The 162,765-nt window shown below is 36.2% G+C and carries 152 protein-coding genes, 1 tRNA gene, 2 riboswitches and 2 other annotated features (1 of these 157 running past the window's edge); of the genes, 123 read left to right on the forward strand and 30 right to left on the reverse strand.

Annotated features, from left to right (window positions below):
* From sat to NSQ92_RS23865, 12 genes are all read left to right on the forward strand, one after another.
* Positions 1-1,096, forward strand: partial view of a sulfate adenylyltransferase gene (gene sat / locus NSQ92_RS23810; protein WP_061801263.1) — the 3' portion only. Its footprint begins 53 nt before the window's first position; 1,096 of the gene's 1,149 nt are visible here — the last part of the coding sequence; its start codon lies off the left edge, out of view; the stop codon is at positions 1,094-1,096.
* Positions 1,097-1,110: 14 nt separating this feature from the next.
* A complete protein-coding gene (gene cysC / locus NSQ92_RS23815) occupies positions 1,111-1,716 on the forward strand; it encodes an adenylyl-sulfate kinase (RefSeq protein ID WP_047944977.1) in 606 nt (201 codons plus the stop codon).
* Between the two features lie 108 nt (positions 1,717-1,824).
* On the forward strand, positions 1,825-2,595 hold the full coding sequence (gene cobA, locus NSQ92_RS23820; protein ID WP_047944978.1) for a uroporphyrinogen-III C-methyltransferase: 771 nt from the start codon (positions 1,825-1,827) through the stop codon (positions 2,593-2,595).
* Between the two features lie 2 nt (positions 2,596-2,597).
* Positions 2,598-3,365 (forward strand): sirohydrochlorin chelatase, encoded by a 768-nt coding sequence (locus tag NSQ92_RS23825; RefSeq protein ID WP_047944979.1) that lies wholly within the window; start codon positions 2,598-2,600, stop codon positions 3,363-3,365.
* Positions 3,346-3,951, forward strand: coding sequence for a precorrin-2 dehydrogenase/sirohydrochlorin ferrochelatase family protein (locus NSQ92_RS23830; RefSeq protein ID WP_161798422.1), 606 nt, complete (start codon positions 3,346-3,348; stop codon positions 3,949-3,951). The genes NSQ92_RS23825 and NSQ92_RS23830 overlap by 20 nt, the downstream gene beginning before the upstream one ends.
* A 310-nt stretch (positions 3,952-4,261) precedes the next feature.
* Complete coding sequence (locus NSQ92_RS23835; protein ID WP_341153263.1) at positions 4,262-6,964, forward strand: response regulator; 2,703 nt, start codon at positions 4,262-4,264, stop codon at positions 6,962-6,964.
* 69 nt (positions 6,965-7,033) lie between these two features.
* Positions 7,034-9,091, forward strand: a complete 2,058-nt coding sequence (locus NSQ92_RS23840) for a response regulator (protein ID WP_095322831.1) — start codon at positions 7,034-7,036, stop codon at positions 9,089-9,091.
* 421 nt (positions 9,092-9,512) lie between these two features.
* On the forward strand, positions 9,513-9,644 hold the full coding sequence (locus NSQ92_RS23845; RefSeq protein ID WP_341153306.1) for a hypothetical protein: 132 nt from the start codon (positions 9,513-9,515) through the stop codon (positions 9,642-9,644).
* A gap of 691 nt (positions 9,645-10,335) precedes the next feature.
* Entirely contained in the window at positions 10,336-11,664 is a 1,329-nt protein-coding gene (gene ltrA / locus NSQ92_RS23850; RefSeq protein WP_341132227.1) for a group II intron reverse transcriptase/maturase, read from the forward strand.
* 259 nt (positions 11,665-11,923) lie between these two features.
* Entirely contained in the window at positions 11,924-12,220 is a 297-nt protein-coding gene (locus NSQ92_RS23855; RefSeq protein WP_047944984.1) for a hypothetical protein, read from the forward strand.
* A 288-nt stretch (positions 12,221-12,508) separates the two neighbouring features.
* Positions 12,509-13,180, forward strand: coding sequence for a 5'-methylthioadenosine/S-adenosylhomocysteine nucleosidase family protein (locus NSQ92_RS23860; protein ID WP_047944985.1), 672 nt, complete (start codon positions 12,509-12,511; stop codon positions 13,178-13,180).
* Positions 13,181-13,404: 224 nt separating this feature from the next.
* Positions 13,405-13,710, forward strand: coding sequence for a hypothetical protein (locus tag NSQ92_RS23865; RefSeq protein WP_047944674.1), 306 nt, complete (start codon positions 13,405-13,407; stop codon positions 13,708-13,710).
* 190 nt (positions 13,711-13,900) lie between these two features.
* On the opposite strand, the gene NSQ92_RS23870 is transcribed toward NSQ92_RS23865, so the two are convergent.
* Together NSQ92_RS23870 and NSQ92_RS23875 are read right to left on the reverse strand one after the other, a co-directional pair.
* Positions 13,901-14,869, reverse strand: coding sequence for a DUF4179 domain-containing protein (locus NSQ92_RS23870; protein WP_235844568.1), 969 nt, complete (start codon positions 14,867-14,869; stop codon positions 13,901-13,903).
* Positions 14,841-15,377, reverse strand: coding sequence for a sigma-70 family RNA polymerase sigma factor (locus NSQ92_RS23875; RefSeq protein WP_047944676.1), 537 nt, complete (start codon positions 15,375-15,377; stop codon positions 14,841-14,843). Before NSQ92_RS23875 ends, NSQ92_RS23870 begins: the two co-directional genes overlap by 29 nt.
* 338 nt (positions 15,378-15,715) lie before the next feature.
* Here NSQ92_RS23875 and NSQ92_RS23880 point away from each other — a divergent pair.
* A protein-coding gene (locus NSQ92_RS23880) for an IS3 family transposase (protein WP_341132941.1) occupies positions 15,716-16,878 on the forward strand; the annotation gives its coding sequence in 2 pieces (ribosomal slippage) (positions 15,716-15,992 and positions 15,992-16,878; 1,164 coding nt in all).
* Between the two features lie 436 nt (positions 16,879-17,314).
* Here the strand turns inward: NSQ92_RS23880 and NSQ92_RS23885 are convergent.
* Positions 17,315-18,493: a DHH family phosphoesterase gene (locus NSQ92_RS23885; RefSeq protein WP_061801186.1), complete on the reverse strand. Its 1,179-nt coding sequence runs from the start codon at positions 18,491-18,493 to the stop codon at positions 17,315-17,317.
* Between the two features lie 148 nt (positions 18,494-18,641).
* On the reverse strand, positions 18,642-21,734 hold the full coding sequence (gene ileS, locus NSQ92_RS23890; RefSeq protein ID WP_341153264.1) for an isoleucine--tRNA ligase: 3,093 nt from the start codon (positions 21,732-21,734) through the stop codon (positions 18,642-18,644).
* Between the two features lie 78 nt (positions 21,735-21,812).
* Positions 21,813-22,067, reverse strand: a binding site (T-box leader).
* Between the two features lie 191 nt (positions 22,068-22,258).
* On the opposite strand from ileS, the gene NSQ92_RS23895 reads away from it, so the two are divergent.
* Positions 22,259-22,687 (forward strand): DUF2871 domain-containing protein, encoded by a 429-nt coding sequence (locus NSQ92_RS23895; RefSeq protein ID WP_047944678.1) that lies wholly within the window; start codon positions 22,259-22,261, stop codon positions 22,685-22,687.
* 61 nt (positions 22,688-22,748) lie between these two features.
* Here the strand turns inward: NSQ92_RS23895 and shc are convergent, their stop codons facing one another.
* A complete protein-coding gene (gene shc / locus NSQ92_RS23900; protein WP_047944679.1) occupies positions 22,749-24,647 on the reverse strand; it encodes a squalene--hopene cyclase in 1,899 nt (632 codons plus the stop codon).
* Positions 24,648-24,788: 141 nt separating this feature from the next.
* Positions 24,789-25,009, forward strand: a binding site (T-box leader).
* Between the two features lie 199 nt (positions 25,010-25,208).
* On the opposite strand from shc, the gene aspS reads away from it, so the two are divergent.
* A complete protein-coding gene (gene aspS / locus NSQ92_RS23905) occupies positions 25,209-26,504 on the forward strand; it encodes an aspartate--tRNA(Asn) ligase (protein ID WP_047944680.1) in 1,296 nt (431 codons plus the stop codon).
* A gap of 263 nt (positions 26,505-26,767) precedes the next feature.
* Positions 26,768-27,649 (forward strand): SMP-30/gluconolactonase/LRE family protein, encoded by an 882-nt coding sequence (locus NSQ92_RS23910; RefSeq protein WP_047944681.1) that lies wholly within the window; start codon positions 26,768-26,770, stop codon positions 27,647-27,649.
* A 111-nt stretch (positions 27,650-27,760) separates the two neighbouring features.
* On the opposite strand, the gene NSQ92_RS23915 is transcribed toward NSQ92_RS23910, so the two are convergent.
* Both NSQ92_RS23915 and NSQ92_RS23920 read right to left on the reverse strand, forming a co-directional pair.
* Positions 27,761-27,844 (reverse strand): universal stress protein, encoded by an 84-nt coding sequence (locus NSQ92_RS23915; RefSeq protein ID WP_321198323.1) that lies wholly within the window; start codon positions 27,842-27,844, stop codon positions 27,761-27,763.
* Between the two features lie 18 nt (positions 27,845-27,862).
* Complete coding sequence (locus NSQ92_RS23920) at positions 27,863-29,326, reverse strand: SulP family inorganic anion transporter (RefSeq protein WP_047944682.1); 1,464 nt, start codon at positions 29,324-29,326, stop codon at positions 27,863-27,865.
* A gap of 146 nt (positions 29,327-29,472) precedes the next feature.
* Here NSQ92_RS23920 and NSQ92_RS23925 point away from each other — a divergent pair, with 146 nt between their 5' ends.
* The gene (locus NSQ92_RS23925) at positions 29,473-30,012 is read left to right on the forward strand and encodes a recombinase family protein (protein ID WP_047944683.1); all 540 of its coding nucleotides are present in this window, start codon (positions 29,473-29,475) and stop codon (positions 30,010-30,012) included.
* Positions 30,013-30,148: 136 nt separating this feature from the next.
* Here NSQ92_RS23925 and NSQ92_RS23930 read toward each other — a convergent pair whose 3' ends face one another.
* The 4 genes from NSQ92_RS23930 to NSQ92_RS23945 all read right to left on the reverse strand — a co-directional run bounded on the left by NSQ92_RS23930 (position 30,149) and on the right by NSQ92_RS23945 (position 35,421).
* Positions 30,149-31,237 (reverse strand): helix-turn-helix domain-containing protein, encoded by a 1,089-nt coding sequence (locus NSQ92_RS23930; RefSeq protein WP_061801192.1) that lies wholly within the window; start codon positions 31,235-31,237, stop codon positions 30,149-30,151.
* Positions 31,238-31,484: 247 nt separating this feature from the next.
* Positions 31,485-32,840 (reverse strand): 6-phospho-alpha-glucosidase, encoded by a 1,356-nt coding sequence (locus tag NSQ92_RS23935; RefSeq protein ID WP_341153265.1) that lies wholly within the window; start codon positions 32,838-32,840, stop codon positions 31,485-31,487.
* Between the two features lies 1 nt (position 32,841).
* Entirely contained in the window at positions 32,842-34,407 is a 1,566-nt protein-coding gene (locus tag NSQ92_RS23940; protein WP_341133265.1) for a PTS transporter subunit EIIC, read from the reverse strand.
* Between the two features lie 213 nt (positions 34,408-34,620).
* The gene (locus NSQ92_RS23945; RefSeq protein WP_341153266.1) at positions 34,621-35,421 is read right to left on the reverse strand and encodes a MurR/RpiR family transcriptional regulator; all 801 of its coding nucleotides are present in this window, start codon (positions 35,419-35,421) and stop codon (positions 34,621-34,623) included.
* A 154-nt stretch (positions 35,422-35,575) separates the two neighbouring features.
* Here NSQ92_RS23945 and NSQ92_RS23950 point away from each other — a divergent pair, with 154 nt between their 5' ends.
* Positions 35,576-36,586 (forward strand): DUF3231 family protein, encoded by a 1,011-nt coding sequence (locus tag NSQ92_RS23950; protein ID WP_047944688.1) that lies wholly within the window; start codon positions 35,576-35,578, stop codon positions 36,584-36,586.
* A gap of 271 nt (positions 36,587-36,857) precedes the next feature.
* On the opposite strand, the gene NSQ92_RS23955 is transcribed toward NSQ92_RS23950, so the two are convergent.
* Positions 36,858-37,604, reverse strand: coding sequence for a MurR/RpiR family transcriptional regulator (locus NSQ92_RS23955; RefSeq protein WP_341153267.1), 747 nt, complete (start codon positions 37,602-37,604; stop codon positions 36,858-36,860).
* A gap of 430 nt (positions 37,605-38,034) precedes the next feature.
* On the opposite strand from NSQ92_RS23955, the gene NSQ92_RS23960 reads away from it, so the two are divergent.
* From NSQ92_RS23960 to trhO, 4 genes are all read left to right on the forward strand, one after another.
* Positions 38,035-38,337 carry a PTS sugar transporter subunit IIB gene (locus NSQ92_RS23960; RefSeq protein ID WP_047944695.1) on the forward strand — a complete coding sequence of 101 codons (303 nt, stop codon included), beginning with the start codon at positions 38,035-38,037 and terminating at the stop codon, positions 38,335-38,337.
* An 84-nt stretch (positions 38,338-38,421) separates the two neighbouring features.
* Positions 38,422-39,750, forward strand: a complete 1,329-nt coding sequence (locus tag NSQ92_RS23965) for a PTS sugar transporter subunit IIC (RefSeq protein WP_047944690.1) — start codon at positions 38,422-38,424, stop codon at positions 39,748-39,750.
* A 31-nt stretch (positions 39,751-39,781) separates the two neighbouring features.
* Complete coding sequence (locus NSQ92_RS23970) at positions 39,782-40,021, forward strand: hypothetical protein (protein ID WP_047944691.1); 240 nt, start codon at positions 39,782-39,784, stop codon at positions 40,019-40,021.
* A gap of 326 nt (positions 40,022-40,347) precedes the next feature.
* A complete protein-coding gene (gene trhO / locus NSQ92_RS23975; RefSeq protein WP_047944692.1) occupies positions 40,348-41,316 on the forward strand; it encodes an oxygen-dependent tRNA uridine(34) hydroxylase TrhO in 969 nt (322 codons plus the stop codon).
* Between the two features lie 532 nt (positions 41,317-41,848).
* On the opposite strand, the gene NSQ92_RS23980 is transcribed toward trhO, so the two are convergent.
* The 4 genes from NSQ92_RS23980 to NSQ92_RS23995 form a co-directional block, all read right to left on the reverse strand.
* Complete coding sequence (locus tag NSQ92_RS23980) at positions 41,849-42,538, reverse strand: metal-dependent hydrolase (RefSeq protein ID WP_047944283.1); 690 nt, start codon at positions 42,536-42,538, stop codon at positions 41,849-41,851.
* Positions 42,539-42,689: 151 nt separating this feature from the next.
* Positions 42,690-43,370 (reverse strand): molybdate ABC transporter permease subunit, encoded by a 681-nt coding sequence (gene modB, locus NSQ92_RS23985; protein WP_061801195.1) that lies wholly within the window; start codon positions 43,368-43,370, stop codon positions 42,690-42,692.
* On the reverse strand, positions 43,351-44,142 hold the full coding sequence (gene modA, locus NSQ92_RS23990) for a molybdate ABC transporter substrate-binding protein (RefSeq protein ID WP_061801196.1): 792 nt from the start codon (positions 44,140-44,142) through the stop codon (positions 43,351-43,353). The genes modB and modA overlap by 20 nt, the downstream gene beginning before the upstream one ends.
* Positions 44,142-45,029, reverse strand: a complete 888-nt coding sequence (locus NSQ92_RS23995) for a dihydrodipicolinate synthase family protein (protein WP_341153268.1) — start codon at positions 45,027-45,029, stop codon at positions 44,142-44,144. The genes modA and NSQ92_RS23995 overlap by 1 nt, the downstream gene beginning before the upstream one ends.
* A gap of 140 nt (positions 45,030-45,169) precedes the next feature.
* Here NSQ92_RS23995 and NSQ92_RS24000 point away from each other — a divergent pair, with 140 nt between their 5' ends.
* The 4 genes from NSQ92_RS24000 to NSQ92_RS24015 all read left to right on the forward strand — a co-directional run bounded on the left by NSQ92_RS24000 (position 45,170) and on the right by NSQ92_RS24015 (position 46,765).
* The gene (locus tag NSQ92_RS24000) at positions 45,170-45,607 is read left to right on the forward strand and encodes a hypothetical protein (RefSeq protein ID WP_341153269.1); all 438 of its coding nucleotides are present in this window, start codon (positions 45,170-45,172) and stop codon (positions 45,605-45,607) included.
* A 158-nt stretch (positions 45,608-45,765) separates the two neighbouring features.
* Positions 45,766-46,380, forward strand: coding sequence for a sigma factor-like helix-turn-helix DNA-binding protein (locus NSQ92_RS24005; protein WP_095322657.1), 615 nt, complete (start codon positions 45,766-45,768; stop codon positions 46,378-46,380).
* The gene (locus NSQ92_RS24010; protein WP_095257964.1) at positions 46,371-46,535 is read left to right on the forward strand and encodes a YvrJ family protein; all 165 of its coding nucleotides are present in this window, start codon (positions 46,371-46,373) and stop codon (positions 46,533-46,535) included. The genes NSQ92_RS24005 and NSQ92_RS24010 overlap by 10 nt, the downstream gene beginning before the upstream one ends.
* Entirely contained in the window at positions 46,532-46,765 is a 234-nt protein-coding gene (locus NSQ92_RS24015; protein ID WP_341153270.1) for a hypothetical protein, read from the forward strand. Before NSQ92_RS24010 ends, NSQ92_RS24015 begins: the two co-directional genes overlap by 4 nt.
* 73 nt (positions 46,766-46,838) lie before the next feature.
* Here NSQ92_RS24015 and NSQ92_RS24020 read toward each other — a convergent pair whose 3' ends face one another.
* The 3 genes from NSQ92_RS24020 to NSQ92_RS24030 all read right to left on the reverse strand — a co-directional run bounded on the left by NSQ92_RS24020 (position 46,839) and on the right by NSQ92_RS24030 (position 50,566).
* Positions 46,839-47,819 (reverse strand): polyprenyl synthetase family protein, encoded by a 981-nt coding sequence (locus NSQ92_RS24020; protein WP_061801200.1) that lies wholly within the window; start codon positions 47,817-47,819, stop codon positions 46,839-46,841.
* 15 nt (positions 47,820-47,834) lie between these two features.
* Complete coding sequence (locus tag NSQ92_RS24025; RefSeq protein WP_047944275.1) at positions 47,835-48,374, reverse strand: Gx transporter family protein; 540 nt, start codon at positions 48,372-48,374, stop codon at positions 47,835-47,837.
* 320 nt (positions 48,375-48,694) lie between these two features.
* Positions 48,695-50,566 carry an FAD-dependent oxidoreductase gene (locus NSQ92_RS24030; protein ID WP_047944274.1) on the reverse strand — a complete coding sequence of 624 codons (1,872 nt, stop codon included), beginning with the start codon at positions 50,564-50,566 and terminating at the stop codon, positions 48,695-48,697.
* A 411-nt stretch (positions 50,567-50,977) separates the two neighbouring features.
* Between NSQ92_RS24030 and NSQ92_RS24035 the strand changes: the two genes are divergently transcribed.
* From NSQ92_RS24035 to tuaH, 13 genes are all read left to right on the forward strand, one after another.
* Positions 50,978-52,027: an FAD:protein FMN transferase gene (locus tag NSQ92_RS24035; RefSeq protein ID WP_061801201.1), complete on the forward strand. Its 1,050-nt coding sequence runs from the start codon at positions 50,978-50,980 to the stop codon at positions 52,025-52,027.
* Between the two features lie 23 nt (positions 52,028-52,050).
* On the forward strand, positions 52,051-52,992 hold the full coding sequence (gene menA, locus NSQ92_RS24040) for a 1,4-dihydroxy-2-naphthoate polyprenyltransferase (RefSeq protein WP_047944272.1): 942 nt from the start codon (positions 52,051-52,053) through the stop codon (positions 52,990-52,992).
* A gap of 49 nt (positions 52,993-53,041) precedes the next feature.
* On the forward strand, positions 53,042-53,845 hold the full coding sequence (locus tag NSQ92_RS24045) for an energy-coupling factor transporter ATPase (protein WP_341153271.1): 804 nt from the start codon (positions 53,042-53,044) through the stop codon (positions 53,843-53,845).
* Positions 53,830-54,687 carry an energy-coupling factor transporter ATPase gene (locus tag NSQ92_RS24050; RefSeq protein WP_144581011.1) on the forward strand — a complete coding sequence of 286 codons (858 nt, stop codon included), beginning with the start codon at positions 53,830-53,832 and terminating at the stop codon, positions 54,685-54,687. The genes NSQ92_RS24045 and NSQ92_RS24050 overlap by 16 nt, the downstream gene beginning before the upstream one ends.
* Positions 54,684-55,478 (forward strand): energy-coupling factor transporter transmembrane component T family protein, encoded by a 795-nt coding sequence (locus NSQ92_RS24055; protein ID WP_341153272.1) that lies wholly within the window; start codon positions 54,684-54,686, stop codon positions 55,476-55,478. The genes NSQ92_RS24050 and NSQ92_RS24055 overlap by 4 nt, the downstream gene beginning before the upstream one ends.
* A 792-nt stretch (positions 55,479-56,270) precedes the next feature.
* A complete protein-coding gene (locus NSQ92_RS24060; protein WP_047944269.1) occupies positions 56,271-56,930 on the forward strand; it encodes a sugar transferase in 660 nt (219 codons plus the stop codon).
* The gene (gene tuaB / locus NSQ92_RS24065; protein WP_341153273.1) at positions 56,931-58,373 is read left to right on the forward strand and encodes a teichuronic acid biosynthesis protein TuaB; all 1,443 of its coding nucleotides are present in this window, start codon (positions 56,931-56,933) and stop codon (positions 58,371-58,373) included.
* A gap of 30 nt (positions 58,374-58,403) precedes the next feature.
* Positions 58,404-59,633: a teichuronic acid biosynthesis protein TuaC gene (tuaC, locus tag NSQ92_RS24070; RefSeq protein ID WP_341153274.1), complete on the forward strand. Its 1,230-nt coding sequence runs from the start codon at positions 58,404-58,406 to the stop codon at positions 59,631-59,633.
* Positions 59,630-60,559, forward strand: a complete 930-nt coding sequence (locus NSQ92_RS24075; protein WP_095322667.1) for an NAD-dependent epimerase/dehydratase family protein — start codon at positions 59,630-59,632, stop codon at positions 60,557-60,559. Before tuaC ends, NSQ92_RS24075 begins: the two co-directional genes overlap by 4 nt.
* Before the next feature lie 19 nt (positions 60,560-60,578).
* Positions 60,579-62,018: an O-antigen ligase family protein gene (locus NSQ92_RS24080; protein WP_095257970.1), complete on the forward strand. Its 1,440-nt coding sequence runs from the start codon at positions 60,579-60,581 to the stop codon at positions 62,016-62,018.
* Between the two features lie 29 nt (positions 62,019-62,047).
* Complete coding sequence (locus NSQ92_RS24085) at positions 62,048-62,713, forward strand: hypothetical protein (RefSeq protein ID WP_341153275.1); 666 nt, start codon at positions 62,048-62,050, stop codon at positions 62,711-62,713.
* A 15-nt stretch (positions 62,714-62,728) separates the two neighbouring features.
* On the forward strand, positions 62,729-63,478 hold the full coding sequence (tuaG, locus tag NSQ92_RS24090; protein ID WP_336044870.1) for a teichuronic acid biosynthesis protein TuaG: 750 nt from the start codon (positions 62,729-62,731) through the stop codon (positions 63,476-63,478).
* Between the two features lie 20 nt (positions 63,479-63,498).
* Positions 63,499-64,665 (forward strand): teichuronic acid biosynthesis protein TuaH, encoded by a 1,167-nt coding sequence (tuaH, locus tag NSQ92_RS24095; RefSeq protein ID WP_336044869.1) that lies wholly within the window; start codon positions 63,499-63,501, stop codon positions 64,663-64,665.
* Positions 64,666-64,705: 40 nt separating this feature from the next.
* Here the strand turns inward: tuaH and NSQ92_RS24100 are convergent, their stop codons facing one another.
* A complete protein-coding gene (locus tag NSQ92_RS24100; protein ID WP_047944262.1) occupies positions 64,706-65,128 on the reverse strand; it encodes an Rrf2 family transcriptional regulator in 423 nt (140 codons plus the stop codon).
* Between the two features lie 296 nt (positions 65,129-65,424).
* On the opposite strand from NSQ92_RS24100, the gene NSQ92_RS24105 reads away from it, so the two are divergent.
* From NSQ92_RS24105 to murB, 15 genes are all read left to right on the forward strand, one after another.
* Positions 65,425-66,813 (forward strand): protoporphyrinogen oxidase, encoded by a 1,389-nt coding sequence (locus tag NSQ92_RS24105; protein ID WP_095257974.1) that lies wholly within the window; start codon positions 65,425-65,427, stop codon positions 66,811-66,813.
* Positions 66,814-67,033: 220 nt separating this feature from the next.
* Positions 67,034-68,614, forward strand: a complete 1,581-nt coding sequence (locus tag NSQ92_RS24110; protein WP_095257975.1) for a histidine kinase N-terminal 7TM domain-containing diguanylate cyclase — start codon at positions 67,034-67,036, stop codon at positions 68,612-68,614.
* Positions 68,615-68,938: 324 nt separating this feature from the next.
* Complete coding sequence (locus tag NSQ92_RS24115; protein ID WP_047944259.1) at positions 68,939-69,262, forward strand: DUF3870 domain-containing protein; 324 nt, start codon at positions 68,939-68,941, stop codon at positions 69,260-69,262.
* Between the two features lie 121 nt (positions 69,263-69,383).
* Positions 69,384-70,211 (forward strand): M55 family metallopeptidase, encoded by an 828-nt coding sequence (locus NSQ92_RS24120; protein ID WP_047944258.1) that lies wholly within the window; start codon positions 69,384-69,386, stop codon positions 70,209-70,211.
* A 12-nt stretch (positions 70,212-70,223) separates the two neighbouring features.
* Positions 70,224-71,153 (forward strand): ABC transporter permease, encoded by a 930-nt coding sequence (locus NSQ92_RS24125; RefSeq protein WP_047944257.1) that lies wholly within the window; start codon positions 70,224-70,226, stop codon positions 71,151-71,153.
* 2 nt (positions 71,154-71,155) lie between these two features.
* Positions 71,156-72,118, forward strand: coding sequence for an ABC transporter permease (locus NSQ92_RS24130; protein WP_161798413.1), 963 nt, complete (start codon positions 71,156-71,158; stop codon positions 72,116-72,118).
* The gene (locus NSQ92_RS24135) at positions 72,118-73,110 is read left to right on the forward strand and encodes an ABC transporter ATP-binding protein (protein ID WP_047944255.1); all 993 of its coding nucleotides are present in this window, start codon (positions 72,118-72,120) and stop codon (positions 73,108-73,110) included. The genes NSQ92_RS24130 and NSQ92_RS24135 overlap by 1 nt, the downstream gene beginning before the upstream one ends.
* Before the next feature lie 100 nt (positions 73,111-73,210).
* Positions 73,211-74,824: a peptide ABC transporter substrate-binding protein gene (locus NSQ92_RS24140; RefSeq protein ID WP_328283229.1), complete on the forward strand. Its 1,614-nt coding sequence runs from the start codon at positions 73,211-73,213 to the stop codon at positions 74,822-74,824.
* A gap of 83 nt (positions 74,825-74,907) precedes the next feature.
* On the forward strand, positions 74,908-75,828 hold the full coding sequence (locus NSQ92_RS24145) for a S66 peptidase family protein (RefSeq protein ID WP_328283228.1): 921 nt from the start codon (positions 74,908-74,910) through the stop codon (positions 75,826-75,828).
* A gap of 84 nt (positions 75,829-75,912) precedes the next feature.
* The gene (locus NSQ92_RS24150) at positions 75,913-77,013 is read left to right on the forward strand and encodes a dipeptide epimerase (protein WP_047944251.1); all 1,101 of its coding nucleotides are present in this window, start codon (positions 75,913-75,915) and stop codon (positions 77,011-77,013) included.
* Positions 77,010-77,927: a C40 family peptidase gene (locus tag NSQ92_RS24155; RefSeq protein WP_341153276.1), complete on the forward strand. Its 918-nt coding sequence runs from the start codon at positions 77,010-77,012 to the stop codon at positions 77,925-77,927. The genes NSQ92_RS24150 and NSQ92_RS24155 overlap by 4 nt, the downstream gene beginning before the upstream one ends.
* Before the next feature lie 12 nt (positions 77,928-77,939).
* Complete coding sequence (locus tag NSQ92_RS24160) at positions 77,940-78,899, forward strand: ABC transporter ATP-binding protein (RefSeq protein WP_047944249.1); 960 nt, start codon at positions 77,940-77,942, stop codon at positions 78,897-78,899.
* Positions 78,900-78,910: 11 nt separating this feature from the next.
* Positions 78,911-79,702 (forward strand): serine hydrolase, encoded by a 792-nt coding sequence (locus NSQ92_RS24165; RefSeq protein WP_061800071.1) that lies wholly within the window; start codon positions 78,911-78,913, stop codon positions 79,700-79,702.
* A 255-nt stretch (positions 79,703-79,957) separates the two neighbouring features.
* Positions 79,958-80,776 (forward strand): ABC transporter ATP-binding protein, encoded by an 819-nt coding sequence (locus NSQ92_RS24170; RefSeq protein WP_144580922.1) that lies wholly within the window; start codon positions 79,958-79,960, stop codon positions 80,774-80,776.
* A gap of 200 nt (positions 80,777-80,976) precedes the next feature.
* A complete protein-coding gene (gene murB, locus NSQ92_RS24175; RefSeq protein ID WP_047944247.1) occupies positions 80,977-81,888 on the forward strand; it encodes a UDP-N-acetylmuramate dehydrogenase in 912 nt (303 codons plus the stop codon).
* Positions 81,889-81,970: 82 nt separating this feature from the next.
* Here murB and NSQ92_RS24180 read toward each other — a convergent pair whose 3' ends face one another.
* Positions 81,971-82,600, reverse strand: coding sequence for a VanZ family protein (locus NSQ92_RS24180; protein WP_053215787.1), 630 nt, complete (start codon positions 82,598-82,600; stop codon positions 81,971-81,973).
* A 174-nt stretch (positions 82,601-82,774) separates the two neighbouring features.
* Between NSQ92_RS24180 and NSQ92_RS24185 the strand changes: the two genes are divergently transcribed.
* On the forward strand, positions 82,775-83,674 hold the full coding sequence (locus NSQ92_RS24185) for an aldo/keto reductase (protein ID WP_235850483.1): 900 nt from the start codon (positions 82,775-82,777) through the stop codon (positions 83,672-83,674).
* Positions 83,675-84,084: 410 nt separating this feature from the next.
* Positions 84,085-85,761 (forward strand): dihydroxy-acid dehydratase, encoded by a 1,677-nt coding sequence (gene ilvD, locus NSQ92_RS24190; RefSeq protein WP_047944245.1) that lies wholly within the window; start codon positions 84,085-84,087, stop codon positions 85,759-85,761.
* A 91-nt stretch (positions 85,762-85,852) separates the two neighbouring features.
* Here the strand turns inward: ilvD and NSQ92_RS24195 are convergent, their stop codons facing one another.
* The gene (locus NSQ92_RS24195) at positions 85,853-86,884 is read right to left on the reverse strand and encodes an AI-2E family transporter (protein WP_047944244.1); all 1,032 of its coding nucleotides are present in this window, start codon (positions 86,882-86,884) and stop codon (positions 85,853-85,855) included.
* A 229-nt stretch (positions 86,885-87,113) separates the two neighbouring features.
* Between NSQ92_RS24195 and NSQ92_RS24200 the strand changes: the two genes are divergently transcribed.
* The 20 genes from NSQ92_RS24200 to NSQ92_RS24295 all read left to right on the forward strand — a co-directional run bounded on the left by NSQ92_RS24200 (position 87,114) and on the right by NSQ92_RS24295 (position 112,116).
* Positions 87,114-87,251, forward strand: a complete 138-nt coding sequence (locus tag NSQ92_RS24200) for a MerR family DNA-binding transcriptional regulator (RefSeq protein WP_186440704.1) — start codon at positions 87,114-87,116, stop codon at positions 87,249-87,251.
* A 388-nt stretch (positions 87,252-87,639) separates the two neighbouring features.
* The gene (locus NSQ92_RS24205) at positions 87,640-88,944 is read left to right on the forward strand and encodes a hemolysin family protein (protein ID WP_095257979.1); all 1,305 of its coding nucleotides are present in this window, start codon (positions 87,640-87,642) and stop codon (positions 88,942-88,944) included.
* 241 nt (positions 88,945-89,185) lie between these two features.
* Positions 89,186-90,622: a PTS mannitol transporter subunit IICB gene (locus NSQ92_RS24210; protein ID WP_047944242.1), complete on the forward strand. Its 1,437-nt coding sequence runs from the start codon at positions 89,186-89,188 to the stop codon at positions 90,620-90,622.
* A gap of 246 nt (positions 90,623-90,868) precedes the next feature.
* Positions 90,869-92,947: a BglG family transcription antiterminator gene (locus NSQ92_RS24215; protein ID WP_047944241.1), complete on the forward strand. Its 2,079-nt coding sequence runs from the start codon at positions 90,869-90,871 to the stop codon at positions 92,945-92,947.
* A gap of 15 nt (positions 92,948-92,962) precedes the next feature.
* Positions 92,963-93,394: a PTS sugar transporter subunit IIA gene (locus tag NSQ92_RS24220; RefSeq protein WP_047944240.1), complete on the forward strand. Its 432-nt coding sequence runs from the start codon at positions 92,963-92,965 to the stop codon at positions 93,392-93,394.
* Positions 93,395-93,398: 4 nt separating this feature from the next.
* Positions 93,399-94,550, forward strand: a complete 1,152-nt coding sequence (locus tag NSQ92_RS24225) for a mannitol-1-phosphate 5-dehydrogenase (protein ID WP_047944239.1) — start codon at positions 93,399-93,401, stop codon at positions 94,548-94,550.
* 427 nt (positions 94,551-94,977) lie between these two features.
* Entirely contained in the window at positions 94,978-97,077 is a 2,100-nt protein-coding gene (locus NSQ92_RS24230) for a PBP1A family penicillin-binding protein (protein WP_047944238.1), read from the forward strand.
* A gap of 617 nt (positions 97,078-97,694) precedes the next feature.
* Positions 97,695-98,624: a cytochrome aa3 quinol oxidase subunit II gene (gene qoxA, locus NSQ92_RS24235; RefSeq protein ID WP_047944237.1), complete on the forward strand. Its 930-nt coding sequence runs from the start codon at positions 97,695-97,697 to the stop codon at positions 98,622-98,624.
* A complete protein-coding gene (qoxB, locus tag NSQ92_RS24240; protein ID WP_047944236.1) occupies positions 98,614-100,566 on the forward strand; it encodes a cytochrome aa3 quinol oxidase subunit I in 1,953 nt (650 codons plus the stop codon). Before qoxA ends, qoxB begins: the two co-directional genes overlap by 11 nt.
* On the forward strand, positions 100,566-101,168 hold the full coding sequence (qoxC, locus tag NSQ92_RS24245; protein WP_095322681.1) for a cytochrome aa3 quinol oxidase subunit III: 603 nt from the start codon (positions 100,566-100,568) through the stop codon (positions 101,166-101,168). The genes qoxB and qoxC overlap by 1 nt, the downstream gene beginning before the upstream one ends.
* A 6-nt stretch (positions 101,169-101,174) precedes the next feature.
* Entirely contained in the window at positions 101,175-101,480 is a 306-nt protein-coding gene (qoxD, locus tag NSQ92_RS24250) for a cytochrome aa3 quinol oxidase subunit IV (RefSeq protein ID WP_047944233.1), read from the forward strand.
* Positions 101,481-101,714: 234 nt separating this feature from the next.
* Positions 101,715-102,671 (forward strand): ABC transporter permease, encoded by a 957-nt coding sequence (locus NSQ92_RS24255; RefSeq protein WP_047944228.1) that lies wholly within the window; start codon positions 101,715-101,717, stop codon positions 102,669-102,671.
* Positions 102,661-103,614, forward strand: coding sequence for an iron chelate uptake ABC transporter family permease subunit (locus NSQ92_RS24260; protein ID WP_047944232.1), 954 nt, complete (start codon positions 102,661-102,663; stop codon positions 103,612-103,614). Before NSQ92_RS24255 ends, NSQ92_RS24260 begins: the two co-directional genes overlap by 11 nt.
* Positions 103,608-104,366: an iron ABC transporter ATP-binding protein gene (locus NSQ92_RS24265; protein WP_047944226.1), complete on the forward strand. Its 759-nt coding sequence runs from the start codon at positions 103,608-103,610 to the stop codon at positions 104,364-104,366. Before NSQ92_RS24260 ends, NSQ92_RS24265 begins: the two co-directional genes overlap by 7 nt.
* 284 nt (positions 104,367-104,650) lie before the next feature.
* Complete coding sequence (locus NSQ92_RS24270) at positions 104,651-105,601, forward strand: siderophore ABC transporter substrate-binding protein (protein ID WP_061800086.1); 951 nt, start codon at positions 104,651-104,653, stop codon at positions 105,599-105,601.
* 174 nt (positions 105,602-105,775) lie between these two features.
* Positions 105,776-106,768, forward strand: a complete 993-nt coding sequence (locus tag NSQ92_RS24275) for a Gfo/Idh/MocA family protein (RefSeq protein WP_095257985.1) — start codon at positions 105,776-105,778, stop codon at positions 106,766-106,768.
* Between the two features lie 32 nt (positions 106,769-106,800).
* Positions 106,801-107,682, forward strand: coding sequence for an ROK family protein (locus NSQ92_RS24280; protein WP_047944223.1), 882 nt, complete (start codon positions 106,801-106,803; stop codon positions 107,680-107,682).
* 288 nt (positions 107,683-107,970) lie between these two features.
* Positions 107,971-109,392, forward strand: a complete 1,422-nt coding sequence (locus NSQ92_RS24285; protein WP_047944222.1) for a sensor histidine kinase — start codon at positions 107,971-107,973, stop codon at positions 109,390-109,392.
* 195 nt (positions 109,393-109,587) lie between these two features.
* Positions 109,588-111,027: a S1C family serine protease gene (locus tag NSQ92_RS24290; RefSeq protein WP_341153277.1), complete on the forward strand. Its 1,440-nt coding sequence runs from the start codon at positions 109,588-109,590 to the stop codon at positions 111,025-111,027.
* Between the two features lie 186 nt (positions 111,028-111,213).
* Positions 111,214-112,116, forward strand: coding sequence for a peptidylprolyl isomerase (locus tag NSQ92_RS24295; protein WP_061800108.1), 903 nt, complete (start codon positions 111,214-111,216; stop codon positions 112,114-112,116).
* Positions 112,117-112,178: 62 nt separating this feature from the next.
* Here the strand turns inward: NSQ92_RS24295 and def are convergent, their stop codons facing one another.
* Positions 112,179-112,760 carry a peptide deformylase gene (gene def, locus NSQ92_RS24300; protein WP_047944219.1) on the reverse strand — a complete coding sequence of 194 codons (582 nt, stop codon included), beginning with the start codon at positions 112,758-112,760 and terminating at the stop codon, positions 112,179-112,181.
* Positions 112,761-112,971: 211 nt separating this feature from the next.
* Between def and NSQ92_RS24305 the strand changes: the two genes are divergently transcribed.
* The 8 genes from NSQ92_RS24305 (at position 112,972) to NSQ92_RS24340 (ending at position 119,863) form a co-directional block, all read left to right on the forward strand.
* Positions 112,972-113,685, forward strand: a complete 714-nt coding sequence (locus NSQ92_RS24305) for a hypothetical protein (RefSeq protein WP_095322687.1) — start codon at positions 112,972-112,974, stop codon at positions 113,683-113,685.
* Positions 113,686-114,101: 416 nt separating this feature from the next.
* Positions 114,102-114,353, forward strand: coding sequence for a hypothetical protein (locus NSQ92_RS24310; RefSeq protein WP_047944217.1), 252 nt, complete (start codon positions 114,102-114,104; stop codon positions 114,351-114,353).
* Positions 114,354-114,625: 272 nt separating this feature from the next.
* Positions 114,626-115,168, forward strand: a complete 543-nt coding sequence (locus NSQ92_RS24315) for a helix-turn-helix domain-containing protein (protein ID WP_047944216.1) — start codon at positions 114,626-114,628, stop codon at positions 115,166-115,168.
* 45 nt (positions 115,169-115,213) lie between these two features.
* Positions 115,214-116,320, forward strand: a complete 1,107-nt coding sequence (locus tag NSQ92_RS24320) for an ABC transporter ATP-binding protein (protein ID WP_047944214.1) — start codon at positions 115,214-115,216, stop codon at positions 116,318-116,320.
* On the forward strand, positions 116,310-117,107 hold the full coding sequence (locus NSQ92_RS24325) for an ABC transporter permease (protein ID WP_047944213.1): 798 nt from the start codon (positions 116,310-116,312) through the stop codon (positions 117,105-117,107). Before NSQ92_RS24320 ends, NSQ92_RS24325 begins: the two co-directional genes overlap by 11 nt.
* Before the next feature lies 1 nt (position 117,108).
* Positions 117,109-117,912, forward strand: a complete 804-nt coding sequence (locus tag NSQ92_RS24330) for an ABC transporter permease (RefSeq protein ID WP_047944212.1) — start codon at positions 117,109-117,111, stop codon at positions 117,910-117,912.
* On the forward strand, positions 117,909-118,982 hold the full coding sequence (locus tag NSQ92_RS24335) for an ABC transporter substrate-binding protein (RefSeq protein WP_095331066.1): 1,074 nt from the start codon (positions 117,909-117,911) through the stop codon (positions 118,980-118,982). The genes NSQ92_RS24330 and NSQ92_RS24335 overlap by 4 nt, the downstream gene beginning before the upstream one ends.
* A gap of 95 nt (positions 118,983-119,077) precedes the next feature.
* Positions 119,078-119,863, forward strand: a complete 786-nt coding sequence (locus tag NSQ92_RS24340; RefSeq protein ID WP_095331064.1) for a divergent polysaccharide deacetylase family protein — start codon at positions 119,078-119,080, stop codon at positions 119,861-119,863.
* Positions 119,864-120,062: 199 nt separating this feature from the next.
* Here the strand turns inward: NSQ92_RS24340 and NSQ92_RS24345 are convergent, their stop codons facing one another.
* The 5 genes from NSQ92_RS24345 to mgtE all read right to left on the reverse strand — a co-directional run bounded on the left by NSQ92_RS24345 (position 120,063) and on the right by mgtE (position 126,104).
* Entirely contained in the window at positions 120,063-121,568 is a 1,506-nt protein-coding gene (locus tag NSQ92_RS24345; RefSeq protein ID WP_341153278.1) for a mechanosensitive ion channel, read from the reverse strand.
* Between the two features lie 296 nt (positions 121,569-121,864).
* The gene (locus NSQ92_RS24350; protein ID WP_341153279.1) at positions 121,865-122,524 is read right to left on the reverse strand and encodes a potassium channel family protein; all 660 of its coding nucleotides are present in this window, start codon (positions 122,522-122,524) and stop codon (positions 121,865-121,867) included.
* Positions 122,525-122,701: 177 nt separating this feature from the next.
* Positions 122,702-123,154, reverse strand: a complete 453-nt coding sequence (locus NSQ92_RS24355; RefSeq protein ID WP_047944207.1) for a Dps family protein — start codon at positions 123,152-123,154, stop codon at positions 122,702-122,704.
* A 276-nt stretch (positions 123,155-123,430) separates the two neighbouring features.
* Positions 123,431-124,591 (reverse strand): FtsW/RodA/SpoVE family cell cycle protein, encoded by a 1,161-nt coding sequence (locus tag NSQ92_RS24360; RefSeq protein WP_047944206.1) that lies wholly within the window; start codon positions 124,589-124,591, stop codon positions 123,431-123,433.
* A 154-nt stretch (positions 124,592-124,745) separates the two neighbouring features.
* Complete coding sequence (mgtE, locus tag NSQ92_RS24365) at positions 124,746-126,104, reverse strand: magnesium transporter (RefSeq protein ID WP_047944205.1); 1,359 nt, start codon at positions 126,102-126,104, stop codon at positions 124,746-124,748.
* 227 nt (positions 126,105-126,331) lie between these two features.
* Positions 126,332-126,430: riboswitch (purine riboswitch) on the forward strand.
* A 63-nt stretch (positions 126,431-126,493) separates the two neighbouring features.
* On the opposite strand from mgtE, the gene NSQ92_RS24370 reads away from it, so the two are divergent.
* The 23 genes from NSQ92_RS24370 to NSQ92_RS24480 all read left to right on the forward strand — a co-directional run bounded on the left by NSQ92_RS24370 (position 126,494) and on the right by NSQ92_RS24480 (position 149,464).
* The gene (locus tag NSQ92_RS24370) at positions 126,494-127,828 is read left to right on the forward strand and encodes a 5'-deoxyadenosine deaminase (RefSeq protein WP_047944204.1); all 1,335 of its coding nucleotides are present in this window, start codon (positions 126,494-126,496) and stop codon (positions 127,826-127,828) included.
* Between the two features lie 100 nt (positions 127,829-127,928).
* Positions 127,929-128,087 (forward strand): hypothetical protein, encoded by a 159-nt coding sequence (locus NSQ92_RS24375; protein ID WP_341153280.1) that lies wholly within the window; start codon positions 127,929-127,931, stop codon positions 128,085-128,087.
* Between the two features lie 312 nt (positions 128,088-128,399).
* Positions 128,400-129,176, forward strand: a complete 777-nt coding sequence (locus NSQ92_RS24380) for a hypothetical protein (protein ID WP_047944203.1) — start codon at positions 128,400-128,402, stop codon at positions 129,174-129,176.
* Between the two features lie 27 nt (positions 129,177-129,203).
* Positions 129,204-129,920 carry a DNA/RNA nuclease SfsA gene (gene sfsA / locus NSQ92_RS24385; RefSeq protein WP_235844526.1) on the forward strand — a complete coding sequence of 239 codons (717 nt, stop codon included), beginning with the start codon at positions 129,204-129,206 and terminating at the stop codon, positions 129,918-129,920.
* Between the two features lie 80 nt (positions 129,921-130,000).
* Positions 130,001-130,199: riboswitch (cobalamin riboswitch) on the forward strand.
* Positions 130,200-130,325: 126 nt separating this feature from the next.
* Positions 130,326-131,291, forward strand: a complete 966-nt coding sequence (locus tag NSQ92_RS24390; protein ID WP_341153281.1) for an ABC transporter substrate-binding protein — start codon at positions 130,326-130,328, stop codon at positions 131,289-131,291.
* Positions 131,278-132,315: a FecCD family ABC transporter permease gene (locus NSQ92_RS24395; protein WP_341153282.1), complete on the forward strand. Its 1,038-nt coding sequence runs from the start codon at positions 131,278-131,280 to the stop codon at positions 132,313-132,315. Before NSQ92_RS24390 ends, NSQ92_RS24395 begins: the two co-directional genes overlap by 14 nt.
* Positions 132,315-133,781, forward strand: coding sequence for an adenosylcobinamide amidohydrolase (locus NSQ92_RS24400; RefSeq protein WP_061800152.1), 1,467 nt, complete (start codon positions 132,315-132,317; stop codon positions 133,779-133,781). Before NSQ92_RS24395 ends, NSQ92_RS24400 begins: the two co-directional genes overlap by 1 nt.
* Entirely contained in the window at positions 133,778-134,740 is a 963-nt protein-coding gene (gene cbiB, locus NSQ92_RS24405) for an adenosylcobinamide-phosphate synthase CbiB (protein ID WP_341153283.1), read from the forward strand. Before NSQ92_RS24400 ends, cbiB begins: the two co-directional genes overlap by 4 nt.
* Complete coding sequence (gene cobD, locus NSQ92_RS24410) at positions 134,715-135,806, forward strand: threonine-phosphate decarboxylase CobD (protein WP_341153284.1); 1,092 nt, start codon at positions 134,715-134,717, stop codon at positions 135,804-135,806. The genes cbiB and cobD overlap by 26 nt, the downstream gene beginning before the upstream one ends.
* On the forward strand, positions 135,776-136,327 hold the full coding sequence (locus NSQ92_RS24415; protein WP_047944196.1) for a bifunctional adenosylcobinamide kinase/adenosylcobinamide-phosphate guanylyltransferase: 552 nt from the start codon (positions 135,776-135,778) through the stop codon (positions 136,325-136,327). The genes cobD and NSQ92_RS24415 overlap by 31 nt, the downstream gene beginning before the upstream one ends.
* A 2-nt stretch (positions 136,328-136,329) precedes the next feature.
* Positions 136,330-137,835 carry a cobyric acid synthase gene (locus NSQ92_RS24420; RefSeq protein ID WP_163185669.1) on the forward strand — a complete coding sequence of 502 codons (1,506 nt, stop codon included), beginning with the start codon at positions 136,330-136,332 and terminating at the stop codon, positions 137,833-137,835.
* A complete protein-coding gene (gene cobS, locus NSQ92_RS24425; RefSeq protein ID WP_341153285.1) occupies positions 137,832-138,626 on the forward strand; it encodes an adenosylcobinamide-GDP ribazoletransferase in 795 nt (264 codons plus the stop codon). The genes NSQ92_RS24420 and cobS overlap by 4 nt, the downstream gene beginning before the upstream one ends.
* A complete protein-coding gene (locus NSQ92_RS24430; protein WP_095258000.1) occupies positions 138,584-139,210 on the forward strand; it encodes a histidine phosphatase family protein in 627 nt (208 codons plus the stop codon). Before cobS ends, NSQ92_RS24430 begins: the two co-directional genes overlap by 43 nt.
* Entirely contained in the window at positions 139,159-139,596 is a 438-nt protein-coding gene (locus NSQ92_RS24435; protein ID WP_047944192.1) for a bifunctional adenosylcobinamide kinase/adenosylcobinamide-phosphate guanylyltransferase, read from the forward strand. The genes NSQ92_RS24430 and NSQ92_RS24435 overlap by 52 nt, the downstream gene beginning before the upstream one ends.
* Positions 139,597-139,673: 77 nt before the next feature.
* The gene (locus NSQ92_RS24440; protein ID WP_047944231.1) at positions 139,674-140,273 is read left to right on the forward strand and encodes a cob(I)yrinic acid a,c-diamide adenosyltransferase; all 600 of its coding nucleotides are present in this window, start codon (positions 139,674-139,676) and stop codon (positions 140,271-140,273) included.
* Positions 140,254-140,739, forward strand: a complete 486-nt coding sequence (locus NSQ92_RS24445) for an ECF transporter S component (RefSeq protein WP_047944191.1) — start codon at positions 140,254-140,256, stop codon at positions 140,737-140,739. The genes NSQ92_RS24440 and NSQ92_RS24445 overlap by 20 nt, the downstream gene beginning before the upstream one ends.
* Entirely contained in the window at positions 140,736-141,449 is a 714-nt protein-coding gene (locus NSQ92_RS24450) for an ATP-binding protein (RefSeq protein WP_341153286.1), read from the forward strand. Before NSQ92_RS24445 ends, NSQ92_RS24450 begins: the two co-directional genes overlap by 4 nt.
* A 236-nt stretch (positions 141,450-141,685) precedes the next feature.
* Entirely contained in the window at positions 141,686-142,759 is a 1,074-nt protein-coding gene (locus NSQ92_RS24455) for a D-alanine--D-alanine ligase (protein ID WP_047944189.1), read from the forward strand.
* Between the two features lie 116 nt (positions 142,760-142,875).
* Positions 142,876-144,237, forward strand: a complete 1,362-nt coding sequence (locus tag NSQ92_RS24460; RefSeq protein ID WP_410796096.1) for a UDP-N-acetylmuramoyl-tripeptide--D-alanyl-D-alanine ligase — start codon at positions 142,876-142,878, stop codon at positions 144,235-144,237.
* A 141-nt stretch (positions 144,238-144,378) separates the two neighbouring features.
* The gene (locus NSQ92_RS24465; RefSeq protein ID WP_047944188.1) at positions 144,379-145,071 is read left to right on the forward strand and encodes an alpha/beta hydrolase; all 693 of its coding nucleotides are present in this window, start codon (positions 144,379-144,381) and stop codon (positions 145,069-145,071) included.
* Positions 145,072-145,948: 877 nt separating this feature from the next.
* Positions 145,949-147,415, forward strand: a complete 1,467-nt coding sequence (locus NSQ92_RS24470; protein ID WP_047944187.1) for a DEAD/DEAH box helicase — start codon at positions 145,949-145,951, stop codon at positions 147,413-147,415.
* A 149-nt stretch (positions 147,416-147,564) separates the two neighbouring features.
* The gene (locus tag NSQ92_RS24475) at positions 147,565-148,044 is read left to right on the forward strand and encodes a PH domain-containing protein (RefSeq protein WP_047944186.1); all 480 of its coding nucleotides are present in this window, start codon (positions 147,565-147,567) and stop codon (positions 148,042-148,044) included.
* Entirely contained in the window at positions 148,037-149,464 is a 1,428-nt protein-coding gene (locus tag NSQ92_RS24480; protein ID WP_341133240.1) for a PH domain-containing protein, read from the forward strand. Before NSQ92_RS24475 ends, NSQ92_RS24480 begins: the two co-directional genes overlap by 8 nt.
* Positions 149,465-149,840: 376 nt before the next feature.
* Here the strand turns inward: NSQ92_RS24480 and NSQ92_RS24485 are convergent, their stop codons facing one another.
* Positions 149,841-150,566, reverse strand: coding sequence for a rhomboid family intramembrane serine protease (locus tag NSQ92_RS24485; RefSeq protein ID WP_341153287.1), 726 nt, complete (start codon positions 150,564-150,566; stop codon positions 149,841-149,843).
* A gap of 109 nt (positions 150,567-150,675) precedes the next feature.
* Here NSQ92_RS24485 and acpS point away from each other — a divergent pair, with 109 nt between their 5' ends.
* The 14 genes from acpS (at position 150,676) to NSQ92_RS24555 (ending at position 161,631) form a co-directional block, all read left to right on the forward strand.
* Positions 150,676-151,026 carry a holo-ACP synthase gene (gene acpS, locus NSQ92_RS24490; protein ID WP_047944183.1) on the forward strand — a complete coding sequence of 117 codons (351 nt, stop codon included), beginning with the start codon at positions 150,676-150,678 and terminating at the stop codon, positions 151,024-151,026.
* 318 nt (positions 151,027-151,344) lie between these two features.
* Positions 151,345-152,355: a LolA family protein gene (locus tag NSQ92_RS24495; protein WP_047944182.1), complete on the forward strand. Its 1,011-nt coding sequence runs from the start codon at positions 151,345-151,347 to the stop codon at positions 152,353-152,355.
* Between the two features lie 153 nt (positions 152,356-152,508).
* Complete coding sequence (gene alr, locus NSQ92_RS24500; RefSeq protein WP_341153288.1) at positions 152,509-153,666, forward strand: alanine racemase; 1,158 nt, start codon at positions 152,509-152,511, stop codon at positions 153,664-153,666.
* Positions 153,667-154,002: 336 nt separating this feature from the next.
* Positions 154,003-154,284: a CopG family ribbon-helix-helix protein gene (locus NSQ92_RS24505; RefSeq protein WP_047944180.1), complete on the forward strand. Its 282-nt coding sequence runs from the start codon at positions 154,003-154,005 to the stop codon at positions 154,282-154,284.
* A gap of 4 nt (positions 154,285-154,288) precedes the next feature.
* Entirely contained in the window at positions 154,289-154,639 is a 351-nt protein-coding gene (gene ndoA, locus NSQ92_RS24510) for a type II toxin-antitoxin system endoribonuclease NdoA (protein WP_016201246.1), read from the forward strand.
* Positions 154,640-154,761: 122 nt separating this feature from the next.
* On the forward strand, positions 154,762-154,971 hold the full coding sequence (locus NSQ92_RS24515; RefSeq protein WP_095258005.1) for a hypothetical protein: 210 nt from the start codon (positions 154,762-154,764) through the stop codon (positions 154,969-154,971).
* Positions 154,972-155,167: 196 nt separating this feature from the next.
* Positions 155,168-155,533 carry an STAS domain-containing protein gene (locus tag NSQ92_RS24520; RefSeq protein WP_047944178.1) on the forward strand — a complete coding sequence of 122 codons (366 nt, stop codon included), beginning with the start codon at positions 155,168-155,170 and terminating at the stop codon, positions 155,531-155,533.
* Positions 155,534-155,536: 3 nt separating this feature from the next.
* Entirely contained in the window at positions 155,537-155,938 is a 402-nt protein-coding gene (locus NSQ92_RS24525; RefSeq protein WP_047944177.1) for an anti-sigma regulatory factor, read from the forward strand.
* 11 nt (positions 155,939-155,949) lie between these two features.
* The gene (locus NSQ92_RS24530) at positions 155,950-156,960 is read left to right on the forward strand and encodes a PP2C family protein-serine/threonine phosphatase (protein WP_341153289.1); all 1,011 of its coding nucleotides are present in this window, start codon (positions 155,950-155,952) and stop codon (positions 156,958-156,960) included.
* A gap of 55 nt (positions 156,961-157,015) precedes the next feature.
* Positions 157,016-157,348: an anti-sigma factor antagonist gene (locus tag NSQ92_RS24535; protein ID WP_047944175.1), complete on the forward strand. Its 333-nt coding sequence runs from the start codon at positions 157,016-157,018 to the stop codon at positions 157,346-157,348.
* A complete protein-coding gene (rsbW, locus tag NSQ92_RS24540) occupies positions 157,345-157,815 on the forward strand; it encodes an anti-sigma B factor RsbW (protein ID WP_047944173.1) in 471 nt (156 codons plus the stop codon). The genes NSQ92_RS24535 and rsbW overlap by 4 nt, the downstream gene beginning before the upstream one ends.
* A complete protein-coding gene (gene sigB / locus NSQ92_RS24545) occupies positions 157,793-158,590 on the forward strand; it encodes an RNA polymerase sigma factor SigB (protein ID WP_047944172.1) in 798 nt (265 codons plus the stop codon). Before rsbW ends, sigB begins: the two co-directional genes overlap by 23 nt.
* Positions 158,587-159,183: a PP2C family serine/threonine-protein phosphatase gene (locus tag NSQ92_RS24550; RefSeq protein WP_047944171.1), complete on the forward strand. Its 597-nt coding sequence runs from the start codon at positions 158,587-158,589 to the stop codon at positions 159,181-159,183. Before sigB ends, NSQ92_RS24550 begins: the two co-directional genes overlap by 4 nt.
* Positions 159,184-159,441: 258 nt before the next feature.
* Entirely contained in the window at positions 159,442-161,631 is a 2,190-nt protein-coding gene (locus tag NSQ92_RS24555; RefSeq protein WP_047944170.1) for a Tex family protein, read from the forward strand.
* 88 nt (positions 161,632-161,719) lie between these two features.
* Here the strand turns inward: NSQ92_RS24555 and cmpA are convergent, their stop codons facing one another.
* On the reverse strand, positions 161,720-161,836 hold the full coding sequence (gene cmpA / locus NSQ92_RS24560; protein WP_095258007.1) for a cortex morphogenetic protein CmpA: 117 nt from the start codon (positions 161,834-161,836) through the stop codon (positions 161,720-161,722).
* Positions 161,837-162,057: 221 nt separating this feature from the next.
* Here cmpA and NSQ92_RS24565 point away from each other — a divergent pair, with 221 nt between their 5' ends.
* Together NSQ92_RS24565 and NSQ92_RS24570 are read left to right on the forward strand one after the other, a co-directional pair.
* Positions 162,058-162,534, forward strand: a complete 477-nt coding sequence (locus tag NSQ92_RS24565; RefSeq protein ID WP_047944169.1) for a SprT family protein — start codon at positions 162,058-162,060, stop codon at positions 162,532-162,534.
* 156 nt (positions 162,535-162,690) lie between these two features.
* Positions 162,691-162,765, forward strand: a tRNA-Asn gene (locus tag NSQ92_RS24570).

Here is a 162,765-nt window from a genome sequence, read left to right on the forward strand (position 1 = left end):
TTATGATGTCTCTGAATTAAAGGTGGAGCTAGAAATTGATACTATTGCACTTAGTGATTTAGAGCTGATTGGAAATGGAGCCTACAGCCCGCTTACAGGATTTTTATCCCAAAAAGATTATGAAGCAGTGGTAGAGAGTATGCGCTTAGCAACAGGTGAGGTTTGGAGCATCCCTATTACATTGCCCATTTCAAAAGAACAATCAGATACCATTGAACTTCAGGATACGGTAAAACTAGTCCATGAAGGTGAAGTATATGGTGTGCTGACAGTAGAGGATATTTATATTCCAGATAAAAATAAAGAGGCTGTTTCTGTTTACCGTACAGATGATTTAGCACATCCAGGTGTGAAGAAAATGTTTGATCGTGGAAATATATATATTGGCGGTCCGATTAAACTCTTAAAGAAAGTAGAGAAAACGGATTTTAGCAGTTTTTACTTAGATCCGGCAGAAACGAGAGAAATATTTGCAGAAAAGGGATGGAAGACAGTAGTCGGGTTCCAAACAAGAAATCCTGTTCATCGTGCACATGAATATATTCAAAAATCAGCACTTGAAATTGTGGATGGTCTATTCTTAAATCCATTAGTAGGTGAAACGAAGGCGGATGATATTCCAGCAGATGTTCGCATGGAAAGCTACCAAGTGCTATTGAAAAGTTACTATCCAAAAGAACGTGTATTTCTAGCTGTATTTCCTGCTGCTATGCGTTATGCAGGACCAAGAGAAGCGATATTCCATGCGATGGTGAGAAAGAATTATGGCTGTACTCACTTTATCGTCGGCCGTGATCATGCTGGAGTAGGGAGCTACTACGGTACCTATGATGCCCAAAGAATTTTTGACCAATTTACACAAGAAGAGCTAGGTATTAATCTATTATTCTTTGAACATAGTTTCTATTGTAAGAAATGTGAGAACATGGCTTCTACAAAAACTTGTCCACATGGCAAAGAACATCATGAAATTTTATCTGGGACGAAGGTTCGTGAGCTTTTAAGAAATGGAGAGATTCCACCAAGTACATTTAGTCGGAAAGAAGTAGTGGAAGTGTTAATAAAAGGATTGCAAAAACAAGAAATCCATTCTTAAAGGAGAGAGAACTTTTGAGCCAAAGTACAAATATTACATGGCATGACCATGCAGTAACAAAGAAGGATAGAAGAGAAAAAAATAAGCATCATAGCTATGTTCTATGGTTTACAGGGTTATCTGGTTCCGGAAAATCAACGGTTGCAAATGCTGTTGCAAAAAGATTATTTGAAGACCAGACAAATAGCTATGTCCTAGATGGAGATAATATTCGTTTTGGAATTAATAAAGATTTAGGATTTTCGGATGAGGACCGCAAAGAAAACATTAGAAGAATTGGTGAGGTCAGTAAGCTATTTGTTGATAGTGGGCAAGTCGTTCTAACTGCCTTCATTTCTCCGTTTCGCGAAGACCGTGATCGAGTAAGAGCTTTATTAGAAGAAAACGAGTTTGTGGAAATATATATAAAGTGTTCTATAGAGGCATGTGAAGCAAGGGATCCGAAAGGCTTATATGAGAAGGCAAGAAAAGGAGTTATAAAAGACTTTACAGGGATTAGTTCCCCTTATGAGGAGCCGCTTCAGCCAGAATTAATCGTGGATACAGAAAAACATTCTATTGAAGAATGTGTAGAACAAATCGTACAATATTTAAAAGAAAAAGAATATTATATCTCTTAATATTGGGAAAGGGAAAAACGGAGCATGGTCCTTGCAAATACCATTCGTTCATCGTCAATTCCTTTCCCCGCTTTTTAATGGATCCGAACAACAAGAAGGGTGGATAAAATGGGGAGAGTATATCTAGTTGGTGCAGGGCCAGGAGATCCGGACTTAATAACGGTAAAAGGATTAAAATGCATCAAAAATGCCGATGTAATTTTATATGATCGTTTAGTGAATCGTGAGTTATTAGAATATGCGAAACCGAAGGCTGAACTGATTTATTGCGGCAAACTTCCGCATCATCATGCCATGAAACAGGAATTGATCAATCAAACCCTAGTAAAACATGCGAAAAAAGGGAAAATTGTCACAAGGCTAAAAGGTGGTGATCCCTTTGTATTTGGAAGGGGCGGGGAAGAAGCAGAGGAATTAGCTAAGAATCAAATCCCCTTTGAAATAGTACCAGGAATTACTGCAGGCATTGCTGCTCCCAGTTATGCCGGTATCCCAGTGACCCACCGCGATTATGGCTCTTCTTTTGCCTTTGTAACAGGCCATATAAAAAATGGAGAGGAAGACCATATTAAATGGGAAGCACTTTCTCAAATTGATACACTTGCCATCTATATGGGAGTGAAAAATCTACCCTATATTCAGTCGAAGCTTTTGTCCTTTGGAAAAAAAAGTACAATACCAGTTGCACTCATCAATTGGGGAACAACCTTTAAACAAAAGACAATTATTACTGATCTTAACCATGTAATAGAGGATGCTGAAAAAGGAGGAATTGAAAATCCTTGTATGATTGTGATTGGTGAAGTAGTAAAAATGAGAGAGAAAATTAAATGGTTTGAGGAAAACTTCGGTGAAACCATTCCGAAAGAGGTTGTTTGATAATGGAAGCAATATTATATATATGTCATGGAAGCAGGGTAAAGGAAGCAAGCGAGCAGGCTGTCTCCTTTATTGAAAAGTGTATGAAGATAAATGGTTTCAAAGGCATACAAGAATATTCTTTCTTAGAATTATCTGATCCCTCCATTGAAGAAGGTTTTCAAAAATGTGTAGAAAAGGGTGCTTCCACTATTTATATCATACCCGTTTTGCTTCTTACAGCAGCCCATGCCAAAAAAGATATTCCAGAAGTATTAGAAAAGCTCTCACTGAAATATCCGCATGTCCAGATGAAATATGGAAAACCGATTGGAGTTCATCCTCAAATGGTTAAAATTGCTGCAGACAAAATTCGTAGTGCTTCTCTTTATAAAGAAAGTGATGAAACAATGCTTGTTATACTTGTTGGAAGAGGAAGCAGTGATCCCGATGTAAAACGAGATTTAGGAAAAATGGCAGCTTTAATTGAACAACAAGTGGAGCAAATCGTTGTACAGGATTGTTATTTAACTGCTGCAGAACCAAGCTTTGAAGAAGCGCTGCAAATGGCAGAACATTCTTCCTATCGCCATGTGTTGGTAATTCCCTATCTTCTTTTTACGGGGATTTTGATGAAGTCAATGGAAAAAACTATTAATAAAATAAAAAGTGACCATAAAGAATACGAACTCGCCCCTTATTTGGGTTATAATCCATTGATAGCTGGAATATTAAAAGAAAGAATAGATGAAATGATGGTAGGGAATGAATATGCTTTCATTACTAGTTGATATAAAAGATAAACATTGTGTAGTAGTTGGTGGAGGCAAGATTGCCTATCGAAAGGTGTTGATGCTTCTAGAAGAAGAAGCAAGTGTAACAGTAATCAGTCCCGAAGTTTGTACTGAAATAGAAGATCTTTCAGAGGACAGGAAAATAAAGCTGCTGCGACGAAAAGGGAAAGAGGAAGATTTCACCCATGCCTTTCTAACTATTACAGCAACCAATGATTCACAAGAAAATCATCGTATCGCCAAACAAATTAAATCGTTTTGCTTAGTGAATGATGCTTCTTCTTTTGAAGAAGGAAACTGTCAGATTCCAGCTAGCTTTAAAAAAGGGCGACTTCACTTAAGTGTTTCCACTAATGGCGCAAGCCCGAAACTGGCAAAAAAGCTGAAAGAGGAATGGCAGCAAATGTATGATGATAATTATATTGCGTATATTGATTTTTTATATGAAGTTCGGACTCTTATCAAACAAAGATCGCTTTCTTCTGATGTGTCTAATGCTATATTAACGGAAATATTGGATGATGCATATAAAGACTCAGCTAGTTTACGCCATATTTATTATGAAAAGCTCCTAAACCTTTAAGCTTGTACCAGGTTTAGGAGTTTTCATTATGTCCTAATTAAGGGGAATCCACTTTATACCAATAATCTTTAAATAAAAGAGTTTTTTACGCTCCGGACATGTTAGTTCCCCTTCCCGGCTGCTCCTAGTTTCATCCAATTATCATATTGTATCATTTCCATATTTAACATATAATTTTTGTAGAATGGAATTATTTTCATAACGTAAAAAAGTCATCTTTGTTTATAAATATTCATGCTTGTTTATCAAAAATAATCTTCCGAGTTTCCTTATTTTATGCTTTTAAACTGGTAGATTGATAGGAGGATACATGAGATTTAGTACAAAGCTTTATGTTGGTTTAGGCATTATTTTTGTATTCATTACGATTTTAATTATTGTACTTATGAGTATGCTTCGACAGCAAAATGACAAAATGCATGTTCTTGCACATGATAAAACAGAAAGAATTAATGCAGCCTATACGTTAAAGAATGAAGTTACTAACTTAAGCAGACAAATATATGAATTATCCTCACAATCCTCTAAAACACTCAATGAAATAACAATGAGACAAATGGAAGAAACAAGAAAAGAAATAAACAAAGCGTATAATTTCTTAACAGAGAATGATAAAAGGGATGAAACGCAGGACTTATTAATAAAATTTTCGACATTATATAAACCCTTTGAAGAAAAGGGCCAACAAATAGTGGAAGCCGAAAATAAAAAAATGAACACCAATTTTTGGGCGAGAGAAAGTGATGAAAAAAATAGATTGTTACAAATCGCGAGCTCGCTTTATAGTGCCCAGATTAAAGAGATGCAAGAAGAACTAGAAGGTTCAAAAAAAACATATGATATTGTCGTATTAATGACCTATGTCTATATTATAGTCGGAGTAATATGCAGTATTGCATTGGCCATTTATTTAATAAGGGGATTAACAAAAAATCTACATAAAGTTACGAAAGTGATGTCCGGTGCTTCTTTTAGTAGAGGAATAAAGTTTCCAAGGCTGGAGATTAATTCGAAGGATGAAATAGGAGAAATTTCTCGTGCCTTTAATGAAATGGTAACAACTTTAGAAAAGTACTCTCGAGATGAAATTGAAAGCCGTGCAAAGGCAGAGGAGCAAAGTTGGCTTGACTCACGGTTGGCAGAAATAACAACTAGTTTTTCAATGGTAGAAACGATGGAATCTCTTGCAGATTACTTCATTAGTCAAATAACTCCTGCTGTAGGTGCGCAATATGGTGTTTTTTATCTGTTAAGCGAGAAGGGTAATGCCCGTTTCCTCAAGGAAATAGCAAATTATGCTTTTGATAACGAAGACAGACAATCTATCATTCAGCTTGGAGAAGGTTTAGTGGGACAAGCTGCAAAGGAGAATAAAAGCATCAGTCTTATTGATATTCCCAATGGATACATAAAGATTAAATCTGGATCAGGAGAGGCAGAACCAAAGCAGGTGCTTATTCAGCCCATTTCTTATGAAGGGGAAGTGTTAGCGATTGTAGAATTAGCCTCTTTGCAATATTTCCGACCGGTGCAGCAAAGCTTACTTAAAGAAGTGGGGGAATACTTAGGTATATCCATTCACGGTATTTATAATCGACTCGAAGTTAAGAGATTGCTAGAGGATGAGCAGCGTTTGACGGAGGAGCTGCAAAGCCAGTCGGAGGAACTACAAGCTCAGCAGCAGGAATTAATGGCTATTAATGAAGAATTACAGGCACAATACAGAGTGTCAGAAGAAAAGAATGCAGAGCTAGAAAAGATAGGAAAGAAGTTAGAGGAACAAGCCCAGCAGTTAATCTATAGCTCCCAGTATAAATCGGAGTTTTTGGCGAATATGTCCCATGAGCTTAGAACACCTTTAAATAGTATGCTAATCCTATCACAAATGCTCGTTGAAAAGGAAAATGAGAATTTAACTACAAAACAAATCCAGTATTTGCAGACCATTTATTATTCTGGTAATGAATTACTAAGGTTAATAAATGAGATATTAGATTTGGAGAAGATTGAGACTGGGATGATGGAAATAATAGAGGAACCAGTAAAAATAGAAGGGATACAAAACTGCTTGAAAAGCCAGTTTTCTCCTATCGCTAATCAGAAGAAACTTGATTTTTCTGTGAAAATTAATAAAGAGGTGCCTGCTTTTATAGAGACAGACACACATCGTTTAAATCAAGTATTAAAAAATTTATTGTCCAATGCTTTTAAATTTACAGAAAAGGGAAGTGTGGAGCTGATTATTCGGATGGAGGAGACAGCCAAGTTCAAGTTTGCCATGGCGGAAGAATCTATCGTATCCTTCACTGTGAAGGATACAGGGATTGGGATTCCTAAAGATAAAATGAATATTATTTTTGAACCATTTAAGCAAGCAGATGGAACCATCAGCAGGAAATATGGGGGAACGGGTCTTGGGTTATCTATCTGTAAAGAGATTTCCCGCTTACTTGGGGGAGAATTGGAAGCAACAAGTATCGAAGGAATGGGCAGTTCATTTTCTCTCTATTTACCTGTGAAACGCCAAAAGCAACAAGGAGCTGTCGAACAGTCACCTATTGAAGAAAGTTATCGACAAATTGCAGTAACAAATAATGAGTTAATCGACACTACGGAACTATATAAGAGTGCTAATTTAATAGGGAAGAAAGTGCTGATTATAGATGATGATATACGGAATATTTTTTCCATCCATGCAGCATTGGAAGAGTACAATATTGAAATTCTTTATGCAGAGAATGCGAAGGATGGGATCAGCCTTCTAGAGGAAAACGCGGATATTGATCTTGTGTTGATGGATATTATGATGCCAGAAATGAGTGGTTTAGAGGCTATTTCCATCATACGGAAAAAGGATAAATTTAAAACGCTGCCAATTATCGCCCTAACAGCAAAGGCGATGAAACATAATCGAGAACAGTGCATGGAAGCGGGAGCATCTGATTATATTAGTAAACCAGTAAATTTAGAGCAATTATATTCGCTTATCAGAGTTTGGCTTTATAAAGAATAATAGAGCGCAACTAGCATCTAGGTAACATTGGTAAATGGCTTGTTAATAGATAGGAGGCTTTATAAATTTATGCAGTATTCGGCTCAATCTATAGAACAAAAGAAAAAGCTATCTCCTTCCGTATCAGAACCAATCTATATTTTAATGGTAGATGATTTACAAGAAAATCTGATGGCCTTAGAAGCAGTATTAAATTCTCCTCGTTATCATTTGATTTTTGCTAAATCCGGTGAAGAAGCTTTAAAATGCATTTTGAAATATGACTTTGCCGTAATTCTACTCGATGTTCAAATGCCAGGCTTAAATGGGTTTGAAACAGCAAAATTAATAAAAGAACGAAAAAAATCACGACATATTCCCATTATTTTTATTACTGCCATCAGTCAAGATATTCATCATATTACACAAGGCTATCAAGCAGGGGCGATTGATTATATTGTTAAACCATTTAATCCAGATGCATTAAGAAGTAAGGTGGCTCAGTTTGTGCAAATTTTCGAAAGTCATACGACAAGCCTCCATGAAATGAATTGGCAAACAACGTCAGAATTGGAAAAAATGAATAAAGAATTAAGAATAACGAAAATGGATTTAACCAAAAATGCGGTATTCTCTTCGGTATTACAGAAGGCGTTACAAGACACCATTGTGACCTTTGATGAAGAAGGAATAATAATTAGTGTCAATCCAAGTGTGAAAAGAATGTTTGGCTATGTAGAAGAAGAACTTATAGGAGCTTCGATTGAAGTACTCTTACATTCTGTTGAATCAGAAACATCTGGAGAAACACCTATTACATTTGAGATGATGGTTCCTAAGTTAATCGGCAGAATGATAGAAGCGAAGGCGAAGCGGAAGAATCATATTATTTTTCCAGTAGATATATATATTGGAGATGCAATGGTAGAGGATTATCAATTATTCGTTTGTACGATTCGTGATATCTCTGAACGAAAAGAAGTGGAATTATTAAGAAAGCAGCAACTTGATCGCTTAGAGCATGCTGTAGAAGAAAGAACGCTGGAGTTATTATCCATGAATCATCAGCTGCATAGGGAAAGAGAAGAAAAATCTAAAGTAACAGATGATTTAATGCTATCGGAAGGACGTTTTCGACAAATATTTGAGGCGAGTCCATGTATGATGGCAATCCGCACCTTACAAAATCCTAGTTTTATTGCTGTAAATAATAACTGGGTAACAAGCACGGGTTATACAATCGAGGAATTGAAGGATGAGTGTTATCAGTGGGAAATATCGAAGGAAATTAATGGTATAGAAGAGAGCTTTCAGGAAGAAGAATGGCTGACTCCTTTTAAAAATCAAAGAGTCAACTTCATGCTGAAAAATGGAGAGCAGAAGCAAGGATTATTATCCACTGAAATTATAACGATTGAAAAGAAGAATTGTGTGTTAATTGTGTTAAATGACATAACAGAACGATTAGCATTTGAAAAAGAAATGGCAAGACTTGATCAATTAAATTTAGTTGGTGAAATGGCAGCTGGAATAGCCCATGAAATTCGTAATCCGATGACAACCGTTCATGGATTCCTGCAAATTGGAAAATCAAATCCTTCTAACCTTTCGCTAGAACATATGGAGCTCATGATTGATGAGTTAGATCGAGCAAATAAAATCATCAAGGAATTTCTAACATTAGCTAAAAATAAGACGAGCGATAAACGATTATATTCGTTAAATAGAATTATTGAAATTATTTTTCCTTTAATTAATGCAGAAGCTTTATTGACAGGAAAGAAGGTGAACCTTCAATTAGAGGAATGTCCAGAACTGTTTTTGGATGAGAAAGAGATAAGGCAGCTTTTATTAAACCTTGCTCTAAACGGTTTAGAGGCTATGGAGCCAGAAGGAATTCTTACGATAAAAACATTCTGTAAAGGAAAGTATCTTGTGTTGGAAATCATTGATAGCGGCAATGGAATCGATGAAGAAATATTAAAAAAGCTAGGAACCCCCTTCTTTACAACAAAGGATAATGGGACAGGACTAGGACTGGCGGTTTGTTATCGAATTGCTGAGCGTCATATGGCAAGAATAAAAGTGCATACAAGTGAGAGTGGTACAAAATTCTCCGTGTATTTTGAGATAGAGGAAGGAAAATAGAGATTTGCTCAGCTAGCAGTTCTTTATTTTTCTTTTTTATGACAAAAAATTGACTATAAGAGGGTTTTTCTAAAGGGAAACCGAATGTAGAGGAGAAAAATAATAAGAGAGGGTTTTTGCAAATGGTTCCACAAAGAGTTTCATTGCTTACCATAGGAGCATTACGGTTACCGGAATTGCGAAGGTTCTATCAGCGGCTTGGGTGGCTGGAAAAGGAATCAAGCTCTGATCAATATGCTATTTTTAAGACAGCAGGTGTTTTGCTAACATTGTTTCCATTAGAGGAATTAGCGAAGGATGCAGGAGTAGAACTGCAAAATCCTATGGAGGGTTATCGAGGGGCTACCTTTGCTATTAATGTAAATACCCTTGAGGATGTAGACGCAGTGATGGAAAAGTCAAAGAAGCAGGCGGGAAGATTATTAGAGAGGCAAGCGATGCCTTTTGGGGCGGAAGAACAGCTTATTTTGCCGATCCAGAAAATAATCTCTGGGAAGTTGCTTGGAATCCTGATTCTGTATTTGATGAAAGAGGAGCAATGATTGATTTTTAAAAGGAAATGGTGTTTTAAAATAAAGACTGATTATTTAAAGCAAAGTTTGATTAAAAGACATTTAATATTTAAATTAAATTAGGATAGAGTTTTTTTCAGTAAATGTAGGTAATTAAGAGAATCTATAATTATTTGATTATGTTAACTTGTTTATTCTATAGTTATGGAAGAAACGGGGCAGGTGTGCGGCCGAGCCTAGGTCGTATCATATAGCGGGTGGGATTCCCGCCGAGTAAGAATTAGCCATTCGCTCGTAGCGAGTCTTGGAGGATTAAAGGTAACTTTAATCTTTAAGCGTAGACAGTGAGGTAGCGGGCCGAAAGCCATATGGTTGAAGGGATTGAGCTCCATAAACGTTAGTAAACCGAGAGGGCTGATGCCTTACCTGCGTGCAGAAAGCAACATTTTATCCTTTGTTAAAGGCAAGAAGGATAAAACCTCTTTGGAGTCAGAGACCTTGGCACGTTATACATCGATATGATACGGCAACTCGGGAGACCCTATCGGTCTCTTCTTTATAGAAGAGTATGGTGTACAAGCGATAATAAGCAAGGAAACCAAATGCTGTTTAGGGAGTCGGATAGCAGCGTAGTACCAATGAAGTTGGGTAATACCGATGGAGGAAAGGCTAGCTACCAGTTATCACTCTTATTAGGGAAACATTTACTACACACAGAGGTAGGGATAAGAAATGGAAACAAAACTACTAAGGATAGCAGAATTAGCAAAATCTAATACCAAAATGAAATTTACATCTCTTGCGCATCTATTAAACGAACAATCACTCACTCATTGTCATTTTGAGCTGCCGAACAAGAAGGCAACCGGTGTGCATGGTACAACTAAAGAACAGTACACCGAGAATCTGGAAGAAAACATAATGGACTTGGCAAGTAGACTGAAAAGCAAAAGTTATCGCCCTGTCCCAGTTAGACGAATGTATATCCCAAAGCTTAATTCTGACAAGAAAAGACCATTGGGGATACCCGAACACGAGGACAAAATCGTACAAAAAGGTATTGCCAAAGTACTTAATGCGATTTATGAGAATGACTTTCTAAATTGTTCATTTGGGTTTCGGCCAAATAGAAACTGCCACGATGCGTTGAAAATACTAAACTTTTATATTGAAAAGAGAGCAGTAAGCTATGTAGTAGATGTAGATATTAAAGGTTTCTTTGATAATGTTGATCACAAATGGATGATGGAGTTCTTGAAACATAGAATAGCCGACCCAAACCTTCTGAGAATAATCAGTAGGTTTCTAAAAGGTGGATATATGGAAGAAGGTAGGAGATACAAAACGGAAACTGGTACACCTCAAGGTGGAGTAGTATCGCCTATCTTAGCAAATATTTATCTCCATTATGTTCTCGACTTATGGTTTGAGAAAGTGGTTAGGAAGCAATGTGAAGGACAGGCTTATATAGTAAGGTATGCAGATGACTTTGTATGTTGTTTTCAACACAAAAGAGAAGCTCAACAATTTTATGAGTCTTTAAAGTCGAGATTAAAGAAATTTAATTTGGAGATAGCAGAGGATAAAACGAAGGTCATTCCCTTCGGGAGGTTTGCGGAACATAACGCAAAAAGAATAGGAAATAGCAAACCAGCAACCTTTGATTTTCTTGGATTTACCCATTATTGCAGCAAAAGTAAACAAGGGAAATTTCGTGTAAAACGGAAGTCGAGCAGGAAGAAAGTCCAAGGTAAACTCAGAGAGACTAAAGAATGGTTGAAGACTAATAGGAATAAATCTATTCATTTAATCATGGATAGATTTAAAAGGTCACTTATAGGTTATTACAACTATTACTGCATTACAGACAATACGCAAACTGTAAATGGTTTTAAAGAGAAGATTGAAGAACTACTATATAAATGGCTAAATAGAAGAAGTCAGAGGAAATCCTTTACCTGGGATAAATTTAGACTCTTTCTACAGAAGTTTCCACTTCCAACTCCAAGAATTAAAGTAAACATATATGAATTAAGAAAAGAGATTAGCTATATTCTGTAAAAGATAATTAGGAGGAGCCGTGTGCGTTAATTGCGCAAGCACGGTTCTGTGAGGGGGGAGAGTACAATTTACCATAAGGTAGAAAGGCTCTCTTCTACTCGACTAGCGGAAGAAGGATTTACATATTTTTTGGTGAATATTTAAATGAACTTACTAAATTTATCAGAAGATGATGTAATCCATATGGCTAGTAAATCAGATTTATAATGAAAATTTCGCTTTTTAGAAATTATGTAGATATATGCGAAGGGGGATATACATGACTGAAATAAAAACACTTTCAATTCCAGACCCAATAACTGCCCTGCTAAATAACTATGAGATGACTATTGAAAGGTTATATATATTTAATAGGTTACTACCAGAAAGGGATACCAAAGAGAATGATTTATATCAACTAGCTGAAGAGTACTATAAAGTTTTAAAGCATGTTTCTAAAGAGCTATATAAGGATTTTTCAGTGGAGTTATTACCGGTTGGAGAGTTCTTAGAAGAAATGTCCGAGAGATTGGATGACGATGAAATTCAGAAATTAATTAAACCATTCTTAGAATAAATCTTGAGTAGCAAGCCCTAAATAGTGTTTCCCTAAGTTTATTATTTTTGCTCTAGTGGTGTTTTTAACATTTATCAATAAAACCTAATGAAAAATTCTTTAGAAAGATCGTGCTACATTCCTATAATAAATAAGATGCTTCTTTTGTCGCTATAGGGGCAGGTTAGCGGAAGAAGGATATTTACATATTAATAACGAATTAACGATGAACATAAACATAGTAAAGAAGATTCAGACCGTTTATATGAATTCAATAGTGACAATTTAAATTTGTAGGGTGATAAGTCAATGATAGGAATAAGCATTGCAACAAAGTGGGAATATGAAGCGACATTAGAATACTTTAGCATAGAAGATAACGAATGTTTCGGTTATCCTTATGGCGAGTATTTTACAACAACAATAAATGATACTGAACTTGTTTTTTATAGCACAGGTGTAAGAAAAGTAAATGGTGTCGGTGGAAATCAGTATATGATTTCTAAATTTAACTTAACTAAAGTAATCGTTGCTGGAACGTGTGCAGGAATAGATGATAAATTCAGTAATTTGGATATTTTTATACCTGATAAAGCCGTTCAATATGATTGTACAGTAAAAGAAATTGAACCTCTTATTAAACAATCCTTCATAGTCGATATTGATCTATCGAAATACGGAAATGATTTTTATACTGGAACAATTGCCACCGCTGATAAAGCAGTAGTTATGTGGAAGGACTATTTAGAACTAAAAGAAAACAAAATAACAATAGCAGATACAGAAGCGGGTGCTATTGCTTATATTTGTAAGAAGAATGATGTTGAATGCATTATCATTAAAGGAATATCTGATTTCCCAACAGATGAAAGAAACTGTAATAAATTCGAATCAAACATTGAACAAATTAATGTATATTTAGAAAACACACCAAAAGTTATGAACAAAATATTTGGGGAATATCTAAAGAGATTTATTTAAATTGATTTAAAGTCAATAGAAAGATGATGTTGATGGATTAATGCCCGCTTCTGTTGAAATCCTTATTGTAGAAACGGGGCAGGTTAGCGCAACAAGGAACATCGTAGATTTACAACGCTAAGTAAAAAACCTACCAAACGACGCTTTGGGAACCTAAAATACATAATTACATTTATGGTAATATTATTCTGTAAATCCATTACATAAAAAGGTGGGCATGGAACATGATTGTTAAAGTCGGACTTGATTATGATGATGATATAGAGTATATGATTTGTCCTGCAAAAGTCGGGAGAAATATTAAGCGATTACAAAGAGATTTTTGGATTTGGCTATTTGACCGAGAGAACCAGCATCCTTATTGGGAAATACATTATCAAGATGAAGAAGGAAATCCTGTTTATGGAGTTAGTTACCGTACAGATGCTTTTGTCTATTGGTTGAATAATGTCAGATTTACTAAAGGGAAAAAAGTCGCACGGTTAATAGAAGTTCCAAAGACATTACCTAAAAAAGCAATCCGATTTTAAGGATGTTGAAGTGTAGTAAAATTTATATAATATGCAGTTTCAATTATAATAACATTCCCAAATGACACTTTGGTAACTAACCTAGACATCCAATTAAGTGGTGGCATTATTAGCCACCTCTGAATGGAATGTTACTCAATAAGAATTTATAAAACCCGTTCAAAACATTCTGAACGGGTTTTACTATTCGTTAATTTAAATCAATTATAACAGGCTTCAATTGCTCTGTTTCAGCACTACTAATTTTTAATACAGGAACGACTTTTATAGAAGTTGTGTCTCTAGGTAGCTCTAATAAAAGAGTGCTATCACTAATATGATTAAAGCTTATTTTTTTTCCATCCATACTATATGCTTCAAAAGTATAAGTTTGCCCTTCAAAAGCTTGTGCAAAGTTAACTGAATAAGAAATTGTTGCATTCGTTTGGCCAATTCGAATATCCTCAAATGTAATGTTAAGTTCCTTATTTTGAGAAATAACCTGTTGATTAATGAGTTGTTGCTTGGACGGCAGCTTTTCGGCAGCTAAATCAAATGACCATTCTCCTCGAATGCCCGCCATATGCGTAAATGTAATAGGTAACGAGATGACATTTTCAGTAAAATCAGAAGGAACATCTAAAATAAGTGCACCTGTATAACCACCTTCAGTTTTTGTCAATGCCCCCAGTGAACCACCCCATGTAGACACGTCTTTGCCATCAAACATTTCGTAGGTAAAACCAGCTTCTGGTCCCTGATTGCCACCTATTGTATTCTTCACTGCACCAGTTGCTTTAAATGTGATGCCAACATATGCTGCATCATAAAAAACAGATGTGATTTCTACCTGAACATCTTGATCGTTTGCAATGAGTGACGTTTCAGTAAGTAGTTGCTCTTCGGCAAGTTGTTCACCAATCGACATTTGATATTTTTCATAAATGCCACCTATTAACGGGACTTGTGCCAATACATACGAAACAGGTATAAAAATAAAGCCTGAAGCAAGGAGCATAGCTGCTGCTGCAGACGTAAAATACGTCATGCGCTTTGTCATCTTTTTACGTTTCGTTTTCTTCTCCACCAGTTGCGCTTGCTCAATGCCTAAACGAATTGCTTGGAAAACTTCTTCTTTTGGCACTTCAATGTTATGTAAATCTTTGTGCATAGTAGTCATCTCCTAACTTTTGTTTTAATACTAGTTTTGCTCTTCGCAAATACGTTTTTATTGTCGATGGAGGCTTGCCCATCGAATTGGCAATGGTGTGAATCGGTAAATCATAATAATAAAACAATAAAATGGCATTCTTATATTCTGACTTTAATGTAGAAAGAGGTTCTGATAAATCAAGGGTAGGCTCTTCCTTTTGGTTCGATTCTAGAATGTAGGTGATTGTTTCTTCTGGTAAGGCAATCGATTTCTTTTTACGTTCTAATTCTCTGTAAGCTGTACGAATTAAAATTTTTACAAGCCACGTGCTAAAGTAGGCTGGTTCCTTCAGTTGAGTGATTGATAAATAAGCTTTGCAGGTAGCTTCTTGAATTACGTCTAATGCATCTTCTTTATTTTGCATATGGAGAAAGGAGATTTTATATAATTTCTCACTTTCAATTTTTAATAACTCCTCAAACGCGAGCTGATCTCCATGAATAGCTTTAAAAGCTAGATGAGCTTTATTAGTCATGAGCTGACCTCCTTTCACTTATTAGAGCAAATAACTGTATGATAAAGTTTCAAAATCTAAAAAGATTTTAGAAACCTGTAATTTGGAATTGTTTTAATACTTTAGTTTACACTACTTTAAAATGCAATTAGAGGCGTTATTTAGTACAACAAGGATTTCAACACTAGTATAAAGTATACAAGTTAAGCTTAATAAACGTTCCCAAATAAAAGTTTGGGAGTATATTAAAAAGCCACAAGTAATCGTTAAATCAACTAGACTAACCTAAATAAATGAGACACTATAAAACACCTTCGAATGGTACACTTAAACAAAGTACTAACTCGGAGGTGTTTTGCGTGGGCAAAAACATATATTCAAGTGAGGTTAAATGGGCAGTTGTTAAAGATAAGATGAGTGGTCAGTTTACGAATCAAGAAATCATGCAGAAATATGGAATTAAAAATGTTTCTCAAATCAAAACGTGGATGAAATGGTATCGGGAAAATCAAGTTCATCGATTCGATCAACCTATAGGAAAACAGTATTCATACGGGCATGGTCCAGATAATTCAAGTGATGAAGATAAAAAAGAACGTCAAATGAATCACTTAAAGCAGGAAAATGAAATCTTAAAAAAGTATTTGGAAATCGAAAAGGAGTTGAAAAGGAAATTGTCCTCCAATTAGTACAGACATTACGAAAAAAATATACTGTATCAGCTATTTTATCTGCTTTACATGTTCCAAGATCTACGTATTATCGCTGGGCATCTTCGCAACCAATGGAGTTATCTAAGGAGGAGGAAACAATTATTTCCCTCTGCAAAGAAACAAAGTACCGATATGGACACCGGAAGATCAAAGAGCTGTTAAAGCGTAATTATCAAATTAAATTAAACCGTAATACTGTTCAACGGATTATGCAAAAATATCATCTTCAGTGTAGAATAAAGCAAAAGAGAAGGTGGAAATCACAGGGGGAATCGGTCATTGTTGCGCCCAATTTATTACAGCGAGAATTTTATGCAAGCAATCCTAACGAAAAATGGGTAACGGATATTACCTATATTCAATATGGTCCAGATACTTTATATTTATCTACCATCATGGATTTGTATAACAATCAAATCGTTGCCTATAAGCTTTATCCCCATCAACAAACTTCTTTAGTAATGGATACCTTGGATGAAGCACTAGAAAAACGAGGGAATCCTGAAGGAATAATCATCCACTCCGATCAAGGCAGTGTCTATGCTTCTTATGCGTATCAAAGTCGGGTCAGAGAGCAAAATTTAGTCAGTAGTATGTCACGCAGAGGAAACTGTTGGGACAATGCCGTCATTGAGTCCTTTCATTCTAATCTAAAATCAGAGGAATTTCAGTATGTTAAATTCCATTCTTTATCTTTAAAAGAAGTAAAAGAGCGTGTAGATCAATTTATGAGATATTATAACGAAGAACGTATTCAAGAAAAATTAGGCTACTACACACCAATAGAGTTTGGTAATATGGCAGCCTAAGAAGGTGTTTTATTACTGTCCCATATTGCTAGGTCAGTCTACAACATTTTGTGGCTTTTTCTATGAACATTATTTATACACGGTTTTATGCAAGTTCTTTGAACGTCAGTTACAACAACGTTTTGGAAGTATATTGAACAATGCTGTACAATCTCAGTTATTGCATAAGACTTTGCATATTACTAGTTGTAAATCCACAAAAATTTGGCGAAAACCCCAAAAAAGGTGGCGTAATTTTTGCATTGATAACGCATTTAAGGAATTAAGTTCATAAAGTCATAGAAAAGATTGTGAAGTATTGTACTTAAACGAACGGGGGCGTTAGTTGAATAAAAAAGTATAGAAATAATCAAACTTTATTATAAAAAATCTAACAAAGTTATTAATAGAAAAACCATTTTGAACAATCTTTATTCAAAATGGTTTTTTGGCAATATTATTTATGTTTAACAAAGTCCATTACGTAGCGAATGTATTTATCATCTCTTGCAAGCCATACGCCATAATTTCGGCGCAGGAAGATTTCTCCTTGTAGGAAGGTAGAGAAGGTTTGTGGAAGCTTTGTTTTTTTATGGTTTATTGCCCACTGGTTTTTGCTCACTTGATAAAGGAAGAATACCTCATCTTGTTTATTTTCAAATAAAGTCCCAAGAGGAGAGTCTTTTTTATTGTATTCATTCTTTTTCGGGTCTTCCCTTAAAGGCTCTAAGGCAAAGGTTTCTAAGCAGTAATTTTGGTATGCTTTATCGGTTAAGTTGCAGCCAGATGCCTTTACATGACCTCCCCCGCCGTATACGCCCGCCACTTTTGATACATCTACATGATCATGAATCGTGCGGAATCCAAGTTTTTTTCCACCGATATTAACAATTGCTATGTAATCTAAATGAGGATATTCCTTGCCAAGTTCATTCCCCAATTCAGAATGGTATTGCTCTGCATATACAATGCCTGCATACAAACCGTCTATTTCCTTTTGGACAAGTTCACGACGTTTCCGACGGATGTAACGGTCAATTTTCTTTTCTTCCATATCTAGAATCTGTGTTTCTAGCTCATCGAAGTAGAAATGATCACTTTCCTTTAATCGTGTAACCATTTTTTCCACAAATTCATCAAATGAAATAAGATAGAAAAGTGCATTTAAACGTTGTGCTTCTAAATTATTGTTTCTTTCCCAATCCCATGTATCATATTGTCTTACCAACTCCACGAATTCTGATATTGCTGGAGAGGGAGTCATGTATTCATGTTTTACAAGGTATTCATATAATAAAGACGTGGCACTAGTCAAAGTTCCATCCTCATCTTGAACAGACACAAATCCCCATTCAAAATCATTTAAATGAAGAGCTGTTTTATGATGGTCGATTAGTTGTACCTTGCCACCCTTTTTATAATAGTCATCTAATCGAATCGTATTTTCTTCATTGACAGAAAGATCGGTAATAAAGAGAAAAGTGTCTTCCGTTTTTTGATCTAAGAACTTTTCTACTTCTTGGTTGAGAAAAGATACGGAATTATAACGCACCTCTACGTCTTCTCCGAATGCGAGTTTTGCAATAATGCCGCAGCCAACTCCATCTAGGTCATTATGCGATAATAGTTTGTACATTTTTTTCACCCCTGCCCAATAGTATAATCTAATATGAAAAAAATAGAACCGATTACGGCTAATTTCTTTTTGAAAAACACATTCTTACAAAGAAAAAAGGTGTCTCAGATAGGTTGTGCACCATATGTGAGACAGCCTTTTTGAATGGTTATTTCAATCCAATGGATACTTTTTCGCCGTCTATTTGAAGCTCTTTCATTTCTGTTATTCTTTCGAATAGAAGCTCATGGAGAATAACTCCTTTATGAATAAGAGAATGATATTCCATAATCGTTTGTTGGAAAGTGACTGGACAGTCGATATATAAATCAATTTTCTTATCGACTGGCAAGTTCTTTTCTTTCCGCAAATCTTGGACAGAACGAATCAGTACTCTGATGTTCCCTTCCTTTTTTAATGCCTCTGATATGGTAGTATCAAGCATTACGGTGAAATTTTTATTGGAAGCCTCATGATATCCAGGTAGATTTGTCTTTCTTTGGAGAAGTATTTCTTCCCCTGTTAAGGTAATACATTCTTTACTTTCTAGTTGGAAAGTTAAATATCCTTTATTTCTAAATAAATTTATCTCTTCTTCTGTTGCAGCTTGTAATTTATCCTTTATAAATTTAACACTTTTTCCTAGTTTTGGACCTGCCTTTTTAAAATTAAGTTTTAAAGAATATTGAACATAATCTTCTTGTGAATCTAGCCAGTTAATCCTTTTTACATTTAGTTCTTCTTTTATGATAGATTCAAACTGTAAAAAATCAGTATTCTGGTTACTGTTGTTCGAGAACATCAATAATGTAGCCAACGGTTGTTTTGTTTTTATTTGAAACCGATGACGAAGACTTCTTCCGAGCTCAACCACTTCTTTTACTTTTTCCATTTGTTCTTCTAATTGTTTATTTACCCTTTCAGAGTTTCTGGAAGGGAAATTAGTTAAATGAACGCTTTTCCCTGTTAAGGCAAGATGAATACTTTCAGATGTAAAGGGAATAAACGAAGCTAATAATTGTGATAAATGGATTAAAACACTATATAAGGTTTGAAAAGCAGAAAGTTTGTCTTCTGACATTCCCCTACTCCAAAATCGCTCGCGATTTCTGCGAATATACCAATTACTTATATCATCCATTAATGCAGCGATTTTTCTGGCGGCATTGGTCAATTGATATTGTTCCATCTCCGTTTGGACAACTATCGATGTCGTTTCTAAGCGAGAAAGAATCCAGCGATCCATAATTGGGAGGTTATTAGCTCTTGGTAAATTCGGATCAAAATGATCTATTTCAGCGTATAGGGAATAGAAATGAAATAAACTTAAGAATGTATCAATAATCTTTGATTTTGCCTCTTGGACATTTTTTTCTGAGAATCTCTTTTGATTCCATGGAGCACTGTCTGCCACAAGCGCCCACCGTAGTGCATCTGCGCCATATGTTTGGATAAGCTTTACAGGGTCTAATGCATTGCCTTTGCTTTTAGACATTTTTTGTCCTTGTTCATCTAGTACATGCCCTGTTGCTACCACATTTTTATATGGTGCTTTGCCAGAATAAAGGACGGAAACAGCTAACAGTGAATAAAACCATCCTCTTGTTTGATCGATTCCTTCCACAACTACATCTGCAGGGAACTGCTGTTGAAGTATGCCGCTATTCTCAAAAGGTGTATGATATTGGGCAAATGGCATGGAGCCACTATCAAACCATACGTCGATCACTTCTGGTGTTCGATGCATTTCCCCACTGCATGAGGGACAAGTTAAGATTAGTTCATCCACATACGGTTTGTGCAATTCTAAATGGTCAAAAGGATTCTTCGTATATTTTTTTAGCTGTGCTATGCTTTTAGGAGCTATTTCTGTTTGGCAGCAAGTACATTGCCATACGTTTAGTGGAGTTCCCCAATAACGGTTTCGGCTTATATTCCAATCGACTAATCCATTAAGGAAATTTCCAAAACGGCCATCTTTTATATGTTCAGGGTACCAGTTTACCTCTTGATTTTTCGCGATCAGCATTTCCTTTGCTGCGGTTGTTTTGATAAACCAGCTTTCGGTTGCATAATACAAAAGAGCTGTGTCACAGCGCCAGCAATGTGGGTAGGAATGTTCATATTTTTCTTTATGGAATAACAGTCCCTTTTGATGAAGCATTTTGATTATCTCGACATCCGCTTTTCCATCTTTTACAAAGGTGCCTGCTAAAGGGGTAATGGCTTCTTTATATCTTCCCCTTTCATCAACTACATGGACAAAAGAAAGGTCGTTCGCTTGCACAAGATGATAATCATCTTCGCCATAAGCTGGGGCAATATGGACAATTCCAGTTCCACTGTCACTTGTGACGAAATCACCATGATGAATAGTATGACCTTTCTCCACTTGCACGTAAGAAAATGGTGCTATATAGGAAAGTCCGAGTAAGTCTTCCCCTTTTAATTGTTCGATCACCTCTCCCTCTGTACCAAATACTGCCTGTAATCTATTTTTAGCGATGATAAATACATCGTCCTCCATTTTAATCTTTACATAGTCCAAGTCTTTATGAACTGCTAATGCAACATTTGCTGGTAATGTCCACGGGGTCGTTGTCCAGCCTAGTACATATTCATTCTCCTTTGAAGCAAGCTTGAATTTGACAGTAGCACTTAAATCTTTTACATCTTTATAACCTTGAGCCACCTCATGTGAGCTTAAGGAGGTCTGACAGCTAGGGCAATATGGAGAAACACGATGCCCTTTATACAGCCAGCCCTTCTCATGAATGCTACCAAGGATATTCCAAACAGATTCAATATAATCATTACTCATGGTCATATAAGGATCATCCATATTAACCCAATAGCCTAGTTCTTTTGTAAATGTGCGCCATTGTTGTTCATAGGAGAATACGCTAGCTTTACATTGTTCAATAAAAGGAATCACGCCATATTTTTCGATTTCTTGTTTTCCGGAAATACCGAGTGCCCTTTCTACGCCTAATTCCACCGGAAGCCCGTGCGTATCCCAGCCCGCTTTGCGAATGACTTGTTTGCCGTTCATTGTTTGAAACCTGGCAATGATATCCTTGATCGTTCTACCTAACGCATGCCCGACGTGCGGAAGCCCATTGGCTGTTGGCGGTCCTTCATAAAATACAAAGGGTTCTTTATTTTTGCGCTGTTCAATTGATTTTTGAAAAATTTGCTCTTCTTCCCAAAAAGCGAGAATTCTTTCTTCGCGGCCTCTGTCTGTTTCTTTTGGTGTTTCCATCCATATCCCTCCATAATAATCAATAAACATTCCAGTATAGAAAGATATTTTTCGGAAATAAAAAAACACCCGTCCCTATGTAGGGACGAGTGTATTATTTATAACCCGCGTTACCACCCAAATTCTGCTTGGCAAAAAGCAAACAGCGCTTAGTCAACGTACTATCATACGTGTTCCTTTTAACGGTGGAAATCCGTCAAGACTTACTAACTGCTCGGGTTCTGCCTTGCATCTCAGAGATGATTTTTCCGGTTTGCTTTCCTTACTGGCTTCCACCATACCCAGCTCGCTAAAAGGGACACAAAACGTACTTTTTCTCTTCATCGATTTCTATGAATTGGAATGTTTTGTATAGGATAGCACTTTTAAATGGTAAACTCAAGAGACATTAACCTAATTTAAGATAAAAAAATAAAACATGAGAAGTGGGAGGAAATACAGCCACAAAACTGTCATAGTATCGAGACTGGGATTTTGTTAGAATGATAGGTAGTGATTGAATAGGCTTGAAAGGGAGTAGAGACATGAAGAAAGTATTAAATATAGCCTTTTTTTATGCGATTTTAGGATTGGTTAGTGGTGTTTACTATAGAGAATTTACGAAAATGAGAGATTTTACAGGTGAGACCCAGCTCTCCGTGGTGCATACTCATTCGTTTGCTTTAGGAATGATGATTATGTTAATCGTCTATCTATTCTGTTATACAATGAAAATCCATACACTCAAAAACTTTGATGTATTCTTTTATTTTTACAATATTGGAGTGCTTTCTACTATTACGCTAATGATTATTAGAGGAACGCTGCAAGTGCTTGAGTTTGATTTATCAAGCGGGTTAGATTCTGCTATTTCGGGAATCGCGGGCCTAGGCCATATTGCCGTTACCATCGGATTAGTCCTGTTTTTTCTTTTATTGAAAAAAAATCACCATGAAAATATTCGGACGAAGTAGACAAGAGCTGTTTTTCCGAAGCTTATTGAGAGCAGCTGCTTCGGAAAAACGCTAGATTAATTTAAGAATTTGCCAGCTTGTTGAGGAGGTCAATTCTATAATGGGATAGCGCAAGTAATGGAAAAATATGATTATAGCTATGATAATAAATATAGAATTGAGTTGGTAAGCCGATGCCTGTTGGATAAGTAATGGTATGATTCTCCCTTTTTTCTTCTAATAAATATTGTATTCCCCTTTTTACTTCTCTGCTCGCTCCTTCTCCTGCTGCGATTAAAGCATCGACAGCCCAAGCTGTTTGTGATTCCGTGCTAAACGGCAGCGGCACATACGTTAGTTTTTCACAGCTTTGACAGGATTCTCCCCATCCGCCATTTGAATGTTGAATTCTCTTCAGCCAAGTTACTGCCTTTTTGATTGTTGGATGATTTAAAGACATACCAACAGCTGTTAAACCTGTAAGGGCAGCCCATGTACCGTAAATATAACAGACTCCCCATCTGCCATACCAAGAGCCATTTTTCTCTTGATTATCGCTTAGCCAATCTACAGCCAGTTTTATATGAGGATGTGTATAACGCAGATGTGCAAAATTACCTAAATATTCTAGAACTCTTCCTGTTAAGTCAGCGGTAGATGGATCTACTGCTGCATCTTTTGCATTTTCAATAGGAACGAGTTTAAGTATTTCCCAATCTGTATTTTTTTCAAAGGCGCCCCATCCGCCATCTCTGTTTTGCATGGAAAGCAAATAGTTTGTGCCCTTTTGCCAAGCTTGATGAACAGTTGGATTTTTTGCAGCTGCAGCGGTTAAGGCGCGTAGAACAGCTGAGGTATCATCATTGTCTGGATTATTAGTGTTAATGTCAGAAAATCCCCACCCGCCAGGTTCTGTACGGGGATTATGAACCTGCCAATCGCCTCTTTTTGTATGTTGCTTTGTTAGAAGATATTTTGTTGCTTTTTTTATCGTAATAGATTCTGAAGTCATGCCCGCTTGTTGTAATGTATAGCTAATTAATCCTGTATCCCACACGGTGCTGGTAGAATTTTCTAGGTGGCTGAGTTCCCCTCTTTTATCAATAAGAGAGGAGAGACCTGAAACTGCTTTTTTAATAACAGGTGAGTCTTTTTTATAGCCAAGAGCAAGCAAGGCATAAATCATAAAGAAAGTGGCACTGGCATAACTGTAGAGCGTTCCATCTTCTTCGAGTCGATCTAGCATATATTTTTCGCCATATTGAAATCCTAAATGATGAAGATAGGCTGGGAATTTTCCGATTCTTTTCATTTCGTTCCACAGGAAGGTAAGGGGTGACCGCTCATTTTCTAGGTATTCGTAAGATGGATAAAGAGCTATACCTCTTACAAATAAATCATCTAGCTTTGCTTTTGGCTGAAGGGTAAACTTTTTATTGGATGCTATTAACATAGGAATGAAGTGAATCCGGGCATAGGCGCTAAATTGGTAGAAGTTAATAGGCTGAAACGTTGGCAGCAATAAAAATGTCATCGGAATGTATATCATATGGGACCATGGGTATAAACCATTGACGGAAAGCATCCATTTTATCATAAAATGAGCTTTCGCTAAACCACCATTTTTTATAATAAATGATCTTGCCTTCTTCATCTGTTGATCGTCCTTCGTATAATGGCCAGAGTATAGAAGGGCAGTATACGCAATAATGGTTGCTGATAAATGACCATTTGGCTCATCACGATATGCCTTCCAATACCCTTCTTTCTCCTGGGTTGTACGCAGTGTTTTAGTCAAAAGACGGATGTTTTCTTCTTCGGTTTCGATATTTAAAGCTCTAATCGTAATGATATAAAAAGCATCTGTCATTAAGCTACCTTGAAAACGGAATTGAAAAGATCCATCTGTCTGCTGATGTTCAACAAGTTTCTTTATCCGTCTATGTTGCTCTTTTTCAACTGTTTCGAGAATTGTATTCAATAAAGTCACCTCAACTTTAAGATCGTATTAGTAAACTTTATGCATCAAAAGGAAAATCATATTCAGAAATATTTATATTTTCTTTTTTTAGTGGTTGAAATTGGAAAGGAAGAGGACTATAATAAAACATAATTTAATGGAGCGAACATGTTGATCAGAAGGAGTAGCCTAAGAAACTTTTTCAAAAGAGAGCAGTCGGCAGCTGAAAAGATTGTGTAAAAGTCTTTGGTGAAGACATCTGTGAGTGTTACTTTGAAGATTGTACAAACAATTAGTAGGAGTAACCGGCCATCACCGTTATGATACAAGTGGTTTTTTGAAAAGAACAATTTGGGTGGTACCGCGGATAATCCGTCCCTTTTATAGGGGCGGTTTTTTGTTGTTTTTTTCTAAATTACAAGATAGGTTCACGACAGTTTTCTACCATCGTATTTTTGTTTCAAATGTGTACAGAGCAAAAAGATAGGGCTTTTCTTATAAGGAGGTGAGTACCGTGGATGATGATGATGATAACGATATGAATCAAAAAAAATTACTGATTATTTTAGGAGGAACAACGATATGGAATCTTCAAAAAGGGTACTCATCTCTGAGTGCGAACAGTATGTTGGAAAGGAAGTAGTATTAAAGGGCTGGGTGAAGAAAATCCGACAGCTCGGAAAGGTTGGTTTCTTGTTATTAAGAGATCGCACGGGAACGATTCAATGTGTCCTTGAGCAAGAGCAGAATCAACTGAAGATAGAGACAGAAAGTGTCGTTCAGGTGACTGGAGTTCTTGTTGATACGGAAAAAACAGCAAATGGAGTAGAGCTTCAAGTAAGGGAATTAACGATTCTAGCAGAAGCTGGCCCTTTGCCATTCGAAATTAATAAGAACCATGTTAAGGTAGGATTAGATCATTTATTAAACCACCGAGTTCTATCATTAAGACATGAGCAAATTAATGCTATTTTTACGATTCAATCTATGTTTGTAAAAGGTTTTACAGAGTTCCTAACTACTGAAGGCTTTACGCGCATTTTTACACCGAAAATTGTTTCACAGGGAGCAGAAGGCGGTGCTAATGTTTTTACCTTTAACTATTTTGATAAGCATGCTTATTTAGCGCAGTCCCCTCAATTTTATAAACAAATGATGGTTGGCGCTGGGTTTGAACGAGTGTTTGAAATTGCACCTGTATATAGAGCAGAAGAGCATAATTCATCTAGACACTTAAATGAATATATTTCCCTAGATGTTGAAATCGGCTTTATTGACAATGTGGAAGAAGTAATGGAGATGGAAAGGCGGGTTCTTCAATATACTTTTCAGTATGTAAAGGAGCATTGTCCAAACCAGTTAGATTTATTAAAAGTCGAAATACCGGTATTGAATAATATACCAAAAATGACATTAGAAGAGGCACAGCAGCTATTAAAGGATAAGTATCAGAAGAGCTCTCCTGAAGGAGATTTAAATACGGAAGGGGAAAAATACATTGGAAGGTATATAAAAGATAAGTATGGAAGCGATTTTGTTTTTATAACAAATTATCCAAGAACTTCGAGACCAATGTATACAATGCCAAATAAAGAAAACCCAGCTTTAACTGATTCTTTTGACCTTTTATATAAAGGCAGCGAAATTACTTCAGGTGGACAGAGGATTCATTGTCAAACGGAACTGATAGAGTCTTTTAAGGAGAAAGGGTTAAATCCAAGTGAGTTTACAACCTATATCAATTCCTTTGCTTATGGAATGCCACCACATGGAGGATTTGGAATTGGATTAGAACGTATCATCATGAAGTTTCTAAATTTAGGAAACATCCGCGAAGCAAGTGCTTTTCCAAGAGACTGTGACAGACTTATTCCTTAGAAGGAGATTGTAGAACCAGTGCTGGACGTAAATAAAATTTGCTCTTTACTCGTACACTCGTAGATCCATTTGGAAGTATTTGATGTCCAAAAATAGAACCACATTACGAATAGAGGCAAATTTTATTTACAAGGGTAAACGATAAAAGAAGCAGCTTATTCATAAAAAATTTAGACAATTTGGTAGGGAGGGGTTTCTTTTCCTTTTAGAAAAGGTATATAAAAAGGAGCTAGATTATATATACATAATGGAGGGGGAAGCGCATGCATGAAGAAGTAGAATTAGTGCTTGATGCTAAAGCAGAGCTAGGGGAAGGGCCATGCTGGGATTTCAGGAATAATCTCTTATATTGGGTAGATATTGAAGGGAAAAAAGTACATATGTATAACCATATCTCTGGTAAGCACAAACAAATTCAACTAGAACGTGAAGTGTCAGCCATTATCCCTTGTAGTAAAAAAGATACGGAATTTATTGTTACATTAGATAGCGGTTTTCATCTTTTAAATATAGAAACAGGACAGCTAGAATTCATGACGGATCCAGAGAAGGAATTAACACGAAATCGATTTAATGATGGCAAGTGCGATGCTAAAGGGCGATTGTGGGCAGGAACGATGAGCAGGGATGATAAGAAAGAGGCAGCCCTTTATTGTCTTGGAAAAGATGGCAGATGCACAGCGAAGATGAGCGATTTAACTATTTCAAATGGAATGGCATGGACAAGCGATAATAAATACTTTTACCATATTGATACACCTACCCAAATTATCACTCAATATGAATATGAGTTAGAAACAGGAGAGCTAGGGAGGGCAAAACAGATTATTAATTTCTCTGAGGAAGAGGGATTTCCAGATGGCATGACGATTGATAGCGAAGGAATGCTATGGGTGGCTCATTATGGTGGAGGAAAAGTATCGAGATGGAATCCCGATAATGGTGAAAAACTAGAGGAAATTCTTTTGCCGGTCCCAAATGTGACTTCTTGTACATTCGGGGGAAAAAGGCTGGATGAATTATATATAACTACAGCACGATCTGGTTTAGATGATGAGAAGTTAAAAGAGCATCCACAATCAGGAGGACTATTCAAAGTGAAGTTAGGTATAAAAGGCGTCAAGACTTATTTATATCAGAACTGAAGCTTACTAGTTTATAAGCGCGATTACGTTTTAATAGAGAAAAGAGAGTGGGCAAAAGATAGCCACTCTCTTATTTGATTATTTAACAACTAATAGGGCATTTGGCTCTTTTTATGCTAGTTTGGCTGCTTCTTCCGTTGCTCTTAAGGAGTTTTTCGAACCATCAATTGCTAAAAGAATAGTAGAATACATCATTTACGCCCCTTTTCTGATTTAGTGATCAGATACTTTTGCATTTGGGTTTTGAAAAACAGTAAGCTTATCCACTATCTTTTGACTAGCGGAATTTAACCCTGTCATTATTACTGTATTCTGGTTTTCCTTTAACTTTAAGGCGATTTTATCAATCGCACCAACTGCAGAATCATCCCAAACATGAGAATGGGTAAAATCGATGAAAATCTTGTTGTTGGTAATGGAAGTATCAAATGCTTTAATAAAACTGTCAACAGATGCGAAGAATAATTGACCTTCCACAGTATAGTGCTCTTCATTCGTTCTTTCTTGCTTATGCACCTTAACATGGGAAATCTTCGCTGCGAAAAAGACCGCACTTAACAGGACTCCAGCAATAACGCCAAGGGATAAATTATCGGTTGCAACCACAATAATGACTGTCACAAGCATGACTACGGCATCTGCCTTTGGCGCATTCACGATATATTTGAAGGAAGACCAGTTAAAGGTGCCGATACAAACCATAATCATAATGCCGACTAATACTGGCATTGGAATCTGTACAACGAGACTGCCTAATACCATAATCAAAAACATAAGAAAGACTCCGGCAACAAAGGTAGATAATCGGCCTCTTCCTCCCGATTTTACATTGATGACAGATTGACCAATCATTGCACAGCCAGCCATGCCACCGAAGAATCCTGTCACAATATTAGCGATTCCCTGCCCTCTTGCTTCTCTATTTTTATTGCTTTCTGTATCGGTTGCATCATCAACGATAGAAGATGTTAATAAGGATTCCAGTAGGCCGACAATAGATAAAGCCAATGCATAAGGAAAAATAATCGCTAATGTTTCAAAGGAATATGGCACATTTGGAAGGAAGAAAGTTGGTAAGGACTGTGTAATTTTCCCCAAATCTCCAACAGTAGCAACATTAACATTTCCAAAAATAGCAACAGCCGTTAAAATAATAATAGCAATCAGCGGCGCAGGAATAATCTTTATAAATCTTGGCAAGATATACACAATTAATAATGTAATAATAACGAATAAATAAGTTATATTTGTTACGTTAATAAGATGTGGAACTTGAGCCATAAAAATAAGGATGGCTAAGGCATTAACAAAGCCAATCATCACGGCTCTTGGAATAAACTTCATCAGCTTGGCTATTTTTAATACGCCAAAAATAATTTGAATAATACCAGTTAGAATCGTAGCAGCAAATAAATATTCCAACCCGTAATCTCTGACTAATGGTCCCATTAATAGTGCCATTGCCCCTGTAGCTGCCGAAATCATCCCAGGTCTTCCACCTGTAAACGAAATAACTACAGCCATTGTAAAGGAAGCATATAATCCGATCATCGGATCTACTCCAGCGATAATAGAAAAGGCAATTGCCTCTGGTATTAGCGCTAAGGCAACAACCATTCCTGATAAAATATCCCCGCGGATATTCGAAAACCATTCCCTTTTTATCTTTTCAATCAAATGATTCACCTCAATATTTGTCTTCTGTTTACTAAAAGTAGTCTATCACGATTCTTCCCAAAAAGGAATATATTTTGGGAAAGTTTTTACAAGGTCTTTATTTCTGTCTATAATAGGAAAAAGAGATAACGTTGGAGGCAATGAAGATGATATATGGCTATATTCGCCCAACCATCGCAGATATTCACTGCGAGCAGCAGTTAAAAATACTAAAATCTATATGTGAGCAAGTGTATAAAGAAGAACACGATTCGGCCAAAAATAGAACAGAGCTATTGGAATTGTTGTCGTCCCTTTCCAAGGGAGACAAGATTGTGGTGGTGCAATTATTCGCGATTGCAGACTCGAGTAGACATCTGATGGAGATATTAGATATCCTTGAGAAGAAAGGTGCCTATTTACAGACAATTAAGGAAGATATTGATACAGAAAGAACAAAAAAATATTCATTGTCCGAAATGCTGTCCCATTTAATAGAATTCCAGAATGAAATTATTCGAGAAAGAACCAAAAAAGGGATGGAGTATGCGAAACAGCATGGGAAAACAAGCGGCAGACCTCGAAAAGCCGATGAGAATGTAAAAAAAGCAATCGAGATGTATCAATCAAAAAAATATACCTTGAAAGATATAAAAGAAGAAACAGGGATAAGTAAGTCTACTTTATATCGGTATTTGGAGAATTAGTCATGAAATTATTTTAGAAGGAAAGATGGAGAGCCACAGAGGATTTTATAATTATAATCTAAGAGAAAAAGCAGCAGATTCCAGATAAACAATAACCAGAACAACCATATGTTTGTTCTGGTTTATCATTTAAAACTTAATTTGTTTTTAGCAACTGTTTAACAATGGTACCTAAAGAGCTTTCTCCCATAAACGGAGCCAGTTTCGCCAGGAGTTCTGGAGACAGCCTGTCAGGATCAATGCGAGCTAGTAATCGTTCGATCGCTTCTTCCTCTAAAAAAGGTGACAGCTCAGTAAGCTCCTCTAATTCTATTTCATCATCTACTGCTTTATCCACCAGCATATTTAATGTTTCTTCTCCTATAAATGGGGCCATCTTTCGGATGAATGGCCAGCTGCCTCTTCCACCTGCAATCAAAGTCAATTGATCAATTGTTTCTTCTTCTAAAAAGGGGGCTAATGGCAGAATCTTTTCTTCATTTAAAGGATCCTTTATTTCTTGCAGAACAAGCTCATTTAGAGCTGTGTCACTTACGAATGGAGCTATTTCTGTAATGAACCTCCATGTTAACTTGCCTGTGCTTACTTTTAGGAGCATATCATTCATGTATTCTTCCTCTAAGAATGGCGCTAGATGCAATAACTCCATTGGTTCAGCGGATTCATTAATTAACTGATCAGCTATTTTGTTTAATGCATGTGCAGATACAAAAGGAGCAATACGCTGTATCATTTTCCAATTGATTGCTTTTTTCGCTGCTTCTATAACTATTTCATCTAATGCTTCTGTTTGTAAAAAAGGAGCTAGGTGGACGATGGAGTCTATATCCCAAACATTGGTATTCATCTTTTCTGATACTTTACTCAGCTGGCTAGATTTAATAATAGGAGCGATATCGACAAGCTCATTTACTTGTGCGGATCCTGAATTGATTAAATGAGCAACTTCTTCTGGTTTATCCTCCGATAAATGCTGCACGATTTTTCCTAATTGTTTAGAATGGTCCATCTTATCAACCCCCGCATTCATTAAGAGGTCAATAGATATATCAAATACATGTGCAATAACAGGAATGGTTGTAATATCTGGAAGGGACTCGCCTCTTTCCCATTTTGATATCGCTTGGTGACTAATATTTAATTTATCTGCTAACTCTACTTGGGTAAGATCTTTTTCCTTTCTTAATTTAGATATATAAGCACCAATTTTTCGTGAATCAATCATCCTATCATCTCCTCTATTTTTCCAGTGCGCACTGTCTACTTCGATACTAGCATACATACTGAAGTGTGCCTATCAACGGTTGGTTGAATCTGCGAAAAATAATGATTCTACTGGTAGTAGAATTAGCTGTTTGCAATTATAGATGATGGATCTTGTCTTTCCGAGGTACATAATAAAAACCAATGCCAATTTAGAAACTAAAAAAGTCCACAAAGAGTATCAAAACTCCTTGTGGGCTATTAAAAACTTATACTAGTACGCCTTCTTTATATTCCTTTGTTAAGGTTGGCCAGTATTCTTTATTTGCTTCAATTAAATCATCAAGGACTGCTTTTGCTACTTTAGCTGATGGTAAAGTTTTATTTAAAGTGAAAGCCTGTAATGCTTTTTCGTAGGAACCTTCCACAATTGCTTCAACTAAGATCTTTTCAGATGCTAATTGTTGGTCAATCATTGCTTTATAGAAGTAAGGAATATCTCCCACAAATTCAGGCTTAGGACCGTCACTAGTAATAAGTGCAGGTACTTCAATCATTGCATCAGCTGGCAGGTTTGGAATCGTGCCATTGTTTTCTACCATAACTAAATATCTTTTTCCTAGATTTTGCGCAAGAGATACCGTTACATCTACAATAAATGTTCCATGTACACCAACCGCGAAGGAATCTTCTAAAATCCCTGTCTCTTCATATTTCTTCACTGTTTCAAATAGAGTTTTTTCACGCCCGTCCATTACTTCATTCGCACGGGTATATTCTTTATTAGAAGTTTCGACAATATGATCTGGGAACAAATAGTATTGTAAATAAGGGTTTGGCAGATATTCTGGAAAATGATCCATGATTAGTTTAATGTTCTTAAATGTTTTAATCCAAGAAGAATCGGCATGACGATAGTCAATTTTGGAAATATCTTCTGTCAGTAAACCGTATTTATAAACATGTTCGCGAATCTCTGGCAATCTTTCCGCACCATCCACTTTAATGCTTGTAAACCAGCCAAAGTGGTTTAAACCGAAATAGTCTACTTCTAATTCTTCCCTTTCGACTCCAAGGATTGCTGCAATATTACGCATGGTTGCTACCGGCATATCACAAATATTTAGGACTCTTGAATTTGGTCGTAATTTGCGTACTCCTTCTGCCACAATGGATGCTGGGTTAGAGTAGTTGACAATCCATGCAGTTTCTTTTGCATATTTTTCTACATAATCGATTAATTCGATCATTGGTGCAATCGTTCTAAGTCCATAAGCTAATCCACCAGGACCACAGGTTTCTTGTCCGACTACATTATGGGAAAGAGGGATTTTCTCATCTAGCTCACGCATCGCATATTTTCCAACTCTCATTTGGGCAAATACAAAGTCTACATCCTCAAATGCGGTTTGTGGATCTGTTGTATCAATGACTTTAATTTTATCTGTATATTCCTCAATAACAGCTTTAGCGGCCACAACTACTTTGGCTTGTCTTTCTCCGTCAATATCATAGAAACGAATTTCAGATAGAGGCAGATCCTCTAGACGATCCATCAGACTACGAATAATTCCTGGTGTATAAGTGCTTCCTCCACCTGCAACTGCTAATTTAAATGTCTTCATCTTAAATACCTCCTAATTGTTGGTCTACTTGGTCTCGAACTGATTTCACATTTAAGCCATAAACAACTTGAACATTATTACCAGACTTGATAATGCCTTTTGAGCCTGTTTGTTTTAATGTTTGTTCATCTACTATATTTGGATCTTTCAAAATTAAGCGCAATCTTGTATAGCAATTATCGACATTTTCAATATTCGCTTTTCCACCTAATGCATTAACAATAGTTGCACCTAAAGCAGAGGGGGAGTCATTTCTTGCAGTAGCAGATGCTGCTGCTTCTGCATTTGCTGTCTCACTTGTTTCTGTATCCTTTTCGCGACCCGGTGTTTTTAAATTTAATTTAAGAATTAAGAAGCGGAAAAGTAGGAAATAGATAGCTGCCATTAATAGTCCTACTAAGATAAACATTGGCCAGTTTGATTTCGTCGTACCAAGCGGCAAGTTATATAGCAGGAAGTCAATAAATCCATTAGCGCCAATCGCATGAACATGAAAGATACTTAAGAGCATCATTCCTACACCTGAAAGTACAGCATGTAACACAAACAAGATTGGTGCTGTGAACAGGAAGGCAAATTCTAATGGCTCTGTTACTCCTAGTAAAAAAGAAGTAAAGGCTGCCGGAAGAAGAATGGCTTTTGCGATTGTTTTCTTCTTTTTATCTGCTGTCACATACATGGCTAAAGCTGCACCCATCAGGCCAAACATTTTACTTAGGCCACGAGCATCCCAGTTAACGGTACTGCTTAGTACTTTAATGCTTGAGTCTGCCATTTCAGCAAAGTAGATATTTCTCGCTCCGTAGATAATTTCGTTTCCGATATGGGCTACTCCACCTAGTTCTGTATACAGAAATGGAGTATAAACTAAGTGATGAAGACCGGTTGGGATTAAGATTCTTTCTAAGAATCCATAAATAAGTAAGCCAAATACTCCTAAATTCTTAATGCCGCTTGCAACAGCTGTAATGCCATCTTGTACAAATGGCCAAAATTCTGCAGCAATCGCTCCTAAAATCATGGCACTAGGGATGGCTAAAATAGCAACAAAGCGATGTCCTGAGTAAATGGCCATAACCCCTTTAAATTCTGTGTCACAGTACTTATTGTGTAAGATACCAACTAGAGCACCGAGAAGAATTCCGGAGAAAACACCCATTTCTAACACTTGAACATTTAATACCATTGCTTGACCAGCTAGCTGCATTTCCTCTGGTGCCACTAAGCTGCCAGACAGACTTAACACTTGATGCATGGCATTTATGAAAATAACGAAGGTAACTAGTCCAGTTAAGGCAGCATATCCTTTATCCTTTTTAGCTAAGCCAATTGGAATGCCGACAGCAAAGATTAAAGCAAGGTTTTGTAAAATTGATACAGCAGAAGAAGAAATAAATTTCCCTGTATTTTGGATAGATGGATGTTCTAGAAACGGGATATATTGTGCTAAGTTTCCGTTTCCGAAAACATTTCCAAATGCGATAAATAATCCGATAATCGGAAGAATGAGAATTGGTGCGAATAAGGATTTCCCGAATAGCTGAAGACCATTTACGACCTTTTTCATCTATAAAACCTCCCTTTTTGGTAAGCGTTATCATATCTTTTAATATCCAAAGTATATAATTGAACATATAATTTTGAAAGGGGTTGCAATCATTGTGTACTATGTCTTTCAATCCTGTAACATGTTACACGTTATGGAAGGAAAGGCAAATGGACGAAATAGAGAGGATGTTCTCCCGAGCATCCTCTATTTTGGCGTTATTAAGGAAAGTTGTTAATATTCTTTAATAATCCCCCTTTTAATCGCGATAATTAAGAGTAAATCAATAAGCATAAACATATTGGATTCATAGGAGGTTACCTCAAATTCTTGTTGAGATTCAATAGTAGGGTCAAGGACCGTAAAGACAATATCAGAAATTTTGGCTGTTGAGCTTTTATTATTTCCGGTGAAAAGTATCGTTTTTACGCCTTTATCCTTGGCGATTTTTACTTTCTCTAGTACTTTAGCTGTTTCGCCAGAACGGGAAAAAGCAATGAGTAATTTGTATTTTTGAATATTATTGAGAAAAATGGCACGACTGTCGCTGGTAGTTGTATTGGAAACGTAATAACCAAATAACTCTAATTTCTTAGCGAAATAGCTAGAAAAAAGAGTGGAAAAGCCAGCGCCATAAAAATATATCATTTTATTTTCATTGATTTGAGATAAGAACTGTTCAATGGTTGTCTCATCTAGTGAGTCGATTGTTTGTTTATAATTACGCTTAAAGGAGGATACCGCCTCTATTAATGGTTGATGAATACTATCTACATATTCCACTTCTTGATCAAGCATCTTTGTTACTTTTAAATTTAGGTTGTAAATGAATTCACTATACCCACTAAAACCAAGTTTTTTACAAAGGCGGATAATGGTTGCAGTAGATACGAAGAGATCATTAGCCGCTGCTCGGATACTTAACGTTTCTCCGGCTAACTTTTTCTCTATCAGAAACTGGATAATATCGTTCTCTGCTTCGGTTAAATTTTTGTCATTAGTATAATCAAAAAAAAGCATATCTGAATTTTTCAAATCTATCATCATTCCTTGTTCATATTTTCGTCTAGTATGGATTCTTTTATTATAAATGATGTTTTTTCTATATGGATTGATTGGATAGCATAGCATAATATCTATAGGGATGGCAATACTATTAAAACTATGTAAGTGTTGGAGGTTTTACTTTATGTCCCAATCAAATATAAAACTAACATCTTCAGAAATTGCTTCTCTGTGGACATCTTATTTAAATAACTGTATGTCTAAACAGGTTCTCACTCATATGGTACAACATGTGAAGGATCGGGAAATTGTCGATGCTATTCGCTTTGCTTACCGATTTGCTCAAAAACAGGAAAAGCGCTTTGCGAAAATTTTCCTGGAAGATAAATTTGCCATACCACATGGCTTCACAGAAGACGATGTAAATAAAAAGGCCCCAGCCTTGTTTACCGATCCCTTCTGTTTAGCCTATATTAATCAAATGGCAAAAGCAGGATTAGTGGCATACGGGGGATTCTTATCAATGTGCACACGGAAAGATATAATCCGTTTTTTTCAAGAGGGACTACTGGATACTTCAAAGCTATATCAGTTAAGTACCTCTATTCTTGATAAAAAAGGATTGTTAGTCCGAGCCCCCTTTACTTCCGTACCAAAGGAAGTCGATTATATTGAAAATAGAAAATACTTGAGTGGTTTCTCTTTATTTCACAAAAAGAGACCATTAAATGCAGTGGAAGTTTCCCATCTTTTTATGAATACACAGACGAATAATATGGGACTTAAGATTACCTTGGCTTTCGCCCAGACAACGACGAATAAAGAAGTACAGGCTTATATGTTAAGAGGAAAAGATATTTCACAAAAACACTTAAAAATATTTACAGATACTCTATTAAAAGAAGGGATACAAAGTCCGAACACTTCCGATATTGGTATTACAGATTCTACTGTACGCACTTTTTCTGATAAATTAATGATGTTTCATATAAGTTTATTGAGTGCCTCAGGAATTGGAAATTATGCATTAGCGGGAGGAGCTAGTCAAAGAAGTGACCTGCTACTTAATTATGATAGGCTTTCGATCGAAATTGGCCAGTATGCCAAAGATGGGGCAGATTTAATGATTGACTATAATTGGGTGGAGCAGCCGCCGTCAATTATAAAGATTAAAAATGATGTAACAGGGAAATAGAGAGAAATTATATTCACAGTGTATACAAACTCCTGTATTTTGGAAAGAAATTGGAGTTAAGTATATTTATTAACCTCTTTCAATCAGGGGGTTGCTTTCCGTGGCGCTCGCGCTGAGCCGCGGTCTGCTTACAGCCTGCAGGGTCTTAGGCTGTCTCGCTAACCACAGGAGTCTCACCCCCTCCACTCCAAGCAACGCATGAAAATGCAATTCTACTTCTCCAATATCTTTTTGTCGACAAACTCAAATTATTTTTCCCTGTTACTCTTTTCTAAGCTTCCCGCTCCTCATTAAGCTTGCTGTTCTTTTTAACCTTATGAGCGCTTTCCTCTAAGATGTACATGACCGGTAATTGAGAAGTGATATTTGATCGTCCTGTATATACTTCTGTAACATAATACGCAATATTTATATCAGATATTTTTGCAAGGTGACAGTCTTTACTATTAGTAATGCTAATAATATTGCAGCCTTCCATTTTTAATCGATTTGCAAGATGAATGGTATAATCTGTTTCACCAGAAACCGATAAGATGATAGCGATACATTTTTTCAGCTCCTTGCTGTTAATTGGGTAAAAGGGGTCTTTTATAAAAGTGGAAAACTTCCCTAAACTTGAAAAATATCTAGCACCATACTCCGCTAAAATGCCTGAACTTCCTGTTCCTACAAAAATTACTTTATCAGATTGACTAACCATATCCGCAGTTTCTTGTATATATGTTTCGAAATTACCTTTCATTGTGCGTTCTAAGAACTCAGAAAGATAGTATTTCGTTGACTTTAAGTTTTCTTGCTTACTTCTATCTAAATATAATTTTAATTTAACCTTAAACTCGGAAAAACCATCACAGTTTAACTTTCGGCAGAATCTAAGAATACTAGATGTGGATACATGCGTTTCATCGGATAATTCTCTAATACGCATATATATAACTTTATCGATATTTTTTGTAACATAGTTATAGAGTAGCATTTCTAAATCATTAAAGGATTGGATCATTTCATTTGTGAACAAATTATTCCCTCCTACTCTAAATAGAATTTTCCTTACATTCACCATTTTTCCAACTATTAATGGACTGAAAGTATATGTGAATCGCAAATAGATGAAAAATTCGCTGTCCATAAAAATATAAATGGTTCAACTAATCATCAGTGGGGATGACTTCCTTAATCATGGTAATCTTTCCTCTATTATAAAACAGGTTGTGACTAAAATGTAACAAATTCCTTCCGAAGAAAAAAGATAGTAAGTGGTTATTTTTACTTCTAATTAGTTTGCAAACGCATACATTTTAAGTGGAAGGGGGTATGTAATTGCCTGAGAAAATTAGAAATTCCTTGTGGGGTCAGCTTTTGCGCCGATTGAGTAAGGGGAGCATATGATGAAAAAGGATCATTCGAATGAGAATATTATACAAAAATCAATTATTGGAGGGAAGAAAATGAAGAAATTACTTTTAGTTTGTGCAGCGGGAATGTCTACTAGTTTATTAGTAAATAAAATGAAAGATGCAGCAAAAGAAAAAGGAATAGAGCTCGAAATCTTTGCATTGCCAGTATCAGAATGTCAAAAAGTCGCACATGAAGTGGATGTCGTTTTATTAGGTCCTCAGGTGCGTTACCAAAAACCACAGGTGGAGGAGATTATTGCGGGGAGAGTTCCGGTAGAAGTAATTGATATGAGAGCATATGGAATGATGAATGGCAAAGCAGTATTAGAAAGAGCATTAGAATTAATGGCATAAATCAATCAGCAACTTGCACCTAAAGAAGCCTGCAAAAATAGTTTTCCAATGTAAAAATAACATATTTATTTAGGGGGAATTATAATGGGTTTTATGGCGGCCTTTGAAAAGTTTGCGGAGAAAACGTTAGTGCCAGTTGCAGCAAAATTAAACTCGCAAAGGCATATCGTTGCTATCCGCGATGCATTTATTCTATCTTTTCCTATTACGCTTGCAGGTTCATTAATTGTATTACTAAATTTTGCTGTCTTAGCACCAGACGGATTCATTGCCAAAATCCTATTCTTGCATAAATTATTTCCAAATTTAGCTGATTTACAAGCGGTTTTTTCTCCTGTATTAAATGGCTCTGTTAATATATTATCTATGTTCATCGTCTTTCTCGTTGCCAGAAATATGGCAATTTCACTCAAAGCCGATGAATTATTAAGTGGGCTGACAGGTCTTTCTGTATTTTTTATTATTTATCCACCATATACCAATGTAGAAGGAACCAACTTTTTAACAACTCAATGGGTAGGAGCACAGGGACTATTTGTTGCTTTAATTGTGGGATTACTAGTTGGTGAGCTTTTCAGCAGATTATCTAGATCCAAAAAATTACAAATAAACATGCCTGATTCTGTACCTCCGGCTGTTTCTCGTTCTTTTAAAGTATTATTTCCTATTATAATTATTACTGTGGTGTTCGCTATTGCAAACGCTTTAATAAATGCAGTTTATCCAGAAGGCTTACATGGATTTATTTACGCAGTGATTCAAACTCCATTGAAGAGTTTAGGCACCAATATTGTTTCCTTAGTTATCTTAGCGATAGTTTCCAACCTATTATGGGTTTTTGGAATCCATGGTCCGAATACCATTGCTGCTATACGGGAAGCTATGTTTGCAGAAGCGGGCTTAGAAAACCTTAACTTCGTCGCAGAGCACGGTACAGCTTGGGGAGCACCATATCCCGTAACTTGGGCAATTAATGATGCTTTTGCAAACTATGGTGGTTCCGGAATGACGCTGGGATTGCTTATTGCTATCTTTATTGTGGCAAAAAGGCAGGATTACAGGGATATTGGAAAACTTTCACTTGCACCAGGGATATTTAATATAAATGAGCCAATTATTTTTGGTTTGCCAGTTGTATTAAATCCAATTTTAATTGTGCCATTTATTCTTGTTCCAGCCATAAATATTATTATTGGATATGTTGCGATTGTATCAGGATTGATTCCACCAATTGCGTATTCCGTTCCATGGACTACACCAGGACCGTTGATTGCTTTCCTTGGAACAGGTGGAAATTATATTGCGCTATTGCTTGGTTTTGTTTGCTTGGCTGTTTCTACACTGGTGTATATACCATTCGTTATGGCAGCAAATAAAGCAAACGCCGTAAGTTATGGAGGGGAGAAAAAGTGATTCGGCTGCTTCTGCTTAAAGTGATAGAAAAATGAATCAATATACTATTCAATTTTTCTGTGGACAAATAAATTATGTCCGAGATGTTTTTGAAAATTACCAGGATGATTACATCACAACTAGCATAAAGGTTATTAACAAGATTAAAGCGGAGCTAGTAGTTGTTACATCTTTATCAGCGGAGCTTGCCATACGCCATGTAGAGAAAATATTTCAGCAGTCTAAATATGGTTGTGCGCTCCACTTTCATACGACCATAACAGAAGGATAATCAATAGAAAATGTCAAACAAGGGGTACTTCTTTAAGGAGTATCCCTTGCTATAATTTCGAGTTAGTTAATAGTATTTTTTATGATAGTATGTAAAGGCTACGAAAGAATGGAATTTTAATACTAGGTAAAATCTGCATCTTTCTTTTTAGCTCGTATTACCTTATAATTATTTTAACTTTATTTTTAAGCAGGGGGAGATTTCGATGAGTGAAGTCTCTTTCTGTTTGTTTGCGATTTTACAAATAAGCAATGGATTTTTACTATTGACACAATTGGTGTATAGTTATTAATAGATAATTTTTAGAAGGAATAGGGTGTTGAACAATGAGTGAATATCGAGTATTACTTTATTATAAATATGTACCGATTGAAAATCCGGAGGAATTAACCAAAGAGCATTTAGCTTTTTGTAAAGAACTAGGATTATTAGGTCGAATTCTAATTTCCCACGAGGGGATTAATGGAACAGTTTCTGGTACGGTAGAGCAAACAGACAAGTATATCGAAGCAATGAGACAGGATCCGCGTTTCAGCGATACTATTTTCAAAATTGATGAAGCAGATGGACATGCTTTTAAGAAAATGCATGTTCGTCATAAAAAAGAATTAGTTAACTTAAGCTTAGAGGACGATGTAGATCCACTTAAATTAACTGGTAAGCACTTAAAGCCAGCAGAATTTTATGAGAAAATGCAAGATCCTGATACAATTGTGATCGATGCTCGTAATGATTATGAATATGATCTTGGTCATTTCCGAGGTGCGATTAAGCCAGAAATTGAAACATTTAGAGAACTGCCACAATGGATAAAAGAAAATAAAGATATACTAGAAGGTAAAAAGATTCTTACTTACTGTACGGGTGGAGTAAGATGTGAGAAATTCTCTGGCTGGCTAATGAAAGAGGGTTTTGAAGATGTAAGCCAATTAGATGGGGGAATTGTGACTTACGGAAAAGACCCAGAAGTACAAGGCGAGCTTTGGGATGGTCAATGCTACGTATTCGACCAAAGAATCAGTGTGCCAGTCAATCAAAAAGAACATGTGATTGTAGGACGTGACTTCTTTACTGGGGAGCCATGTGAAAGATATGTAAACTGTGCAAACCCAGAGTGTAACCGCAAAATGCTTTGCAGTGAAGAAAATGAAGAGAAGTATATGAGAAGCTGCAGCCATGAGTGCCGCACACATCCAAGAAACTTCTATGTAAAACAACATGGACTCACACAAGAGCAAGTGGAAGCAAGAGTAAAAGAAATTGCTCAATGGGAAGAAGAAAGCAAAGTAATGTAATAGGAAAGGCTGTCCGTTGCGGGCGGCCTTTTTTAGTTTGAGAGAGGTTTGGCTGATAGATGCATCACTTTGGCTGATAAGCGCTCCAGTTTGGCTGAAAAAATCAAAGTTTGGCTGATAAGTGCACCAGTTTGGCTGAAAAAATCAAAGTTTGGCTGATAAGTGCTCCAGTTTGGCTGAAAAAACCAAAGTTTGGCTGATATCTACTCCAATTTGGCTGATAAAATCAAAGTTTGGCTGATAAGCGCTCCAGTTTGGCTGAAAAAATCAAAGTTTGGCTGATAAGTGCACCAGTTTGGCTGAAAAAATCAAAGTTTGGCTGATATCTACTCCAATTTGGCTGATAAAAGCAAAACTTGATTGAAAAGGCAATAGCTTTCTGCAAATAAAAAACGAAAAAGAGGCTAATATCCCACGTATTTATGCGATATCAACCTCATTTCCCCACTTCATATTCATTGCAGACAAACCAAGTTTGTCTGCAACGTTTCAAAACTACTAGTTTGATGTGTACTCTAGCCCAGTGCTTTTCTTACAATTCGAATGTTTCCCCTAGTTCTAATACTTTCCCTTTCAAACCAAGTTCTTCAAGCTTATTTACAAACGCCTTAGCGTCTTGCTCAATTACAGGGAATGTATTGTAGTGGATGGGAATAATTAATTTTGCTTGATACCATTCGGCTGCTTGCAGCGCATCCTCGGGTCCCATTGTAAAATGGTCTCCAATGGGTAGAAAGACAACGTCTAAATGGTGTCGGTCTCCAATCATCTTCATATCACTGAAAAGTCCAGTGTCTCCGGCATGATGGATGGTTTTCCCTTCTGCTTCAATAATATATCCACCTGGCATTCCGCCATATAAGATATTTTTATTTTCTTCATCAATAATCCCGGAACTGTGGAATGCATGCGTCATTTTTGCTTTAGCAAAGCCTAAATCGACTGTTCCGCCGATATTCATACCAATTGTTTCTACACCTTGCCAAGACATATAAGCAGCTAATTCAGGGTTAGCAACAACTGGAGCATTATTTGCTTTGGCGATTGGTGCCGCATCGAGAATATGATCCATATGTGCATGTGTCAGTAAAACAGCATCCACTTTCACTTCTTCCACTTTTGTAACAGCAGAAGGGTTGCCACTAATAAACGGGTCAATAATTAAAGACTTTCCTTCTGTACTAATTTCAATAGTGGATTGACCATGATAAGTAATTTTCATGCAAAATCATCTCCTTAAAATTCCACATAGGTGGATTATTGTCCATTTTAGATTAAAGCAGAGAAAGGAAAAATACCAAATGATATGCTTGTCTATTTCTCAAATCAGTATTGACACTAACTTGTAAGGAAATACGCAGAGACAAGAAAGGCTATTGTTGTTTCGGCTGACATAAAGCTAGCATAATAAAAGAAATAATGGTGATGGTTATTACCCAAATCCAAGCCATTTTCATATTGCCAGTTTCAATGGCGACATAAATAGCAGTAGGCAGTGTCTGTGTTTTCCCTGGGATATTACCGGCAAACATTAAAGTTGCACCAAATTCTCCTAAACCTCTGGCAAAGCTAAGGATGCTTCCAGACATAAGCGAGTGGGAGGCTAGTGGAATAGAAATAGATGTTAAAACTTTCCACTCGTTTGCCCCATCAACACGTGCCGCCTCTTCAATCGAGCGGTCAATCTGGATAAACCCAGCCTTTGCCGATTGATACATTAAAGGAAAAGACACCATAAACGCAGCAATTACTGCAGCCCACCATGTAAAAATAATTGGTTGATGAAAAAGCCATTCGATTCCTTTTCCAATGATACTATTGCGCCCAAAGACAACGAGCAATAAAAAGCCAGTAACTGTTGGGGGAAGAACGATTGGCAGTAACAAACAGGTTTCCAGCAATACCTTGCCTTTAAATTTTCGTCTCGCTAATAAAGCGGCTAGAATTATTCCCGAAACAATGACGCAGACAGTGGCAATGAGTGACACTTGCAAGGAAAGAGAAATGGGAGACCAAAAGTTACTCCAATCCTCTTTAGTTAACAATAAATCCATTTTCTTTAAAAACCTCTAGGCTAATGGGTGTCTGCAAATAGTCATAAAATAGTTTGGCTGCCTGATAATGCTTACTGTCTTTGATGATACCTAGAGGATAAACAATGGGAGAATGACTCGCTTCATCCGCAATTGCTGCTACCTGAACAGTATCAGAAGTCTTTGCATCGGTTCCATAAACAATGCCTGCTGCTACATTATTTGTTTCTACATAAGAAAGAACTTGGCGCACATCCTTTGCAGGAACGATATTTTCTTGGATCTTTTCCCATATATGCAGGGATTGCAGTGTTTCTTTTGCATAATTTCCTGCTGGAACGGATTCGGGTATACCGATAGCGATTTTTTCTGTATCCAATGTTTCTAAATCTGCAAAGTTATCGATAGTAGTGTCAGCCTGTTTATTGGTGATTAATACTAAATTATTCTTAACTAAGTTCATATGATCGGAATCCCTAATGAAGCCATCCTTTATTAAAAGCGCCATCTTATCCTCTGCTGCAGAGAGAAATAAATCGACGGGAGCTCCCTGGGAAATTTGCTGCTGCAATGCTCCAGATGAACCAAAATTAAAAGTTAGGGTAATATCTGGATGCTCCTTTTCGAATTTCTCTTTGATTGACTCTAATGCATCTTGCATACTGGCAGCAGCAGAGATGGTTAAGGAAATAGGTTCTTGTTTAGATGCTGCTGATTGCCCTTGCTTATTGCTGCAAGAAGCTAAAATCAATATCGTAATTAAGAGTATAATAGGTTGGAATTGTTTTTTCATCATGCCTCTCCTTTTTGCCAAACCTCCATTAGGGTTTTCTGTTCTTGTTTATTCAAAGTGGATAATGGCTCTCTACAAATACCTGCTTCTATGTTGCTTTCAGATAATAGATATTTAATAGCCCGCAGTGCACCTATTTCTAGAATAGTATGTATCGTTGGCAGCAATTTGGAGAACTGTTTTTCCGCCAATTCCCATTTTTGTGATTTTATCAATTGAACAATTTGTTGTATTTCTTGGGGGAAAATATTTCCTATTATACTAGTAATTCCATTATATCCGTTACGCAAATGGTCTAAAAGGTATAAATCTGTACCGGTTAAGACAGAGAAGGATGAACCAAGCTCTTTTTGAAGGATAAGAGCATTGTCGGGATTTCCAGCTTCCTTTAACCCTTTTATTTGGGGACGTTTCTCTACTATACGATAGAGAGTATTTAATTCCAGGTTAAATCCAGTACGGGATGGATTATTGTAAAGCAAGATGGGTAAATCGGTAACTGTGCAAACTTGTTCGACATATGCTACAGCTTCTTTCTGACTTATTCGTAAATAAGGAGGAAACCCTAGCATTATTCCATCTAACCCTTCTTTTTGAGCAGCTTCTGCTAGTCGAATCGCCTCTGTCGTTCTTACAGCAGCAACTCCACCAATGAGAAGGAAATCATCTTTCCCTGCGGACTTTACCTCCCGATAGAGAATCTGTCTTTCTTCGATTGTCATGGAATGCTGTTCCTCTGTTGATCCACTAATAAGCAGTGCTGGGACATGATTCTGTTTATAGTAATCTATTAATGAATAGATGCCGGTTTGCGAAAGCTTTTCCCTTTGGTCAAAGGGGGTTACCATTGCAACACTATATGAAACAAATGGATTTTGTGTAATCATTTTCCTAACTCCTTTCAAAATAGATTATACTTAAACTATTCAGATAATGGTACAGAAAGCTGTCTAATGAAGTCTTTCTATCAATTTATCTTTTTCTTGGGATGAAATCAATATGAAGTGGAGAAGGGAGTAGAAGTTTTATGATGAGAGTGGCACTTAATTATGCAATTATGCTGGAGCAAGTGAAAGCAAAGGGATTTAAGGAAGAGGCGGTTAGCAAAGCTCTCGAAACAGAAGATTTTGCGTTCTTTCAGAACTGTGGAAATGGCTTGCCAGATTGGCAGACGCTTTTCTCCTATTATAAAGACAATAAAGCTAGCGTCAAAGCGATTATGCAAGATGATTATGAAATAACCTTTTTGACTAAGGGAACGTTAAAAAGGCTTATACTATTGAAATATCAATTAGTAGAGGGAAGAGACTATGAGGACCGCGGTGAATCAATTGGAACTATTACATTGCCGAAGGAATCCCTTCAGCAATTTACAAAGATATTAGCCAAAAACTGGACTATTGTCGTATTGGAAGAAAATCCAGACAATGTTATCTTTGATGTAAAGTTATTTGTAATCGATTAAATGAAAATGGGACAAGTGGTTGTTATTTTTACATGAAATCTTTCTTTATATATATAGAAGGAGGTAAAGATAACATATAGGCAAAAGAGGCTAATGAAGATTAGTCCCTTTTTTTACAACAAAAATAGAACATATGTTCCTTTTGGGAGGTCGAAAGGATGAAAGAATGCCGTTCTTCTCAATCAGAAGCTTTTACCGCATTTTTAGAGGAAAATAAATCATTATTAAGCAATCCAATTGTAAAGAGTTTTTTGCAGAAAAAGGTCAATGTTCATCTGTTAAAAAAAGCGCTAGAATGTCCGACAAAGGAAAATAAAGAAAAGGTGGATGAATCTTTTAAAAAGCATTTCTTTACCATTCGGTTTACTTCGTATATCACTTCTTCGATGGAGTACAGTACCATAAATTTTAATAAAAACTTATCCATGTATCAAAAACGATTTCCGTTAATACTGACTGAGAAGGAAGAGGGAGGAGAAAAGGATATTAATCTAAATGATAAAGAGGCTGAAATAGAAGCAATAGTCGAGAAGGAGGCACGATGGTCTGAGATGGAGGAATATATTTCAAATAAAACAATCTATTCAGCCGTTCTGAGCTTGACTCCTTCCCAACGAAAAATCCTTACCTATGCCTATCTTTATAAATTTACGGATACAGAAATTGCCCGGAGAATTCGAACGTCTCAACAATATGTTTCAAAAACAAGAAAAACGGCTTTAAAACGTATTCTTTCAATTATCAATAACAAGGAGGAAGGCAGATGGAATTAGTAGATATGACGCAATGGATGACAATGATTAGCAATTTTGGTTTTCCACTAACCTTATCTTTATTTGTTCTCCTAAGATTAGATAAAAAAATGGATCAACTACTGAAGGAATGGAAGGAAACCCAGGAAGACGAGCGAAAGGAAAAGGACAAATGACCGATATGTATACGATGGTAAAAAGGGCAAAGGTAGATCCGGAAATGCTCCATGAGCTAATAAAGTTGTTCGAACCAAAGGTAAATAAATTAACAAAAAGAACAAGTCCAAATGATATGGCAGATCTTTCACAAGAGCTGAAGTTAATGCTTATACAATCTACCTATCAATATGACCTAGACAGTATTCCGGGCTTTTGGGAATTTAAAGATCAGCTTAATAGAGAATGACAGCTATTAAAAAGTCCGAGTCCAACTAGTGACAAGCAGCATGCAGAGTTGGATCGGATTTTTACCATACTCATTACACATTCCTATTTAATAAGCTAAGCGTAATTTCAAAAAGATGGTTTTTGTAATCCCCATCAGGTAATTTACTTAGTTGTTTAATTGCTTTCTCTGTATATTTTTTAGCAAGGAGCTCTGCTTTTTCGACTCCTTTATATTTAGCAATAAGTTTAGAAAGCTGCGTCATATCTTCGTCAGTCAAGGATTCTTTTTTATCTAATATAGGAATCAGCTCATGCGGATTTGCTTGGATTGCATAGATAAGTGGTAAATTATAGTGACCTTGTTTAATATCTGCCATCACAGGCTTTCCTAATGTTTGGGAATCTCCTTTATAATCGAGAATATCGTCCATTATTTGAAAAGCCATGCCAATATAATGCCCCATATTCCAAGCATTCATGGCGAGTGGTCTGCTTGCTTCACTTTCAACCGCACCAGAATAGCAGCTTACGGCAAAAAGCTGGGCTGTTTTTCCAGAGACTCTTGCTAAATATTTTTTCACCGTAACAGTAGATTGGTATCGAGCGTTTAATTGATCTAATTCTCCGCTTAAGATTTTTTCCATGCTGCGGGCATTAAATTCTAAATGGGAAAGAGATGTTGCGTACTTAGATAAAATGGTAAAACAAACACAGAATAAATAATCACCCGCATAGATGGCAAACTTATTTCCATTATGAGTATGAATGGTTGGAATGTTATGTCGTGTTGGCGATTCATCAATAACATCGTCATGAATCAGCGTCGCCATATGCAAGGTTTCCAACGCTGCTGCCACTGCTATTGCACGATTTTTATCTTTAGACGGACCTATTTGTGAACAAAGGAGGGAATAGGCAGGTCTGAGTAGCTTGCCACCGGAATAAATTAAATCCTTAATCGTTTTTTCAACTACTTTGTCACGAACACGAATATTGCTTTCAATTAATTGAAGTACTTTTGACAAGTCATTTTTTAATTCTGGATACGTATCCCACATTTGATGTACACGCATAGTTTAACCTCTTTCCTATCTAGATTCGTTTATTTCCGATAAATCTCTATAATACTGTAGTTTTTCTACATGTGTGATTAAATAGTTGGCTAGTATTCCTATTGCTATTCCTGATAGGATACCGATAAAAGATAGAATAGGTAAATATAAGAATACTGTCCAGGTTTGTGCAACAAAACTTGCAACTGCTAATTGACCAATATTATGAAGAATGGCTCCAGTTGTACTAACGCCAATTAAGCTAATTCGTTTTGTTCCAAGCTGCTTTACACCCCACATGCCGATAAAGCTTAAGAGGGCTCCGCTGGCACTATACATAAAAGTAGAAAGTGTTCCTCCTAATAAGGTGGCTAGACAGAGCCGGATTGCGACCACTTGAAAGGCATCTTTAGTAGGAAGTGTATATAAGGCTAAGCAGGTAATAATATTTGCTAATCCAAGCTTTGCTCCGGGAGCAAATGCAAAGGGAAATGGGATAGCCCGTTCTAATAAGCTTATAATTACCGCTTGAGAAGCAAGCAGTGCTATATATACAAGGCGTTGATTTTTTGTCATCTTCTCAACTTCCATTCTTGCGATATAATTATTACTATAAATAAGTTGATTGTAGGTTAAATAAATACTGACTCCTATTAATCAGTACAGGGCAAAAAAGAATACGGTATGATAGATTCTTTATTCTATAACTAATCTTATTGTTAAACAGATTGATGCAAGCATCCTAAAGTGGAAGACAATCTACTGTCTTAAAAGCTTAAGGGTTAAGAAAAGATCAAAGAATATAAAACCACTAGCTTCTTTTTTCTCCTTTACTGATTCAAAGGGTGCTAGAAACATGGGAACTTTAATTCCCTATGTTTCTAGCAAATTTTTTATTATTTATAGTCTTTATAGATTGCTCGTTCTTTACCATACCACCAGTCGCCCAATTTTCTTTGAAGGAAAGGAACAACCCAATAATCTAATCCAAATGTACGACCAGACCCATTCATTAAAGCAATAGAAGCTGGCAAGGCCCAAACTTTATCCCAGCCAAGCATTGCAGTAAGTGTAAACATTACTAGGAATGCAGCACTTGCAGCATTTGCTAACCATGTGAATAAACCAGCAAGAATGGCTAATCCGATTGCTAACTCAATGAAAATCATCATTTTTTGCATAAATAGTGCAACTTCCGGAGTTGGAAGCATAATTTTCATAATCCACTCAAACCAGAATGGCATTTTATTTAATATGGGGGTTGCAAAGTCAGTAGAAGCAGCAGCTTCACTTGCACCACTTGTAGCAGTTTGCAGCCATTCAAAAGGCATTTTGACACTTGTTGCAGTTAACCATGAATCGTCTCCAAGACCATTAAATAAGTTTGGAACCTTTGACCAGCTGGAAATAGAATCTTTCCATGTGGATTCTCCCCAAAGCTTCGCACATGCTTCTACAATCCAGAAACCTGCGACAAATACACGTAAAGGTAAGCTCCAAAGAACATTGCCATAGCGGGTTAAGAAATCACGGAAAATATTACGTTTATCTTTTGTGTGGAAAAATTCATGCATCACATATTGGTACATATAATAGCCGCTTCTAATACCAAAGAAATAATATAGATTAACCATATGCTTCATGAAATTTGCAAACCAGCCGCTTAAATGCATGCCGCTTAAATTTGCAACACCGTATCTTGCTCCGATAGAAACCATAACCCCATGGTATTTACCTTCATATTTTTCTTTTTCACCGCCGCTGATTTCTGCAATAATATTCTTTGCTGCAGTCATAGCAGTCTGTTCGGCCGCTTCCACAATTTGTGGAGTTGGTTTTCCAGGCTCTTCTTCAAAATAGGCTAAGTCGCCGACTACATAGACATCTTTATAGTCTTCAGATTCCATATGAGCATTTACTTTTAAGCGGCCTGCTCTTCCAGCTGACATGCCGTAATCTTTTGTATCTGAATTTGCGCGGACCCCAGCTGTCCATATAAGAGTGTAAGTTGGAAGCTCTTCGCCTGATTTTAATACGATAGCGTCTTCTTTTACTTCGACGATTGGAGAGCTTTTTAAGATTTTTACTCCTTTTTTTACCATATAGCTTTCTGCTTTATCGGCATCTCTGCGTTCTAGCATATTTAATATAGTAGGAGCAGCTTCTACCACATATAAAGTAATATCCTCTGCATCTAGCTTATTGTCTTTGGCTAATCTTTCTTTCCATTCAATCAGTTCTCCAACCATTTCGATTCCTGTGAAGCCTGAACCACATACAGTAAAGGTAAGCATTGCCTTTCTTGTAGCTTCATCATGAACACGAGCAGCTTTACGAACAATCTTTTCAATATGTTCTCTTAATTTAACAGCATCTTCCCAAGACCAAAGGGTAAAGCCATTTTCTTGTACTCCGGGTGTACCAAAGTCATTTGGTTCGCCGCCCATCCCTAGGATGAGATAATCGAAGGAGAATTGGCCGTTTTCAGTTGTAACTAATTTACTTTGATAATCAACATGTTTCACGTTGTCTGTAACCAATTTAACCTTTGTACGATTAAATAAACGACGTAAATCAAATTGAATAGCATCTGGTTCTACTCTATGCGCAGCAACCTCATGTAATTCAGTCATCATTGTATGATAGGAATGTCTATCTATAAGTGTAATGGAAACCGAATCATCTTTTTTATACTTTTTAGCAAGCTTTTTTGCGGCATGAACTCCCGCATAGCCTGCTCCGATTATGACAATATTTTTCTTGTCCATTTCTTCCTATTCACTCCCTTAATTGTTAATTATATATTTGTGAAGTTTTGAACAATTTTAATATAACAATGTGGTTTTTATCTGTCTATGGACTTCATAGAATGTCTACAATTTAAAATTTTGATTGTTCACATTTTCGAAACATTTGTAAATAGTGGATTTTTGTCATAAATTCTCCATATTTTAAAGAGATGCTGATAAACACTATTAAGACAATGATTATTCCGTAAATCAGCTATTTTATAGGGTTTTGTCCACCAAAAAGTCGATAGACAGTGGCAGAAAGCAATGATAAAATGACGGTGTTATAAATGTGAATAAATTCACATGACCAATAATTTAAAGACTTGTTTATATTTAGAGACAAGATAAAACAATCGAAATGTGATATTCATAGAAGGGATGATTTTAATGAATAAATTCAAATTCGCTGCGATTCTTTTTCTTGCCCTCCTTTTATTAATTGGATGTGGAAAACAAAAGGAATCGAACGCAATGGTAAATAGTAATCCGTATAAAAGAACGGAATTTTTAATGGGGACAGTTGTCACGATTAAAATCTATGATAAAGACAAGGAAGCTGTACTGGATAAAGTATTTGATCGAATAGAGTTATTGGCAAGCCAAATCACAGTAAATGAAGATGGGTCGATTGTTGATGAAATAAATGAAAATGCTGGTCGGAATCCAGTTCAGGTCCCAGAAGATATTTACCGTTTAGTGAAAGCTGGTAAAGAATATAGTGGGTACTCAGGAGGGGACTTTGATATAACGATTGGACCATTAACTAATTTATGGCATATTGGATTCCCGGACGAGAAAAAGCCAACACAATCAGAAATTAATGCCGTTCTACCATTGATCAACTATACAAAGATAGAATTAAATGAAGACAAGCAAACGGTATTTTTGCCGGAACAAGGAATGATGCTGGATTTAGGGGGAATTGCCAAAGGGTTTATTACAGACGAAGTTATAAAAGTATTAAATGATAATAAGGTAGAATCTGCGATTGTTGATTTAGGAGGAAACATTTATGTAAAAGGAACAAATCCTACTGGAAAGCCGTGGGAAGTAGGAGTTCAAGATCCATTTTCCGATAGAGGTGAAATGGTGGGGAAAATGGAGGAAACGAATACTTCGATCGTTACTTCTGGGATATATGAGCGGTATTTAGAGGTGGATGGAGTAAAATACCATCATATTCTCAGCCCTAAAAATGGCTATTCTGTCAATAATGAAGTTGCGGGTATTACGATTGTTTCTGATAAATCATTTGATGGAGACGGATATTCAACAACCATATTTATAAAAGGGATAGAAGAAGGGTTAAAGGCGGTAGAAAAAATGGAGGGAATAGAGGCCATCTTTGTAACCAAGGATAAAGAGGTTTATTTAACTTCAGGTCTAAAAGGTAAATTTACTTTAACAAATGAGAAATTTAAATTAGCAAATGAATAAAAAGAAGAGGGAGGTCATTTGGAATGTCGATTCGTTCATTTTTAAAGTTAGTTGAAATACAAACAAAAATAGCTAGTATCTTTCCATTTTTTATTGGCATATTATTTGTATTATATCGTTATGAGGCACTTCATTGGAAAAATACACTAATATTCTTTGCCTCTATGTTAATCTTTGATTTAACAACAACGGCGATTAATAATTATATGGATTATCGAAAGGCAAATAGTGATGAATATAGGAAGGAAAAAAACGTAATAGGACAAGAGGGGATAAAGGAAAGCACCGTTATCGCAACCATATTCACCCTTTTTTTTACAGCAACGGGGCTAGGTATTTGGCTTACTGCTGAAACAGGATTATTGGTGCTTTTGATTGGATTTATCTGCTTTTGCATTGGCATCCTCTATACCTTTGGACCAATTCCCTTATCAAGAATGCCTTTAGGAGAAGTTTTTTCCGGTGTAACAATGGGATTTGGGATCGTTTTTCTTACGGTCTATGTCAATGCGTTTGATTATGGGATTGCGTCCTTAGTATGGGAACAAGACATGATTTTGCTGCAAGTAAACATAATAAAAATAATAGAAATTATCATTGTATCTTTACCTTGTATGTTTACGATCGCGAATCTTATGCTGGCAAACAATATTTGTGATGTAGAAGACGATATAAAAAATCATCGTTTCACTTTACCATTTTATTTAGGAAAGAAATACTCCTTATGGCTGTATAATGGCCTTTATGCGGGATCCTTTATGGCTATATTAATCTCTGTGTTTTTTCACTTACTACCAGTTATTGCGTTAATTAGCTTAATTGCTATTTTACCAGTTTATAAGCATATTCGGATTTTTAACCAAATCCAAGTTAAATCTAAAACATTTAGTTTAGCAGTGAAAAACTTAATTATTGTGAATGGATGTCTAGTATTATCTTTAGCTATGTTTTTTATTATTAGTTAAATAAATAATTGCTAGCATTTTAAGCTTTTCTATGGAGGGGGTATTGATTTTGCGCACCGTTTTGGAAGTGGAGGAATTAAGCTTTCGGTATGATAAAAAGCATGATAAGAGTCATGTGGAAAATGTCTCCTTTCTATTAAGAGAGGGAGAATGGACAGCGCTAATTGGTCATAATGGAAGTGGGAAATCCACCTTAGCTCATTTACTTGTTGGCTTGCTTCAACCCGATGAAGGGAAAATTAAGATAAATGGAGTTAGTCAAAAGAAAGGGCAAGGTGCTCAGGGGATTGGCATTGTTTTTCAAAATCCAGAAAATCAATTCATTGGAACAACTGTAGAAGATGATGTGGCTTTCGGGCTGGAAAATATAAATATGTCTTATGAAGAAATGCATGAAAGAGTGGATCAAGCACTAACAGATGTAGATATGCTCGGCTTTCGCATGGTGGATCCTTCTCAATTATCAGGTGGACAAAAACAAAGGGTCGCAATTGCAGGAATGCTGGCATTAGAGCCCAAGGTACTTATATTGGATGAGGCCTTTGTTATGTTAGATCCAAGAAGTCGCAAGGAATTAATAGCAATTATACGCAAATTAACAAATAAGGGAATGACAATCCTATCCATTACGCATGACATGGAAGAAGCTGCACAGGCTGATAGAGTAATGGTCATGGAACAAGGGAGAATAACAAAAATTGAAAGTCCCTCTCAGTTGTTTTATACAGATTCTACTTTAGAAAAACCATTTTCAGAGAAACTCAGAGAATCTTTGAAAGATAGAGGGTGTGTGGTTCCGGATAAATATATGACAGAAGAAGAAATGGTGCGATGGATATGCGAATCGAATTAAAAGATGTATCCGCCAATTATCAAATTGGGCCGATCCGTAAACCCAATATATTAAACTCCTTAAATCTTACTATTGAATCAGGTACTTTTACAGCGCTTATCGGTAGGACTGGTGCAGGAAAATCAAGTCTATTAAAGATATTGAACGGCTTGCTTCTTCCAACAAAAGGAAGCATTCGTATAGGAGAGACAATGATAGAATCACCTATCCAAAAAGAGAATATTCGTAAGATCCGAAAGCAAGTGGGAATGGTGTTCCAATTTCCAGAGTCCCAATTATTTGCGGAAACAGTGGAAAAGGACATTTGCTTCGGTCCGCTTAACTTTGGCGTATCGTTAGAAGAAGCGAAAGAAAAAGCTGCACAGGTGATTGAGTTAGTGGGCTTAGAGCAGTCTGTTTTATCAAAATCCCCCTTTTCTTTATCGGGAGGACAAAAAAGGCGAGTGGCGATTGCAGGAATATTAGCAATGGAGCCATCTGTCCTTGTTTTAGATGAACCTGGTGCTGGGTTGGATCCGCAGGGGAAAAAGGAAATAATGTCTCTTCTAGCTACTTGGCATAAACAAGCGTCTTTAACGACTATTCTCGTTACACACGATATGGAGGATGTGGCTTTATTCGCAGACCAGGTTATTTTAATGGATCAAGGAAAAATTATCAAATCGGACAAAACAAAAATGATTTTTTCAGATCCAGCTTTATTGGAAAGTTGGGGGCTGGAAATGCCACAGGCTCGGTATTATCAAATGAAAATTGAACAAGAAACAGGAATAAAATTACCAAGGGTTTGCTTAACGCTGGATGAATTAGCAGATGCTTTAGTTTCGGTGGGATTAGTATGAATAAATTAATATTAGGAAGATATTTTCCGGGAGAATCATGGCTTCATCAGTTGGATGCTCGGGCAAAAATGATTTCTGTCCTTTTACTTATAGCTATGCTATTTATAGCAGATAATTGGATAGCCTACTTATTTTTATGGATGATTACCCTTTTCATTATGCACTTATCACAAGTTCCTTTCCGTACCTATGTACGAGGAGTCAAACCAATGATATGGCTCATTCTATTTACCGTAATACTGCAGGTACTATTTACTTCTGGCAGTAATGTATATATAGCATGGGGGCCAATTACTATTTCAGAGTATGGATTAATAAATGGAATTTTTATCTTTAGTCGTTTTGTTCTTATTGTATTTTTATCTACTGTCTTAACATTAACTACAAAACCAATCGATTTAACAGATGGAATAAATAAACTGCTATCTCCATTGCGTTTTATTAAGATGCCTGTAGATGATATTAGCATCATGTTATCTATTTCCTTGCGATTCATTCCAAACTTATTAGATGAAACACAAAAAGTAATGGATGCTCAAAAGGCAAGAGGGACGGAGTTTGGCCAAGGCTCATTATTTCAGCAGATGAAAACATTGGTCCCTATTTTTCTTCCTTTATTTGTAAGTTCGTTGAATAGGGCTGAGGACATGGCTAATATGATGGATGTTAAAGGATACCGTTCGGGAATAAAACGTTCGGCATTTCGAAGAATATATTGGCAGAAACAAGATACATGGTGTTTATGTAGTGTATGTTTTATTGGAGTGATTACGGTTTTATTAAGCGGATAATAAATCACCTAATGTATAAAAAATTATTTTATTCACGGAACGTAATAACTTTACATGGAGCCTCTGCGGGCGTTATCAATGAGCCAAGAAGCCAGCATTATCAATAGCTGCTCATCTTCCTAAGGATATCATGCCCGCCTCTCTATATAAAGGTGGTTCTAAGCGTTTGGAAAAATTTATACAAATTCACCGCTTTTGTACATAGTTAAACTAGCACTTCCAGATTCCTATAGGAGCTTCAATAAATTTATATTTTAGATACAGCATGTGGGGAATTCTGTTACTTTTTTCCTCTGCTCCACTTCCTTCCGAGCACAGAGAACTCTTGTTTGTTAATTTCCCCCTTTTTTAATGTATAATCCGTACATGTTCCAACTTTTTATATGAATCTACTTTTTCCTTATTCATAACGCAGTGACGAGGAAGCTCAGGCGTAGCCCCATGAAAAGCGAAGTGTATTCAGGCTGCGAGTGATTACCACAAACTTTCTTTCTTAAAATAAATAAAAAACCCAAACAATTATACGAATATTTTTTTAGTGTGTACGTATAATTGCTCGGGGTTAAATTTGATTGAAATACTTATTTCTCCCCCTCTTTTTATGTATACTTCCCCTCTTCGCTTAGTAAAGGAGTAATTCAAATCAGTTTAGCATGCACCATTTTATGACAAAATCAATCGGAAATTTACAATCCTTTACTATTCCTTAAAATAGATTCAATGATTTATTAACATTGGAACCCTATACTAAATCTGATAGCTCAGATAGATAAAACTTTGAGGTGAAAAAACATGCAGGCTAACAGGAGTATCCATATTTTAAAAGAGATATCAATTGTACAAGCAAATAACCTTAAATCTTCTAAAAAAGTTTCCTTTTATCAAGTTTTTAAAAGAATGATGGATCTCTTTATAGCAAGTATAGGTATTGTTATAACTCTCCCGTTGATTCTTCTATTTGCTATTCTCATTCGCATAGATTCACCGGGTTCTCCCTTTTATGTGCAGCAAAGGGTTGGGAAGAATGGCAAATGCTTTCGTTTAATTAAATTGCGATCGATGAGAATGGATGCAGAAAAGGACGGAGAAAAATGGGCAGAGATAAATGATCCAAGAATTACAAAAATTGGTGCGTTTATAAGAAAAACAAGGATTGATGAGCTACCACAATTATTTTCTGTTTTAAAAGGTGATATGTCTATTATTGGACCAAGACCGGAGAGACCTTCTTTTACGGAACAATTTAGCAAGGAGATTGATGGTTTTTCGAATAGGCTGCTAGTAAAGCCAGGATTAACTGGCCTTGCCCAGGTAAACGGTGGGTATGACATCACACCAAGAGAAAAGCTAACTTACGATCTTCAATATATTAATAATGTAACATTTTCTTTAGAAATGAAAATTTTAGTAAAGACGATAAAAGTGGTGCTCACAGGAGAGGGTGCAAGATAATTGGACTCCATAAAAAGCAAGATTAACAGTGGAGCAAAATGGACCAGTATAGCAACGTTCGTTATTACTCTCTTACAGATTGGACAGTTTATCGTACTAGGCAATATCATGAGTGCAAAGGAGTTTGGCATGATTGGCATGCTGACGACAATCAGCATCTTTGCACAAATTTTTGTTGAATTAGGTTTAGGGGCTGCAGTCATCCAAAAACATCATGCAACAGAAAGGCAGTTATCTACCCTTTTTTGGATAAATGTTCTTTTAGGAATATTTATTTGTTTCCTTATGCAGGCAGCAAGCCCCTTTATTGCAGATTATTTTCAAACAAAAGAGTTAGAGGGAAAAGTCAGATTACTATCAATCGTATTTTTGATTGCGCCTATAGGACAGCAGTCACAGTACTTAATGCAGCGAGACTTATCGTTTAAGACATTAGGAAAGATCGAAACGATATCTAATGTTTTAAGCTTTAGTCTCTTAATTGGACTGCTCCTTTTTTTAAAGCAAAATCCAGTTAATGCTTATGTATGGTCACAGGTTTGCCTTTATTCCTTGAAAGGGATTCTTTTTTATATTTGTTACTTTCCAAAGTGGAGACCAAGCCTTGTGCTAGATATCAAAGCATGTAAAGAATTTTTCTCTTTTGGCGTGTATCAGCTTTTATCTAGGCTCGTAAATCGTTTAGGAAGCAATATGGATATGTTGTTGATTGGAAGATTTATGGGCATGGAAGCATTGGGGATTTATAACCTAGTCTATCAAATTATAACTATTCCCGTTCTTAAGTTAAATCCTATTATAACGAGAGTTGCCTTTCCGGTGTTTGCGAAAGATAAAAATAATAATCGGGCATTAGAGAGTGGTTATTTATATATGACCAAATTATTAGCAATTGTGTCGTTTCCATTGTTATTAGGGCTCTATGCTGTTGCAGATTTAGTTATCCCACTCTTCTTTGGAGAGCAATGGATGGCGGCTGTTCCTGTTTTGGAAGTTATGATTATAGTAGGAATTCTAAGGGTTCTTATGAATCCCAATGGGAGCATTATATTAGCAAAGGGAAAAGCAGACATTGCTTTTTATTGGGACTTAGGAGTATTAGTTTGTTATGGTTTAGCATTATTAGCAGCAGTTCGGAGTAATCAGCTGGAAATAGTAGCATGGACATATGTGGGTGTAAGTATTCTTAATTTTATCGGTGGGAGAATCCTATTAACTAGAATGATCGGGCTTCAGCTAAAAAGTTATGTAAAAGTGTTGCTGCTGCCATTTATTCTTGCAGTGGTCAGCAGTGGGATTGCATTCCTGTCAAAAACGCAAATGATTTCTATTCATAATAATTTGGTTTGGGCACTTGTATGGTCTGTGTTGATAAGCGGGATTAGTTATTTGCTGCTACTGCATGCATTAAAGCATGTAGCATTTCGAGAAGAATATCAATAAAGGAATAAGCTGAACGATAGGATGTGTATCATGAAAGTATTGTGGATAACGAGTGTTTACCCTAGTGCAGATAACCCTGGAAGCGGGGTGTTTCATGAAACACAGGTAAGAGCATTATCCTCTTTAGGAGTGGATATAACAGTTATTAATCCAGTTCCATTAAATCCTTTTTTCTTTCGACTATGGAAGAAAAAATATCATAAAAAGAACTATCCATATTTAGAGAAAAGGCATGGCATAAACATATATAGGCCTGTGTATAGGGCGACACCTGGTCAACTTCGCTGGTTCCAGCCAGATAAGCGCATTGCAGAATGTATTCTTAAAACTTGGAAGAAAGAGAACATAGAGGTCGATTTGATCCATGCACACTTCGCTATGCCTTCGGGAGGGGCAGCAAGAATTGTTGCCGCTAAATGTAAAAAGCCTTGGCTGCTCACATTACATGGAAGTGATGTCCATATTTATCCATCATTTAGTCGAAGTGCGGAACGGATTTTTCAAAAAACGGTAAAGTCCGCAGATGAAGTTATTGCCGTAGGAGAACATCTTGCTGCTGCAGCTGAGACAAAAACTGGGAGAAAATGTATGCCGTTACCGATAGGAATTGATTTATCGAAATTTAAATTACCGCAGGCAGCCAATTTAAAAGCGAGCTATAGAGAGGAATTAGCATTACCTGTTAATAAAAAAATCATTTTGTTTGTAGGGCGTCTTGTGAAAGAAAAAGGGATTTTTGAATTAGCAGAGGCGTTATCTTATCTTCCGGAAGATTATGTAGTGGTTTATGTGGGGGCTGGCCCAGAAAAAGAAAAGCTGCAAAAAAATAATTTGTATAATAAACGATTATTCTTAGCAGGACAAATTCCTAATGAGATAGTAAGCGATTATTTGTTAGCATGCGATACTTTTATCTTACCGTCCTATTCGGAAGGATTACCGACCGTTGTTATAGAGGCGATGGCTTTGAAGATACCGACAATTTGCACAAGTGTCGGCGGGATACCTGATTTATTTGGAGAGTACACCAATTTGCTGATTCAGCCTCGATCGGTACAAGAGATTGTAACAAGAGTGAAAGAGCAAGCAGCTGATGCAGCCTTGTTTGACAAGGCTGCAGAACAATTATATCAGCGTGTTCTTGATAACTATTCTGCAGTTGATAATGCTAAAAAACTACTGGGAACTTACCAAGAATTGGCGAGCAAGTCGATAGAATCTACTAATCAATTAAATCACTTTTGGGAGGAAGCGAAATGACCAAGGTTCTTGTTACTGGTGGAGCGGGCTTTATTGGTTCACATATTGTAGAGAGTTTGTTAGAAGAAGGATATGAAGTAATAGTTATCGATAATTTTTCTACGGGTAAATTTGAGAATATAAAGGATTTAGCTGTTAAAATATGCCCGTTTGATATAACGGATTCTCGTGTGATTGATTATATTGTCGACTTAAATCCTGATTTTATTATTCATCAAGCTGCCCAAGTAAGTGTGGCAGAATCAGTGCATGACATATTACATGATGAGAATGTAAATGTAAAAGGATCATTACATGTCATTAAAGCAGCTATTCGCGGTTCCGTCCGGAAAATACTATTTGCCTCTTCGGCAGCTGTATACGGGAATCCAGTGAAGCTCCCTGTTACGACAGAACATCCAACTTTGCCGGAATCACCCTATGGATTAACAAAATTAACGGTCGAAAAATATTTGAAGTTAGCTTCTAAATTATATGGACTCTCGTATGGAATTTTAAGATATAGCAATGTCTATGGACCGCGGCAGGATGGTAAAGGAGAAGGCGGGGTTATCTCTATTTTTGTTGATCGTGTTTTTGAAGAAAAACCACCAATTATTTATGGTTCTGGAGAACAAACAAGAGATTTCATTTATGTAAAAGACGTTGCGAATGCAAATTTACATGCGTTAAAGCAGGACGAAAATCTTTGCCTGAATATTTCATCCAATAACCGAATCTCGATAAATCAACTTTGGGAGAAGATAGCTGATATAAGCGAGGTACCATTAAAACCGATTTATAAAGCAGACAGAGAAGGCGATATTCTCCATAGTATTTTATGCAATGAACAGACCATGCAACAACTGAATTGGCAGCCACAAACCAATTTAGAATATGGATTAAGAGAAACGCTATTCTCATCTAAACAAGTTTTACAAAAGTAGGGAGGAAGGATTGTAGAAGTTGGGAAATAACCGTACAGTAAGCAAAACAATAGGATTCACCGTATTAGGGATCGGTTGTCTTACCGTTTTATATTGGACAACGATGTATCAATTAACTTGGATGCTTCCCATCGTATGTATATGGATTGCGATTCAATTAGGAATATATTTGAAGTCAGTCATAACACTTGATCAGTTATTTCAAAATGTCATGTATGTCTTATTGCTTTCCACTTTTCTTAACCAATCCATTCTTAGTGTGAAAGTTGGTGCTTTTTCTGTTTTCTTATACAGAATATTGCTATTATTAGCAATTGTTTTATATATGGGTACTGCTTTGTACAAAAAAAGGATGGTACAGGATTTTAACCGCAGTGGACTACCGTTTATTTGGTTGTTCTTTGGTGGATGGATTCTTTATGGAACCATTTCGATTCTTTGGTCTATTTCTATTATTGCTTCCCTTAAATACATGTCCTTATTGGTAATGGGAATAGCATTTGTCTATTTAGCGAATGTGACATTTAAAACACGGCAACAGCTAAAGTACTTTTTGGCAGGATGGCTTGGAATGACCATTTTATTAGTGGGAATAGGATTCGTGAATTATTTCTTTTCTATTCAATTACCAAGTTCCGGTCTGTATGGTGCTTCCAGTTATAAACTATCGTATCCAACAGCCGTCTTTTACAATCAAAATGATTTTGCTGTCTATTTAGGCATTTCTTTTTTCTTCTTTTTAGCTGTTGTAAAAAATACCAAGAGAACAATGCTGAAGGGATCTATGTTTGTTTTAAGCGTCCTAGTCTTCCTGCTTATTTATTTAACGGAATCACGTGCTGGAATACTTGCCCTTGCAGGAGGCGGATTAGTGTATATATTCCTGATCATTCCGAAGTGGTGGAAGAAACTAATATTGCGAATTAGTCTTGGAGTAGGAATACTAGGAGGGATTTTGTTTGCTAACAGAGGATTTAGTAAAATTCAGAGTCTTATAGAGTTAGCCGGACAATATGAGCTTAATGAAGTGTTACCATCAAACTTAGCGAGAATCAATCTTTTAAGAAATACGTTTTCTTATTTGCTCGATTCTTATGGATTTGGAATCGGAGCAGGAAATATTCCTTATTATCTGGAGTATAAGAGTTATTTTCCAACAGGAAATGTCTACCAAGTGCATAATTGGTATGCTGAAATCGCCGGCAACTTTGGGTTAATGATTTTGTTTGGCTACTTAATGATATTGATTTATGCATTTATATCATTCTATCGAGCATACGAGAAGGCGGACAGCGGTACCGATAAAATGTTGTTAGAGGCGTGTATGATCGGAATGGTAGCATTCGTTATTTCGAGTATCAGCCCAAGCTCTGTGATGAACTTATATTTTCATTGGGTATTTCTTGGGTTTATTTTATGTACTCTGTCTGTTTATAAAAATAGAAAGCTAGAATCTTAACTTTCATAGCAGAAAGGGAGAGTTCGTTTGTGAGGTCTGTTTTATCAATTATAGCAGCTAGATGGAAAAAATATTTTATTCCTTTATTATTGCTTAGTGTCCTTTTAGGAGCAATAGGATGGTTTGTCCCAGCTGGGAAAGAAAGGGGAGCAGTTAAAGCAGAGGCCGCTATTTTACTAGGGAATTATGAAAATGAATACTTGAACAACAGTGAAGTAATTGCATCCTTATTAAGAAATGAAACGACTTTTGTACAATATTTACCCAATGTCGATATAGAGAAGGAACAGCTTCTTATTTCTGCGGATACCCCTAAAAAGATCAGCTTTACACTTACTGGTCCAAGTGAACAAGAAGCCGTATATTCCTTATCAAAATTAGTGACCGCCTTTTTAGAAATGGATCAACAGTATTATCAAGAAAAAGATGAAATTATCTCAGAAAGCATTGATCAGCTCCAAGAAAAACCTGTTCAAGCAGAATCAGCTGTTGATCAACAACGGTTTCTATATGAACTAAAAACGAAACAAGTAAATATGCAGCCAGCAATGTTAGTTAAGGATGTCGCAGCAATAAGTGGGGATAATCGTGTAATCTCTCCCCAAGATCGAGCGCTAATGGGTGTAATGATCGGCATCATGCTCAGTTGTTTATGGATAATTTATCCGGTGTTCTTAAAATCCGAGATCGAATAAAGAGGTGAGTGGGAGATGGTTCCATCTGTATCCATTATTATGCCTTCCTATAATTGTAAAGAGTATATATCTTTTAGCATCCAGTCTGTTAGGGAACAAACATACACAGATTGGGAACTGCTCATTGTTGATGACCATTCCACAGACGGCACAGTCGAGGTATTAAAAGAATGGGAAAAAGTAGAGGAGAGAATTCGAGTTTTTTACCAAACGGTTAATGGAGGAGCTGCTGTTGCTCGGAATATGGCGCTTGAGCATGCGCGTGGAAAATATATTGCCTTTTTAGACAGTGATGACCGATGGAAACAAGAAAAGCTTGAAGTTCAACTAGCATATATGAAGGAAAATCAGTATGCTTTCACTTTTACTGCTTATGAGTGTATTGATCAAAAAGGAGAGCGGATCAATAAATATGTTCGGGTTCCTGAGCAAGTGGATTATCAAACCATGCTAAAAAATACAATTGTTGGCTGTCTGACTGTTCTAATTGATCGTGATCAAGTAGGGGATTTTCAAATGCCCAACATCCGTACTCGGCAGGATCTAGCAACTTGGTTAATGATTTTGAAGCGAGGTTTCCGTGCATTTGGCTTAAACGAAATATTAGCAGAATATAGAGTAGGAAATGATTCTATCTCTAAAAATAAATGGAAAGCAGCAAAAAATAATTGGCATGTTTATCGTCAAATAGAGCAGTTAAATTTCTTGCAGTCATCCTGGTATTTTTCTCATTATGCTTATAATGCTATTCGGAAGAGACTGTAGAAGGTAGAGGAGCATAGAAAATGAGAACAATCCATGTTATCGTTGCAACTGGCGTTTGGAATTTAGACAATTTGACTTATCGAAGACATCGATTTGCAGAGTTTCTGCAAAAGCAGCAGGAAACTGAGGAAGTAATCTGGTTATGTCCAGGGGAAAAACAGACATCAGAAGTAACGAGGTTAGAAAATGGTATTTACCAGTGGATAATCAGTGATTTGGGAAATTATAAAGTACAACGTTTCGCTCGATTTATCCCTTTTTTCTACCAAAAGAAGCTCCGAAGTTTAAGTAATTATTTAGCAGAAAAGAAAGGGAATTATTTGGTGAATTTATGGTATACCTATCCTGCTTTTCCGACTTTGTATAAGATATATTCATGGGATCAAATCGTTTATGACTGCAGTGATTTATGGGCAGAACAATTGAGCGGGAAATTTTCTTTCCTTTCTTATTTAAAGCAAAAGATCATCTATCAAAGTGAACAAACAATTGTTGAAAAAGCAAGTTATATTACTTGTACTTCATGCTTTTTAGCGGCGGAAATAATAAGTAGAACACCAGCCTATCGAGACAAGATTTTTACGTATGAAAACGGAGTAGAATACGAGCTTTTTCAGGAACAGAAGAATAGGGAGCCGGTTATTGAGAAAGAAGGGCTGATGATTGGGTACATTGGTGGGATTAAACCAAAACTTGATTTTGAATTAATCCAGCAAATTGCACAAAGAAGAAGAGATTGGACCATTTTATTAGTTGGACCTGATGGAACGAATAACAGCCCGGAATTTATGAAATTATTGAAGGAACCAAATATTCGATGGATGGGAAGTGTCCCGAGAAATCAGGTTCCTGCTTATATGCATATGCTTGATATAGGGATTATGCCATATAAGGATACTCCATATAATAAGGCTATTTTTCCATTAAAACTTTTTGAATTTCTTGCTGCTGGAAAACCAGTGATAGGGATGAACTTGCCTTCAACAAAAGGATATGTGGAAGGAGGCGTTTATGAACTTTTGCTAGGGGAGACAGAAGTGAATCAATTTATTCATGCCTGTGAAAAGATGGCAGAGAATGCTGGTAGCCAAGCGTGGCAGAGCAGAAGAAAGCAACTTGCCATGTTAAAAGATTGGGAGAATATCTTCCAAGAGATGATCCAAGTCGACAAAAAAACTAGCAGATGAGGATACCTGATGGCTAGTTTTTTTGTCGTTCTTATTCAGGCTAAATTTTACTGTATATTTCCATTTCATCCATTATATCTTGTAATGTAATATGTTCTAATTCCTTTTCCATTGTTAGTTGGATGGTAGAAAAAGTCTGGTTTAAGATTGGATGAATTTTGCTTCCTATCGGGCAACGGTGATTTGGATGATCATGTATTGCGAACCATTCACTTTTTGATTGAACGGCTAAATAAATGTCTAAAAGGGTAATATCAGCAGGAGGTTTTAATAAGGATGCCCCAGAAATGCCTGCTCTGCTCGTTAGCATTCCTCCTCTTTTCAAAAGTCCGCACATTCTTCTTATCACTACAGGATTTGTATTCACACTTTCTGCAATAGAATCAGAGGTTATTTGTTCGTATGGTTTCGAGGCAATTAAAGATAGGATATGAATAGCAACAGATAGCCGGCTGTTAGCCATAATAGATAAACACCACCAATCAAATTTTTTGTCATTCATTAGGAATACGTTATAATTGTTGCGTTGATAAAATTGATAGCGAATCCGAAGAGAAGCGCTTACATTACGTGGCTACTATTATTATACAATGGAATATAAGGGCATAATCAGCTAATTTGCGATTAAATTGTGAACAAATAGACACAAAAAAGGCGATGATGGTGAGAAAGAAAATGGTCATGATGCTTTATAATAAAAAAAGCTATTAATAAGAAGGTATTTAGAAGAGGGAATTTTGCTAAAAGAGGTGGAAGAAAGTGAAAACGGTTTTAGTTGTAGGTGGTGGGATAACAGGATTATCTGCCATGTATTATTTGCAGAAGGAAAATAGAGAAAGACAATTAGGACTTCGACTAGTTTTAGTGGAGGCTAATGACTACCTAGGCGGGAAAATCCATACGGTTACAAAAGATGATCTGCTTATGGAAACAGGAGCAGATTCCATTGTTGCCCGCAATAAAAATGTTCTTCCCTTTGTTAAGGAACTTAATTTAGAAGAAGAAATTGTTTATAACGCAACAGGGACATCTTATATTCATACACAAAACAAATTATTAGAAATTCCCAAGGATTCTATTTTCGGTATTCCGATGACATTAGAAGCTCTTTTTACAAGTGAACTACTTTCCACTCGAGGAAAGCTAGAGGCTTTAAAGGATCTTTTTCGTACTAAGTCAAGCTTTACGAGAGAATCCTCCATTGGTGAATTTTTAGAGTATTATCTGGGAAAGGAAATCGTAGAAAAGCAGATTGCACCAGTTCTTGCGGGCGTTTACTCTGGAAATATTTATTCGTTAACAATGGGCTCCACTCTACCTTATCTGCTCGAATATAAGGAAAAGTATGGAAGCATTATCCGTGGGCTAGGGAAGAATAAAGAATCGTTTCAATCGGCTGCGAATAAGAAATTTATTTCTTTTAAAGATGGGTTATCTACAATTATTGATCGACTGGAGAAGGTATTAGAAGATGTATCCATTAGAAAGGGAATAGCTGTTACACGAATAAATAAGGAAGCAGACCAATATAAAGTTCAATTATCCAATGGGGAAGAAGAAGTGGCAGACATGGTTGTCTTATCTACTCCCCACAATGTAACACAGCATATTTTAAGGAAGGATGAATTAAATCCTGTCTTTAGCAAGCTGAAAAATTCGTCCAATATCACCTTATATTTGTCCTATGATATTTCCGATGATGAACTGCCTAAAGATGGTACAGGCTTTATAGTCGCAGGAGATAGTGACATTGTTTGTAATGCTTGTACGTGGACAAGTAGAAAGTGGAAGCATACATCGAAGAATAATCAGCTATTATTGCGTCTATTCTATAAAAAAACAAATCCAGCCTATGAACGGCTAAATAGCCTTACAGAAGAGGAACTAATCCAAGAGGCTAGAAAGGATATAGAGAGAAGTCTTGGAATTACTTCCAAACCTAAAAGTTATGAAGTGACAAAATGGACTAATGCGATGCCTGTTTACTCATTAGAACATAAGCAAGCAGTAGAACAACTTAGCCAAGACTTAGCTCTTTTATATCCTAATGTGCATCTAGCTGGTTGTTCCTACTATGGAGTAGGAATTGCAGCATGTATAGCGAATGGGGAAGAAACAGCTAAGAAAATTTTGCATTCCATAGAATAAGAAAAGTGCAGAGCCATAGTAGGAAGGCTCTGTTTTTTTTGTGAAATGATTTGATAGATGGAGCAATCGCTTGCTATTTATTTTGTAAAATAGCCGATTTTTAATTTCTTAATCTAGTAACGGGTTTTCACAAGATTTATAATAGGTGGAAGAACATAAAGAAAAGAGGAACTAACTAAATGAACAAAAGCCAGATGATGAGGATACAGGAGCAAAAGTAATGGATCATACTGTCATGGTATTTATTGTTTTAATCACGATGTCGGGTGCATTGCATGTGATATTAGCCATTATTGCGTATATGAATAGACAGGCATTTGAAGGAATGCGAACATTCCTATGGTTTTCCTGTTTTAATGCTATTTATGCATTTGGGTATGCATTAGGTCTTGCCAGCTCAACGATAGAAGAAATGAAATTTTGGACAGCTGTTCAGTATTTAGGTATGCCGTTTTCGGCACCAGCTACATTAATTCTTGTTTTACAATATATCGGCTACGATAGGCATTTAAATAAAAAAATGTATTTTTTCTATTATTTAATCCCAGCGCTTTCCTTTTTACTCGTTGCGACAAATGATTATCATCATTTATTCTATCAATCTGTATATTTAGAATATCGAAACGCAACTCCTCTCATGCAAATTACAATGGGACAATGGTATTTACTACATGGTGCTTATTCGTTTGGAACGTCTGCCATTGCCTTTATATTACTATTGATTTATTGGTTTAAAGAGAAATCTAGGCAAACAAAACAAGTAGCCATACTATTGACAGGAATTCTTGTCCCTGTTGGCGCGTCTTTTTCTTATTTGATAGGACTTACTCCAAACGGCTTAGATCCTGTTCCAATTGCCATGCTATTTTCTAGTTCTCTCTATTTATATGCCATTATATCTACGAAATTTTTGCTGGTTCCGCCAATAGAAAAAGATTATATATTTGAAAGTATGGGAGATGCAGTATTAGTTTTAGATCAGACATATCATCTAAAAGATTTTAATAAGGCTGCTTCTAGGTTGTTTTCGGATGTAAAAACAGGAAAACACATAGCAGCTGTATTAGGGTTGGATGATCAGGTTCTTGGGCTGCTAAAAAACATCGATACGGATTCTGTCATATCGGAAGTAGAGAGGACTAATAAATCAGCAACGGAATATTATCAAGTTAAGATCTCTCCGATTAAAAAAGGAGAGTCAGCTATTGTTGGTATTTCGATTATATTTACGAATATTACGGAACAAAAGAAGGAACAGCTCAGTTTAACAAAATTGGCATACACAGATAGTCTGACACAAATATCTAATCGTGCCTATGTGACAGCAATTGCTGAAGAGATGCTTACCAAGCATAGAAAGATAGCCGTTATCCTGTTTGATGTTGATCATTTCAAGAAAATAAATGATACATATGGACATTTTGGGGGAGACGAAGCATTAAAGCATATTGCCTCTCTAAGTAAAGCTCTTGTGCCTAAGAATGGAGTTTTTGGCAGATATGGTGGAGAGGAATTTATTCTTTTTCTATTTGGAAAAGAAGCAGATTCAGCCATTTCTATTTCTGGGAAATTAAGGAGGGTAATCGCAGAAACCCCTTTATATTATAAGGAAATAGTAATTAATATTACTGCGAGCTTTGGTGTAGCTATAAAGGAAAACTGTCTAGCTCTTACCCCGTTGATAAGCGAGGCGGATGAAGCGCTATATGCATCTAAAAGAGAGGGAAGAAATACCGTTTGTGTAGTAGAAAATGGAGAATACATTAAATTAGACTCTTCTCCGTTAGTAAAAGGAAAATAATATAGGAAGGGAGTCCCCTCATACGGTATGTGGATGTTAGCGGTGGTGTTCTAATAATGTTATTTTTTCTTACACCATTTGTTAAAATATTTAGAAAATACTCAAAAATGTATTGCGTAAAAAAGAGTGGTGTATTACAATTTTTTATATAATCTAAATCTATCTTTTTTCGTCTAGGTCAAAATGATAGAGAGAAAAGTTTGTTAGTTTTGCTGTTATTCAAGACAGAGCCCTTTTCTTACGACATATGCATTGCTTCGAATGTTTATGATGATCTCATAAATATCTCGTGCAATATCCAGATGTTTATAGGAGGAGTATCACATGTATCATGCAAATACCATATATATTATTGGAGAAAGTAAAACATCCTCTAATAATGCCATTATGCAGCAATACAATGGTTTTTTTATTGCATTAGTGGTGGATAGAGTCTCTCATACAATTATTGATGCAGAATGTTCTTCCACTATCAATATAACCTCTTCCTTCATTAAGTCTATTGTTGTCGGGAAATCGATGGTAGATTTAGACACCGTTTTAAAGGAAGTTGAAAATCGTTATTTTGGATCTTCTCAAAAAGCAGTTATGGTTGCTTTTAAGAATGCCCATATTAAATATAAACAACTATTAAAAGAATTAGTATAAACTGCTTTTTCTGTTATACGCAGAGAAAATCCAGTTGATAGAGATTTTACTTCTCTGTTAGCTGGATTTTTTTATTTTGTACAAATAAGATGGATCAAAAAAATGTGGGAGGTTTTTCTAAATGGGCAAAATTTATATGTCAGTTGATATGGAAGGAATAACAGGGTTAATTGATCACACACAGGTTGATTCTAATAAGCTAAATTATGAAAGAAGCCGTATCTTGATGACAGATGAAGCAAATTATGTTGTCACAAGTCTATTTGATCAAGGCATAGAAGAAGTGGTTGTAAATGACAGCCATAGTAAAATGAATAATTTATTAATAGAAAGATTTCATCCAAAAACAAAGTTAATAACAGGGGATGTGAAGCCATATTCAATGGTGCAAGGGCTTGATGCTAGTTATGACGGGGCAATCTTTGTCGGATATCATGCGCGAGCTTCTGTTCCTGGTGTTATGACCCATAGCATGATTTTTGGAGTCCGTAATATGTACATAGATGACGTTGTTGTTGGAGAATTAGGATTTAATGCTTATGTTGCAGGATATTTTGGTGTTCCAATTATTCTTGTAGCAGGGGACGATCAAGCAGCACAAGAAGCAGAGCAGCTAATTCCTAATGTAACAACAGCGATTGTGAAAAATAGTATTTCAAGATCAGCAGCGATGAGTTTAACTCCTGCCCAGGCTGGAGAATTGCTAAAAGAAAAGACAAGGGAAGCGTTAGAAAAAAAGCACTTAGTAAAGCCTTTAGTACCACCTGCTACTCCATTGCTCCGCATCGAATTTGCGAACTATGGACAAGCTGAATGGGCTCATTTAATGCCGGGAACCGAGATAGAGCCTGGTACTACAATTGTTCGTTTTCAAGCAAAAAACATCTTAGAAGCATATCAAGCTATGCTGGTTATGACTGAACTTGCGATGAGAACAACATTTTGTTAGGTGGTGAGACCGATGAAATCTTATTATGTTAAGCGCTTTTTCTCGATGCTCGTGACGTTATGGGTCATTATTACGATTACTTTCTTTTTAATGCATTTTACACCTGGTTCTCCATTTAATGATGAAAGAACGACAAATGACGCGATTCAGAAGAATTTAGAAGAGCAATATCATTTAGATAAACCGCTCATTGTTCAATATGGTATGTATTTAAAACAAATAGCAACCTTTGACTTTGGCATTTCGATAAAAAAATCATCGCAGACAGTAAATGAAATGATTGGAAGAGGATTTCCTGTCTCTTTTGAACTTGGCATGGTTTCCTTAATAGTCGCGGTTATTTCGGGGATAACACTTGGCGTAATTGCCTCCCTTAAACACAATGGGGTCATCGATTATGCAGCGATGACAATAGCAGTAATAGGAATTTCCATTCCTAACTTTGTTTTAGCAACCATGTTGATTCAACAGTTCGCTGTTAATTGGAGGATACTCCCAACAGCTACTTGGTCAAGCTGGAAGCATATGATTCTACCAACGATAGCACTTGCGACAGGTCCAACTGCCATTATTGCTCGGTTAACGAGAACGAGCATGCTAGAGGTATTAACACAAGATTATATAAAAACAGCTAAGGCAAAGGGACTTTCTCCATTCAAAATAATTGTCAAACACGCCCTGCGCAATGCTCTTTTGCCAGTTGTAACTTTATTAGGTGCTTTGGCGGCCAGTATTTTGACTGGTACCTTCGTGATTGAAAAAATATTTGCGATTCCTGGTATGGGGAAATACTTTGTAGATAGTATTAATAATCGTGATTATCCTGTTATTATGGGGACGACTATTTTTTACAGTACCATTTTAATTATTATGCTGTTCCTCGTTGATTTAGCATATGGCATATTGGATCCGCGAATAAAACTTCAGAAGAAGGAGGGCTAGCAATGGGCTTACGTCAAGAAACAATGTATGAAAAAAAGGACGATATTGCTCTTGATGAATGGTTTGTACCAATAGAGAAACAGCATGGGGAGGCTGAAGCCGTTGTTCGTCCAAGCCTATCCTATTGGCAAGAAGCATGGAGAAATCTTTGGAAGAATAAATTAGCGATGGGAGCATTTTTTTTCTTAATTTTATTAATTATTATGTCTATCATTGGTCCGATAATTTCTCCCCATTCGATTTCGGAGCAAAAGCTTATTAATCAAAATCAGCCGCCTTCTTCTGAGTATTGGTTTGGGACAGATAGTCTGGGCAGAGACGTCTTTTCAAGAACCTGGTATGGGGCCAGAATATCGTTGTTTGTTGGGATTGCAGCTGCCGTCATTGATTTTTTGATAGGAGTTGCTTACGGTGGGCTATCGGGATACAAGGGTGGCAAGATGGATCACATCATGATGAGAATAGTAGAAGTACTATATGGACTCCCATATTTATTAATCGTTATTTTAATGTCTGTTGTGATGGGTCCGGGACTAGGATCTATTATTATTGCCTTGTCTATTACAGGATGGGTTGGAATGGCCCGCATAGTTAGAGGACAAGTTCTTCAAATAAAAAACTATGAATTTATTTTAGCATCGAAAACTTTTGGAGCTAAAACTTACAGAATAATTAGAAAAAACCTCCTTCCAAATACAATGGGCCCGATAATTGTTCAAATGACTTTAACAGTTCCCTCTGCAATATTTGCAGAAGCGTTTTTAAGCTTTTTAGGACTTGGCATTCAAGCACCTTTAACAAGCTGGGGGGTTATGGCAGATGAAGGATTATCTGCTATTTTAACAGGTCATTGGTGGAGGCTGTTTTTTCCAACCTTATTTATATCGCTTACGATGTTTGCTTTCAATGTATTAGGGGATGGACTCCAGGATGCTCTTGATCCAAAGCTGAGGGGTGGAAAATAATGACGACAATACTAGAAATCCGTAATCTTCATGTTTCTTTTGCGTCTTATGGAGGAGAGGTAAAAGCGGTACGAGGAGTCAATTTTTCTTTGGAAAAGGGGGAAACTTTAGCCATTGTTGGAGAATCTGGCTGTGGAAAAAGCGTTACATCGCAAACGATTATGCGATTAATTCCGAGTCCGCCAGGAAGAATTACAGACGGCTCTATTTTATATAAAGGGATGGATCTCACCAAGCTGAAAGATGAAGAGATGAGAAAAATTCGCGGTGCCGATATCTCTATGATTTTCCAAGATCCAATGACAGCTTTAAATCCTACGCTGACGATTGGAGATCAGATTATGGAAGGCATTAAACAGCACAAGCAGATTTCAAAAGCAGAAGCAAAAGATAAGGCGATTGAAATGCTTACATTAGTTGGCATCCCTAATCCCGAAATGCGATTGAAACAATATCCTCACCAATTTAGCGGAGGGATGAGACAGCGAATAGTGATCGCGATGGCATTGATTTGTGAACCAGAGATTTTAATTGCAGATGAGCCTACAACAGCTTTAGATGTAACAATCCAAGCACAGATTTTGGACTTATTCCGAGAGATTCAACAAAAAAGAGAAGTGTCCATTATTCTAATCACACATGATTTAGGGGTAGTTGCTCAAGTAGCTGATCGTGTAGCGGTTATGTACGCAGGAAAAATAGTGGAGATGGGGAATAGAAGAGATATTTTCTATTCTCCCCAGCATCCATATACAAAGGGCTTGCTAAATTCTGTCCCAAGATTGGATCAGGAAGGAGAGCTGGTGCCAATAGACGGAACTCCTCCAGATTTATTTTCTCCGCCAGAAGGCTGCTCCTTTACGGCAAGATGCCCGTATGCGATGGAAGTGTGCAAAAGAGTGTATCCGTCAAAAAGTAATTTGAGTGCTCAACATCAAGTCAATTGCTGGCTGCAGGATGAGCGGGCAAGGCGGGTATTGCACACGATTTAACGATTGGAAATCTTCGAAATATAGTTTTTAGCTATTTTTTGACTTTAAAGAAAAAGTCATTTTATAGATTATGAGATGAAAACGATGTGGGGGGAATACGATGAAAAAGATAACGATCGGTTTTTTGGCTATGATGATAATTTTGTCACTTGCTGCTTGTACAGCAAATAGTGATGCAGGAAAGGAAAAGGCGACTGGGGAAACGAAAGAAAAGGTATTAAATTTAAACAATGGACAAGAGCCTAGTTCCTTCGATCCGCCGATTGGTTTTGATAGTGTTTCGTGGACAGCTTTAAACAATTTAATGGAGGGGTTAACACGATTGGATAACAATCATGAGCCTCAAGCGGCTATAGCTGAAAAATGGGATGTGTCAGAAGACGGAAAAGTATACACTTTCCATTTAAGAGAGAATGCAAATTGGTCTAATGGAGATCCAGTTACTGCGGGTGATTTTGTCTTTGCTTGGAAACGATTGTTAAATCCAGATACGAAATCGCCAGCTGCTTTCCTTGGTTATTTTATTGAGGGGGGAGAAGCATATGCAAACGGAGAAGGTTCAGCAGAGGATGTAAAACTTAAAGCAGTTAATGAAAAAACGCTTGAAGTTACCTTAACAAACCCGCAAGCTTATTTTCTAAATGTTATCACTAATCCTGCATTTTTTCCGATTAATGAAAAGGTAGCGACAGAAAATCCAGAATGGTTTTCAGAGGCAGATTCATTTGTAGGAAATGGTCCATTTAAATTAACTAAATGGGAGCATGACAGCTATTTTGAAATGGAGAAAAACGAAAAATATTGGGATGCTGATACCGTTAAGTTAGATAAAATACACTGGGCAATGGTGGATGATTCCAATACAGAGTATCAAATGTTCCAAAATGGGGAATTGGATGTTTCTGATGTTCCAGCAGAATTAAGTGAGCAGTTATTTAGTGAAGGAAAAGTTAAAGTAGAAGACCAGGCAGGAACGTATTTTTATCGATTTAATGTGACAAAAGAGCCGTTCACAAATAAAAATATTCGTAAAGCTTTTGCTTTAGCTGTTGATCAACAGCAAATCGTCGATTATGTAACAAAAAATCAAGAGAAACCTGCCTATGGCTTTGTTTCATATGGATACTTGGACAATGACGAGAAGGATTTCCGTGAAACGAGTGGAGATTTAATAAAGACAGATGTGGAAGCAGCAAAGAAACTGCTTGAACAAGGAATGAAGGAAGAAGGATATACAACCTTGCCGGAAGTAACGCTTACCTATAGTACTAGTGATACTCATAAAGCAATAGCGGAAGCTTTACAAGCAATGTTTAAGGATAATCTTGGCGTAGACGTCAAGCTTGCCAATATGGAAGCAAGTGTCTTTACGCAAGAACAAACTGCACTAAAGCTGCAATTATCCAGAAGCTCTTTCCTTGCAGACTATGGAGATCCGATTAACTTTCTTGAAAACTTCCAATCTGGTTTGGCAATGAATAGAACAGGTTGGTCAAATGCGGAATATGATCAATTAATTAAAGATGCTAAAAATGAATCGGATGAAGCAAAACGTTTTGAATTAATGTATAAAGCAGAAAAATTACTGTTGGATGAGGCACCAATTTTCCCTATTCATTTCTATAACTATGTGTATTTACAAAACGACAGTGTGACGGGAATTGTTCGTCATCCGGTTGGATACCTTGAATTAAAATGGGCGGATAAAAAATAAGAAGAGAGCAGAAGGGATGAACAAAAGGCATCCCTTCTTTCCTTAAAGCATTAAAAAAACGAAAAAAGAAAGGGATAATAAAAGTGATAAAGCCGGAACGTTTAAAAAAAGGAGATACCATTGCCGTTATTGCTCCAGCTAGTCCGCCATCGCCCGATTCTTTACAAAAAGGCATCCAGTATTTGGAAGAGGAATTAGGGTTAAAAGTAAAGGTTGGACAACATGTTTACGATCAATACGGTTACTTAGCAGGAGAAGATGAAGCCAGATTAATAGATTTAGAAAATGCTTTTTTAGATCAAGAAGTAAAGGGAATTATTTGTGCTTGTGGGGGTTATGGAACCGCTAGATTGGCAAGTCAAATTAACTATTCCATCATTGCTCAAAATCCGAAGATATTTTGGGGCTACAGTGATATAACGTTTCTGCATACTGCAATTGCTAAAAGAACTGGATTAGTAACTTTTCATGGTCCGATGCTTTCCTCGGATATTGGAATGGAAGACTGTCATCCTTTATCGAAAGCTTTATTAAAACAATTATTTCAACCGCAAGAAATAATGTATACAGAAGAGTACTCGAACGTGGATGTTTTAGTAGAAGGGAGAGCCTCAGGAAGGATGACAGGAGGAAACCTTTCTCTTATCACAAGCTCGATCGGTACTCCTTTTGAAATAGATACCAAAGCAAAAATTCTACTGATAGAAGATATAAATGAAGAGCCGCGATCCGTAGACCGAATGCTTAATCAATTACAGCAAGCTGGAAAGCTGACAGATGCTGCCGGAATTATTATTGGTGATTTTCATCAATGTCAACCCAAAAGAGACAAGTCGCTTGCGTTAGACGAAGTGATCAACCACTATATTCAAAGAGCAGGGAAACCAACTATGAAGGGATTTAAAATAGGACATTGTTCGCCACATATATCTATTCCGCTAGGGGTTAATGCAGAAATAAACACGAATGAAAAAGTACTAATGATTGATAGCGGAGTGGAATAAATTAGAAGAAGTAAAAGCTGGAGAGTAAGTTAATTGGCATAGCAACACCAGAAAACAAGATTTTAAAAATAAGGATGATACATAGTGAAAATAACTAAAATCGAAACATTCCGTGTCGCAGTTCCATTAATTAAACCTTTTAAGACAGCGTTACGAACTGTAACGATTGCTGATTCTGTATATGTAAAAATTACATGCGAAAACGGAATTGTTGGTTGGGGAGAAGCACCGCCGACTTTAGTAATAACAGGAGATAGTCTAAAAAGCATCGAAGCATCCATTCATGAAGTGTTCAAACCTTATTTATTGAGCAAAAGCATTTTGCAGCTTGAATTATTGCTTCAAGGAATCCAGCAAATACTTGTTGGAAATGTGAGTGCAAAGGCAGCAATTGATATGGCCCTATATGACTGTTTTTCTCAATATTGTAAGCTGCCACTTTATCAATTATTGGGTGGATATAATAATACATTGGAAACAGATTATACAGTTAGTGTCAATGACCCGGTAGAAATGGGAGAAGACGCAATGAGCTATGTTAAACAAGGGTTTAATGTATTAAAGATTAAAGTGGGAAAAGATGAAATACAAACAGATATTAATAGAATAATAGAGATTAGAAGAAGAGTAGGAAGTGAAATTAAATTAAGACTGGACGCTAACCAAGGCTGGAGCCCGAAAGAGGCAGTTGTAGCTATACGAAAAATGGAGGACTTAGGGCTTAATATCGAATTAGTGGAACAGCCAGTTAAAGCGGATGATATCCAAGGTTTAAAGAAGGTAACTGATTCAGTAGACACATTAATTATGGCTGATGAGGCTGTATTTACTCCACAGCAGGCCTTTGAGGTGCTGAAAACACGCAGTGCAGATTTAATTAATATTAAATTAATGAAATCAGGGGGCATCTACCGTGCCCAGATTATCAATCATTTAGCTGAAGTTTCAGGAATGGAATGTATGGTCGGAAGTATGATTGAAACTAAATTAGGAATTACTGCTGCGGCTCATTTTGCAGCAAGTAAAAAGAATATAACTCGTTATGACTTTGATGCACCACTGATGCTGGCCCGAGATATAGTAGATGGCGGTGTTCAATATGACGGAAGAAACATCATTTTATCTAAGCAATTTGGTTTAGGGATAAATCATATTCTTGTACACGAAAAGGAGAATGTGGGATGACGAAATATGATGTGAGAATAGTGGATGTTCCTGTTGCTACCCTCTGGACAACTGAATATTCAGCAAGAGAAATAGACGCAGGGGCAATTGATAATCCTTGTGATATAAAGAGCTGGATTGCGAGTCTTGATTATGAAAAAGGACTAGAGCTTTGTACAGAGAACTTAGTACAATCACAAGTATTGTATGGGCAAGAGGTATATGTATTGGAAGAAAAAGGCGACTGGACATATGTAGCATTGCCCAATCAAGCAACTCGGAAAAATCAGCTTGGCTACCCGGGGTGGATACCTAAAAAACAACTTGTAAAAAGGGAAGGTTATTCTTTACAAAGTGGACCGATTGCAATAGTTGAAGCATCTGCAGCAGAGTTATGTGATGGTAATAAAAATGCAATATTGTCATTATCCTTTCAAACGAGACTCCCGCTAAAAAAACAAGAAGGAGAATGGGTTCAAGTGTCGACACCTTCTGGGGAAGGGTGGATTAGAGCAGCGGATGTAGTCGTTTATCCCTCTTTTCAAGATGTCCGTAAAGGAACAGGGAAAGATATAGTAAAACAAGGAGAACGATTTTTGAAACTGGACTATTTATGGGGCGGCATGAGTTCGTTCGGTTATGATTGCTCTGGTTTCAGTTACAGTATGTGCTTAGCGAATGGGTATGTGATACCGAGAGATGCCAGTGAGCAAGCAGAGGCAGGGAAAAATGTTCCTTTAGAGGAAATGGAACCAGGAGATTTATTGTTTTTTGCTTACGAGGAAGGGAAAGGACATATCCACCATGTAGGTATTTATTATGGAGAAAATAAATTGCTTCATTCCCCAAAGACAGGAAAGACAATCGAAATTATTCCTTTAGAAAATACAATCTATGAAAAAGAATTATGTGTAGCAAGAAGATATTGGGAATAAGGAGAGAGTGGGATGACACAGCAGGTTCTATTGAAAGTAGAAAATGTATCGAAGCATTTTGAATTAGAGAAGAATACGACATTACAAGCAGTATCTAATGTATCCTTTTCTATCAAGAAAGGAGAAACATTTGGTATTGTCGGTGAATCAGGCTGTGGAAAATCGACATTAGGCAGAACGATTATGGGATTATATAAAGCATCGAATGGGCAAGTTTTATACAATGATATCAATATGGGAAGTATGTCTGAAAAGGATAATTTTTCATTTCGACGAAAAATGCAAATGATTTTTCAGGATCCCTATGCTTCGTTAAATCCTCGTTCCACGGTCCGGGAAATTTTGGCAGAGCCTTTAGAAATTCATGGAGTCTATCGAACAAAGGAAGAAAAAAATACTCGTATAGATGAGTTATTGGAAAGTGTAGGGCTGAATAGAGAACATGCCAATCGTTTTCCCCATGAATTTAGCGGGGGACAAAGACAAAGAATTGGCATTGCGAGAGCATTAGCCCTAGAGCCGGAATTTATTATTGCAGATGAGCCGATCTCCGCACTAGATGTTTCTGTGCAAGCACAAGTAGTAAATCTATTAAAAAGGCTGCAAAGAGAAAAACAATTAACCTATCTATTTATAGCCCATGATTTATCGATGGTAAAGCAGATTAGTGATCGAATTGGTGTCATGTACTTAGGGAATTTAGTAGAGTTAACAGACAGTAAGGCATTGTATTCCAATCCCCTACATCCATATACACAGGCACTTCTTTCTGCTATTCCTATTCCAGATCCAGATATAGAAGACAAAAGAGAACGAATTATCTTAAAAGGGGAATTACCAAGTCCAGTTGACCCGCCAAGTGGTTGTGTTTTTCGAACCCGCTGTCCCCATGCGATGGATATTTGTGCCAATAAAAAGCCAGATTGGCAAGAGCGAGAAAATGGCCATTTTGTAGCCTGTCACCTTTATTAGGATATAACAGGATGAATATGGAGAAATTAAGCAAGCTTATAAATAAAATTGTACAGGAATATGAGGGAGAAGGTCATTTTGGGATAGCTATGGAATGGAGAGGGCAAGGTTTTTTTCTAAATGAAAACGACGTCTTCCCCAGTGCTAGTCTCATTAAATTACCAGTTATGGTCGAAAGCTTTATGCAAAGCTCAGGTGGAACACTGGCGTTAGAAGATTTAGTGGAGGTTAGAAGCCTCCTAAGAACAGGGGGAGCGGGTATTGTTCAATACATGTCTCCGCAAAGTCGTTTATCGATTCGTGATTTACTTACTTTAATGATGATTGTTTCGGATAATATGGCAACCAATTATTTGATTGAGCGACTTGGCATGGACAATGTGAATAGAAGATGTCAACAGCTTGGGATGTCATCAACCGTTCTGCAGCGAAAAATGATGGACCGAGAAGCGCGAAAAAGAAAAATTGAAAACTATACTTCTCCTCATGATATTCTCCGATGTCTAAAGGCGATTTATAACGATAGAAATCAGAGTGGGAAGACAATCTTATATCATCAGCAACTTCTTGATAAACTGCCGTATTATCGCGGAGAGAATAGTGGTATTAGAATTGCTAATAAAACTGGAGAATTGGATAAGGTGGAACACGATTGTGCCATCATAGAGCACGAGGATGAAATTATCTTTATTGCGATTTTAACAGATCAGCTTACAGCCAATCAGAAAGGGAAAGAACTAATCCAATTAATTGGAGCCAGTATTTTTGAGTGTTTATATGATAAAAAAAGTCTGAACGGATAAGGCAGACTTTTTTTGCGTGAGTCAAATCAGAAAGGTGCAAGAAAAATTCGTGTAAATATGTGAAACAGTCTTGAATGAAATCCTCGTTCAAACTATAATAAATAATGAAAATCATTATCATTTATAGTTTGTAAAGAAATAGATATCTCTTTTATCTTCGAATAAAGAAGGAAATAACGGCGGAAAATAGCAACAGAAAATGACTCCGAATTTATTATAAAACATATAGAAAGAACAGGAAGGAGGGGAAGAAGAATGGACATACTGGCTACAGATCAACTCAAAATTGGATATGAAGATAAAATTATTGTCGATGACTTGAATCTACGCGTGAAGGAAGGGGAAATTACAACCATTATTGGGCCTAATGGTTGTGGTAAGTCCACGATATTAAAGACTCTTGCGCGGATTCATAAAGCAAAGGCAGGGTTTGTATATCTAGACGGAGAAATGATACACAAAATCCCTACTAAAAAAATTGCCCAAAGAATGGCAGTGCTTCCTCAATCACCAGACGCACCTAATGGATTAACGATTTATGATTTAGTTTCCTATGGTCGTTCCCCTCATCAAAGAGGATTTGGGCGATTAGGAGAGAAAGATAAAGAAGTGATAAATTGGGCATTAGAAGTAACTGGTTTAACAGAGCTGAAGGATCAAGAAGTTGATACATTATCAGGTGGTCAGCGTCAAAGAGCGTGGATTGCGATGGCGATTGCGCAGGAAACAAATCTTCTGTTATTAGATGAACCGACAACGTATTTAGATATGGCTCATCAACTGGAAGTACTGAAATTGTTAAAGAAACTGAATGAAGAAGAAAATCGAACTATTGTGATGGTTATTCATGATCTGAACCATGCAGCAAGATTTTCCGATCATATGGTCGCGATGAGAAATGGTAAATTGATGAAAGAGGGAACAGCGGAAGAGGTAATGACAGAAGAGGTTCTAAAAGAAGTTTTCCAAATAGATGCTGTTGTTGTACAGGACCCTAGAACGAATAAGCCTGCTTGTCTTTCTTACGACTTATTACACCAAAAGGAAAGAGAATTAGTAGCATTCGCTAAGTAATGGATAAAAAGATTACTTAGCTTTTTTTTATATATGAAAACTTGTCTTATTCTTTTTTTAGCATGAAGAGAAGGGGGTTCTCATATAATGGGATTGAGTAACATTTCACATAAATTTGCTTATTATCGTCGTACCTATTTATAATTTTGGTATACTATTAGAATAGTGTAGTCAGAAATATGTATAGAAGGTTGAGATTAATGGATAAAAATATACTGCTAAAAAAATTTCTTGAAATATTGCCTGAAGAAAGTGTAAAAATGGATGAGGCGTTAAATAAATATACGTATACTAAAATTGGTGGGAAGGCTGATTTTTTACTTTTTCCGCAAACATATGAACAATTACAGTCAGCGTATAAATTAGCCCTTACACAAAATGTGCCGATTACGATATTAGGAAATGGTTCTAATGTGTTGATTAGAGATGGTGGAATTCGTGGGGTTGTATTTAATTTAACTAAGCTTGAGGAAATTTCTCTTGCAGGCAATAAAGTGGTTGCCCAAAGTGGTGCGGCGATTATTGAGACCTCTAGATTTGCATTAGAGCATTCTTTAACTGGATTGGAATTTGCTTGTGGAATTCCAGGTTCTGTCGGCGGAGCGTTATATATGAATGCGGGGGCCTATGGTGGAGAGGTTGCTGATGTTTTGGAATCAGCAAAAGTATTAACGAAAACAGGTGAAATTCAAACAGTAACAAAAGAGGAATTAGAACTTGGCTACCGTACTAGTAGTATAGAGAAAAATGGCTGGGTGGCATTAGAAGGAACTTTCTCTCTGCAAACAGGTGAGTATGCAGAAATTAAGGCGAAAATGGATGAACTTACTTTCTTGCGTGAATCTAAACAACCGTTAGAATATCCTTCATGTGGGAGTGTCTTTAAAAGACCGCCTAACCATTTTGCAGGGAAACTGATTCAAGACAGTGGTCTTCAAGGAACGAAAATAGGTGGTGCACAAGTTTCTACGAAACACGCAGGGTTCATTGTGAACGTAGAAGATGCTACAGCCAATGACTATCTATCCTTAATAAAACATGTCCAAAAAACAGTAAAAGAAAACTTTAACGTCGACCTTGAGACAGAAGTTAGAATTATTGGTGAGGAATAATAGGTTTGTTCTGTTTTCTTTAACAGGACAAAAGGGGTATTTGAAGGAGAATTCATCTTTTTCAGATACCCCTTTTTGGTGATTATTTTCTATCTATTTTCCGCAAAAATAACCGCATTAATAGATAGAGAAGATATCCTATTATCGCACCAAAGACATTTAGAATGAAATCATCTATATCGGCAGCTCGATCTGTAGTAAAGAAAAATTGGATTAGTTCAATGGAAAGGGAGCAGAGGATAGCAAGTCCTATTGTGATCAATGCTTGAAAGTGTTTTTTATATAACATAGGCAGTATAAAACCAAAGGGAATAAACAAGACGATGTTGCCTAAAGTATATAACATCCAAAAGAAAGGCGGCTTATATTTATATTGATACAAAATTTGAACATAGGGTGTAATATTCATTTTTCCTTCCGTTATGGTTGGTGGAGTGAAGTGAAAAGGAGCTAAAGTCACATAAGCAACAGTCAGTAAATAAAAGAAAAATAGATTGAGCAGAATTTCTTTAGAAAAAATGACTGAATTTCTTTCGTTCTTTCGTTGAAGTCGGAAATAGACCCATAACGGCACGGCCAGAATAAGAATAAAAGGAAAATTTAATCGTAATTGAACTCCACTCATCGACCATAATGTAATAAATAGAAAGAGAAAAATGATGACAAAGATTCCACTTTTTAATACATGCACAGATAATCGAAGTCCTTTCATTAATGTTTGTTCTCCTAAAAGTATATGAAGCTTGTTTGAAAATAGAATACAAAGCGAATTGCTTTACTCTTATTTAAGAAAAAAGCATACTAGGGGAGAAAGAGAATAGTTGTCTATATACTAATGAAGGAGATGAATCTTTTGAGTAGTAAAGTTCAAATCGGTCAAACGGCTATGCATGTTACGAAGCTAGGATATGGTGCAAACTCTGTCGGTGGTCATAATTTATTTCCGAATTTAAGTGATGAAACAGGAAAAAATGTAGTAAGAAGTGCATTGGATGCTGGGATTGATTTTCTTGATACCGCTTATGTATACGGATTAGGGAGATCAGAGGAATTAATCGGAGAGGTGCTGAAGGAAAGAGGCAACCGCCAAGATATTGTTCTTGCAAGCAAGGCTGCTCATAAATTAGTAGATGGCAAAATTGAACTTGATAATAGTAAAGAATTTTTACGTAAAGCGGTAGAAGATAGTTTAAAGCGTCTGCAAACAGATTATATTGATTTATTTTATGTTCACTTTCCAGATGGAGTTACTCCTATGGCTGAGGTAGCAGGAACATTAAAAGAATTAAAGGATGAAGGAAAGATTCTTGCAGTTGGAGCTTCGAATTTAGATGCCGAACAAATAGAGGAATTTAACCAAGATGGTTATCTAGAGGTATTCCAAGCAGAGTATTCTTTATTTAAAAGACAAGCAGAGGAAATATATTTACCATATTGTGTAGAAAACAATATTAGCTTTATTCCGTATTTTCCATTAGCTTCTGGATTATTAACCGGGAAGTACTCGAAGGATTCGATCATCAGCGGCGGAAAAGAAAATAATCCACTTTTCCAGGGAGAAGCATTTATTCGTAATGTAGAAAAGGTGGATCAATTAAAGCAAATGGCTGAAGCTAAAGGCTTTGATGCAACACATTTTGCACTAGCATGGCTGTTAGAGCAGCCTGCGGTTGATGTAATCATTCCAGGGGCGAAATCAACTGAACAGCTTAAGAATAATCTTCGAACATTAGACGTGTCATTAACGGAAGAAGAAGTAAAGAAAATTAGTGAGATATTTGCATAAGAGGTAATGCATCTAATGTGCGAATAAACTTGAGAGAGAATAATGATATCAATAAAAAAGCGATGAAGGGATATAAATCTTCATCGTTTTTTTTAGGTTTTTTACAACAGCCAATAATTGAGAAAAGAAAGAAAGTTATTTTAATATATCTTTATTTTGGAACGGCATCAAGAAAATGGAAGGAAATATAAAAAATAGACGGGACTGTTTGTTAGGTTTTCTAACATTTATCGTTAGGTGGTTATTGATATAACGATGTTTTTACCTTTTTCTAGAAAAAGTAAACAAAATAAACTTATCTGAATAATCACAAGAATAAATTATACCAATTTTGTTATCATAGTGTTACAATAGGTAAAAGTTTAAATATACAGATTTTTCGATTTAGTCGGATAATTGGAGGGGTAAAAGTGACACAATTGAGAAGTAATATGATTAAGAAAGGATTCGACCGAGCTCCGCATAGAAGCTTACTGCGTGCAGCTGGTGTTAAAGAGGAGGATTTTGATAAACCGTTTATTGCAGTGGTCAATTCATATATTGATATTGTTCCAGGTCATGTCCACTTACAGGAATTTGGGAAAATTGTAAAAGATGCAATAAGAGAAGCGGGCGGCGTTCCCTTTGAAATGAACACAATTGGGGTAGATGATGGGATCGCAATGGGACATATTGGAATGCGCTATTCATTACCAAGCCGTGAAATTATTGCAGATTCTATTGAAACAGTAGTTGCAGCACACTGGTTTGACGGGATGGTTTGTATTCCTAACTGTGATAAAATCACACCTGGAATGATGATGGCTTCTTTACGCTTAAATATTCCTACTATTTTTGTAAGTGGGGGGCCGATGAAAGCTGGAGTTACTAGTGATGGCAGAAAGATCTCCTTATCATCTGTATTTGAAGGTGTAGGGGCTTACCAGTCAGGTAAAATCGATGAAAGTGGACTAAGAGAATTAGAACAATTTGGCTGTCCGACATGCGGTTCTTGTTCCGGCATGTTCACAGCAAATTCCATGAATTGTTTGGCAGAAGCTTTAGGTCTTGCTTTACCTGGAAATGGGACAATTCTTGCTGTGGCACCAGAGAGAAAGGAATTTGTAAAGAAATCTGCGAAACAGTTGATGAATCTAATAAAAGAAGATATCAAACCGAGAGATATTGTTACAGAAAAGGCAATCGATAATGCGTTTGCTTTAGACATGGCATTAGGTGGATCCACTAATACAGTGCTTCATACATTAGCATTGGCTCATGAAGCAGGTGTAGAGTATCCTCTTGAAAGAATCAATGAAGTAGCATCTAGAGTACCTCATTTATCGAAGCTTGCGCCTTCGTCTGATGTACATATTGAAGATCTGCACGAAGCAGGCGGTGTGTCAGCAGCGCTATACGAATTATCGAAAAAGGAAGGAGCTCTCCATTTAGATACGTTAACTGTTACAGGAAAAACACTTGGAGAAAATATCGCTGGATGTAAAGTGAAAGATTATCAAGTCATTCGACCAATTGATGATCCTCATACTCAAACAGGTGGATTGGCAGTCCTATTTGGGAATTTAGCTCCTCAAGGTGCTATTATTAAAACAGGTGGAGTCCAAAATGGCATTCAACGACATGAGGGACCAGCTATTGTGTTTAATTCACAAGATGAAGTGCTGGAAGGATTAGTAAAAGGAAAAGTGAAGGAAGGACATGTTGTCATCATTCGCTATGAGGGACCAAAAGGAGGACCTGGTATGCCGGAAATGCTGGCACCTACTTCCCAAATTGTTGGAATGGGTCTTGGTCCAAAAGTAGCACTGGTAACAGATGGGCGTTTTTCCGGGGCTTCTCGAGGTATTTCGATTGGTCATGCTTCTCCTGAGGCAGCCGAAGGAGGACCATTGGCATTTGTAAAAGATGGCGATCATATTGTAATTGATATTGAAAATCGTACAATGGATGTTGTTGTTCCAGAGGAAGAATGGGAACAGAGAAAAGCAGAATGGAAAGGTTTTGAGTCGAAAGTAAAAAGCGGCTACTTGGCACGTTATTCGAAGCTTGTGACATCTGCGAATACAGGAGCAGTATTAAAGTATTAATTTGAACTGCTCATTATAGAATAAAAGCAGGCTGGATTCACTTTCTTGTGTGAATCCAGCCTGCTTTTATTGAATAGAAATGAAGCGAGAACTATTCTTTTACTAAGTTTGTTTTCCTTTTTGGATCCATACTTTGTACTTGGAGGATATCTAAAAGAAACACAAACACAGGTATACCAATGATTAATCCCCATACTCCAAAGAAATGCTCTGAGAAGATAAGGACAATAAAGGTGAAAAATACAGGTAAATTTGTTTTCGAAGACATGAGCTTCGGGTTAAGAATATAAGCTTCGATTGCATGAATGATACAAATAAAAATAATCAAAATAATGATATAGGGGTATCCGCCAATGGTATATCCAATTGTTAATAAGGGAATGAGGGAAATAATAACCCCGGCAACTGGAATAAGACCAAGAACAAATACCATAAGAGATAATCCTAGTAATTGAGGAAAACTGAGTATCCATAATCCGATTGTCGTTAAAATGCAATTTACCAAAGCGATAATAACCTGTGCTTCTAATACTTTTCCGAAAGTTAACACAAACTTTTTGCCGAAAAACTCCATTTCGTTATAAAAAGGAGCTATTTTACTTGTGCGGAAGTTTTCTTTATATTTAATCAAACGCGGCTTCTCTAACAGGAAGAAGAAGCTTAAGATAATAGCTAGTATGAATTGTAAACTTAGGGAACTAATACTGGAAAAATATTTAACGATAATGCCCAGCCCTTGTTCCAAATAGCTGTTTATTTGTCTTTCTTGAATAATGGAAACAATATAATTTAAGACAGCATTATCATGGGGACGAGAGTAAAAATCCATTAGTTGTCTAACTAATGCTGTTATTTCTTCCACTAACATTGGCAAATATTTAATAAAGCTATAAGAAAGTAATCCGATGGTTATGAGATAGAGGATGCTAACTATAACGTTTCGTTTTACGTGAATTCGCTTAGAGATAATTTTTTCCATACGATCCATTAAAAATGAAAGAATAAAGGTAAAAAGCATTAAATTAATCATACTCCTAAGTGTGTAGATACCCAGAATCATGAGAGCAAAGATGAAAAACCTTTTTACACTTTTACTTGTAAGAAAATTGATAATTGTTTCCACTCCATTTCCCCTTTTTGATATATTTTTTCTTGTCTATCTATCTACCTATATTCTAACCTAAATTGATTTTTAATCATATAAAAAAGCCGACATTTTTGAAAATTTAGCAAGATAAAAAGCGTGTGCAAAATATATTGGAAGTATTTTGCTTGAAACTTTTCTCCTTAGACTTATATAATTAATTAAGTATAACTAAAACGTTATGGTTAGGAGGAGAAGCGATGGGGCTGTGAAATTAAGAATTGGTGATTTAGCAAAAGCTACTGGTGTGGCAAAAAGAACCATTGATTATTATACAAACCTTGGCCTTCTTCAAGCAGAGCGTTCCCAAACTAATTATCGTTACTATGGTGAAGAACAAAATTGAATAAATAAAGCTATTGAAGAATACAAAAAGAGTAAGCTTACGCTGGAGGAAAAGAAGGAACGATTAAATAATCAACAAGTGCATTCCATAGGTATAGAGGAACTGAGAGCAAATAGGAAGAGTCTAAGTGATAAAATGCATCAGATGCTTACCTCTAGAGATGCACAGGTCCAACATAAAAATAGAGAAGTAAGAAATACTATTATCCATGAAAGCATTTCTTTATACAAGCACTGCTTCTTTTGCTAAATTAACTGTTTTGCATTTATTTATATATTCGGAAGTAGGAATGAATTTTAACTAGTAGCAGCGTCTTTCCTTTTGTAATGTGAGAAAGGCATGCGGCTTTTATTAATCAGGAGGTGTAAGCCCCTTTACGGGCTACTTATTGGAAATTTTTAATTTGATTTTATTCGTGATATTAATTGCATTTACTGCTTTTTTCGTGGCAACAGAGTTTGCGATCGTAAAAGTCAGGAGTTCAAGAATTGATCAGTTAGTTGCTGAAGGTAAAAAAGGAGCATTAGCAGCAAAAAAAGTTACGACACATTTAGATGAATATTTATCAGCTTGTCAATTAGGGATAACTGTGACAGCCTTAGGTCTTGGTTGGATTGGAGAATCTACTTTCGCAGAAATTCTAGAGCCTCTATTTGTTCATTTATCGATCGGAACGGCGCTATCGCACTTGATTGCCTTCATTATTTCTTTTTTACTTGTAACTTTTTTGCATGTCGTTGTTGGAGAATTAGCTCCGAAAACAGTAGCTATTCAAAAAGCAGAATTAATAACATTAACCTTTGCAACACCAATTATTTGGTTTTATCGTCTATTATACCCTTTTATTTGGTTGTTGAATGGCTCTGCAAGACTTTTGACAAGTATCTTTGGATTAAAGCCAGCGTCAGAACATGAACTTGCTCACTCGGAAGAAGAGTTAAGAATTTTAATGTCAGAAAGCTATAAAAGCGGTGAAATCAATAAAAACGAATTAGCATATGTAAATAATATTTTTGAGTTTGATGAACGAATTGCCAAAGAAATAATGGTCCCAAGAACAGAAATGGTGACTATCAGTGTGGACAATACATTTGATGAAATAATGGCTATCTTAGAGGAAGAAAATTATACTCGCTACCCGTTAGTAAATGGGGATAAGGATAATGTGATCGGCTTAATTAATATTCGCGAATTTCTTACTGCAACTATTCAAAGCAGAGAAGCAATTCAATTAGAGGATTATATGAAACCAATTATCCGGGTAATTGAAACAGTTCCTATCCGCGAATTGCTGATTAAAATGCAAAAGGAACGTACACATATGGCGATTTTGCTTGATGAGTATGGTGGTACTTCAGGAATTGTTACAGCTGAAGATATTCTGGAAGAAATTGTTGGAGACATTAGAGATGAATTTGATGAGGACGAAATCTCTGACATTCGCAAAATAAAGGATAATCATTATATTCTTAATGGCAAAGTATTGATTAGTGAAGTAAATGATCTTTTAGGAACTCACTTATCAGAAGATGAAGTAGATACAATAGGCGGCTGGTTTTTGACTAATAATTTTGAAGCGGTTGAGGGAGATATATTAAAAGAGGAAGGATATATCTTCAAAATTAAAAATATTGAAGAACACCATATACATTTCATTGAAGTAATCAAAGATACAAGTGTATTGGAAGCTTGATGAAAGACTTTTAAGAGAAGGGGAAACCCTTCTCTTTTTATGTGTAGTTACGTATAAATAGGAAGGTTGGTGGCATTTTATAAAGAGGAAATTAAAGCGAATGCTGATTTTATTGAATTTTACCAATTAAATTAATTTAATTGTGTCAACATTGTGTCTGTCAAAAGTGTATTTACTTTGAATTGAGAATAATCTGTAACCGCTTTATAATCAAACTGAAATATTAAGGGGGTTAAACAAAATGTCAGACGAAAATAAAAATGGTTTTCGTGTCAAAATACAGCGTTTTGGTAGTCATTTAAGTGGCATGATTATGCCTAATATAGGAGCATTTATCGCATGGGGGTTAATTACCGCCTTATTCATTGAAACAGGATGGGCTCCTAACAAAGAGTTAGCAAAACTAGTAAGTCCAATGATTACGTATTTATTGCCATTATTAATTGGTTATACAGGCGGTAAGATGGTTTACGCAGAGCGCGGTGGTGTAGTTGGTGCAATTGCAACCATGGGTGTAATCGTCGGTGCAGATATTCCGATGTTCCTTGGTGCGATGGTTATGGGTCCACTTGGTGGCTACTTAATCAAAAAAGTGGACGATTTATTTAGAGGAAAAATTAAAGCCGGATTTGAAATGTTAGTAAATAACTTCTCAGCTGGTATTTTGGGAGCGCTTATTGCCATTATTGGTTTTAAATATGTTGGTCCAATTGTGGCAGCATTAAGTAACTTCTTATCGAACGGTGTAGAATTAATTGTTAATGCAAACCTCTTACCATTAGCAAGTATCTTTATTGAGCCTGCTAAAGTATTGTTCTTAAATAATGCCATCAACCAAGGTATTTTAGGTCCGATTGGGGTAGAACAAGCGAAAGAGGTAGGAAAATCTATTCTATTCTTACTAGAATCAAACCCTGGTCCTGGGTTTGGGGTATTATTAGCTTATTGTATATTTGGAAGAGGTACATCAAGACAGACAGCACCTGGGGCAGCAATTATTCACTTCTTGGGTGGTATTCATGAAATTTACTTCCCATATATTTTAATGAAACCTGTAATGTTATTAGCTGTAATCGCTGGTGGTATGGGTGGAGTATTCACCTTTACACTATTTGATGCAGGTCTAGTAGCGACTCCATCCCCTGGTAGCATCATTGCGTTAATGATGATGGCGCCAAAAGGACAACATTTAGGTGTTATCGCTGGTGTTGTGGTTGCAACGATTATTTCTTTCGTGATTGCAGCTATTATTTTGAAAACAAGTAAAGATAAAGAAGAAGATATTAATGCAGCAACAGAAAAAATGGAAGCATTAAAAGGGAAGAAAAGCTCGGTTGCAAGTGCAATTACTGAGACTACAGCAACTCCTGATGCAGCTGAAACTTCAGAATTTGATTACAAATCAGTGAAGAAAGTAATCTTTGCTTGTGATGCTGGTATGGGATCTAGTGCGATGGGTGCATCAATTATGCGTAATAAAGTGAAAAAAGCAGGAATTGAAGGAGTAGATGTAACAAATACTTCTATTGCAAACCTTCCAAGTGATGCGGATCTTGTTATTACCCATAAAGATCTAACAGATAGAGCAGTAGAAAAATTACCGACTGCACACCATGTTTCTGTTGAGAATTTCATGAACAGCCCTAAATATGATGAGATCATTGAAAAATTAAAATAAGAATTAGCAGAAATACCGGCCAACTTAGTAGATTGGCTGGTATTTTTTGTGTTTAACGCGGTTTATGTCTATTTAATCTTTTTCCATGAAAAAGTACTTAAATTTCAGTATTTATAGATAAAAATAGGGAAGTATAAATTAGAAATGGCAACAATGAAATTGAAAAAAATATGTTTAATACTGTTTGAATAAGTGTGTATAACAGTTTTATAATTAAATTATGTCAGGTGATTAAGGGGATAAGCTATGATTATTTCCGCTCGAGAAAGAATTATTTTACAGATACTATTAGAAAATATAGAGGAAGAAATGACGATTAAGGGAATTGCTGAACATGTAAATGTTAGTGAACGAACGATACATCGTGATTTAAAGAATGTCGAATCTATACTAAAAGATTTTCATCTTCAAATGAATAAAAAAGCTGGAGTCGGCGTGAAAATTGTAGGAAATCCTAATGATATTTATCAACTAAGGGTGTCTATCTTAAAACAGGATTATATAGAATACACACCCGATGAACGGATAATCGTGGCCTTATGTACCTTACTAGATCATCAAGAACCGATTAAACTATTTTCTTTAGCAAAAGAACTAGGAGTAACAACTGCCACGGTAAGCAATGATTTGGATAAGCTGGAACCGATTATAGCAAAGTATGATTTGCAATTAATGAGAAAAAGAGGTTATGGTATTGAATTAGTTGGAACAGAGGAAGATAAGAGAAAAGCGATTCGCAGTCTTATATCCGACCGATTTGATGTCCCAGAGTTTCTTAAAATGGTGAAGGAAAACATTCAAAAAAAGTCTAGCAATAAAATCGACTCAATTTCCGAACGGCTTTTAGGATTGGTACAAAAAGAAAAATTGCTGCGTATTGAAAATATTATTGAAGATATCAACGAGCAATTACCTTATCCGCTGGCGGATAGTTCTTATGTTGGATTGGTCGTTCACATTGCTCTTGCTATGGAGAGAATCCAGCGAGGAGAAAATATTTCTTTTAAAGAAGATTATTTAGGGGAGCTGTCGCAAACAAAAGAATTTGATTTTGCGCGCCAAATCGTATCAAGACTAGAACGTACTTTTGATATTTCGATTCCTACAGAGGAAGTCGGTTATATTACGATGCATTTAAGGGGAGCAAAGGTACGTTATGACAATAAAGTCGGCATTGAAGATGAAAATGTTGAAGTAGCAATGCTAGTTAGGACATTAATTGCAAATGTCGAAAAATTACTGCATACAACATTGGCAGATGATTCTTTATTTCAAGGGTTATTAGCTCACCTTCAGCCTACATTATATCGTTTAGATCAGAAAATGAGTATTTCCAATCCCTTATTAGAAGATATTAAAGAGGATTATGCTGAGTTGTTTGAAGTGGTTCAGCAAGCTGTGGAAAAAACACTTGTTGACAGAGATGTACCAGAAGAAGAAATCGGCTATTTAGTTCTTCATTTTGGTTCTGCGTTAAATGATAGAAAAATAACAAAAAATATCAAGTTATTGATCATTTGTTCATCCGGAATTGGGACATCTAAAATGCTTGCAGCAAAAATTGTTAATCAAATTCCAAGCCTATCAGAAGTGAAAACAGCATCTGTATTCGAGTTAAAGAATATTTCCATCGATGATTATGATGCCATTCTTTCGACTATTCCATTAGAGGATATCTCTAGAGATTATTTATTAGTAAATCCGATTTTAAATGATAAGGATTTGGAAGAAGTAAAAACCTATCTTCAAAAGAATATCGGTCATGTAATAAGGGAAGAAAAGGGAATAGAAGTTCCTAAACAAAAATGTATTGATTTCCAGACCTTTCTCCTTTTTTCAGAGCAAGCCCAGCTATTATCCTCTATTTTAAAGGAGCTGGATATTTGGGATGAGAGAGCAAGTTTAAGTGCAAGCTTAAACAAGGGATTAAGGATATTGAAACAACAAGGTTCTATTTCAAGCGTGGAAGAAGTATTTGCTGCTTTAGAAGCACGGGCTGAAATAGGGGGACTTGCTATTCCGGAAACCAATTTAGCTCTTTATCACACAAGTAATAATCAAATTGAAAAACCATCTTTCAATATCATAGACTTGCCCGAGATGGTGAGTTTGAGGGCAATGAATGGTGCTAATGAAATGGTGAAGCGGGTATTACTTTTGCTTGCGCCGTTAGATGCAAATCAAAATGTAATGGAAGTATTAAGTTTTTTAAGTGCCTCTATTATTGAATCGGAAAGAAGTATTCATGTATTCAGTAACGGCAAGAAAGAAGAACTATTAAATTTTATTAGCAGCAGGTTTTTAAAACATCATTTGAGAAATTAATAGGAGGAATAAACAATGAGTATTTTAAAAAAAGAGAACATTATTTTAAACAGCAGTCTAGCAAGTAAAGAGGAAGCTATCAAAAAAGCAGGTCAAATTCTAGTGGAACAAGGCTATGTTTCAGAGGATTATGTCCCAGCTATGCTGCAAAGAGAAGAAATTTCATCAACTTATATGGGTAACTTCTTAGCTATTCCCCATGGTACAGATGAAGCAAAAACAGCAGTATTAAACTCTGGATTATCTGTTATTCAAGCACCAAACGGCGTAGACTTTGGAGATGGCAATATTGTTAAATTAATCATTGGAATTGCTGGGAAGGATGGCGAACATTTAGAGCTGTTATCACAAATTGCCATTGTATGTTCTGAAATGGAAAATGTCGAAAAATTAGTTGCTGCGAAATCAGAAGAGGAAATAATCCAAATTTTAAGCGAGGTAGAATAATACGATGAATGCTATTCATTTTGGAGCTGGAAATATAGGTAGAGGATTTATTGGTCTATTACTACATCAGTCAAATTATGCTATTACCTTTGTGGATGTAAACGAACAGATTATCGATGAAATTAATCGTGTTGGTCAATATCATGTTTTATTGGCAAATGAAGCGAAAGATCAATTCACAGTTAAGAATATTAAAGGAATTAATAGTAAAGTAAATCCAGAACAAGTGGTTGAACAATTTATCCATGCAGACATTGTGACTACAGCTATCGGACCTAATATTCTAAAGTTCATCGCGCCGCTAATTGCTGACGGAATTAAAGCACGAATGAAAAGTAATCAAACACCTGTTAATGTAATTGCTTGTGAAAATATGATTGGTGGTAGTAGTGCCCTTAAACAGTTTGTGTTAGAGCATTTAAATGAAGAGGAAGCAGCTTGGACAGAGGAATACGTTGGTTTCCCTGACTCAGCTGTAGATAGAATTGTGCCAAACCAGAAGAATGAAAACTTATTAGATGTTCTGGTAGAACCTTTCCATGAGTGGGTTGTAGATGAAACGGCAATTAAAGGAGCGAAACCTGAAATTGCCGAGGCGCATTTCGTAAATAATTTACAGGCATATATTGAAAGAAAGTTATTTACTGTAAATACTGGTCATGCAGCAACAGCCTATTTAGGCAATAGAAAGAATTATGAAACCATTTCTGAAACAATTCAACATGAAGATGTGAAAGAAAAGGTGCTTCATGTTTTACAAGAAACGGGAAAAGTATTAGTAGCAAAATATGGTTTTAATGCAGCAGATCATCAAAAATATATCGACAAAATTTTAGGCCGCTTTGCGAATGTTTATATTGTAGACGATGTAAAACGAGTTGGTAGATCACCGCTTCGAAAATTGGGCGGGAATGATCGATTAGTTGCTCCAGCGCTAGCATACTATAATGAGTTTAAAGAAATTCCTTCTTATTTAGTAGAAGTAATGGCATCGGCTCTTCACTTTTATACAGCAGAAGATCAAGAGTCTGTTGAATTAAAGAACTTAATAGATGAAAAAGGAGTTCAAGCTGCTTTTAGTGAAGTTTCTGGTTTAAGCGAAGATCATGCTTTAGTGAAAGAAGTAGTGCTTACTTATAACAAAATAAATGCATAAATAAAAAATCCAATGAGGTTTCAAAGCCCATTGGATTTTTTATTTCTAGAGTAATTAGAAGCTCTTAGAGCGTGTTGCTAATGCTGAGGCTGCCTTTGACTGTTTGCGCTTGTCCCACATTTTTTTGGCGAAGGGATAAATGATAGGTCCCCACGTAATTAGTCGTCTGAACATTTTTTTCATTATCTCTCACATCCTTTTAGCCTTTACTTATTCTTTTCCCAAGAAATCAAATGGATAAACAATAACCCCTATTCTAGTTAAATTTGGTAATATTAGATAGAGATCCCTTCTTGTAATTTAGAAAAAAAGAGAATATAGTTTTCATAGATAGTTGCAACATATAAGAGAAAATAACCGTCTAATGATTAGAGAGAAAAACGGAAGAAGATTTATTCTATGAGTAAAAGTAAAGGATAGGTAATAGATGGATCGATTAAAACCATATTGGGAAGGGTTTCGACGTTTCTGGAAAAAGAGACATCTTACCCAAATTATACTGTTGGCTTTGTTATTATTTGTTTTATTAGCGATATTATATTTTACGTACCTAGCAACACAAGCAAATGTTAGTACATTAAAGGCTGGCTTAAGTCAGGCGACCATTATTTATGACAAAGATGGAGATGAAGCAACTCGAATAAGAACGGAAAGAACAGAAGGCATTGAATTAAAGGATGTCCCAAAATATGTTCCAGACGCAGTTGTTTCTATCGAAGATGAACGTTTCTATCAACATAATGGGTTTGATATTAAAGGGATCAGCCGTGCGTTTTTTAAGAATATTTTTGCAGGGAGAATTACTGGTGGAGGAAGTACGATTACCCAGCAATTAACAAAAAATGCTTTGTTAACTTCCGAACAGACCTATAAGCGGAAAGCAGAGGAACTATTCCTTGCTGTAGAAATAGAGAAGCATTATGAAAAAGATGAAATTCTACAAATGTATTTGAATCACGTTTATTTTGGCAGTGGTGCCTGGGGTATCAGCCAAGCATCATTGAAATATTTTAATAAAGATATTAAGGATGTATCTATTAGTGAGGCTGCATTGCTAGCAGGAATAGTGCAAGCTCCATCTGCATTAGACCCTTATAAAAATTATGAGGGTGCGATTAATCGCCGCAACCTTGTTCTGAAGAAAATGGCAGAGTTAAAAAAAATTACAGAAGAGCAGTACCAGCAAGCAGTGAACGAAAAAATTGTATTAGAAAATGGGGGAGGATCTTTTATTGAAAGAGATTATCCCTACTTTGTAGATGCAGTGATCGATGAAGCAATCAGCAAGTATGGACTTACACAAGAAGAAATCTTAAAAAGAGGATATAAGATTTATACAGAAATGGATCAAAACCTTCAATCTACTTTAGAAAAAACTTTTGCAAGAGATTCCCTGTTTCCAAGAAGTTATGATGGAACACTAGTGCAAGGCGGAGCGGTTTTACTTGATCCGGAAACAGGGGGAGTAAGAGGATTAGTGGGAGGAAGAGGAGAGCAAGTTTTCAGAGGCTTTAATCGAGCTACTCAAATTAAAGTCCAGCCAGGATCTACGATGAAGCCACTTGCTGTTTATACACCTGCTTTAGAAAAAGGGTATAAAATTGACTCTATGCTTGAAGATAAGCCTTTCAAAAAGGGTGATTATGAACCGAAAAACTTCACGAAGACTTATAGAGGCGAAGTTCCGATGTATGAAGCATTAGAAGACTCTTTAAATGTGCCAGCAGTCTGGCTGCTAGATAAAATTGGTTTGGAAAATGGTCTTAAATCCCTTGATCGCTTCGGCATTCCTTATGAAAAAGAGGATGAATATCTAGGAATAGCTTTAGGCGGGATGTACAGTGGTGTTTCACCATTACAAATGGCGAGCGCTTATTCTACATTTCCTAATGAGGGAGTCCGAATGGAAAGTCATTTGATTACAAAAATTGTTGGACCGACAGGCAATGTTGTGGCTGAATATGAGCCAAAATCGACAAGAGTTACTTCCAAATCCGTGGCAAATGACATGACCTCCATGTTATTGGATGTTATTAAATCAGGAACTGGCCAAGGAGCAAAAATAACAGGATTTCAACTTGCCGGAAAAACAGGTTCCACTCAATTAAAGGATTCGAATATTCCTGGTACAAAGGATCAATGGTTTGTAGGGTATACCCCTAATTTAGTTGGGTCGATGTGGCTTGGATATGATAAAACAGATAACAATCATTATCTGCCAAGCAAAAGTTCTGGCGATGTAGTACCAATTTTCAAAACAATTATGGATCAAGCCGTACAATATGTAGAGCCAGAGAATTTTCAGGTTCAATCTGTAAGTGATAGACTTGCAAATAAGGATAGTAAAAATGTAAATAAAAAAGTAGAAGAAACGAAAAAGGCAATTAAAGAGAAAGCAGAAGAAATAGAAACAACTATAAAAGAGAATTCTTCCAAGTGGAGCCAAGTTGTAGACGAGATTAAAGAAGATGCGAAAAAGGTAAATGATAAGGTAAAAGGGAAATTACAAGAAATACTAGGAAATTAATCGTTTCAAAAGATAGAAGTAGATACTGATACTAGTGGCAGCTGCTATTAGTATCAGTATAAATTTCTATCTTTTTTTCATAAGCAGCAAGAAGGGAAGATTTGTTTCTTATAATTTTGTATAACTAGAGATAAATAATGGATAGAATTAGGAAAGAGTATGAGGTTTATTTATATCGAGCCTGTGATAAATATAACAGAATAAATAAAAGGGGGAATGTTCATTTACAGAAGGAAAAACACGAATAAAATGATGGAAAAAGCAACCAGTATAAATTATAATTGATGTAAGCGTTTTTAAAAGGAGATTTGAAGAAATGATCTAATTTGTAAAAATGTTTGTGACATAATTGTGGACGTGGATTTTAATAATGGTATCTGCTATAATAAAAAGGTTGATAAAATCTTGAATATAGGAAAACATAAGGATAGAAAATGTGAAAATTGGTAAAATTATACTTACGTTTTTTGTCACATATAATAGGTTCAAGATATGATATCATCATACAGGTAGTAATAATTCCTATTTTACCTCTGTAATATGAATGTTCTGTGTCTAAATATCGAACATTCTGTGAATAATTTAACATTTTAATTTATATGGAAGGAGCTGTACAAATGAAAAAGGGAGTTTTAGTTTCGCTTTTAGCAATTGTACCATTATTCATTTTAAGTGGCTGTGAATCCATGGTAGTATTTGACCCGCAAGGTCCTGTTGCTAGAAGTATTACGGACTTGATTAACTGGTCAATTGTATTAATGGCTTTTGTTTGTCTAGTAGTTTTTGCACTATTTGGCTACATAGTTTGGAAGTATCGTGCAACAAAAGAAAATGCTGACTATGAACCAGATGAACATGGAAGCACAAAGCTTGAAATTGTTTGGACTGTAATACCGTTCTTAATAATCATTGCATTAACGGTTCCAACTGTAAAAACAATCTTTGCTTTAGAAGATGTTCCAAAAGATTATAAAGATCGTGATCCAGTAGTGATTAACGTTACTTCTGCAGATTGGAAATGGATTTTTAGTTATCCAGAAGAGGGGATTGAAACAGTTAATTATGTAAATATCCCTGCTGGTGTACCTGTTGAGTTTAAATTAACTTCTGCTGGTACAATGCAATCATTTTGGATTCCTGCTTTAGCTGGTCAAAAGTATACAATGTATGGTGCTGAAACAGAACTTTATGTGGTAGCAGATAACCCAGGTAACTATGAAGGACAAAATACAAGCTTTAACGGTAAAGGTTATGCGGAGATGAAGTTTGATGTCGAAGCAAAATCTGTTGAGGATTATGATAAATGGGTAGATGAAGTAAAAGACACTGCTCCTAAGTTAACAGAGGAGAAATACAGAGAAATTATCAAGCCTACACATTTAGGGCGTATGACTTTCTCTAATACACATTTAGAGTGGATTGACCACGGTAAAGGTGGAGACTCAAACTATTATTTAAACCCTGAGTTATATCGAGTTCATGGATATCCAGGTAGAACTTTTGAAAAGAATCAAGAGTCTGACGGAGGTGAAAAGGATGCACATTAAGTGGGATGACATTGTTATTACTGGTGATCCCCTAATATTGTCTGCTCAAATAGGTATTATTCTAACCATGCTTGCTGTAGTAGTTGGTGTTACTTATTTTAAGAAGTGGCAATATTTATGGGATGAATGGATAACAACGGTTGATCACAAAAAAATCGGTATCATGTATATTATTGTTGCCGTATTAATGTTCTTCCGTGGTGGAGTAGACGGTTTGATGATGAAATATCAAACATCAGCTCCTGAAATGAAATTTTTAGATCCACAGCATTATAATGAAGTATTTACAACGCATGGTGTTATCATGATTCTTTTTATGGCGATGCCAGCATTGATTGGATTAATGAACGTAGTTATTCCATTGCAAATTGGTGCACGTGATGTTGCGTTCCCACAATTGAATGCATTAAGCTTCTGGTTAACATTCAGTGGAGCAATGCTATTCAATATTTCTTTCGTAATTGGTGGTTCTCCTGATGCAGGATGGACATCCTATTTCCCTCTAGCGGGGAAAGAATTTACACCAGGAGTTGGAAACAACTTCTATGCAATTGGACTGCAAATCGCAGGTATTGGTACGTTAATGACAGGTATTAACTTTATTGTGACAATCCTGAAAATGCGTGCTAAAGGGATGACCTTAATGAAAATGCCAATGTTTACTTGGACTTCATTAATTACAAACGTAATTATTGTGTTTGCATTCCCTATTTTAACTGTTGCATTAGCATTAATGACATTTGACCGTCTATTCGGAACTCATTTCTTCACGATTTCTGGTGGAGGAAATGCGATGTTATGGAATAACCTATTCTGGTTATGGGGACATCCAGAGGTATATATTGTTATCTTGCCTGCATTCGGAATGTTCTCTGAAGTTATTGCTACATTCTCGAAAAAACGCCTATATGGTTATAATTCAATGATTATTTCTATTGTCGGTATTGCATTATTGAGTTTCCTTGTGTGGGTTCACCATTTCTATACAATGGGATCTGGACCAGTTGTAAACTCTGTATTCTCAATCACAACTATGTTAATCGCAGTTCCAACTGGGGTTAAGATTTTCAACTGGTTGTTTACTATGAGAAAAGGACGTATCCAATTTACAACGGCAATGCTATGGGCGCTTGCATTTATTCCGACCTTTACTATTGGTGGGGTAACGGGAGTTATGCTGGCAATGGCTGCAGCAGACTATCAATATCATAATACATTATTCTTAGTAGCTCATTTCCACTATGTATTAATACCAGGTGTTGTATATGCAGTATTTGCTGGTTTCTATTACTGGTGGCCAAAAATGTTTGGTTATGCATTAAACGAACGTTTAGGAAAATGGCATTTCTGGTTGTTTAATATTGGTTTTAATGTAACCTTTATGCCTATGTTCTTCTTAGGCTTAAAAGGAGCAGTAAGACGTTCTTATACTTTCTCAGCGGAATCTGGATTTGCACCATTGTTCATGTTATCAGCAATCGGATCTCTTATTCTTGCTGCTGGATTTGCCGTACTAGTTTATAACATCTACTATAGTACTCGTTATGCAGATAGAAAGATTTCTACAGATCCATGGGATGCAAGAACACTAGAATGGCATACAGCTTCACCAGTTCAGCCATATAACTTTGCAATTACTCCAGAAGTAAAAGCATTAGATGCGTTCTGGTATATGAAGAAAAATAATGAAGGCTTAGTATTAAAAGAGGAAGAACTAGAGGAAATACACATGCCAAGCAATTCTGGGCTTCCATTCTATATGTGTGTTGTATTTGGTATCGTCGGTTTCTTCCTAATATTTGAATGGTTTATTCCAGCTGCAATTTGTAGCTTAGGTATTTTTGTTGGCTTAATCATTCGTTCCTTTGATTATAACGAAGGTTATCATATTAAACTGGATGTTATTAAGAAAACGGAACGTGCATGGAGAGGTGAGAAATAATGGCAAAAGTCGATAAGTCCTTACCACTAGAATATCAAACAGAGCAAAGTCGTTTAAATATTCTAGGCTTCTGGATTTTCCTTGGTGCGGAGGTTGTATTATTCGCTACCTTATTTGCAGCCTATGGATCTTTAAAGGATAACTTTGCAGGCGGACCTACTCCAGCTGAATTATTTAAATTAAAAGATGTAATGATTGAAACACTTTTACTATTAACAAGTAGTTTCACTTGTGGGATCGCTATCTGGTATATGCGTCGCCAAAATTTAAAAGGATTATTAACATGGTTAATTATCACTTTAGCATTGGGTGCAGGCTTCGTCTTTGTGGAAGTAAATGAATTTATTCACTATGTACATGAAGGAGCGACAATGCAGACAAGTGCCTTCCTTTCTTCGTTCTTTGTATTGCTAGGAACACACGGATTGCACGTATCCTTAGGTATAGGCTGGGCGATATTGATTATTATTCAATTGCTTAAACATGGCTTAACACCAACAACTGCTCGTAAGACATTTATTATAAGTTTATACTGGCATTTCTTAGACGTTGTGTGGATTTTCATCTTCACATTCGTTTATCTTGCTAGAATGGGAGGGTAATAAAAGATGGCAAAAAATCATGAAAATGAAAAATTTCCAATTAGTCATATTGCAGGTTTTATTGTTTCTTTATTACTTACCTTCGCAGCTGTAGGGGCTAAGTTATATACAGATCTTCCAATGGTTACTGTAATGTGGATTATCGGGGCATTAGCTGTGATTCAGGCAATTCTTCAACTGTTTATGTTTATGCATCTTACAGAAGGAGAAGGGCAAGTACAGACTATTAATATCATTTATGCTTTCTTCTGCGCAATTGTCGTTGCCGGTGGAACAATTTGGGTAATGACGTCAGGACACGTACATTACTAATAAAGTTAGAAAAAAGCCTCCCTTTGGGGGCTTTTTTTTGCATATAAAAGACTAAATAACTAGGTAATAGGGATTATTATTTTTGAAATGTTGTGATAATTACATTTGGCCTTTTAAAAAGCATTGACGGGCTAGAAAAAGATGATAAAATAAAGAAAGAATCTAAATGATAATGAAAATCATTTGCGATGAAGTTGGGAGTGAGGGAAACGAGTAATATTACTCATTGGCACTATGAAAATTAGACACTTAACTATAATGTTAATAGTTTTATCTATCATCTCCCTATTTGTAGGAGTAATTGATATTCATCCACAAAATATTTTTCATTTAACAGCAGATCAGAGAGAAATTCTCCTGATTAGCAGATTTCCTCGCTTAGTCAGTATTATTATAGCTGGTGTTAGTCTAAGTATTTGTGGACTTATCATGCAGCAGATATCGAGAAATAAATTTGTTTCTCCTACAACTGCTGGAACAATGGACTGGGCGAGACTTGGGATTTTAGTAGCTTTAATGCTTTTTACAGGCGAGAGCCCGATTATTAAAATGTTAATCGCTTTTGTATTCGCACTTGGAGGAACCTTTTTGTTTATGCGAATACTTAATATGATTAAATTTAAAGACGCTATCTTTATTCCATTAATCGGTTTAATGCTAGGGAATATTGTTAGCTCGATTACCACTTTTTTTGCCATGAAATATGATTTGATTCAAAATATGTCTTCATGGTTACAAGGAGATTTTTCTTTAATCATGGAAGGACGTTATGAACTTCTTTACATAAGTATTCCGATGGTTATTGTTGCATACTTATATGCCAATAAATTCACAATTGCTGGACTAGGTGAGGATTTTTCTACTAATCTTGGTCTCAATCACAAAAGAGTAGTGAATATAGGGTTAATTATCGTAGCGTTAGTCTCTTCTGTTGTATTGCTGACAGTAGGAATGATTCCTTTTCTAGGTCTAATTATTCCCAATATTGTTTCGTTATACAGAGGAGATAATCTGAAAAATAGCTTAACCCATACAGCATTATTAGGAGCAGTCTTTGTATTATTCTGTGATATTCTTGGCAGAGTGATTATTTATCCGTATGAGATATCGATCGGTGTGATGGTGGGTGTCATTGGAAGTGGAGTATTCTTGTATTTACTAGTAAGGAGAAAGTCTTATGATGCAACCTAGAGTAAAACTAATAATACTAGCTATAGTGGCAGCATTATTAATTTCCATATTTATGCTAATAAAGGTTAGTGGTAATAACTGGGAATATGTGATTCCACGTAGAGCCATAAAAATCATCGCGATTCTTTTAACAGGCGGCTGTATCGCCTTTACTTCGATGGTATTTCAGACGATTACAAATAATCGTATTTTAACACCGAGTATTTTAGGACTAGACTCCCTTTATCTCTTCATTCAAACTGTAGTGGTTTTCGTTTTTGGTTCAAGTACAATGACTGTGATGAATAGCAATATTAATTTTTTGTTATCCGTCGTTTTAATGGTTTTTTTCTCAAGTATTCTTTATAAGCTATTCTTTAGGAGAGATAATCAAAACATATTATTACTGCTGTTGATTGGAATTGTATTAGGAAGCTTTTTCTCTAGTCTCTCTTCCTTTATGCAGGTGTTAATTGATCCAAATGAGTTCCTTATTATCCAAGATAAAATGTTTGCAAGTTTTAATAATGTAAACACCAATATTTTAATAATCAGTATTATTATTGTTACTATTGTGTCTGTCTATGTTACGAGATATAGTAAATTCTTTGATGTTATGTCATTAGGAAGAGACCAGGCCATTAATTTAGGAATTGATTATGAGAAAGTAGTACGCCGTATGCTAATTGTGGTGTCGATCCTAGTGTCGGTTTCCACTGCCTTAGTGGGACCCATCACCTTTCTTGGATTATTGGTTGTTAATTTAGCTCGTGAGTTTTTAAAAACATATAAACACCGAACTTTAATTACTGGATCTATCTTATTGAGTATTATTTCTTTAGTTGGTGGGTTACTGATTGTAGAACGTGTATTTACTTTTTCAACGACAATCAGTGTGATAATTAACTTTGTAGGTGGAGTGTATTTTATCTATCTATTACTAAAGGAGAGAAAAGCATGGTAGAAGTAAAGAATATTACCAAACAATATGGGGGCAAAAAAGTGCTCGATAATGTTTCTCTTTCAGTAGAGAAAGGGAAAATCACTTCTTTTATTGGACCAAATGGAGCAGGGAAAAGTACATTGCTTTCAGTAATAAGTCGCTTAACGAAAGCAGACAGTGGAGATGTCTATATTGATGGACAGCATATCGATAAATCGAAGAGTAATGATCTTGCCAAGAAAATTTCTATTTTAAAACAGGCAAACCATATAAACCTCCGCTTAACTGTAAGAGAACTAGTCAGCTTTGGCCGATTCCCATATTCGCAAGGAAAATTAAATGCCCTTGATGAGAAAATGGTAGACGAAGCTATTAAATATATGGAATTAGAAGATATGCAGCATAAATACATAGATCAACTAAGTGGAGGACAAAAGCAAAGAGCCTATATTGCGATGGTAATTGCTCAAGATACAGAATATATCCTATTGGATGAGCCATTAAATAATTTAGATATGAAGCATTCTGTCCAAATAATGAAGGTTCTAAGAAGATTAGTAGAAGAGCTGGGGAAAACAGTAGTAATCGTAATCCATGATATCAATTTTGCCTCAGTTTATTCCGATAATATCGTAGCATTAAAGAATGGCAAAATCATAAACGATGGACCAGCAAAAAAAATCATTAATCAAAAAGTATTGAAAGATATTTATGAAATGGATATGCAAATTGAAGAAATAAATAATCAAAGAATATGTGTTTATTTCGCATAAAAAATGAACATTGATTATGGATAAATTATTGATTCATTGTAGAAAGAAGCTAATGGTGGAAGAAAAATAGAAAGGAGGCAGTGTAATTATGGCTGACTTAAAAATAAGTCCCTTCGCCAGAAGAAAACCATAATAACACTACCATTAGATATTAGCAAAATCCTAAATCATTCTAGGAAAATGAGGAAGGAAAAAGGCTAATAATACCTTATCATAGGGTATTCTGTCTTTAAATGCAATGCATTCAATTTAGTTTATAAATTAAATTTAGAGGTGTTTATAAGATGAAGAAAAAGCTTTCCCTATTATTATTAACATTCATTTTTGCAGTATTAGCTGCATGTGGAAATACAGAAAAATCGAATGCTGATACAAAGAAAGGTAGCGAGAAATCGGCAGAAATTAAAGTAACCCATGATTTAGGAGAAGATACAGTTAAAGCAGACCCTAAAACAGTTGTTGCTTTTGATTTTGGTGTTTTAGATACTTTAGATAAATTGGGAATAGAAGTAGCCGGGGTTCCACAGGCGAATATTCCACCATATCTTTCTAAATATGAAGATTCAAAATATACAAATGTAGGTAGTTTAAAAGAGCCAGATTTCGAGGCAATTAGTGAATTAGAACCGGATGTAATCTTTATTTCTGGAAGACAGTCGGCTGCATATGAAGAATTGAAAAAAATTGCCCCAACTGTATATCTTGGTGTTGATACAACAGATTATATGAATTCCTTTAAGCATAATATGAATATTATTGGAGAGATTTTTGATAAGAAACAAGAGGTTACCAAAGAATTAGCAAAAATAGATGAAGATATTGCTGCACTTAACGAAAAGGCAAAAGCAGTAGATGGTAAATCCTTAATCTTATTGGTGAATGATGGTAGCATAAGTGCGTACGGGAAAAACTCTCGTTTCGGCATTATTCATGATGTTTTTGGGCTGGCACCGGCAGATGAAAATATTGAAGCTTCTACACATGGACAAAAGGTTACTTTTGAATATGTAGCAGAAAAAAATCCAGCCTATTTATTTGTTATTGATAGAGGAGCAGTTGTTGGAGGGGAGTCTTCTGCTGAGAAGGTCCTTGATAACAAACTTATAAATGGAATTGATGCAGCTAAAAATGATCATATTGTTTATTTAGACCCAAGCTATTGGTATCTATCAGGGGGCGGTCTTCTGTCAACAAGTGAGATGGTTAAAGAAATTTCAGAAGCCATTTCCAAATAACGCTGGGTAAAGAGTCCAACGAGTAAAAAACTACTTGTTGGATTTTTTTATAGTAAATAAAATAATAGATCATTTTCAAAAGATAAAAATTCTAGTAGATAGTTGCTTTTTTTAGGAGTTCCCTCCAAAATAAAAGGGAAGAAGGGAATATTCATCGAATGAGGAGGTCTTTGGATGACGATTAAATTTGGAGTTATCGGAACCAATTGGATTACAGAATCTTTTATAAAGGCAGCTGGTGAAATAGAAGATTTTCAATTAAATGCGGTATACTCACGAACAGCGGATAAAGCGAAAGCGTTTGCTGCTAAATTTAATGTTGAACATACATATACTAATTTAGAAGAAATGGCAAAGAGCGACAAAATAGATGCTGTATATATTGCAAGCCCTAACGCTTATCATGCGCAACAGGCAATCCTATTTTTGAAAAATAAAAAGCATGTTTTAACAGAAAAAGCGATGGCTTCTAATACAGCAGAAGTGAAAGAAATGATTACTGCGGCCAAGGAAAATGAAGTTCTTTTAATGGAGGCACTCAAAACAACATTTCTTCCTAATTTTAAAGTTGTTCAAGAAAATTTACATAAACTTGGGAAAATTAGACGTGCATTTGTAAGTTATTGTCAGTATTCTTCGCGGTATGATGCTTATAAAGAAGGAACAGTATTAAATGCTTTTAAGCCAGAGCTGTCAAATGGAGCATTAATGGATATTGGGGTTTATTGTCTCTATCCTATGGTACTTCTTTTTGGAAAACCAGAGAAAGTTAAGGCAAATAGTTTCTTATTGGAAACAGGTGTTGACGGCGAAGGAAGCATTATTCTAGAGTATCCAGATATGGATATCATTCTCATGTATTCGAAAATAACCAACTCTCATATTCCGTCTGAAATCCAAGGAGAAGATGGCAATTTAATAATCAATCAAATGAATACTCCTACAAAAGTAGAATTTATACCACGGAATGGAGAAGGGGAGAATCTTACCCTTCCTCAAAAGGAAGCTTCGATGTTTTATGAGGCACAGGAATTTATAGAATTGATTAAGGCAGGAAAAACCGAATCCTCTGTTAACTCTTTTAATATTTCTTTAGCGGTAATGGAAGTGATGGATGAGGTAAGAAGACAAACGGGAATAGTTTTTCCGGCTGATACAAAACAGTAAGCATATAAAACTATTATAAGGAGAGAGAAACCATGTCACTATACGGCGCTATTGAAGCTGGTGGAACAAAATTTGTCTGTGCAGTAGGGGATGCAAAAGGAAATATCCAAGAAAGAATATCCATTCCAACAACAACACCGGAAGAAACGATGCCAGAGGTTATTGCTTTCTTTAAAAAGTTTTCCGTTGACGCAATTGGAATTGGCTCGTTTGGTCCTATTGATGTGGATAAAAACAATGCCACATATGGAAATATAACAACGACACCAAAGCTTGCATGGAAGGACTTTCCATTGCTAAAAACAATAGAAGATGAATTTTCTGTTCCAACTGGTTTTAATACAGATGTAAATGTTGCCGCACTAGGAGAAGCAAAGCTAGGCGCTGCTAAAGGTGTGGATAATTGTTTATATATAACGATTGGTACAGGGATTGGCGCTGGAGCTTATATTAATGGGGAATTGCTGCAAGGATTAACACACCCAGAGATGGGTCATATTTTAGTAAGAAGGCATCCCAAAGATAGCTATAAAGGCAGATGCCCATACCATGCAGATTGCTTAGAAGGATTAGCAGCTGGGCCGGCAATTGAAGAACGCTGGGGCGAGAAAGCATTTCACTTAAGTGATAAAGAGGAAGTATGGGAAATGGAAGGCTATTACATTGCACAAGCCCTTATGCAATATATTCTTATTCTATCTCCCAAAAAGATTATCCTTGGCGGCGGGGTTATGAATCAGGAGCATGTGTTAACATATGTTTATCGCTATTTGGGAGAGCTTTTAAATGGCTATGTTTCCTACCCTGAAGTGCAGGATAAAATGAATGAATATATTGTTAGACCAGGTTTAGGAGATAATGCTGGAATTACAGGTGGACTTCTCCTTGCAGAAAAAGTTTTTCACGAAAGATAAGTCAATAATGGAGGCCATTTAAAGGAGAATATCTTTTAAATGGCCTTTTTATGTTTTTAGCTTTCCTGATGGAGATTTTATTCGCGAAAATATGTGACTTATTCGCTAAAAATCATTAATAATTCGCGGAAAACTTCTCGTAATTCGCGAAAATCCACAATATTGTCCAAAGCCAAGCAAATATTTAAAAAAGTAAATAGAGTGTGTTGGCATATCCACATTTCTGCCTAAATAAATATGATATGATTAATTTAACCATTTATAAATTTGATGAAACGGTGGTAATACATGAGAATTAAATACATCTATCAGCAGCTAATTAGTCACTTAAGCGTTATTCTCGTAGCCCTATTAGTATTAAGTCTTGTTTTTTCACATTATATTGAGAAATTGGTTTTCTCTATGAAGGCAGATGAACTAAAGGGATACGGATATAATATAGTCCAAGACGTTCAAGGAGCGGATTTATGGTCCGCAGCAACTTATTCTACCTTATTACGATATTCGGAAGAGCTAAAGGGCACTGGGATAACGATTGGCATCTTCAATACACAAAGAAATCGTATTTGGTCTTTTGGAAAGGATTTGGATATCAATATTACTCATGCAGAGTGGGATGAAATAAAGGATGGTCGCAGTACAGTCATTAAACCGAGTACAAAAAGAGGAGACCAAGAGGTAGCTTTAGTTGCAATTCCGTATTCTGTTAATGATGTAGTTGTGGGAGGAATCATCTTAACGTCACCTCTTTTAGAAGCAAAAGAAATGATTCAGGAAATTAATCGCTATTTAATTTATATTCTTTTTCTAGTGTTTGCGATTGCCTTATTGATGAGCTTTATTTTTTCAAGAGTACATGTTAATCGAATAAAAAAACTTCAGGAAGCTACAAGCCATGTTGCAGAAGGAGATTATAGCGTGAAAGTTTCCTCTTCTACATTTGATGAGATTGGAGAATTAGGGGAAGATTTTAATCAGATGGTAGATAAATTAAGAGAGTCGAAGGAAGCAATTGATGCACTAGAAAATCGGAGACGGCAATTTATGTCAGATGTTTCTCATGAATTAAAGACCCCGTTAACAACGATTAGCGGTGTCATAGAAGGATTAAACAATAATATGATACCAGAAAATGAGCGGGAGAAAGGTCTGAAATTAATTAGCCATGAGGCAAAAAGACTTATTCGATTAGTAAATGAGAATCTTGATTATGATAAAATACGTTCCAACCAAATTGTACTGATGAAGGAGTTTATTTCCCTCCAAGAAGTATTAGAAATAATTGATGACCAGCTGTCTATTTTAGCAGAGGAGAAAGGGGTTAAAATCCACATTGATGTGGATAGTGATGCTGTGATTTATGCTGATTATGATCGGCTTATCCAGATCATTATGAACATCACGAAAAACAGCATACAGTTTACCGAGAACGGAAATATATGGTTAAGAGGACGAACGGAAGCAAGCAAAACAATCATAGAGGTAAAAGATACTGGAATTGGTATAGATGCACACGAAATAGAAAACATTTGGAAAAGGTTTTATAAAGCGGATCTCTCTAGAACCAATAACCCTTACGGCGAATTTGGACTTGGTTTATCTATTGTTAAGCAATTAGTTCAGTTCCATGAAGGGAATATTCAAGTGTCGAGCGAAAAAGGGAAAGGCACTACCTTTACTCTTTTCTTCCCTCTTCCAGAAGAAAAGTAACAGAGCTTTCATGCCTTGTATAAAATAGGTTGAGGGAATAAAATGTTCTAAAATTCTTCTATGTCTTTTCAAACTTTGTTCATAATTTATTCATATATGATGGTTACTATGTATGTATAAACAAATTATTAGAAATGAAAAGAATAGTAATGAACTGAAATATATGTTGATACTTGTTAATAGGAGGAACAAATAATGAGTGATTTGGAAAAAAGAAATGAATGGGAGAAAGATCGCCCTGAGGCTGCAGATACAAACCTTGGGGGAGAAGAAATATTAGAAGAGAAGGAAGACCGAACAGTTTCAGAAGATTCTGTAGTGAAAGAAGAAATAAACAAGCTTGAAGAAGCGGAATATGCTGCTGGAAAAGAAGAGCAAGTTCATCTTGAAAAAGAAGAAGAACAAGCAGAAGCCAGTTCGGAAAGAACACAATATAATACTCGAAAAGATGCTTCAAAAACAAAAGGTTTCCTTTCTTTGTTGGCAGCAGGTGTTGTCGGTTCTGCGTTAACATTTTTTACGATTCCCCATACAGACCTTTATAATGATTCCTATGATAAGCTCGAAAAGCAGGTCGCAGAGCTATCTAATAAAGTGGAAGGTAAACAGACGGGAGCAATTACTGCCAATACAACATCGAATACAAAAACTAGTGATGGTACATTAGCTATTGCGGATATGGTGGAGTCATCTTCTAAAGCAATTGTAGGGATTGTAAACATGCAAAAGCAATCAAATCCATTTTCTCAGAATTCCAGTGATGTAGAATCTGGTTCTGGATCTGGTATTATCTTTAAGAAAGATAATCAATATGCATATATAGTGACAAATAACCACGTAATCGAAGGAGCAAATGCATTAGAAATCTCCCTTTATAACGGGGATAAAACGGAGGCTAAGCTAATTGGGGCAGATGCCTTAACTGATTTAGCGGTAGTAAGAATTGATGCTAAATATGCTTCTGATATTATCAATTTTGGCGATTCTTCTACATTGAGACCTGGCGATCAAGTATGGGCTATTGGTAATCCACTTGGGCAACAGCTGTCTCGAACAGTCACACAAGGTATAGTAAGTGCTGTAGATCGAAGCATTACAGTAAATACATCTGCCGGTGATTGGGAATTTAATGTTATTCAAACCGATGCAGCTATTAATCCTGGTAACAGTGGTGGAGCATTAATCAACTCAAAAGGAGAGGTAATTGGCATAAACAGTTTGAAAATCGCTGATAGTGGTGTTGAAGGACTAGGCTTTGCGATTCCAAGTAATGACTTAATTCCAATAGTTAATGAGATAATTGAGAAGGGAAAAGTAGAACGTCCATATCTTGGAGTAGGATTAGCAAGCTTAGAAGAAGTTCCTCGTATGTATTTGCAAGACCTGCCAAATAAAGTTTCAGAAGGAGTAATGATTACTAATATTGATGCTAATTCTGCCGCTGCTAAAGCTGGTTTGAAAGTTCAGGATGTTATTGTAGCCATCGATGGCAAAAAAGTAGCTAATTCAACAGATTTACGAAAATATCTATATTCAGAAGTGAAAATTGGCGACAAAGTAAAACTAGAAATTTATAGAGATGGCAAATCTCAAAAAGTGGAATTAACGTTAACAAGTAATAATACGATAAATTAATCGACAAGTTTCATGTGAAACATACGAAATTTGTCGAAAAAATTCCATCTTATTTCGTAATAGGATGGAATTTTTTTAAATCTGTTAATAATTTCGTCATAATTATATGATAATATAGTGTAAGAGTTATAATAGGGGTATGCCCGTTATATCCAAAATTTTGTGCAGAGAGGATTTTAGCTTAATATGAAAAATAAGAAGGTTCTTATTCCTATTCTAGCGGTAGTACTAGTAGCGTTAATAATAGGAGCGGTTTATCTAACACAACGAAGTAAAACAGTCGCAACGGTGGAAAACGAAAAGATTACACAAGAGCAACTAAATAAAGAGCTAAACAAACAATATGGCGCAACTGTATTAAATATGATGATCTCTAATAAAGTAGTAGATCTTGAAGCTGATAAAGCGAAAGTGAAAGTAACGGATAAAGACGTCCAAGCAGAATTGGACAAGATGATTAAACAGTACGGTGGGCAAGAAACCTTTAATATGTTGTTAGCTCAAAATGGGATGACAGAAGATTTATTTAAAGAACAAGTGGAACAAAATCTAAAAGTAACAAAAATTCTTGAGCCGTCTATCGAAATCACAGATGATGAGATTAAAACATACTTTGAAGATAATAAAGCAAGTTTTGGCACTCCAGAGCAAGTGGAGGCAAGTCATATCTTAGTAGAAGATGAAAAAACTGCAAAAGAAGTGAAGAAGAAGTTAGACGACGGGGAAGACTTTGCTAAATTAGCTAAAGAATATTCTACTGACACACAAACAAAAGATAAAGGTGGAGAATTAGGCTACTTTACTACAGGAAAAATGGTTGAAGCCTTTGACAAAGCGGCGTTCTCAATGAAAGTAGATGAAATTAGCGACCCAGTTAAAACAGATTTTGGATACCATATTATTAAAGTAACTGGTAAAAAAGAAGCAAAAGAAGCAACATTAGAAGATTCAAAAGCGAAAATTAAAGAAGCTTTATTAGCACAAAAGGTACAAGAAAAAGCTGGTACTTGGTTAAATGAGGCTACTGCAAAATATAAAATTGATAATAAGTTAGAAAAAGATCAAAAAGATCAAAAAGATAAAAAGTAAATAAAAAAAGCGGATAGCAAATGCTATCTGCTTTTTTATATTCAGAATGAAGAAATAAAAAGTTAATATAAAGGAGTAATATCCACATTGGCAGGCAGCTCAAATGGATTTTTACTATTGATATGATCATAAAATAGTATTCCGTTTAAGTGATCTATTTCATGTTGAAAGACGATTGCTTCATAATCCTTTAATTTAATTTTTACTTCTTCGCCATGTATATTGTATGCTCGAACCGTTATCCTACGATAGCGTGGAACATAGCCAACAATGGATCGATCAATAGAAAGACAGCCTTCACTCTCGGGAATATAGGTCATGGCAGTAGAATGACTAATGATCTTAGGGTTGATTAACATATATTCCAATGCTTCACCGTTTTCTTGCCTCATATAACTCGCAAACATTCGTTTATTTAAGCCAATTTGGTTTGCCGATAATCCTACCCCTGCTCGTAGTTGGTATTTTTTTGACAAGATTGGATCCTGACTATTTTTCAAATATTGCAGCATGCATTGCAGCTCTTCTTTATCTTCTTCAGTAGGAGGAATAGATACTTCCTTTGTTTTTTCACGAAGGATAGGATCGCCTTCTCTCACAATATCCTCCATGGTTATAATATATTCCTTTGTAAATTTACTCATCTAATAAACTCATCTCCAGCAAATATGGTATATATGTAAAATAGCAGAAGGAGCTTTAGATGTCTAATGGTTAAGCATAAATCCTTAATTAGATAAGAAAATGGATTACAAAAAAGCAAATATTTTTAGGAAAATCTTACATATAAAACAAAGAAGAGGAAAGGCTATGAAGGTATAAATTTTACCTATTTAAATGGAAAGGAAGAGTTAGATGAAAAAAATAATGTTGCTGTTGATGCTAACTACTATAGCATTAACCAGCTTTAGTTCTTTAGCAAGTGCAACTCCAGCTCCAGAGAAAAGAGAGATAACCCAAGAAGATAAACAGTTTCTAATAGAAATGGCAAGAAGTCTGGGAATAAAGACAGAAGGTAAAGACACAGCTGCGATTAAAAAAGAAATTCATGACGTATTAATAAAGAAGGAAGCACAAAAATTAGGAATAAAAACAGAGGGGAAAGATTTACAGCAAATAGCGATGGAAGTACATACTGCCCATCTTAAAGAGGAAGCAAAGTCGCTAGGAATCAGTACAGAGGGGAAAGATGCCAAAACATTAATGAAAGAAGTGTTTGAGGCGAAAATTTCGAAACAGGCAAAAGAACTGGGAATAGATACAAAAGGAAAAACAATGCAGCAGCTAGGTAAAGAAGTGCAAGAAAAAATGATTATGACTGAAGCAAAAAAGCTTAATATTCAAACGGAAGGAAAAGATTTTAAGCAAATCGCCGATGAGATAAGAGATACACAAATTATTAAGAAAGCGAAAGAGTTGGGGATTGAGACAGAAAAGAAACAGCCAAAAGAGTTATTAAAAGAAATGATGATTAAACATCCAGAAGAAGTGAAAAAGTTAAAATTGTTTCCCTCGTATGGGGAACATTTCATGTTTAAAAAGCACTATAAATTAAACAGAGAACATTAAATATTACCTAAAAAAACACTTGAATAATTCAAGTGTTTTTTCTTTATCTCCTATTTTGTTCATTATTTTGAACAAAATAGGAGATTGGTGTATTCGAAATAGGGGAAAAGAGTCAAAAACAGCATTTACCAATAGGGGATTGATTACCAAAAAAATAGGAAAGAGGAAGAGGTGTTCAATATATTGAAATAAACCTTTTGTCCTATTAACAATTGGGATTTTGAAACGTATTATCTATTTTTTAAAAAAATAGCATAAAAGCCTGAAATTTTTATAAAGGATTAGTATGCTTAACTTAGCAGACTTAGACAGTATATATGGTTTATGGAAAATTTAGACGAAAAAGAATAGTTACGTAAGGGAAAAGAAATCTGTTAATAGCTGCAGTAAAATGGGAGCAATAGGAGGAATAAAGATTGAAGCAATATTCCAAACTACGAATTACGGAAAAAGATGAAAATATTTATAACGCACTGTGTGATTTGTATAAGGAAAAAGGGGGAAAGGTAGGGATTGGCCCTACAGAGATTGGAATAAGAGTTGGTAGAGATTCCTATGATGCTTCTGCATATTGCAATGCATCTTTAAAAAAGCTGATTCATTTTAAAAAAATTGAAAAAATAGATAACGGAAAGTATATACCACTAGCGACAGGGAAAGAAGAGTAATAAAAGGTCGCAGTTGCCTCATAAAAAATGTTGTAGAGCGGTGTTTTGTTTACAAACACTACAAGCTTTAAAACATTATGTTATGGGGCATTTTTGCTTTATAGAAATAATTTATATGAATGCTATTGGAAAATAGTTCACAGAGCGAAAAAGGGATTGAAAGTTAAAGAAATTAATGTATAATAACTGGGTATAACTAAACTTTGAGTTTAGTTATACAAAACTTTTGTGCCTTCAAGTTTACTATTTCTAAACAAAAAGTAGGTTGAATCATGGAAATTGGAAAAAAAATAAAGAATTTACGGTTGAAAAAAGGGTTAACACAAGAAGAATTAGGAGAAAGAACCGATTTAAGCAAGGGATATATATCTCAGCTAGAGAGAGACTTAAGTTCTCCTTCCATTGAGACATTCTTTGATATTTTAGAAGTGTTGGGATGTTCACCGAAAGAATTCTTCGATGATGAAGAGCGAAAGCAGAAGGTTGTTTATACAGAGGAAGATATAACAGATTTTCTTGATGAAGAGAAAGGGTATCGGATTCAATGGCTAGTTCCTGAATCAAATGAAAAAGAAATGGAACCAATACGGCTATTCTTTTCTAAAAATGGAGAATTTAAAAAATTTGAACCTTCTTTATCAGAAACATTTGCATACGTAGTAGAAGGGGAAATTCTGTTGAAATTAGGCAGACAAGAGTATCGGGCTAAAAAAGGGGAATCTATTTACTATCATGCTACAGAGGAACATCAATTAATAAATCTAGCAGATGATGTTACGGAATTAATTCTTGTAGTCACAGATTCTTATTTATAGGAAGAATTCATAAACAATAAAAAAATAAATGAAGAGGGGGATATTATGTCTGAGCAGCATATTATTCAATTTGAAAATGTAACAAAGAGCTATGATCAAGATACGACCGTTTTAGAAAATGTAAGCTTTGAAATTGAGCGAGGAAAATTTTATACATTGCTTGGTCCATCTGGCTGTGGTAAAACGACTGTTTTACGATTAATTGCTGGATTTATGGAACCGACAGAAGGAAATATTTACTTTAACGGTAAGCTGATTAATAAAATACCAGCAAATAAAAGACAGGTAAATACCGTTTTCCAAGATTATGCGCTATTCCCCCATTTAAATGTATTTGAAAATGTGGCCTTTGGTCTTCGTATAAAAAAATGGAAGAAGCAAGTAATTGAAGAAAAAGTAAAAGAGGCTCTACGTTTTGTTAACTTGGAAGGCTATGAGAATAGAGAAATTAGTGAGATGTCTGGTGGACAGAGACAACGTGTTGCAATTGCAAGAGCTATTGTAAATGAACCAGAAATTATTCTTCTCGATGAACCATTATCTGCACTTGATTTAAAGCTTCGTACAGAAATGCAATATGAGTTAAGAGAATTACAGAGAAGATTAGGGATTACTTTTATCTTTGTGACACACGATCAGGAAGAAGCTTTGGCCATGTCAGATGAAATCTTTGTTTTAAATAAAGGACGCATTGAGCAAAGCGGAACACCAACTGACATTTATGATGAACCAATTAATCGTTTTGTAGCAGACTTTATCGGGGAATCGAATATTGTACCAGGGACGATGAAAAAAGATTTTGTTGTTCATTTTGGCAGTAAAACTTTTGATTGTGTCGATGGTGGCTTTGACGATAATGAAGCTGTTGAAGTAGTTATACGCCCGGAGGATTTAGAAATTACTTCTTTAGAAGCGGGAAAATTAAAGGTAAAGGTAGACTCTCAATTATTTAGAGGCGTACATTATGAGATTTGTGGGTATGACGAGGATGGAAATGAATGGCTTGTTCACTCTACAAAGAAAGCAACGGTAGGAACCGAAATTGGCCTTTATTTTGAACCAGAGGCTATTCATGTTATGCGCCTTGGAGAAACAGAAGAAGAGTTTGATAAACGACTAGAAGCGTATGAGGGGGCAGCCAATGAAAAGTAGTACTAAATGGTATACGGTCCCTTACTATCTTTGGATTGTACTTTTTGTTATTGCTCCAGTTGCACTTGTTGTTTATTATTCTTTCTTTGATATTGAAGGGACATTTACGTTTGAAAATTATCAGAAGTTCTTCACACCAGTTTATTTGAAAATGACGTTAAGCTCCTTTTGGTATGCTTTTTTAATAACGTTCTTTTCCTTAATTATTGCATATCCTACTGCGTATTTATTAACTAAAACGAAGCATAAGCAATTATGGCTGTTATTAATTATTTTACCATCATGGATTAATCTTCTATTAAAGGCATATGCATTCTTGGGGATATTTGGAACACATGGTGCAGCCAATCAAATGCTCAATTTCCTTGGAATTGGGGAACAACAAATACTCTTTACAGACTTTAGCTTTCTATTTGTAAGTGTGTATATCTTTATTCCTTTTATGATTCTGCCTATTTTCAATGCATTAGAGAAGATGAATCCTAGCTTAGTTGATGCGTCCCAGGATTTAGGAGCGTCATCTTGGACGACATTTAAAAAGATTGTCTTTCCTCTAACATTAAATGGAGTAAAGTCTGGGTGCCAAGCTGTATTTATTCCAGCTCTATCCCTATTTATGATCACTCGTTTAATTGCAGGGAACCGTGTTATAACATTAGGTACTGCGATTGAACAGCATTTCCTGATTACACAAGATTGGGGAATGGGTTCGACGATAGCTGTATTTTTGATTATTAGTATGATTATCATCATGGTTCTTACGGGGAACAGAAAGAGAGGGATATAAGATGAAAAAGCTATCAAAATGGTCTGTATTGTACTTATGCATTGTTTTTATCATATTATATGCCCCTATCTTTTATTTGATTTTTTACTCGTTTAATAGCGGGGGAACCATGCATGATTTTGATACCTTTACATTTGACTGGTATAAGGAGTTGTTCCAAGATACACGATTGCTCATAATCGTTTTAAATACGATTATTATTGCTCTTTTGTCTGCAGCCGTATCAACTATTATTGGAGTACTTGGGGCTATTAGTATTTCTATGATGAGAAAAAAGGGCTTAAGGAATTCTATTTTGTCTTTAAACAATGTGCTTATTGTAAGCCCTGATGTTATTATTGGTGCTTCCTTCTTAATCTTTTTTACGATCATTGGAATTAAACTAGGATTTTTTTCGGTTCTGTTGTCACATATAGCTTTCTCAATTCCTATTGTTGTGATTATGGTTTTACCTAAGCTGGAAGAAATGAGTCCGACTTTGGTCGATGCTGCATTAGATCTTGGAGCAAGCTGGAAGGATGTATTGACAAAAGTCATTATTCCTTATATTTCACCAGGAATATTTGCTGGTTTCTTTATGGCATTAACCTATTCTTTAGATGACTTTGCTGTAACATTTTTTGTAACAGGTAATGGATTTACCACCTTATCTGTAGAGATTTATTCTTTAGCACGACGAGGGATCTCTTTAAATATTAATGCATTATCGACCTTATTATTCTTATTTACGTTGCTTCTGGTCATTGGTTACTATTTCATTACGCAACGTGTTAATAAAACTCCACAAGCGGGGGTGAGAAAATGAAGTCTCTCATTCGTGGATTAATTGTTATTTTTGCACTGGCCTTCATCCTGCTATTTATTGTTCATCAATTAAATTCGAGCAGAGGGTATACGAGTGGTAAGACATTAACGGTATATAACTGGGGAGATTACATTGATGCAGACTTAATTTCTAAGTTTGAAGAGGAGACAGGGATTAAGATAATTTATGAAACCTTTGATTCCAATGAGGCAATGATGACAAAGATCCAGCAGGGAGGAACAAGCTATGATATTGCGATTCCCTCTGAATACATGATCGATAAAATGAAGGAAGAAGATTTATTAATTCCGATTGATCATTCGAAGCTTCCTAACTTGAAAAATATAGACAGCCGATTTATGGATCTTTCCTTTGATCCAGACAATAAATACTCCATTCCTTATTTCTGGGGAACAGTAGGAATTGTTTATAATCCAGCAATGCTTGATAATAAGAAAATTACTTCTTGGAATGATTTATGGGATAAGGATTTAAGAAATAAAATTATGCTGATAGATGGTGCACGAGAAATCATGGGGATGAGCTTAAATAGCTTACATTACTCTTTAAATGATAAAGATCATGATCACTTGCGGGAAGCAAAGGAAAAATTGGATACTTTAACACCAAATGTAAAGGCAATTGTAGGCGATGAAATTCGTATGCTCATTGAAAATGAAGAAGCATCAATCGGTGTGTTATGGTCTGGAATGGCTGCTGAGATTATGTGGGAAAATGAAGATGTAGAATATGTTGTTCCAGAAGAAGGATCTAATCTATGGTTCGATAATATGGTTATTCCAAAAACAGCCAAGAATATTGATGGGGCTCATCAATTTATTAATTTTATGCTAGATGCTGAAAATGCTGCCCAAAATACAGAGTATGTCGGTTATTCTACTCCTAACAAGGCGGCAATGAAATTTTTGCCAGAGGATATTACTGGGGATGAACGTTTCTATCCAGATGAAGAATTGACATCTAAATTAGAAGTATACGAAAATCTTGGTCATCGTTCTCTAGCAGAATATAATGATTTATTCTTGGAGTTTAAGATGCATCGGAAATAAAGAAATAAGACAGTTCGCTGAATTTTTAGCGGGCTGTTTTTGTATGTAACCGCCTGTTATAGAAAATACTAACGAAAAACAAGGTGGGTTATAACATGAAAAAAATAATATGCTTTTTCTGTTTTCTTACGTTTCCGCTAGGAATCTCCGCTCAGGAGGCAGCTCCATCTAAAAATCAAGTTAGAAAAGAGCTTGCCATCGTCATTGATGATTTTGGTAATAATATGAAGGGGACAGAGGAGATGCTCAATCTACCTGTTCCTATTACGGTTGCAATTATGCCTTTTCTATCTACAAGTAAAGAAGATGCCATTCGTGCCCATAAAAAAGGGCATGAAGTGATCGTTCATCTGCCGCTAGAACCAAAAAAAGGGAAAAAGAGCTGGCTTGGACCAGGTGCTATTACAACAGATTTATCAGATCAAGAAATTAGAAAACGGGTGAAGGATGCGATTGAAAGTATTCCTTATGCGGTTGGGATGAATCATCATATGGGTTCAAAGGCGACGGAAGATAAAAGAGTAATGAAGATTATTCTAGAAGAATGTCGAAACCATAGTCTTTATTATTTAGACAGTAAGACAACAAGCAATAGTGTCATAAAGGAATTAGCCGAGGAATTAAATGTCCCTTATTTAGAAAATGATCTTTTTTTTGATCATATATATACAAGTCAATATATTAATAAGCAAGCTAGTCGATTAGCGAAAAAGCTAGATACAGAACAGGAATTTATTGCGATTGGCCATGTCGGAGTTTCTGGGCCAGCTGTAGTAAGTGTTTTAAAGGAGTACATTCCACTTTATCAAAAAGATGCTGATATTGTACCGCTTTCGACTCTAGTAGAAGGCTATGAACTGTTGGATACAGACATACCATAATTTATGTAAGAGCAAAACCATCACGCTATACCGAATAATGAAATTGGTATATAACGCTGGTCTATACTCTCCTAATTAGATTAAACTATGAAACGGGTTTCATAACAATAGCCGTTTTGAAGATACTGTAAAAATACATCGTCTTACCTATATAGAAAAAGGACAGACGAGAATTTTTCGCCTGTCCTTTATAGCTTGGTTAGCTATTTAAAGGATTATCATCATTTGGTTTTTGAATAGAAGTTTGTTCCATTTTTCTATCCAGTTTATCTAAACGTTTTTTAGCAAATTCTCTGCCGCCGAGTCCAAAGGCAAGACCAAATGCTAATGCAAGACCGCCAAGGATTAAGATAAAGGCAGCATTGACAATAGAAGAAGCTACTTTTAATTGGTCAAGTGCCATAAAGACAGACAAAGTGATAATCGCATATTTAGCGATAACCGGTAACACTTTAAAGTGACCGCCTTGTAAAACGCTGCTTAGTAGTTTCTGTACGAGATAACCTAGCCATAAGCCGACGCCAATAATGACAATAGCAGCAATCACCATTGGTAAGTAAGCAATAACAGCGGTAGAAAGTGTAACTAAAAATTCAAGTCCGACAATATTTAAAGCTTGTACAGCTAATAAGAAAACAATCAGAATTTGAACAATTGTCCCAATAATGTTGGAAATACTAGTATTAGCGTTTATACCCATTTTTCTTACATACGTATCTAAGCTTAGTTTAACTAATAAAGTAACAACCATTTGTTTTACCCATTTGCCTATCCAAATACCAATTAAGATAAGGATAATGGCTGTCACAATATTAGGAATCATTGTTAGAATATCATTTAACATGTTAATAGCTGGTTGAGAAATTCCTTGAATGTCTAATTTCTCAAGCGCTGAAATAACAGTTGGGATGAGAATGAAAATGAACACAATGTTCCCGATAACAGAAGATATGCTTACATTATCAAGAAGCTTGTTAATACCTAAGCGTTTAGCTAAGGCTTCTGTGCCGATTGCTTGTAGGAAGTTTGTTAGAATTGTACGTACCATTTTTGCAACAAACCAGCCTACTAAAACGATTAATGCTGCTGCTAAAAGTTTTGGTAAGAAAGCAAGCATGTTTTGAAGCATATTCGCAAATGGTTCAGAAACACCATATAAGTTAAGGGCACCTAGGATAGCAGGTAAGAATAACAATAGTACTAAATAGAATACAATGTTAGCTACTTTATCCATTATGTTTTGTGGGTTATTCTTTTCTGCAAGATTCCATTTCTGTAATCTCTCATGAACCTTTAGAGTGCTTCCTGTCTTTTTAATAAGATACTTTAATCCGGAAGCAACTACCCAGGCAATTAATAGAATTAATGCAGCCTTTAAAATATTTGGAATTGCTCCTAGAATGGTGGAAAGCAGATTTACTAACGGAGAAGTAATTACCGTTAAATTTAGTATATTAAAGAATAGGGTAAAGACAAAAACCAATAATAGATAGAATACGATCTTACTAATTATCTTTTCAGATGAATATTTTTGGGGTTTTCCGTCCGGGAAAATTTTCTCATCTACATTTGTTTTTTGCAGTCCTTTATAGAGGGCCTTTTCTATAATTTTTGCAATAATCCACCCGATAATTAAAACGACCACTGCTAGAATAAAATCAGGTAGCTTGTCCCAAAAGGAATTCCAATTCCAGTTATAGTACATACTCTTCACTCCTTGATTTAAATTAGGCATTTTTAAAGAATGTTGTTTCGTATAGGAATAAGTTGATTTTTACATCAGTAAAATTATTCGTTCCAATGAGCTCAGGAAATTTATATGTTTCCTATTAACAACAACTTTAATCAGCCTTAATGTATTCTACTTAATACCCAGTGAGAATAGGATTAAACGTTGGATAAAATGGAGTTTAAGGAATGAGGGGGGGCAATAAAAAAGAGAAGACTATATTGAAAGCCTTCTCATGCAGAGTCTATTTCTATTATATTTTTTCTAAAAGATTATCTTAATGCTTTTTCCTCGAATCTATATAAACAGTCATTACTGCCAACCATAATGAGGATATCGCCCTGATGGATTACTTCATTTGCGGATGGAGAGACAATTGTTTCTCCTGCTCGTTGAATGCCAATAATAGTACATCCATAATTAGCACGGACATCTAAATCTAAAATTGACTTATTATGTATTTTCGGAGAAGCTACCATTTCCACAATTCCGTGTTCTTTTGAAAGCTCGATATAATCAATCATACTATCAGAAACAACATGGTGGGCAATTCTTTTTGCCATATCCTGTTCTGGATGAATGACGCGGTCAGCACCGATTTTTTCTAAAACGCGTTTATGATAGACATCGGCTGCTTTCACCCAGACCTTGCTAAGGCCCATCTCTTTTAACAGCATGGTCGTAAGGGTGCTAGACTCGACGTCATCTCCAAACGAAACAAAAGCGTGATCAAAATTCCGAATACCGATTTGCGTTAGTGATGCCTCCGTAATATTTGTCATTTGCACACAAAGGGTAGCGAAAGGTCGATATTTTTCCACTTTCTCAAGAGATTGATCAATGGCTAATACTTCCGCCCCCATTTTATGAAATTCTTCCACTAAGCTACCACCAAAGCTGCCTAATCCTATCACAACAAATTGTTTTTTCATATTTATCCTCCTAGGGATGAAAAATACATACTTTTGCCATCATTATACTTTTTTATCGAAAAGAAGGAAAATGATTTTTCTTCTTTTCAGAGATAAATAGGGAGAAGAAGCTTTAAGGGAAAATAAAAAACCACTTTTTCGTTAAGAAGACGAAAAAGTGGTTGATTCATTCCAATATTATTCAGAAAGGTATGCAGTTAACATCCATAAGTGTTTTTCAATTTTGCCAATTAAATCAATGGCTAAATCATTGGTAATCACATCTTCTAATTCATCTGCATGTGCTGCTAGTGCTTTTAATTGTGTATTAATATGGCTATAATCCTCTACTAAAGATTTCACCATATCATTTGCAGATCGTTTTTCCGTACTTTCTTGTAATGTGGAAGTTTCGATAAATTCTTTTAATGTAGAAACAGGTTTACCACCAATAGCAAGCAAGCGCTCTGCAAGTTCATCTACTGCTTCACCAGCTTCGTCATATAACTCTTCGAATTTTTCATGAAGTGTGAAGAAAAATGGTCCTTTTACATACCAGTGATGTTGATGTAGTTTTGTGTATAATACGCTCCAGTTAGCAATTTGTACGTTTAGTTCTTTTTGTAATTCTACTTTTGTTTGTAATCCCATGTTTAACAAACTCCCTTCGACTGATTATATATTAATTATAACAAATTCTAAATTAAAATCAATACTTATTTATAATTATTTTAATTTAGTTTTTATTACAATCAGATAAAACATAGTCATCTTTTTGCTGCTAAAATTTCTTTATAGTTTTTGTTGTTCTATTAAAATATATACCCTAATTACAGAGGAAAGAAAACAAAAGGGAGAAAGATTTCATCAAATGGACAAATATAAAAAAAGACTCAGCGATGCGCGGAGTCTAAATGTTCCTTATAATTAGAAAGAAAGAGATTTAGAAGAAAACATATAAGACTTATGGTGATAACGAATACTAAATATGAGTCCCATTGCCATTAAATTGCACATTAGAGAGCTGCCCCCATAACTTATAAACGGAAGGGGAATCCCTGTTATCGGCAATAATTGTATAGTCATTCCGATATTCTCAAAAACGTGGAATGTAATCATACTAATAACCCCGACACTTATATAAATACTGTAGGGATTGGCTGTTTGCAATGCAGTTCGAACTAGGTGGAATATTAAAAGAAAATAAAGAATAATGACAATACTGCCCCCAATAAATCCGTACTCCTCCCCAATAATCGTAAAAATAAAGTCTGTATGTCTTTCGGGAATATACACTTCCTCTTTTCCTAAGCCTTTACCACTAATAAGTCCAGAGCCTATCGCCATCAGCGATTTGACTAACTGCAAGCCATCATCGCCAGCATTATGAGGATCTAGCCAGGAATTAACACGAGCGAATTGATAGGGATCCACTCCTAGATATTTTTCTAATAGTTCTCTTCCGAAGATAGCTAAGTATAAAACACTGGAACCAAATGCAGCAGCAGCACCATATAAAGGAATGAGCAGTTTCCATGAAATTCCTGATACTAGCATCATTCCAATTAATATAGCCATTAACACGAGTGTAGTCCCAAAATCCTGCAAAATGACTAATGCTATTGGAACACCAGCTACGATCGCCAGTTTACACATCAAAATAAAATCTGTTCGCAGAGATTTATGAATGGTTTTGACATTATGATTATTTATAACTTTAGCAATCGCTAAAATATAAAAGACCTTCATATATTCAGACGGTTGAATACTGCCAATATGGGGAATGACATACCAACTTTGCGCTCCGCCTCTGCGTGGAGTAAATGCCGTTTCTGGAGCAACTAGAAGACCGATTAATAAAACGGCCCCTATTCCATACAAAATCCAAGTGATTTGTTGAATCTGCTCATTATCAAAATACATAATAATGGCAATTACAACCGCGCCAATAACATACCACATAATTTGTGATTGTAAGTAAGCAGCGTTCGCGCTGTATATAGCAATACTGCTAACTAGACAAAATAACATAAGCAAAAGACATAATGTCCAATCAAATCTTTCAGAAAAAACATTTCTTGTTCTCATTTCTGCAAACCCCTAGTCCAAATTTCTTACCTATTTATATAGACGGAAATGGAAACAGAATTGTTTCCTTATTTTTCATAATCGATAAAAAAAGATAGGTGGAAAAAATAGACAGGATTTAAAAAGACTGCCTTTTGACAGACAGTCTTTTCTTTCACATTAAATGGGCAAGAAAAATTTGTGCGATTCCGAAGTAAATAAATAACGAAAATATATCATTAAGAGTTGTAATTAATGGTCCAGACGCTACTGCTGGGTCAATATTTAACTTATAAAGAATAATGGGAATAATAGTGCCGGATAGCGTTCCAATGATAAGCGTACAAATTAAAGAAAGACCAACGACTAAGCCAAGCATGAGATCGCTTTGCCAGACATAGGCAATAATCGTAATAATAACGCCGCAGGTAATCCCAATGATCAAACCAACTAATAATTCCCTAAAAATCAGTTTTGTTACAACTGCTTTATTAATCGTATTAGAAATAAGTCCGCGAACAACAACAGCTAATGATTGTGTTCCCGTGTTCCCAGTCATTCCAGAAATCATCGGCATAAAAAAAGATAATGCTACAACTTTTGTAAGAACATCCTCATAATTGCTTATAATACTGCCAGATACAACCCCAATAAAAAGCAGCAAGATTAACCAAGGAAGTCTTCTGTAGGCTGCAACAGATGCTTTTGTATCAAAGTCTATCGATTTACCTGAAGCTGAAAGCTTTTCGATATCTTCATTTGCTTCTTGAAAAACGACATCAATCATATCATCAACTGTAACAATCCCCATTAAGATATTTTCTTCATTAACAACGGGAATGGCTAAGAAATCATATTTTTGGATGGTTTGCGCTACTTCTTCTTGGTCCTGATGCACTGTTACACTAATAACCCGTTCATACATAATGTCACGAATTTTGTCCTGCGGTTCAGCAATCAAAAGATCACGATAGGAAACAACACCAACTAATTTTCTATTCTGATCAATGACGTATAAATAGCTTAATGTTTCCGCGAAATCTGCAAACGATTTTAGTTTATCGACAGCTTCACGCGTAGTGTAATAGTCACGAATCCAGACAAAACGATTCGTCATAAGACGTCCAGCAGTTTCATCTGGGTAGTTCATTAAGTTTTGTACAATAATGGATTCTTCTTTTTTCATTCCAGAAAGGAGTTCTTTAATTCTTTCTGGTGCTAGTTCATTTAAAAGGGAAGCTAGGTCATCATTGTCCATTAAATCTAGAACTTTCCCTGTTTTGTCCATTCCTAATGTATTTAGAACTTCCAGCTGTTCCTCTTTATCCAATTCCTCCAAGAGATGGGCTAATAAGTCGACTTTTAAGAAAAGCAAAAAACGAGCTCTATGCTTATCGGGGAGACTCTCATAAATTTGAGCTATATCATATGGTTGTAGCTCATCAACGATGGATTCAAATTCAGATTTTTTATTATCTTTTAGTGTCTGAATGATGTGAAGTGTGATCTGATTTTCTGTCATTTTGTGTATCATACTTCTCACTCTCCCTTCCGATGTTTATAGGCTATTATTCGACATATACCCTGTTTTATTATATGTAATTAAGTGAAAGAATGAAATGGATAAATCTTTGTAAAAAAGGAGATTTTGAGAAAAAACAGATCCCTTGAAAAAATATTGTTAAGTTTTCTGACAATTAACTTGAAAAGAATTGCCTCTCGATTAAAATAAGGGTATAACATGCATGACCGCAGGCAACTGCTGCTATTGCGCCTTTTTTTCGTATATCCTTAATAATTGGGTTAAGGGTCTCTACTGGAAACCGTAAATTTCTTGCTACGAAAAATATGCTTTGAACTAGCATATTTTTCGTAGTTTTTTTGTGTTTATGCGGAAATTTAAACAAGCATGGGGGAGTTTAAATGGGAAATATGTTAATCAAAAATGCACAGATAGTCACAATGAATCAAGCAGAAGAAATTATAACCGGAGATATTTATATAGAAGGGAATATCATTAAGGAAATAGGAGAGAATCTTGAAAAAAATCACGTAGATAAAATGATTGATGCGACAAATAGAACGGTAATTCCTGGGTTTGTTCAGACTCATATTCACTTATGCCAGACACTTTTTCGCGGAAAAGGGGATGATCTTGAGCTAATGGATTGGCTTAAACAAAGGATCTGGCCACTTGAGGCTGCTCATGACGAGGAATCTATTTATTATTCCGCCATGCTTGGTATTGGAGAGCTATTGGAAAGCGGGACAACAACGATTGTTGATATGGAAACGGTTCATCATACGGAACATGCTTTTCGCGCACTTGCGGAAAGTGGAATCCGGGCTGTTTCTGGAAAGGTAATGATGGATAAAGGAGATGAAGTCCCCTTAGCATTGCAGGAATTAACAGCGGAGTCTATTCAACAGAGTGTAGATTTATTAGAAAAATGGGATGGCTTTGATAATGGAAGAATTCAATATGCCTTTTCGCCAAGATTTGTGGTTTCTTGTACGGAAGAGCTATTGAAAGAGGTGAAGATTCTTTCAGATAAATATGGTGTAAAAGTGCACACCCATGCCTCAGAAAATAAGGGAGAAATTCAAATCGTGCAAAAAGAAACAGGTATGAGGAATGTGGTGTACTTAGATCATCTCGGTTTAGCAAATGACCGCTTGATATTGGCGCATTGTATATGGCTGGATGAAGAAGAAAAGCGGATTATTCAAGAGAAGGGTGTCCATGTTAGTCATTGTCCCGGCTCTAATTTAAAGCTAGCATCAGGGATAGCTGATACACACCATCTTACTTGCAATCATGTTTCCGTCAGTTTAGGGGCAGATGGGGCTCCGTGTAATAATAACTTGGATATGTTTAATGAAATGAGATTAGCTGCACTTATTCAAAAGCCAATACATGGACCAACAGCAATGGATGCGAGAACAGTGTTCCGCATGGCAACCTTAGGCGGAGCAAAAGCAGTCGGACTTGAAAAGGAAATTGGCAGTCTGGAAATTGGCAAGCGAGCAGATTTAGCTATTTTAAACCTGCAAAATTTTCATACCTTTCCGTCCTATGATGTTGATCCTATCTCAAGAATTGTCTATTCCGCAACACGAGCAGATGTAGAAACAACCATTATAGACGGTAGAATAGTAATGGAAAATAAAATCATGAAAACAATAGATAAAAGTATCGTGCTAAAAGAAGCGGATAAAAGTATGAAAAGATTGTTAAGCAAAACAACCATAAGTTGAGCTGGATTTGACTGACACCGTTACTAGGATTTTGGAAAATTGCGTTATTCCATTTCCTAGTACGGTGTATTTTTGTTGGGGGGGAGGTAAGTGGTCGAGATTGGCTGATAAAATCAGAAGTTTGCCTGATAAAATCAATTATTTAGCTAAAAACATTAAAATTCATCTAAAAAAGACTATTACTGCCCCTTTGAACAGCACAAAATTAACTAAAATCGCTCTGATGGATGTCTCTTGGCTGAATAATCCGCAATATTAATGAATATTCCAGTTAGCTTTCTCCCTAAATGATTCACATGCCAAGTATTTACTTCCTTTTTTTTCTAAATTTTAGATTATGTAAGCTATTTTTCCTCTTTTTTGTTAAACTAAAATGGTTACAATAAGTACAACTAGATGTATGATGGATAGTATGTATAAGCAGATCATGGAATTTAAATATAATATATAAAAACAAGAGAATATTTCTTGTCATGATTTCGATAAAATGGAGTAAAGGCGATTTCGGTAACAAGAAAGTAAGCTAAAGCTCTTTAAGTTTACAAGCTAATAATGTTTGGAGGTTTACTTGATGAAAAAAGGTAATAATGATATTCGAGATGTGGTTTATATCCATCTAAATGAGAAAGAACGTTTTGTGCTTTCTTATGGTATAGAGTTTAGAGAGTTTTACAGGATTCTTGCTGATACTCTTGCCTCTATTTTGTTGTTAAAGCATCAGTTTGAAGATGGAGAATTTCATATACATACTCAGTTCGAATATGTTCCAAACAATAAATTAGCATCGTTATCGATGGAAGATGTTTATGGATATGGGGACTTTGTATGGGTCGATTTTGATGAGACGGAAACATTAGATATTTTAGAAGGGCAAACGATTGCGGAACTCTTGTATTTGGGACATAAACAGGAGCCTTTAAAAAAGCCATTTTTTCAACAATTAAACAACCAATATGCCTATTTAGCTCATGATGACGGCTGGTTTAATAAAATTTATTATAAAAACATGGAGTCCTTTTATCAATTATTTTGTGAGGTTATTGCAAATAAAGTGACAGAACTTAAATTAGAGAAAGCGTTGTTGGGAATTAAAAAGAAAAGGCTTTATCCGCCTCTTCCGAAAGAAATTGTAACAGAGTTAAAACGTTATATGAGTGAGGGCATGGTACTATCTATTGAAAAAGCCTATCAAACACGATTGAAGCTGGAGATACCAATTTGGGTTTTAGGGGATTTTGATAATATGGATGATATGTATGAAGAATATGAGAAGAACGCTAAGAAAAAAAGTGATGCTTTACTTGTTTTTGATAAAAAATTAAGAGAATGGCAATTAGCTATCGTTTAATTGGTGACGAATATGAGGGGAAAAGTAATGGTAAGCTTTCCGGCAGCATTAAAGAAAATGACGTTTGTGGAGCGCCCTAATCGGTTTATTTTACACTGTTATAATCAGGAAACAGAAGAAATAGAAAAGGTCCATTTGGCAGATCCAGGGCGGCTGATCGAACTTTTAGTTGAAGGGGCTGTGATTTATGTTCTTCCGAGCATGAATCCTAATCGGAAAACAAAGTGGACGGCTGTATATGTGGAATCAAATGGACTGCTTGTGTCAATAAATACTACGTATCCTAATAAGTTAGTCGAATTAATGTTAAAGGAAGCCATGATAGAGGAGCTTTCTACTTATCATTGGGTTAAGTCTGAATATACCTATGGTAGTTCACGATGGGATTTCTTATTAAAAGATATAAAAGGCAATCAGCTGCTTCTCGAAGTAAAGAGTGTCACCTTAGCGAGCAATGGAATTGGGATGTTTCCAGACGCTGTAACCAAAAGGGGTTCTAAGCATGTGCAAGAATTAACTGCTATTGCGAGAGAAGGAATAATAAAAACAGCTATTTTATTTGTTGTGCAGAGAGAAGATGTGGAAATAGTGACAGGAGCAGCTGCAATTGATCCAGTATTCGCAAAAAGCTTGGAAGAAGCTGCACATGCTGGGGTGCAATTATTAAGCTACACCTGCATATTGTCAGAGCAGGGAATAGCATTAGGCCATGCGGTTCCTGTCGACCCATTTTTAAAACTTTAGTAAAGGAATATATTTATTTACACATCCTTTAATTGTATAATCAGAAAAGACGAAAAATAAAATAGATAGATGATGGTGAGACTTTTGGGAAATGGTTGATGAGGAATTCTTTAGCCTTTTTACCAGAAGTCTCTTAAAAGGGAAGTTAGTGAGAATCTAACACGGTCCCGCCACTGTAAATGATTGCAGCATGGAAAAGTGCCACTGTACGGATGTATGGGAAGGCTTCATGTGGCGAAAATCATGAGTCAGGAGACCTGCCATTCTCTATACACCAAATAAACCTACGAGGATAGGGAGGTGTGGAGCACTTTGAAAATATTTTTGAAGACATCCCAACATCTCTATGGACAATGATAGAGATGTTTTTTATTTTTCCCATATTTATTTAGGAAGGTGAACTAGATGAAAAAGTTTTATTCCATACTGTTAGCGATGCTGCTCGTTGTAGGTGTGCTTGCAGGTTGCGGAGAAACGAAGACAGAAAATAAGCATAATAAAGAACAAACTACTACTACAGAAGAGGCTAGCTTCCCTGTCACCATTAAGGATGGATTGGATCAAGAAGTTGTAATTGAGAAAAAACCAGAAAAGATAGTTTCCTTAATGCCTAGCAATACGGAAATTATATTTGCGCTTGGGCTAGGGGAGGAGTTAGTTGGAGTTAGTGACTTTGATAACTATCCAAAAGAAGCGGCAGAAAAAGAGAAGGTAGGCGGGATGGATTTTAATGTGGAGAAAATAATCTCTCTAAATCCAGATGTAGTGTTAGCACATGCATCGAGCGCCCATAATTCTACGGAAGGCTTGCAGCAAATCCGGGATGCGGGCATTGATGTTGTTGTTGTGAATGATGCCACTTCTTTTGAAGATGTTTATAAAAGCATGGACATGATTGGACAAGCCACTGGAACAGAGAAAGAGGCAAACAAGCTTGTTGCTGACATGAAAGAAAAGTTAAGTGCTATCAAGAAGAAAGCAGCAGCCATTTCCGATAGTGATAAAAAGGCAGTTTACATAGAAGTAAACGCGGAACCAAATTTATTTACGACTGGTAAAAAGACATTTATGCAAGAGATGCTAGACACTATTCGCGCAAATAATATCATTTCTGAGGAAGGCTGGATTCAAGTGGATCAAGAGGCAGTAATTGCAGCTAATCCGGATGTTATTATTACTACTTATGGTGCCTACTCAGAAAAAAGTCCAATCGAGCAAATTAGCTCGAGAAAAGGCTGGGAAAAGATAAATGCAGTAAAGGAAAAGCAAATAGTAGATGTAGATTCTGACACAGTAACTCGTTCTGGTCCTCGTTTAGTCGATGGAGTAGAGGCAGTTGCCAAAGCGGTGTACCCGGATGTTTTTAAATAAAAGAAAAGCGGCTTATGTTTATGCCGCTTTTTTTCTCCTTTTTGCGATTGTGATGGGAATATCCATTGGAACCATCTCTGTCCCTGTTTTATCAGTATTAAAAATATTTGCAAGCTACATTGGACCAGAAAGCATATTAACGAATGTCGATCCCATGCATGTTAATATAGTTCAAAATATTCGCCTCCCTAGAGTGCTTTTGGCAGGACTTGTCGGTGCCAGTCTTTCCATAGCGGGAGCTGCATTTCAGGGATTATTAAGAAATCCATTGGCAGACCCATATACACTTGGGGTTTCATCTGGAGCATCGGTTGGAGCCGTTATTACGTTATTTTTCCACTTTACCATTCCGTTTCTTGGCGGATTGACTTTGCCATTTATGAGTGTATTATTCTCCTTTCTGACGATATTATTTGTCGTTTTTTTTGCAAAAAAAATGGACCCTGCCATGCGGGTTGAAACAATTATTTTAACGGGCATCATTATTGGTTCTTTTCTAAGTGCATTTATTTCTCTTATGATTGCATTAACAGGGAACGAACTACGCCAAATTATAGGCTGGTTACTTGGAAGTGTCTCTATGAGAGGATGGGAATACATTAAAATTATCCTGCCTTTTTTTGTAGTTGGTTCCGGTCTCCTTCTTTCGCAAGGAAAGGAATTAAATGCTTTAGCATTTGGCGAAGAAAGAGCCCAGCATTTAGGGATCCATGTACAGAGAAGAAAAATGGTTATTTTGCTGGCTGGTTCCATGTTAACAGGTGCGGCTGTTGCTGTATCTGGTACGATCGGATTTATAGGTCTTGTGATTCCACACTTTGTCCGGATTATCGTAGGTCCTGATCACAGATATTTAATGGGAGTCTCTCTTTTTGCTGGCAGTGGTTTTATGATTTTGGCTGATTTATTGGCTAGGACGATTATCTCTCCGACAGAACTCCCGATAGGGGTCATAACAGCTATAGTAGGTGCTCCAGTGTTTGCAGGATTATTAATGAGAAGAAGGAAGAGGAGTTTAAAATAATGCTGAATGTACGAAATCTCTTTTTTCAATATGAAACAAAACAAATTTTACAGAATATTTCTTTTTCTGTGAATAAAGGGGAAATGATTGGTATCCTTGGGCCAAATGGCAGTGGGAAAACGACTCTAATGAAAATTATCAGCGGTATTTTAGCCCCGCGAGAGGGACAGGTGGAGATAAAGGGCACATCCATTGACCAGTATAAAACAAAAGAATTAGCAAAGGTAGTCGCCGTGCTTTCTCAGCATGTGAATGAATCATTTTCCTATACTGTTCGAGAAATTGTATCGCTCGGGAGGTATGCACATCAATCGGGGCTGTTTCAGTCCTGGACTTCTAAAGATGAAGAAGTAATCACACGAGTAATGAAACAAACGGGGGTCTTTGTTTTTCAAGACAAGTCTATTCATGCATTGTCTGGCGGGGAAAAGCAGCGTGTTTATTTGGCTCAGGCCCTGGCACAAGAGCCAGAAATCCTTCTGTTAGATGAACCTACTAACCATTTGGATCTATCCTACCAGAAGGAGTTATTGGATAGCTTAAGAGAATGGAGCAGAGAAAAAGACCTAACAATTGTTTGTATCTTTCATGATTTAAACTTGGCAGGATTATATTGTGATCGACTCCTTTTATTACATGATGGAAAAGTAGAAGTAGATGCCTCTCCTTCTGATGTATTGCAAGAAAAAAGAGTGAAAAGAATCTATAAGACAAATGTGAAAAATACTTTTCATCCAAGCATACCAGCTTCTCAAATAGCGCTTGTGCCAAGAGAGCTAGAGAGAAAGAAAGTTCAAATAGATACAACGGCAATTACTGTTACTTCAGAAAGAGTAGAAATGAAGGCTCCTTTCCCATTATACACGCTTTCATCTGGCGTAACGGGTGCTGGGATGGGCTGGTATAAAAACTTTGTAAACCGCCATGTAGATAAGACATACCGCTGCGAGGATTACCGGAAAGACATGTACGAGTATTTGCTTCAAAATGGCTTTAGCCCACAAGAGACAGTCGGAATGATGACAGCTGTTCATACAGAAGATGCAGCCTATCAGTTATTAGAGCAAGGGGATTTCTCTGTCATGATTGTGGTAACAGGTGGAGTAGGAAATGCTGTCGATGCAGCTAAGACAAACGCGCATTCATCCTCGTTCCATCCAGGGACCATTAATACTTGGATTTTTGTCAATGGGACATTATCAGAGCAAGCCTTTTTGCAAAGTGTCATTACTGCTACCGAAGCAAAAGCAGCCGTCTTGCGTGATCGGAAAATAAAGGATATGGAAACAGGAACTATTGCAACAGGTACATCAACAGATAGTATATCGGTCGCTGCCACTCAAGTAGGAACATACCTTGAATTTGCCGGTACGATTACTTCACTTGGGAAGTGTATAGCAGAAGGGGTCTATCACTGTTTAACAAAGTCATTAGATAAAAGGGATAGGAGGCTGGCAGCTAAATGATCGGTCATTTAATCAGCATTACCATTGCGATTATTTTAGATAAGTTGATTGGGGATCCTCCAAGCTGGCCACATCCTGTGAAATGGATGGGAAAGTTAATTTCCTATTTAGATCAAAGATTAAATAAGGGGAGAAATCGGCAGTTAAAAGGATTATGGATGCTCATGAGTGTTTTAGTGCTTACCTTTTTGCTTAGCTGTTTCCTTGTTTATATTAGCTATCAGCTTCATTGGTGGATCGGCGTAATAATAGAAGCTCTACTTATCGCCACAACCATTGCCCAGAAGAGTCTGAAGGATGCTGCGATAGAGGTCTATGAACCATTGCAGGCTAATGATCTAGTGCTGGCAAGAAGAAAGCTGTCTTATATTGTGGGAAGAGATACAGAGCAGTTAGAGGAAAAAGAAATTGTCCGGGCAACGGTAGAGACTGTGGCAGAAAACACTAGTGATGGCATTACAGCTCCACTGTTTTGGGCATTTATTGGTGGTGCTCCTTTCAGTCTTGTGTATAGGGCCATTAATACATGTGACAGCATGGTTGGTTATAAGAATGATAAATATAGAGAATTCGGGTATTATGCTGCGAAATGTGATGATATTGTTAACTACTTGCCGAGTCGAATAACAGCAATGCTTTTGCTTTTGGTTAGTCGTACTCCTTTCCATTCGAAAAAGGAAGCCTGGAAGCTGCTATTCCAAGATGCGAAGAAGCATCCATCTCCAAACAGCGGCTGGGGGGAAGCAGTAACTGCTATTCTCCTTGGCATACAGCTCGGTGGGATTAATTATTATCGAGGACAGAAATCAGATCGGGCTAGAATGGGAACAGCACTGCAGCCTTTAGGAAAGAAACATATTATCGAGTCGACTAAAATTGCTAATAAAGCAGTTGTTTACTTCTATCTTTTTTTATTTATAGGAGGAATTGGATTTGAACTGGCCAATGCATGGAGCTAATCCCCAGTATATATATGAAAAGACAAATTTAGAAATGCCAGTGGATGCAATTGATTTTAGTGCAAATATTAATCCATTAGGACCTCCGCCGATTTTATTAAAGAAGTGGAATGACCTTTTTCAGACCGTTCATCTTTATCCAGATCCTTTTGCAAGTCGCCTAAAAGAAAAAATTTCAAACCACTATGGAATTCCTTCCAAGCAGCTTTTGATTGGAAATGGAGCTGCGGAAATCATTTCCTTATTAGGGAGAATTCTGACGGGAAAAAAGGTATTGCTTCTTCAGCCAGCCTTTTCTGAATATGAAGAAGTGTGCCGGATTAATAATTGCGACATCTATCATTATTATTTATTCGCAGAAACAGGATGGGAGCTGTCTCCCGCTAAATTGGAAAAGGATATTCGTCAAGTCGATGCTGTATTTTTATGTAATCCTAATAATCCAACAGGGATATTTTATCCGAAGAAATTAGTAGAAGAGTTATTGGATATTTGTATGCAAAACGATTGTTCCGTTGTTCTAGATGAAGCTTTCTATGATTTTGTAGTTGGATATGAGGATATGCTTCCGCTCTTAAAAAATTACCCAAATCTCATTATTTTACGTTCTTTAACTAAAATGTACAGTATACCAGGAATACGCCTAGGCTACGTATTAGCATCAGAAGAACTAATTGCACAACTGCAGCATTTGCAAACACAATGGAGTATAAACGGAATTGCTTTAAAGGCTGGCGAGTTATTAATAGAGCAGGAAGAGTTTCTAAAAAAAACGCAAAGCTATATAGAAGAGGAGAAGAAAAAGCTATTTTCCTTCTTTAAGAATGAATATTTTGCGTACTCCAACTCTGCTGCTAATTATTACTTGTTAAAGGATCAAAGGTTAACGGATCAAAAGGAATTCCTTACTTTTCTGCTAAACAATGGCATCATTGCAAGACATACATATAATTATCCAAGTTTAGAAGGAAGCTGGCTGCGGTTTGCGATTAAAAGCATAGAACAGAATCAGCGATTGCGGGGAGTGTTAACTAAATGGAAACAAAATCATCCATCATCTTTGTAACTGGTGGCGTGAGAAGTGGAAAATCTTCGCTTGCTGAGAGATTGGCAATCAAATATGCGCAAGATGAAAGAGCAGAATTGCATTATATCGCTACTGCTGTCATTACGGATGCTGAAATGGAAGAAAGAATTATCAGACACCAACAAAACAGAGAGGCACAAAAGGTGAAATGGAATAGCTATGAAAAGCCAGTTGATATTGGGGAGTTAGCGGCTGTCTTTACAAAAAAGGATGTTGTTTTGCTCGATTGTTTAACCGTTTTGGTCAATAATGAACTTTTTTTCCAAGATAAACAACAGGAAGGGATAGAGGGAAAGCTGAAAAAGGATCTAGTAGAACTAAGCCGAAGTTGCCGTTATCTTATCCTTGTAAGTAATGAGGTTACATATGAACCGTCTCTCGATCCAGATGTACAGAAATATTGCAGGATTTTAAATCGGCTGCATCATTTTCTCGTACAGCATGCACATGAGGCATATCTAGTAGAAAACGGAATCGCACAACGGAAGAAGGGAGGATAAGAATGAAGGGTGTGATGATACAAGGGACTTCATCTGATGTGGGGAAAAGTCTGATTGCGACTGCTTTATGCAGAATGCTAGCAAATGAGGGAATAAAGGTAGCGCCATTTAAATCACAAAATATGTCGAACAACTCTTATGTCACAGTAGATGGAAAAGAAATTGGAAGAGCACAAGGAGTGCAGGCGGAAGCAGCAAAGATAGAGGCAACAGTTTGGATGAATCCAATTCTCCTAAAACCAAGATCTGACTTCCAATCAGAAGTTGTCCTGCTTGGAGAAGCAAGTAATACTCTTTCAGGAAGAGGGTATCGTGAACAGTTTTATGAAGAAGGCATTCGTGTTATTCAAAAAAGTCTTCATTACCTGCAAAGGAATTATGAGATGGTAATCATGGAAGGGGCGGGAAGTCCAGTAGAAATAAATTTAAAAGATAGAGAGCTTGTAAATATGAAGGTGGCAGCAATGGCTGACATCCCGGTTATTCTCGTTGCTGATATTGATCGCGGCGGTGTGTTTGCGAGTATTGTTGGTACCCTCTCCTTATTTTCAGAAGAGGAACGAAGCAGGGTAAAGGGGATTATTATTAATAAATTTCGCGGTGATGTCACGCTTTTTGAAGATGGTGTGCAATGGCTGAAGGAGAAGACCGGCATCCCTGTTCTCGGAGTTCTTCCTTTTATTCATAACCATATGATTGAAGGAGAGGACTCCTTGTCTATACGGGAGAAAAGAATAGCAACTTCACAAGAAGTGCTTGATTTAGCAGTAGTAAACAATCGTTATATGTCTAATTTTACGGATATAGAACCATTTTTCCTAGAGGAAGATGTTACTATCCGTCTGATTGATAAAGGCGAAGATTTAGGAAAGCCAGATGCAGTCATTATTCCAGGTACAAAAAGTACGATAGAGGGTTTAAGAGAAATGAAAAGCAATGGATTAGATGTCCAGCTTAAGCGCTATTATAAAGAAGGCGGCAGAGTAATAGGTTTATGTGGAGGCTATCAAATGCTGTGTTCTGTCTTATTGGATCCGTATGGAGCTGATACTGGAATCGCAGGCGAAGAAATAGAAGGGCTGGGGCTTATACCTGCAAAGACGGTATTTGAACAGAAAAAAGAAACAATTCGCGTGGAAGGTAGTTATCATCCCTTCACAAAGCTATCCTCAGAAAAAATAGAGGGGTATGAGATTCATTTAGGTAAAACAGAGTATGAGAATTCTGCCGAAAGATGTCCGTTTCTATTACTTAATAATAGGGATGAGGGTTATTATCGAGAAGACGGAAAATTGATAGGAACCTATATGCATCATCTTTTCTACAACGATGTGTTTCGTAATACATGGTTAAATCAGATACGACTGCAAAAGGGCATGGCAGAAAGAAAAACACTGTTTATGCGAGAGCAAAAGGATAAACGCTTTGATGCGCTTGCTGATGAGATGAAGAGACATCTTGATTGGGAGAAAATATGGGAAATCCTTCAAGCTGGTGATGACCAATGAAAAAATGGTGTATTGGTTTTTTAGTAAATATACAGTTCTTTACGGCAATACCAGTGAGAAAGGTGCTGCCGATGGAAGGGGAGTTTCTGCAGAAAAGTATAAAAACATTCCCTTTGCTAGGCCTTTTCCAAGGCTTTATTTATATGGGGATTTTCTTTTTGCTAAATGAATATACTCCATTTACAGCTCTCGCCGTTGCTTTTATTGTTTGGATCAGTACGATTTTATTAACAGGCGGACTTCATTTAGATGGCTGGATGGATGCAAGTGATGCTTATTTTTCTTATCAAGATGCAAAAAAAAGATTAGAAATTATGAAAGATCCTCATGTCGGTGCCTTTGGTGTTTTGTCTGTCATTCTTTTATTGAGTATGAAGTTTTTTTTTATCTATGAAATCGTGACACATATGCAAGAATTCACCTATTTTTTTGTGATGCTCTTGCCATTCTTTTCTAAAGCGGTAATGGGCTGGAGCTTACTATTTGTTCAAGAGGCAAAAAGGGACGGACTCGGCGCATACTTTAAAAAGTCTGTCCAAGGGCAGCGCATGTTTTTTTATAGTGGATATATTGCAGCTGTTTTGCTAGTTTTCTTGTTATTGTTTCCCAAATGGCTGCCATTATTCTTTTTGTTTCTTTTCGTGAGCATCGGCTACTACTTATTATTCAGCCGATTTATGAAACAGGCTTTTGGTGGATTAACAGGTGACTTATTAGGTGCAAGTGTAGAAGGGACGGAAATGGCACTATGGGCGACACTATGGTTATTGCATTACTTCGTCATGGGCTAACGGCTGCAAATGAACGAAAGGCATATATTGGCTGGACGGATGCGCCTTTAAGTGGAAAGGGAAGAAATATGCTTTATGAAAAAGGAAGGCCAGTGTCTAAATATGACTGGATAAGTACAAGTGATTTATTGCGGACGAAAGAGACAGCAGCATATTGGTTTCCTGAACAGATTCTGCACAGTGTTTCTGCTTTTCGTGAAATAAATTTTGGGGATTGGGAAGGAAAAACATACGAACAATTAAAAGAGTTACCTGAATATTGCAAATGGTTAAATGCTCCATTTACTAATGCTCCAACAAATGGAGAATCTTTTGCAGAGCTGATAGAGCGAGTGGATAGGGGCTGGAATCACTTAATTAAACAGAGTACTCGAAATAATAGAATGGCGGTAGTTACACATGGCGGTGTCATTCGATACTTGCTTAGTAAATATGGTGTAACAGAAAGGGATTTTTGGGATTATACGATTTCTCCTGGTGAAGGTATCGAGTTAATTTGGTCCCACAAAGAAAGTTTTAGGAGGAAGGAAAGATGCACTTTATTACAGGAGGTAGCTTTCACGGGAAAAAAAGCTGGACAGTAACATTTGCAAGAGAGCAGGGATTTACAGAAGGAAAGGTTCTCCGTCTATTTGATGAAAAGGAAATAAACATGGCAAATAATGAGAAGGGTTCTTTCTATAGGATAGAAGGACTAGAGTGGATGATCAAAAATCGTCTGCAGGAAGAAACATTGGAGCAAACAGTCGATTATATAGAAAAACTAGTGGAAGCTTTGCTTCAATGGGAAAGAGAAGAGAATAATCGCTGCGTGTTTATAATTGGCAGTGATATTACAAAAGGCGTTGTTCCGATTGATAGAAGAGATCGCTTGTGGCGTGATGCCACAGGGCTGATCTTTCAGCGAATTGCTGCCGCTGCAGACAGAGTAGATGTTATTTGGTATGGGTTAAATGAGCGATTAAAGTAGTGATCGATCGAATGATAGGAAGCAGCAAAATGCCTATAGGCATAAAAATAAGGACAAAACAGAAAGAGGGGGAGAAAATGCGTATCTATACAAAAACAGGTGATAGCGGGGAAACGAGTATTATAGGAGGGAGAGTATCAAAGGATGATATTCGAGTAGAAGCCTATGGAACGGTCGATGAGTTGAATTCTTTTGTCGGGCTGATTGTTGCGCAATTAACAGGGGAACAATTTGCTGATATTAAGGAAGATTTAGAGAAAATCCAGCATGAATTATTTGATTGTGGCGGGGATTTAGCTAGTATTTCGACGAGAAGACAACTAAAGTTAACAGCATCTGCTATCACTTATTTAGAGGACAGAATTGATAATTTTATGGAGGAGACACCAGATTTGGAGCGCTTTATCCTGCCTGGAGGGACAGAAGCGGCAGCTACTGTTCATATTGCACGAACGGTGACAAGAAGAGCGGAACGCTTAGTCGTGACATTAATGAAGACAATGGAAGACATTCCAGAAATGCCCTTAAAATATTTAAATAGACTTTCTGATTACTTTTTTGCACTGGCGAGGGTAATAAATTTCCGAAGCAATGTGGCAGATATCGAGTATATTCGAAGCGCAAAAGTATTTCGAACAAGTAAAAAGGGAGAGCGAAATGAACGCGAAGAAAATTAATGTCCTTGCTATTTTTATTGCTATTTCAGTTATTGGGGCTTTTATAAAAATACCAAGTTTTATTGGAAGTGTTGCCCTTGATAGTTCTCCAAGTCTTATTGCTGGAGCACTTTTAGGCGGGCTAGCTGGAGGAATAGTTGCAGCCCTCGGTCACCTTGTTTCTGCATATTTAGGCGGGCTGCCACTAGGCATGCTTCATCTCTTTATCGCAGTAGAAATGTTTCTGCTTGTTTTTACTTTTTCAAAAATCTATCAAACTGGAAATAGCATAATCTCCATATTGTTCTTTGTGTTAGGAAATGGTGTAATACTTCCACTTCCTTTTTTATATCTAATGGGAAAGGGCTTTTACATTTCGATGGTTCCAGTACTGCTGATAGGAGCTGTATTGAACGGCATTATTGCCCAGTTGTTAATGCCAAGGCTTACAGTTTTTCTTAAAGAGTGGAGAGTGGTCAAGCAGTGAGAGATGTACAAGTCGTACCGTGGAATCAGAAAGAAGAGCTGATTATTAGTGCGGATAATAGTGGAGGAATTGGGCAGAAAGAAGCCGATCAACTTTCCGTCCCTTATGATATTGTTTCCTATTTTTCCTTTCGTGTAGCGGTTATGGAATGTATGGCAGCGGGGGGAGTACCGTTCTCGGTAATCCTGCAGAATTTTTGTGGAGACGATGCTTGGGCTTCTCTTTTGGCAGGTATATATAAAGGAATAGAGGAGCTTGGACTAGAGAGGGAAATTGGAATAACAGGAAGCACAGAAAGCAATTTTTCTCTCCGTGAATCAGCAATAGGACTCACAGTCCTTGGAAAAAGAACTGCAGATTCACAGAATGCCACTATTATCAATGGAAAAATGGCTGTAATAGGCAGTCCTCTTGTTGGAGAAGAAATGATTCGACAAGAAGAAAATGTAGTGCCTTTAGCAGTATTTTTCCGAGTGGCAAAAGTAGATAGATGTCGAATTCAGCCTGTTGGATCAAAGGGAATTCTTTATGAATTGGGGCAGCTAAAGGGCGATTTGATTCAAGAGGAAGAAGTGCAGTGTTCTGTAGATCTTTTAAAATCCGCTGGTCCAGCTACATGCTTTATTGTTGAATATGAAAAGGAAGTCGAGGCAGAAATAAAAAGACTAACGAAGGGCTTTTTTCAAGAAGTGCAAGTTACTTCGAGATAAGAGAAAAGCACAAAGTGGTTTTTTCTTTCTTTAGGAGATATTTAAATAAATAAGCTTCCATTTTTCCCTTTTTTCATATTGTATTAAGAGTTAAAATGGAAAAGGATTAATAGGCACTATTACAGGAATATGTGTTTTCGATTAAATTATTATTTGACTCACATGTTTTATTTTTAAAGGTATGATTCTAGTGGTAGAATAAACAAGTGCATTGATTAAATGGAGGTATACTCATAATGAAAAAGAAACTGGGATTATTATATGGCGGTAAATCAGCTGAACATAAAGTTAGCATGCAAACAGCAATGGCTGTAATTAAAGCACTAGATACAGATAAATATGATATTCACCCAATTTACATATCAGAGAGCGGTGAATGGGTTCGTGGTCCTCAATTAATGGGACCAGTTGAAAATGTAAAAGAGCTTGCGTTTAACACACAGGAGCAAATCGGCTCGAATGCCCTTTCTACTACACTCTTTCAAGCGAATGACGAAGCTTCCTTAGATGTTATTTTTCCACTGCTTCATGGACCAAATGGAGAAGATGGAACAGTACAAGGATTGTTAGAACTTCTTAACCTTCCTTATGTTGGGAATGGTGTGCTAGCCTCTTCAGCTGGAATGGATAAAGTAATTATGAAAAACATCTTTGAAGTAGCTGGATTAAATCAAGTGAAATACAATTCTTTTATCCGCAGTGACTGGCAAAGTGATAAGGATGCAGCCTATGAACGTGTAGAAAAAGAATTAGGTTTCCCTTGTTTTGTTAAGCCTGCTAATCTTGGTTCAAGTGTAGGGATAAGTAAATGTACAACAAGAGAAGAGCTAGAAACAGCCTTTATTGAAGCATTCCAATTTGACCGCAAGATTATTGTAGAAGAAGGCTTAACAGCAAGAGAAATTGAAGTAGGGGTACTAGGAAACGACCATCCTGAAGTTTCTGTAGCTGGTGAGATTGTTCCGAAAAAAGATTTCTATGATTATAAAGCAAAATATGAAGATGGAGATACAGCTTTAATTATTCCTGCAGACGTGACAGATATGGAGTATGCAGCGATTAAAGAAGATGCTATTAAAGCATTTAAAGCACTTGATTGTTCTGGCCTAGTCCGTGCAGATTTCTTTCTGACAAAAGAAGGAAAAGTTTATATTAACGAAGTGAATACAATGCCTGGATTTACACCATTCAGTATGTTCCCGTTATTATGGAAACACACAGGTTTAGAATATGATGCACTGATCAATAAATTAGTGGATCTAGCTGTGGAAAGACACACTGAAAAGCAAAGTATTAAATATACGATTTAAAAAGAAGAACATAAAAGGAGAGGTGAGAAAAATGCCTCTTCTTTTGTTCCATCCAATGAAAGTTTTTTAGTAGAGAAGGGCAGTAGTCTCCGCTCATTTTTAAAGGAGGTTTTATTTTGATTAAGCGTACATATGCAGAAATTGCTTCAATGTCAAGCAGTACTCGTTTTTTTGAGCAATATAATGAGGTGCTTATTAGCGGGGTAACGATTGATTCGAGAAAAATAGAAGCAGGACAATTATTCATCCCTTTTAAAGGAGAAAGGACGGATGGGCATGAATATGTCGCAGATGCAATAAAACAAGGCGCTGCTGCGGCATTTTGGCAAAAGGATGTCCCGAATCCGCCTGAGAATCTCCCTCTTATCTTTGTGGACGATTCGTTAACAGCGATTCAAACGCTTGCTAAAAGCTATTTACAGCAATTGAAGGTTAAAATTGTGGGAATAACAGGAAGTAACGGAAAAACATCTACGAAGGATATGACAACAAGTCTTCTTTCTTTAAAATATAAAGTGCAAAAAACAGAAGGCAATTATAATAATCATCTTGGTCTTCCTTTAACTGTACTTGGTTTAGAGGAAGATACAGATATTGCTGTGCTCGAAATGGGCATGAGCAGTCGTGGAGAAATCGACTTTTTGAGCCGGTTAGCAGAACCAGATATTGCTGTAATTACGAATATCGGGGAGTCTCATATGCAAGATCTCGGATCAAGAGAAGGGATTGCAGAGGCGAAGTTAGAAATCTTAAATGGATTGAAGGAGAAAGGACGATTTGTTTACTTTGGAGATGAACCTCTTCTTTCAACGCGTGTTAAAGACAGGAACCTGGATATGAAAACCTTTGGAATGGATCCTGCCAATGATTTATACCCATATGAAATAAAGGCACTTGAAAATGGCAGTGTTTTTCAAATTAATAAAGCGGCAGAACCATTTGAATTGCCTGTTTTAGGAAATCATAATATTTTAAATGCGTTGGCAGCAATGCTAGTGGCAGAGTATTTTGAAATTCCTTATGAAGAGATGAATAAAGGTCTTCAATCGCTAAAACTGACAAATATGCGCATGGAGTTAGTCGAAGGGCAGTTAGGTGTGAAAGTTATTAATGATGCATACAATGCCAGTCCTACTTCTATGCTTGCAGCTATTGATGTGTTAAAGAAGCTGCCAGGTTATAAGCAAAAAATTGCAGTTCTTGGAGATATGCTAGAGTTAGGAGACCAAGAAGAAGCTTTTCATTATGAGATGGGAGAGCATTTAGAAGGAGTCGATTACGTTTTAACATATGGAAAGCTGGGTAATTTCATTGCAGAAGGTGCAAAAACAGTTCTTCCTGAAGATCATGTTTTTTCTTTCCAAGAAAAAGAGCCATTAATAGAAACTTTACTGCCTTTTCTAAATAAAGAAACAGTAATTTTAGTCAAAGCTTCTAGAGGAATGAAGTTAGAGGAAATCGTTAAGGCAATACAATAATAGAAGGAGGCCAGCCTATTTGAAAAACGAAAAACGTTTTCCTTGTAGGTTCGGCTTTTTTTAGAGTGGATAGTTAAGAAATGTATATAAAAAATGAATTACTCTTATAGTGTAAAATATCTCTAAAAGGAGGGGGAGTAAATGACAGCGTGTTTATGTATACATGGATTTACAGGTTCTCCAATGGAGGTAGAACCACTAGCTGAATATATCCAGAACTATACCAATTGGGAGTGTATGGTTCCAACACTTCCTGGGCATGGCGATCAATTAAGATTAAAAGGGATTATATATAATGAGTGGATCCAATATGCGGAAGAAGCGTTAAAGGATTTATTAAAAAGACACGACACAGTATATGTTGTTGGTTTTTCCATGGGTGGATTAATAGCAAGCTATTTAGCAGCAAAGTATCCGATTAAGAAATTAATTCTCTTAAGTGCAGCAGCCTATTATGTAAACTTAATCCAGCTTCAAAAGGATATAAGAATAATTTGTGCTGATTTTTTTCGAGGGAAAATTAGAGAGAATGAGCAATTTATCCGCTATATGAACAAAATTAAAAGTACTCCTTTAGCCGCTGCCATTCAGTTTAGGAAGCTTGTGCAATATGTAAAACCATTGTTAGCTAACATTCAAGTGCCTACATTGATTGCCCAAGGGGAGAAGGATGGAATTGTCCCATTGAAGAGTGCAACCTATTTGTATAATACAATTCGTGCAGAAAATAAGAAGATCTTATACGTGCAGGAATCCAAGCACTTAATTTGTCATTGTGAGAAAAGAGAAGCATTATTTCAAGAAATAATAACATTCCTCAAGGCGCCCTCATAAGTTAAAAGTAACCCTATTTAATCGTATAGATTTGAGGTTGATTGGAAAGAGTAAAGGAAGGGAGGTTTGGCCAATTTTGGTCTTTACTTAAAAGATCACTTTGTGTCAAAACGGCTATAAAAGAACGTAAGGGGCTCTTTATTCCGCATAAAGCGTTTACATTGTAAAAATGGTAAAAACACGTATAAAACCTAGATTTTCAGCTGCCCAATTTATTGCAAAGCGTATATCTTAATGATAATATTATTTTAAAAAGTAGGGTGACAAACTTAACATTTTGGGCATAATGTTAGAGAAAAAAACCTCTTTGTAAACGATAAATTAGTCAAATAGAGAGAAATGAATGGAAGAAGAATTCCGAGAAAATGAATTCTTTTGTTTAGGAAGGGAATAACCATTGTTCTTTGTATTTGGCTAACTTTTCTAGATTAGCTGATTTGGTTTTAAGCTCCGTGAAAAAATCATGTTTTTTCGAGCGTGAATTTTGAAGATTCTCATTTTGGAGAAACAGACTAATCATTAAGTGGTAACAGAGCTATTATAAAAATAAATAGAAGTCATTTGAAATTTCCTCCTATTTATAACTAAGTTAAATAGTATCTCATAACTAATAAGACTTAAATATTTTGCATATACCCTCATCATTCTCCTGATAAAGGTTGTAAGGCTATTGAAACCAACAATAACTTTCATCATTTATATATAACGAGCATCATTATCTTTTTAATTGTATGGGGAAGGCATAATGTGATGAATACGATATGCCATTTTAATATGTTTCATTTAGAAAAATGAGGTACATACAAATGGTTGGCATGATGGATTTATTCCATCTGTTTATGGATATTTTTTAATGACTAGAAGGAGATTGGATATATTGGTAAAGTTTCAAGATTTAGGTATTAGTCCTGCTACAATGAAAGCATTAAAAAGAATGGGGTTTGAGGAAGCGACGCCTATTCAGGCAGAAACGATTCCATTGAGCCTTCAAAATAAAGACTTAATTGGTCAAGCACAAACAGGAACAGGGAAAACAGCTGCTTTTGGAGTGCCTTTAGTTGATAAAATTGACGTAGCGAATGAAGTAATTCAAGGGATTATTATTGCTCCGACAAGAGAGCTAGCTATTCAGGTTTCAGAAGAATTATACAAAATTGGTTATGGAAAGCGTACAAGAGTATTATCTATTTTCGGCGGACAGGATATAAATCGCCAAATTCGTGCATTGAAGAAAAACCCGCATATTATTGTTGGGACACCTGGACGTATATTAGATCATATTAATCGTAAAACACTTCGATTAGATAATGTTCAAACAGTTATTTTAGACGAAGCTGATGAAATGCTAAACATGGGATTCATTGATGATATTGAAGCAATCCTTTCAAAAATTCCAACAGAAAGACAAACATTACTATTCTCTGCTACAATGCCTGGACCGATTAGAAAAATGGCAGAGCGCTTTATGAAAGATCCAGAAGTAGTTAAAGTGAAAGCAAAAGAAATGACTGTGCCGTTGATTGAACAATATTATATCGAAACACAAGAGAAAACGAAATTTGATATTTTAACAAGATTGCTGGATATTCAATCTCCAGAGCTAGCTATTATATTCGGTCGCACGAAACGTCGGGTTGATGAGCTGTCTGAAGCATTAAATCTACGTGGTTATACAGCAGAAGGCATTCATGGAGATTTAAGCCAAGCGAAACGTATGTCTGTTCTTCGTAAGTTTAAAGAGGGAACGATTGATGTACTAGTGGCAACAGATGTAGCTGCACGTGGACTTGATATTTCCGGTGTAACACATGTTTATAACTTTGATATTCCTCAAGATCCAGAAAGCTATGTACATCGTATCGGACGTACTGGCCGTGCAGGAAAAGAAGGGGTAGCTATTACGTTTATTACGTATCGTGAAAGATCTTATCTGCAGGTTGTGGAAAAAACAACGAAGCGAAAAATGGAAAAGATGATTCCTCCAACAGTCGACCAAGCAATAGAAGGTCAGCAAAAAGCTGTTATGGAAAAAATATCACAAATTATAGAGGAAAATAATTTAGATTCTTATCGAAATGCTGCGGATGACTTATTGGAACAAAAAGATGCTTCTACTGTTGTAGCTGCAGTTCTAAAGATGCTTACAAAAGAACCAGATACAACTCCTGTTAAATTAACAGAAGAAAAGCCATTGCCAATGAAACGTGACCGCAGACCATATGATAAAAATAATGACCGTGGTGGACGCAAAAACTATAATCCACGTCAACGCCAAGGCTATGGCAGCAATAAACGTCAAGGTCAATCAGGCAATAGCTACAATAAATCAAAGTCTTACCGTTAAGCTTTGTGTTAAAAACCTCCATGAATGTCGTGGAGGTTTTTTATTTCGGGGATAGTGATAGAGAGACAGAAAAATATGAAACCACCTTATCGTATTTTCGTATATAGTTAAGAGATACAGACAAAATTCAGAAAATAGGAGGAGTGTAATTGATAACAATACCTCAAAATAGGTTATCGAAAAAGGGGATCACTGTTTGGCGCTTAACAGGAGTTATATCTTCGCTCATTATGATGGTTATTGGTGCTGGGGTAATTACGTTTGCTATTCTTTTTGATTGGCACATACTTATAAGTATAGGAACGATAATTTATCTTCTTTTTCATATGGCTTTTACAATTGGCATCCTGCCGCCTTTAAAGTGGAAAAGATGGAGATATGAAGTAAGAGGAGATGAAATTGAAATACAGCAAGGGGTTATTGTAATAAAGCGAACGCTCATTCCAATGATTAGAGTGCAGCATGTAGATATGAAGCAAGGACCTCTATTAAGAAAGTACGAGCTTGCCACAGTGTCGATTTCTACAGCAGCAACCGTACACGAAATCCCTGTACTTCAAGTGGATGAAGCAGAAGAGATTAGACAGTATATTTCTAGCAAAGCAAAGGTGGCAGAAGAAGATGTTTAATCAAAACAGACTTCATCCTGTTTCCATCATTTACGTTATTTTGAAGCGGTTAAGAGAGTTTATTTTTCCGTTTATTGGAATTATTGTACTTGGAGGTAAGCCTACCGAGTGGGGATTATATACAATTCTAGGAGCGTCATTCTTACTTTTGATTATTCTCATTAGCGGATTTTTGTCATGGAACTTTTTCACCTTTTATGTAATGGGAAATGAATTACGAATCGAGTATGGTGTATTTATAAAAAAGAAACGCTACATACCCTTTGAACGAATTCAAAGTATCGATTTTACAGAGGGAATTTTTCATCGTCCATTTAGTTTAGTAAAAGTAAAAATTGAAACAGCAGGTGGTGCTGAAGCTGAAGGCGAACTTACCGCTATTTCTAAAAAGGTTGCTCAAGAATTAAAAAGATATATTATTCAAAAAAAGAATGAGCAGATTGAAACGGACGAAATAATAGAAGAGGTAGAACCTGCTCAACAAGAAATCTACCGGATTTCATCTAAAAAATTAGTCGTTTTGGCGTCAACTTCGGGCGGCGTAGGTGTGATTATCTCGGCAATATTTGCTTTTATTTCACAATTTGATGATTTAATTCCGTATAAGGAAATCTACAAACATGTTCAACAAGTCATTACAAGCGGTGTAGCGTTAGTTTCTATCGTTGTTTTTGTTTTATTTGTATTGTTATGGGTTTTATCTTGGTTCATTACTATATTAAAATATGCGAATTTTACATTATCGAAGACGAAAGATGATTTGATTATTACACGTGGCCTAATTGAAAAAAAGCAGATTACTATTCCGCTGAAACGGATTCAAGCAATTAAAATAACAGAAGCGATGCTTAGACAGCCGTTTCAATTAGTTAGTGTATCTGTTATTAGCGCTGGTGGATCTTTTGATGATATAGAAGCTTCTGATGTAGTTGCCGTTCCGTTATTAAAGAAAAAGGAATTACCACTTTTATTAAAAGAAATGGTACCTGAGTATGAATGGAATGAGGAGCTGCATTCGCCGCCAAAACGATCAATTTGGAGATATATTATTAAAAATAGTTGGATAGCATTACCTGTTATTATCGCTATGATTTACTTTTTTCATGAATGGGGAGCGTTATCGTTGTTGTTATTACTAGTTTTACCATTATGGGGCTACTGGAATTATCGTTCAGCTGGATATCGTATTTCAGGTAAGCAGTTAACATTATCCTTCCGCCAATTTAATAAAACGACTTTCCTGATGAGACGAAATCGAATTCAAGCCCTTTATTACACAGAGGGATGGTGGCAGCGAAAAGGGGAGCTTGCTTCTGTACAGGGTGTTGTTCTTTCTGGTGCTGGAGGAGCCACTGGGGTAGTTACAGACCTGACCAAAGAAGATGTAGAAAAGGTATATGAATGGTATTCGCTAAGTTAAGTGAGTGTCGGATAAAGCTAAATAGCCCAACAAGCTCTAATTTAGTAGTCAAATCAATTCGGTCTATCATTTTTTTCAAAAGAAAATAAAACGGAGCAAACTGAATACACGTACACTCCTATGGGAGCTGCGAGAAAGTCCGAGACCCTGCAGGATCATATGAGACGAAGCGGCTCGCCCCCATGGAAAGCGGAGTGTATTCAGTCTGCGGGTGATGACTACACACATTCTTTCTTAAATTGAAATAAAAACTCCAAAACAAGTATACGAATTTATAAGATATATGTATACTTGTTCGGAGTTATATTTGGTCAAATTATTTATGTCTCATCTTGTTTTGAAAGAGACTGGGACAAAGCAATATATATAATGGTTATTATTGACTAACAAATCCTATAATGGCAAGACCGAAGATGATAATCCAAATGATAATAGATTTTGCTTCGGGCTTTTTTGTGCGGCGGAGCTGTTGTCGTAAATAATACCATTCTTCTTTATAACTGGTAAGTATCTTCTTTCCCTTTGATTCCGATAAACTTCCGACGATGACCCCTGTTAGAAATCCAAAAATATGGGCAACAATATTTATATTTGGCTGTAAAAAGGTCATGATTAAGCTAAGAACAGCAATGGTCGTAATAATTTGGGCGTTCCCTTGAGAAATAATGTCTTTTCGAAATACAACTAGACTAATATAATAGCCGAATAGACCAAATATTGCTCCACTAGAACCTAAGTGGACATAAGTAAGTGGTTCGATAAGAAGAGTGATAATATTTGCTGCGATACCAGTGACTAAGTAGATAAGGAGAAACTTAAATTTGCCAAGTATTCTTTCGAGTCCGGGTCCGAATAAGAAAATGCTGAAACTGTTAAATAGAAGATGGGCAAAACCTCCATGGATGAAAATAGGAGTGATTAATCGCCACCATTCTCCTTCTACTATATAAAGGTTAACACCCATCATAGTTTCTAATAAATATTTATTTGGAAAAATAGGAAGATTGGTTAATAAATAGAGAATTAGATGAATAAGTAAGATCATGGAAACGACAGGATAATACGTAATATACTCTCTAAAGCTTTCTCTTCTGGTAAACAACAGTATTTAATACCTCCTAAATAAAGCTTCTTTCTACCATAATAGCCAAAGAATAGGGAAAGATACAATATATTATGCTCACTATGAATAGAATAGAAGGAGTTGTCTTATGATTAAAGGCACGGGAATTGATATAACAGAAATAGACAGAATCGAATCTTTACTCCAAAGTAAGCCGAAGTTTGTGAAGCGCATTCTGACAGATACGGAAATGGAAAAATTTCAGCAGCTATCTGGGCATCGTAAATGTGAGTTTTTAGCAGGACGATTTGCAGCAAAAGAAGCATTTTCAAAAGCGCTAGGCACAGGGATTGGAGCGAACTTAAGCTTTTTGGATATTGAGATAGGATATGAGGAAAAAGGGAAGCCGTGTATTGTAAAGCCATTTTCAAAAGGAGTCCATTTATCTATAACTCATAGCAAACACTATGCCTTTGCCCAAGTTATTATTGAGGAATAAGGAGAGCGAGAGGGTTTTCATCGTTTTTCTTATTCTTTTGTTTGGGAGGGGGAATGGCAGGCTTTTTGAAGCGGGTCTGTTTTTGGTTTAGGCAAGGAGAAATAAACAGAAGAAATATCAACAAAAAGACTTATGATTTCAAGTAGCATATTCCCGAAGGTTGTCTCATATATTCATAGAGAAATAGGAGAGACAAGTATGGTTTCGCGGTTTCTAATAGGCAATTCCAAGAGAGAAGGAAGAGGAGTTTCTATTAGAAATGCTGTTTGCTTATTTTTCTCTCTTTCGACGTGAAATGAGAATAGGGGAGTTGAAAAAATGAACAAGAAGATTTGGTTGCTATTTGTAGGGCTAACGGTCATGCTTTTGTTAACTGCCTGCGGAACAAAATCGAAAGAAGATGTTCTGACTGATTTAAAAGAAAAGGTCGAGACAAAGGGGTATAAAGCAGACGCCGAAATGACTCTCAAGATGGGAACAGAACCACAGACTTATGAAGTGGAAGTGTGGCATAAGGACCCAAGTTTTTATCGAGTGAATTTAAAGAATTCAGCAAAAAATCAGAGCCAGATGATTTTGAAAAATGAAGAAGGCGTCTATGTATTAACGCCAGCTTTAAACAAATCCTTTAAGTTTCAAAGTGAGTGGCCGGAAAATAGTAGTCAAGCTTATCTCTATGAGTCTTTAGTGAAGGATATTGAAGAAGATAAAGAGGTGAAATTTTCTGCTACAGATAAGCATTATGTTTTTGAAACAAAAACACGCTATCAGAATAATAAAATGCTTCCAACTCAAGAGATTGCCTTCAGTAAGAAGGATCTTTCTCCTGTCAGTGTAAAAGTAAAGGATGTAGAGGGAGTAGCATTGGTTACGGTGAAGTTTTCTAATGTGAAGTTTGATGTTTCCTTTGATAAAAAGGACTTTGATTTACAAAAGAGCATGACTGCGGCTAAGATGGTAATCCCGGTTATGGGAGAAATTGAAGACAAAGACTTTACTGTGAAATATCCTGAAGAACCATTAGAAGGAGTTAGCTTGGTAGAAGAGAAAAAAATGGCTTCTGAAAACGGGAATCGTGTAATCCTCACATATGATGGAGAAAAATCTTATACGATTATTCAAGAAAAAGCAGTAGTAGCACCAGCTACAGCAGGACCAATTGTTAGTAAGGGCGATCCAGTGGATTTAGGATTTACCATTGGAGAAGTTACAGATTCTAAAGTATCATGGACGTTTGAAGGCGTCGATTATACGATTGCATCAAGTGACTTAACTCGTGATGAATTAGTTACTGTTGCGCGCTCCGTACAAGGAGAGGCAATAAAATAAGTACTACTCAGGCAGCCTTCTACAGGGGGCTGTTTTTTTATGTGGAATAATTACTTCTTCTGCTAAACTTATAAGGATAGAATTGACAAGCGGATCAATCAGTAGAATAATTTAAGGAACAAGTTTGTTAATTAAAAAGGACGTGTGTGGATTTTGAATCAAGAAGATACCTTTTTTCGAGATACATGGGTGGAAATTGATCTTGATGCTATTGCATATAATGTTGGTGAATTAAGAAAAAAATTACATCCAGAAAATAAGTTAATAGCAGTAGTAAAGGCAAATGGATATGGGCATGGAGCTCTGCAAATTGCCAGAACTGCTTTACGGTCTGGTGCGAATTACTTGGCTGTAGCATTTTTAGACGAAGCAATCAGTTTAAGAAAGCAAGGAATAACAGCACCGATTCTTGTACTTGGTGCAAGTAGACCGAGAGATGTCATGACAGCGATAAAATATAAAATAACTTTAACTGTTTATTATAAAGAATGGTTAGAAGAAGCTGTCCAATTTTTAAATAAGGATGCTTCATTAACGATTCATTTAAAGTTAGATACAGGTATGGGGAGAATTGGGTTTAGAAACGAGTTGGAAATTCAATCCGTAGAAGAATTGCTGGTAAAACACCCAAATATTGTAGTCGAGGGCATTTTTACTCATTTTGCGACAGCGGATGAAAATAACTCTTCTTACTTTGAGAGCCAAATTCAACGCTTTAAGGAATTGCTCTCTTCTTTTACAAAACTGCCTGCAATTATACATTGTAGTAATAGTGCTGCGAGTCTTTTGCATCCTGATTTACAATATAATGCTGTGCGTTTCGGTATTTCGATGTATGGATTAACACCTTCTCTTGAAATTGAACAAGATTTACCTTATCCATTACAAGAAGCCTTTTCCTTGCGGACAAAATTAGTCCAAGTGAAAAAATTAAACAAGGGCGATAAAGTAAGCTATGGAGCGACTTATGAGGCAAAAGAAGAGGAATGGATAGGGACTTTACCAATCGGTTATGCAGACGGATGGTTACGTAAACTGCAAGGTCAAGAGGTTCTCGCTGAAGGAATAAGAGCGCCGATTGTAGGGAGAATTTGCATGGATCAATGTATGATAAGGCTGCCGTTTTATTTAGAGCCAGGAACAGAAATAACGCTAATTGGGAAGCAAAGGGATGCTGAAATCTCTGTGAATGAAATTGCTGCTAAACTAGAGACGATTAATTATGAAGTCACATGTATGATTTCTACAAGAGTCCCGCGGATTTTTAAACAAAATGGAAATGTCACAGAAACAGTAAATTTCTTAATCTAGAGGAAGACAAAGCAATGGTGGTTTCGGAATCTTGCTGCCAAATGAATATTTTAAACTCAAGATCAAATAAAAGTAATGGATAAGGAAATGACTGAATACATTAATTATGGTCACAGATACCATTTGAAGATCTATTTATATGAAAAATATGGAAGAACAGCTATTATTTTTGTGAATAATTTTCGTTTTTTCTATTCTTTCATGCATAAAAGGGATAATTTTTGGCGGATAATACAGTAGAATTGCTGAATGGACTTTGCAGAAACACTTATTAGTGGTATGATTAAAAAAAGCAGAGCTAAAAATGGTGTGTAGTGATGGTGGAGGTGTATGTTTGTGTCTGAATCTAGCACAACGACAGAGATCATGATAAAATTACCAAAGCATTTGTTAACTGAATTGGACGGCTTCGTTAAGCAGGAAAATGTTAATCGTAGTGAATTTATTTATCAAGCAACGAAAATGTATCTTCGCGAACGGAAAAAGAGACATATCCGCGAATCGATGAGACGAGGATATATGGAAATGGCTAAATTAAATTTATCCATTGCATCAGAAAGCTTTCTCGCAGAATACGAGGCAGAGCATACAGTAGAACGTCTTGTAAGCGGAGGGTAATCCTTTGATTGTCAAACGTGGTGACGTTTATTTTGCAGACCTATCCCCAGTTGTTGGTTCAGAGCAAGGCGGCGTCCGTCCTGTACTTGTCATTCAAAACGACATCGGGAATCGGTTCAGTCCCACAGTCATTATTGCAGCAATTACAGCTCAGATTCAAAAGGCTAAATTGCCGACTCATGTGGAAATTGATGCGAAGCGATATGGTTTTGAAAGAGATTCGGTAATTCTTTTAGAACAAATTCGTACGATAGATAAACAGAGGCTAACGGACAAAATTACTCATCTTGATGAGGAAATGATGGAAAAAGTCGATGAAGCTCTACAAATTAGTTTAGGTCTCATTGAATTTTAAGTATAATGCGCTCATTGAAGCGCTTTTTTTAATAACCCTAACTGCAACCTTTTTGTATGTAAAAAAGCTCGTATGTCAAACTAGAAAGAACCTCCTTATTTAGTAAGGAGGTTCTTTCTAGTTTGACAGGAAATAGTGAAGCATTATTTTTACTAAATAACAAAAAAATTTCTATAATAGGTTTGAAGGATAAGGAAAATGGGAATATAGAAAAGTCATCACCTATCTTTAGTAGAAGGATGAATAAATTTTCAAGTGGAGAATATGCCCAAAAGTACCACTTGTTTTTCAATATACCCATTTTTGAAAATAAAAAGTCTCTGTTAATATGATAAAATGAAGGAAGTAACTCAGGAAAATATGGAGCAATCAAATTGGTGATTATGGATGGGTTTTTTTATAATCTTTAGGTTTACCAAGTGAAGCTTCTTGCATTTATTTTAGATTTTCTTCCATCTAAATAGAGGATCCCTAACGCGGGATGGATAAGTGTGTAAAAAATATTAAAAGAAAGTTGGTTGGTTTTGGGTGAATAGAGTAAGAATACCAATATTAAAACTTTATGACTACTTACTAGTATCCATTCAATGGGAATTAGATGACCAAACAGCCCTTCAGTTTCAAGAGGATTTATTAAATAAAATCCATGAAACCAGTGCCAACGGGGTAGTTATTGATTTAACTTCTATTGATTTTATAGACTCATTTATTGCAAAAGTATTAGGTGATGTTATCGGTATGTCGAAGCTAATGGGGGCTAAGGTGGTACTGACAGGGATTCAGCCTGCTGTTGCCATCACCTTAGTAGAGCTAGGTATCAGTTTAAACGATGTTTTAACTGCCTTAGATCTAGAAAAAGGTTTGGAGAAATTACAACAGGAATTGGAGGACTGACCTATGGGAGACCAATCCTGTGTAAAAATCATAAATGAATGGGATATCGTTGCCGCTCGGCAATTAGGCAGAAACCTCGCCAAAGAGCTCGGCTTCGGTACCGTTGATCAAGCCCGTATAACTACAGCAATTAGTGAATTAGCAAGAAATATATATTTATATGCTGGTCAAGGACAGATTTGTATAGAAAAGCTTTTTGATAATGGGAAAGCTGGTTTAAAACTAATTGCGATGGATAGTGGTCCTGGAATTAAGGATATTAGACAAGTGATGCAAGATGGTTTTTCTACTTCTGGCGGGTTAGGAGCCGGATTGCCAGGTGTGAAACGTTTGATGGATGAGTTTGATATTAAAACCTCTATTGGCGATGGAACAGAAATCCAGGCGGTGAAGTGGCTAAGATAGGGGGGGAGATAATGGATTTCCGAGAAATGATGGAATCTAAATATCGAGATCTTCTTGTGAACTATATTAAAGATGAATCTGAACAAGCTCTTTATCAAGGGCAAAAGTTTAGTAGGAAATCAATTGAACAAAAAATATCACCAGAAGACATAATTAGTTTACATAAATCTATTCTGATGGATTTATATCCAGATATACCTGGATATGTAACAAAATCCTTCGATATACTTCTAGAGGTTATGATAGGCTATGGATTTGCTTATAGAGAACATCAAAGCTTGCGTCATGTTCAGCAAGAGTTAAGAAGCGAAATGGAAATAGCAGCAAATGTACAGCAAACATTATTAAGCACAGATATTCCAAAAGTCGATGGATTAGATATTGGGGCAATAAGTGTACCGGCTAAAATGATGTATGGCGATTATTATCACTTTGTTCATGATGATGATCAGATTATTAACATTGCCATTGCAGATGTGATAGGGAAGGGTATTCCTGCTGCTATGTGCATGTCGATGATTAAGTATGCGATGGACAGTCTTCCGGAAAATAGGAATAAACCAAGCAATGTTCTAGAAAATTTAAATAGGGTTGTAGAACAAAATGTAGATCCTAGTATGTTTATTACCATGTTTTACGGAGCATATGATGTGCTATCACATGTATTTCATTATGCGTCAGCTGGTCATGAGCCTGGCTTATATTATCAAGCGGAAACGAAACAGTTTAGTGAGCTGAAGACTAAGGGATTGCTGCTGGGTGTTGATAAAAGAACGAAATATCAGCAGTTTGAAAAGCAAATTTATCCAGGAGATATGATTGTTTTAATGTCAGATGGAGTAACCGAGTGTAGAACAAAGGAAGGCTTTATTGAAAAAGAAACGCTTCTTGGATACATAAGGAAACATATGCATTTAGATGCACAGAATATTGTAGAAAATGTCTTTAAGGAATTAGAAAAAATTCAAGATTTTCAATTACGTGATGATTTTACTTTAATTATTTTTAAAAGAGAAGTTTAATGGTACCTCCAATAGGGTATAAGACAATATCGTAATAATGTGAAGGTGGGTCGGGATGAATATCATAATAGATGTAAAGGAAAAAGAATTGGATGTAGAAGTTAAGGTTTCTGGTGAAATTGATGCGTATACTGCTCCGAAATTAAGGGAGCGGATTTATTCCTTCTCTGAGAAAAAAGGAATAAAAATGATAATAGATTTATCCGATGTAAATTATATGGATAGTACTGGTTTAGGTGTATTTGTAGGTATATTTAAGAATGTTCGAGCGAATAATGGTGAATTTAAGTTAGTAGGTCTATCAAGCCGCTTAATCAGATTGTTTGAAATAACCGGATTAGCAGACATTATAGACATAAATAGCAAGATAGAAGGTGGAATACAATGAGTCATTTTGAGTACATCGAAATGAAAATTCCTTCTAAACCAGAGTATGTTGGGATAATTCGCTTAACGTTGTCTGGGATTGCAAGCAGAATGGGCTTTAGCTACGATGAAATTGAAGACTTAAAGATAGCAACAAGTGAAGCCTGTACAAATGCTGTGCAACATGCGTATAAAAATAAAGACGCAGGAGAAGTTTTAGTTGGATTTCGATTATATAATGATCGATTAGAAGTCATTGTAGCCGATAATGGGAAAAGCTTTGACTTTCATTCCACTACAAAGGATCTGGGTCCGTATGAGCAGGATGAGTCGGTGGAATTTCTTCGTGAAGGAGGACTTGGCCTATACTTGATCGAAACATTAATGGATGAAGTCAAGATTCACCATAATAACGGGGTAACTGTTTTCATGACAAAATACCTCGAAGGAGAGCAGGTGGAGAGGGATGCAGAAACAATCTCAACCTAATCGCCATTTATCAAAAGAAGAAGTAAATGCTTTAATTAAAGACTTTCAAAGTACACAAAATGAGAAGGCGCAAGAAGCGCTTGTTATAAACTATCGCGATTTAGTAGAAATGCTGGCACGAAAGTATTCTAAAGGTAAAATGTTTCATGAGGATATCACACAGGTTGGAATCATTGGATTAATAGGGGCTATTCATCGCTATGATGAAAGCTTCGGAAAAAGTTTTGAAGCCTTTGCGGTTCCAACCATAATTGGAGAAATTAAACGGTTTTTAAGAGATAAAACTTGGAGTGTTCATGTACCCAGAAGAATAAAAGAGCTTGGTCCTAAAATAAAGAAGACGGTTGAGCAGCTTACTACCGATTTACAGCGTTCTCCAAAGGTGGATGAAATCGCCGATTATTTAGATGTATCTGAAGAAGAAGTGCTAGAAGCAATGGAAATGGGAAGAAGTTATCAAGCATTGTCTGTTGATCATTCGATTGAAGCAGATTCGGAAGGTGGAACTGTTACACTTCTAGATATTGTCGGAGATGTAGATCAAGGCTTTGAAAAAGTAAATCAAAAGTTAGTGCTGGAAAAAGTACTCCATGTACTAACAGAGAGAGAGAAGAGTATTATTCAATATACATACTTGGATAATCTTAGTCAGAAGGAAGCTGGAGAGAAGCTGGGGATTTCTCAGATGCATGTTTCTAGGCTTCAGAGAAGAGCAATCAAAAAGCTGCAAGAAGCAATTCAGGCGGAGACCAGTAATTCGGAGTTTATCTTATGAATGAGTTGAAAGACAATAATGTTCATGTGCTTTCCTATCAGACTAGCAAGAAAGGGAAAACCCTTTGTGGAGATAGTTTCTTTTATACATCAACGGATGAATACTTTGTTTGTGTATTAGCAGATGGACTTGGCAGCGGCGAATATGCAAACGAGGCATCCGTTGCAGTTACGGAGATAATTAAAGAAAACCATGGGAAGTCTGTAGATGAATTAATGGAACTATCGAATAATGTTCTAGTCAAGAAAAGAGGAGCTGCTGTTTGTGTTTTTAAAATAAACTATGCTTCTAAGACAATTGTTTACAGTTGTGTAGGCAACATACGATTCTTTCTTTATTCTCCTTCAGGTAAACTGACATATCCACTCCCAGTAACGGGGTATTTATCAGGAAGGCCTCAACATTATCATACACAACGTTTTACTTTTGAAAATCATGCTAAATTTCTTGTTTTTTCCGATGGATTTAATATTCAAGGAATTAAAAATTTGCTAAGAGGATATTTGCCTATTAGGTCCATAGCAGATGATATTATTGGGAAATATAATAATTCTAACGATGATTCTACTTTTATACTAGGAAGCTTACTTTGAAAAGTAAGCTTTTTTTTGTTCAAAATGAAAGTTCATTCATTTAGCCGTATCCTTTGCTTCGATAGTGAAACCTATAAGCTAGTAAAATAGAAAGAGAAAGGAGGGGATGGAATTTCCTTTATGTTGATAATATGTTTTCCAAGAACCTTTTGATAAAATAGAGATAGATCAAAATAAAAGGTATTACTTCCAAGTATAAAGAGAATGGAATAATAATTTACGTGATGTTCGACGGATCTAGAAAGGATAGTGAGTGTTATGGAGAAGGCTTTGGAACAGGAAAAAGGACAGAACTATTTAGCGATTATAGCAAAAGAACAGAGTGTATCAATTAAACAAGTGAAAAGCGTTATTACATTAATAGAAGATGGAAATACGGTTCCTTTTATTGCTAGATATAGAAAGGAACAAACAGGGGCACTAGATGAGGTGCAAATAAAAGATATCATTGATCGGTATACATATATTCAAAACTTAGCACAACGAAAAGAAGAAGTTATTCGTTTAATTGAGGAACAGGGGAAGCTCACAGAAGAGCTGCATAACAACATTATAAAGGCAATTAAGCTACAAGAAGTAGAAGATTTATATCGTCCGTATAAACAAAAGCGTCGAACAAAAGCAACCATTGCAAAAGAAAAAGGGCTGGAGCCTTTTGCAGAATGGTTAATTAGTAAAGAAAAGAAAAACTCTTTAGAAGAAGAAGCAAATAAATACATCTCGGAGGAAAAAGAAGTCTTATCCATTGAGGATGCAATTAATGGAGCGAAAGATATATTGGCAGAACAGATATCAGATGATGCAGAGAGCAGAAAATGGATAAGAAATAAGACAATGCTTACTGGGAAAATTCAGTCTAGCGCTAAAAAGGTAGAGAAGGACGAAAAAAATATTTATGAAATGTATTATGAATATGAAGAACCAGTAAATAAAATTGTCCCTCATCGAACTTTAGCTTTAAATAGAGGTGAAAAAGAAGATATTTTAAAAGTAGCCATCGTTGCTCCGATAGAAGTAATTACTGAATACTTGGAGAAAAAGTGGTTAACAAATGCCCAATCCCCTGAAGGATTAATCATAAAAGAAGCTATTGATGATGGCTATAAACGTCTTATTCAGCCATCCATCGAAAGGGAAATAAGAAATGAGTTAACTGAGAAAGCGGAAGAACAGGCAATACACATTTTCTCAGAGAATCTTCGCAATCTATTATTACAGCCACCCCTAAAGGGGAAAATGGTTCTTGGAGTGGATCCAGCATATCGGACAGGCTGTAAGTTAGCGGTAGTAGATGAAACAGGAAAAGTATTAGAAATAGGGGTTATCTATCCTCATCCGCCTGTATCTAAAGCAGCAGAAGCAAAAGCGAAGTTCCAAGAAATCCTAGATCGATATGATATTGAAATGGTTGCAGTAGGTAATGGTACTGCTTCAAGAGAAACGGAACAATTTGTAGCAGATATGCTAAAAAACCAAAATAAAGAAATCTATTATTTAATAGTGAATGAAGCGGGAGCGAGTGTATATTCTGCTTCAGAAATTGCTAGAGAAGAGTTCCCGGATTTCCAAGTAGAAGAAAGAAGTGCTGTATCGATAGCGAGAAGACTGCAAGATCCGCTTGCTGAATTGGTTAAAATTGATCCAAAATCCGTTGGAGTTGGTCAATATCAACATGATGTATCTCAAAAAAAATTAGCAGAATCATTGCACTTTGTAGTAGAAACAGCAGTTAACCAAGTTGGGGTTAATGTAAATACAGCATCTCCTTCTTTGTTACAATATGTTGCAGGTCTTTCCAAAGCGGTTGCTAATAATATCGTAAAGAAACGAGAAGAAGAAGGGAAATTCATAAGTCGAAAACAATTAAAGAAGATACCGCGCTTAGGTGCAAAAACATATGAACAGGCAATTGGGTTCCTACGTGTATTGGATGGAGAGGAGCCTTTAGATAGAACGGGCATACATCCAGAGCATTACGATGAAGTAAAAAAACTCTTATCTACATTAGGATTTAAAACAAAAGATATCGGTACTACAGCTTTAAGGGAAGCATTAACAAAGGTTAATCTGAAGGAAAGTGCACAGGAACTTAATATAGGGGAATTAACGCTAAAGGATATTATTGAGGCATTAGTTCGTCCATCCCGAGATCCACGTGACGATTTAGCTGCACCATTATTAAGAAAAGATGTATTGAAACTAGAGGATCTGCAAACGGGCATGGAACTACAAGGAACGGTGCGAAATGTAGTTGATTTTGGGGCGTTTATAGATATTGGTGTAAAGCAAGATGGCTTGGTCCATATTTCGAAGCTAAGCAATAAGTTTGTTAAGCATCCCCTTGATATAGTAGGTGTGGGAGATGTTGTTACTGTTTGGGTAGACAGCGTCGACCATAACAAAGGAAGAGTTGCACTAACGATGCTAAATCCAAAAGAAGAAAAATAGCAATAAAAAGAAGCCTGCGTTGATGGAAGAGATAACGCAGGTATTCTTAGTTTATAAAGAGAAAGTGAGTTCATTTTATAATGAAAAGTTAATTAGCAGTATTTTTGCGGCAATAGTAATACCAGCATTGATTCAACAGCTTGACTTGATAGCTATTTTTTTCATAGAAAGCTTTTTTGATTTGGTTTTGTAACCAATTAGGCATTATATTCACTCCTTGTTTTTTGATTTTGGCTAGCTAAAAAAAGATAAATTTGCTTTAGCCTTTCATGCCGATAACTAAAAAAGGTAGAAAATTGCCTAGTTTAAGGTGAGATTATAGAATTATCAATTTAACATAATTACATGATTGTGTACGTTTTAGTAAGTTATAAAACTATTGTATGCTATAATGGTTTGTCTTGTTGAGGAGGAATGAGCGGTACGATGACAAATGAGGAATTGCAAAAGTTAGTGGAGAATATATCGTGGGATTACTTTAAAAGAAGTTTTGAGCACAAGGCAATTTTTAATCCGCGATTAAGAACCACTGGTGGAAGATATTTGTTAAGCACTCATAATATTGAAATCAATAAAACATATTATGATCTGATGGGTTTGGATGAATTAGTAGGGATTATAAAACATGAATTATGTCATTATCATCTTCATTTATTAAACAAAGGATATCAGCACAAGGATGCCGATTTTAAATCTCTTCTAAAAATGGTAGGTGGTCCAAGATATTGTTCACCGTTACCAGTTGAAAGTAAGAGAGGGAAATCGAAGAAAATACTTATTTACTCTTGTGTTTCCTGTAAACAGCAATATACGAGAAGAAAAAGAATGGATATAAAAAAGTATGTTTGTGGGAAATGTAAGGGAAGATTAAAATTAGAAGAAGTGATTCAGATGGATAAGTAATGAAAGATGGATGGATTGTGTTTTAAAAAAAGTTTTGAAAGGTGCTTGACTTATTATTTATATGTCCTTATAATGTAAAGAGTCGACAAGAGAGCAGTTGTTATAACGCTGCTAGTGATTGTTTCTTTTGATAACAAATATGTCGATGACAATTATTCCGCAGTAGCTCAGTGGTAGAGCATTCGGCTGTTAACCGAACGGTCGTAGGTTCGAGTCCTACCTGCGGAGCCA

The sequence above is a fragment of the Niallia sp. FSL M8-0099 genome (assembly GCF_038006945.1).
GTDB classification, from domain to species: Bacteria; Bacillota; Bacilli; order Bacillales; family Cytobacillaceae; genus Niallia; species Niallia circulans.

What these genes read in the sequence shown, in the direction of transcription:
- cobA (WP_047944978.1), top strand. Translation starts at nt 1,825, where the DNA reads ATGGGGAGAGTATATCTAGTTGGTGCAGGGCCAGGAGATCCGGACTTA.
- NSQ92_RS23825 (WP_047944979.1), top strand. Translation starts at nt 2,598, where the DNA reads ATGGAAGCAATATTATATATATGTCATGGAAGCAGGGTAAAGGAAGCA.
- NSQ92_RS23830 (WP_161798422.1), top strand. Translation starts at nt 3,346, where the DNA reads ATGCTTTCATTACTAGTTGATATAAAAGATAAACATTGTGTAGTAGTT.
- NSQ92_RS23835 (WP_341153263.1), top strand. Translation starts at nt 4,262, where the DNA reads ATGAGATTTAGTACAAAGCTTTATGTTGGTTTAGGCATTATTTTTGTA.
- NSQ92_RS23840 (WP_095322831.1), top strand. Translation starts at nt 7,034, where the DNA reads ATGCAGTATTCGGCTCAATCTATAGAACAAAAGAAAAAGCTATCTCCT.
- ltrA (WP_341132227.1), top strand. Translation starts at nt 10,336, where the DNA reads ATGGAAACAAAACTACTAAGGATAGCAGAATTAGCAAAATCTAATACC.
- NSQ92_RS23855 (WP_047944984.1), top strand. Translation starts at nt 11,924, where the DNA reads ATGACTGAAATAAAAACACTTTCAATTCCAGACCCAATAACTGCCCTG.
- NSQ92_RS23860 (WP_047944985.1), top strand. Translation starts at nt 12,509, where the DNA reads ATGATAGGAATAAGCATTGCAACAAAGTGGGAATATGAAGCGACATTA.
- NSQ92_RS23865 (WP_047944674.1), top strand. Translation starts at nt 13,405, where the DNA reads ATGATTGTTAAAGTCGGACTTGATTATGATGATGATATAGAGTATATG.
- NSQ92_RS23870 (WP_235844568.1), bottom strand. Translation starts at nt 14,869, where the DNA reads ATGACTACTATGCACAAAGATTTACATAACATTGAAGTGCCAAAAGAA.
- NSQ92_RS23875 (WP_047944676.1), bottom strand. Translation starts at nt 15,377, where the DNA reads ATGACTAATAAAGCTCATCTAGCTTTTAAAGCTATTCATGGAGATCAG.
- NSQ92_RS23885 (WP_061801186.1), bottom strand. Translation starts at nt 18,493, where the DNA reads ATGTACAAACTATTATCGCATAATGACCTAGATGGAGTTGGCTGCGGC.
- ileS (WP_341153264.1), bottom strand. Translation starts at nt 21,734, where the DNA reads ATGGAAACACCAAAAGAAACAGACAGAGGCCGCGAAGAAAGAATTCTC.
- NSQ92_RS23895 (WP_047944678.1), top strand. Translation starts at nt 22,259, where the DNA reads ATGAAGAAAGTATTAAATATAGCCTTTTTTTATGCGATTTTAGGATTG.
- aspS (WP_047944680.1), top strand. Translation starts at nt 25,209, where the DNA reads ATGGAATCTTCAAAAAGGGTACTCATCTCTGAGTGCGAACAGTATGTT.
- NSQ92_RS23910 (WP_047944681.1), top strand. Translation starts at nt 26,768, where the DNA reads ATGCATGAAGAAGTAGAATTAGTGCTTGATGCTAAAGCAGAGCTAGGG.
- NSQ92_RS23915 (WP_321198323.1), bottom strand. Translation starts at nt 27,844, where the DNA reads ATGATGTATTCTACTATTCTTTTAGCAATTGATGGTTCGAAAAACTCC.
- NSQ92_RS23925 (WP_047944683.1), top strand. Translation starts at nt 29,473, where the DNA reads ATGATATATGGCTATATTCGCCCAACCATCGCAGATATTCACTGCGAG.
- NSQ92_RS23930 (WP_061801192.1), bottom strand. Translation starts at nt 31,237, where the DNA reads ATGATTGATTCACGAAAAATTGGTGCTTATATATCTAAATTAAGAAAG.
- NSQ92_RS23935 (WP_341153265.1), bottom strand. Translation starts at nt 32,840, where the DNA reads ATGAAGACATTTAAATTAGCAGTTGCAGGTGGAGGAAGCACTTATACA.
- NSQ92_RS23940 (WP_341133265.1), bottom strand. Translation starts at nt 34,407, where the DNA reads ATGAAAAAGGTCGTAAATGGTCTTCAGCTATTCGGGAAATCCTTATTC.
- NSQ92_RS23950 (WP_047944688.1), top strand. Translation starts at nt 35,576, where the DNA reads ATGTCCCAATCAAATATAAAACTAACATCTTCAGAAATTGCTTCTCTG.
- NSQ92_RS23960 (WP_047944695.1), top strand. Translation starts at nt 38,035, where the DNA reads ATGAAGAAATTACTTTTAGTTTGTGCAGCGGGAATGTCTACTAGTTTA.
- NSQ92_RS23965 (WP_047944690.1), top strand. Translation starts at nt 38,422, where the DNA reads ATGGGTTTTATGGCGGCCTTTGAAAAGTTTGCGGAGAAAACGTTAGTG.
- NSQ92_RS23970 (WP_047944691.1), top strand. Translation starts at nt 39,782, where the DNA reads ATGAATCAATATACTATTCAATTTTTCTGTGGACAAATAAATTATGTC.
- trhO (WP_047944692.1), top strand. Translation starts at nt 40,348, where the DNA reads ATGAGTGAATATCGAGTATTACTTTATTATAAATATGTACCGATTGAA.
- NSQ92_RS23980 (WP_047944283.1), bottom strand. Translation starts at nt 42,538, where the DNA reads ATGAAAATTACTTATCATGGTCAATCCACTATTGAAATTAGTACAGAA.
- modB (WP_061801195.1), bottom strand. Translation starts at nt 43,370, where the DNA reads ATGGATTTATTGTTAACTAAAGAGGATTGGAGTAACTTTTGGTCTCCC.
- modA (WP_061801196.1), bottom strand. Translation starts at nt 44,142, where the DNA reads ATGAAAAAACAATTCCAACCTATTATACTCTTAATTACGATATTGATT.
- NSQ92_RS23995 (WP_341153268.1), bottom strand. Translation starts at nt 45,029, where the DNA reads ATGATTACACAAAATCCATTTGTTTCATATAGTGTTGCAATGGTAACC.
- NSQ92_RS24000 (WP_341153269.1), top strand. Translation starts at nt 45,170, where the DNA reads ATGATGAGAGTGGCACTTAATTATGCAATTATGCTGGAGCAAGTGAAA.
- NSQ92_RS24005 (WP_095322657.1), top strand. Translation starts at nt 45,766, where the DNA reads ATGAAAGAATGCCGTTCTTCTCAATCAGAAGCTTTTACCGCATTTTTA.
- NSQ92_RS24010 (WP_095257964.1), top strand. Translation starts at nt 46,371, where the DNA reads ATGGAATTAGTAGATATGACGCAATGGATGACAATGATTAGCAATTTT.
- NSQ92_RS24015 (WP_341153270.1), top strand. Translation starts at nt 46,532, where the DNA reads ATGACCGATATGTATACGATGGTAAAAAGGGCAAAGGTAGATCCGGAA.
- NSQ92_RS24020 (WP_061801200.1), bottom strand. Translation starts at nt 47,819, where the DNA reads ATGCGTGTACATCAAATGTGGGATACGTATCCAGAATTAAAAAATGAC.
- NSQ92_RS24025 (WP_047944275.1), bottom strand. Translation starts at nt 48,374, where the DNA reads ATGACAAAAAATCAACGCCTTGTATATATAGCACTGCTTGCTTCTCAA.
- NSQ92_RS24030 (WP_047944274.1), bottom strand. Translation starts at nt 50,566, where the DNA reads ATGGACAAGAAAAATATTGTCATAATCGGAGCAGGCTATGCGGGAGTT.
- NSQ92_RS24035 (WP_061801201.1), top strand. Translation starts at nt 50,978, where the DNA reads ATGAATAAATTCAAATTCGCTGCGATTCTTTTTCTTGCCCTCCTTTTA.
- menA (WP_047944272.1), top strand. Translation starts at nt 52,051, where the DNA reads ATGTCGATTCGTTCATTTTTAAAGTTAGTTGAAATACAAACAAAAATA.
- NSQ92_RS24050 (WP_144581011.1), top strand. Translation starts at nt 53,830, where the DNA reads ATGCGAATCGAATTAAAAGATGTATCCGCCAATTATCAAATTGGGCCG.
- NSQ92_RS24055 (WP_341153272.1), top strand. Translation starts at nt 54,684, where the DNA reads ATGAATAAATTAATATTAGGAAGATATTTTCCGGGAGAATCATGGCTT.
- NSQ92_RS24060 (WP_047944269.1), top strand. Translation starts at nt 56,271, where the DNA reads ATGCAGGCTAACAGGAGTATCCATATTTTAAAAGAGATATCAATTGTA.
- tuaC (WP_341153274.1), top strand. Translation starts at nt 58,404, where the DNA reads ATGAAAGTATTGTGGATAACGAGTGTTTACCCTAGTGCAGATAACCCT.
- NSQ92_RS24075 (WP_095322667.1), top strand. Translation starts at nt 59,630, where the DNA reads ATGACCAAGGTTCTTGTTACTGGTGGAGCGGGCTTTATTGGTTCACAT.
- tuaG (WP_336044870.1), top strand. Translation starts at nt 62,729, where the DNA reads ATGGTTCCATCTGTATCCATTATTATGCCTTCCTATAATTGTAAAGAG.
- tuaH (WP_336044869.1), top strand. Translation starts at nt 63,499, where the DNA reads ATGAGAACAATCCATGTTATCGTTGCAACTGGCGTTTGGAATTTAGAC.
- NSQ92_RS24100 (WP_047944262.1), bottom strand. Translation starts at nt 65,128, where the DNA reads ATGGCTAACAGCCGGCTATCTGTTGCTATTCATATCCTATCTTTAATT.
- NSQ92_RS24110 (WP_095257975.1), top strand. Translation starts at nt 67,034, where the DNA reads ATGGATCATACTGTCATGGTATTTATTGTTTTAATCACGATGTCGGGT.
- NSQ92_RS24115 (WP_047944259.1), top strand. Translation starts at nt 68,939, where the DNA reads ATGTATCATGCAAATACCATATATATTATTGGAGAAAGTAAAACATCC.
- NSQ92_RS24120 (WP_047944258.1), top strand. Translation starts at nt 69,384, where the DNA reads ATGGGCAAAATTTATATGTCAGTTGATATGGAAGGAATAACAGGGTTA.
- NSQ92_RS24125 (WP_047944257.1), top strand. Translation starts at nt 70,224, where the DNA reads ATGAAATCTTATTATGTTAAGCGCTTTTTCTCGATGCTCGTGACGTTA.
- NSQ92_RS24130 (WP_161798413.1), top strand. Translation starts at nt 71,156, where the DNA reads ATGGGCTTACGTCAAGAAACAATGTATGAAAAAAAGGACGATATTGCT.
- NSQ92_RS24135 (WP_047944255.1), top strand. Translation starts at nt 72,118, where the DNA reads ATGACGACAATACTAGAAATCCGTAATCTTCATGTTTCTTTTGCGTCT.
- NSQ92_RS24140 (WP_328283229.1), top strand. Translation starts at nt 73,211, where the DNA reads ATGAAAAAGATAACGATCGGTTTTTTGGCTATGATGATAATTTTGTCA.
- NSQ92_RS24155 (WP_341153276.1), top strand. Translation starts at nt 77,010, where the DNA reads ATGACGAAATATGATGTGAGAATAGTGGATGTTCCTGTTGCTACCCTC.
- NSQ92_RS24160 (WP_047944249.1), top strand. Translation starts at nt 77,940, where the DNA reads ATGACACAGCAGGTTCTATTGAAAGTAGAAAATGTATCGAAGCATTTT.
- NSQ92_RS24165 (WP_061800071.1), top strand. Translation starts at nt 78,911, where the DNA reads ATGAATATGGAGAAATTAAGCAAGCTTATAAATAAAATTGTACAGGAA.
- NSQ92_RS24170 (WP_144580922.1), top strand. Translation starts at nt 79,958, where the DNA reads ATGGACATACTGGCTACAGATCAACTCAAAATTGGATATGAAGATAAA.
- murB (WP_047944247.1), top strand. Translation starts at nt 80,977, where the DNA reads ATGGATAAAAATATACTGCTAAAAAAATTTCTTGAAATATTGCCTGAA.
- NSQ92_RS24180 (WP_053215787.1), bottom strand. Translation starts at nt 82,600, where the DNA reads ATGAAAGGACTTCGATTATCTGTGCATGTATTAAAAAGTGGAATCTTT.
- NSQ92_RS24185 (WP_235850483.1), top strand. Translation starts at nt 82,775, where the DNA reads ATGCATGTTACGAAGCTAGGATATGGTGCAAACTCTGTCGGTGGTCAT.
- NSQ92_RS24210 (WP_047944242.1), top strand. Translation starts at nt 89,186, where the DNA reads ATGTCAGACGAAAATAAAAATGGTTTTCGTGTCAAAATACAGCGTTTT.
- NSQ92_RS24215 (WP_047944241.1), top strand. Translation starts at nt 90,869, where the DNA reads ATGATTATTTCCGCTCGAGAAAGAATTATTTTACAGATACTATTAGAA.
- NSQ92_RS24220 (WP_047944240.1), top strand. Translation starts at nt 92,963, where the DNA reads ATGAGTATTTTAAAAAAAGAGAACATTATTTTAAACAGCAGTCTAGCA.
- NSQ92_RS24225 (WP_047944239.1), top strand. Translation starts at nt 93,399, where the DNA reads ATGAATGCTATTCATTTTGGAGCTGGAAATATAGGTAGAGGATTTATT.
- NSQ92_RS24230 (WP_047944238.1), top strand. Translation starts at nt 94,978, where the DNA reads ATGGATCGATTAAAACCATATTGGGAAGGGTTTCGACGTTTCTGGAAA.
- qoxA (WP_047944237.1), top strand. Translation starts at nt 97,695, where the DNA reads ATGAAAAAGGGAGTTTTAGTTTCGCTTTTAGCAATTGTACCATTATTC.
- qoxB (WP_047944236.1), top strand. Translation starts at nt 98,614, where the DNA reads ATGCACATTAAGTGGGATGACATTGTTATTACTGGTGATCCCCTAATA.
- qoxC (WP_095322681.1), top strand. Translation starts at nt 100,566, where the DNA reads ATGGCAAAAGTCGATAAGTCCTTACCACTAGAATATCAAACAGAGCAA.
- qoxD (WP_047944233.1), top strand. Translation starts at nt 101,175, where the DNA reads ATGGCAAAAAATCATGAAAATGAAAAATTTCCAATTAGTCATATTGCA.
- NSQ92_RS24255 (WP_047944228.1), top strand. Translation starts at nt 101,715, where the DNA reads ATGAAAATTAGACACTTAACTATAATGTTAATAGTTTTATCTATCATC.
- NSQ92_RS24260 (WP_047944232.1), top strand. Translation starts at nt 102,661, where the DNA reads ATGCAACCTAGAGTAAAACTAATAATACTAGCTATAGTGGCAGCATTA.
- NSQ92_RS24265 (WP_047944226.1), top strand. Translation starts at nt 103,608, where the DNA reads ATGGTAGAAGTAAAGAATATTACCAAACAATATGGGGGCAAAAAAGTG.
- NSQ92_RS24270 (WP_061800086.1), top strand. Translation starts at nt 104,651, where the DNA reads ATGAAGAAAAAGCTTTCCCTATTATTATTAACATTCATTTTTGCAGTA.
- NSQ92_RS24275 (WP_095257985.1), top strand. Translation starts at nt 105,776, where the DNA reads ATGACGATTAAATTTGGAGTTATCGGAACCAATTGGATTACAGAATCT.
- NSQ92_RS24280 (WP_047944223.1), top strand. Translation starts at nt 106,801, where the DNA reads ATGTCACTATACGGCGCTATTGAAGCTGGTGGAACAAAATTTGTCTGT.
- NSQ92_RS24285 (WP_047944222.1), top strand. Translation starts at nt 107,971, where the DNA reads ATGAGAATTAAATACATCTATCAGCAGCTAATTAGTCACTTAAGCGTT.
- NSQ92_RS24290 (WP_341153277.1), top strand. Translation starts at nt 109,588, where the DNA reads ATGAGTGATTTGGAAAAAAGAAATGAATGGGAGAAAGATCGCCCTGAG.
- NSQ92_RS24295 (WP_061800108.1), top strand. Translation starts at nt 111,214, where the DNA reads ATGAAAAATAAGAAGGTTCTTATTCCTATTCTAGCGGTAGTACTAGTA.
- def (WP_047944219.1), bottom strand. Translation starts at nt 112,760, where the DNA reads ATGAGTAAATTTACAAAGGAATATATTATAACCATGGAGGATATTGTG.
- NSQ92_RS24305 (WP_095322687.1), top strand. Translation starts at nt 112,972, where the DNA reads ATGAAAAAAATAATGTTGCTGTTGATGCTAACTACTATAGCATTAACC.
- NSQ92_RS24315 (WP_047944216.1), top strand. Translation starts at nt 114,626, where the DNA reads ATGGAAATTGGAAAAAAAATAAAGAATTTACGGTTGAAAAAAGGGTTA.
- NSQ92_RS24320 (WP_047944214.1), top strand. Translation starts at nt 115,214, where the DNA reads ATGTCTGAGCAGCATATTATTCAATTTGAAAATGTAACAAAGAGCTAT.
- NSQ92_RS24325 (WP_047944213.1), top strand. Translation starts at nt 116,310, where the DNA reads ATGAAAAGTAGTACTAAATGGTATACGGTCCCTTACTATCTTTGGATT.
- NSQ92_RS24330 (WP_047944212.1), top strand. Translation starts at nt 117,109, where the DNA reads ATGAAAAAGCTATCAAAATGGTCTGTATTGTACTTATGCATTGTTTTT.
- NSQ92_RS24335 (WP_095331066.1), top strand. Translation starts at nt 117,909, where the DNA reads ATGAAGTCTCTCATTCGTGGATTAATTGTTATTTTTGCACTGGCCTTC.
- NSQ92_RS24340 (WP_095331064.1), top strand. Translation starts at nt 119,078, where the DNA reads ATGAAAAAAATAATATGCTTTTTCTGTTTTCTTACGTTTCCGCTAGGA.
- NSQ92_RS24345 (WP_341153278.1), bottom strand. Translation starts at nt 121,568, where the DNA reads ATGTACTATAACTGGAATTGGAATTCCTTTTGGGACAAGCTACCTGAT.
- NSQ92_RS24350 (WP_341153279.1), bottom strand. Translation starts at nt 122,524, where the DNA reads ATGAAAAAACAATTTGTTGTGATAGGATTAGGCAGCTTTGGTGGTAGC.
- NSQ92_RS24355 (WP_047944207.1), bottom strand. Translation starts at nt 123,154, where the DNA reads ATGGGATTACAAACAAAAGTAGAATTACAAAAAGAACTAAACGTACAA.
- NSQ92_RS24360 (WP_047944206.1), bottom strand. Translation starts at nt 124,591, where the DNA reads ATGAGAACAAGAAATGTTTTTTCTGAAAGATTTGATTGGACATTATGT.
- mgtE (WP_047944205.1), bottom strand. Translation starts at nt 126,104, where the DNA reads ATGATACACAAAATGACAGAAAATCAGATCACACTTCACATCATTCAG.
- NSQ92_RS24370 (WP_047944204.1), top strand. Translation starts at nt 126,494, where the DNA reads ATGGGAAATATGTTAATCAAAAATGCACAGATAGTCACAATGAATCAA.
- NSQ92_RS24380 (WP_047944203.1), top strand. Translation starts at nt 128,400, where the DNA reads ATGAAAAAAGGTAATAATGATATTCGAGATGTGGTTTATATCCATCTA.
- sfsA (WP_235844526.1), top strand. Translation starts at nt 129,204, where the DNA reads ATGGTAAGCTTTCCGGCAGCATTAAAGAAAATGACGTTTGTGGAGCGC.
- NSQ92_RS24390 (WP_341153281.1), top strand. Translation starts at nt 130,326, where the DNA reads ATGAAAAAGTTTTATTCCATACTGTTAGCGATGCTGCTCGTTGTAGGT.
- NSQ92_RS24395 (WP_341153282.1), top strand. Translation starts at nt 131,278, where the DNA reads ATGTTTTTAAATAAAAGAAAAGCGGCTTATGTTTATGCCGCTTTTTTT.
- NSQ92_RS24400 (WP_061800152.1), top strand. Translation starts at nt 132,315, where the DNA reads ATGCTGAATGTACGAAATCTCTTTTTTCAATATGAAACAAAACAAATT.
- cbiB (WP_341153283.1), top strand. Translation starts at nt 133,778, where the DNA reads ATGATCGGTCATTTAATCAGCATTACCATTGCGATTATTTTAGATAAG.
- NSQ92_RS24415 (WP_047944196.1), top strand. Translation starts at nt 135,776, where the DNA reads ATGGAAACAAAATCATCCATCATCTTTGTAACTGGTGGCGTGAGAAGT.
- NSQ92_RS24420 (WP_163185669.1), top strand. Translation starts at nt 136,330, where the DNA reads ATGAAGGGTGTGATGATACAAGGGACTTCATCTGATGTGGGGAAAAGT.
- cobS (WP_341153285.1), top strand. Translation starts at nt 137,832, where the DNA reads ATGAAAAAATGGTGTATTGGTTTTTTAGTAAATATACAGTTCTTTACG.
- NSQ92_RS24430 (WP_095258000.1), top strand. Translation starts at nt 138,584, where the DNA reads ATGGGCGACACTATGGTTATTGCATTACTTCGTCATGGGCTAACGGCT.
- NSQ92_RS24435 (WP_047944192.1), top strand. Translation starts at nt 139,159, where the DNA reads ATGCACTTTATTACAGGAGGTAGCTTTCACGGGAAAAAAAGCTGGACA.
- NSQ92_RS24440 (WP_047944231.1), top strand. Translation starts at nt 139,674, where the DNA reads ATGCGTATCTATACAAAAACAGGTGATAGCGGGGAAACGAGTATTATA.
- NSQ92_RS24445 (WP_047944191.1), top strand. Translation starts at nt 140,254, where the DNA reads ATGAACGCGAAGAAAATTAATGTCCTTGCTATTTTTATTGCTATTTCA.
- NSQ92_RS24455 (WP_047944189.1), top strand. Translation starts at nt 141,686, where the DNA reads ATGAAAAAGAAACTGGGATTATTATATGGCGGTAAATCAGCTGAACAT.
- NSQ92_RS24465 (WP_047944188.1), top strand. Translation starts at nt 144,379, where the DNA reads ATGACAGCGTGTTTATGTATACATGGATTTACAGGTTCTCCAATGGAG.
- NSQ92_RS24480 (WP_341133240.1), top strand. Translation starts at nt 148,037, where the DNA reads ATGTTTAATCAAAACAGACTTCATCCTGTTTCCATCATTTACGTTATT.
- acpS (WP_047944183.1), top strand. Translation starts at nt 150,676, where the DNA reads ATGATTAAAGGCACGGGAATTGATATAACAGAAATAGACAGAATCGAA.
- NSQ92_RS24495 (WP_047944182.1), top strand. Translation starts at nt 151,345, where the DNA reads ATGAACAAGAAGATTTGGTTGCTATTTGTAGGGCTAACGGTCATGCTT.
- NSQ92_RS24525 (WP_047944177.1), top strand. Translation starts at nt 155,537, where the DNA reads ATGGGAGACCAATCCTGTGTAAAAATCATAAATGAATGGGATATCGTT.
- NSQ92_RS24530 (WP_341153289.1), top strand. Translation starts at nt 155,950, where the DNA reads ATGGATTTCCGAGAAATGATGGAATCTAAATATCGAGATCTTCTTGTG.
- NSQ92_RS24535 (WP_047944175.1), top strand. Translation starts at nt 157,016, where the DNA reads ATGAATATCATAATAGATGTAAAGGAAAAAGAATTGGATGTAGAAGTT.
- rsbW (WP_047944173.1), top strand. Translation starts at nt 157,345, where the DNA reads ATGAGTCATTTTGAGTACATCGAAATGAAAATTCCTTCTAAACCAGAG.
- sigB (WP_047944172.1), top strand. Translation starts at nt 157,793, where the DNA reads ATGCAGAAACAATCTCAACCTAATCGCCATTTATCAAAAGAAGAAGTA.
- NSQ92_RS24550 (WP_047944171.1), top strand. Translation starts at nt 158,587, where the DNA reads ATGAATGAGTTGAAAGACAATAATGTTCATGTGCTTTCCTATCAGACT.
- NSQ92_RS24555 (WP_047944170.1), top strand. Translation starts at nt 159,442, where the DNA reads ATGGAGAAGGCTTTGGAACAGGAAAAAGGACAGAACTATTTAGCGATT.
- cmpA (WP_095258007.1), bottom strand. Translation starts at nt 161,836, where the DNA reads ATGCCTAATTGGTTACAAAACCAAATCAAAAAAGCTTTCTATGAAAAA.
- NSQ92_RS24565 (WP_047944169.1), top strand. Translation starts at nt 162,058, where the DNA reads ATGACAAATGAGGAATTGCAAAAGTTAGTGGAGAATATATCGTGGGAT.